The 230,686-nt window shown below is 51.4% G+C and carries 206 protein-coding genes, 4 tRNA genes, 3 rRNA genes and 1 pseudogene (1 of these 214 cut by a window edge); 167 read left to right on the plus strand and 47 right to left on the minus strand.

Going from position 1 to position 230,686, the window contains the following annotated elements; genetic code table 11:
• The first annotated feature begins 467 nt into the window (after positions 1 to 467).
• The 5 genes from BZG13_RS01610 to BZG13_RS01630 all read left to right on the plus strand — a co-directional run bounded on the left by BZG13_RS01610 (position 468) and on the right by BZG13_RS01630 (position 4,781).
• Positions 468 to 3,834 (plus strand): 23S ribosomal RNA (locus tag BZG13_RS01610).
• 115 nt (positions 3,835 to 3,949) lie between these two features.
• A 5S ribosomal RNA gene (rrf, locus tag BZG13_RS01615) occupies positions 3,950 to 4,065 on the plus strand.
• Positions 4,066 to 4,148: 83 nt separating this feature from the next.
• A 5S ribosomal RNA gene (gene rrf, locus BZG13_RS01620) occupies positions 4,149 to 4,264 on the plus strand.
• A gap of 241 nt (positions 4,265 to 4,505) precedes the next feature.
• Positions 4,506 to 4,582 (plus strand) — tRNA-Asp (locus BZG13_RS01625).
• Positions 4,583 to 4,704: 122 nt separating this feature from the next.
• Positions 4,705 to 4,781: transfer RNA gene (locus tag BZG13_RS01630), tRNA-Asp, on the plus strand.
• A gap of 324 nt (positions 4,782 to 5,105) precedes the next feature.
• On the opposite strand, the gene BZG13_RS01635 is transcribed toward BZG13_RS01630, so the two are convergent.
• From BZG13_RS01635 to rdgC, 3 genes are all read right to left on the minus strand, one after another.
• Positions 5,106 to 5,360, minus strand: coding sequence for a YfhL family 4Fe-4S dicluster ferredoxin (locus BZG13_RS01635; RefSeq protein ID WP_069363281.1), 255 nt, complete (start codon positions 5,358 to 5,360; stop codon positions 5,106 to 5,108).
• A 1-nt stretch (position 5,361) separates the two neighbouring features.
• Positions 5,362 to 6,708: a prephenate-dependent tRNA uridine(34) hydroxylase TrhP gene (gene trhP / locus BZG13_RS01640; protein ID WP_077484526.1), complete on the minus strand. Its 1,347-nt coding sequence runs from the start codon at positions 6,706 to 6,708 to the stop codon at positions 5,362 to 5,364.
• A 123-nt stretch (positions 6,709 to 6,831) separates the two neighbouring features.
• The gene (gene rdgC / locus BZG13_RS01645) at positions 6,832 to 7,740 is read right to left on the minus strand and encodes a recombination-associated protein RdgC (RefSeq protein WP_198935498.1); all 909 of its coding nucleotides are present in this window, start codon (positions 7,738 to 7,740) and stop codon (positions 6,832 to 6,834) included.
• A gap of 40 nt (positions 7,741 to 7,780) precedes the next feature.
• On the opposite strand from rdgC, the gene BZG13_RS01650 reads away from it, so the two are divergent.
• The 5 genes from BZG13_RS01650 (at position 7,781) to BZG13_RS01670 (ending at position 16,000) form a co-directional block, all read left to right on the plus strand.
• A complete protein-coding gene (locus tag BZG13_RS01650) occupies positions 7,781 to 9,136 on the plus strand; it encodes an exonuclease SbcCD subunit D C-terminal domain-containing protein (RefSeq protein WP_077484530.1) in 1,356 nt (451 codons plus the stop codon).
• Positions 9,137 to 9,139: 3 nt separating this feature from the next.
• Complete coding sequence (locus BZG13_RS01655) at positions 9,140 to 12,907, plus strand: AAA family ATPase (protein ID WP_077484532.1); 3,768 nt, start codon at positions 9,140 to 9,142, stop codon at positions 12,905 to 12,907.
• Positions 12,908 to 13,014: 107 nt separating this feature from the next.
• A complete protein-coding gene (phoB, locus tag BZG13_RS01660; protein ID WP_069363277.1) occupies positions 13,015 to 13,704 on the plus strand; it encodes a phosphate regulon transcriptional regulator PhoB in 690 nt (229 codons plus the stop codon).
• Between the two features lie 38 nt (positions 13,705 to 13,742).
• On the plus strand, positions 13,743 to 15,038 hold the full coding sequence (gene phoR / locus BZG13_RS01665; RefSeq protein WP_069363276.1) for a phosphate regulon sensor histidine kinase PhoR: 1,296 nt from the start codon (positions 13,743 to 13,745) through the stop codon (positions 15,036 to 15,038).
• Complete coding sequence (locus tag BZG13_RS01670) at positions 15,032 to 16,000, plus strand: PstS family phosphate ABC transporter substrate-binding protein (protein WP_069363275.1); 969 nt, start codon at positions 15,032 to 15,034, stop codon at positions 15,998 to 16,000. Before phoR ends, BZG13_RS01670 begins: the two co-directional genes overlap by 7 nt.
• Before the next feature lie 60 nt (positions 16,001 to 16,060).
• Here the strand turns inward: BZG13_RS01670 and ppx are convergent, their stop codons facing one another.
• From ppx to BZG13_RS01685, 3 genes are read right to left on the minus strand one after another with little or no spacing between them, the layout of a single operon-like run.
• Positions 16,061 to 17,572: an exopolyphosphatase gene (gene ppx / locus BZG13_RS01675; RefSeq protein WP_077484534.1), complete on the minus strand. Its 1,512-nt coding sequence runs from the start codon at positions 17,570 to 17,572 to the stop codon at positions 16,061 to 16,063.
• Positions 17,547 to 19,661 carry a polyphosphate kinase 1 gene (gene ppk1, locus BZG13_RS01680; RefSeq protein ID WP_077484536.1) on the minus strand — a complete coding sequence of 705 codons (2,115 nt, stop codon included), beginning with the start codon at positions 19,659 to 19,661 and terminating at the stop codon, positions 17,547 to 17,549. Before ppk1 ends, ppx begins: the two co-directional genes overlap by 26 nt.
• A 21-nt stretch (positions 19,662 to 19,682) precedes the next feature.
• Positions 19,683 to 20,192, minus strand: coding sequence for a glycine cleavage system protein R (locus tag BZG13_RS01685; protein WP_069363272.1), 510 nt, complete (start codon positions 20,190 to 20,192; stop codon positions 19,683 to 19,685).
• 300 nt (positions 20,193 to 20,492) lie between these two features.
• Between BZG13_RS01685 and BZG13_RS01690 the strand changes: the two genes are divergently transcribed.
• Genes BZG13_RS01690 through phoU form a run of 4 tightly spaced genes read left to right on the plus strand, consistent with a single transcriptional unit; the run spans position 20,493 to position 25,940 of the window.
• Positions 20,493 to 22,721: an ABC transporter permease subunit gene (locus tag BZG13_RS01690; protein ID WP_077484538.1), complete on the plus strand. Its 2,229-nt coding sequence runs from the start codon at positions 20,493 to 20,495 to the stop codon at positions 22,719 to 22,721.
• Positions 22,722 to 22,738: 17 nt separating this feature from the next.
• Positions 22,739 to 24,385, plus strand: a complete 1,647-nt coding sequence (gene pstA / locus BZG13_RS01695) for a phosphate ABC transporter permease PstA (RefSeq protein WP_077484880.1) — start codon at positions 22,739 to 22,741, stop codon at positions 24,383 to 24,385.
• Positions 24,386 to 24,403: 18 nt separating this feature from the next.
• Positions 24,404 to 25,222: a phosphate ABC transporter ATP-binding protein PstB gene (gene pstB / locus BZG13_RS01700; protein ID WP_077484540.1), complete on the plus strand. Its 819-nt coding sequence runs from the start codon at positions 24,404 to 24,406 to the stop codon at positions 25,220 to 25,222.
• Positions 25,223 to 25,232: 10 nt separating this feature from the next.
• A complete protein-coding gene (phoU, locus tag BZG13_RS01705; protein ID WP_046075027.1) occupies positions 25,233 to 25,940 on the plus strand; it encodes a phosphate signaling complex protein PhoU in 708 nt (235 codons plus the stop codon).
• Positions 25,941 to 25,943: 3 nt separating this feature from the next.
• Here the strand turns inward: phoU and ppk2 are convergent, their stop codons facing one another.
• From ppk2 to BZG13_RS01720, 3 genes are all read right to left on the minus strand, one after another.
• Complete coding sequence (gene ppk2, locus BZG13_RS01710) at positions 25,944 to 26,756, minus strand: polyphosphate kinase 2 (protein ID WP_077458513.1); 813 nt, start codon at positions 26,754 to 26,756, stop codon at positions 25,944 to 25,946.
• A gap of 150 nt (positions 26,757 to 26,906) precedes the next feature.
• Entirely contained in the window at positions 26,907 to 27,647 is a 741-nt protein-coding gene (locus BZG13_RS01715; RefSeq protein ID WP_077484542.1) for a copper homeostasis protein CutC, read from the minus strand.
• Between the two features lie 201 nt (positions 27,648 to 27,848).
• Positions 27,849 to 28,451 (minus strand): peroxiredoxin C, encoded by a 603-nt coding sequence (locus BZG13_RS01720; protein WP_069363267.1) that lies wholly within the window; start codon positions 28,449 to 28,451, stop codon positions 27,849 to 27,851.
• A gap of 143 nt (positions 28,452 to 28,594) precedes the next feature.
• Here BZG13_RS01720 and BZG13_RS01725 point away from each other — a divergent pair, with 143 nt between their 5' ends.
• The 3 genes from BZG13_RS01725 to aceA all read left to right on the plus strand — a co-directional run bounded on the left by BZG13_RS01725 (position 28,595) and on the right by aceA (position 33,004).
• A complete protein-coding gene (locus BZG13_RS01725; RefSeq protein WP_077484544.1) occupies positions 28,595 to 29,527 on the plus strand; it encodes a hydrogen peroxide-inducible genes activator in 933 nt (310 codons plus the stop codon).
• 486 nt (positions 29,528 to 30,013) lie between these two features.
• The gene (gene aceB / locus BZG13_RS01730) at positions 30,014 to 31,621 is read left to right on the plus strand and encodes a malate synthase A (RefSeq protein WP_077484546.1); all 1,608 of its coding nucleotides are present in this window, start codon (positions 30,014 to 30,016) and stop codon (positions 31,619 to 31,621) included.
• Positions 31,622 to 31,699: 78 nt separating this feature from the next.
• Positions 31,700 to 33,004, plus strand: a complete 1,305-nt coding sequence (gene aceA, locus BZG13_RS01735) for an isocitrate lyase (protein ID WP_069363264.1) — start codon at positions 31,700 to 31,702, stop codon at positions 33,002 to 33,004.
• Between the two features lie 58 nt (positions 33,005 to 33,062).
• Here the strand turns inward: aceA and BZG13_RS01740 are convergent, their stop codons facing one another.
• On the minus strand, positions 33,063 to 33,503 hold the full coding sequence (locus BZG13_RS01740; protein ID WP_077484548.1) for a CBS domain-containing protein: 441 nt from the start codon (positions 33,501 to 33,503) through the stop codon (positions 33,063 to 33,065).
• A 215-nt stretch (positions 33,504 to 33,718) separates the two neighbouring features.
• Between BZG13_RS01740 and queA the strand changes: the two genes are divergently transcribed.
• The 5 genes from queA to secF all read left to right on the plus strand — a co-directional run bounded on the left by queA (position 33,719) and on the right by secF (position 39,212).
• Positions 33,719 to 34,771 (plus strand): tRNA preQ1(34) S-adenosylmethionine ribosyltransferase-isomerase QueA, encoded by a 1,053-nt coding sequence (gene queA / locus BZG13_RS01745; protein ID WP_077484550.1) that lies wholly within the window; start codon positions 33,719 to 33,721, stop codon positions 34,769 to 34,771.
• Between the two features lie 112 nt (positions 34,772 to 34,883).
• Positions 34,884 to 36,005, plus strand: a complete 1,122-nt coding sequence (gene tgt / locus BZG13_RS01750; RefSeq protein ID WP_077484552.1) for a tRNA guanosine(34) transglycosylase Tgt — start codon at positions 34,884 to 34,886, stop codon at positions 36,003 to 36,005.
• 36 nt (positions 36,006 to 36,041) lie between these two features.
• Positions 36,042 to 36,371: a preprotein translocase subunit YajC gene (gene yajC, locus BZG13_RS01755; RefSeq protein ID WP_021022912.1), complete on the plus strand. Its 330-nt coding sequence runs from the start codon at positions 36,042 to 36,044 to the stop codon at positions 36,369 to 36,371.
• Positions 36,372 to 36,398: 27 nt separating this feature from the next.
• Complete coding sequence (gene secD / locus BZG13_RS01760) at positions 36,399 to 38,252, plus strand: protein translocase subunit SecD (protein ID WP_077484554.1); 1,854 nt, start codon at positions 36,399 to 36,401, stop codon at positions 38,250 to 38,252.
• A gap of 12 nt (positions 38,253 to 38,264) precedes the next feature.
• On the plus strand, positions 38,265 to 39,212 hold the full coding sequence (gene secF, locus BZG13_RS01765; protein WP_069363259.1) for a protein translocase subunit SecF: 948 nt from the start codon (positions 38,265 to 38,267) through the stop codon (positions 39,210 to 39,212).
• A 154-nt stretch (positions 39,213 to 39,366) separates the two neighbouring features.
• Here secF and suhB read toward each other — a convergent pair whose 3' ends face one another.
• A complete protein-coding gene (suhB, locus tag BZG13_RS01770) occupies positions 39,367 to 40,170 on the minus strand; it encodes an inositol-1-monophosphatase (RefSeq protein WP_077484556.1) in 804 nt (267 codons plus the stop codon).
• 222 nt (positions 40,171 to 40,392) lie between these two features.
• Here suhB and trmJ point away from each other — a divergent pair, with 222 nt between their 5' ends.
• From trmJ to der, 19 genes are all read left to right on the plus strand, one after another.
• Positions 40,393 to 41,154 (plus strand): tRNA (cytosine(32)/uridine(32)-2'-O)-methyltransferase TrmJ, encoded by a 762-nt coding sequence (gene trmJ, locus BZG13_RS01775; protein WP_077484558.1) that lies wholly within the window; start codon positions 40,393 to 40,395, stop codon positions 41,152 to 41,154.
• A 125-nt stretch (positions 41,155 to 41,279) separates the two neighbouring features.
• Complete coding sequence (gene iscR, locus BZG13_RS01780) at positions 41,280 to 41,801, plus strand: Fe-S cluster assembly transcriptional regulator IscR (protein ID WP_077484560.1); 522 nt, start codon at positions 41,280 to 41,282, stop codon at positions 41,799 to 41,801.
• Positions 41,802 to 41,831: 30 nt separating this feature from the next.
• Positions 41,832 to 43,046 (plus strand): IscS subfamily cysteine desulfurase, encoded by a 1,215-nt coding sequence (locus tag BZG13_RS01785; RefSeq protein ID WP_069363255.1) that lies wholly within the window; start codon positions 41,832 to 41,834, stop codon positions 43,044 to 43,046.
• A gap of 53 nt (positions 43,047 to 43,099) precedes the next feature.
• Positions 43,100 to 43,483 (plus strand): Fe-S cluster assembly scaffold IscU, encoded by a 384-nt coding sequence (gene iscU / locus BZG13_RS01790; protein ID WP_069363254.1) that lies wholly within the window; start codon positions 43,100 to 43,102, stop codon positions 43,481 to 43,483.
• A gap of 20 nt (positions 43,484 to 43,503) precedes the next feature.
• Positions 43,504 to 43,827, plus strand: coding sequence for an iron-sulfur cluster assembly protein IscA (gene iscA, locus BZG13_RS01795; protein WP_046075008.1), 324 nt, complete (start codon positions 43,504 to 43,506; stop codon positions 43,825 to 43,827).
• A 13-nt stretch (positions 43,828 to 43,840) separates the two neighbouring features.
• A complete protein-coding gene (hscB, locus tag BZG13_RS01800) occupies positions 43,841 to 44,353 on the plus strand; it encodes a co-chaperone HscB (RefSeq protein WP_069363253.1) in 513 nt (170 codons plus the stop codon).
• A gap of 43 nt (positions 44,354 to 44,396) precedes the next feature.
• Complete coding sequence (hscA, locus tag BZG13_RS01805) at positions 44,397 to 46,247, plus strand: Fe-S protein assembly chaperone HscA (protein WP_077484562.1); 1,851 nt, start codon at positions 44,397 to 44,399, stop codon at positions 46,245 to 46,247.
• A gap of 2 nt (positions 46,248 to 46,249) precedes the next feature.
• Entirely contained in the window at positions 46,250 to 46,588 is a 339-nt protein-coding gene (fdx, locus tag BZG13_RS01810) for an ISC system 2Fe-2S type ferredoxin (RefSeq protein ID WP_069363251.1), read from the plus strand.
• A gap of 29 nt (positions 46,589 to 46,617) precedes the next feature.
• Positions 46,618 to 46,818, plus strand: a complete 201-nt coding sequence (gene iscX / locus BZG13_RS01815) for a Fe-S cluster assembly protein IscX (protein WP_046075004.1) — start codon at positions 46,618 to 46,620, stop codon at positions 46,816 to 46,818.
• A 201-nt stretch (positions 46,819 to 47,019) separates the two neighbouring features.
• Entirely contained in the window at positions 47,020 to 48,315 is a 1,296-nt protein-coding gene (gene pepB, locus BZG13_RS01820) for an aminopeptidase PepB (RefSeq protein WP_077484564.1), read from the plus strand.
• A 149-nt stretch (positions 48,316 to 48,464) separates the two neighbouring features.
• On the plus strand, positions 48,465 to 48,893 hold the full coding sequence (ndk, locus tag BZG13_RS01825) for a nucleoside-diphosphate kinase (protein ID WP_069363249.1): 429 nt from the start codon (positions 48,465 to 48,467) through the stop codon (positions 48,891 to 48,893).
• Positions 48,894 to 49,141: 248 nt separating this feature from the next.
• On the plus strand, positions 49,142 to 50,263 hold the full coding sequence (locus BZG13_RS01830; protein WP_077484566.1) for a bifunctional tRNA (adenosine(37)-C2)-methyltransferase TrmG/ribosomal RNA large subunit methyltransferase RlmN: 1,122 nt from the start codon (positions 49,142 to 49,144) through the stop codon (positions 50,261 to 50,263).
• Positions 50,264 to 50,287: 24 nt separating this feature from the next.
• Positions 50,288 to 51,043 carry a type IV pilus biogenesis/stability protein PilW gene (gene pilW, locus BZG13_RS01835; RefSeq protein ID WP_069363247.1) on the plus strand — a complete coding sequence of 252 codons (756 nt, stop codon included), beginning with the start codon at positions 50,288 to 50,290 and terminating at the stop codon, positions 51,041 to 51,043.
• Positions 51,033 to 52,031 (plus strand): cytoskeleton protein RodZ, encoded by a 999-nt coding sequence (gene rodZ, locus BZG13_RS01840; protein ID WP_077484568.1) that lies wholly within the window; start codon positions 51,033 to 51,035, stop codon positions 52,029 to 52,031. Before pilW ends, rodZ begins: the two co-directional genes overlap by 11 nt.
• A 15-nt stretch (positions 52,032 to 52,046) precedes the next feature.
• Complete coding sequence (ispG, locus tag BZG13_RS01845; protein ID WP_069363245.1) at positions 52,047 to 53,174, plus strand: flavodoxin-dependent (E)-4-hydroxy-3-methylbut-2-enyl-diphosphate synthase; 1,128 nt, start codon at positions 52,047 to 52,049, stop codon at positions 53,172 to 53,174.
• A gap of 52 nt (positions 53,175 to 53,226) precedes the next feature.
• Positions 53,227 to 54,495 (plus strand): histidine--tRNA ligase, encoded by a 1,269-nt coding sequence (hisS, locus tag BZG13_RS01850; RefSeq protein WP_077484570.1) that lies wholly within the window; start codon positions 53,227 to 53,229, stop codon positions 54,493 to 54,495.
• 11 nt (positions 54,496 to 54,506) lie between these two features.
• A complete protein-coding gene (locus BZG13_RS01855; protein ID WP_077484573.1) occupies positions 54,507 to 55,100 on the plus strand; it encodes a YfgM family protein in 594 nt (197 codons plus the stop codon).
• Between the two features lie 9 nt (positions 55,101 to 55,109).
• The gene (gene bamB, locus BZG13_RS01860; RefSeq protein ID WP_077484575.1) at positions 55,110 to 56,267 is read left to right on the plus strand and encodes an outer membrane protein assembly factor BamB; all 1,158 of its coding nucleotides are present in this window, start codon (positions 55,110 to 55,112) and stop codon (positions 56,265 to 56,267) included.
• Between the two features lie 93 nt (positions 56,268 to 56,360).
• Complete coding sequence (der, locus tag BZG13_RS01865) at positions 56,361 to 57,866, plus strand: ribosome biogenesis GTPase Der (protein ID WP_077484577.1); 1,506 nt, start codon at positions 56,361 to 56,363, stop codon at positions 57,864 to 57,866.
• Between the two features lie 401 nt (positions 57,867 to 58,267).
• Here the strand turns inward: der and xseA are convergent, their stop codons facing one another.
• Positions 58,268 to 59,656, minus strand: a complete 1,389-nt coding sequence (gene xseA, locus BZG13_RS01870; protein WP_108743853.1) for an exodeoxyribonuclease VII large subunit — start codon at positions 59,654 to 59,656, stop codon at positions 58,268 to 58,270.
• A gap of 214 nt (positions 59,657 to 59,870) precedes the next feature.
• Between xseA and guaB the strand changes: the two genes are divergently transcribed.
• The 5 genes from guaB to tadA all read left to right on the plus strand — a co-directional run bounded on the left by guaB (position 59,871) and on the right by tadA (position 66,755).
• Entirely contained in the window at positions 59,871 to 61,334 is a 1,464-nt protein-coding gene (gene guaB / locus BZG13_RS01875) for an IMP dehydrogenase (protein WP_069363240.1), read from the plus strand.
• A 75-nt stretch (positions 61,335 to 61,409) separates the two neighbouring features.
• Entirely contained in the window at positions 61,410 to 62,987 is a 1,578-nt protein-coding gene (guaA, locus tag BZG13_RS01880) for a glutamine-hydrolyzing GMP synthase (RefSeq protein WP_077484579.1), read from the plus strand.
• 315 nt (positions 62,988 to 63,302) lie between these two features.
• The gene (locus BZG13_RS01885) at positions 63,303 to 64,337 is read left to right on the plus strand and encodes a type IV toxin-antitoxin system AbiEi family antitoxin (RefSeq protein ID WP_077484884.1); all 1,035 of its coding nucleotides are present in this window, start codon (positions 63,303 to 63,305) and stop codon (positions 64,335 to 64,337) included.
• Between the two features lie 262 nt (positions 64,338 to 64,599).
• A complete protein-coding gene (locus tag BZG13_RS01890; protein WP_077484886.1) occupies positions 64,600 to 66,114 on the plus strand; it encodes an AbgT family transporter in 1,515 nt (504 codons plus the stop codon).
• A 98-nt stretch (positions 66,115 to 66,212) separates the two neighbouring features.
• Positions 66,213 to 66,755: a tRNA adenosine(34) deaminase TadA gene (gene tadA / locus BZG13_RS01895; protein WP_077484581.1), complete on the plus strand. Its 543-nt coding sequence runs from the start codon at positions 66,213 to 66,215 to the stop codon at positions 66,753 to 66,755.
• On the opposite strand, the gene BZG13_RS15335 is transcribed toward tadA, so the two are convergent.
• Together BZG13_RS15335 and mltF are read right to left on the minus strand one after the other, a co-directional pair.
• Positions 66,752 to 66,913 (minus strand): hypothetical protein, encoded by a 162-nt coding sequence (locus tag BZG13_RS15335; protein ID WP_167369481.1) that lies wholly within the window; start codon positions 66,911 to 66,913, stop codon positions 66,752 to 66,754. The genes tadA and BZG13_RS15335 overlap by 4 nt on opposite strands.
• A gap of 7 nt (positions 66,914 to 66,920) precedes the next feature.
• Positions 66,921 to 68,441, minus strand: coding sequence for a membrane-bound lytic murein transglycosylase MltF (gene mltF / locus BZG13_RS01900; RefSeq protein ID WP_106406596.1), 1,521 nt, complete (start codon positions 68,439 to 68,441; stop codon positions 66,921 to 66,923).
• A gap of 425 nt (positions 68,442 to 68,866) precedes the next feature.
• Between mltF and purL the strand changes: the two genes are divergently transcribed.
• Positions 68,867 to 72,757, plus strand: a complete 3,891-nt coding sequence (gene purL / locus BZG13_RS01905) for a phosphoribosylformylglycinamidine synthase (protein ID WP_077484585.1) — start codon at positions 68,867 to 68,869, stop codon at positions 72,755 to 72,757.
• A gap of 149 nt (positions 72,758 to 72,906) precedes the next feature.
• Complete coding sequence (glnB, locus tag BZG13_RS01910) at positions 72,907 to 73,245, plus strand: nitrogen regulatory protein P-II (protein ID WP_046074987.1); 339 nt, start codon at positions 72,907 to 72,909, stop codon at positions 73,243 to 73,245.
• 104 nt (positions 73,246 to 73,349) lie between these two features.
• On the opposite strand, the gene BZG13_RS01915 is transcribed toward glnB, so the two are convergent.
• Positions 73,350 to 73,967: a YitT family protein gene (locus BZG13_RS01915; RefSeq protein ID WP_077484587.1), complete on the minus strand. Its 618-nt coding sequence runs from the start codon at positions 73,965 to 73,967 to the stop codon at positions 73,350 to 73,352.
• A gap of 524 nt (positions 73,968 to 74,491) precedes the next feature.
• On the opposite strand from BZG13_RS01915, the gene glyA reads away from it, so the two are divergent.
• The 9 genes from glyA to pgpA all read left to right on the plus strand — a co-directional run bounded on the left by glyA (position 74,492) and on the right by pgpA (position 81,886).
• Positions 74,492 to 75,742 (plus strand): serine hydroxymethyltransferase, encoded by a 1,251-nt coding sequence (gene glyA, locus BZG13_RS01920; protein WP_069363230.1) that lies wholly within the window; start codon positions 74,492 to 74,494, stop codon positions 75,740 to 75,742.
• 182 nt (positions 75,743 to 75,924) lie between these two features.
• Positions 75,925 to 76,374 (plus strand): transcriptional regulator NrdR, encoded by a 450-nt coding sequence (gene nrdR, locus BZG13_RS01925; protein ID WP_046074984.1) that lies wholly within the window; start codon positions 75,925 to 75,927, stop codon positions 76,372 to 76,374.
• Complete coding sequence (gene ribD, locus BZG13_RS01930) at positions 76,371 to 77,501, plus strand: bifunctional diaminohydroxyphosphoribosylaminopyrimidine deaminase/5-amino-6-(5-phosphoribosylamino)uracil reductase RibD (RefSeq protein ID WP_077484589.1); 1,131 nt, start codon at positions 76,371 to 76,373, stop codon at positions 77,499 to 77,501. Before nrdR ends, ribD begins: the two co-directional genes overlap by 4 nt.
• Before the next feature lie 5 nt (positions 77,502 to 77,506).
• Positions 77,507 to 78,169: a riboflavin synthase gene (locus tag BZG13_RS01935; protein ID WP_069363228.1), complete on the plus strand. Its 663-nt coding sequence runs from the start codon at positions 77,507 to 77,509 to the stop codon at positions 78,167 to 78,169.
• A gap of 10 nt (positions 78,170 to 78,179) precedes the next feature.
• Positions 78,180 to 79,289, plus strand: a complete 1,110-nt coding sequence (ribBA, locus tag BZG13_RS01940) for a bifunctional 3,4-dihydroxy-2-butanone-4-phosphate synthase/GTP cyclohydrolase II (protein ID WP_077484591.1) — start codon at positions 78,180 to 78,182, stop codon at positions 79,287 to 79,289.
• A 121-nt stretch (positions 79,290 to 79,410) separates the two neighbouring features.
• Positions 79,411 to 79,881, plus strand: coding sequence for a 6,7-dimethyl-8-ribityllumazine synthase (ribH, locus tag BZG13_RS01945; protein ID WP_069363226.1), 471 nt, complete (start codon positions 79,411 to 79,413; stop codon positions 79,879 to 79,881).
• Positions 79,882 to 80,346 carry a transcription antitermination factor NusB gene (gene nusB / locus BZG13_RS01950; protein ID WP_077484593.1) on the plus strand — a complete coding sequence of 155 codons (465 nt, stop codon included), beginning with the start codon at positions 79,882 to 79,884 and terminating at the stop codon, positions 80,344 to 80,346.
• A gap of 63 nt (positions 80,347 to 80,409) precedes the next feature.
• Positions 80,410 to 81,399 (plus strand): thiamine-phosphate kinase, encoded by a 990-nt coding sequence (gene thiL / locus BZG13_RS01955; protein WP_077484595.1) that lies wholly within the window; start codon positions 80,410 to 80,412, stop codon positions 81,397 to 81,399.
• Entirely contained in the window at positions 81,386 to 81,886 is a 501-nt protein-coding gene (gene pgpA, locus BZG13_RS01960; protein WP_077484597.1) for a phosphatidylglycerophosphatase A, read from the plus strand. Before thiL ends, pgpA begins: the two co-directional genes overlap by 14 nt.
• A gap of 16 nt (positions 81,887 to 81,902) precedes the next feature.
• Here the strand turns inward: pgpA and BZG13_RS01965 are convergent.
• Together BZG13_RS01965 and BZG13_RS01970 are read right to left on the minus strand one after the other, a co-directional pair.
• Positions 81,903 to 81,978: transfer RNA gene (locus BZG13_RS01965), tRNA-Arg, on the minus strand.
• Between the two features lie 50 nt (positions 81,979 to 82,028).
• Positions 82,029 to 83,162 carry a flagella assembly protein FlgT gene (locus BZG13_RS01970; protein ID WP_077484599.1) on the minus strand — a complete coding sequence of 378 codons (1,134 nt, stop codon included), beginning with the start codon at positions 83,160 to 83,162 and terminating at the stop codon, positions 82,029 to 82,031.
• Between the two features lie 210 nt (positions 83,163 to 83,372).
• On the opposite strand from BZG13_RS01970, the gene BZG13_RS01975 reads away from it, so the two are divergent.
• Both BZG13_RS01975 and BZG13_RS01980 read left to right on the plus strand, forming a co-directional pair.
• Positions 83,373 to 84,008: a FlgO family outer membrane protein gene (locus BZG13_RS01975; protein ID WP_077484601.1), complete on the plus strand. Its 636-nt coding sequence runs from the start codon at positions 83,373 to 83,375 to the stop codon at positions 84,006 to 84,008.
• Positions 84,009 to 84,032: 24 nt separating this feature from the next.
• On the plus strand, positions 84,033 to 84,467 hold the full coding sequence (locus tag BZG13_RS01980) for an LPP20 family lipoprotein (protein ID WP_077456399.1): 435 nt from the start codon (positions 84,033 to 84,035) through the stop codon (positions 84,465 to 84,467).
• Positions 84,468 to 84,787: 320 nt separating this feature from the next.
• On the opposite strand, the gene BZG13_RS01985 is transcribed toward BZG13_RS01980, so the two are convergent.
• The 3 genes from BZG13_RS01985 to flgA all read right to left on the minus strand — a co-directional run bounded on the left by BZG13_RS01985 (position 84,788) and on the right by flgA (position 86,344).
• Complete coding sequence (locus BZG13_RS01985) at positions 84,788 to 85,222, minus strand: flagella synthesis protein FlgN (RefSeq protein WP_077484603.1); 435 nt, start codon at positions 85,220 to 85,222, stop codon at positions 84,788 to 84,790.
• 16 nt (positions 85,223 to 85,238) lie between these two features.
• Complete coding sequence (gene flgM / locus BZG13_RS01990; protein WP_077484605.1) at positions 85,239 to 85,562, minus strand: flagellar biosynthesis anti-sigma factor FlgM; 324 nt, start codon at positions 85,560 to 85,562, stop codon at positions 85,239 to 85,241.
• A gap of 89 nt (positions 85,563 to 85,651) precedes the next feature.
• On the minus strand, positions 85,652 to 86,344 hold the full coding sequence (gene flgA / locus BZG13_RS01995) for a flagellar basal body P-ring formation chaperone FlgA (RefSeq protein WP_077484607.1): 693 nt from the start codon (positions 86,342 to 86,344) through the stop codon (positions 85,652 to 85,654).
• Positions 86,345 to 86,468: 124 nt separating this feature from the next.
• On the opposite strand from flgA, the gene BZG13_RS02000 reads away from it, so the two are divergent.
• From BZG13_RS02000 to flgL, 13 genes are all read left to right on the plus strand, one after another.
• On the plus strand, positions 86,469 to 87,392 hold the full coding sequence (locus BZG13_RS02000; protein WP_069363216.1) for a chemotaxis protein CheV: 924 nt from the start codon (positions 86,469 to 86,471) through the stop codon (positions 87,390 to 87,392).
• 26 nt (positions 87,393 to 87,418) lie between these two features.
• On the plus strand, positions 87,419 to 88,246 hold the full coding sequence (locus BZG13_RS02005; protein WP_069363215.1) for a protein-glutamate O-methyltransferase: 828 nt from the start codon (positions 87,419 to 87,421) through the stop codon (positions 88,244 to 88,246).
• 188 nt (positions 88,247 to 88,434) lie between these two features.
• A complete protein-coding gene (flgB, locus tag BZG13_RS02010) occupies positions 88,435 to 88,830 on the plus strand; it encodes a flagellar basal body rod protein FlgB (RefSeq protein ID WP_046074968.1) in 396 nt (131 codons plus the stop codon).
• Positions 88,831 to 88,833: 3 nt separating this feature from the next.
• Positions 88,834 to 89,247, plus strand: a complete 414-nt coding sequence (flgC, locus tag BZG13_RS02015) for a flagellar basal body rod protein FlgC (protein WP_077456397.1) — start codon at positions 88,834 to 88,836, stop codon at positions 89,245 to 89,247.
• A gap of 14 nt (positions 89,248 to 89,261) precedes the next feature.
• Positions 89,262 to 90,005: a flagellar hook assembly protein FlgD gene (gene flgD / locus BZG13_RS02020; RefSeq protein ID WP_069363213.1), complete on the plus strand. Its 744-nt coding sequence runs from the start codon at positions 89,262 to 89,264 to the stop codon at positions 90,003 to 90,005.
• 24 nt (positions 90,006 to 90,029) lie between these two features.
• On the plus strand, positions 90,030 to 91,343 hold the full coding sequence (flgE, locus tag BZG13_RS02025; RefSeq protein WP_077484609.1) for a flagellar hook protein FlgE: 1,314 nt from the start codon (positions 90,030 to 90,032) through the stop codon (positions 91,341 to 91,343).
• A 172-nt stretch (positions 91,344 to 91,515) separates the two neighbouring features.
• On the plus strand, positions 91,516 to 92,265 hold the full coding sequence (gene flgF, locus BZG13_RS02030) for a flagellar basal-body rod protein FlgF (RefSeq protein ID WP_077484611.1): 750 nt from the start codon (positions 91,516 to 91,518) through the stop codon (positions 92,263 to 92,265).
• 22 nt (positions 92,266 to 92,287) lie between these two features.
• Positions 92,288 to 93,076: a flagellar basal-body rod protein FlgG gene (gene flgG, locus BZG13_RS02035; protein ID WP_069363210.1), complete on the plus strand. Its 789-nt coding sequence runs from the start codon at positions 92,288 to 92,290 to the stop codon at positions 93,074 to 93,076.
• A gap of 20 nt (positions 93,077 to 93,096) precedes the next feature.
• The gene (locus BZG13_RS02040) at positions 93,097 to 93,891 is read left to right on the plus strand and encodes a flagellar basal body L-ring protein FlgH (RefSeq protein WP_106406594.1); all 795 of its coding nucleotides are present in this window, start codon (positions 93,097 to 93,099) and stop codon (positions 93,889 to 93,891) included.
• A gap of 67 nt (positions 93,892 to 93,958) precedes the next feature.
• A complete protein-coding gene (locus tag BZG13_RS02045) occupies positions 93,959 to 95,005 on the plus strand; it encodes a flagellar basal body P-ring protein FlgI (RefSeq protein WP_369801983.1) in 1,047 nt (348 codons plus the stop codon).
• Positions 95,006 to 95,013: 8 nt separating this feature from the next.
• A complete protein-coding gene (gene flgJ / locus BZG13_RS02050; protein ID WP_077484613.1) occupies positions 95,014 to 95,964 on the plus strand; it encodes a flagellar assembly peptidoglycan hydrolase FlgJ in 951 nt (316 codons plus the stop codon).
• A gap of 169 nt (positions 95,965 to 96,133) precedes the next feature.
• Complete coding sequence (flgK, locus tag BZG13_RS02055; RefSeq protein ID WP_077484615.1) at positions 96,134 to 98,011, plus strand: flagellar hook-associated protein FlgK; 1,878 nt, start codon at positions 96,134 to 96,136, stop codon at positions 98,009 to 98,011.
• Between the two features lie 11 nt (positions 98,012 to 98,022).
• A complete protein-coding gene (gene flgL, locus BZG13_RS02060) occupies positions 98,023 to 99,216 on the plus strand; it encodes a flagellar hook-associated protein FlgL (protein WP_077456389.1) in 1,194 nt (397 codons plus the stop codon).
• 104 nt (positions 99,217 to 99,320) lie between these two features.
• Here flgL and BZG13_RS02065 read toward each other — a convergent pair whose 3' ends face one another.
• A complete protein-coding gene (locus BZG13_RS02065; protein ID WP_077484617.1) occupies positions 99,321 to 101,423 on the minus strand; it encodes a tetratricopeptide repeat protein in 2,103 nt (700 codons plus the stop codon).
• 444 nt (positions 101,424 to 101,867) lie between these two features.
• Between BZG13_RS02065 and BZG13_RS02075 the strand changes: the two genes are divergently transcribed.
• The 36 genes from BZG13_RS02075 to BZG13_RS02250 all read left to right on the plus strand — a co-directional run bounded on the left by BZG13_RS02075 (position 101,868) and on the right by BZG13_RS02250 (position 137,417).
• Complete coding sequence (locus BZG13_RS02075; protein ID WP_077484622.1) at positions 101,868 to 103,010, plus strand: flagellin; 1,143 nt, start codon at positions 101,868 to 101,870, stop codon at positions 103,008 to 103,010.
• A 270-nt stretch (positions 103,011 to 103,280) separates the two neighbouring features.
• Positions 103,281 to 104,405: a flagellin gene (locus BZG13_RS02080; RefSeq protein ID WP_077484624.1), complete on the plus strand. Its 1,125-nt coding sequence runs from the start codon at positions 103,281 to 103,283 to the stop codon at positions 104,403 to 104,405.
• An 86-nt stretch (positions 104,406 to 104,491) separates the two neighbouring features.
• A complete protein-coding gene (locus BZG13_RS02085; RefSeq protein ID WP_255377420.1) occupies positions 104,492 to 104,890 on the plus strand; it encodes a flagellar protein FlaG in 399 nt (132 codons plus the stop codon).
• Positions 104,891 to 104,908: 18 nt separating this feature from the next.
• Positions 104,909 to 106,267 (plus strand): flagellar filament capping protein FliD, encoded by a 1,359-nt coding sequence (fliD, locus tag BZG13_RS02090; protein ID WP_077484626.1) that lies wholly within the window; start codon positions 104,909 to 104,911, stop codon positions 106,265 to 106,267.
• Between the two features lie 2 nt (positions 106,268 to 106,269).
• Positions 106,270 to 106,572 carry a hypothetical protein gene (locus BZG13_RS02095; RefSeq protein ID WP_077456377.1) on the plus strand — a complete coding sequence of 101 codons (303 nt, stop codon included), beginning with the start codon at positions 106,270 to 106,272 and terminating at the stop codon, positions 106,570 to 106,572.
• Positions 106,573 to 106,584: 12 nt separating this feature from the next.
• Positions 106,585 to 106,989, plus strand: a complete 405-nt coding sequence (gene fliS, locus BZG13_RS02100; protein ID WP_046074953.1) for a flagellar export chaperone FliS — start codon at positions 106,585 to 106,587, stop codon at positions 106,987 to 106,989.
• Positions 106,990 to 107,152: 163 nt separating this feature from the next.
• Positions 107,153 to 108,637 carry a sigma-54 dependent transcriptional regulator gene (locus BZG13_RS02105; protein WP_077484628.1) on the plus strand — a complete coding sequence of 495 codons (1,485 nt, stop codon included), beginning with the start codon at positions 107,153 to 107,155 and terminating at the stop codon, positions 108,635 to 108,637.
• Positions 108,638 to 108,775: 138 nt separating this feature from the next.
• Positions 108,776 to 109,825, plus strand: coding sequence for a sensor histidine kinase (locus BZG13_RS02110; protein WP_077484630.1), 1,050 nt, complete (start codon positions 108,776 to 108,778; stop codon positions 109,823 to 109,825).
• Positions 109,822 to 111,231, plus strand: coding sequence for a sigma-54-dependent transcriptional regulator (locus BZG13_RS02115; protein WP_077484632.1), 1,410 nt, complete (start codon positions 109,822 to 109,824; stop codon positions 111,229 to 111,231). Before BZG13_RS02110 ends, BZG13_RS02115 begins: the two co-directional genes overlap by 4 nt.
• Before the next feature lie 110 nt (positions 111,232 to 111,341).
• Positions 111,342 to 111,653: a flagellar hook-basal body complex protein FliE gene (gene fliE, locus BZG13_RS02120; RefSeq protein WP_046074949.1), complete on the plus strand. Its 312-nt coding sequence runs from the start codon at positions 111,342 to 111,344 to the stop codon at positions 111,651 to 111,653.
• A 15-nt stretch (positions 111,654 to 111,668) separates the two neighbouring features.
• Entirely contained in the window at positions 111,669 to 113,444 is a 1,776-nt protein-coding gene (gene fliF, locus BZG13_RS02125) for a flagellar basal-body MS-ring/collar protein FliF (protein WP_077484634.1), read from the plus strand.
• Complete coding sequence (gene fliG / locus BZG13_RS02130; protein WP_046074947.1) at positions 113,434 to 114,489, plus strand: flagellar motor switch protein FliG; 1,056 nt, start codon at positions 113,434 to 113,436, stop codon at positions 114,487 to 114,489. Before fliF ends, fliG begins: the two co-directional genes overlap by 11 nt.
• Before the next feature lie 22 nt (positions 114,490 to 114,511).
• Positions 114,512 to 115,474, plus strand: coding sequence for a flagellar assembly protein FliH (locus BZG13_RS02135; RefSeq protein WP_077484636.1), 963 nt, complete (start codon positions 114,512 to 114,514; stop codon positions 115,472 to 115,474).
• Entirely contained in the window at positions 115,474 to 116,793 is a 1,320-nt protein-coding gene (gene fliI, locus BZG13_RS02140; RefSeq protein ID WP_077456373.1) for a flagellar protein export ATPase FliI, read from the plus strand. Before BZG13_RS02135 ends, fliI begins: the two co-directional genes overlap by 1 nt.
• 3 nt (positions 116,794 to 116,796) lie before the next feature.
• A complete protein-coding gene (fliJ, locus tag BZG13_RS02145; RefSeq protein WP_077484638.1) occupies positions 116,797 to 117,249 on the plus strand; it encodes a flagellar export protein FliJ in 453 nt (150 codons plus the stop codon).
• A gap of 91 nt (positions 117,250 to 117,340) precedes the next feature.
• Positions 117,341 to 119,032: a flagellar hook-length control protein FliK gene (locus BZG13_RS02150; protein WP_077484640.1), complete on the plus strand. Its 1,692-nt coding sequence runs from the start codon at positions 117,341 to 117,343 to the stop codon at positions 119,030 to 119,032.
• 22 nt (positions 119,033 to 119,054) lie between these two features.
• Complete coding sequence (fliL, locus tag BZG13_RS02155) at positions 119,055 to 119,546, plus strand: flagellar basal body-associated protein FliL (RefSeq protein WP_077484643.1); 492 nt, start codon at positions 119,055 to 119,057, stop codon at positions 119,544 to 119,546.
• Between the two features lie 8 nt (positions 119,547 to 119,554).
• The gene (gene fliM, locus BZG13_RS02160) at positions 119,555 to 120,625 is read left to right on the plus strand and encodes a flagellar motor switch protein FliM (RefSeq protein ID WP_069363189.1); all 1,071 of its coding nucleotides are present in this window, start codon (positions 119,555 to 119,557) and stop codon (positions 120,623 to 120,625) included.
• Positions 120,626 to 120,654: 29 nt separating this feature from the next.
• Positions 120,655 to 121,053 (plus strand): flagellar motor switch protein FliN, encoded by a 399-nt coding sequence (gene fliN / locus BZG13_RS02165; RefSeq protein ID WP_046074940.1) that lies wholly within the window; start codon positions 120,655 to 120,657, stop codon positions 121,051 to 121,053.
• An 8-nt stretch (positions 121,054 to 121,061) separates the two neighbouring features.
• Entirely contained in the window at positions 121,062 to 121,445 is a 384-nt protein-coding gene (fliO, locus tag BZG13_RS02170) for a flagellar biosynthetic protein FliO (RefSeq protein WP_158074858.1), read from the plus strand.
• Positions 121,442 to 122,281, plus strand: a complete 840-nt coding sequence (gene fliP, locus BZG13_RS02175; protein WP_077484647.1) for a flagellar type III secretion system pore protein FliP — start codon at positions 121,442 to 121,444, stop codon at positions 122,279 to 122,281. Before fliO ends, fliP begins: the two co-directional genes overlap by 4 nt.
• 11 nt (positions 122,282 to 122,292) lie before the next feature.
• Entirely contained in the window at positions 122,293 to 122,562 is a 270-nt protein-coding gene (gene fliQ, locus BZG13_RS02180; protein WP_046074938.1) for a flagellar biosynthesis protein FliQ, read from the plus strand.
• An 11-nt stretch (positions 122,563 to 122,573) separates the two neighbouring features.
• On the plus strand, positions 122,574 to 123,356 hold the full coding sequence (fliR, locus tag BZG13_RS02185; RefSeq protein WP_077484649.1) for a flagellar biosynthetic protein FliR: 783 nt from the start codon (positions 122,574 to 122,576) through the stop codon (positions 123,354 to 123,356).
• Positions 123,357 to 123,360: 4 nt separating this feature from the next.
• A complete protein-coding gene (gene flhB / locus BZG13_RS02190; RefSeq protein ID WP_077484651.1) occupies positions 123,361 to 124,497 on the plus strand; it encodes a flagellar biosynthesis protein FlhB in 1,137 nt (378 codons plus the stop codon).
• Between the two features lie 152 nt (positions 124,498 to 124,649).
• Positions 124,650 to 126,755 (plus strand): flagellar biosynthesis protein FlhA, encoded by a 2,106-nt coding sequence (flhA, locus tag BZG13_RS02195; RefSeq protein ID WP_077484653.1) that lies wholly within the window; start codon positions 124,650 to 124,652, stop codon positions 126,753 to 126,755.
• A 25-nt stretch (positions 126,756 to 126,780) separates the two neighbouring features.
• Positions 126,781 to 128,325, plus strand: coding sequence for a flagellar biosynthesis protein FlhF (gene flhF, locus BZG13_RS02200; RefSeq protein WP_077484655.1), 1,545 nt, complete (start codon positions 126,781 to 126,783; stop codon positions 128,323 to 128,325).
• Entirely contained in the window at positions 128,318 to 129,205 is an 888-nt protein-coding gene (locus BZG13_RS02205) for a MinD/ParA family protein (RefSeq protein ID WP_069363182.1), read from the plus strand. Before flhF ends, BZG13_RS02205 begins: the two co-directional genes overlap by 8 nt.
• On the plus strand, positions 129,198 to 129,923 hold the full coding sequence (locus tag BZG13_RS02210; RefSeq protein ID WP_069363181.1) for an RNA polymerase sigma factor FliA: 726 nt from the start codon (positions 129,198 to 129,200) through the stop codon (positions 129,921 to 129,923). Before BZG13_RS02205 ends, BZG13_RS02210 begins: the two co-directional genes overlap by 8 nt.
• 55 nt (positions 129,924 to 129,978) lie before the next feature.
• Positions 129,979 to 130,347 carry a chemotaxis response regulator CheY gene (gene cheY, locus BZG13_RS02215; RefSeq protein WP_046074931.1) on the plus strand — a complete coding sequence of 123 codons (369 nt, stop codon included), beginning with the start codon at positions 129,979 to 129,981 and terminating at the stop codon, positions 130,345 to 130,347.
• A gap of 30 nt (positions 130,348 to 130,377) precedes the next feature.
• On the plus strand, positions 130,378 to 131,112 hold the full coding sequence (locus tag BZG13_RS02220; RefSeq protein WP_077456365.1) for a protein phosphatase CheZ: 735 nt from the start codon (positions 130,378 to 130,380) through the stop codon (positions 131,110 to 131,112).
• Between the two features lie 9 nt (positions 131,113 to 131,121).
• Complete coding sequence (locus BZG13_RS02225; protein ID WP_077484657.1) at positions 131,122 to 133,374, plus strand: chemotaxis protein CheA; 2,253 nt, start codon at positions 131,122 to 131,124, stop codon at positions 133,372 to 133,374.
• Positions 133,375 to 133,392: 18 nt separating this feature from the next.
• Positions 133,393 to 134,529 carry a protein-glutamate methylesterase/protein-glutamine glutaminase gene (locus BZG13_RS02230; protein ID WP_077484659.1) on the plus strand — a complete coding sequence of 379 codons (1,137 nt, stop codon included), beginning with the start codon at positions 133,393 to 133,395 and terminating at the stop codon, positions 134,527 to 134,529.
• Between the two features lie 10 nt (positions 134,530 to 134,539).
• Complete coding sequence (locus BZG13_RS02235) at positions 134,540 to 135,322, plus strand: ParA family protein (RefSeq protein ID WP_069363177.1); 783 nt, start codon at positions 134,540 to 134,542, stop codon at positions 135,320 to 135,322.
• Positions 135,309 to 136,460, plus strand: coding sequence for a chemotaxis protein CheW (locus BZG13_RS02240; protein ID WP_077484661.1), 1,152 nt, complete (start codon positions 135,309 to 135,311; stop codon positions 136,458 to 136,460). Before BZG13_RS02235 ends, BZG13_RS02240 begins: the two co-directional genes overlap by 14 nt.
• Before the next feature lie 34 nt (positions 136,461 to 136,494).
• Positions 136,495 to 136,983 (plus strand): chemotaxis protein CheW, encoded by a 489-nt coding sequence (locus BZG13_RS02245; RefSeq protein ID WP_077484663.1) that lies wholly within the window; start codon positions 136,495 to 136,497, stop codon positions 136,981 to 136,983.
• On the plus strand, positions 136,983 to 137,417 hold the full coding sequence (locus BZG13_RS02250; RefSeq protein ID WP_069360744.1) for a DUF2802 domain-containing protein: 435 nt from the start codon (positions 136,983 to 136,985) through the stop codon (positions 137,415 to 137,417). Before BZG13_RS02245 ends, BZG13_RS02250 begins: the two co-directional genes overlap by 1 nt.
• Before the next feature lie 13 nt (positions 137,418 to 137,430).
• Here the strand turns inward: BZG13_RS02250 and BZG13_RS02255 are convergent, their stop codons facing one another.
• Positions 137,431 to 137,727, minus strand: coding sequence for an EscU/YscU/HrcU family type III secretion system export apparatus switch protein (locus BZG13_RS02255; RefSeq protein WP_069360743.1), 297 nt, complete (start codon positions 137,725 to 137,727; stop codon positions 137,431 to 137,433).
• 1 nt (position 137,728) lies between these two features.
• The gene (locus tag BZG13_RS02260) at positions 137,729 to 138,538 is read right to left on the minus strand and encodes a hypothetical protein (RefSeq protein ID WP_077484665.1); all 810 of its coding nucleotides are present in this window, start codon (positions 138,536 to 138,538) and stop codon (positions 137,729 to 137,731) included.
• A gap of 120 nt (positions 138,539 to 138,658) precedes the next feature.
• Between BZG13_RS02260 and ccmA the strand changes: the two genes are divergently transcribed.
• From ccmA to BZG13_RS02310, 10 genes and pseudogenes are all read left to right on the plus strand, one after another.
• Positions 138,659 to 139,276, plus strand: coding sequence for a cytochrome c biogenesis heme-transporting ATPase CcmA (gene ccmA / locus BZG13_RS02265; RefSeq protein ID WP_077484667.1), 618 nt, complete (start codon positions 138,659 to 138,661; stop codon positions 139,274 to 139,276).
• Positions 139,273 to 139,941, plus strand: a complete 669-nt coding sequence (gene ccmB, locus BZG13_RS02270) for a heme exporter protein CcmB (protein WP_069360740.1) — start codon at positions 139,273 to 139,275, stop codon at positions 139,939 to 139,941. The genes ccmA and ccmB overlap by 4 nt, the downstream gene beginning before the upstream one ends.
• 28 nt (positions 139,942 to 139,969) lie before the next feature.
• On the plus strand, positions 139,970 to 140,707 hold the full coding sequence (locus BZG13_RS02275) for a heme ABC transporter permease (protein WP_077484669.1): 738 nt from the start codon (positions 139,970 to 139,972) through the stop codon (positions 140,705 to 140,707).
• Complete coding sequence (gene ccmD / locus BZG13_RS02280; RefSeq protein WP_069360738.1) at positions 140,707 to 140,913, plus strand: heme exporter protein CcmD; 207 nt, start codon at positions 140,707 to 140,709, stop codon at positions 140,911 to 140,913. The genes BZG13_RS02275 and ccmD overlap by 1 nt, the downstream gene beginning before the upstream one ends.
• Positions 140,910 to 141,395, plus strand: a complete 486-nt coding sequence (gene ccmE, locus BZG13_RS02285) for a cytochrome c maturation protein CcmE (RefSeq protein WP_069360737.1) — start codon at positions 140,910 to 140,912, stop codon at positions 141,393 to 141,395. Before ccmD ends, ccmE begins: the two co-directional genes overlap by 4 nt.
• Positions 141,392 to 143,356: a heme lyase CcmF/NrfE family subunit gene (locus BZG13_RS02290; RefSeq protein WP_077484671.1), complete on the plus strand. Its 1,965-nt coding sequence runs from the start codon at positions 141,392 to 141,394 to the stop codon at positions 143,354 to 143,356. Before ccmE ends, BZG13_RS02290 begins: the two co-directional genes overlap by 4 nt.
• A complete protein-coding gene (locus tag BZG13_RS02295; protein WP_069360735.1) occupies positions 143,353 to 143,904 on the plus strand; it encodes a DsbE family thiol:disulfide interchange protein in 552 nt (183 codons plus the stop codon). Before BZG13_RS02290 ends, BZG13_RS02295 begins: the two co-directional genes overlap by 4 nt.
• Positions 143,901 to 144,374: pseudogene (locus BZG13_RS02300) on the plus strand (cytochrome c-type biogenesis protein); the annotation flags it as partial. The gene BZG13_RS02295 and the pseudogene BZG13_RS02300, both read left to right, overlap by 4 nt.
• An 89-nt stretch (positions 144,375 to 144,463) precedes the next feature.
• Positions 144,464 to 145,675 (plus strand): c-type cytochrome biogenesis protein CcmI, encoded by a 1,212-nt coding sequence (ccmI, locus tag BZG13_RS02305; RefSeq protein ID WP_069360733.1) that lies wholly within the window; start codon positions 144,464 to 144,466, stop codon positions 145,673 to 145,675.
• Positions 145,676 to 145,750: 75 nt separating this feature from the next.
• Positions 145,751 to 146,509: an MlaA family lipoprotein gene (locus tag BZG13_RS02310; RefSeq protein ID WP_077484675.1), complete on the plus strand. Its 759-nt coding sequence runs from the start codon at positions 145,751 to 145,753 to the stop codon at positions 146,507 to 146,509.
• 84 nt (positions 146,510 to 146,593) lie between these two features.
• Here BZG13_RS02310 and BZG13_RS02315 read toward each other — a convergent pair whose 3' ends face one another.
• The 3 genes from BZG13_RS02315 to BZG13_RS02325 form a co-directional block, all read right to left on the minus strand.
• Complete coding sequence (locus BZG13_RS02315; RefSeq protein WP_077484677.1) at positions 146,594 to 147,910, minus strand: outer membrane protein transport protein; 1,317 nt, start codon at positions 147,908 to 147,910, stop codon at positions 146,594 to 146,596.
• A gap of 272 nt (positions 147,911 to 148,182) precedes the next feature.
• Positions 148,183 to 148,887, minus strand: a complete 705-nt coding sequence (locus BZG13_RS02320) for a DUF3379 family protein (protein WP_077484680.1) — start codon at positions 148,885 to 148,887, stop codon at positions 148,183 to 148,185.
• Complete coding sequence (locus BZG13_RS02325) at positions 148,874 to 149,392, minus strand: sigma-70 family RNA polymerase sigma factor (RefSeq protein WP_235607575.1); 519 nt, start codon at positions 149,390 to 149,392, stop codon at positions 148,874 to 148,876. Before BZG13_RS02325 ends, BZG13_RS02320 begins: the two co-directional genes overlap by 14 nt.
• Positions 149,393 to 149,876: 484 nt before the next feature.
• Between BZG13_RS02325 and fadI the strand changes: the two genes are divergently transcribed.
• Both fadI and fadJ read left to right on the plus strand, forming a co-directional pair.
• On the plus strand, positions 149,877 to 151,187 hold the full coding sequence (gene fadI, locus BZG13_RS02330) for an acetyl-CoA C-acyltransferase FadI (RefSeq protein ID WP_077484684.1): 1,311 nt from the start codon (positions 149,877 to 149,879) through the stop codon (positions 151,185 to 151,187).
• A complete protein-coding gene (gene fadJ, locus BZG13_RS02335) occupies positions 151,187 to 153,322 on the plus strand; it encodes a fatty acid oxidation complex subunit alpha FadJ (protein WP_077484686.1) in 2,136 nt (711 codons plus the stop codon). Before fadI ends, fadJ begins: the two co-directional genes overlap by 1 nt.
• A 60-nt stretch (positions 153,323 to 153,382) precedes the next feature.
• On the opposite strand, the gene BZG13_RS02340 is transcribed toward fadJ, so the two are convergent.
• Positions 153,383 to 156,160, minus strand: coding sequence for an insulinase family protein (locus tag BZG13_RS02340; RefSeq protein ID WP_198935497.1), 2,778 nt, complete (start codon positions 156,158 to 156,160; stop codon positions 153,383 to 153,385).
• Positions 156,161 to 156,302: 142 nt separating this feature from the next.
• Between BZG13_RS02340 and sixA the strand changes: the two genes are divergently transcribed.
• Positions 156,303 to 156,791: a phosphohistidine phosphatase SixA gene (gene sixA, locus BZG13_RS02345; RefSeq protein ID WP_077484688.1), complete on the plus strand. Its 489-nt coding sequence runs from the start codon at positions 156,303 to 156,305 to the stop codon at positions 156,789 to 156,791.
• 47 nt (positions 156,792 to 156,838) lie between these two features.
• Here the strand turns inward: sixA and smrB are convergent, their stop codons facing one another.
• Complete coding sequence (gene smrB / locus BZG13_RS02350; RefSeq protein ID WP_069360725.1) at positions 156,839 to 157,369, minus strand: endonuclease SmrB; 531 nt, start codon at positions 157,367 to 157,369, stop codon at positions 156,839 to 156,841.
• Positions 157,370 to 157,490: 121 nt separating this feature from the next.
• Here smrB and prmB point away from each other — a divergent pair, with 121 nt between their 5' ends.
• The 4 genes from prmB to BZG13_RS02370 all read left to right on the plus strand — a co-directional run bounded on the left by prmB (position 157,491) and on the right by BZG13_RS02370 (position 160,575).
• A complete protein-coding gene (prmB, locus tag BZG13_RS02355) occupies positions 157,491 to 158,423 on the plus strand; it encodes a 50S ribosomal protein L3 N(5)-glutamine methyltransferase (RefSeq protein WP_069360747.1) in 933 nt (310 codons plus the stop codon).
• 178 nt (positions 158,424 to 158,601) lie between these two features.
• Positions 158,602 to 159,663, plus strand: a complete 1,062-nt coding sequence (gene aroC / locus BZG13_RS02360; RefSeq protein WP_077456341.1) for a chorismate synthase — start codon at positions 158,602 to 158,604, stop codon at positions 159,661 to 159,663.
• A gap of 77 nt (positions 159,664 to 159,740) precedes the next feature.
• Positions 159,741 to 160,292, plus strand: a complete 552-nt coding sequence (locus BZG13_RS02365; protein WP_077484891.1) for an elongation factor P hydroxylase — start codon at positions 159,741 to 159,743, stop codon at positions 160,290 to 160,292.
• Positions 160,293 to 160,296: 4 nt separating this feature from the next.
• The gene (locus BZG13_RS02370) at positions 160,297 to 160,575 is read left to right on the plus strand and encodes a YfcL family protein (RefSeq protein ID WP_077484690.1); all 279 of its coding nucleotides are present in this window, start codon (positions 160,297 to 160,299) and stop codon (positions 160,573 to 160,575) included.
• Positions 160,576 to 160,676: 101 nt separating this feature from the next.
• On the opposite strand, the gene mnmC is transcribed toward BZG13_RS02370, so the two are convergent.
• Complete coding sequence (mnmC, locus tag BZG13_RS02375) at positions 160,677 to 162,677, minus strand: bifunctional tRNA (5-methylaminomethyl-2-thiouridine)(34)-methyltransferase MnmD/FAD-dependent 5-carboxymethylaminomethyl-2-thiouridine(34) oxidoreductase MnmC (protein ID WP_077484692.1); 2,001 nt, start codon at positions 162,675 to 162,677, stop codon at positions 160,677 to 160,679.
• A gap of 118 nt (positions 162,678 to 162,795) precedes the next feature.
• On the opposite strand from mnmC, the gene fabB reads away from it, so the two are divergent.
• From fabB to purF, 10 genes are all read left to right on the plus strand, one after another.
• Complete coding sequence (gene fabB, locus BZG13_RS02380) at positions 162,796 to 164,010, plus strand: beta-ketoacyl-ACP synthase I (RefSeq protein ID WP_069360721.1); 1,215 nt, start codon at positions 162,796 to 162,798, stop codon at positions 164,008 to 164,010.
• A 255-nt stretch (positions 164,011 to 164,265) separates the two neighbouring features.
• Positions 164,266 to 165,420, plus strand: a complete 1,155-nt coding sequence (locus tag BZG13_RS02385) for a 4-phosphoerythronate dehydrogenase (RefSeq protein WP_077484694.1) — start codon at positions 164,266 to 164,268, stop codon at positions 165,418 to 165,420.
• Positions 165,417 to 166,430, plus strand: a complete 1,014-nt coding sequence (locus BZG13_RS02390; RefSeq protein WP_077484696.1) for an aspartate-semialdehyde dehydrogenase — start codon at positions 165,417 to 165,419, stop codon at positions 166,428 to 166,430. The genes BZG13_RS02385 and BZG13_RS02390 overlap by 4 nt, the downstream gene beginning before the upstream one ends.
• Before the next feature lie 283 nt (positions 166,431 to 166,713).
• Positions 166,714 to 170,865 (plus strand): FimV/HubP family polar landmark protein, encoded by a 4,152-nt coding sequence (locus tag BZG13_RS02395; RefSeq protein ID WP_077484699.1) that lies wholly within the window; start codon positions 166,714 to 166,716, stop codon positions 170,863 to 170,865.
• 135 nt (positions 170,866 to 171,000) lie between these two features.
• The gene (gene truA, locus BZG13_RS02400) at positions 171,001 to 171,786 is read left to right on the plus strand and encodes a tRNA pseudouridine(38-40) synthase TruA (RefSeq protein ID WP_077484702.1); all 786 of its coding nucleotides are present in this window, start codon (positions 171,001 to 171,003) and stop codon (positions 171,784 to 171,786) included.
• A 167-nt stretch (positions 171,787 to 171,953) separates the two neighbouring features.
• On the plus strand, positions 171,954 to 172,880 hold the full coding sequence (accD, locus tag BZG13_RS02405) for an acetyl-CoA carboxylase, carboxyltransferase subunit beta (protein WP_077484704.1): 927 nt from the start codon (positions 171,954 to 171,956) through the stop codon (positions 172,878 to 172,880).
• A 65-nt stretch (positions 172,881 to 172,945) separates the two neighbouring features.
• On the plus strand, positions 172,946 to 174,196 hold the full coding sequence (folC, locus tag BZG13_RS02410) for a bifunctional tetrahydrofolate synthase/dihydrofolate synthase (RefSeq protein WP_077484707.1): 1,251 nt from the start codon (positions 172,946 to 172,948) through the stop codon (positions 174,194 to 174,196).
• 12 nt (positions 174,197 to 174,208) lie between these two features.
• Complete coding sequence (locus tag BZG13_RS02415; protein WP_077484710.1) at positions 174,209 to 174,757, plus strand: SPOR domain-containing protein; 549 nt, start codon at positions 174,209 to 174,211, stop codon at positions 174,755 to 174,757.
• A gap of 61 nt (positions 174,758 to 174,818) precedes the next feature.
• Positions 174,819 to 175,316: a CvpA family protein gene (locus BZG13_RS02420; protein ID WP_069362063.1), complete on the plus strand. Its 498-nt coding sequence runs from the start codon at positions 174,819 to 174,821 to the stop codon at positions 175,314 to 175,316.
• A 31-nt stretch (positions 175,317 to 175,347) separates the two neighbouring features.
• Positions 175,348 to 176,862 carry an amidophosphoribosyltransferase gene (gene purF / locus BZG13_RS02425; RefSeq protein ID WP_077484712.1) on the plus strand — a complete coding sequence of 505 codons (1,515 nt, stop codon included), beginning with the start codon at positions 175,348 to 175,350 and terminating at the stop codon, positions 176,860 to 176,862.
• Positions 176,863 to 176,924: 62 nt separating this feature from the next.
• On the opposite strand, the gene BZG13_RS02430 is transcribed toward purF, so the two are convergent.
• Positions 176,925 to 177,524, minus strand: a complete 600-nt coding sequence (locus BZG13_RS02430; protein WP_046075248.1) for a Yip1 family protein — start codon at positions 177,522 to 177,524, stop codon at positions 176,925 to 176,927.
• A 512-nt stretch (positions 177,525 to 178,036) separates the two neighbouring features.
• On the opposite strand from BZG13_RS02430, the gene BZG13_RS02435 reads away from it, so the two are divergent.
• From BZG13_RS02435 to BZG13_RS02450, 4 genes are all read left to right on the plus strand, one after another.
• Entirely contained in the window at positions 178,037 to 179,092 is a 1,056-nt protein-coding gene (locus BZG13_RS02435; protein ID WP_077484715.1) for a response regulator, read from the plus strand.
• Between the two features lie 154 nt (positions 179,093 to 179,246).
• A complete protein-coding gene (gene rfaH, locus BZG13_RS02440) occupies positions 179,247 to 179,747 on the plus strand; it encodes a transcription/translation regulatory transformer protein RfaH (RefSeq protein WP_077484717.1) in 501 nt (166 codons plus the stop codon).
• Between the two features lie 64 nt (positions 179,748 to 179,811).
• On the plus strand, positions 179,812 to 181,035 hold the full coding sequence (locus tag BZG13_RS02445) for a GGDEF domain-containing response regulator (protein WP_241824590.1): 1,224 nt from the start codon (positions 179,812 to 179,814) through the stop codon (positions 181,033 to 181,035).
• 214 nt (positions 181,036 to 181,249) lie between these two features.
• The gene (locus tag BZG13_RS02450; RefSeq protein ID WP_077484720.1) at positions 181,250 to 182,479 is read left to right on the plus strand and encodes a response regulator; all 1,230 of its coding nucleotides are present in this window, start codon (positions 181,250 to 181,252) and stop codon (positions 182,477 to 182,479) included.
• A 33-nt stretch (positions 182,480 to 182,512) separates the two neighbouring features.
• On the opposite strand, the gene folD is transcribed toward BZG13_RS02450, so the two are convergent.
• Complete coding sequence (folD, locus tag BZG13_RS02455; protein WP_069362058.1) at positions 182,513 to 183,373, minus strand: bifunctional methylenetetrahydrofolate dehydrogenase/methenyltetrahydrofolate cyclohydrolase FolD; 861 nt, start codon at positions 183,371 to 183,373, stop codon at positions 182,513 to 182,515.
• A gap of 304 nt (positions 183,374 to 183,677) precedes the next feature.
• Here folD and BZG13_RS02460 point away from each other — a divergent pair.
• From BZG13_RS02460 to BZG13_RS02505, 10 genes are all read left to right on the plus strand, one after another.
• Positions 183,678 to 183,754, plus strand: a tRNA-Arg gene (locus tag BZG13_RS02460).
• 336 nt (positions 183,755 to 184,090) lie between these two features.
• On the plus strand, positions 184,091 to 185,395 hold the full coding sequence (gene tig, locus BZG13_RS02465; protein ID WP_077484723.1) for a trigger factor: 1,305 nt from the start codon (positions 184,091 to 184,093) through the stop codon (positions 185,393 to 185,395).
• A gap of 278 nt (positions 185,396 to 185,673) precedes the next feature.
• Positions 185,674 to 186,297, plus strand: coding sequence for an ATP-dependent Clp endopeptidase proteolytic subunit ClpP (gene clpP, locus BZG13_RS02470; protein WP_046075254.1), 624 nt, complete (start codon positions 185,674 to 185,676; stop codon positions 186,295 to 186,297).
• A 145-nt stretch (positions 186,298 to 186,442) separates the two neighbouring features.
• On the plus strand, positions 186,443 to 187,720 hold the full coding sequence (clpX, locus tag BZG13_RS02475) for an ATP-dependent protease ATP-binding subunit ClpX (protein ID WP_077484726.1): 1,278 nt from the start codon (positions 186,443 to 186,445) through the stop codon (positions 187,718 to 187,720).
• Positions 187,721 to 187,858: 138 nt separating this feature from the next.
• Positions 187,859 to 190,231: an endopeptidase La gene (gene lon / locus BZG13_RS02480; RefSeq protein ID WP_069362054.1), complete on the plus strand. Its 2,373-nt coding sequence runs from the start codon at positions 187,859 to 187,861 to the stop codon at positions 190,229 to 190,231.
• 188 nt (positions 190,232 to 190,419) lie between these two features.
• Positions 190,420 to 190,695 (plus strand): HU family DNA-binding protein, encoded by a 276-nt coding sequence (locus BZG13_RS02485; protein WP_046075257.1) that lies wholly within the window; start codon positions 190,420 to 190,422, stop codon positions 190,693 to 190,695.
• A 169-nt stretch (positions 190,696 to 190,864) separates the two neighbouring features.
• Positions 190,865 to 192,745 (plus strand): peptidylprolyl isomerase, encoded by a 1,881-nt coding sequence (gene ppiD, locus BZG13_RS02490; RefSeq protein WP_077484729.1) that lies wholly within the window; start codon positions 190,865 to 190,867, stop codon positions 192,743 to 192,745.
• 162 nt (positions 192,746 to 192,907) lie between these two features.
• A complete protein-coding gene (locus BZG13_RS02495; protein WP_102505046.1) occupies positions 192,908 to 193,210 on the plus strand; it encodes a ComEA family DNA-binding protein in 303 nt (100 codons plus the stop codon).
• 106 nt (positions 193,211 to 193,316) lie between these two features.
• Complete coding sequence (gene yfbR, locus BZG13_RS02500; protein ID WP_069362051.1) at positions 193,317 to 193,919, plus strand: 5'-deoxynucleotidase; 603 nt, start codon at positions 193,317 to 193,319, stop codon at positions 193,917 to 193,919.
• Positions 193,906 to 195,264, plus strand: coding sequence for an anti-phage deoxyguanosine triphosphatase (locus BZG13_RS02505; RefSeq protein ID WP_077484733.1), 1,359 nt, complete (start codon positions 193,906 to 193,908; stop codon positions 195,262 to 195,264). The genes yfbR and BZG13_RS02505 overlap by 14 nt, the downstream gene beginning before the upstream one ends.
• Positions 195,265 to 195,329: 65 nt before the next feature.
• Here BZG13_RS02505 and BZG13_RS02510 read toward each other — a convergent pair whose 3' ends face one another.
• Entirely contained in the window at positions 195,330 to 195,929 is a 600-nt protein-coding gene (locus BZG13_RS02510) for a tRNA-uridine aminocarboxypropyltransferase (RefSeq protein WP_077484735.1), read from the minus strand.
• A 91-nt stretch (positions 195,930 to 196,020) separates the two neighbouring features.
• Positions 196,021 to 197,241 (minus strand): pyridoxal phosphate-dependent aminotransferase, encoded by a 1,221-nt coding sequence (locus BZG13_RS02515; protein ID WP_077484737.1) that lies wholly within the window; start codon positions 197,239 to 197,241, stop codon positions 196,021 to 196,023.
• A 271-nt stretch (positions 197,242 to 197,512) separates the two neighbouring features.
• Between BZG13_RS02515 and BZG13_RS02520 the strand changes: the two genes are divergently transcribed.
• Genes BZG13_RS02520 through BZG13_RS02545 form a run of 6 tightly spaced genes read left to right on the plus strand, consistent with a single transcriptional unit; the run spans position 197,513 to position 204,662 of the window.
• On the plus strand, positions 197,513 to 198,811 hold the full coding sequence (locus tag BZG13_RS02520; RefSeq protein ID WP_241824764.1) for an isochorismate synthase: 1,299 nt from the start codon (positions 197,513 to 197,515) through the stop codon (positions 198,809 to 198,811).
• The gene (gene menD, locus BZG13_RS02525) at positions 198,811 to 200,574 is read left to right on the plus strand and encodes a 2-succinyl-5-enolpyruvyl-6-hydroxy-3-cyclohexene-1-carboxylic-acid synthase (protein WP_077484739.1); all 1,764 of its coding nucleotides are present in this window, start codon (positions 198,811 to 198,813) and stop codon (positions 200,572 to 200,574) included. Before BZG13_RS02520 ends, menD begins: the two co-directional genes overlap by 1 nt.
• Positions 200,567 to 201,346 (plus strand): 2-succinyl-6-hydroxy-2,4-cyclohexadiene-1-carboxylate synthase, encoded by a 780-nt coding sequence (gene menH / locus BZG13_RS02530; RefSeq protein WP_077484741.1) that lies wholly within the window; start codon positions 200,567 to 200,569, stop codon positions 201,344 to 201,346. Before menD ends, menH begins: the two co-directional genes overlap by 8 nt.
• A gap of 54 nt (positions 201,347 to 201,400) precedes the next feature.
• The gene (gene menB, locus BZG13_RS02535; RefSeq protein WP_069362044.1) at positions 201,401 to 202,267 is read left to right on the plus strand and encodes a 1,4-dihydroxy-2-naphthoyl-CoA synthase; all 867 of its coding nucleotides are present in this window, start codon (positions 201,401 to 201,403) and stop codon (positions 202,265 to 202,267) included.
• A gap of 8 nt (positions 202,268 to 202,275) precedes the next feature.
• The gene (gene menC, locus BZG13_RS02540; RefSeq protein ID WP_077484743.1) at positions 202,276 to 203,265 is read left to right on the plus strand and encodes an o-succinylbenzoate synthase; all 990 of its coding nucleotides are present in this window, start codon (positions 202,276 to 202,278) and stop codon (positions 203,263 to 203,265) included.
• Complete coding sequence (locus BZG13_RS02545; RefSeq protein WP_158074859.1) at positions 203,247 to 204,662, plus strand: AMP-binding protein; 1,416 nt, start codon at positions 203,247 to 203,249, stop codon at positions 204,660 to 204,662. The genes menC and BZG13_RS02545 overlap by 19 nt, the downstream gene beginning before the upstream one ends.
• Here the strand turns inward: BZG13_RS02545 and BZG13_RS02550 are convergent.
• Both BZG13_RS02550 and BZG13_RS02555 read right to left on the minus strand, forming a co-directional pair.
• Positions 204,659 to 206,521: an MFS transporter gene (locus BZG13_RS02550; RefSeq protein ID WP_077484747.1), complete on the minus strand. Its 1,863-nt coding sequence runs from the start codon at positions 206,519 to 206,521 to the stop codon at positions 204,659 to 204,661. The two genes, BZG13_RS02545 and BZG13_RS02550, sit on opposite strands and share 4 nt — an antisense overlap.
• A gap of 110 nt (positions 206,522 to 206,631) precedes the next feature.
• Positions 206,632 to 207,027 (minus strand): NINE protein, encoded by a 396-nt coding sequence (locus tag BZG13_RS02555; protein ID WP_077484749.1) that lies wholly within the window; start codon positions 207,025 to 207,027, stop codon positions 206,632 to 206,634.
• A 186-nt stretch (positions 207,028 to 207,213) separates the two neighbouring features.
• On the opposite strand from BZG13_RS02555, the gene BZG13_RS02560 reads away from it, so the two are divergent.
• Positions 207,214 to 208,077, plus strand: a complete 864-nt coding sequence (locus tag BZG13_RS02560; protein ID WP_077484751.1) for a Tim44 domain-containing protein — start codon at positions 207,214 to 207,216, stop codon at positions 208,075 to 208,077.
• Positions 208,078 to 208,137: 60 nt separating this feature from the next.
• Here the strand turns inward: BZG13_RS02560 and BZG13_RS02565 are convergent, their stop codons facing one another.
• Entirely contained in the window at positions 208,138 to 208,404 is a 267-nt protein-coding gene (locus tag BZG13_RS02565; protein ID WP_077484897.1) for a YkgJ family cysteine cluster protein, read from the minus strand.
• A gap of 163 nt (positions 208,405 to 208,567) precedes the next feature.
• Here BZG13_RS02565 and BZG13_RS02570 point away from each other — a divergent pair, with 163 nt between their 5' ends.
• The 8 genes from BZG13_RS02570 to BZG13_RS02605 all read left to right on the plus strand — a co-directional run bounded on the left by BZG13_RS02570 (position 208,568) and on the right by BZG13_RS02605 (position 215,163).
• A complete protein-coding gene (locus BZG13_RS02570; protein ID WP_069362038.1) occupies positions 208,568 to 209,008 on the plus strand; it encodes a YcgN family cysteine cluster protein in 441 nt (146 codons plus the stop codon).
• Positions 209,009 to 209,099: 91 nt separating this feature from the next.
• The gene (locus tag BZG13_RS02575) at positions 209,100 to 209,459 is read left to right on the plus strand and encodes a hypothetical protein (protein ID WP_069362037.1); all 360 of its coding nucleotides are present in this window, start codon (positions 209,100 to 209,102) and stop codon (positions 209,457 to 209,459) included.
• Between the two features lie 49 nt (positions 209,460 to 209,508).
• On the plus strand, positions 209,509 to 211,632 hold the full coding sequence (locus tag BZG13_RS02580; RefSeq protein ID WP_077484753.1) for a protein-disulfide reductase DsbD family protein: 2,124 nt from the start codon (positions 209,509 to 209,511) through the stop codon (positions 211,630 to 211,632).
• Positions 211,629 to 212,150, plus strand: coding sequence for a protein disulfide oxidoreductase (locus tag BZG13_RS02585; protein ID WP_077484755.1), 522 nt, complete (start codon positions 211,629 to 211,631; stop codon positions 212,148 to 212,150). Before BZG13_RS02580 ends, BZG13_RS02585 begins: the two co-directional genes overlap by 4 nt.
• A gap of 26 nt (positions 212,151 to 212,176) precedes the next feature.
• A complete protein-coding gene (locus tag BZG13_RS02590; RefSeq protein WP_077484899.1) occupies positions 212,177 to 212,908 on the plus strand; it encodes a DsbA family protein in 732 nt (243 codons plus the stop codon).
• A gap of 116 nt (positions 212,909 to 213,024) precedes the next feature.
• The gene (gene dusC / locus BZG13_RS02595) at positions 213,025 to 214,026 is read left to right on the plus strand and encodes a tRNA dihydrouridine(16) synthase DusC (RefSeq protein ID WP_241824765.1); all 1,002 of its coding nucleotides are present in this window, start codon (positions 213,025 to 213,027) and stop codon (positions 214,024 to 214,026) included.
• Complete coding sequence (locus BZG13_RS02600) at positions 214,014 to 214,652, plus strand: YecA family protein (protein ID WP_069362034.1); 639 nt, start codon at positions 214,014 to 214,016, stop codon at positions 214,650 to 214,652. The genes dusC and BZG13_RS02600 overlap by 13 nt, the downstream gene beginning before the upstream one ends.
• Positions 214,653 to 214,656: 4 nt before the next feature.
• On the plus strand, positions 214,657 to 215,163 hold the full coding sequence (locus BZG13_RS02605; RefSeq protein WP_077484757.1) for a (deoxy)nucleoside triphosphate pyrophosphohydrolase: 507 nt from the start codon (positions 214,657 to 214,659) through the stop codon (positions 215,161 to 215,163).
• Here the strand turns inward: BZG13_RS02605 and dsbB are convergent.
• Together dsbB and nhaB are read right to left on the minus strand one after the other, a co-directional pair.
• Positions 215,129 to 215,668, minus strand: a complete 540-nt coding sequence (dsbB, locus tag BZG13_RS02610) for a disulfide bond formation protein DsbB (protein ID WP_077484759.1) — start codon at positions 215,666 to 215,668, stop codon at positions 215,129 to 215,131. The genes BZG13_RS02605 and dsbB overlap by 35 nt on opposite strands.
• 88 nt (positions 215,669 to 215,756) lie before the next feature.
• Complete coding sequence (gene nhaB, locus BZG13_RS02615) at positions 215,757 to 217,337, minus strand: Na(+)/H(+) antiporter NhaB (RefSeq protein ID WP_077484904.1); 1,581 nt, start codon at positions 217,335 to 217,337, stop codon at positions 215,757 to 215,759.
• 405 nt (positions 217,338 to 217,742) lie between these two features.
• Here nhaB and fadR point away from each other — a divergent pair, with 405 nt between their 5' ends.
• On the plus strand, positions 217,743 to 218,594 hold the full coding sequence (fadR, locus tag BZG13_RS02625) for a fatty acid metabolism transcriptional regulator FadR (RefSeq protein WP_077456284.1): 852 nt from the start codon (positions 217,743 to 217,745) through the stop codon (positions 218,592 to 218,594).
• A 78-nt stretch (positions 218,595 to 218,672) separates the two neighbouring features.
• Here fadR and BZG13_RS02630 read toward each other — a convergent pair whose 3' ends face one another.
• From BZG13_RS02630 to BZG13_RS02640, 3 genes are read right to left on the minus strand one after another with little or no spacing between them, the layout of a single operon-like run.
• Positions 218,673 to 220,220, minus strand: a complete 1,548-nt coding sequence (locus BZG13_RS02630) for a SpoVR family protein (RefSeq protein WP_069362030.1) — start codon at positions 220,218 to 220,220, stop codon at positions 218,673 to 218,675.
• 41 nt (positions 220,221 to 220,261) lie between these two features.
• Positions 220,262 to 221,533 carry a YeaH/YhbH family protein gene (locus BZG13_RS02635; RefSeq protein WP_069362029.1) on the minus strand — a complete coding sequence of 424 codons (1,272 nt, stop codon included), beginning with the start codon at positions 221,531 to 221,533 and terminating at the stop codon, positions 220,262 to 220,264.
• 33 nt (positions 221,534 to 221,566) lie between these two features.
• Positions 221,567 to 223,501: a PrkA family serine protein kinase gene (locus BZG13_RS02640; protein WP_077484763.1), complete on the minus strand. Its 1,935-nt coding sequence runs from the start codon at positions 223,499 to 223,501 to the stop codon at positions 221,567 to 221,569.
• A 276-nt stretch (positions 223,502 to 223,777) separates the two neighbouring features.
• Here BZG13_RS02640 and BZG13_RS02645 point away from each other — a divergent pair, with 276 nt between their 5' ends.
• The gene (locus tag BZG13_RS02645) at positions 223,778 to 224,539 is read left to right on the plus strand and encodes a MipA/OmpV family protein (protein ID WP_077484765.1); all 762 of its coding nucleotides are present in this window, start codon (positions 223,778 to 223,780) and stop codon (positions 224,537 to 224,539) included.
• A 55-nt stretch (positions 224,540 to 224,594) separates the two neighbouring features.
• Here BZG13_RS02645 and BZG13_RS02650 read toward each other — a convergent pair whose 3' ends face one another.
• The 3 genes from BZG13_RS02650 to BZG13_RS02660 all read right to left on the minus strand — a co-directional run bounded on the left by BZG13_RS02650 (position 224,595) and on the right by BZG13_RS02660 (position 227,842).
• Entirely contained in the window at positions 224,595 to 225,479 is an 885-nt protein-coding gene (locus BZG13_RS02650) for a D-hexose-6-phosphate mutarotase (RefSeq protein WP_077484767.1), read from the minus strand.
• Positions 225,480 to 225,616: 137 nt separating this feature from the next.
• Positions 225,617 to 226,612, minus strand: a complete 996-nt coding sequence (gene gap / locus BZG13_RS02655; protein ID WP_077456280.1) for a type I glyceraldehyde-3-phosphate dehydrogenase — start codon at positions 226,610 to 226,612, stop codon at positions 225,617 to 225,619.
• 366 nt (positions 226,613 to 226,978) lie between these two features.
• Positions 226,979 to 227,842: a DUF2989 domain-containing protein gene (locus BZG13_RS02660; RefSeq protein WP_077484769.1), complete on the minus strand. Its 864-nt coding sequence runs from the start codon at positions 227,840 to 227,842 to the stop codon at positions 226,979 to 226,981.
• A gap of 153 nt (positions 227,843 to 227,995) precedes the next feature.
• On the opposite strand from BZG13_RS02660, the gene BZG13_RS02665 reads away from it, so the two are divergent.
• Positions 227,996 to 228,292, plus strand: a complete 297-nt coding sequence (locus tag BZG13_RS02665; RefSeq protein WP_077484771.1) for a YeaC family protein — start codon at positions 227,996 to 227,998, stop codon at positions 228,290 to 228,292.
• 68 nt (positions 228,293 to 228,360) lie between these two features.
• Here BZG13_RS02665 and BZG13_RS02670 read toward each other — a convergent pair whose 3' ends face one another.
• The 3 genes from BZG13_RS02670 to sppA form a co-directional block, all read right to left on the minus strand.
• On the minus strand, positions 228,361 to 229,023 hold the full coding sequence (locus BZG13_RS02670) for a glutathione S-transferase family protein (protein WP_077484773.1): 663 nt from the start codon (positions 229,021 to 229,023) through the stop codon (positions 228,361 to 228,363).
• Positions 229,024 to 229,142: 119 nt separating this feature from the next.
• Positions 229,143 to 230,156, minus strand: a complete 1,014-nt coding sequence (gene ansA, locus BZG13_RS02675; RefSeq protein WP_069362070.1) for an asparaginase — start codon at positions 230,154 to 230,156, stop codon at positions 229,143 to 229,145.
• Positions 230,157 to 230,287: 131 nt separating this feature from the next.
• Positions 230,288 to 230,686, minus strand: partial view of a signal peptide peptidase SppA gene (sppA, locus tag BZG13_RS02680; RefSeq protein WP_077484775.1) — the 3' portion only. The gene runs 1,488 nt beyond the window's last position; 399 of the gene's 1,887 nt are visible here — the last part of the coding sequence; its start codon lies beyond the right edge, outside the window; it ends in the stop codon at positions 230,288 to 230,290.

Here is a 230,686-nt window from a genome sequence, read left to right on the forward strand (position 1 = left end):
GCTCAGTTGGGAGAGCACCTCCCTTACAAGGAGGGGGTCACTGGTTCGAGCCCGGTATCGCCCACCACGCTTTAAAGGTTTTTGTTTGAGAATCTTTAGAACGTGGTTTATTTAGCAATAAACGACATGCTCTTTAACAATCTGGAAAGCTGACAAGTCATTCTTTAAGAATGACAGTAAAGTTCTCAATCAGTGACATGTAATGTCACTCACACAATCAAGTGTGCTTGGACTTTGTCTTATTGAATCAATAACGACAAAGTTTCTATTTGAGTCCGGCAAAAACAAAACCTTAATTGGTTGATGATTCAACACTCAGTGGTTTTGCGACGTAGATTTCTTTTTTAGGCAACGCGCGCGAGACTTTTGCCGCCGGGAGCGTAACGTGTTACGTGACCAAGCAAAAGTTAAGCAAGAGGCAGCATAAAAGAGAAAGATCAAGCAAAAAAGACCTCTTGGGGTTGTATGGTTAAGTGATTAAGCGTAGACGGTGGATGCCTTGGCAGTCAGAGGCGATGAAGGACGTATTAACTTGCGATAAGCCCAGATAAGGCAGTAAAAGCCATTTGAGTCTGGGATTTCCGAATGGGGAAACCCACCTGCATAAGCAGGTATCTTAGCGTGAATACATAGCGCTAAGAGGCGAACTCGGGGAACTGAAACATCTAAGTACCCGAAGGAAAAGAAATCAATTGAGATTCCGGCAGTAGCGGCGAGCGAACCCGGAGCAGCCCTTAAGCGGCTTAGGCGTTAGGTGAACAGGTTGGAAAACCTGGCAATAAAGGGTGATAGCCCCGTAACCGACGGCGCCTTAGGCGTGAAAACGAGTAAGACGGGACACGTGATATCTTGTCTGAAGATGGGGGGACCATCCTCCAAGGCTAAATACTCCTGACTGACCGATAGTGAACCAGTACCGTGAGGGAAAGGCGAAAAGAACCCCTGTGAGGGGAGTGAAATAGAACCTGAAACCGTCTACGTACAAGCAGTGGGAGCCCCATCACTAAGACACTTCATCTTAGTGAGACGCTATCACTTTGTTGATTGGGTTAACCACGCGCAGCGTGGGTCAACCACCCAATCAAGCAGAGGTGACTTAGTGATGGGGTGACCGCGTACCTTTTGTATAATGGGTCAGCGACTTAATGTAAGTAGCTAGGTTAACCGCATAGGGGAGCCGTAGGGAAACCGAGTCTTAACTGGGCGACAGTTGCTTGCATTAGACCCGAAACCGAGTGATCTAGCCATGGGCAGGTTGAAGGTTGAGTAACATCAACTGGAGGACCGAACTCACTAACGTTGAAAAGTTAGGAGATGACCTGTGGCTAGGGGTGAAAGGCCAATCAAACTCGGAGNAGGTTAACCGCATAGGGGAGCCGTAGGGAAACCGAGTCTTAACTGGGCGACAGTTGCTTGCATTAGACCCGAAACCGAGTGATCTAGCCATGGGCAGGTTGAAGGTTGAGTAACATCAACTGGAGGACCGAACTCACTAACGTTGAAAAGTTAGGAGATGACCTGTGGCTAGGGGTGAAAGGCCAATCAAACTCGGAGATAGCTGGTTCTCCCCGAAAGCTATTTAGGTAGCGCCTCGGACGAACACTACTGGGGGTAGAGCACTGTTAAGGCTAGGGGGTCATCCCGACTTACCAACCCTTTGCAAACTCCGAATACCAGTAAGTGCTATCCGGGAGACACACGGCGGGTGCTAACGTCCGTCGTGGAGAGGGAAACAACCCAGACCGCCAGCTAAGGTCCCCAAGTTATCGCTAAGTGGGAAACGATGTGGGAAGGCTCAGACAGCCAGGATGTTGGCTTAGAAGCAGCCATCATTTAAAGAAAGCGTAATAGCTCACTGGTCGAGTCGGCCTGCGCGGAAGATGTAACGGGGCTAAGCGATACACCGAAGCTGCGGCAATGNGGAGAGGGAAACAACCCAGACCGCCAGCTAAGGTCCCCAAGTTATCGCTAAGTGGGAAACGATGTGGGAAGGCTCAGACAGCCAGGATGTTGGCTTAGAAGCAGCCATCATTTAAAGAAAGCGTAATAGCTCACTGGTCGAGTCGGCCTGCGCGGAAGATGTAACGGGGCTAAGCGATACACCGAAGCTGCGGCAATGTCCTTATGGATATTGGGTAGGGGAGCGTTGTGTAAGCTGTTGAAGGTGTGCTGAGAGGCATGCTGGAGGTATCACAAGTGCGAATGCTGACATGAGTAACGATAAAGGGGGTGAAAAACCTCCTCGCCGGAAGACCAAGGGTTCCTGTCCAACGTTAATCGGGGCAGGGTAAGTCGGCCCCTAAGGCGAGGCCGAAAGGCGTAGTCGANTATTGGGTAGGGGAGCGTTGTGTAAGCTGTTGAAGGTGTGCTGAGAGGCATGCTGGAGGTATCACAAGTGCGAATGCTGACATGAGTAACGATAAAGGGGGTGAAAAACCTCCTCGCCGGAAGACCAAGGGTTCCTGTCCAACGTTAATCGGGGCAGGGTAAGTCGGCCCCTAAGGCGAGGCCGAAAGGCGTAGTCGATGGGAAACGGGTTAATATTCCCGTACTGCTGCTTACTGCGATGGGGGGACGGAGAAGGCTAGGTGGGCCTGGCGATGGTTGTCCAGGTTCAAGGGTGTAGGCTGTAATCTTAGGCAAATCCGGGATTACACACGGTCGAGACCCGATGTCGAGCCACCAAGGTGGTGAAGTCATTGATGCCATGCTTCCGGGAAAAGCCTCTAAGCTTCAGGTAAGTAGCAACCGTACTCCAAACCGACACAGGTGGTCGGGTAGAGAATACCAAGGCGCTTGAGAGAACTCGGGTGAAGGAACTAGGCAAAATGGTACCGTAACTTCGGGAGAAGGTACGCTGCCCACGGTGAAGTCCCTTGCGGATGGAGCTATGGGCAGTCGCAGATACCAGGTGGCTGCAACTGTTTATTAAAAACACAGCACTGTGCAAAATCGAAAGATGACGTATACGGTGTGACGCCTGCCCGGTGCCGGAAGGTTAATTGATGTGGTTATCGCAAGAGAAGCCATTGATTGAAGCCCCGGTAAACGGCGGCCGTAACGAAGCGGCGACGCCAGTTGCTGTGGAGCCATCCTTGAAATACCACCCTTGTATGTTTGATGTTCTAACTTAGCCCCGTTATCCGGGGTGAGGACAGTGCCTGGTGGGTAGTTTGACTGGGGCGGTCTCCTCCCAAAGCGTAACGGAGGAGCACGAAGGTGGGCTAATCACGGTCGGACATCGTGAGGTTAGTGCAATGGCATAAGCCCGCTTAACTGCGAGAGTGACGGCTCGAGCAGGTACGAAAGTAGGTCATAGTGATCCGGTGGTTCTGAATGGAAGGGCCATCGCTCAACGGATAAAAGGTACTCCGGGGATAACAGGCTGATACCGCCCAAGAGTTCATATCGACGGCGGTGTTTGGCACCTCGATGTCGGCTCATCACATCCTGGGGCTGAAGTCGGTCCCAAGGGTATGGCTGTTCGCCATTTAAAGTGGTACGCGAGCTGGGTTTAGAACGTCGTGAGACAGTTCGGTCCCTATCTGCCGTGGGCGTTGGATGATTGAGGGGAGCTGCTCCTAGTACGAGAGGACCGGAGTGGACGAACCGCTGGTGTTCGGGTTGTGTCGCCAGACGCATTGCCCGGTAGCTAAGTTCGGCACAGATAAGCGCTGAAAGCATCTAAGCGCGAAGCTGGCCCCGAGATGAGTCATCCCTAGAGCTTCGAGCTCTCTAAAGGGTTGTCGTAGACGACGACGTTGATAGGCAGGGTGTGTAAGCGCTGTGAGGCGTTGAGCTAACCTGTACTAATGGCCCGTGAGGCTTAACCATACAACACCCAAGAGGTTTTGGGTTGGACTCGAAATAAAGCCAGTTGATTGTGGCGAGAACGAAACAGCTTTCTAGATACGTGTTTTGACTGAAAGGTGAAGACACACAAATTTTGCTTGGCGACCATAGCGCTTTGGACCCACCTGACTCCATGCCGAACTCAGTAGTGAAACGAAGCAGCGCCGATGGTAGTGTGGGGTCTCCCCATGTGAGAGTAGGACATCGCCAGGCTTGCTTTCTTGTTTTCAGATTTTTGGAAAAATCTGAAGGCAAAAACGCTTATCTTGCTGATTGCTCGATGCTTNCAAATTTTGCTTGGCGACCATAGCGCTTTGGACCCACCTGACTCCATGCCGAACTCAGTAGTGAAACGAAGCAGCGCCGATGGTAGTGTGGGGTCTCCCCATGTGAGAGTAGGACATCGCCAGGCTTGCTTTCTTGTTTTCAGATTTTTGGAAAAATCTGAAGGCAAAAACGCTTATCTTGCTGATTGCTCGATGCTTGTGATAACGATGATGCTCATGTATTGGCATACACTGCGCGTCTCGATTCAACACCCTCATCGCATCAAACAAGATAACTTAATTAGAGCTTAATATTGAGCTTTAGTTAGCAAATATTTAAGCATCAAAGCAATGATATGTAAGACTTTGATGAGACAGAATTGGTGCGGAGTGGTAGTTCAGTTGGTTAGAATACCGGCCTGTCACGCCGGGGGTCGCGGGTTCGAGTCCCGTCCACTCCGCCACTANACACCCTCATCGCATCAAACAAGATAACTTAATTAGAGCTTAATATTGAGCTTTAGTTAGCAAATATTTAAGCATCAAAGCAATGATATGTAAGACTTTGATGAGACAGAATTGGTGCGGAGTGGTAGTTCAGTTGGTTAGAATACCGGCCTGTCACGCCGGGGGTCGCGGGTTCGAGTCCCGTCCACTCCGCCACTACTTTAGAAACCCTAGCTGATAAGCTGGGGTTTTTTGCATTTAAGCTCCCCTGAGCCAGACGTCTTGGTCGCGGCACTTGCAGTGCGCGTTGACTCCCGTCCACTCCGCCACTACTTAGAAACCCTGCTAAATTTAGTAGGGTTTTTTGTTATTGGCCAGGTTCGCCCTGCGGGCGAATGAGTCCCGCAGGGTGGCCTGCCCATTGTCCGCAATCCCGGCCCTCCGCCACTACTTAGAAACCCTAGCTGAAAAGCTGGGGTTTTTTGCGTTTAAAGCGCCCCTAAAGACATAAAAAAAGCGCCTTGCGGCGCTTTTAATGGTTTAGGCCATGCCTTGGATGACCACAAACTTTTCTAGGAGCTGATCCTCGGTCTCGACATTATCGGGATCGGTGATAATGCACTTGGAGATCGGGCAAACCGACTGGCACGTCGGTTTTTCGTAATGGCCTTTACACTCGGTGCATAAATCGGGCTCGATCTCAAAGATCTCGGAACCCATAGAGATGGCCCCGTTGGGACACTCGGGTTCACACATATCGCAGTTTATGCATTTATCGGTGATGAGTAGTGCCATATCACTTACCCGATGGGTTACGTGTATCTTGTCCTGATTGTAGGTTACGCATCAGTAGCGCGTATTCTAGATCCATATCTTCTGGCACAGGAATAAATACGAAATGACCGCTGCCTTTGGCATCTGTGATGGTTTCTGACTTACGATTTTCCATCGCTTCTAAGGTGAAATGAACATTGCCGCGTGGCGTCATTAGCTCCATGCTGTCACCGAGCATAAATTTGTTTTTCACTTCCACTTCAGCCAGATCGCCACGGCGCTTGCCAGTAAACTCGCCGACAAATTGCTGTTGGTCAGAAACCGAATAGCCATAGTCATAGTTTTGGTAGCTATCGTGGGTGTGTCGACGTAAAAAGCCTTCGGTGTAGCCCCGGTGTGCAAGGTTCTCGAGGGTGTTCATCAGGCTTTCATCGAATGGTTTACCGGCCACGGCATCATCAATTGCTTGGCGATACACCTGTGCGGTGCGTGCGCAGTAATAGAAAGACTTAGTGCGGCCTTCGATCTTTAGCGAGTGTACGCCCATTTGGGTCAAGCGCTCAACGTGCTGAATGGCGCGTAAGTCTTTTGAGTTCATGATGTAGGTGCCGTGCTCATCTTCATAAGCGGCCATCAACTCACCCGGACGTCCGCCCTCTTCGAGCAATACCACATCATCAACCGGCTCGCCTTTACCCAGGGTTGGGGTCACTTCTTGAACTTGTACGACTTGGCCTGCGTCGTCTTCTTTGCCTTTATGAACTTTGTAGTCCCAACGGCAGGCATTGGTGCAGGTACCTTGGTTTGGATCGCGCTTATTAATATAGCCTGATAGCAAACAACGACCAGAATACGCCATGCATAGCGCGCCGTGAACAAACACCTCAAGCTCCATTTCAGGGCAGTGTTGGCGGATATCTTCGATCTCTTCCAGTGCTAGTTCACGCGATAAGATCACACGCTCAATCCCTTGCTGCTGCCAAAATTTGACGGTCGCCCAGTTAATCGCATTGGCTTGCACGGAAAGGTGGATTGCCATATCAGGGAAGTGCTCACGCACCATCATAATCAAGCCAGGATCCGACATGATCAGCGCATCAGGGCCCATATCGATAATCGGCTTGAGATCGCGAATAAAGGTTTTGAGCTTGGCGTTGTGCGGCTGAATATTACAAACCACGTAGAATTTCTTACCCTGTGCATGGGCTTCATCGATGCCGATTTTCAGGTTCTCGTGGTTAAATTCATTGTTGCGCACACGCAGGCTGTAGCGTGGCTGACCGGCATACACGGCGTCGGCCCCGTAGGCGAACGCATAGCGCATATTCTTTAGGCTACCGGCGGGAGAGAGTAATTCTGGCGTAAACATAATTCCAAGCTTGAGTCTGAGTATAAGTCAGGCACCTTCACGTTGAAGGTGAGTGTGGGCGCCATTTTACTGTGACATTGCCCACACTACCAGCCGAATTTACCTAATCTTTGTAGGGATTAGTTAGTCGGTTTTTAAACCGCCTAAAGCCGTGAATAAGCCTTCTAATAACGTGTCGAGCTCGCCGCACATCAGCGATAAGTCAGCATCAAGGCGGGCGGCAACATCTTCTCGGTCGATGTCAGCGTTTTGATCGCGGATCTCTTCAGAAAATTTCAGGCGCTTCAGGCTCAAATCATCGCCTAATATGAAGTCGATTTGCTCTTGCCAGTCCATGGATAACTTGGTGACTTGTTTGTCTGCCTCTAGGTGCGCCTGAATTTCGTCACTGGTGAGATCTTGCTGTTTGCATTTAATCACCCCACCTTCTTCGAGTAGCGCTTTGAGTTCTGCCTCATCACCGAGGTGAAAGCCTTGCGGCGCTTGGCCTTGCTTCACCCATTCGGTCATCGCGTGCTCTGCTGGGATCTCGGTTTCAGCCGGTACGACAGGTAAGCTGCCGATAGATTTTCGCAATAGCGCGAGTAACTCTTCGCCTTTTTTGATGCTGGCTGCATCAACTAATACCAGGCCTTTATCGGCCATGATCAAGGCACACATCTGGCTTTGGCGCGTGAAGGCACGTGGCAAGAGCTCCATGACCACATCGTCTTTTAGGCTATCTTTCTCGCGCTTTTTCAGGCGTTGCCCTTGGGCTTGCTCCATGGCGTCGACTTTCTCTTCTAAGGCGTCTTTGATCACCGAGGCGGGGAGCAACTTTTCTTCTTTGCGAGCGCGGATCAGGATATTGTTACCGCTGACATGCGTAAGCATATCGCCGTGCTTACCCAGCGCATTGTCCCAACCAAACTTTTGCATGTCCTGGCTGCCACACGGGGTAAAATCGAACTCTTTGAGCTGGCTTTCCAATTGGGTTGGATCGAGAGGAATATCACGGGTAAGACGATAGACGAGTAAATTCTTAAACCAAATCATGGCGAGGCTTTATCCATCCTGTTGTGAGAAAGGCAACATGGTATTGCATTCACTCTCGAATGTCGCTGCAATTAGCGTAGAATTTAACCCTGCTCGCGACTTCAGCGAGACAAACTTGCCCAACTTCCTCAACGAATGGATTACCTCAGTTGTGTTAAAAATCATTCATACCTCCGATTGGCATCTTGGTCATCAGCTGCATGGTTATGATCGCCAATATGAACATCAAGCTTTTCTCGATTGGCTTAAGCAATGTCTCATTGATGAGCAAGCCGATGCCTTATTGGTGGCGGGAGATGTGTTTGACAGTGCTAACCCACCCGCCAGTGCTTGGCGGATGCTGTATCGATTTTTAGCTGACATTGCCAAAGCACTGCCAGACTTAAATGTAGTGATCACTGGCGGGAATCATGACTCACCTAGCAAACTCGACGCCCCACACGAGCTACTCAAAGCCTTTGATTTACACTTAATTGGCGCCATCGCGAGAGATGGAGATGGCGATTTAGATACTGAACGTATGCGCGTGCCAATTACCGATAAGTCAGGCGAGGTCGCGGCTTGGGTATTGGCAGTACCTTTTTTGCGAAGTGGTGATTTACGTACAGAAGGGCTCGATGAAAAGGACGATCGGCTTATTGAGGGAGTGCGAGCTATTTATCAGCAAACGGAGCAAGCGGGGCGTGAGAATGCGCGCGCTGATCAGGCATTGATAGCAATGGGCCATGTGTATATGGCCAGTGGCGAGTTATCAGAGATGTCAGAGCGACGCATTCTGGGGGGGAATCAGCATGCGCTGCCGGCAGATATTTTCAGTGAGGATATTGCTTATGTCGCACTCGGGCATTTGCACTTAGCCCAGCAAGTGGCGAAACAATCCCGGATCCGTTACTGCGGCTCACCGATTCCACTATCGTTATCAGAGCGACATTATCGGCACCAAGTATTAGCCGTGACCCTTGAAGACAACCAGCTACAAAGCGTGGTGCCACATTATGTACCGCGTGCGGTAGATTTATGGCGAGTGCCGGAACAGCCCGCACCGCTGGAGACGGTACTCGACGCCTTGGCGGGGCTTACGCTTGAGCCTTTACCGCTGTCGCAGCAGCCTTTGCTTGATGTCCCTGTTTTATTGGATAAACCCCAGCCGATGTTAAGAGAAAAGATCTTAGCCGCGCTAGAGAGTAAACCCGTACGGCTTGCGAAAATTACCCCTCATTATCGAGAACAACCACAAACAAGTGGCTTTCGGCAACAACGGTTATCTGAGGTTGAGCCTTATCAGGTACTGCGTCATGGCTGGCAGCAAAAGTATCAAGGTGAACCGGATACGGCGTTATCAGCAACGTTTTCTCAGTTATTGGCGCAACTGGAACAGGACGAGGATCAATAAACGATGAAAATCCTGGCATTACGTGGCGAGAATTTGGCCAGCATTCAACATCCGTTTGCATTGGACTTCTCACAAGGACCACTGGGTGACAGTGGCTTGTTTGCGATCACAGGCAAAACGGGCGCGGGAAAGTCGACGCTTTTGGATGCGATTTGCTTGGCGCTTTACGACAAGATCCCGCGCTTTCAGTCCAATAAAAAGCATGATGCGGATATTGGCTTAGGTGACCCGGCCACTCGGGTTAAAGCCAATGATGTGCGTAGTATCTTATCGCGTGGCAAAGGTGAGGGATACGCAGAGGTTGATTTTGTCGCCTATGACGGCAGCCGTTGGCGCGCACATTGGTCGGTACGCCGGGCGCGGGGCAAGGCGGATGGCCGCATACAGGCGAGCGAGCACTGGTTGGAGAACCTCGCCACAGGCCAACGTATTGCCGGTAAAAAACAGGAAGTACTCAGTGAAATAGAGCGTCTCGTTGGTCTCAGTTATGAACAGTTCCGCCGTGCGGTGATGTTGCCGCAAGGGGATTTTGCCGCTTTCTTAAAAGCGTCTGCTGATGATAGAGCGGCCTTGCTTGAACGGATGACAGGCACTGAGATATATAGCCGACTGTCGCAAATGGCACACGAGCGGGCCCGCGATGAAAAGCAAGCACTGGATCAACTGACCCAACAGTTGGGCGATATTCAATTACTCACGGATGATGAAGAACAGCAACTGCATCAAGAGCAGGCGCAATGCCAGCAGCACATTCACGATTTACAAACTCAGCTGAGAAAACTCAATGACTACCGCCAACAACACACGCACCTTGCCCAAGCGCAGCAGGGTGTCGAGACGGCTCAGCAGGCGCTCGATGAAGCGAGTGAAGCGCGAGAAGGCATTGCCGCGCGGCGAGAGGCGTTGGATGAGATAGAGCGAGTGCAAGTGGCGCGCGATGACTGGCAAGCGGTGCAGACTACCCAATGGCAACGCCAAGCGCTCACACTCGAAAGCCATCAACTTGCACGCGAAGAGCGCGAGATTGCGCAAGCATATGAACAAGAGGCCGAACGCTGGCGCGCCGCCAACCGAGCATTGGCTGAGGCCGAGCAATATTGGGCGGATATTGAGCCTAAAGTGCGTGAGGCGCAGCAAATCGATACGCAATTGTCCGGCATTGAGCGGCAAATGCACGATCAAAACGTGGCGTTGAATGAGCAGCAGCAAAAGTATCGTCATGCTCACCAGTCACTCGTCCATGCGCGCGAACAAGCCGAGCAACAGCAACGTCGCGAGACGGCGTTAGAACAAGAAATCGCGCAATATGGTGACTTCTCGCATGTGGCGGAGCATTATCAGCCGGTGTTCGATAACCTGCGCCAGTACCTCGATTGCCAAGACACGCTCTCGGCGCTGCAAGAAGAGTATCAAGCCCGTTATCATCAGCAGCAACATTGGCAGCCGCAACGTGACAAGTTGGACAAAGACATTGCCCAAGTGGATGACAGTAGTGCGCAGCTGAAAGCCAAGCGACAAGCGCTGGATCCTGAGGCGCTGCAGGCAAATCAAGACGCAGATCAGGCGCGGTATAGCAAATTGCACACTCAAAAGCAGCAGCAAGACGCGGTGCTCAATGAGGGGAAAAACTGGCAGTATTGGCAAGAGCGTTGTCAGCATAATCAAGCGGAGCTGGAAAAACACCAAGCATTGTTTGCGGACAGCCAAGCCCATGTAGCCCACTTGAAAGAGACACTAACCCGTGAGCAGGCTCAGGTGGAGGAGGCACAAAACAGCCTCCAACAGGCGATGGCGGTGGTCGAGCTTGATGATCTTCGCCAAACCCTACACGAGGGGGATCCTTGTCCGCTCTGTGGGGCCACCGAACATCCTTATCTGCACCATGCCCCCGCGATTGAAGGCATGATCGCCCAGCAGCAAGCGCGTGTAGACGCCTTGCAAGCCTCGTATAACCAGCACAATGCCGAATACTATTATTGGCAGAAACAGCACCAGCAAAGCCAGCACGCGTGCGCCGAGCTGAGAGAACAGGGAGCTGTTTGGCAGGCTGAGCGACAGCAATGCGAACGCGAGGTGTATGCCGCGATCGCTGAGCTGGATGAAGCCATCGACTTATCACGTCCACTCAGTGACATCCTCAGCGAGATTGACGCACAGGCGCAACAAACCTATGCCGAGTATCAAACCTGTTATCAAGCGATGACGGAGCGCCAACAACAGCTTGCGCACGTGCAACAAATGGATACGGCCATCGCGGAACTCCAACATGCACGTGAGCAGCGAGTGGCACGACGTCATCAACTTGATCAGTCACTGACTGAGTGTGAGACACGACTCAACGCGATTGATGAGCAATGGCAACAGCAACACGCGCAACTCACGCGCGTCAGCCAATCGTTGGATCAGCAGTTAGGTGCTGGGCAATGGCTGGCGAGCCTGCAACAGGTGGGGGCGGCGCATTATATCCGCCAGATGGAGCAAAAAATTCAGGCCTACCAGGCGCTGCAAGATGAAAAAGCGGCGCTTGCTGAGCACAAACAACAAAGAGAGACCGAATTGGCCACGCTCTCGCAGCAGTGTCAGAGCTTGTCGGAAGATATTCAAGCACGGCAAGCGCAATTGGTCGTGTTGGCGCAAGAGCATCAACAACAAAGTGTCGCGCGCCAAGCACTGATCCCGCAATCAGATTTAGAGGCGTTGGAGCGAGAATATAAAGCCGCCATCGACGGGCAACGGGCGCAACGTAACTACGCTGAGCAGGCGTATACGCAGGCCAGTGAAAAGCGCGCGGGCGTACAGGCGCGCCAGCAAACTCTCGATACCCAGCAGCGTGAGGCGGATCAGCGCTACCGCGCAAGTGTTAGACGTTGGATCCAATGGCAACCGGAGCTTGGTGTTCATCAGTATGATTTAATTACCGCGCTTTCTTACAATGAGGCATGGCGAGCCAATGAGCGGCAGGCTATCAGCGATGTTGAGGCGCGTTATCAAGAAGCAAAAACACGCCTTGATGAGCGTCAGCAACAGCTTAGTCATTGTCAGCAGGCCATCGCTGATGCAAGTGCTTGGCTAGCGACGCAGCAACTCGCGGAGGATGAGGCATCACTTGGCGCGCAGCAAGCGAGTTGGCAACAAGCACTTGAAGAAAACGAGCAGCGTCTCTTCACCCTCCGCCATCAATTGACGGAGTCGGAAAAAGCCAAACAGCAAGCCGGCTCGCTGACCGAAAAAATCGAGGGACAGCGGCAGCAAACCGAGCAATGGTTGAAATTGGCCGACCTGATAGGCTCTGCCAGTGGCGCTAAATTCCGTAATCTTGCGCAGTCGTTAACCTTGTCCCAGCTGGTCGAGATTGCCAATGAGCACTTGGCGTCATTGTCACCACGTTATGCATTGCAAACGGTACCGGATAGCTTGCTGGCGCTACAAGTGGTCGATCATGATATGGGTGATGAGGTGCGCAGTGTCGAATCACTGTCTGGCGGAGAGAGCTTTTTAGTCTCGCTCTCGCTGGCGCTAGCACTGGCCTCTTTAGCGGCAGATACCCGCCAGCTTGGCTCATTGTTTATTGATGAGGGCTTCGGCACCCTAGATCCTGACAGCTTAGAAATGGCGCTCGCCTGCTTGGACACTCTGCAAGCGGATGGCCGACAAATTGGGGTGATTTCGCATGTGAATACGCTGGTTGAACGGATTGGTGCGCAAGTGCGCGTAGATAGCCAAGGTGGTGGCGCAAGCAGAGTCATGGTGACACAGCAAGGTGTTGGCTAGGTCACAGCCTGTCGACACAAGGGGAAAATAGCTCGCGCTGGGTCACAAAAATGTCATAATAAATCCACATAATGGCGCCAGTTCAATGATAACACTAGGTAATTATCATGGTTAGACGGATTCTCGTTGTTGAAGACGAAGCCCCCATTCGCGAGATGCTTTGTTTTGTGCTTGAACAAAAAGGTTATCAAACGGTTGAGGCAGAAGACTACGATTCGGCACTGGCGCAAATATGCGAGCCTTACCCAGAAATGATCCTGATGGATTGGATGTTACCTGGTGGATCGGGGCTCAATCTTATTAAGCACTTAAAGCGGGAAGAGTTGACCCGACAGATTCCTGTGGTGATGCTGACCGCACGGGGCGAGGAAGAAGACAAAGTGCGAGGCCTGGAAGTAGGCGCAGATGACTACATCACCAAACCTTTCTCGCCGAAAGAGCTGGTGGCGCGATTAAAAGCGGTGATGCGCCGTGTATCGCCGACAACCTTGGATGATGTTATTGAAGTACAAGGGTTGAAACTTGACCCTGTCTCGCACCGAGTGACCGCCAATGATGAGCCGCTAGACATGGGGCCGACCGAGTTTAAGCTGTTGCACTTTTTCATGACCCATCAAGAGCGTGTATATAGCCGCGAGCAGCTACTCAATAACGTGTGGGGCACCAATGTCTATGTTGAAGATAGAACGGTCGATGTGCATATTCGTCGTTTGCGCAAAGTGCTAGAAGCCGGTGGGCACGCTAAATTGGTACAAACGGTACGCGGCGCTGGATACCGCTTTTCAACACGTAGTTAAATCCGGCCTACATCAGGTGTAGGCTGCATGGAGACGCAATGGTCGAACGACTGTCTTGGAAGAAGCTAGCCTGGGAGCTGGCTTTTTTTTATTTACCTTGGTTTATTATAGGCTGGCTGTTTGGTGGCCTACCTTGGCTATTGCTTGGCGCTACCGTTGCCATGCTGCTTTGGCACCTGCATCAGCAGGTCAAGCTGTCCGATTGGCTTTGGAAAGACAAAAGCCTGATGCCACCCTCTGGCACCGGCTCCTGGGAGCCTTTGTTTAATGGGATTTATCGCTTACAAAAGCGTAATCGTCGTCGCCGTAAGGAGCTGGCGAATCTGATTCGTCGCTTTCGCAACGGGGCGGAATCTTTACCGGATGCGGTGGTGGTGTTTGAGCGTGACGGTGCCATTGTCTGGTGTAACAAATTAGCCCAAGAGCTGCTTGGCTTGCGTATGCCTGATGATAATGGTCAGCATATCAGTAACCTTATCCGCGCCCCTGAATTCGTCAGCTATATAGCTGATGCCAACTACGATGTGCCGCTTGAGATGCGCTCTCACCTTAATAGCGCGCGCACACTTGAGTTCCGGACCATGCCCTATGCGGAAGGCGAATATTTGATGGTGGTGCGTGATATCACTCAGTTGAAGCAACTGGAAGGGATGCGCCGCAACTTTTTCGCCAATGTTTCACATGAGCTACGCACGCCGATGACGGTGTTACGTGGCTACTTAGAAATGACGGAAGATCCAGAGATGGTTGTCGGCCCCATGTGGCCCAAAGCACATGGGGTGATGACCGAGCAATTGTCCCGGATGGAGTCACTGGTGGAACAGCTTTTGACCTTGTCTAAAATTGAAGCAGCGGCCAAGCCTGAGTTGGATCATCTTGTCGATGTGCCAGCCATGCTTGATGTGCTACAAAAAGAAGCCCAAGCTTTAAGTGGTGATAGTGAGCATGTACTCACGTTTGAAGTCGATACCAGCCTTAAAGTAAAAGGCAATGACGACCAATTACGCAGTGCGATTTCCAACCTAGTTTATAACGCAGTAAAGCATACTCCGCCCAAAGCTGGGATCACTGTGCGTTGGTATCGCGCAAGCAAAGGCCCACGCTTGGAAGTACAGGACAGTGGCGAGGGTATCGCGCCGCAACATCTGGATCGGTTAACCGAGCGTTTTTATCGGGTAGATAAAGCCCGCTCCCGTGAAACGGGTGGCAGTGGCTTAGGGCTGGCGATTGTAAAACATGCGCTCAGTCATCACGATGCGGAATTAGATATTCAAAGTGAACTCGGGGTAGGGAGCACGTTCTCCTTTACCTTACCGGAGCGGTTAGCATGTTAAAGCGGTTTTTGGCCACAGCCTGCCTGCTATTGAGTGTGGCGAGCCTTAGTCATGCTGACACCCTGCCTGATTATCAACGTAGCAGTGGTATATCCGGTAACTTGAGCTCAGTGGGATCAGATACCCTAGCCAATATGATGGCCGCTTGGACGGAAGGGTTCAAACGGTTGCATCCCGGAGTGAATATACAGCTACAAACGCCAGGCTCTGCCTCCGCCGCCCCCGCGCTGGTGGAAGGGACAGCCCAACTTGGCCCCATGAGTCGTCCGATGCGGGTCAGTGAAGAAAATGCGTTTCAAGCACGTTTTGGCTATCCTCCTACCGCGGTCCCCGTTGCGGTGGATGCGATGGCCGTCTATGTCCACCAAGATAACCCTTTACGCGCCATCAGCTTTCAACAGCTGGATGCGGTATTTTCTCGCACGCTTTGGTGTGGCGCGAGTCAGCCGGTGGCAACCTGGGGGCAATTAGGCTTATCAGGCCGTTGGGCCAACCGAGATTTACAATTATTCGGCCGCAACTCGGTATCCGGTACCTATGGTTATTTTAAGCAAGCCGCGTTGTGCCGTGGGGATTTTCGTGCCGATGTGAATGAGCAGCCTGGCTCGGCGTCAGTGGTGCAGTCGGTGGCCTCTTCGCTGAATGCTATCGGGTATGCAGGAATTGGTCATCAGGCCTCTGGCGCGCGCATGTTGGCGATTTCACACCAGGGAAAAGCGGCGATAAAGCCCACCCCTTCAGCGATTCGAACGGGTGAGTACCCCCTTACCCGTTATTTATATTTGTACATCAATAAAGCCCCCAATCAGCCGCTGGCGCCCCTTGAATCGGCATTTATGCGTTATATTTTGTCGGCGCAAGGGCAGAAGGCGGTGAGCCAGCAAGGCTATATTCCCTTGCCGGCTCAAGCGGTGCGCGCGCAAAGACAAGCACTAGGGCTGGATGCATCGCTAAAAGACTAGCTGCGAGATAATTGGCTTGTGAGGGACTCGGCGTTGCGCAAGCGAACGCTTGGCGCGCGCTTAGTCACTAAAAGTCAGCGTCCAGTTTACGGATTGCCAGTATTGCTTTTCGGCTTCCAAATCCGCCGCGAGCAAGCGGTTTTCTTGCAACCACCCTGTCGGGAAGGTGAGCTGCCATGCCCCTTTCTTGTCGACACTGAGAGCAACCTCTGGCAAGGCCTCGTCGTTACGCTGTGAATGCAACACACAGGCTAACCGTAGTGCGCAAATCAGCGTCTCGATGAGCTTAGGTTTAAACAAGGTAAACTTAGGCATCTCGTTGAGCTTTAGTGCCTTACGATGGAAGCGCGCGAGGGTGGCAAGCACGGTTTGCTGCTCTTGGTTAAACCCAGGTAAGTTGGTGTTGCGCAAAATATATGCAGAATGCTTGTGGTAGCCAGGATAACCAATGCTTAACCCCACTTCGTGCAGCAGCGCAGCCCAATTCAAAAGCCCGGCGAGCTCTGCTTTTTTGCTGCCCTTATCCGGCTCGGCTTGCGCATAAAAATACGCCGCTGTATGTTGCACGCGACGGGCGTGGCTCAGGTCGATGTTGTAGCGTGCTGCCATATCATCCGTCGTGCGACCACGGATATCGGTACGCTGAAAGCGGTCTTCCATTTCATAGAGCAACCCTTCACGTAGTGCACCATCAGAGAAGCGCATCGATTCGATGGCAAGCGCATCAAATATCCCAGAAAGAATCGCGACGCCGGCGGCGAAAACCGGTTGGCGGTCAGGCGATAAGCCGGGCAAGTCGATACTGTCGCTGTTTTTAAATTTCAGCAGCTTTTCGATCAGGTTATCTAACCGCTTACGGGTGATAATCCCATCTTCATCACCGAGACCGATAATCACTTCACGAATCGCTTTGATGGTGCCTGACGCACCGAGCGCCACTTGCCAGCTGGCTTGGCGGTATTGAGACGCTAAGCTTTCTAGCTTTTGTTGGGTAGCCAGCTGTGCGGCGGCAAATTGCTTAGGCGTAATGTTGCCTTTGGGGAAAAAGCGCTCGTTATAACTGACACAGCCAACCCGTTTACTGTTAACCAGTGCGGGCTCAAAGTTATCCCCGATCACTAATTCTGTACTGCCGCCCCCAATATCAATTACTAATTTTCGGCCAACGTTTTGCTGCGTATGGGAGACGCCCATATAAATAAGACGCGCCTCTTCCTCCCCAGAAATGATTTCAATCGGGTAGGGTAAAACCTGTCTCGCCCGTTCGATGAAGGTGTCGACATTGCGCGCTTGGCGCAAGGTGTGGGTCGCGGCGATACGGACATTTTCCATGTCGAGGCCGTTCAACCGCTCAGCAAACATGGCTAAGCACTCGACACCACGGCGGATCGCCTCATCACTGAGGCGATGTTGATCATCCAGCCCGGAGGCCAGTCGCACACGTTGTTTATGACGACTCACTATCTGCAGTCCTTCGCCAACGACGCGCGCGACGACCATATGAAAACTGTTAGAGCCGAGATCAACCGCTGCGATTTCGCGAGGCTTATTTTTTGACTGGGGGTGTGTCATGTTGCAACTTTTCCGCGTTTTTGAGTTCTTGGCGCTCCACGTGTTTAAGGTAATCATAGATCTCGGTTTGCGAGCGGATCTTCTTTTTGTTACCGCGTTTTACGTAGGCGTTAGACATGGCTTTATCGATAACGCGGGCTTTCGCGCGATCGGAAAATTGAATTTCTAAGACCGCCATGATGCGATCTTTCAGTCTGGGATCGCGAATGGGTGCCCCAACCTCAATGCGGTTATCGATGTTGCGGGTCATCCAATCGGCAGACGAAATATACATATCACGTTCGCCGCCGTTTTCAAAGGCAAACACGCGGGGGTGCTCTAAGAAGCGGTCGACAATACTGATCGCTTTGATATTTTGACTGACTCCTTTAACCCCAGGCACCAGCGAGCACATGCCGCGCACAATAACGCGGATTTTCACCCCTTCATTACTCGCTTTGTAAAGCAGGTTCACCAAGCCTTTGTCGACCAGATTGTTGACCTTGAGGGTAATACCAGCCTTACGCTTGGCCTGTGCATGTTCAATTTCACGTTCAATCAATTTATACATACGCCGCCGCGAGTTACGTGGCGAGACAATTAAGTGATTGAACTTAACAGGACGGTAGGGATTTTCAATAAAATCAAAGACTTTACGAATTTCTGAAGTCAGCTGTTGATCCGCGGTAAATAAGGCAAAATCGGTATAAATACGCGCTGTTTTCTCATGAAAGTTGCCTGTGCCAATGTGACCATAATCGCGTAGCACCCCGTCTTCACGACGAGAAATCAAACACAGTTTCGAGTGAATTTTGAGCCCAGGGGTGCCAAACACTACTTTTACACCAGCATCCGTGAGCACCCGTGACCACTCGATGTTAGCCTCTTCGTCAAAGCGCGCCTGGAGTTCAACGACCACGGTGACACGCTTGCCATTGTTAGCGGCATCAATCATTGAGTTAATGATGCGGGAGTTTTTCGCTACGCGGTACACATTGATACGAATACTGCGCACCTTAGGGTCAAAGGAGGCCTGGCGCACCAGCTCGGTCATATGCCGGAAGGTATGGTAGGGATAATAAAGGAGAATATCGCGTTGGCGAACGGCCTCAAATGCGTTGTTTTGTAGTTGAAAATCTGCTGACTCGAATGGGGGCAGAGGCGGGTTTTCCAAGTATTTACGCCCCACATTCGGAAAGCCGATAAAATCGCGAAAGTTGTGATAACGCGCACCCGGTAAGACACTGTCGTAGTCGGAGATTTTTAATACCTGAATCAACTTGCTCACCATTTCTGGCGGCATATCGCGTTGATAAACAAACCGAACGGGCAGGGCGGTTAAACGCTGATCCAAGCTTTCTGACATATTCTCAAGCAGGCTGTGCTCCACTTCATTGGTCAGATCGTATTCTGCGTCACGGGTCATTTTCATCGCGTACGCTTCGACCGTGTCATAGTCGAAAAAGCCACTAAAAATTTGGTCTAAACACAAACGAATGATGTTATCGAGTAAAATGATGGTTTTACGCTGCCGTTTTCCTTTTGGCTCAGGGACTTTAACAAAGCGTTCTAGCTCATCAGTGGGGATCTCTATCAGCGCATACTTGGGCTCTTCCCCTTCTTTTTTCAGCTGAACGGCGAGGTAAGAATAGGCGTCTTTCAAAAAGCTTAAAACATCGACGTCTTTGTTAAGCATGATTGGCGTGATGTAAGGCAAAATATTGCTTCTAAAATAACGCCTTAGCCACTGGGCTTGATGATCAGAGAGTTGACGTTCGTTGACTAAAAAAATGTGGCGGCGGGCCATTTCTAGCAAGATATCATTGTAAAGATGATCAAAGTCTTGATTCAGCTTGACGACTTTCGCTTGAATCTTGCTCAACAACTCTTTGGCATGACTTTCTACTCCCCGCTCCTCATCAATGATGATGCGCCGTTTCACGTCGGCAAACCGTACTTGATAAAATTCGTCAAGGTTGGATGAAAAAATGCCTAAAAACCGGACTCGCTCAATAATCGGGACGCTTTTGTCTGCAGCTTCTTGCAAGACACGTTCATTAAAAGAAAGCCAGCTAAGTTCTTTGTCGACATGATAAGAGTCTAAAGTCATAACGCGTAAGAAAATCCTGTTCTACTGAATAAAATTGCTGTCAAAATCGACAATCAAGTCGTCTGACAGCGTTTCAAGGGCTTCATGCAATACGTTAATGTCCGCCGTTGGTGGGACAGTTAAATAAAAATCTGCGGTGAAAATTTGCCCGCCCGTATTGGCGGCACTTTGCGTTTGGGTGTTGAGTTTGTTGATGGTGACGCCATGAGCGGCGAGCAGTTGGCTGAGCGTTTGAACGATGCCACGCCTGTCGTTGCCTGTCACCGACAAGGTATGGGTGATCGGAGACGGCGAAGCGGGTGTCGCATCGGCGATCAGCAGCTGCAAGCCATCGAGCGCGCGTAACGAATGAACCAAGGCATCAGCGTACGTGTCTGATACCGAAATGTGAATGATACCGGCAAATTGCCCTGCTAGCTGACTGAGCCGACTGGCTTGCCAGTTGCCATGATGGCTGAACACTGTGTGTGATATCTGATCAACCAGGCCTGCGCGATCTGGGCCGACTAAGGTGATAACAAAGTGCTTCATGCGTGATCCTTACGGCGATTGTTCGGACAATTATTGAGGTCAGTCAAGGTGATGTCTATGCTGCGAGAGGCTAAACTCACGAAAGTGTGCCCAATATCAACTTGGGCAAGCCTAAAGCCCGTTTGTTGCATATTTATTGCGTGGCAACCAAGTCACTAGGCGTGAATGACCGCGCGCGATACACTAAAGGAAAGCGCCGCAACGCGTTGATCCTTACGGGCTATGACAGGATACCGCTGTCACAAAATTGTCATTGTAATGACATACAATGCAGTGCTTGCTCAATAAAAAGAGGCACGAATGACCCACTCTTCACCATCATTAACGGATACCCGACCGGCGCGGCGGTTTAAAGATAAACTGACTCGCCAAACGGTACGTCTTGGTGGCGTGATGGTATTAGTGACCCTGCTGCTTCTTTTCTTCTACTTACTCACAGTGGTGGTACCGCTTTTTCACCAAGCGAGTGTCAGCTTGAGTGAGCGTTTTAGCGTAGCCACTCCCGGCGTGCCTCAATACATTGGCGCCGATACGCGCAATCAGTTGGCGTATGGCTTGGATGATCGAGGTGTGTTAACCGTTGTCAAGCGCCCGTCATGGTCTGGGACGCCCGCAGCCAGCGCCGTGCCACGCGCGCAAACGGTATTACAGCAGCCGTTATCCAGCATGGATAAGCCTGCGATAAGCCGCGTCGAAGCATCTACGCCGTTTTTGGCGGTAGAAAAGACACCAGGGCGCGTGGCTGTTTGGCAATTACGCTTTCGTACACAATATCAAGCTGACGCTTCAGTGGTCCCTCAATTGTCCACTATGCCGGCCTTTGGTCGTGAGTTGATAGTGGACGCGAGCGCGCAGCCGCTTAACCAGCTTACCGTGGCGGTGCCGGATAGTTTACATGGTCAAACCATCCCGCCAGTGCTGGCTGCCGTAACCCAGGATAACCGCCTGGTTGTCTATCGGGGTACGCAAAAAAGCACGGTGCCCCTTTCACAAGCCGTTGACCATATTGCGTTATCAGGAGACGGGCAGCGCTTGTTTGTCCATCAACAAAATCGCTTAACGATTTGGCGCTTAAAGGGAAACGATCTAGCCTTGCGCGAAACGGTCAATCTCGACAATGTCGTCACCAGTCCGGTCACGAAAATGGCGATGCTAGCCGGGGGGCGCTCTTTGCTCCTTCAGCACCAAGACGGCACAGTGACACAATGGTTCGATGTGGTGAAAAATGGCGAGCCGTCGTTAACCGAAGTACGCGCGTTTTCGCCGGGAGAGGGCGTGGCGCGTCTTGCACCAGAGCGTCACCGCAAAAGCATGGCGACGGTGGATGAAACCGGACGACTCAGCCTAGTGCATGCCACCAGTAAAAAGGTGCGCCATTTCGATGCTCAGTTTACCGCGCTGCCTGATGCTTTGGCGTTTACGCCTCGCGCAAACGGGCTGATTGCTGTGGTTGACAGTCAATGGCAATGGTTGACTGTTGACAACCCTCACCCAGAGGTGAGTATTCACTCGCTATGGCAGAAAGTGTGGTATGAAGGGTATCCGTCTCCCCAATATGTGTGGCAATCGACCTCTGCGGATGACAGCTTTGAAGCAAAACTGAGCGTGGTTCCGGTGATCTTTGGAACCTTAAAAGTCGCCTTGGTTTCTTTAATTTTCGCAGTGCCGATGGCGATAGGGGCAGCCATATACACGGCTTACTTTATGTCATCTGGCTTACGGCGTTGGGTGAAGCCGACGGTGGAAACAATTGAAGCGTTACCCACCGTCATTATCGGCTTTTTGGCCGGCTTGTGGCTGGCACCTTGGGTTGAATCGCACATTGCTAGCGTCTTCTTGCTGCTCTTGCTCATCCCTATTGTTTTGCTCGGGCTAAGCGGGGTGTGGCGCATGATCCCAAGGTATGTGCGACGCCGCTTACCTGATAACGCACAAATTGTGGTCATCATTCCGGCCTTATTGCTGGTGGGCGTATTCGCCGCGTATCTGGGGCCATGGGTAGAGCAGCTGTGGTTAGGGGGGGATGCACGCCAATTTATCACACATGAGCTTGGCATCGGCTATGACCAGCGCAATGCGTTGGTCGTGGGTATCGCGATGGGCTTTGCGGTGGTCCCAACCATTTTCTCGATGGCCGAAGATGCGATTTTTTCGGTGCCTCCACACCTTAAAAACGGTGCCTTGGCCTTAGGGGCAACACACTGGCAAACCTTGACCCGGGTGGTGTTGCTTACCGCGAGCCCAGGTATTTTTTCTGCTGTGATGATGGGTTTTGGGCGCGCGGTGGGTGAAACCATGATCGTGCTGATGGCTACTGGCAATACGCCGATCATGGATTGGAATTTGCTTGAAGGGCTACGTACCTTATCGGCCAATATCGCGGTAGAAATGCCGGAGTCTGAAGTGGGTAGCTCCCATTATCGGGTGCTGTTTTTAACCGCTTTTATTCTTTTTGTCTTCACGTTTGTCTTTAACACATTGGCAGAGCTGATCCGTCAGCGTTTGCGTGACAAATACAGCAACCTTTAACCGAGACGAGAATGCGCATGCGTCCATGGATAAAATCTGGCACTCCTTGGGTTTGGATGACGGCCGGTATGGTCAGTGTCAGTCTGATCGCGATTCTCGGAGTGCTGTTATTGCTCGGTTATCGAGGCTTAGGCTACTTCTGGCCGACACCAGTTACCAGCTTTGAAGTGAAGAGTGAGCAGGGAGTAGAAACCGTGGTCGGGCAAATATACCGAACCGATCAGGTTGATGCGACGCAGCTCAAAGATGCCGGTGTTGTATTGCCAGCCTATCGCCAGCCCAGCTACCAACGTTTGGTGGTAAAAACCGGTAACCGTGAGCAAGAAGGGATCGATTTTCGTCAATTGCTGGCGTTTCAGATAAAAAGTCAGCACACACCCGTTGAAATGGCGATGATCGAGCGAAATGAAAATGGCATGTTTTATGGTAAGCCTCAAGCATACGTCGACGCCGGCGGCCACCAACATGCATTAGTGCTGTCTGAACTTTATCAACGCCTGGAAGATATAGCGGCGCGTCGAGAGGTGATCAATGACATCGAGCAAGTACACCTAGCGAGCGTTAACTATCAGCTGGAGCAGCTGCGGCTGGAGGAAAAGTCCCTCTCATTAGATAGCCAGCTAAACACGGCAGACAAAAAACGAATTGATAAGCGTCGTTCTCAGCTGCTATCGCAGTATCATCAGCTAGAGAAAAAACTTAAACAGTTGCGAGAAAAACAACAAACAGGCGCGCTGGTTGTTGAAGATAGCCACGGTGACACCGTGGCGTTGCCACTGCAAAATGTGATTAATGTTTGGTATCCCAACGCCATGAGTGCGGTTGAGAAGCTTGAATTTTGGGGATACCAGGTCGCGGCCTTCTTATCGGAACCACCACGAGACAGTAATGCCGCGGGGGGCGTTTTTCCCGCGATTTTTGGCACCGTTTTCTTGGTGCTGTTGATGTCAGTGATTGTCACCCCGTTAGGGGTGCTTGCCGCGGTATACCTTCACGAATACGCGCCGAAAACGGCATTTACGCGTATTATTCGCATTGCTGTGGTTAACCTCGCCGGGGTGCCGTCAATTGTTTACGGGGTGTTCGGGCTAGGCTTTTTTGTCTACTTTATCGGTGGCACCATTGATGAGCTGTTTTATCAAGCGGCTCAGCCTGCCCCTGTCTTTGGTACGCCAGGCATTCTCTGGTCGGCATTGACATTAGCGATCCTCACTTTACCTGTGGTGATAGTGTCTACAGAAGAAGGGCTGGCTCGGATCCCGACCAGTGTCCGCCATGGTGCCTTTGCCCTTGGCGCCACCCAATCAGAAATGCTCTGGCGGGTGGTTCTGCCGATGGCCAGTCCTGCGATGATGACAGGGTTGATTTTAGCGGTCGCTCGTGCAGCCGGAGAAGTGGCGCCCTTAATGTTGGTGGGAGTGGTTAAGGTCGCTCCCTCTTTGCCAGTGGATGGTAACTTCCCGTTTTTGCACTTAGAGCGGAAGTTCATGCATCTGGGCTACCATATTTATGATGTCGGCTTTCAAAGCGCGCACATCGAAACGGCGCGTCCTTTGGTATACGCCACGTCGTTTTTGCTTGTGTCTGTGATCGTGGCGCTCAATTTGTCCGCGATTGGTATTCGTCATTACTTGCGTGAAAAGTATCGCGCATTGGAATTATAACGATAAGGATCCCGCTCGATGTTTTCGATAACGCCACCCATAGGTGTCACGCCTAGCTTAGACTTGGGGAATTTGCCTGACGAGCAAACCGCGTTAGCTATTCGGGATCTCAACCTTTACTACGGGTCGACCCAAGCGTTGTTTGATATCAGTATGCGTATTCCCAAAGGGAAAGTCACTGCGTTTATCGGACCGTCTGGGTGCGGTAAATCAACATTGCTACGTTGTATTAATCGGATGAATGACTTGGTGGATGGTTGCCGTGTTCGAGGCGGGATCACCCTGCACGGGCAAAATATCTATCATCGCGACATGGATGTGCCAGCATTACGCCGCCAAGTGGGGATGGTGTTCCAGCGTCCTAACCCTTTCCCCAAATCTGTCTATGAAAACGTGATCTTTGGACTGCGTTTACAAGGGATCAATGATCCCAGAACACTCGATGATGCCGTCGAGCGTTCATTGCGTGGCGCGGCATTATGGGATGAGGTGAAAGATCGCCTCAATGACAATGCGTTTGGGTTGTCCAGTGGGCAACAGCAACGGCTGGTGATCGCGCGGGCGATCGCGATTGAACCTGAAGTTTTGCTGCTTGATGAGCCATCGTCAGCGTTGGATCCCATCTCAACCTTGACCATTGAAGAGCTGATTAATGACTTAAAGAATCAATACACAGTGGTGGTTGTTACCCATAATATGCAACAAGCGGCGCGGGTCTCGGATCAAACGGCGTTTATTAATATGGGGCGCTTGGTGGAATACGCGGATACCGATACCTTGTTTACCACACCACAAAACAAACAAACCGAAGACTACATCACCGGGCGCTACGGATAAGGAGCAGGCCTTGGATAACCACAATATTAGCCGTCATATTTCTGGTCAGTTTAACGCAGAGCTTGAAGCCATTCGCACCCACGTACTGGCAATGGGCGGCTTGGTTGAGCGTCAGCTAACCGATGCGCTGCGCGCCATGCACAATCAAGATGTGGAGCTCGCGCGCCATGTTATTCGTGAAGATCACAAAGTGAATGGCATGGAAGTGGCGATTGATGAGGCATGTACACGCATCATTGCTAAACGTCAGCCCACCGCGAGCGATCTGCGGCTGGTGATGGCTATCATTAAGACCATCACTGATCTTGAGCGAATTGGTGATGTTGCTGACAGTATCGCTAAAATGGCGCTCGACAACTCGAGCTATTCTCAGCAGCCGTTTTTGGTATCACTCGAAGCCTTGGGTCAGCGCGCCGCTAAAATGCTGCACGATGTGTTAGACGCCTTTGCGCGCATGGATATTGATGCGGCAATGAAAGTCTATCGTAAAGATGACTCGTTGGACCGTGAATACGAGGGGATTTTGCGTCAGCTGATGACCTACATGATGGAAGATCCACGCTCGATTCCCAATGTGCTGAAAGTGATGTGGTCGGCCCGAGCCATTGAGCGAGTGGGCGATCGCTGTCAGAATATTTGTGAATACATCATCTATTTTGTCAAAGGCAAAGACGTTCGCCACATTCAAAAAGAGGAGCTGGAAAAGCTCCTCAAATAATCGCTACTTGTCATTTAACCAGTCACTAACGGCGTCTGGGACAAAGCTCTGGTCATGCAAAGGCATACGCACGTAACCTTCCTTATTGATTTCTGGCAGGGTTACTGCGGGGTAGTCAATTTCTTGGTAAGGGATTTGTGAGAGTAAGTGGGCGATACAATTGAGCCGAGCGTGTTTTTTGTTATCGGCTTCCACCACCCACCAAGGGCTTTCTTTGGTGTCGGTGTAGGCAAACATGCGGTCTTTGGCTTCACTGTATTGCACCCAACGACTACGAGACTCGAGATCCATTGGGCTGAATTTCCACCGCTTTATTGGGGTGTTAATCCGCTCCGCGAAGCGCTTTTCTTGCTCCTCGTCTGATACCGAGAACCAGTATTTTATTAAGATGATCCCGGAGCGGATCAACATACGCTCTAGCTCGGGACAGGTGCGAAGAAACTCTTCATATTCTTCATCGCTGCAAAAGTTCATGACTCGCTCGACACCGGCGCGGTTATACCAACTGCGGTCAAACAAGACAATTTCACCACCGGCGGGCAGGTGCTCAATGTAACGTTGAAAATACCACTGCGTGCGTTCGCGCTCTGTGGGCTTGTCTAGCGCGACGACTCGACAAACACGCGGATTGAGCTTTTCGGTGATCCGTTTAATCACGCCGCCTTTACCGGCGGCATCGCGCCCTTCAAAAATGACCACCACTTTCAACTGCTCTTGCTTGACCCATTCTTGCAGCTTGACCAACTCAGTTTGTAATTCGGCTAGCTTTTTTTCGTAGTGTTTTTTGCTGATTTTTTGTGTTTTTTTATCCGACAAAGCCGATCTCCTTTTACCACAGCGATGGGGTTACGGTAGAAAACTCACTTTTCGGATGCAATGGATTCAAGCAGCGAAAGCGTATATCACTTCAAAAGACTAGAGCGGGTCACATTGCCATGTTGTCTGATCACGACATTACACCGAGGTTTAAAAACGATTGGCAATGGCTTTGACCAGACGAACGCTTGCCGGATCGGTGATCGGATAACGGGCATCGTCCCCATCGCCCATCGATGCATGTGAGTTTGACTGCATGAAGCTTACTTGCTCGGTGCGTGCCGACAAGTGGATTTCACGTGCGCCGGTGGTCGTTAAAATCGCTTGTGCATTGTCGGGGGTCACGCCTGCGCCTGGCATGATGGTCAATGATGTATGGCGTGTGGCGTCTACCCACTGTTTGAGTGCCTCTTTGCCTTGTAAAGCGTTCGCCGCCTGCCCAGAGGTAAGAATCCGTTCAATCGCTGGGCGGGCAAGGATTGCGTCGAGCGCCGCGTGAGGATCTTGGCAATGATCGAATGCGCGGTGGAACGTCACGCCCATTCCCTTTGCTCGGGCAAGCATGGCGTCTATCGCCGGTAGGTCGAGCTGACCGTTTGGCGTGAGTGCGCCGATCACCACGCCTGCACACCCGGCTTGGCGGGCGTTGGCAATATCCTGCAGCATCACTTCTATTTCTTCACTGGCATAGACGAAGTCGCCTTCTCGCGGCCGGATAATCGCATAAATAGGGATTCGTGCTTTTTGAGCGGCTTGTTGCATATAGCCATCACTCGGGGTTAAGCCACCGAGGCGCAGTGCGCTGCACAGTTCGATCCGATCTGCGCCAGCGTGTTCGGCCAGCGATAATGAACGGATACTATCAATACAAACTTCAACCAAGACAGACATACCACCCCTTTGACGAAACGCACCGTGTCAGCATAGCTAAAACTATTGTGACAGGGTGAGGGGAAAACGCCTAGTGTTAGTTGGAAAGGGTTTGTTGGGAGAGAATCAGCCGATACGGTGAGGCGAGCAGATACAAAAAGGGCCCGGTTTGCCGGGCCTCATTATTGTCTCACATTATCCAGTGCGGGGCACTTGACCTTATTACAGGTCGTCAGTGTGCTCAGACAGGTATGCAGCAACACCTTCAGGAGATTCTGCCATACCCGCTTTACCTTCTTCCCACTGTGCAGGGCAAACTTCACCGTTTTTCTCGTGGAAGTTCAGTGCGTCAACCATGCGTAGCATTTCGTCGATGTTACGGCCTAGTGGTAGGTCGTTAACAACTTGGTGACGAACAACGCCTTCCTCGTCGATGAGGAAAGAACCACGGAAGGCAACGCCAGCCTCTGGGTGCTCAACGTCGTATGCTTTACAGATTTCGTGCTTAACGTCAGCAACCAGTGGGTATTTCACTGCGCCGATACCGCCGTCTTCGACAGCCGTTTTACGCCACGCGTTGTGTGAGAACTGAGAGTCGATAGACACACCGATAACCTCAACGCCTTTAGCTTGGAAGTCGCTCAGGCGCTTATCGAATGCGATCAGCTCTGATGGGCACACGAAAGTGAAGTCGAGTGGGTAGAAAAAGACAACCGCTTTTTTGCCTTTGGTGAACTCTTTCAGGTTGAAGTTATCAACGATTTCGCCATTGCCTAGTACGGCAGCGGCAGTAAAATCTGGTGCTTGACGACCTACGAGTACCATATCTCAGCTCCTAGTTTAAATGTTTTCCTGATAATCAGGTTCCTATATAAGCGAGACAAACTATAGCGAACTTGTTAGATTGAAAAAAGTGGAATTAATAGATTGTAATAATCGAAAAATACGATTGTTTAAAATATGACTGTATGAGCAAATATCCTTCTTTAAAGCAGCTACACTATCTGGTTGCCCTTTCCGAAACACGGCATTTTGGCGAAGCAGCCAAATTGTGTTTTGTCAGCCAGTCTACGTTGAGCGCGGGGATCCAAAACCTCGAGGATCTGATTGGTGCTCAGCTCATTGAGCGTGACAATAAAACCTTGGTACTCACAGGCATGGGCGAAGAGGTGGTGCGCCGAAGCCGAGAAATTCTAGCACGCAGCCAGGATTTGATGGAGCTAACGCAAGTTAAATCAGACCCTATGCACGGCAAAGTCCGGCTGGGTTGCATCCCCACCATTGCGCCTTTCTTGTTGTGTGATGTGGTTCAGCAGGTCAATCAACACTATCCCAATCTAGATTTGCTATTGCGCGAGGATACGACGGCGAACTTACTCACCGCGCTAAAACACGGCGAAATGGATATCCTCATCCTGGCTTTACCCATGGATATTGGCACCATGACTCGCCGCGTGGTGGGGCGGGATCCATTTAAAATGGTGATGAGCCAAAAGCAAGCTGCGCAGCTTGAGTTACCGATTGATTATGACGCCCTCCCCGATGAGTCTGTCTTCTTGCTTGAACGAGAACACTGCCTCACCGACCACGCGGTGTCTGCCTGTCAAATGACGGCCTCGCAGAAGATTAATCCTTTCATGGCGACTAGCTTACACACCTTGGTGCAAATGGTGGCCAACGGCAATGGTGTGACCTTTATACCGCAAATGGCCATTGATCATGGCTTGATTGATAACCTCGACGTGCATTTAGAAACGCCGCCGGGGGAAGCGGCCTACCGTGATATCGGAGTGGTCTGGCGTCCTTCTTCGAGTCGGATTGATACGTTCAACAAGCTCGCTGATCTGGTCGCAGAGCTACTTTCCCCAATAGCTAAGGAACAAAGAGACCCAAATGAGTGATTTAAACTGGTTTATCTACTTTATCTCAGCATTATCATCTATTTTAACCTTGCCAAAAAGACGCTGAAGCCGTTGGATTATTATCACGAAAAAAGCAGCATCTAGGGGAGCGGCTTTTTGCTTTTTTTCCTAAGAGATTGAAATTATTTTTGTTTTTTACTTTTTCACGAGAAGGTGAAGTGCGCGATATGTAATTTATTTACGTAACTGATTACAAGGTGGTGACAAAATTATGATCCCAGTAGCAGTGTTATATCATTCTGCTGATAGGCATAAAAAAGCACATTCGAGCTTATGCTCTAATTTTTTAAATGGTTGTTTATGTAGAATTTTTTTGTCTTGGTCTCGCCGTTTCGTTTTGACCTTTGGTTGATTTTTACGCGAATGTAAGCCAACGTAATAACTCAAGCGCTGCACGAGAGCCCAAGAGCGTGTAGTGAAAAGAGTGTTGTGATTGGATTACAAATGATAAGCCAGGGAGGCGATATGACGGAAGCGTGCTCAACCTTACGCGAATCGTTGCTGATTAACGAGACAGTCACCGAAGAGCAGGCAGAAATCTTAACCGAGGATGCATTGTGCTTTTTAGCCAGCCTCGCTGAGCGGTATGCGGCGCGTATCCCTACGCTTTTGGCAGCGCGTGAAGCACGTCAACAACGCATTGATGCGGGAGCGCTGCCTGACTTTCTACCGGAGACGCAATCGATTCGCCAAAGCGACTGGACCATCCGTGGCATTCCCAAGGATTTACAAGATCGGCGGCTAGAAATTACCGGACCGGTAGACCGGAAGATGGTAATCAATGCACTTAACGCCAACGTGAAAGTTTTCATGGCGGATTTTGAAGACTCCTTTTCGCCAGCATGGCCGCAAGTGGTTGAAGGCCAGCGTAATTTGCGCGACGCCGTCAATGGCACCATCAGTTATCAGCACCCAGAAACCGGCAAGCGCTACCAGCTGAATGACAACCCTGCGCGTCTTATCTGCCGTGTGCGTGGCTTGCACCTGACCGAAAAACACGTGATGTGGCAAGGTAAGCCGATTCCCGGGGCTTTGTTCGACTTCGCCCTGTACTTTTTCCATAACTACCGTCGTTTACTCGAGACGGGATCGGGGCCTTATTTCTACCTACCTAAGTTACAGGCTTATCAGGAAGCAGCATGGTGGAGCGAGGTGTTTTCCTTTGCCGAAGACGAGTTTGGTCTGAGCCGCGGCACCATTAAGGCAACTGTGCTGATTGAAACCCTGCCTGCCGTGTTTGAGATGGATGAGATCCTGTATCACCTCCGTGACCATATCGTCGCCCTTAACTGCGGCCGCTGGGATTATATCTTTAGCTATATCAAAACGCTGCGCAATCACCCGGATCGTGTGTTGCCTGATCGCCAAGTGGTGACCATGGATAAGCCTTTTCTTAACGCTTACTCGCGTCTGCTGGTCAAAACCTGCCATAAGCGTGGTGCGTTGGCGATGGGCGGTATGGCTGCCTTTATTCCCAGCAAAGACCCGGCTGAAAATCAGCAGGTACTGGACAAAATTGAAAAGGATAAAACCTTAGAAGCTGATAACGGTCACGATGGCACCTGGATTGCGCACCCAGGCCTGGCAGACACGGCTAAAGCGATTTTTGACCGCGCACTTGGCGATAAGCCAAATCAGCTAGCGGTCACCCGCGAGCAAGACGCTGAGACCACGGCGGCTGGCTTGCTAGCGCCTTGCGAGGGTGAACGCACTGAGGCCGGTATGCGACATAATATCCGTGTCGCGGTGCAGTACATTGAAGCGTGGATATCGGGTAACGGCTGTGTGCCTATCTATGGCCTGATGGAAGATGCGGCTACAGCTGAAATCTCACGTGCGTCGATTTGGCAATGGATTAAACATCAGAAACCACTGAGCAATGGCAAGGTGGTGACCAAGGAGCTCTTCACACAGTACCTTGGTGAGGAAATGACGGTGCTGGAAAAAGAGCTGGGGGCAGCGCGCTTTGCGCAAGGCCAATACCAGCAGGCCGCCACCTTGATGGCTGAGCTCACGACCAGTGATGAGCTGGTTAACTTCTTAACCTTGCCAGGTTATGAATACCTGCCGTAATGGGCATGGAAGCACAATAACAAACATGGAATGACAGTAAGGGGCTGGTAAAGCCCTACTAACAAAGAGGAATGGAACATGACTTTGACTCGCCAACAACAAATCGCTGAACTGGAAAAGGATTGGGCGGAAAACCCGCGTTGGAAACAGGTTAAGCGCCCCTATACGGCTGAAGAAGTGGTCAACATGCGTGGCTCGTTTGTGCCGGAGAATACGATCGCCAAGCGTGGTGCTGCCAAGCTATGGGATTTGGTCAACGGCAGTGCGAAAAAAGGCTACGTGAACTGCTTGGGCGCGTTGACAGGCGGTCAAGCGGTACAGCAAGCCAAAGCGGGTATTGAGGCGGTTTATCTATCCGGTTGGCAGGTGGCGGCGGATAACAATACCGCCTCAAGCATGTATCCAGACCAATCACTGTATCCGGTCGACTCTGTTCCCGCTGTCGTTAAGCGCATTAACAATGCCTTTCGCCGCGCCGACCAGATTCAGTGGTCAAAAGGCAGTTCGCCAGAGGAGGGCACGGATTACTTCTTGCCGATTGTGGCCGATGCCGAAGCAGGCTTTGGTGGCGTGCTTAACGCCTACGAGCTGATGCGCAACATGATTGAGGCTGGCGCGGCAGGCGTGCACTTTGAAGACCAGCTCGCGTCAGTGAAAAAATGTGGCCACATGGGCGGAAAAGTATTGGTGCCAACCCAAGAGGCGGTACAAAAATTGGTGGCGGCGCGCTTAGCCGCGGATGTGGCGGGCACCGATACGCTGGTGATTGCGCGTACTGATGCCAACGCCGCGGATCTATTGACCTCAGATTGCGACCCATACGACAAGGACTTCATCGTTGGTGAGCGCACAGCCGAAGGCTTTTATCGCGTGCGCCCTGGGATTGAGCAAGCCATTTCGCGTGGCCTAGCCTATGCGCCGTATGCCGATTTGATTTGGTGCGAGACCGCGAAACCGGACTTGGAAGAAGCACGACAGTTTGCTGAAGCTATTCATGCTCAGTACCCAGACCAGCTTCTGGCTTATAACTGTTCACCGTCTTTCAATTGGGAGAAAAACCTGGATGCAGAGACGATCGCACGCTTCCAGCAAGAGCTGTCAGACATGGGCTACAAGTACCAGTTCATTACCTTAGCGGGTATTCATAACATGTGGTACAACATGTTCGACTTGGCGCATGCTTATGCGCAAGGTGAGGGCATGCGTCACTATGTTGAAAAGGTTCAGCGCCCCGAGTTCGCTGCCGCTGAGCATGGCTATACCTTTGTCGCACACCAACAAGAGGTGGGCACCGGGTATTTTGATCAAATGACCAATATTATCCAAGGTGGCCAGTCATCGGTGACGGCATTGACGGGCTCGACGGAAGAAGATCAGTTCTAGTCAGGCGATACCCGTTATCAACCTCATAAAAAGGGAGTTTCGCACTCCCTTTTTTAATTTACTCGCCTTCTTCAACCGGTTCACTTTCTTCTTGGATCTCGAGTAGTGTCGACGCGATGGCGACAAAATCACTGTCGGTGATGATCCCAACTAAACGTTGGTGTTTCACTACCGGCAAACAGCCTATTTTACGCTCTAACATGGTTAGCGCTGCCGCTCGTAAGGATGCGCCAGGATCGACCGTGACCAGTTGTCGCTCGATAAAGTGTGATAGGGGAGTATGGATCTGGTGATCGCCATTGGTGGTCTTGCCCAGTGATGAGGCTTGCGCTGATAGCACATCTCTTTGTGTGACCAGTCCTAACAAACGCTCATCATCATCCACAATAGGGAGATGGCGGAAGCGCTCGGCGCGCATTAAACGGTGGGCATCGTCAAGTGTGTGGTCAGGGCTAAGCGTATGTGGATGCCGGGTCATCATATCATCAACAACAAACATGGCACCTCCTTGTCGTCAGTACACAGGGTTACTTTTACTGTAGTGCAGTTGTGCTGGGTTAGACGTGATATGCATCAAGATAACGACGTGCATCGAGGCAAACGTGGAGCCCAAGGGTACCAGTGTAAACCATGCCTGAATCAAGCTTACAGCTTGCTTGATCTTCACGGTGGGCTACCTATACTAGCGGCCTGCTTTTTATCTAGGCAAAGGTCATGCAATTATCCGATTTTCACTTTGAACTCCCCGATGAGTTGATTGCGCGCTATCCGCAACCGGATCGCAGCGCGAGCCGCTTGCTCTCGCTCGATGGCACCAGCGGCGAGGTGGTACATCGTCAGTTTAAAGACATCCTCGAGCTGGTTGAGCCGGGTGATCTGATGGTGTTCAACAATACGCGCGTGATCCCGGCGCGTGTGTATGGGCGCAAAGCCTCAGGCGGAAAAATTGAGGTGCTAGTGGAGCGTGTGCTCGACGAGCAGCGCTTCCTTGCTCATGTGCGTGCCTCTAAAGCTCCGAAACCCGGGGCTGAGCTTTTCCTCGGCGATGAGGAGCAAGTCGCGGCTCAGATGGTGGCACGCCATGATGCTCTGTTCGAAATCCAGCTAAACAGCGATAAAGGCGTGGTAGATACGCTTAACGACATCGGTCATATGCCGTTGCCGCCATACATCGACCGCCCTGATGAGGACAGTGATAAAGAGCGCTATCAGACGGTGTATGGCGAGAAGCCAGGAGCGGTGGCAGCGCCCACCGCGGGGCTACACTTTGATGATGCCGTCATGGCAGCGCTTAAAGAAAAAGGCGTTAATATCGCCTTTGTTACCCTGCATGTCGGTGCGGGCACATTCCAGCCGGTTCGGGTCGACAACATTGAAGAGCACACCATGCATGCTGAGTATGCTGAAGTGCCGCAAGAGGTGGTCGATGCGGTCAATCAAACACGAGCACAAGGTAAGCGGGTGATTGCGGTGGGAACCACCTCGGTGCGTTCACTGGAAAGTGCGGCACAGGCGGCCAAGCAAAAAGGTGAGCCACTGTCCCCGTTTTTTAATGACACCCAGATTTTTATCTATCCAGGGTATGAATGGCAGCTAGTGGATGTATTGGTGACCAACTTCCACTTGCCGGAATCCACCTTGATTATGTTGGTCAGTGCCTTTGCCGGTTACCAACACACCATGGCGGCTTATCGTGCCGCGGTTGAAGAGCGCTATCGCTTTTTCAGCTATGGCGATGCCATGTTTATTACCCGTCAGCACAACTGACGACAGAATGAGGACACGGGCTCTCATGCCTGTGTGCGCTATGCTTGCGGCAGGGTCAATCTGTTAGCATAAGACACACGCCAGACTGTTTCTCTGGCACTGAGGAGGATTCGTGGAATACGAACTGAAAAAAACCGACGGACGCGCTCGCCGTGGCCGCTTAATTTTTGAACGCGGCACGGTAGAAACCCCGGCTTTTATGCCGGTAGGCACCTATGGCACCGTTAAAGGGATGACGCCTGAAGAAGTGAAAGGGACGGGGGCGGAGATCCTATTAGGGAACACCTTCCATCTATGGCTACGCCCAGGTCAGGAAATTATGCGACTGCACGGGGATTTGCATGACTTTATGCAGTGGCATGGCCCTATTTTGACCGACTCAGGCGGTTTCCAAGTGTTCAGTTTGGGCGATATCCGCAAAATCACCGAAGAAGGGGTGCACTTTCGCAACCCAGTGAACGGTGATCGCATCTTTATGGACGCGGAAAAATCGATGGAAATCCAATATGACTTGGGTTCAGACATCGTGATGATTTTTGATGAGTGTACGCCGTATCCTGCGACACACGCCGAAGCGAAAAAGTCGATGGAAATGTCATTGCGCTGGGCAAAACGTAGCCGCCATCATTTCGACAAACTAGGTAACAAAAATGCCTTGTTTGGGATTGTACAAGGCGGTGTTTACGAAGACTTGCGTGATGTGTCGGTAGAAGGCCTTACCGAGATCGGTTTTGATGGGTATGCCGTCGGCGGACTCGCGGTCGGGGAACCCAAAGAAGACATGCACCGCATCTTGGAGCACACTTGCCCGCAGCTGCCAGAAGATAAGCCCCGCTATCTGATGGGCGTAGGAAAACCTGAAGATTTGGTCGAAGGTGTTCGTCGCGGCGTCGACATGTTTGATTGCGTGATGCCGACACGCAACGCACGTAATGGCCACTTGTTTATTACTGGCGGTGTGATCAAGATCCGTAATGCGAAACATAAAAGTGATACCTCGCCTTTGGATCCTGAGTGTGACTGTTACACTTGCCGCCACTACAGCCGTGCTTACCTCTACCATTTAGACCGCTGTAATGAGATCCTAGGCGCGCGACTCAATACTATCCACAACTTGCGCTACTATCAGCGTGTAATGGAAGGTTTGCGTAACGCGATTGACGAAGGTAGATTAGATGCCTTTGTAGCGGATTTCTACGCGCGTCGTGGCAAGGAAGTGCCGCCGCTCGACTAATTTCGAATTCAACAACTAGAACGAGGACGTGATTGAATGTTTATCTCACAAGCTCACGCAGCCGCTGAAGCCGGACCACAAGGTGGCGGAATGCAGCTTTTTATCATGCTTGGTCTCTTTGCGGTGATTTTTTACTTTATGATCTACCGCCCGCAATCTAAGCGTGTCAAAGAGCACAAAAACCTGATGGCATCTATGAGCAAAGGGGACGAAGTGCTAACTGGGGGTGGTTTAGTGGGTAAGATCACTCAAATCGCTGAAGACAATGACTTTATTGTGATTGCGCTCAACGATAATAACGAAGTAACCATCAAAAAAGACTTCGTGACGGCAGTACTGCCGAAAGGTACTATCCAGTCTCTCTAATTCTCGCAACCATAAAGGATGCATGCTGTGCTAAACCGTTATCCTTTGTGGAAGTACATCATGGTGCTAATAACACTGGTTATTGGCATCGTGTATGCACTTCCCAATTTATACGGTGAAGATCCAGCAGTACAAATTTCCGGGGCGCGTGGCGCCTCGGTAGATATGACTGCGTTGGACTCCATCAAACAGACCCTCGAATCGAACGACCTTTCCTACCAATCCATTGCGCTCGAAGACGGTACCGTCTTAGCCCGCTTTAAAGACACGGAAGCACAAATCGGCGCCCGTGATGCCTTGATGTCGCGTTTCGACAGTGATGATTATGTGGTCGCCTTAAACTTAGCGCCTGCAACGCCATCGTGGCTGGATACGCTGGGGGCCACCCCGATGAAGCTTGGCCTCGACCTACGTGGCGGCGTGCACTTCCTGATGGAAGTGGACATGGATGCAGCATTAGAAAAGCTGATCACCCAACAAGAAGATAGCTTCCGCACAGACTTACGTGAAGCACGTATTCGTTATCGTGGCTTGCGTGTAGAAGATAATACCCGTGTCGTGGTAAATCTGCGTACTGCCGAAGACACCAATAAAGCGCTAGAGCTGCTCTCGAACAACTACCTCGACATGAACTTTTCTGTCGATGAAGATGAAGGGCGATTAGCCGCGGTGTACAAAGAAGAGCGACTCAAAGAGATTCGTAATTACGCGGTGGCGCAAAACATTACCATTCTGCGTAATCGTGTTAATGAGCTGGGTGTGGCCGAGCCTTTGGTTCAACGCCAAGGTGCAAGCCGTATTGTGGTTGAGCTTCCTGGCGTGCAGGATACAGCGCGAGCAAAAGAAATCCTTGGCGCGACCGCGACCTTGGAATTCCGCGAAGTGGATCAAGACGCTGACCTATCTGCCGCCATGGCGGGTCGTGTACCGCCAGGCAGTGAGCTGATGCGTACCCGTGATGGCCGTCCCGCCGTGCTGAAAAAGCGCGTCATTTTGACCGGCTCACACATTACTGACGCCAGCTCGTCACGCGACGAATACAGCCGTCCTCAAGTTAATATCTCGCTCGACAGCGAGGGCGGTGACAAAATGGCCGACTTCAGTAAGCGCAATATTGGTGAGCTGATGGCGACGGTATTCGCCGAATACAAAGACAGCGGCGAGCGTGATGAAGACGGCAAAGTGATCTTGGAAAAACACGAAGAAGTGATTAACCAAGCCACGATCCAGTCCGCTTTGGGACGTAACTTCCGTATTACCGGTATCGACTCTGCCGCTGAAGCTCACAACTTGGCGCTACTGCTGCGTGCGGGGGCCTTGATTGCGCCTATCTCGATTGTTGAAGAGCGCACCATTGGTCCATCAATGGGTCAGCAAAATATCAACATGGGTGTGCAAGCCTGTATCTGGGGCTTGGTGGCGGTGATGATCTTCACCTTGATTTACTATCGTCGCTTTGGTGTTTTTGCCAACTGTGCCTTGCTCGCCAATATCATATTGATCATCGGTATTATGTCTCTGATCCCAGGGGCGACCATGACATTGCCTGGTATTGCCGGTATCGTCTTGACAGTGGGGATGGCGGTCGACGCCAACGTGCTGATTTTTGAACGTATTCGTGAAGAAATTCACGAAGGCCGTAATCCTCAACATGCAATCGACCGTGGCTATTCTAACGCGTTTAGTACCATCGCCGATGCCAATATCACCACGCTGATCACCGCAATCATCTTGTTTGCTGTGGGAACGGGCGCGATAAAAGGCTTCGCGGTGACACTGTCGATCGGTATTTTGACCTCGATGTTTACCGCCATCATTGGTACGCGTGCACTGGTTAACCTGGTGTACGGTGGTAAGCGCGTCAAGAAACTGTCGATTTAAGGGAGTCCAAGCATGTTTCAAATATTTAAACCGGACATGTCGATCAACTTTATGCGTTGGTCTAAATTGGCCTTCGTGTTGTCCATCGCCATGATTGCCGCGTCTGTGGTGACCCTATCCACTAAGTGGTTAAACTGGGGGCTCGACTTTACCGGCGGTACCTTGATAGAAGTGGGCTTTGAACAGCCCGCTGACTTACCGCAGATTCGTGAGTCACTGGCGGCTGACGGTTTCGATGATGCCGTGGTACAAAACTTCGGTAGTGCCACTGATGTGATGGTGCGCCTGCGTCCGCGTGATGACATGGAAGGTGAGAACCTCGGTAACGAGGTGCTCAATGCCATCAAAGCAGGTACGGGTGACCAGGTAGAAATGCGCCGCATCGAGTTTGTCGGCCCGAACGTGGGTGACGAGCTGACCGAAGCGGGTGGGTTGGCGATTATTATTGCGCTGGTCTGTATCCTGATCTACGTGTCGTTCCGTTTCGAGTGGCGCTTGGCGGCTGGCGCGGTGATGGCACTGGCGCACGATGTGATCATTACCTTGGGGATTTTCTCCTTGTTCCAAGTCGAAGTGGACTTGACCATCGTCGCTGCGTTGCTGACGGTGGTGGGGTACTCGTTGAACGATACCATCGTGGTGTTCGACCGTATTCGTGAAAACTTCCGTAAGCTGCGTAAAGGTGAGTCAGATGAAATCATTAATGCGTCTGTCTCTCAGACCCTCAGCCGAACCACCATTACCTCGGGCACGACTTTGTTTGTGGTGATTGCACTGTTCACCTTGGGTGGAACCATGATCCACGGCTTTGCGATGGCCTTGCTGATTGGTATCACCGTGGGTACCTACTCTTCAATCTACGTGGCGTCTGCTCTGGCATTGAAGCTGGGTATTGCGCGTGAGCACCTGTTGGTGCCAGAAGTGGAAAAAGAAGGGCAAGAGTTTGACGCGATGCCTTGATGCGCTCGCCCCGCGTCTGTTGCGGGGCGAATTGCACACTCGGTGTGCGTCGCAGCCAGTATGGCACTCAGTGTTAAAGAGACAGCCGATGATTTGACGGCATAAAAAAAGCGACGCTCACCGAGCGTCGCTTTTTTATACCCAGAGGGAAGCATTATTTTTTCATCGACTCAGGGGCGTTCTCGCGCACTTTGGCCAGCATGCCTTTTACGACGCGTGGTGCACCGCTTACCACGTTACCGCTACGCATGTAGTCGGTTCCGCCGTTAAAGTCGGTACAAATTGCCCCCGCTTCGCGGGCAATCAATTCACCCGCCGCGATATCCCACGGTTTAAGACCAAGTTCAAAAAAGCCATCAACACGGCCAGCGGCGACATAGCAAAGATCGAGCGCGGCAGAGCCAGTGCGACGGAAGTCAGCACAATCGACAAACAACGCGCCTACAACCGCCATAAAGCCTTCAGCATGTTGCTTAGCTTTGAAAGGGAAGCCCGTTGCTAGGATGGTGCCGTCCAGCTCTTTGGCACTACCGGTACGAATACGCTTGTTGTTGAGTTGCGCGCCAGAACCACGTTGTGCGGTGAATAGCTCATTACGGATAGGGTCGTAAACGCAGCCGATCTCAGTGCGGCCTTTAATGCGCACCGCGATAGACACGCTGAAGTGCGGAAAGTCGTTAACGAAGTTGGTGGTGCCATCCAGTGGGTCGATGATCCATTGATAGTCGCTATCTTTCCCTTCAGCCACGCCTGACTCTTCGCCAACGATGGTGTGGTCTGGGTAGGACTTTTTGATGATGTCGATGATGATTTGTTCCGCACCTTTATCGACGTTAGTGACAAAGTCATTGCTGCCTTTTTGTGCGGTTTCGATGTTGTCTCTGTTTTCTGCAGATTTAGCGATAAAATCGCCAGCCTTCCGTGCAGCACGGACGGCGATGTTTAGCATCGGATGCATACGGTTTTCCCAACGGATGTTAAAGAACGAAAGCGGGGCGGAGTATAACAGAGCCACAGCAAAAGGAAAGTGGGTATTTTTTGACCGCGGCCATGTCCGTGAAGCGACGCGACACGCTTAGCTGAGAAGTATTATCGATTGCACTGTGATAAACTGCGCAGATCTGACAGACACCTGCTCGCCCCACCAAGGGTGCACAGCGTAAGAGACGAAAACAACATCATGCTAGATCAAATCCGCGTCGTATTGGTGGGAACCTCCCATTCCGGAAATATTGGCTCAGCCGCGAGGGCAATGAAAGTCATGGGGCTTAGCAATATGACCCTCGTCGCGCCTGACTGTGACGTGGATGGCCAAGCCATTGCGTTAGCAGCTGGTGCCAGTGATATCGCCAACAATGCGCGGGTGGTCGAGACCTTAGAAGAGGCAGTGGCAGACTGTGGTCTTGTGGTGGGAACCAGTGCCAGAAGCCGGACACTTGAGTGGCCGATGCTGGATGCGCGCGAATGCGGTAAAAAGGCCGTGGAAGAAGCCAGTACTCACCCGGTGGCTATTGTCTTTGGTCGCGAGCGGACAGGCTTGACCAATGAAGAGCTACAGACCTGCCATTATCATGTGTCGATTCCGTCCAACCCCGACTACAGCTCGCTAAACCTCGCGATGGCGGTACAAACCCTGTGCTATGAAATGCGCGTCGCTTGGTTAGACAGCCAAGCCTATCAAGGTCCCACGCTTGAACAAACCTACCCGTTAAATGAAGAGCTTGCACGGTTTTATCAGCACCTAGAAACCGTACTGACCAAAACCGGATTTATTCGTACTCAGCATCCCGGGATGGTAATGACCAAGTTACGCCGGCTCTTTAACCGCGCGCGACTCGAGAGCCAAGAGTTAAATATTTTACGGGGGGTGCTGTCATCTATCGAAAAAGTGACCCAACAAGCGGCATCGAGCGAGCAAAATACCGATAATCATCGCGCTTAGTGATCCTTTCAACCGAGCATGCGTAACTTAGGGTGAAAACCTGACAAAAATACTCAGGTAAATACTTGACCAAATCACTCAGGTATGTAATTATCTGAGCATCTATTCACCACAGGTAGCGTGTTATGAGATTGACTTCGAAAGGCCGTTATGCGGTTACCGCCATGCTCGATGTGGCGCTTCATGCCGAGCAGGGTCCTGTACCACTGGCGGACATCTCTGAGCGTCAAGGCATTTCCCTGTCTTATCTTGAGCAACTTTTTTCACGGCTCCGCAAGTCGGGCTTAGTCAGCAGTGTACGAGGCCCTGGTGGCGGATACCGTCTTGGCATTGAAGCTAATGATATTGCCGTGGGTGCGGTGATCGCAGCTGTTGACGAATCTGTCGATGCGACCAAGTGCCAAGGTAAAGCGGATTGCCAAGGCGGCACCCGTTGTTTAACACATACTCTGTGGCACGACTTAAGTGCCCGAATTAGCGGATTTTTAAACGACATCACGCTCGGTGAGCTGATGCATGATAATGAAGTGAAGCAAGTAGCAGATCGTCAGGACGCTAAACTGGATGCCTCATTGGCGCCCAGAAATACATTTAGCTCGAAGGTCAAACAAAATAGCGCCACCATAGGCGTGAACGTTCGCTCCTGATGACCAATGTCGGTGTAATTGGAGAAAAAAATGAAATTGCCCATTTATTTTGATTATTCAGCCACGTGTCCGGTCGATCCGCGCGTTGCTGAGAAAATGAGTCAGTACCTGACTATGGACGGGTTTTTTGGTAACCCGGCCTCTCGCTCACACCGCTTTGGCTGGCAAGCAGAAGAAGCGGTTGATACAGCACGTGAGAACATTGCCAACTACTGCAATGCTGACCCGCGTGAGATCGTGTTTACCTCTGGGGCGACTGAGTCAGACAACTTGGCCATCAAAGGTATTGCTAATTTCTACTCCAAGAAAGGCAAGCACATTATTACCTGCAAGACCGAGCATAAAGCCGTGCTTGACCCTTGCCGTCAATTGGAGCGTGAAGGCTTTGAGGTGACTTATCTTGAGCCGGAAGAAAATGGCTTGGTTGATCTGAAGAAGCTCGACGCAGCCATGCGTGACGACACGATTTTGGTGTCAATCATGCACGTGAACAACGAAATTGGCGTGATTCAAGATATCTCTGCGATTGGCGAACTTTGCCGCGAACGCAAGATTATGTTCCACGTCGATGCGGCACAGTCAGTGGGTAAAGTGCCATTGGACGTCAAAGAGATGAAAATCGATTTGATCTCGTTCAGCGCACACAAAGCGTATGGCCCGAAAGGCATTGGTGCTTTGTACGTTCGCCGTAAGCCACGCGTGCGCATTGAAGCGCAAATGCATGGTGGTGGTCACGAGCGTGGCATGCGTTCAGGCACATTGCCAACCCACCAAATCGTGGGCATGGGCGAAGCATTCCGTATCGCCAAAGAAGAGCGCGAAAAAGACTTTGAGCATGCACTGGCGCTGCGCAACCGCTTTTACGAAGGCGTGAAAGATTTAGAAGAAGTTTACGTCAATGGTGATTTGGAGCAGCGTGTTCCACATAACCTAAATGTGAGCTTTGCATTTGTTGAAGGCGAGTCTTTGCTGATGGCACTGAAAGATCTGGCGGTATCGTCAGGGTCTGCGTGTACCTCAGCAAGCCTAGAACCTTCCTATGTGCTTCGTGCGCTTGGACGCGACGATGAGCTAGCACATAGCTCGCTGCGCTTCTCATTTGGTCGCTTTACGACCGAAGAAGAAGTGGATTATGCGATTGAGAAAGTGCGTGAAGCAGTCAACAAGCTGCGTGAAATGTCACCACTTTGGGACATGTACAAAGACGGTATCGATTTAAGTACCGTTGAATGGGCGCACCACTAACTCGAATAACGCGCCAGCTGGCAACAGTGAGCAATCATATTGAGGAAACGATTATGGCTTACAGCGATAAAGTAATTGACCACTACGAAAACCCACGTAACGTTGGCTCGTTTGAGAAAGGCGACCCATCGATTGGTAATGGCATGGTCGGTGCCCCTGCGTGTGGCGACGTCATGAAGCTACAAATCAAGGTGAATGACGAAGGCATCATTGAAGACGCCAAGTTTAAAACCTACGGCTGCGGCTCGGCAATTGCCTCGAGCTCGCTGGTTACCGAGTGGGTGAAAGGCCGCTCGATTGACGACGCTGCGGCGATCAAAAACTCTGAGATCGCTGAAGAACTCGAGCTGCCACCGGTTAAGGTGCACTGCTCAATCTTGGCGGAAGATGCCATTAAAGCAGCGGTCAGTGATTACAAGAAAAAACACCAGCAGTAAAACGAAGGGGTTGTTGATATATGGCTATTACCATGACTCAGGCGGCAGCAGATCGCGTCAGAGCGTTTCTCAATAACCGTGGCAAAGGCATTGGCTTGCGCCTAGGTGTGAGAACGTCAGGATGTTCAGGCATGGCCTATGTACTCGAATTTGCGGATGAGCTGCAAGAAGGCGATCAGGTTTTTGAGTACGATGATGTCAAGGTAATCGTCGATGGTAAGAGCCTGCTCTATCTCGAAGGGACAGAGCTGGATTTTGTCAAAGAAGGCTTGAATGAAGGTTTTCAATTCAACAACCCTAACGTGAGTAGTGAATGTGGTTGTGGCGAAAGCTTCAACGTGTAATCCGTGAGAGCACATGAATCATTTTGAACTTTTCGAGCTACCGTATCAGTTTGAGCTGGACGGTAGCTCGCTTTCTTCAACGTTTCGGGAATTGCAGCGCCAGTACCATCCCGATAATGTTGCCAGCCAAGACGAGAAAACCCGTCTGCAGGCGGTACAGAAAGCATCGCAAGTAAATGACGCGTTTCAGACGTTAAAAGATCCGGTTCGACGCGCTGAGTATATGCTGACGTTGCAAGGCATTGACTTAAAAGACGAACAGCAAACCATGCAGGATCCTGAGTTTCTGATGCAGCAAATGACGTTGCGTGAAGAACTCGAGTCGATTACCGATAATCAAGATGAAGCGGCGCTGTTTGATTTTGGTGAAAAAGCCCAGTCGCTCTACGACACATTGATTCTCGAGGTTAAACAGGCATTGGCTGCGTCACAGTGGCTAGAGGCCGCCGTGATTGTGCGCAAACTCAAGTTTGCAGAAAAGCTTCGCCATGAAGTGGAGCGTGTCGAAGATCAGCTGATGAGTTGATCGCCCTTTCGCCTGTCAACGCAGTAAAGTTTAAGGATTAGACATGGCACTGTTACAAATTTCAGAGCCCGGTCAAAGTGCCGCGCCGCATGAGCACAAGCACGCGGTCGGCATCGATTTGGGTACCACCAACACCTTGGTGGCCACGGTACGAAGCGGTACCGCAACCACCTTGAACGACGAGCAAGATCGGCCACTGATCCCTTCTGTGGTCCATTATGGTGATGATGCCATTTCCGTGGGCTATGATGCCCTCCCGCATGTGCAAACGGATAGCGCCAATACCTTGGTGTCTGTCAAACGCATGATGGGACGTTCATTAGACGATGTGCAAGCGCGTTATCCGCAACTTCCTTATCAGTTTTCACAAACCGAAAATGGCTTGCCACAAGTGGAAACCCGTCGTGGCGCGATTAATCCGGTGCAAGGCTCGTCCGATATCTTACGCACCGTGCGCGAACGTGCGGAAAAAAGTTTGGGCGATGCGCTTGAAGGTGTGGTGATCACCGTGCCCGCTTATTTTGATGACGCACAGCGTGCGGGGACCAAAGATGCGGCGAAGCTGGCGGGCCTCAACGTCCTGCGTTTGCTTAACGAGCCTACCGCTGCAGCGATTGCGTATGGTCTTGATTCAGGCCAAGAAGGGGTGATTGCGGTCTATGATTTGGGCGGCGGCACCTTTGATATCTCGATTCTACGCCTGTCTCAGGGCGTGTTTGAGGTGATGGCGACCGGTGGTGATTCCGCGTTGGGCGGTGATGATTTTGATCATCTGCTCGAGCAATGGATTTGTGAGCAAGCCGGGTTTGACACCCTCAGTGGCGATCAGCGCCGCACCGTGCTGCACGCGGCGACGCAGGCGAAAATTGCCCTTTCTTCTGCTGACAGCGCGTCCATCGATGTGCTGGGCTGGCAAGGCGAGCTGAGCCGTGAAACGTTCGATCAACTGGTTGCCCCACTTATCAAGAAAACCCTGATGTCATGTCGCCGTGCATTAAAAGATGCTGGTGTCAGTGCTGATGAGGTGTTGGAAGTGGTGATGGTAGGTGGCTCGACTCGAGTGCCCGCTGTACGTGAACAGGTTGGCTCGTTTTTCGGTCGTGAACCTTTGACCAGCATCGATCCCGATAAAGTGGTGGCCGTTGGTGCCGCGACGCAAGCCGATATTTTGGTGGGTAATAAGCCAGACTCTGACATGTTGTTGTTGGATGTGATCCCGCTTTCTCTTGGTATTGAAACCATGGGCGGTTTGGTGGAGAAAATTATCCCACGCAACACCACCATTCCTGTGGCAAAAGCCCAAGAATTCACCACGTTTAAAGATGGCCAAACCGGCATGAAAGTGCATGTGGTACAAGGCGAGCGTGAAATGGTGGACGATTGTCGCTCACTGGCACAATTTAGTCTCAAAGGCATCCCACCAATGACGGCGGGGGCGGCCCATGTTCGCGTCACCTATCAAGTGGACGCTGATGGTTTGTTGTCCGTCACGGCGATGGAAAAGTCCACCGAAGTGGAAGCGTCTATCCAAGTGAAGCCTTCTTATGGTTTGAGTGATGATGAGATTGCCACCATGATCAAATCGTCATTCACCCACGCGGAAGAAGATAAAGACGCCCGCTATTTGGCGGAGCAGCGTGTGGAAGCCGATCGTGTGATCGAAGGTTTGCTGGTTGCCATGCAGCAAGACGGGGATAACCTGCTCAATGCTGATGAGCAGCAAGCGTTGGTGAAAGAAATAGAAGCTTTGATTGCCTTGCGCAATGGTGATGATAGCGCCGCCATTGAAGCTGGGATCAAAGCATTAGACAAAGCCAGCCAGACTTTTGCGGCACGCCGCATGGATCAATCGATTCGCAATGCGTTGGCCGGCCAATCCATTGATGAGGTGTAATCATGCCTAAGATTATTGTTCTGCCGCACCACGAGCTATGCCCAGAAGGTGCGGAACTGGAAGGGAAAGAAGGGGAAACTGTCCTCGATGTGGCGTTGAAAAATGGCATTGGCATTGAGCACGCGTGTGAAAAGTCTTGCGCGTGTACCACCTGCCATGTGGTGATCCGTGAGGGGTTTGACTCCTTGGATGAAAGCGATGAGCTTGAAGATGACATGCTCGATAAAGCATGGGGGCTTGAGCCGGAGTCACGCTTGGGTTGCCAAGCCAAAATTACCGACGAAGATCTGGTGGTAGAGATCCCGCGCTATACCTTGAATCACGCAGCCGAAAATCATTAATCTAACGCTGCAACGGACGGAGAAGCAAGATGAGCTTAAAATGGACAGACTCACTCGATATTGCTATTGAGCTTTGTGACGCCTACCCAGATGTGGATCCGACAACGGTTCGCTTTACCGATTTACATCAGTGGATCACCGAGTTGGATGATTTTGATGATGATCCTGAGCGTTCCAATGAACGCATTCTCGAAGCGATCATTATGTGCTGGATGGATGAGCGAGACTGAGGGCTAGCTCTCGTGAGTGATTGATGATGCTTGTGTTATCGTCACCGGCTCGGCACAGTACCCGTGGCCAATAAAACATACATTCAAAGCGGGCCAATAGGCTCGCTTTTTTCATATTGCTGAGGCGTCCAGGCGTTTGCCTGAGGGCTCAGTGAGACACGCTGTACAGCAAAAGCAGCGAGACAGTACAAGGAGTGCAACATGTCAGATACATTAAAGGTTATTCTGTCGCATCAACCGGCGGCGCCACAGTGGGGCGATAATGCGCTGGTCTCTTTTGACACCGACAAAGCGGTGATCCATGCCTCCAACGATGCCAATCAGCGAGACAAGGTACAACAAGCGGCGCGCAAGCTTGAAGGGCAAGGCGTCCCGGCTCTGACCTTGACCGGGGAGCATTGGGATCTTGAATTAGTGTGGGCATTTTACCAAGGGCTTCGCGGGCCCAAGAATAAGGTCGCCTTTACGCAGACCGTGTTGAACGAGGACGATACGCAAGAGTTCGAGCTTCGACAAACCGTAGGTGACTGGGTGCGCGATATCATCAACCAAACCGCAGAAGAAGTCGGCCCGCATCAGCTGGTGGCACGTGCGGGGGAATTTGTGAAATCCATGGCACCCGATCAGGTCACTTATAAAATCATCTCGGGCACGGATTTATTAGAGAAAGGCTGGAACGGCATTTATACCGTCGGTCGTGGCTCCGCGCGCAAGCCAACCATGTTACAACTTGACTATAACCCGACAGGGGATCCGGACGCGCCTGTGTATGCGTGTTTGGTGGGTAAAGGGATCACCTTTGATTCTGGCGGCTACAGCATTAAAGGCTCTGACTTTATGACCACCATGAAAGCGGACATGGGCGGTTCAGCGACGGCGACCGGAGCACTGGCAATGGCAATTGCCAAAGGGTTGAATAAGCGCGTTAAATTGGTGCTTTGCTGTGCCGAGAACATGATCTCAAGCAGCGCTTACAAACTGGGCGATATCATTACTTACAAAAATGGTGTGACGGTTGAAGTGCTCAATACCGATGCGGAAGGGCGCTTGGTACTCGCTGATGGCTTGATGTATGCCAGCGAGCAAAAACCTGAACTGCTGATTGATTGCGCCACGCTCACCGGATCGGCAAAAGCGGCACTGGGTAACGATTACCACGCCCTGTTTAGTTTTGATGATGAGCTCGCCCATCGCACGCTTGATGCGGCGCAAAAAGAAGGCGAGGGCATGTGGCCATTGCCACTGGCGGAGTTCCACCGTCAGCTGCTTCCTTCTTCGTTTGCCGATATCGCCAATGCGTCAATGGGGGCGTATATGCCGGGTGCGAGCACCGCAGCAGCATTCCTTTCCTATTTTGTAGAAGACTACCAAAAAGGATGGATGCACGTTGATTGCTCGGGCACCTATCGTAAAGCGGCCAACGACAAGTGGGCCGTTGGGGCGACTGGCATGGGCGTGAAAACCTTGGCGCGTGTATTGCTTGACCAAGCGAAATAAACCTTCGACACGTCGGGTGAAAGGTTAACAAAATTTTGTGTGAGTTAACGCTTCACCCGATTGGTCATAGGGACAGAGGACGAAATTTGCTAGGGTAGGCGCGTTGTTGCCCCTAGCGGGCGAGATTCAGACAGTGAAAGGATAAGCGAATGACCATTGAACGCACTTTTTCTATCGTTAAACCTGATGCCGTAGAGCGTAATTTAATTGGCACGCTTTATCAGCGTATCGAAAGTGCAGGTTTGCGTATCGTGGCGGCGAAAATGCTCCATCTTAGCAAAGAGCAGGCAGAAGGATTTTATGCCGAACATCAAGGGAAGCCTTTCTTTGAGTCCCTGGTTGGGTTCATGACATCAGGCCCTATCATGGTGCAAGTACTCGAAGGCGAGCACGCGATCAGCCGCTACCGTGAATTGATGGGAAAAACCAACCCAGAAGAAGCAGCTTGCGGCACCTTGCGTGCTGACTATGCGGAAAGCATGCAATACAACTCGGTGCATGGTTCTGATAGCCCAGCGTCGGCAGAGCGCGAGATTGCGTACTTTTTCACCGCGGATGAAATTCATCCTCGCTGCTAAATCAAGCACCTGCTATTTAATCTTCCAAAAGAGGCATTAGCCTCTTTTTTTCTGCCTATCGATATCAGACGACCACATTGAATAACCCCGCGGTTAGAGAGTGGAAACTGTGATCTAAAGCCTGTACAATTTCGCGCCTTAAGCGCGTCCCGAGGTGATATATTGGCTATGATCAAGGTCAGGTATCGGCACGCGTGAGGCGATGATTCAGTCTTACCACCTAGCTAGTTCTTACGAGGCAACCCCCAATGACGACAGAGAAAGTTAATCTGCTTGATTTTGACAGGCAAGGATTGCGTGCCTACTTCGCTGATGAGCTCGGCGAAAAAGCCTTCCGTGCTGACCAAGTCATGAAGTGGATGTATCACTTTGGTTGCGACGACTTCGATGAAATGAACAACATCAACAAGAAGTTGCGTGAGAAGCTCAAGCGGGTGGCAGAAATTAAAGCCCCAGCAGTCAGTGAAGCGCATTACTCTCAAGATGGCACCATCAAATGGGCAATGCGTGTGGGCGGTCAAGACGTGGAAACCGTGTATATCCCCGAAGATGACCGCGCGACTCTGTGTGTCTCCTCTCAGGTAGGCTGTGCGCTTGATTGCAAGTTCTGCTCAACCGGAGCGCAAGGTTTTAACCGCAACTTGCGTGTGTCTGAGATCATCGGACAGGTATGGCGTGCGTCAAAAGAGATTGGCGTTGAGAAAGAGACGGGTCGTCGTCCGATCACCAACGTGGTGATGATGGGCATGGGAGAGCCGCTGCTCAACATGAAAAACCTGCTCCCTTCACTGAATTTGATGCTCGACGACAATGCGTATGGCTTATCTAAGCGCCGAGTCACGGTGTCGACATCAGGCGTGGTCTCTGGCTTGGAGCAAATGATTGGTAAAATTGATGTCGCGTTGGCGATCTCACTGCATGCGCCGAACGACGAGCTGCGTAGCCAAATTATGCCGATTAACGATCGTTGGGATATTGAGGCCTTTTTAGATGCGGTACACCGTTATATTGAAACCTCAAATGCTAACCGCGGCCGTGTGACGGTAGAATATATTTTGCTCGATCATGTCAATGACTACATGGAGCATGCGCGCCAACTCGCAGAGCTATTAAAAGACACCCCAGCGAAGATTAACCTGATCCCATTTAACCCGTATCCTGGATCGCCATTCAACAAGCCGAGCAATTCTCGTATTGATAGGTTTATGAAAACCTTAATGGAATACGACTTTACGGTGACGGTACGTAAAACACGGGGCGACGACATTGATGCAGCATGTGGTCAACTTGCCGGTGACATTGTCGACCGAACCAAGCGTACCGAGAAGCGACTGGGCGCACAGGAGGTGATCCCTGTTCGACCCGTCTAAATGAGAGGGTGACAAGGGGATGGCATGACAAAAACGGTTTGGGTATTGGGCGTGCTGATGGCGTTGGCTGGATGTTCATCGTCAGGTTCGCCGCACAGCGAGACGAAATTTGATAAGATTCAAGCCGCAGAGGCGCGCATTGCACTGGGATTAGGCTATCTAAACAGTGATCGCTATCAACAAGCGCAGCAAAACTTGCAGCAAGCGCGCCAATATGCGCCTAACTACTATCGCACCTCGCTGTCGATGGCGTATTATCAACAACGTGTCGGTGAAAACGACAAAGCGGATCGCTTATATCAACAAGCGTTAGCGCAAGCGTCTGAAAAAGGTGATGTGTATAACAATTACGGTGTTTTCTTGTGCGAACAACAGCGATTTGCCGCGGCGAATGACGCATTTTTGCAAGCAGTCGTACAACCGTATTATCATCGTGTGTCAGACAGTTATGAAAACGCGGCGTTTTGTCAGCTAAAAGCTGGCCACGTAGAACGCGCAAAAGCCTTGTTTAGCAAAGCGGTTGATCACGACCCGCTGAATGTCCGTGCTGGTTTACAACTTGCCAAATTAGAAATAGATACCGGGCAAGTGGCAGAGGCCGTCGCACGTATCAAGCGGCTCCACCAACGTGTTGGTGTTCAGCCTGCCGGACTGTTATTGCTAGTGAAAGCGTATCAGCAACAAGGCTACACGGAGCGAGCTGCCCATGACGCTCAGCGATTGGCGCAACGGTTTCCAGAATCCAAAGAATATCAATTGTACCTAGCGAATGAATACTGAACAGACGGAAGAACAAGCGCAATCTGATACCCAACCTGCGCCCGGGGAAGTATTAAAGCAAGCGCGAGAGAAAATGGGCTGGAGTGTTCGAGATGTGGCTGACCGACTTCGGTTGCGGGTCAGCGTCATTGAGGATCTTGAACAAAACAATCCTGACATGGATCAATTGGCCACGTTTACACGTGGCTATTTGCGATCCTATGCCAAGCTGATGCAAATCGACGCGGATCAGCTTTTAGGTAATAGCAATATGGAAGCAAGCAGTACGGCCACCGTACAAAAAATGCAAAGCTTCTCGCGCAAAACACGGCGGCAAAAAAGTGAAAGCCGCCTGATGTGGTTGTCTTGGGTGATCATCGCTATTGCGGTCGGGATCACGGGGGTGTGGTATTGGCAGAACCAGCAGGCCATGACGTCTGTGCCGACACAGCTGGATAGCCAGCAAGCGGATGAACTTGTCACTACGCCATCAGAGCAAGATAGCGCGATGGTTGCCGCAGAGGCACCGGCGATGGCCGAGCCTGCGATGACAGATTCGACGGCCTCACAAGGGGCGGAGTTACAAGAAACTGACACACAAGATACCGCGAACGAGCCGGTATCTAATCAGGAGAACCGCTCAGGGTCGACGGAGCCAGAATCAGCTACGGCGGTTGAGCCGGGGCAAACGAACGAGGCGATGACGCAAACTGAACTTGAGGCACAACCAACGGCAGCGTCTGAGGATGAAGCCCCCGCCAGTACGGTCAATAATCGTCTAGTGATGACCTTTAGTGGTGATTGCTGGATAGATGTGCGAGATGCCAATGGCGAACGACTGGCAACCGGGATAAAATCTGAGGGTGAGCAAGTGACCTTAACGGGTGACATCCCGTATCAATTGGTATTGGGTGCTCCCAGCGTGGTGAAAATCACCTTTAATGGCGACAACATTGATCTTGATGGCTTCCCAACCGGTCAAGTGGCTCGGTTGCGCCTTCCGCAGTAATCAGAGAACGTCGATATGCACAACGAAACTCCCATTAAACGCCGTCCCTCAACGCGCATCAACGTCGGCAATGTGCCGATTGGTGATGGCGCGCCGATTGCCGTGCAATCTATGACCAATACGCGAACCACAGATGTAGCCGCTACTGTGGCGCAAATCAAAGCGCTAGAAGGGGTGGGGGCAGATATCGTTCGGGTATCGGTACCCACCATGGACGCGGCGGAAGCGTTTAAAGAGATTAAAGCGCAAACCTCGATCCCTTTGGTCGCAGACATCCACTTTGACTACCGCATTGCATTAAAAGTGGCGGAGTATGGTGTCGACTGTTTGCGTATCAACCCAGGGAATATTGGTAAAGAAGAGCGCATTCGGGCGGTGGTGGATGCCGCACGTGACAAAAACATTCCAATCCGGATTGGTGTCAATGGCGGCTCACTGGAGCGCGATCTGCAAGAAAAGTACGGAGAGCCAACCTCTGATGCTTTAGTCGAATCGGCCATGCGTCATGTCGATATCCTTGACCGTCTTAACTTTGACCAATTTAAAGTCAGTGTGAAAGCGTCAGATGTCTTCCTAGCGGTTGAGTCTTATCGCAAACTCGCGCAGCAAATCGATCAGCCCCTTCACCTTGGTATCACCGAGGCCGGTGGCGCGCGTGCTGGTGCGGTTAAGTCATCCGTTGGTTTGGGGATGCTATTGGCGGAAGGTATTGGTGATACCTTGCGTGTATCACTCGCCGCCGATCCGGTCGAAGAAATCAAAGTCGGCTTCGATATTCTTAAATCACTGCGTATCCGCTCTCGCGGTGTGAACTTTATTGCCTGTCCGAGCTGTTCACGTCAAGAGTTTGATGTGATTGGTACGGTTAATGCGCTCGAGCAGCGCGTGGAAGACATACTGACCCCAATGGATGTCTCTGTGATTGGTTGTGTGGTCAATGGCCCGGGTGAAGCCGAAGCGTCTCACCTCGGCTTGGCAGGGGGTAACAAGCGCAGCGCTTATTACCTCGATGGTAAACGCCAAAAAGAGCGCTTTAATAACGACAACTTGGTGGATGAGCTGGAGGCCAAAATCCGCGCCAAAGCGGCGATGATGGATGAACGCAACCGCATCAAGGTGTCTCAAATCGATCAAGAAGGCTAAGCCGTTAGGCGGCCTTCTCCCCTTTTATATCATTTCGGTAACGGAAGTTAACGTGGCTAAAACAATTCAAGCAATTCGAGGCATGAATGACTGCCTCCCGTCTCAATCTCCTTTATGGCAAAAGCTCGAATCTACCATTAAAAACGTAGTGAGCGCTTACGGCTATAGTGAAGTTCGCATGCCTATTGTGGAAGCGACGCATTTGTTTAGCCGTGCCATTGGTGAAGTGACAGACGTTGTCGAAAAAGAAATGTATACCTTCGATGACCGCAATGGTGACAGTCTCACTTTGCGCCCTGAAGGGACAGCGGGCTGCGTCCGAGCCGGGATTGAAAATGGCCTGCTGTACAACCAAGAGCATCGTCTTTGGTACATCGGACCAATGTTCCGTCATGAGCGTCCGCAAAAAGGCCGTTATCGCCAGTTCCATCAATTTGGTGTGGAAGTCTTTGGCCTCAATGGCCCAGACGTGGATGCTGAATTAATCATGATGACCGCACGTATGTGGCGCAAGCTGGGCATTGCGGAACATGTGCGATTGGAGCTTAACTCAATCGGCTCACCAGAAGCGCGTGCGAATTATCGTCAAGCGCTGGTGGACTTTTTGATGCAACACGAATCTGTGTTGGATGAAGACAGCAAGCGCCGCATGCAGACCAACCCATTGCGCGTGCTGGACACCAAAAACGCAGACATCCAAGCCATTCTAGTGGATGCACCTCAGCTCGGTGACTACCTGGATGACGAATCAAAACAGCATTTTGCGCGCTTGTGTGAACTCTTGGACGCGGCAGGTATCGAATACCAAGTAAACCACCGTTTGGTACGTGGTCTCGACTACTACAACCGGACCGTGTTTGAGTGGATCACTGATAGCTTGGGTGCGCAAGGCACGGTGTGCGGTGGTGGCCGTTATGACGGCTTGGTTGAGCAACTCGGCGGCAAGGCAACCCCTGCTGTTGGGTTTGCAATGGGCTTAGAGCGTCTGGTTCTAATGCTGGAAAACCTTAACCAAGATGATGTCCGCCCGGCAGTGGATGTGTATATGGTCACAGCCGGCGAAGGAGCCATGGCTGTGGGGATGAAACTGGCGGAGCGCTTACGCGAGCAGGTGCCAGGGCTACGTGTGATGTCGCACTTCGGCGGTGGTAGCTTTAAAAAACAGTTTAAGCGCGCGGACAAAGTCGGCGCCTCTGTGGCGCTGGTGTTGGGCGAAGATGAAGTCGCCAACGGCACAGTGGCGTTAAAAGATTTGAAAGGCGGCGAGCAACAAACACTGAATCAGGATGAGATCGCCGCGTCACTAAAAGCATTGATTTAAGAGGACAGAACGTGGACGTCTACACCACAGAAGAGCAGCAGGTTGAAGCCATTAAAAAGTGGTGGCGAGACAATGGTAAGGCCGTTGTAATCGGTGCCGTTGTCGGTTTGGGTGCGTTATATGGTTGGCGTTATTTCCAGTCACAGCAACTGGCGAACCAAGCGCAAGCCTCGCAGCAATATGAACAGGTGCTAAGTGGCATTGAAAGCGGTGATACCGTGTCACTGAGCGAGCTAGAAGGCCATGAAGGTTATCGTGCCTTGGCGGCATTACAGCTGGCGCAAAAGCATGTTGCGCAAGGAGAGCTGGACAGTGCCCAGGCGCAACTCAAAAAAGCGCAGCAAGCCGTGAAAGATGACGCCCTGTATGGACTTGTCACCACACGACTGGCGCGCGTTGAGGCAGAGTTGGAAAATTATTCAGCCGCATTGAACGAACTCGACAAAGTGACCGCCGAAAGCTGGACGGCGAAAGTGGCAGAGATCCGTGGTGACGTCTTGCTTCGTCAGGGCGACAAGCAGGCAGCGCGAGACGCGTATGCAGCGTCATTGGCGGCGGCGGAAAGCCCAACCGTTAACATGAAGCTTGATAATCTGAGTCAATAAGGTCGTGGTATGAAAAAACGATTATGGCGTATGGCTGCAATGGCCACGACCATGGCGATACTGGCAGGCTGTGCCGGTGAAGAAGATGTGGTGCAAATGGCGCCACTGCCTTCAGTGACTAATGAGATTTCATCAACCCAGCATTGGCAGGCACAAGTGGGTGACGGGGTCGGCCAATACTACTCCGCGCTTCAGCCTACAGTGGCGTATGACAAAGTGTTTGCGGCGGACCGCCAAGGTTTAGTCGCCGCCTTTGATCTAGAAAGCGGTGACGCTGTCTGGCAACAGTCTGTCCAAACCGAGACACCGGCGTTGCTTTCTGGCGGCTTGAGCGCCTCATACGGCAAAGTGTATGTGGGTGGCGAAACCGGTCAAGTTTACGCACTGGATGCCGAAACTGGCGAGCGGATTTGGCAACAGAACGTGAATGGTGAAGTACTGGCCAAGCCTTTGGTGGAAGCTGGGTTGGTGATCGTTAATACCAGCCGTGGTGAGTTAGTGGCACTGGATGCAGAATCGGGCGAGCCACAGTGGAATAACGCTAATGATGTGCCGAACTTGAGCCTACGCGGTGAAAGTGCGCCAGTGACTATTTCCGGCGGGGTATTCTGGGGGATGGCCAATGGACGTCTAGGCGCGGCCATGATCGAAACCGGCCGCTCAATTTGGCAGATCCCTATCTCGACCCCAAAAGGGGCGACCGAGATTGACCGCTTAGTGGATGTGGATGCGACCCCAGTAATCGATGGCGACCGTTTGTATGCAGTAGGCTATAATGGCCAAGTAGTCTCTATTGATTTGCGCTCAGGGAAAGCGGCGTGGAAGCGAGATTTTTCCTCTGCTAAAGACTTCCTAGTCGCAGGTAATAGTATTTATCTTATTGATGATAAAGATAATGTCGTTGCGTTAGATGCGCGTAACGGCCTAGAAAAGTGGCGCAATACACAGTTAGCGTACCGTATCTTAACCGCACCTGCGGCAAGCGGCGGCTATCTGGTGGTCGGCGACAGCCAAGGCTACTTGCACTGGCTTGACCCGCAAACGGGTGACTTTGTCGCGCAACAATCTCTGGAAGGGAACGGGATTGCAGTTGCACCGGTGCAAACCGATGATGGCTATATTGTGATCACCCGTGATGGTCAACTGAGAAAGCTGAGTATCGAGTAAGCGAAGCCATCCAGTTCTATATTTAGGCTCCTGGCTGCCAAGACAGTCGGGAGCCTTGTTTATTAATAAAGCGAATGAAAAGAAGAGGTCTACATGATTCCTGTTATAGCCCTAGTGGGGCGCCCGAATGTGGGAAAATCGACGCTCTTTAACCGTCTTACCCGCACACGCGATGCATTAGTAGCGGATTTTCCGGGACTGACCAGGGATCGAAAATACGGCAAGGCATTGCTAGATGATCACGAATTTATCGTGATTGACACCGGCGGCATTGACGGCACCGAAGAAGGTGTAGAAACCAAGATGGCAGAGCAGTCGCTAGCGGCGATTGAAGAAGCCGATGTCGTGCTGTTTATGGTCGATGGTCGAGCCGGTCTGACCCCCGCGGATCAGGATATTGCTCAACATATTCGTACCCGTGAAAAAACCACCTTCTTGGTGGTGAACAAAGTGGATGGTATTGATCCAGACACGGCGACGGCTGATTTTTGGCAGTTAGGCATGGATAACATGTTCCAGATCGCTGCCGCGCATGGCCGAGGTGTTAGCGGCCTGATTAATCGTGCGTTGACGCCTTTGGTGGAGCAAGTGTCAGCTGATGAGGACGATGCGCAAGCAGGCGTGATCGATTTGACCGAGGAAGCCGATACGCTCGACAGTGATGATGAGGCGGTAAAAACCGAAGAGCAGGCGGAAAGCGAGTATGAATACTTACAATCGCTACCGATTAAAATTGGGATTATTGGCCGGCCCAATGTGGGTAAATCAACCCTGACGAACCGCATGCTCGGTGAAGAGCGCGTGGTGGTTTATGACATGCCTGGCACTACCCGTGACTCCATTTACATTCCCATGGAGCGTGATGGTCGCGAATACGTGATGATTGATACCGCCGGGGTGCGACGTCGTAAACGAGTGAGCGACAAGGTAGAAAAATTCTCGGTGATCCAAACCCTCAAGGCGATTGAAGATGCCAACGTGGTGTTATTGGTCATCGATGCACGCGAGAATATCTCGGACCAAGACTTAAGCTTGCTTGGTTTTGCACTAAATGCTGGGCGCTCGATTGTTTTGGCGGTCAACAAGTGGGATGGCTTGGACAGTGAAGTGAAAGAGCGTGTGAAGTCAGAGCTTGATCGCCGCTTAGGGTTTGTCGACTTTGCCCGTGTGCATTTCATTTCTGCGTTGCACGGCACCGGGGTCGGTCACTTGTTTGAGTCGATTCAAGAGGCGTATCAGTCAGCGACAAAACGTGTTGGAACCGCGATGCTCACCCGCATTTTGAAAATGGCGCAAGATGACCATCAACCACCGATGATCCGTGGACGTCGGGTGAAGCTCAAATATGCGCACGCAGGCGGCTACAACCCACCGATTGTGGTGGTTCATGGTAACTTGGTCAAAGAGCTACCAGATTCTTATAAGCGTTATTTGATGAATTACTATCGGCGAACCCTGGATATTATGGGCACGCCAATAAAGATCCAATTCCAAAACAGCGAAAACCCCTATGAGGGGAAAAAAGAAAAGCTGACATTATCTCAATCCCGTCAGCGTAAACGCTTAATGGATATGGTGAAAAACCGCAATAAGAAGTGATAGAAAGCCCAGCAGCGATGCTGGGCTTTTTTGATCGCGACATGGCGAGTCCGATCTCTGTTAGGATCCGTAACCGAATAAAAGTGATCTAGGTCACGTTAATGGGCGCGATTATCTGTTGTCTTAGATCCTAGTCCATTGCGCTGCCGCTCAGGTTTTGAGCGGTGGTAAAATCGACACCCCTTTCTATATCACACTTTTGGATTGTTCTGGATCTAGGCTTCATAAAAACATAATTTAGATTTTTATCCTTCTATAAATCCAAATGCAGAACATGTAACTTATGCTTTCGGGAAGTGTATTGATAAATATTCTTTTAAGGGTAGGAAGCTGATCAGGGGGAATAAACCCCCAGATCGCGCGATCGCTTACTGATCGGTCAGATGTCTGTTGTGCAGAGTTTAATCAGGAGATTGATGCGGGTGTCGTTGTTGTACCACGCTGGTGACATCGCCGTTGCTAAGCTGGGTGTGTAAGGTATCACCCTCTTTGACCTGGTTGATGTTAGTGACGATGTGTCCATCACTATCACGGCTAATTGAATAGCCGCGAGAAAGGGTGGCAAGTGGGCTGACCGCATCTAAGGTGGCGACCAAGGTCGCGAGTCGCTGTTGCGAATGGGACAGGTGCGAGTCCATCGCGTGGGTAAGGCGTTGATGGTATTGCGCCAATTGAGCCTGATGCTGCTGAATACGACGGTCAGGCGTCATGCGCTGCAATCGAGTATCTAACGTGTTCAGTTGGCTGCTGTACCGTGAAAACTGCTTAGTGAGTGCCTGGTGCATTCGTCGTTGCAGCTCATCAATATGCTGACTTTGCTGTTGCAAACGCCGGCGAGGGTGCTGATGCGACAAACGGTGTTCGTGCTGCGTCAGCGCCCGTTGCTGGCGATACAAGAGGGTGCCGATCGCGTTTTTAAGTGCTTGCTCGCGCTGCTGATATTGCTGTAAGCGATAACTGAGGTCACGGCTCACTAATTCCGCGGCGGCTGATGGCGTCGGCGCGCGCACATCGGCAACAAAGTCGGCAATGGTGACATCGACCTCATGGCCCACGGCGCTGACGATGGGGATCTGACTGGCGGCGATGGTACGGGCGACAATCTCTTCATTAAAGCACCATAAATCCTCGAGTGAGCCGCCGCCACGGCCAACAATCAGCACATCACACTCGTTGCGCGTACTCGCGCGTCCTATGGCTTGGGCAATAGAAACCGCCGCCTCTTGTCCTTGTACCAGCGTGGGGTAGATAACCACGGGCAGACTCGGATCGCGCCGTTTCAACACATTTAGAATATCGTGCAAGGCAGCGCCCGTTTTGGAGGTGATTATGCCAACGCGTTTGGGTTGGTCGGGCAAGGCCTGTTTGGCGCTTTGTGCGAATAAGCCTTCAGCGGCTAACGCTTGTTTGCGTTGTTCAAACGCCTGTTGCAGTCGTCCATCGCCTTCGGGCTGCATGCTTTCTAAAATCAGTTGATAGTCGCCGCGAGGCTCGTACATAGACACGCGTGCACGTACCAATACCTGATCGCCGTTTTTAGGTTTGAACATCACGCGGCGATTGTTACCACGGAACATCGCACATTTGACTTGGCTTTGGTTATCTTTCAACGACAAATACCAGTGACCGGATGTCGCGGCGGTAAAATTAGAGATTTCCCCCGTGAGCCAGACGATACCGATGTTTTTCTCCAAGCAAAGACGCACTTCGGCATTTAAGCGAGAGACGGAAAGAATATTTCGGTTGTTAGCGGTCACGATCTCGGTCCCTTTCAATAAGCTTGTCAGCATACTACCTGTCGCATTCCGGTATGCCAAATAGACCTAGAGCAATCGGTTGCGAAAAAGTCCCGCGGATATATGTTGATAAATCAACCGACTAAATCTGAGTTGCCCAACAAACGGACATTCTTAGTAAAAATCGATAGCCAAACGTTTGCGCTGCCCGTATAATGCTGCGGCAATATTTTGTTCCCCTTCACAAATTTTGGTGTGAGATATTGCAATGCTGAGAATCGCGAAAGAAGCGCTAACCTTTGACGATGTACTCCTCGTCCCTGCCCACTCAAATGTTCTTCCTAACCATGCCGATCTGCGTACAAAACTGACACGCTCGATCAGCTTAAACATTCCTGTGCTATCCGCCGCGATGGACACGGTGACCGAAGCCCGTTTGGCAATTGCCTTGGCGCAAGAAGGTGGTCTTGGCTTTATCCATAAAAACATGACCATCGAGCAACAGGCTGAACAAGTACGCTTGGTCAAAATCTATGAAGCAGGCATGGTCACCAACCCAGTGACTGTGACCCCTGAAATGACCATTGCTGATGTGAAGGCGCTGACTGAGCGTAACGGCTTTGCCGGTTACCCTGTTGTCAATGCACAAAAAGAGCTGGTGGGCATCATCACTGGCCGTGACGTACGTTTTGTCTCTGACTTAAGCAAGCGTGTCGAAGACGTGATGACACCAAAATCTCGCCTTGCCACTGTGCAAGAAGGCGCAGAGCGTGAGCAGGTACAACAGCTTATGCAACAGCACCGCGTCGAGAAGGTTTTGGTGGTCAACTCAAGCCATCATCTCACCGGTATGATCACCGCCAAAGACTTCCAAAAAGCGGAAAGCAAACCTAACGCTTGTAAAGACGAGCAAGGCCGCTTACGTGTTGGTGGTGCGGTCGGGGCCGGTGCGGGCAACGAAGAACGTATTGCCGCTTTGGTTGAAGCCGGCGTGGATGTGCTGCTGATTGACTCATCACACGGCCACTCTGAAGGGGTGTTGCAACGTATCCGTGAAGCACGTGCCGCGTACCCGAACCTGCAGATTGTGGGCGGCAACGTCGCCACCGCTGAAGGGGCGCGCGCCCTGATTGAAGCCGGTGTCGATGCCGTCAAGGTTGGCATTGGCCCAGGCTCAATTTGTACCACGCGTATCGTTACCGGCGTCGGTGTCCCGCAGATCACTGCGATCAGTGATGCAGCCGCTGTGGCGCAAGAGTATGGCATTCCCGTGATTGCCGATGGCGGTATCCGCTTCTCAGGGGATCTGTGTAAAGCCATTGCGGCCGGTGCATCCTGTGTGATGGTGGGCTCAATGCTCGCCGGTACCGAAGAGTCACCGGGTGAAGTGGAGCTTTACCAAGGTCGTGCATATAAATCATATCGTGGTATGGGCTCGGTAGGGGCGATGTCGAAAGGCTCGTCTGACCGTTACTTCCAAAGCGATAACGCCGCAGACAAGCTAGTGCCTGAAGGCATTGAAGGACGTGTTGATTACAAAGGCATGATGAAAGAGATCATTCATCAGCAAATGGGTGGTCTGCGCTCCAGCATGGGCCTCACCGGCTCTGCCACCATTGAAGAGATGCGCACCCAAGCGCAGTTTGTTCGCGTCACTGGCGCGGGCATGAAAGAGTCACACGCGCATGATGTCACTATTACTAAAGAAGCGCCGAACTATCGCCTCGGCTAAAGACATCACCACCGCGATGCATTTGAGAGGGGAGCGCGGCTCCCCTTTGTTCCACTTAATTGAGAAAGCCAGATAATGACCCAGAACATTCATGCTCAACGTATTTTGATCCTTGATTTTGGCTCCCAGTACACCCAATTGATTGCGCGCCGTGTACGCGAGATCGGTGTGTATTGTGAGCTTTGGAGCTGGGATGTCGATGAGCAAGACATTCGTGACTTTGCCCCTAACGGCATCATCCTATCCGGTGGTCCAGAGAGCGTGGCAGAGGAGAACTCGCCACGAGCACCGCAATATGTCTTTAACGCGGGTGTGCCTGTGTTGGGCGTCTGTTATGGCATGCAAACCATGGCTGAGCAGCTTGGTGGTAAAGTGGCCGGCTCTGATCACCGTGAATTTGGCTACGCGCAAGTAAAACGCGTTGGACAAAGCGCGTTGTTTGATGGCATTGAAGATGCCATCGCCGATGACGGTCACGCGCTCCTCGATGTATGGATGAGCCATGGTGATAAAGTGGTCGCCATTCCAGAAGATTTTGTCAAAGTGGCCGAGACGGACACTTGCCCCTTCGCGGCCATGGCCAATGAAGACAAGCGTTTTTATGGTGTGCAATTCCACCCAGAAGTGACCCATACGCGCCAAGGCAAACGGATGCTTGAGCAGTTTGTGATGCAAATCTGCCAATGCGAGCGCTTGTGGACACCAGCCACCATTATTGACGATGCGATTGAGCGTATTCGCGAGCAAGTGGGGGATGACGAGGTGATCCTTGGCTTGTCTGGCGGCGTTGACTCTTCTGTGGTCGCCATGCTAGTTCACCGTGCAATTGGCGATAAGCTCACGTGTGTGTTCGTCGATAACGGCCTGCTACGCCTTAACGAAGGTGAGCAAGTACTGGAAATGTTCGGTGACCACTTTGGTTTGAATATTATTCATGTTAACGCCGAAGACCGTTTCCTCGATGCCCTTAAAGGCGAAGCGGATCCGGAAGCCAAGCGTAAAATCATTGGCCGCGTGTTTGTCGAGGTATTCGATGAGCAAGCGAGCAAAATGAAAAATGCCAAGTGGCTGGCACAAGGCACCATCTACCCGGATGTGATTGAGTCAGCAGCCTCGAAAACCGGTAAAGCCCATGTGATCAAATCACACCACAACGTCGGTGGTTTACCGGAAGAAATGGAAATGGGTCTGGTTGAGCCACTCAAAGAGTTGTTTAAAGATGAAGTGCGTAAAATTGGCCTTGAGCTAGGTTTACCGTACCACATGCTTTATCGCCACCCCTTTCCAGGGCCAGGCCTCGGCGTGCGCGTGCTAGGCGAGATTCAAAAAGAATACTGCGATCTACTTCGTCGCGCCGATGCGATCTTTATCGAAGAGCTGCGCAATGCCGATCTTTACGAGAAAGTCTCGCAAGCCTTCGCCGTATTCCTGCCAGTTCGCTCGGTGGGTGTGATGGGCGATGGCCGTAAATATGACTGGATCATTGCCCTACGTGCCGTCGAAACCATCGACTTTATGACCGCGCACTGGGCACACCTGCCATACGATTTCCTGGGTAAGGTATCAAACCGCATCATCAACGAAGTCGACGGCATCTCCCGCGTGGTTTACGACGTCTCCGGCAAACCGCCAGCGACGATTGAGTGGGAGTAAGGCTAGCCGCAAACGGCTAATAAGCCTTTAGTCAATAAATGAAATGCCAGTCAGTTTCTGACTGGCATTTTTTGTCGCACAATACCATAACGTTTATTACTCAAGTAACGCTGTTACTCGTATCTAACTCAGCGATAACGTCTTTACGCAGCATTCACTGGGGGCTGAATATGTATCATCGTGGTTTTTATCTATGGCGATATGTTACACAGTCTATGTTAACCGGTACCTGCTTCACTCAAGCTCTCCGCTTATCTTGCAGAATTTCATGTTCACGACTATTATTTGTTCATGATTCATGAACGGTATTTAGGTGTGAACGAGAACTCGACACTACTAATGCGAGCTTTGGATAATCTGCCTTCGCATATTGAAGGGGAGTACTCTTTCGATCCTAAGCCAGATGGTGAGCCTAACACCGATGCTGAAGTGACTCTGACAGTGCACGGCCAACGCTATTTGTTTAGCGCTGAAATAAAGCGTATCCACCGTAAAGAAAGCCTATCCGCATTGCTAGGCGCTGCTCGCTCAGACAATCTGTTGGTGTGTAACAGACTGACGACTCATCTCGCCGATTTTTGCACCGAGAACGCGATCAATTTTATTGATGAGGCCGGTAATGCTCGCGTGAGCTTTAACGGGCTGAATCTATGGATTGAGGGCAAAAATCTCACTGAAAACCACCTCGCAATTCCACAGCCGGCAAAGCCGGGGTTAGGTTTTATGAAGCTGTTGTTTGCTTTGTTGGCTCAAGAAGATGTGTTACATCTGCCGTTTCGAACCATAGCCGAGATGGCGAATATCTCATTAGGTATGGTGAGTAAGGGGTTTAAATATTTAGAAGCCGAGAAGCTTGTCAGTCTTGGTCGTACCCGTCGCATTCTGGATAAAGAGGCCCTTTATCAGATCTGGATTGAACACTATCGTACCGTGCTAAGGCCAAAGCTCGGAGGGCTAAAATTAGTTGCGCCGAATGATTGGCGAGACATCCCTTTAACATCCATGGATTGCTGGGGAGGAGAAGTCGCTGCCGATGAACTAACACGCTATTTGCAGCCTTATGAGTTACAGCTCTTTACCTTTGAGCCACTGCAAAAAAAGCTTGCGCTGCTCAAAGCAAAGCCAGACGCTTCTGGCAGGCTCTGGTTGGTGCCTGCATTCTGGGGAAAGGCGCTGGATATTAATATCAATGCCAAGGCATTGCTGACTGTCGCTGAGCTACTTGCAAGCAGAGATAGCCGAAACAAGGAGGTTGCCGAACTTATCAATGAGCAATATCTACAGCTTAAAACACTTCCTGAACCCCGAGTTTGGCACAACCCAGCAAACCTAACTCCAAACCTAGCATGATTTTTTTGTTTCTAAATATTTCAGTGAGCCCTGTAAGCATCCGTTTTTTGTGCTGCTTTTCTAATTACAAAACAATTTAACATTTGGTTAACTGGCTTTGTTATGGCTAACTATGCTGATTTTTGCTTTACTGGCGAAAGTTTGTCATTTTAATGTCACTAAAACCTGCTCCAGCAGGTAAGCAAAGACACAACATCGAAAAATGGAGTAAACAGTGAGCCAACACATAAGCGACTCAGCCGAAGCTGGCCAGCCGCGCGGCATGGATCGGTTTTTGAACATGATAGAGCGGGCAGGGAACCGCATTCCGGATCCCGCGTTATTGTTTTTTTGGGGGCTGATCACCGTCTGGGTATTGTCAGCTATTCTCTCTCAGATCTCTTTTGATTCAGTCCACCCTTTGACTGGTGATGCTGTCCAAGTCAAAAACCTGCTCACCGGCGATGCGCTAGCCCACTTTTTAGCCAATATGGTTGACACCTTTACTGGATTTGCGCCGCTGGGGATTGTTTTGGTGGCGATGCTTGGTGTAGGTGTGGCTGATCAGTCAGGCTTTATTACCACCGGGCTCAAGAAAATGCTGAGTATAACGCCGAAGCAAGCGCTTACACCCATGCTGATTTTGGTGGCGATTGTCTCCCACACCGCCGCAGATGCTGGCTACGTGCTGGTGATCCCACTCGGCGGGATTATCTTCCACGCGGCGGGTCGTCATCCTCTGGCCGGTATCGCTGCCGCCTTTGCTGGGGTATCCGGCGGCTTCTCCGCGAACTTTATTCCGTCTGGCATTGATCCTTTGCTGGCAGGCTTTACCGAGTCGGCCGCACACGTGTTGGATGACAGCTACCAAGTTAATCCCCTCGCTAACATCTACTTTACGGGCTTGTCGTCGATTTTAATCGTGGCGCTGGGCTGGTTTGTGACTGAGAAAATTGTCGAGCCACGCTTAAATCGCACACCAATTGATGAGGATGCCGAAGAGGCACCGGATCTGGGCTCTTTTACGGCGATTGAAGGTAAAGCCTTTAACCGTGCTGGGCTGGCGATGCTACTAGGGATCGCTGCGCTGGTGGCGGCCTCGTGGCCGGAAACGTCCCCGCTTCGCTCACCGGCGGGTGAGCTGACTGCGTTTGATGCACCGATTATGCAATCAATCGTGCCGCTCATTTTTGTGCTGTTTATTATTCCAGGCATTGTTTATGGCAAAACCGCGGGCACCTTTAAAACCAGCCAGGACGTGATCAAATCCATGTCTGACACCATGGCGACCATGGGCGCTTATATGGTGATGGCGTTTTTCTGCGCGCAATTCTTAGCCGCATTTACCCAATCCAACATTGGTACTTTGTTGGCGCTCAACGGCGCGGAGCTATTGCAGTCAATGAACCTGCCAGGTGAGATGACGATTGTGGGAATGATTTTGCTGACGGCAATGGTGAACTTATTGATTGGTTCCGCGTCGGCGAAATGGGGGCTGATTGGGCCGATTCTCGTACCGATGTTAATGGTCGTGGGCATTTCCCCTGAATTATCACAAGCGGCCTATCGTGTGGGTGATTCCGTGTCGAACATTATTTCGCCATTAATGGTGTTCTTCCCACTGGTGGTGGTGTATTGCCAGCGCTACGTGAAAACCACGGGTATTGGTACCGTGGCGTCAATGATGATCCCTTACTCGCTTACCATGCTGGTAGGTTGGACTTTGTTCTTGTTGGCGTACTGGGCGTTCGGATTGCCTTTGGGCATTCAAGCCAGTTACCAGTACTTGGTGCAGTAACACGTGGCAACACGTTGAGCGAGATAAGCCGGCCTTCGAGCCGGCTTATTTGTATCGTATACTGAGGGCGTATTAGGTTGTGAGTCACAGAGGTTGGAATGAAAGATCCACATGCGTCGGATAGCGAGCACGACGTCTATATGCGCCAAGCGATCCAGTTAGCAGACAAGGCGGAACAAGAGGGTGAAGTACCTGTCGGCGCCGTGGTGGTGTATCAAGGTGAGGTGGTGGGCACGGGGTGGAACCGAACCATTACCCAGCATGATGCCACCGCCCATGCCGAAGTAATGGCCTTACGCCAAGCCGGCCAAGTGCTGGGGAATTATCGTTTATTAGACGCGGATCTTTATGTGACACTCGAACCGTGCCCGATGTGTGCGGCGGCGATCGTGCATGGCCGTGTCAGAAAAGTTTACTTTGGCGCGCCGGATCCCAAAACGGGGGCTGCCGGTTCGGTAATGAACTTGCTGAGCTATGAGGGTGTGAATCACCATGTGCACAGTGAGGGCGGAGTGTTAGAAACCGAATGCCGTGCGCAACTACAGGCCTTTTTCCGCCGTCGTCGCGCCGAAAAAAAGGCCGCTAAAAAAGCAGCCTGTCAATCTCAATCTTGCTTACCTGGCTCAGGCAAGGTGTCCTAGAACGCGTCATCAAAGGCGGCAAATTCACGAATCGCGAAGGCACGTTGTCGCCAAAGCACCTTTTTATGCATATTTTGGCGCATACGCTTACGCCGGTTAGCGGATGAAATATTGTTTTTGCGAAAGCTCTGTTTCACCAGCCGTTTTCTTGGAACCATGCTGCCCTCATTGCGGTTGCGTGTCTGATTGCGGTGTCGAGTTATCCTCTGACTGTGATGACGCCGAATCTGGCGCTTGCTCGGTTGTTTGCTCGGGGGCATTTTCCGACGGCTCATCAGGGGCGACGATCGTTTGTAGGCCACCGAGATCTTCAACTTGTTGGCTATCGAGAGATTCTATATGCGCTTTCTCATAGCCTAGAATACTTTGGTAATAGCGGCGAATATTCTCGACGTAGCTAAGCGCCTCGTAGCCACGTGCGTAACCATAGCGTGTTTGGGTGTAATACTGACGCTTGGCTAATAAAGGTAGGCGCTGTTTTACATCGCTCCAAGAGTTAGGGTCGGCCCCTTGTGCGTCAGTGAGTCGGCGTGCGTCCATCATATGGCCAAACCCAATGTTATAAGAGGCGAGGGCAAACCAAATGCGCTCGTGTGGATTGACACTGGCAGGTACACGGTCAAGTACGCGTTGCAAGTAAAGCGAGCCGCCCTTAATACTTTGTTCCGGGTCGAGACGATTGCGCACACCCACGGATTTCGCGGTCGGCAGGGTGAGCATCATCATACCGCGCACCCCGGTAGGCGAGATTGCCCGAGGGTTCCAATGTGACTCTTGATACGATAGGGCCGCCAGTAAGCGCCAATCAAAATCGTTCGCATGCTTTTTGAAAAGCGGCTCCCACTTGGGTAGTTTGCTCTCTAGTGCCCGCAAAAAGGCGCGGGTATCGACGTAATCAAATTGGTCGACGTGACCAAAATACTTCTCTTCTAAGATAGCCAATTCGCCAGTTTGGTTGATCTCACCAAAAAAATTGACCATCAAGGCATAGGCGCTGCTGTCGCCTTGTTTTTTCATAAACCAGGCGACAGGCTCGTCTTCACTGAGGGCCATGGCGACGGCTATATCTGGGTGGGTGCGTTGCATCAAGGCAATATCGACGGAATCGGCAATGGTAAAGTCAATCTCACCGTCTGCGACTTGTTTAAGCAGCTCATCATCGTCGGCGTCTTGCACCACTTTCCAGCTGAGATCGGGGTGGTCTTGTTTTAGCGCTTGCAGGGTGAGGTCGTGGCTAGAATCTTCCACTACCGCCATGGTGGCATCGTCACGGTTAAAGTCATCGACATCGCGTGGGCGCCAATGTCCCTTTTTGTACACCACTTGTTGGCTGACAAAGTAATAGGCGGGGCCAGGGCGAAACTGGGCTAAACGTTGGTCGGTAATGGTAAGGCCAGCGGCAATCAGATCCACATCACCGCGCTTGAGAGCAGGGAAGAGCCCGGACAAGGTGTAGGTCGGCACCATTTCCAGTTTTACCCCGAGCTTATCAGCAAAACGTGATGCAAGCTCGTAATCCAGCCCGGTGGGGCCATCAGGACCAATATAGTATGAGAGTTCGTTGTTGAGTGTCCCGACTCTTAAAACGCCGCGGTCACGGATTTTTTCTAGAACGGTACGATCGTCGAAGGTCCAATCACAGCCTGTGACGGCGAGGCTAAGCACAAGTACCGTTAGGCTAATCATCCATGATCGCAAAGAAAAGTCACGCTGTGTCAAAGGCTGTCGCTCACTGTTGCATGCCAGCATCAAACCGCTAGCGATGATCGATAGACGCGCCATTCTACGTGAATAGACGTCAGACCGATAGAGGGAAAATTTTTTGCGCAAACGGTTGCGTCAGGTGTGTTGTCGTTGACGGTTTTCCCCTATAATGGCGGCCGCTTGGGCAAAATGCCAGCATTAAAACGCGGGTTGAGCGGCGCATCACTCGGGGTTCTCAGTGAATTCGCTTTATGCGTAATGCGTGAACGGTATCCGAGCTTGCCGTGAAATATAACCGTGACAACTGCCATTGCGGCAAGGTCAGTGGTGATACCCAAGTTATGGTGCCAGGGTGCGATAACTTGGGTATACCCCTTTCATTTACCGCTAACGAGAGACGTACGCACATGGATATTTTGCGTGGTTCCCCCGCACTGTCTGAGTTTCGTGTCAACAAATTACTGGCGAGCTGCCAAGCACACCAGATACCTGTCACGGCACTGTATGCTGAGTTTATTCATTTTGCCGATTTGCATCAGCCTTTGGATAGCGCCAGTCGCGAAAAGCTCGAAAAGCTACTGACTTACGGACCAACCTTACCACCGCATGCCCCGGAAGGGACGCTGTTTCTTGTGACGCCACGTCCAGGCACATTGTCGCCGTGGTCCTCCAAGGCGACTGATATTGCCCATAACTGCGGCTTGGATGCGGTCAAACGCTTGGAGCGCGGGACGGCGTACTATATTCAGTTATCTGCGCCTTTGACCAATGAGCAATACGCGGCCTTAGTCGGATTGTTGCACGATCGGATGATGGAAACGGTGTTCAGCGAGCTTGAGGCCGCCGCGGTGCTGTTCGAGCAAGCGGAACCTGCGCCGATGCATTGCGTAGACATTCTCTCGGGTGGCCGCGCCGCCTTAGTCGAGGCCAACCAAGCCTTAGGGTTGGCACTGGCAGAAGACGAAATTGACTATCTGGTCGAGAACTTCACCCAGCTGGGGCGTAATCCTAACGACATCGAACTGATGATGTTTGCGCAAGCCAACTCTGAGCATTGCCGACATAAAATCTTTAACGCCGACTGGACTATTGATGGTGAAAAGCAGCCCAAATCGCTGTTTAAGATGATCAAAAACACCTACGAGCAAACCCCAGATAACGTGCTGTCGGCGTATAAAGACAACGCGGCCGTGATGACGGGCTCAAACGTTGGGCGCTTTTTCCCTAGCCCAGAGAGCTACAGCTATCAGTATCATCATGAACCTGCCCATATTTTGATGAAGGTGGAAACCCACAACCATCCCACCGCAATTTCACCCTGGCCAGGCGCGGCGACCGGCTCTGGCGGTGAGATTCGTGACGAGGGGGCAACCGGTGTCGGCGGTAAACCCAAAGCAGGATTGGTCGGTTTTTCCGTCTCTAACCTCAAAATTCCGGGCTTTATTCAGCCGTGGGAGCGAGACTATGGCAAGCCTGAGCGCATTGCCTCTGCGCTCGATATTATGCTGGAAGGCCCTTTGGGCGGCGCGGCGTTTAACAACGAATTCGGTCGCCCTAACTTGCTGGGCTACTTCCGTACCTATGAACAATTAGTCACCTCACATGCGGGTGAAGAAGTGCGTGGCTATCACAAGCCGATCATGCTCGCCGGTGGAATGGGGAACATCCGTGACGGCCATGTGCAAAAAAGTGAGATTGATGTGGGCGCCAAACTGATTGTGTTAGGTGGCCCGGCAATGAACATCGGCCTTGGTGGCGGGGCAGCATCGTCGATGGCATCCGGCCAGTCGGCGGAAGACTTGGACTTTGCCTCGGTACAGCGTGAGAACCCAGAAATGGAGCGTCGCTGCCAAGAAGTGATTGATCGTTGCTGGCAACTTGGCGACGACAACCCAATTGCCTTTATCCATGATGTGGGCGCGGGTGGACTGTCCAATGCGATGCCAGAGCTGGTTGATGATGGCGGCCGCGGCGGGTGTTTTAACTTACGTGATATTCCGAATGATGAGCCGGGAATGAGCCCGCTCGCCATTTGGTGTAACGAGTCACAAGAGCGCTATGTCTTGGCGGTCAAACCCGAAAACCTGGCGCGTTTTGAAGCCCTGTGTGAGCGTGAACGCGCCCCGTACGCAGTGATTGGTGATGCCACCGATGCGCGTCACCTGTCGCTTGAAGACAGCCACTTCGGCAATAGCCCTATCGATATGCCGATGGATATTCTGTTGGGTAAAGCGCCCAAAATGCACCGTGATGTCACGCGTCAGCAAGTGGCCAGTGCTGCGCTTAACACTCAAGGCATTGAACTGGCTCAAGCCTGTGAGCGTGTTTTACGCTTGCCGGCGGTGGCGGAGAAAACCTTCTTGATCACCATCGGCGACCGTTCGGTGACTGGACTGGTTGCGCGTGACCAAATGGTCGGCCCGTGGCAGGTACCGGTCGCTAACTGTGCGGTGACGGCGGCCAGCTATGACAGTTATCACGGCGAAGCGATGGCGATGGGCGAACGTACCCCGGCCGCCTTGCTCGATTTTGCTGCCTCTGCCCGTATGGCGGTGGGAGAAGCACTCACCAATATCGCCTGTGCCGATATTGGTAGCCTGACCAACATTAAACTGTCTGCCAATTGGATGTCCGCGGCGGGTCATCCGGGCGAGGATGCTGGTTTGTACGAAGCGGTCAAAGCCGTGGGCGAGGAGCTGAGTCCTGAGCTGTCACTGACCATTCCGGTGGGTAAAGACTCGATGTCGATGAAAACCCAGTGGCAGCAAGACGATGAAAATAAAACTGTCACCGCGCCGATGTCGCTGATCATCACCGCCTTTGGGCGCGTGGAAGATGTGCGTCGTACCGTGACCCCACAATTGCGTACCGATAAAGGTGACAGCCACCTGATTGCGATTGATCTTGGTGAAGGCGCGCAGCGTCTAGGCGCAACCGCGTTGGCTCAGGTGTATCATCAATTGGGCGATAAGCCTGCCGATGTCACCAGCAGTGCCCGCCTAAAAGGCTTTTTTAATGCGATGCAAACCTTGGTAGCAGAGCAAAAGCTACTGGCGTATCACGACCGAGCCGATGGTGGACTGTTCGTCACCTTGGCGGAAATGGCGTTTGCCGGTCACACCGGTATTGACGTGGATATCGCCCGTTTAGGCGACGATGCCTTGTCGGTACTGTTTAACGAAGAACTGGGCGCGGTGATCCAAGTGGCAGCGTCAGATCTCGAGCGTGCTAATGCGGTGTTGGATGAACATCAATTAACCGCATGCAGTCACCTGATTGGCGGCTTAAGCGATAGCGATGAGATTATCTTGCGTCACGGTGAGGCGCCTATCTATCACGCCAGTCGCCAGCACTTACGTCAGGTTTGGGCTGAAACCACCTATCAAATGCAAGCGCGGCGCGATAATCCGGACTGCGCTCGTCAAGAGTTTGACGCCAAGCAGGCGACCGATCCCGGTTTACACGCCAGCCTGAGCTTTGACGTGCATGAAGATATTGCTGCGCCATATATCGCTACTGGTCAACAACCGACCATGGCTATTTTGCGTGAGCAAGGCGTGAACTCGCATGTGGAAATGGCCGCCGCCTTCGATCGCGCTGGATTTAACGCTGTGGACGTTCATATGAGTGACATTCTCTCAGGACGCGTTAGTTTGGACGGTTTCCAAGGGCTGGTGGCCTGTGGCGGTTTCTCTTACGGTGACGTGTTAGGCGCTGGTGAAGGTTGGGCGAAATCCATTCTGTTTAACAGCCGCGCGCGCGACCAATTCAGTGACTTCTTTACGCGTGAAGATACCTTGGCACTTGGCGTGTGTAATGGCTGTCAGATGCTGTCGAACCTGCATGAACTGATCCCAGGCGCCGCACACTGGCCACGGTTTGTTCGTAACGAGTCCGAGCGCTTTGAGGCCCGCTTTAGCATGGTGGAAGTGCAGTCAAGCCCCTCCGCCTTCTTTGCTGGGATGGCGGGGTCACGGATACCCATTGCGGTATCGCATGGTGAGGGACGCGTGGAGGTACGCGATGCTGAGCATCTGGCGGCGATTGAAGCGTCCGGCACGGTGGCGCTGCGTTACACCGATAATCACGGCCAGCCAACACAAGCGTATCCGGCCAACCCGAATGGCTCACCCGATGGCATCACTGCGCTGACCACAGAGTCGGGCCGCGTCACCATTATGATGCCGCACCCTGAGCGGGTATTCCGTACCGTCGCCAACTCTTGGCACCCCGATGATTGGGGCGAAGACAGTGCATGGATGCGCATGTTCCGCAACGCGCGCGTGACCCTAGGTTAACCGCGAAATAGGATATTAGCCGCCATCGATTGGCGGCTTTTTTGTATTATGCGTGAATCGATGGGTGATTTTTTATCATGCTGCGATACAATTTCAACTAAACACTTGATCCATCAGGACCGGCTGCGGCCAACGAGAGGGATAACACAATGAAAAAAATTGAAGCCATCATCAAGCCATTTAAACTCGATGACGTGCGCGAAGCGCTAGCTGATGTGGGCATCACGGGGATGACTGTCTCAGAAGTAAAGGGATTTGGTCGTCAAAAGGGCCACACCGAGCTGTATCGTGGCGCCGAATATATGGTCGACTTTTTGCCTAAGGTGAAGCTTGAAGTGATCGTCAGTAACGATGTAGCCGAGCAGTGTGTCGATACCATTATTGATACCGCACAAACCGGTAAAATCGGTGATGGCAAAATCTTTGTCTTTGATGTTGAGCGCGTGGTGCGCATCCGTACCGGTGAGGAAGACGAAGAAGCGATTTAATCACGCGTCTGAGTGCAGTTAAGTCACTACGAAAAAGCCAAGCATCATGCTTGGCTTTGTTGGTTTGCGCCGTCTTGTTGTATGGCTTGGCGTTGATAGGCCGCTCAAGCGCTGGGGTTAGCAGGATGCGCCTGATAGCGCCCAGGCTTGTGGTTCATCGCCAACACTAAGTTGAGTACGATCGCGCCAACCACTGACCACATCAGCAGGTTCAGATCGATAAGGAAGAAAGATAACGCGAGAATGGTGCAGTCGATGCCCATTTGTAGCTTTCCTGCCGAGATCCCAAACTTGTCCTGACAATAGAGCACCAGCACGTTAAAGCCGCCCAAGCTGGCATTGTGGCGGAAAATCATCAGCATGCCGACGCCCATTAGCAAACCACCAATGACGGCACAGTACGCAGGGGCCAGCCAGGTAATTTCAAAGAAGTAGGCAATATGGTCAGCCATCACCGATACCGCGCCCCCCGCGAGTAAGCTACGCACAGCAAAGCGTGGGCTCATACGAAACCACGCCATTAAATAAAACGGGCAATTACACAGAAAATACAAAGTACCGAACGATAGGTCGGTAAACTGGCTGACCAACAAGGCAAGACCTGTGGTGCCCCCGGTTAAGAGCCCGGCTTGTTGCAAAAAAAACACCCCTTGGGCGACGAGAAACGCGCCCGAGGCGATAGCAATAATGTCTTCTTTAAAGCTGTGTTGGTACTGACTCACACGGCTTCTCCCTACTTAATTAGCGTGATAAAAACAAAAACGTGATAACAACAAAAAGGCCGCCAAAACCCAGCGGGCCGGCGGTAAAAAAGTTAATGGGATAATCGGGCGCGGATTCTATCGCCAATTAGGACAAAGAGAAAGCCGATGAGGTAAATCACTTGAATGTAGAATGTCAGTATTATGATACTTAGCTGTAAAATCTTTACACCGGCCATGTTCGTTAATGCTCTACCATCATCATCGACGTGCGCAATAAAAAAGTGTGACGCAGGCTACCTGACAGGTTGGATTTTTTGTAGAATGGCAAACACAGTCATGGCGGCGACGAAAACGTTTGCGCAAGGCAGCTGAAATAAATAATTTTCCTTGGCTTAATCGCTTTGATTTGTCATGTTAAGGCGACTAAGCCAAGGGGTGATCGAAGCCATCACACCAGCACTCGTTTTTGCTAGGGGAGTTGAAAGCGCCCTAGCGTTCGCTTTTGGGGTTATTGCCCGCCAATGTTAAGTCAGGAGAGACAAATGCTAAAGCGTGACATGAATATCGCGGATTACGATCCCGCCCTGTTCGCCGCCATTGAAGAAGAAACGGCACGTCAGGAAGAACACATTGAGCTGATCGCATCAGAAAACTACACCAGCCCACGCGTGATGGAAGCGCAAGGCTCTCAACTGACCAACAAGTACGCAGAAGGCTACCCAGGTAAGCGTTATTACGGTGGCTGTGAGTACGTAGACAAAGCGGAAGCGCTCGCGATTGAGCGTGCGTGTGAGCTGTTTGGTTGTGAGTATGCCAACGTGCAGCCTCATTCAGGCTCACAAGCGAATAGCGCGGTTTATATGGCCCTGCTAAATCCAGGCGATACGGTTCTAGGTATGAGCTTGGCGCATGGTGGTCACTTAACCCATGGCTCGCCGGTCAACTTCTCTGGTAAGCATTACCATGTGATCCCTTATGGCATTGATGAAGCTGGCAAGATCGATTACGAGCAAATGGAACAGCTGGCGCTGGAGCACAAGCCGAAAATGCTGATCGGTGGCTTTTCTGCCTATTCACAAGTGGTGGATTGGAAGCGCATGCGTGAAATCGCTGATAAAGTCGGTGCATGGTTGTTGGTGGATATGGCGCACGTCGCAGGTCTGATTGCGGCAGGCGTATATCCAGATCCATTGCCACATGCACATGTAGTCACCACCACCACCCACAAAACCCTGGCGGGCCCTCGCGGCGGTTTGATCTTGTCGAATGCCGGTGAAGACCTCTATAAAAAGCTCAACTCTGCGGTATTCCCAGGCGGGCAGGGTGGCCCACTGATGCACGTGATTGCGGGCAAAGCCGTGGCGTTTAAAGAAGCGATGGAGCCTGAGTTTAAGGCCTACCAAGCGCGCGTGATTGATAATGCACGCGCGATGGTCAAAGGCTTCCAAGCTCGCGGTTATAAAATCGTATCGGATTCCACTGACAATCACCTGTTGTTGGTTGATTTAATTGATAAAGACATCACTGGGAAAGAAGCAGACGCAGCACTGGGTGCGGCCAACATCACGGTCAACAAAAACAGTGTGCCGAACGACCCACGCAGTCCGTTTGTCACCTCTGGCATTCGTGTGGGCACGCCTGCGATTACACGTCGTGGCTTTACCGAGCAGGATGCCGAGCAGCTTGCGCACTGGATGTGTGATGTCTTGGATAACATCGGTAATGAGCAAGTGATTGCCGAGACCAAAGAAAAAGTGCAAGCGATTTGCCGTCGCCTGCCTGTGTATGCCTAATTATTGGCACGAAAATGAATAGCTTATAAGGCGCCTTAGGGCGTCTTTTTTGTTTTTACAGGCATCACCGACCTTACAGGGTTTGTTTAGCACACAAAACCACCATAAAGTCCTCTTCAATAGGCTTTTTCATCGCTACAAATCGGTTACACTAGCAAGACGATATTGAGGAGGCGACACTCATGCACTGTCCATTTTGTGGTGCTACCGACACCAAAGTGATCGATTCTCGTCTTGTGGCTGATGGTCACCAAGTTCGCCGTCGCCGCCAATGTTTGGCGTGCGCAGAGCGTTATACCACGTTCGAAACGGCAGAGTTAGTGATGCCACGGGTGATTAAGACCAACGGCAACCGAGAACCGTTTGACGAAGAGAAACTGCGTGGCGGCATTCAACGCGCATTAGAAAAGCGCCCAGTGAGCGCCGATGACATTGAAAAAGCGATCAACAGTATAAAGTCACGTTTGCGCGCTACCGGAGAGCGCGAAATTGGCTCTGCCATGGTGGGGAACTTGGTGATGGAAGCGCTCAAGGAGCTAGATAAAGTGGCTTATATTCGCTTTGCCTCTGTGTACCATAGTTTTGAAGACATTCGTGAATTTGGCGAAGAAATCGCACGGTTGCAAAAATGAGTCAAAGCGAACGCGATAAAACCATGATGATGTGCGCGTTAGCGCTCGCAGCCCAAGGTCGCTATACCACCACGCCTAACCCCAATGTTGGTTGTGTGATTGCACAGGGCGACGAAGTGGTCGGTGAAGGGTTTCATATCGCCCCCGGCGGCCCGCACGCTGAAGTGCATGCATTAAAGGCTGCGGGAGCACGCGCACAAGGCGCGACAGCTTACGTCACCTTAGAGCCTTGTTCTCATTATGGTCGCACGCCGCCGTGTTGCGATGCGTTGATTGCTGCCAACGTCAGCCGCGTGGTGTGCGCGATGCAAGACCCAAACCCTAAAGTGGCCGGACGTGGTATCGCACGGTTACAAGAAGCAGGCATTGAGGTAGTTGTGGGCGTGATGCTTGAACAGGCAAAAGCGCTGAACCTTGGTTTTATCAAACGTATGCAAACTAAAATGCCGTATGTGCAGCTTAAACTGGCGGGAAGCCTTGATGGGCGCACGGCATTGGCGAATGGGCAAAGTAAATGGATTACCGGTGAGCCCGCGCGTGCCGATGTGCAAGCATTTCGCGCGCAAGCCAGCGCCATTTTATCAACCAGTGCCACGGTGCTTGCCGATAACCCTAGCTTGAATATTCGCAATGGTCAGCTTCCCGCTGACATCCTCGATACCTACCCGCAGCCATCCTTGCGTCAGCCCACACGGGTAATTTTGGATAAAGACAATAAAACCTCTCCTGATGCGGCTGTTTATCAACTAGAGGGCGATGTGATCCGTGTTGTTGATACGCCGAGTAACCAGGTGTGGCCGGATAACGTTCATGAGTGGGTGATGCCAGGTGCGTCATTGTCTGCCATTCTGCGCGCCCTGGCCGAACATGATATTGACAAAATATGGGTAGAAGCGGGCGCGAGGCTGGCGGCTCAGTTGCTCACTGAATCGTTAGTTGATGAGCTGATCGTTTACCAAGCGCCAATGTTGTTAGGGGGCGATAGTCGCCCCTTGGTTGCGTTAGACGGGATGCAACGGATGGACGATGCACCGCGTTTCCAGTTTAATCAGGTGAAGGTGATCGGTGACGATGTTCGCTTAACCGCCATGCTCTCTGAGCATGCTGTGACCACGCAAGAGTATTAAAGACGATGTTTACTGGCATTATTGAAGCGATGGGGCGCGTGCAAACCCTAAGCCGTCGAGGACAAGATGTTATCTTGACCATCGACAGCGGCGAGCTTGATCTCGCCGACGTTAAATTGGGTGACAGCATCGCCACCAACGGAGTATGTTTAACCGTGGTTGCATTGACCGCAACCGGCTATAGCGCCGATGTCTCCTCGGAAACCTTGGCGCGTTCGTCGCTGGGCGCTTTATCGGTAGGAGATAACGTCAACCTTGAAAAGGCCATGCTGCCGACCACCCGCTTTGGCGGCCATATGGTCTCCGGCCATGTTGATGGTCTGGGTGAAGTCACATCAGTCAGTCAAACGGGTCGTGCCTGGGAGTACTGGATTGCATTGCCGTCTGATCTCGCCAAGTATGTGGCATTGAAAGGCTCTATCACGGTGGACGGTATCAGTTTGACAGTGAACGAAGTGAATGGCAGCCATATCAAACTCACAATCGTGCCGCACACCGCCGAGCAAACCACCATTCAGCACTTTGCGCCCGGGCGCAAGGTAAACATCGAAGTCGATGTGATCGCCCGTTACCTCGAGCGATTGATGCTCGGTGATAAGGCGGCTGAGCCGACACAATCAACGGGTATCAGCCTGGAAACATTGGCCCGTTCCGGTTTTTTGAAATAAGGATCCCAAGATGGCAATTAGTAGCGCTCAAGAAATCATTGACGATATCCGCCAAGGTAAAATGGTGGTGTTGATGGATGACGAAGATCGCGAGAACGAAGGCGATTTGATCATCGCGGCAGAGGCAGTGACACCAGAAGCGATTAACTTTATGGCCACCCACGGCCGAGGATTGATTTGCTTGACGCTGACTCAGCAGCGCTGCCAGCAGCTTGGACTGCCCTTGATGGTGTCCGACAATAACGCGCAATTTTCTACCGCCTTTACCGTGTCGATTGAAGCGGCCGAAGGGGTGACCACAGGGATATCGGCGGCTGACCGCGCGCACACCGTGCAAGCCGCAGTTACCCCCGACGCTAAAGCGGCTGACTTGGTTCAGCCAGGCCATATCTTCCCTTTGATGGCGCAAGAGGGAGGGGTACTCACCCGCGCTGGCCACACCGAAGCAGGGTGCGATTTGGCCCGTTTAGGTGGCTACAGCCCAGCTTCTGTGATTGTTGAGATCTTAAATGAAGACGGCACCATGGCACGTCGCCCTGACTTGGAGGTGTTCTGTGACAAGCACGGCATCAAGCTGGGTACCATTGCCGATTTGATTGAATACCGTAATCTCAACGAGACCACCATCGAGCGCGTGGCGTCTTGTAAACTGCCGACGGAGTTTGGCGAATTTGATTTGGTGACCTATCGTGACACCATCGATGATCAAATCCACTACGCGATGTGTAAAGGCGAAGTAACTGCCGATCCAATCCTGGTTCGTGTTCATCTGCAAGATACCTTTACCGATGTACTCCAGTCTGACCGCACCGCTGAGCGCAGTTGGAGTCTGAACCGTGCGATGCAGAGGATTAGCGATGAAGGCGGGGTGTTGGTGATTCTGGGTAAAGAAGAAACCAGCGAAGCTATCGTCAACAAGGTAAAAGCGTTTGAAGCGCAAGATAAAGGTGAGAAACCGGCCGGTGCCAAGTGGCAGGGGACCTCTCGCCGAGTGGGGATTGGATCGCAAATATTGGCGGATCTTGGTGTCAAGCAAATGCGCCTGCTGTCTTCATCAACCAAGCGTTATCATGCCTTGTCTGGCTTTGGCCTGAACGTGGTGGAATACGTCACCGAATAACGTATAACAACGACGCGCGATAGGCACCATTATCCACTGGTACGGAACATGGTGCCATTGGATAAAAATGTGGTAGAATCGCGCGGTTTCTCATTCCGGAAAGCAAGTCACAGGAAGGCTCATGAACGTAATCGAAGGGGCATTTGCCGCGCCCAACGCGCAGGTTGCTATTGTTATCTCTCGCTTTAATAGCTTTATCAACGAGAGTTTGCTAGATGGTGCGGTTGACGCACTGAAGCGCCAAGGCCAAGTCAACGACGATAATATCACCGTGGTGCGTTGCCCAGGTGCCTACGAGTTGCCTGTGGTGACCCAAAAGCTCGCCAAGAGCGGTCGCTATGACGCGATTGTGGCACTTGGATCAGTGATCCGTGGTGGCACACCGCATTTTGACTATGTCGCCGGAGAATGTAATAAAGGGTTGGCACAAGTTGCACTGGCGTTTGAAACCCCAGTCGCATTTGGTGTGCTAACGGTAGACACCATTGAGCAAGCGATCGAACGCGCAGGTACCAAGGCTGGTAACAAAGGGGCAGAGGCTGCACTGAGCGCGCTTGAAATGGTGAATGTTCTGTCCCAAATTGAATCCTAAATGGGGGTTAAAGTGAAACCAGCCGCACGACGTAATGCACGCCAATTTGCATTGCAAGCCATCTATTCATGGCAGCTAGCGCAAGGTAATGTTGCTGATATTGAAGCCGCGTTTCTTGCCGCAGATAAATACGAAGAAGAAGACGAGCATCAGAAAAGCGAGCCGCTTCTGCGTGAACCAGAAACAGATGTTGCTTACTTTCGTAATCTGTTTAGCGGTGTTGCGCTTAGCCATCAAGAACTTGATAGTAAGATGCGCCCATACTTGTCACGTCCTTTGCAGGATTTAGATGATATGGAGCATGCCTTACTGCGTCTTGCGATGTATGAGCTGATCAAGTGCGACGATGTCCCCTACAAAGTGGTTATCAATGAGGCCGTTGAACTGGCAAAACGTTTTGGCGCAGAAGACAGCCATAAGTTTGTCAACGGTGTCTTGGATAAAGCGTACCCTCGGTTACGTTAATCCCTTCCCGACTAGGCCAGCACTGCTGGCCTTTTTATTGTTCTATCCAACAAAATAGTGTTTATGACACGCAACGAATTTGATTTGATTCGCGACTACTTCGCTCGTCAGCCGGTCAAGCGTCGTGATGTCGCTTTAGGTATTGGTGATGACTGTGCGTTGGTCGAGGTCCCTGAAGGCTGCCAGTTAGTGGTGACCACAGATACGCTGGTGGAGGGGACCCATTTTCTTCCGACTGCGAGTGCCTCTGATGTGGCGCACAAGGCGTTGGCCTCGAACTTGAGTGATTTAGCTGCGATGGGGGCAATGCCAGCGTGGTGTTCTCTGGCGCTTACCTTACCAGAGCCCGATGATGCCTGGGTGGCAGGTTTTTGCCAAGGCTTTGCTGCCCTTGCCGAGCATTTTCAGGTCCAGCTGATTGGCGGTGATACCACACGTGGGCCCAAAAGCATCACCATTACCTTACATGGCCATGTGCCTAAAGGGCAGGCCCTGACGCGCGCGGGGGCGAAACCTGGCGACTGGATTTTTGTGACCGGCACACTGGGTGAGAGCCAAGCCGGGCTTGATTATATTCTCGGCAAGGCAGTGGTTGATAAGGCTCGCGCTACCACATTAATCAATCGTCATTATCGCGCTCAGCCCCGAGTAACCGCTGGACAGGCATTGCGGGGTATCGCGTCAGCGGCGATTGATATTTCTGATGGTTTACACGCAGACTTAACCCATATCCTCACCGCCAGCGGTGTTGGCGCAAAAGTCGATGTGGCGCAATTACCACTTTCTGAAGCCTTGTTGACTGATCAAGCCAGTGTCGAGCAGGCACAAAAACTTGCCCTGACCAGTGGTGAGGAGTATGAACTGTGTTTTACTGTCCCTGAGCTACACCGTGGCACATTAGATACAGCACTCAAGCACAGTGGCGTGAGTGTGCAATGCATCGGGCAAATAACCGGCAACCATCGCCTTGAGCTTGTAGCAGACAATCAGCCTCTCGATTGGGTGCTGTCTGGATGGGATCATTTTAAGGAGCCACATCGTGACGGATCCTAAACATCGTTTGTCTTTAACCAACCCTTACCATCTGCTTGCGCTTGGCTTTGGTAGTGGTTTGTCACCGATTGTACCCGGGACCGTCGGTACCTTATTTGCGGTGCCGTTTTATCTTGCGTTTATCAATTACGGCGGCACCCTTGGGCTGTGGGTGGCCATTATTGTCGGAGGCCTTGCCGGCATTGCTATTTGCGGGCGGGCGTCGAAAGATATGAAAGTGCATGATCATGGCGCGATCGTTTGGGACGAGTTCGTAGGATTCTGGCTAACCATGGCCTTGGTACCCAGCACCGATTGGCAAATCGTTTTAGCCGGTTTTGTGTTATTCCGCATCTTTGATATGGTGAAACCCTGGCCGATCAGCTGGTTGGATAAGCACATTCATGGTGGTTTAGGGATCATGTTGGATGACATTTTAGCTGGCGTGATGGCGATGGCCAGCCTCTGGCTGCTGGCAACCTATACACAGGCCTTAACCTGGTTATAGCCATATAGAAAGATAATGGCGCTCCCACAGGGACTCGAACCCCGATCGATCGCTTAGGAGGCGACTGCTCTATCCTGTTGAGCTATGAGAGCGTGTCGATATTATACGTAAAAACAGGCGTGATTTAAGCGCCTGTTTTCATTTAATTAACCCCTTTGGTCACTATGTCGCCGATTTGTATGCTGCCGGTTAAGGTTTGAGGCTGAACCACGGCTTCAGCGCTGCTTTCATAAACGCGTGCAACAGTCAGGGTGATCCCGCTTTTTCGACGTTGAGTACGGACGATACCTAAATCATCGGTGAACGAGGCAATGTGCCAAAGGTTTAATTGATCGCCTTGTTTCACCCCATTGATACGCCCGACATTGATTTGTGCAATATTGTCTTTGAGGGCGACGATTTCTGGCTTACTGGCGCGACAAGACAGTGACGACTCCAAGTCTAACAATATATTTCGACTCATTCGGCGTGCCATTTGCCCATAAGGAGATTGCCAAAAGCGCGCGGTCTGAGTATCGACTTGGCTATGGCGTTCAAACGGCCATTGGGCGACATCACGATAGCGGCGCTGAAATATGACTTCACCACTCTCACTGTCCATTGCCTGAACATTGACGGCCAATTGGCGGTTATTTTGTGCATCACCAAAGCCGCTGGCGTCGGTGGTGGCAGACAAATCAGTGATTGCGCCTGTGATCACAAACTGCGCGTCTTTGTCTTCCGCTAACATGGCCACAGTGCGGGGCGCATTGGGCGAGACATCGACATTGGCGATACCACGCCCGATAAAGCTTTGTGCGTGCTGTTTAATCTCACGGTTTAACAGCACTGAAAAGTCATCGCCAAATTGATAAATGCCCCCTAATGCGGCTTGTTGGGGGGCAACAATCGGAAAACGTGTTAATACCATGCCTTTTTTATACTGGGTTTTGTGGCAAGCGTTTGCCGATGGATAGATATCTAAGCGCAGATTGACAACATACTTGCCGCCTTGAATGCCTTCTTCTAACACTTGTACTTCGCGTACCGCATTGCCGCTAAACTGATAACCAGGTTTGACTTGCGAGTAAAAACGCTTGAGTTGCTGCAAGCTGCCTACATCGGCACCGGCAAAGCGCATGGCATCAAAGGTTGCGGCTTCAAGTGCCCGAACTCGGGCGGCTTGCTGGCTTTCGAGTATCGGGGAGCTGGCTGATACTTCATACCACGCCGCGTGCGCCCAAGGAGCGACACTCAGGCTGACAATCAGCGTTAACCGCGCCAAAAGGGTTTTCATAGTCAAGATCTCACTTAGTGGGTATGGAAATTGCTTTCAATCTATTAGTGCGTAGGGTTAAGGCCTACCAAAAAGATGACGCAAAGACGCTGATGCAAGTTGTGTACCCAAATAGAGCCAGCAATCAAAGGTAAAGGTTTAATGAAATCAACCGATACCCTTAATGACACACTTGTCTCACATCGATGACTGAGCGCGGAGCATGATACGATGAAAAAGTGGATAGTGGCGATAGTAGCGCTATGGGTAACAGGCTGTGCTTACACGCCAATTTATAACGGCAAAGAGCCGTATTCGGGCAGTGAGTTTTTCCTTAAGCAGCGGCCACGTCACACCCTTGATTACTTTCTAAATAGCATGGCCGATGAGCTGTTAGCCACCAATGCGTATTTGACAGCGCGAACACCCTTAGCGGTCACCTCGTTTGTCGACCTGCAAAATATGGGCGAAACAAACTGGTTAGGAAACACTGTCACTGAAGGGTTGATTTACCAGATGCAAAGCCGTGGTTTTACGGTGGTAGACTTTAAGTCAACGGGCGCTATTCGGGTCACAGAAGAAGGTGATTTCACCATTAGCCGAGACTGGAAAGAGCTGAACCCTGAACAACAAATCGATTATGTATTGACGGGAACTATGTTGCGTCAAGGCGGCGGGGTATTGGTCAATGCCCGGGTAATCGGTATGGAATCTCGCGTGGTGGTTGCCTCGGCGCAAGGTTTTTTACCCGCGGACCGGATTGGGCGTGATATTGATAGCTTGTACAAGGTGCGCAAACGTGATGGTGTGATCATTCGCGACGATCAAAACCGCGTGAAGCGTGAGACAGTGGTGCTAAAACCTTAGTATAGGAAAGAGTAAGGTAGATAAATGTTTACGAAACACGGATTTGTCATCGCAATCTTGCTGATGCTGTCAGCCTGTCAGCCATTAACCAAGATGAAAGAAGAAAATATCATTTCTGCGGTGGGAATGGCATCGATCAGTGCGCAACAAGGTGCAACCCAAGAAGAAAAAGAAACCCGTGCTATGCGTGCCTCTAAAGTGGATGCGTACAAAGAATTGAGTGAACAAGTATATGGCTTGCGGGTTAGCAGCCGTTCGAGCGTCAACGATCAAAGTTTAGGTCGTGACAATACGCAAGGCGCCGTCGATGGCATTATTCGCGGCGCCGAAGTGGTGGCGAGTTACAAAGTTGGTGATAGTTACGTCACAGAACTCGAACTTGATCTTGATACCATGCAGAAAATGAAACGCTATGGCGAAGCGCAGCCTGTACCGAGTAATAATAATATTATTTTCTAGGCATTAGGGCGTCTTTCTCTGGTTAAATACGATGGATGACGGCAACATCTTGGCACTCAGCGGGCGGGTGTAACAAGTGACCCCGCCTTTTAGACGGAGAGCGAGCACTATGCTCGCTTTTTTAGTGCTTGAATCAGACTCTTTAGTGGCGTAATAGCGCATCACGCTGTCTTAGGGAACAAACTAGAGTCGGCAAAAGACAGGCAGATGGAAGCACGGCGATAAGGCAAGTAAGGGAAGTAAAGCTCACAGGTATCCAGTAGGGTGGCGTTAGGTTCGGCGTGTCTGGCCGTTAGGCGTGGTGGTGCGTGGGGAGGACGTTACGCTTTGACGTTAGTGCCCAGGGTTTTTCTCCCCGATGCGTTACCGTCTTGGTTATAGGTCAGTTCTGACTTACCACCGCTTTCTTGGAACAGATTGCGCAGGCGATGAATGCTTAAACTGGCGCGCTGAAGTGCAACACCATTGGTTTCATTTTGTTGTTTACAGGCAGAGAGCGTGGATTGAATGGCACTCACGTGTTCAATTAACGCCTGATCATGGTTAAGCAAATCACGTTCAGGGTGACGACTGATTTGCGCGTCATTGCGTTGAATTTCGTTGATAAGTGATTGTTTTTGTTTGGCGATTGCTTCGATATCTTCGGAGGCACGGCTGGCAATGACACCGGCTTCTTGCTCGAGCACGCTTTGTAGCGCTTGGACTCGCTCGAGTTGCTGTTCAACCAAGGTTGTTAAAGGCGTAGTAGGGGTCATAACCACTCCAATCAGCTTAGCTGTCGTTGAGATCGTTCTCGAAACGCATCATGCTTGCGGCAAGCTTGTCAGGATCCACTTTATAAGAGCCGTTTGATATCGCTTGTTTGATCTGATCCACTTTAGCGCTATCAAAATAGGGCTCAGATGCTATTTTCTGATTCATTTTATCGATCACTTGGCTTTGCTGGCTGAGCGAAACAGCGTCGTCTTGGGCTTTCACCCCTTGCTGTTCACGAACTGAGCCGCCTTGCGTTTCTTGTGTTTGGGTCTGGTTACTCGTGTTACGAGTTGTGGTCAGGGGTTGCTGATTACCACGTAGTTGGTCAATACTCGCCATAACATCGCCTTACTGTCAGTCGCTTTTTGAGTCCGTTGCTCAGCGTATCGGCACACCTTGCTGTTACTTTAGCAGTGTGACGTAAAAAGTTAGAAATTAACCGTTACTTCGCCGACCGCTGAGATTGTAGCATCGACAATCCGGTTAGATTTATTGTTCTTCACTTTTATTTGCTCACCTAGAGCGCCATCACTTAATGCCGTGCCTTTTGCAACAATGTTCAGTCCGTTTCCTTGCGCAGTGATCAAAACGTCATCATTTCGACACACAGCGCAGACATCGTTACTGCTGATCGGTTCACCTATCCCCACGGTTCGTTTGACTTTAGAGCCAATTAAACGTGCGGGTTGCGTATAGGTATGCCCGCGTTGAAACCGACTATTTACCATCTGAACGGCTACATCATTTGAAGCAATAGTCATGCCACGATTGAGCGGTCGCTTTGCGACAACCGAGGGGGTCATCAGCTCGATTTTAACCGGAATATACACTTGCCAGTTGTCTCGATCACAAGACACCATCACGGTCACTGAGGTATTAATCTGTTGACGGCCTGGCACTTTGGTGTCGAGTGGCACGGGGCAATCGGTGAGACGCATACGCGAATCAAGGTTCCCCGCCGCGATGTTGAGTTCGCCATTTTTAGGCAGCGAAATAATATCGGCGACATGGGCCTCCGCGGCTTCTTGCACCGCTTCAATTTGACTTACTGTCGCAGCAGCTATACTTACGCTAAAGCTTGTAAGCCAAACGACGATAAATAAAAATGATATCTTGGACATAGTTCAATCCAGCAGTAGCGGACGTTAAGAAAAAAATCCCTTCTTTTCTCGAGAGTCATGTGATTACCCACTATGATTACCATGCTACTCTACAAAAAAAACGGGGCAATATGGAGTTTATCTTATGACAGGTGGTGTTCTTGATTCGGTCAACCAGCGTACGCAGCTGGTAGGACAAAACCGGTTAGAGCTGTTGACTTTCCGCCTGATGAGAAAACAGCGCTTTGGCATTAATGTATTTAAAGTCAAAGAGGTGCTGCAATGCCCTCGACTCACCGCAATGGCAAATTTGCATCCTTTGGTGAAAGGAGTGGCTCACATCCGCGGTCAAACCGTTTCTGTCATCGATATGAGCCTTGCAACTGGCGGGCCAGCTATTCCTGATCCAGAGAATCGCTTTGTGATCATTGCAGAATTCAACCGTTCGATGCAGGGCTTCCTTGTCGGCTCGGTCGAGCGTATCGTTAATATGAACTGGGAAAAAATTCTCCCTCCTCCTCAAGGGACAGGGCGATCCCACTACCTCACGGCAGTCACCGAAATTGATAACGAGTTAGTGGAAGTGCTCGATGTTGAGAAAATTCTCAATGAAATCGCACCTGTGAATGAAGATGTGAGTGAGGAAGTACTCTCGAAACGTGAAGAGCGGGAAGAAAGTGCTCCTAGTCAAGTGCTAGTGGCCGATGATTCCAGCGTTGCACGCCGACAGGTGAAGCGCGCGGTTGAAAGCGTCGGTTATGACGTTATCTTGGTACAAGATGGCAAAGAAGCACTCGAAAAACTGAAAGAAATGGCCGCTGAGGGAAGCATCTATAGTCAACTTGCCTTGGTGATCTCCGATATCGAAATGCCTGAAATGGATGGGTATACCCTCACAACTGAGATTAGAAAAGATTCGAGTCTTAAAGATCTTCATGTAGTATTGCACTCATCATTGAGTGGGGTATTTAATGAGGCCATGGTTGAGCGTGTCGGGGCTAACTCGTTTATCGCGAAGTTCGACCCTGACGAATTGGGCTCTGCCGTACTCGAGGCGGTTAAGTCGTAACCCAACCAAAGCGATTGAGTTAATTAATGACAAATGTAGCAATCAGTGACCAAGAATATCGAGACTTTTGCAAACATCTCGAAGCCAAGTGTGGGATCGTACTGGGAGACAGCAAGCAGTATCTGGTACGCAGCCGCTTGAGCCCGCTGGTGAATAAATTTGGCGTGGGGTCGCTGTCAGAACTGATAAAGTCGGTGATTACGGGGCGTAATCGCGAGCTGGCAGTCGCTGCGATAGATGCGATGACCACCAATGAAACCTTATGGTTTCGTGATACCTATCCGTATGAGGTGCTGGCACATCGCTTGTTACCCGAGCTGGCTAAATCACGTAAGCCGATTAAAATCTGGTCCTCGGCGAGTTCGTCAGGACAAGAGCCGTATTCGATTGCCATGACAGTCGCGGAAACCCAGCAGCGTAAACCTGGCATGATGGGCAGCGTAAGCATCACCGCCACCGATATCTCTACGTCGATGTTAGAAGCCTGTCGTCAGGGGATTTATGACAACCTAGCACTAGGACGCGGGCTGTCGCCAGAGCGTCGCCGTACGTTTTTTGAAGATGTCGGTGACGGCAAAATGCGGATCAAAGACAATATAAAGCGCATGGTGACTTTCCGCCCACAAAACTTGATGGAAAGCTACAGCCTTTTAGGCAAGTTTGACATCATTTTCTGTCGTAATGTATTGATTTACTTTTCACCTGATATGAAAGCCAAAGTGTTGAATCAAATGGCGGGAGCACTGAATCCCGGCGGTTATTTGATATTGGGCGCGTCGGAGTCACTCACGGGGTTAACTGACAAGTTCGAGATGATTCGGTGTAACCCTGGCATTATTTATAAGCTTAAATAAAGGATGGCAAAAAGCGGCACATTGTTTGCCGCTTTTTTGCCTCCTAGTCTCGCGCTCTCGTTTTTCATTCATCAGTGCCCCTGCTCTCAGTCCACGTCCCACCTGGGTTTAAGATAAAAAAGAAGCCTTGCTAGAAACTTGGCACCCTGTTTGCTTTATTCCATGCAGTAAGAACTCGGAGGTTGTCCATGGCGATCACATTTGACAATGCACTTGGTGTGCACCAGCACACGGTTGGCGTAAGAGGCAAGCGGGCAGAAACCCTGTCTAGCAACATTGCAAATGCCAACACGCCAGGTTACAAGGCGCAAGACATCGACTTTCAACGCGCCCTAAAAGCGGCAACATCCGAGGCAAGTATTGGCCTAAGCCGCACCAATGAGCGGCACATTGCTGCCTCTAGCCAAGTGATGGGGGAAAAGAAGTACCGTATCCCCACACAGCCAGATACCGGCGATGGCAACACGGTTGATGCGCAATTAGAAAAGAACTTGTTCATGCAGAACGCACTGGAATACCAAGCCTCACTGGATTTTCTTGGCTCTAAGTTCAAGAACATGAAAAAGGCATTGAATGGGAAATAATCGATGAGTTTGTTTAATATTTTTAACGTGTCGGGATCGGCGATGAGTGCCGAATCAGTACGATTGAACACCACATCAAGTAACCTGGCCAATGCCAATTCGGTGAGCAGCTCTGCTGAAGAGACGTATCGAGCCCGGCATCCGATTTTCTCTGCGGAGCTTAATCGCTTTAAGCAACAGGGTGAAAGTGTGCCAGTCAACATTGATGGTATTGTCGAAAGCCAGAAACCATTACGCGCGGAATATAACCCCAACCATCCGATGTCGAATGATGAAGGGTATATTTTTAAGCCGAACGTCAATGTGATGGAAGAGATGGCGAACATGATTTCCGCATCGCGCGCCTATCAAACCAATGTGCAGGTGGCCGATGCGAGTAAACAAATGCTGATGCGTACGCTTCAGATGGGTCAGTAATGTAGGAGGCGAAGATGGCCGGAATTGACGGTACAGGTTCAACGAACGGACTGTCCTACATTGACCAGCTAAAGGCGCAGCAAGAGAAAAAACTGCAAGAGAAGCAAGACTCGACCACGGGTAAGCAAGCACTCGAGCAGGAAGACTTTCTCAAATTGCTCACCAAACAGCTGTCACAGCAGGATCCGTCTAAACCTGTCGATAATGACAAGATGATCTCACAGATGGCGTCGTTTGCCACGGTTGAGGGCATCGGCAAAATGAATAAGCAATTTGATACGTTCAATGAGTCGATTACGTCTAACCAGGCATTGCAAGCGTCATCTTTGGTCGGACGTGACGTCCTCGTCCCCGGCTCCACCGGGGTGAAAGGTGAAACGGGCGGTGTTGCAGGAATGGTGAAGCTGCCCCAAGCGCTGGATAATGTCAGTGTTCGGGTGGAAAACGAGCAAGGGCAACTATTGCGAACCTTCAGTATGGGCGCTAAGCCGCCGGGTGATCACCGCGTTGAATGGGACGGGCTCGACGATAACGGCAATCCTATGCCGGAGGGCACGTACAAAATTAAAGTAAGTGGCATGGTTGATGGCCAAACCCAAGAGTTTGATGTGTCGACCTATGCCAATGTAAACAGTGTCTTGCTGGGGAATGGCGATGGCAATGTGATGTTGAATATTGCTGGCTTTTCCTCACCGATGAAACTGGCTGAAGTGCTAGAGGTCGGTAACGCCGACGTCGGAAATGTGACGAAAGGCTAACCGATTTATTAGGAGTGAAAAGCAATGGGTTTTAATATTGCGTTAAGTGGCCTTGGTGCGGCCCAGAAAGACATGAACACCACCAGTAACAACATCTCGAATGCCAATACGTATGGCTTTAAGGAATCGCGTGCTGAGTTTGGTGATGTCTACTCAACGTCCATCTTCTCAAACTCGAAGACCACTAACGGGACCGGTGTACAAACGTCGACCGTGGCACAGCAGTTCCACGAAGGCTCAAGTATCTACACCAACAACCCACTTGATTTGCGGATTAGTGGTAACGGCTTTTTCGGCGTGTCAAATGACAAGCTGCAAAATAACGATTACCAGTTAACGCGCAACGGTGCCTTCCATCTTGATAAAAATAACGACATTATCAACTCTGAGGGCCAGTATTTGCTCGGTTATAATGTCGACCCTGAAACCCAGCAGGTGTCGTCTTATGAGCCGCAGTCGCTCAATGTGCCCGATCAGTTTGGCCAGCCTCGTGCATCAGAAAATGTCGATATTGGCTTGAACTTACCGGCCGGCGGCGCAGAGAAAGATCCCGCACAGTTTAACTTTAAAGATCCAGAAACCTATAACAAGCAAACGTCGGCGACGGTCTATGACTCACTGGGTCAGCCGTACAAATTATCGACGTATTATGTAAAAGGTAACGATCCGGCGAATCCGAACAGTTGGTCGGTGTACTACACCATGACAGATCCTGAAGGTGAGAAGCCGGTGAATATCCAAGGCGGTAATGTTACTAGTGCCTCTGGACAGGTTGGCCACACTATCGACTTTAACTCCGATGGCTCGGTGAACAGCATCAATGGCGGTAACCCGATCGTGACCGATGCCTTGGGGCCAGCGGGTGCCGGGCTAGAAATGAACGGGGCTGACGGTGACCAGCAGCTCACGCTCAACTTCGATAATCCGACTCAATATGCCGCGCCGTTTGAGATGCGTAAATTTACTGACGATGGTGCAACCACGGGGTATCTCACCAAGGTCGATATTGATCCTAAAGGCACCATTATGGCGACCTACAGTAACGGTGAAAATGTCGCGTTGGGGCGGGTTGCGATGGTGCGCGTCGCCAACCAGCAAGGCTTAGCCCAAGTAGGCAATACCCAATGGGATGTGACTCAAGATTCGGGTGACCCCGTTTTTGGTGAAGCGATGCAAGGCGCCTTTGGTCAGGTAAAAAGCGGGACGATCGAGCAGTCCAATATCGATATGACCCAAGAGTTGGTTGACTTGATTACCGCGCAGCGAAACTTTCAGGCTAACTCACGTGCCTTGGAAGTGAGTAACCAAATGCAACAAAATATTCTACAAATTCGTTAGTGACATTAACCTTGCCGCCCACTGATAGGGCGGCAAGGCTTTTCCATTTCCTCTCTTCTCCTCCCCCTTTCTGGCGGCGAAAATACTAGTAATAGATTGATCTTAAAGGCATAAAATTACTGGCACGCTCTTTGCTTTCTTCTGTGTAGAACGATTGTGGAGGCAACCAATTATGGATCGCTCGTTATACCTTGCCATGAGTGGCGCAAAGCAAGATATGCAGGCTATGCAATTGCGCGCTAATAACTTGGCCAATGTCAGCACCACCGGTTTCCGGGCTGACCTTGAACAGTCTCGATCAATGCAAGCTTATGGCGAGGGGTTACCCAGTCGAGTATTCAACATGACTGAGCGACCTGGATACAGCTTCGAGCAAGGCTCAACCATTACCACAGGTCGTAATCTGGATGTGGCGGTGCAAGGTGAAGGCTGGATGTCAGTGCTAGACAGCCAAGGGCAAGAAGGCTACACCCGTGCCGGCCATCTCAAAGTGGATCAAACCGGCCTACTCCAAAACAGTAATGGTAACCTCATTGTCGGAGAGAGTGGGGGCCCGATATTTATTCCCCTCCCTGCAGCAAAAATAGAAGTGGGCAAAGACGGCGGTGTTTCTGTACTCCCCCAAGGTGCGCCACCTGATGCGATGGAAATGGTGGATAGAATCAAACTGGTTCGCCCAGATAATCAAGATCTCTTTAAAGACAAAGACGGCGTGTTCAAACCCAAAGAGGCCGGCACCGTGTTTCCGGCCGATGCTGGAGTCACGCTGCAAACAGGGGCGTTAGAAGGCAGTAACGTCAACGCTGTGGGTGAGATGACTGGGTTAATCGACTTGCAACGTCATTTTGAAATGCAAGTGAAGTTAATGAAAACCGCAGAAAAAATGGACGAGTCGTCAGCATCACTATTGCGGCTTGGCTAAGGTTTATTAAGAGGAAGTAATTATGCATCCAGCATTATGGGTCAGTAAAACCGGACTTGATGCGCAGCAGACCAATATCTCGACGATTTCGAATAACCTAGCCAACGCATCCACGGTCGGGTTTAAAAAATCACGCGCGGTGTTTGAAGATCTCTTCTACCAGAACATTAACCAACCAGGTGGGCAATCCTCACAGAACACTGAGTTGCCAAGTGGATTGATGCTCGGTGCCGGTTCAAAGGTGGTGGCCACCCAGCGTGTCCACACCAATGGTAATGTGCAAACCACAGACAATGCCCTCGACATGATGATTGAGGGAGACGGCTTTTTCCAAGTGCTGCTCCCTGATGGCAACATCGGCTATCAGCGAAACGGTCAATTTACCTTGAATGATGAAGGCACGATAGTGACGTCAGGTTCAGGTTACACCTTAGAGCCTGAAATCACCGTTCCTGACGATGCGGTGCAAGTGACGGTCGGAACCGATGGTGAAGTGTCTGTGCGATTACGAGGTCAGCAAGAGAACCAGGTACTGGGTCAAATTACCACGGTCGACTTTATTAACCCAGGTGGGTTGGAGCCAATAGGCCAAAATATTTACCTGCCCACCGGCGCGAGTGGTGATCCACAAGAAGGCGTTCCCGGGCTTGATGGCTTTGGTGAAGTCAAGCAGTCGATGCTGGAAACCTCTAACGTCAATGTGACTGAAGAGCTGGTGAACATGATTGAGGCTCAGCGTGTCTACGAAATGAACTCCAAAGTGATCTCGTCGGTTGACCAGATGCTCAGCTACGTCAATCAGCAGCTTTAAGTAAGGTTTAGGAGGCAATGATGTCGGTGCAACGTATATTAATCCCAGGCCTTTTCTTTGCCACCTTGTTGGGGCTGGGTGGCTGTTCATTGCCGGGGCAACAAGATACAGGCAGTGATCTTGACCAAGCGACCTCGACCACCGACGCGGTAGAAGGTGACACCACACCAGAGAGCGAAGGCTTGATTGGTTTGTTGCGCCAACGTGACGATCCCAAAGCGGACGATCCAGCATGGTCGCCGATTCGCCCACAACAACCTCCTGAGCACTATGCTACGGCAACGGGCTCTTTGTTTAATGCCAGTGAACAGCGTGATCTCTATGATGGCTCCAAGCCTCGCGGGCTAGGCGACATTGTGACCGTGATGCTGGAAGAAAATACCCAAGCACAAAAAAGCGCCAGTTCTGACTTAGCCAAATCCAATGATCTGACCATGGATCCCCTCTCGCTTGGTGGTGAAGAGATCACCATTGGCGAGCGAACCTTGTCGTACGAAGTCAGTAATGACAATTCGGTAACTGGCTCTACCTCAGCGGATCAAAGTAACAGTCTTCAAGGCTCTATCTCTGTGCAGGTGGTGGATGTGCTGGCGAACGGTAACCTGATGGTGCGTGGTGAAAAGTGGCTTACTTTGAACTCCGGGGATGAGTACATTCGTCTCAGCGGCACCATTCGTCCGGCCGATATCGGCCCTGACAACACCATTGCATCGACCCGAATTTCCAACGCCAGAATTCAGTATTCAGGCACCGGTGAGCGACAAGATACGCAAGAGCAAGGCTGGTTGGCACGATTCTTTAATGTCACCTTGTAGCCCTACAATGTGCCGGAGAGTTGACGTGAAAAAGTGGTTGTTATCGATAGTCCTGCTAACGGTGGCGATGCCAAGCCTGGCCGCGCGCATCAAAGATGTGGCGGAGGTGGCTGGGGTACGCAGTAACACCCTAACGGGTTATGGCTTGGTAGTGGGGTTACCGGGTACCGGCGAGAGCACGCCCTTTACCGATCAAAGTTTTAAGTCGATGCTAGAAAACTTTGGCATCCAATTGCCGCCAGATATCAATCCTCAATCGGCCAACATTGCCGCCGTCGCCGTCACCGCTGATCTGCCTGCGTTTGCCAAACAAGGTCAAAAACTTGACGTGACTGTGTCGTCGATTGGGTCGGCAGAGAGCTTACGTGGCGGCACCTTGCTACAAACTTTTCTCAAAGGTTTGGATGGTAAGGTCTATGCAACCGCACAAGGAAACTTGATTGTCGGTGGCTTTAGCGCGACCGGTGCCGATGGCTCTCAGCTGGTGGGCAACACCCCAACCGTTGGCCGTATTACCAATGGCGCGTCCGTTGAGCGGGAAGTCCCTAATCCCTTTGGTCGTGGTGATTACCTGACCTTTAACCTGTTCCAATCCGACTTTACCACCGCACAGCGTATGGCGGATGCGGTTAATCGCTTTCTTGGTCCGTCTACCGCATCGGCCATGGATGCGACCTCAGTGAGAGTCCGAGCGCCACGCGATGTGAGCCAGCGCGTGGCTTTCTTATCTACCGTGGAAAATATTGAGTTTCAGCCGGGTGATGCGGCAGCGAAAATAATCGTTAACTCTCGCACCGGCACCATTGTGGTTGGGCAAAATGTTCGCCTTCGCCCAGCCGCCATTACGCATGGGGGGATGACGGTCTCTATACAAGAGGACTTCAACGTTGATCAACCTAATCCACTAGGAGGCGGTGAAGCTGTGGTCACGCCCGATACTGAGATCAATGTTGAGGAAGAAGAAGGGCGAATGTTCCACTTTAAACCTGGCGTGACTCTAGACGATCTCGTACGTGCCGTGAATGGGGTTGGCGCGGCACCCTCGGATCTCATGGCGATTTTGCAAGCGCTGAAACAAGCCGGGGCCATCGATGGCCAATTGATAGTGATATAGGGCAACGCATGAAATCTCCTGTTGATAGTCAATTTGTACACGATATAAGCCAGCTCGATTCATTACGTCGCCAAGCCGTGAAAGGAGAAGAAGGGGATGAAAAAGCGGCGTTGCGTTCAGCGGCGGAGCAGTTCGAGTCCTTATTTACCCAGATGCTGTTCAAGTCTATGCGTGATGCCAATGAGGCATTTGAGTCTGACTTGATTGATGATCGTACCTCGAAGTTTTATGAGCAGATGGCTGATGAGCAGATGGCCAGTGAACTCAGTCGAGAAGGCTCACTGGGGCTCGCGGATATGATTGTTGAACAATTAGGCAAAGCGCAGGGCGACAGCCAGCCAGACATGAATGAAGCGGCTCGCGCGTCGGCGCAATCTTTGCCGTTGGATCAAAATCGTAGTCGAGAGGCAGCAGAGCAGGCGATAGCGGCGCTCGATAGTCAGTCTATCGCGCCGCCAGCTACCAGTCTCCCCACGTCACAACGGTCACAAGGCTTTGATTCGCCAGACTCTTTTGTAAACACGCTGGCGCCGCATGCACGTCGCGCGGCGCGTGCGCTGGGTACTGATCCAGCGATTATTCTTGCTCAAGCGGCACTAGAAACCGGTTGGGGAAAGAAGGTGATTGCCAATGCCCGCGATAACAGTCATAACTTGTTTAATATAAAGGCGGATCAACGTTGGGGGGGCGATAAAGTCGCTACACAAACCCTGGAGGTGTATGACGGGATCCCGGTTAAAGAAACGGCAAGCTTTCGTTCGTATCCCTCTTATCAAGAGAGTTTTGACGATTTCGTCTCATTTTTACGTGATAATCCACGCTATGAGCAAGCTTTATCACAATCTGCGCAACCTGAACGGTTTATTCGCGAGCTTCATCAAGCCGGGTATGCGACCGATCCGGAATACGCGGATAAGGTCATTCGTGTACTCGACCAAGTCCGCGACATGATGGACTAGAAAAGCGGCAGGCAAGGGCTTGCCGTTCTGTTTTTTGCTCTCTTTGATGCGGTTTACTATTCTCTCAACGTCATGTTTATCAATGACTTTTCTTTTTGGCCTCTCCTTGGCTCAATTTTTGCTTGTTTCCTAGTATCTCGTTTTAATTGCCGGGTTATTTGGAGGCACAATGGGCTTGGACCTGCTTTCCCTTGGGTCGCAAGGCGTACTGACTGCGCAGCGACAGCTGAATACAACAGGTCACAATATCTCTAACGTGAATACGGAGGGGTATAGTCGTCAGTCGGTTGAGCAAAAAACCAATGATGTCCACTTTTGGGGCGGCAATAATTACGGCACCGGTGTCCATGCCGCGGCAATCCGTCGCAACTATGACAAGTTTGCGGTTAACGAATTAAATGTCTCAACATCAAACCTTTCTCATGCCGCTGCCCGCAATGAACAGCTTGGTCGGCTTGACGATATGATGGCGCACTCGGCCAAAAAAATCCCCGAGAACATGAACGAATTCTATGGCGCGGTTAAAGGGCTGGCCGATAGCCCCAGTGACATGGGCGCTCGTAAAGTCGTGCTCGAAAAAGCGCGTATGGTCGCCGCTGGCATGAACGATGTTTATGGTGTGTTGCAGCAGCAGTCAATTGATACCTCTTCTCAAATTGACGCGACCGTTAAGCGGATGAATGACATTGGCCAAGAACTGGTAGACGTGCATAAGGCAATGCTCAAAACCCCCGCTGAAGCCAATGACTTGTTAGACCGCCATGATAAGTTGATCCGAGAGCTCTCTGAATATACGCAGGTGAGTGTGAACACGCGCGAAGACGGGTTGTTCAACGTGATTATCGGCAGTGGCCATATGTTGGTGTCTGGCATGAATAGCAGCGAGTTGACCACCTTGCCAGGTAAGCCTGACCACCAAGAGCGTCGTTTGGCGTTGGTGGAAGGTAAGACAGTCAAAGCCATTTCTAATCAAGACATCCGCGGCAAACTCGGGGCATTGTTTGAATATCGGGATGATACCTTGGGACAAGCGCGAGACGAATTAGGTCGGATGGCCATTGGCTTTTCCGAATCGCTCAATGACTTACAGGGGCAAGGGTTCGATCTTAACGGTGAGGTTGGCAAGAACATTTTCACTGACTATAACAGTGACCGTATTGCGAGTGCGCGCGCGATAAAAAGCGGCGATTCCACGGCAGACTTGAAAGTTTATATCGATGATCTTCAGCAGCTCAAACGGGGTGATTATCAACTCAAGTTTGATGGCACCCAATATACCCTCACCTCACCAGATGGAAAGCAATCGACGGTGACCCCCAGCGGCACGCCGCCAAGTTTTAATGTCGACGGGATGCGCGTGCAAGTGGATGCCGGGTTGGCGGCTAATGAGCGCGTTTTAATTCGGCCCGCCCGCTCAGCGGCAGGGCAAATGCGTGTGACTATGGACGATCCGGCGGATATCGCGGCACAAAGCTATGTCAGTGCAAGCTCGGTGAGTAACGGCGACGGTGATGTACGAATTTTACAAGCCGGTGGACAAAAAGAGTTTCAAGTTCGGCTCTCCCCCGATGGGAGTCAATTTGCGGTGACCGACCCTAAGGGGCAAGTCTTGGTCGCGCCACAGGCCTATCCGCCAGGTGGACCCATTGATGTCAACGGCACCATTATTGAGGTCAACGATAAAGCGGCCCCCGATGATGTCTTGGCGGTCAGCTTGATCCCGGCGGATGGTGACAACAGTAACCTGATCCGCATGCAAGAGCTGCAAACGGAAAAACTAATGGATAACGGTCGCTCGACAGTGCTCGATGTTTATGAGGGGCTAAGTACCGATCTTGGGGTACAAAAAGCCTCCTATAAGCGTCTACAAGATGTGAGTATGGTTGAACATGATGCCGCAGAAAGTCGCGTGGCGGAAGTGTCTGGGGTGAACCTAGATGAAGAAGCGGCCAACATGATGAAGTTTCAGCGCGCGTATATGGCCGCGTCACGGATCATGACCGCCGCCAATGAAACCTTTGATTCTCTGCTCAATGCAACGCGATAAGGTAGGACAGTATGATTAGTCGTATTGCCAGCTTTCACAATTACCAGTCCGTCTCCAACGACATTATGCGCCAGAATGTGAAGGTACAGGATAACCAAGAGCAGATGGCGACGGGCAAACGTGTTATTACATCCGGTGATGATCCGGTGTCGTCGATCTACATTCAAAACTTTCGCCAACAAGATGAGCAAATTGACCAATTTGTTGACTCGATTACGTTAGCGCGAAACCGGCAAACCCGCGAAGAAATCGCGATTGATGAGTCCGAGCAAATCATGGACGGCGCCAAACGCAAAGTGATGGCGATGATCAACGGCTCGTTATCGGTGGAAGATCGCACCGCGCACCGGCAAGACTTGCAAGGGATGTTTGATAATTTTATGGACTTGGTAAACACCAAGGATGAGTCAGGTAACTTTTTGTTTTCCGGTACCCAGACCAGTACACAGCCGTTTTATCGTGATAGTCAAGGCAATGTGCGTTATGCGGGAGATAGTTACTTTCGTACCGCCCAAGTGGCCCCTGCAGTGGAAGTGCCGACGTCTGATCCAGGCGATAAACTGTTTATGGAAATTGATAATCCCTTTGGCGACTATCAGCCCGAATATGATCTCGAAGATGGCTCTTTATTGCTGATGGCGAAAGCGGAAAATACCAATGATGCGGATACCTCTAACTATTCGGTTTCATTTGATGTTAATGCCAATGGCGATACCACCTACTCGTTGATGCAAGATGGCACTGAAGTCAGTGCTGGGCTGTATGACCCGCAAAACGGCGTTGAGTGGAACACGTTGAAAATGACCTTCGAAGGTGAGATGAAGCCAGGCGATACCATCAATTTAGAAAGACAAGACAGCTTCAATATTTTCGATTCGTTTAAAAATGGTGCCGCGCTATCATATGCCGATATTGATGATGCGTCTGCTACGGCAGAACTCCACCAAGTGACTGAACAGTTTGCCGCGGCCTTCAAGCACTTGAATAAGGCACGCTCAGAGGTCGGCACACGGTTGACCACACTCGATCGACAAGAAAGTATGCACAAAGACTTCAAGTTGGTCCTCAATCGCTCACTGGGCACCATGGAAGACTTGGACTATACCCAAGCGGCCATCGATATGAACGAGGACATGCTCGCGCTGCAAGCCTCTCAGCAGGCCTTTGCTAAGACTAAAGATCTTTCGTTGTTTAATTATATCTAATCCAAAGTGTCAGCGTTTGATTGTCATAAGGTGCCGAGGATAAGAAAAAACGGGGTCGCATCAGCGGCCCCGTTTGTATCCGGTTAGGCTTGCGGGCTCACTCTTTAGGGGCAGAGGTCACTCACTATACGGCGTGCCATGGCATCAAGCAGAGGTTGCTTGTCTTTGAGCATAGGCGGGTAACTGAACGCGTACTCAGCATAGCCTGGCATGGCATCAGGGGTTTGCATATCACTGTTCTGATGGCCGGCAAAAAACACATAACACGGTGTGCCAACGGCAACCGTCAGCCTGTGTACCGCTGTCCCGGCGGTAAACACACCAGACAGCTGTTTGATCGCGTGAGCCGTTCCCATAAAATCATTTTTAAGATCCAATCCAGGCAAGGTGACGATTTCAACCCCTGTTTGTTTCTTGATTTTACTAAGCTCTTTATCACACTCGCCATATTGTAAATTAACAAACTGGGCGTCAGGGCAAAGCTGGCGCATGGTTTTGATCCAGCCCGCTAATTCATCTGCCACCAAATAGTGAATGTTACGCGTGGCGGCGGCGAGGCCACTTCGCCAACACACACCAAACACAGGTCCTTGTTGATGTAGCTCGGCTAACGGGGCGATCCAAGGGGCATCGGCGGCGACATCCGGGACAATATAGGTTTGTTGATAGAGGTGACGCCCAAAGTGGTGGTAGCACAGGCCCGCTAACGACCCTCCGGCAATCCAACTATCAATATCGGCTAGGACATGTTCTGGCACAAAAATATCTTTTCCGTCAGTGCGAGAAATGGGCACAATCTCCGTGCTGGGAAAAGCCTGACGCAACACCGGCTCCAAGCGAGGATCACAGCCGACATAGACTTGACGGGCGCGCTCAACCACCATGGCGACGTTATGTAAATAAGCCAGTTCATCGCCGACCCCTTGCTCGGGCATGATAAGTACGGCATCCGTCTCTGGCCTAGACAAGTCCCAACGGGGTAAGTTGCCGTGATATTTGAGGCGGCGACCGCACTCAATCCCTGCCTCATTGGCTTGATAGAATTTCTCCCATGCCATTTGCGTGCGATAGACAAACGCCAGGTTGAATCGCAGTGCGTGATCGTCAGGCTGAGAAGCTAGCAGGGTCTCGAGGCGCTGCTGAGCTTGGTCAATATCGCCCATATACCAGTCAAGCTCGCCCAATTGTGCTTGTAAGGTATTGGCTTGTTTATCCTTGACATGATTGAGCGCCTTCTCGTGAATCTGGTAGCAATCGGTTAATTTATCTTGGGTAAATTGATGGTGCTGCTTGAGCAGTTCGAAGGTTGCACGGGCATAAGCATAATGTAACTCACCGCGCTCAGGCTCATCACGCAAACATTGTTTGGCCAGTTTGCTTGCTTCTAACCAGTTTGCTTCATTGAGATAAACCACCAGGAGTTGACGCATAAATGCCGTGTCTTGTGTTTGCTTATAGGTCGTTAAGCAGCGCTGGCGCGCGCTAGCATACTCACCCAGTCCGGCTTCTGCACGGATGAGTAACAGTTGCCAAATTGGATGAGCCTGTGCGTTGTCACTGCCACGTAGTAGCAATTGTTGTGCTTTACCGAACGCTTTCTGATCCAATGCTTGCTGTGCCAATGCCATTAGCGCAGGTGGGTAATCAGGCTCCAGGGTGAGTATAGTTTGATAAAGCTGTTCGGCTTGGTCACTGTGTCCATCAGCGACCAAATCAGCTGCCACTGACAAGGTTTTGTTAATTTCATCCGCTAGCCCTTGGTTCTTCAGCTGGTGGAGCCCGTCACGCAAAGCGTGCGTTCGACGACTTTCTCCTTGTAGGCCGAGTTTGGCCGTCAACTGCTCACGCAAATTAAGGATGTCTTGGTTGGTGGGGGCGGCGGCAAACAGTGCTTCAACGATTTCCATGGCCGCGTGGTTATGCCCTTGTTGCGTCAATAACTGTGCCTTATCGAACAACAAAGACAGATCGTCAGGGGCATGCTCAAGCGCGTGGTCAAGGTGAGCCATTGCTTGCACGTATTGTCCCGCTTCCGCATCCAGTACGGCCAGCACTTGCCGCACTTGAACCGTATCGGGGGCATGGCTCAGTATTTGCTCGAATACTTGCCGCGCATCGGGTTTCTTCCCTTCTTGGTAAAGACGAATCCCGAGCTGAAAGGCGTCATCCAGCGTCATATTGGTGTGGCCGTCATTGTCTTGCGTCATCGGTTACATCGTCCTGTTATCCGTGAAAGCCTCGTGCATCACAGCATGAGGCTGGCGAGCATCGATAAACCAATAATTTAGCAAAAAATATGCCTTGCGTCCGGCTGTTGAAAGAAGTTGGCCGCTAACTTGCAGGCTAACTTTCATATAGACGGCAAAAAGCTAGGCGAGGCATTGCCGTACCTTGCCGCTAAGCACAGAAAAACGGCAGAATTTTTCGAGTTGGCCTTGGCTGTGAGGATGAAAAAATCATTTAAACCTTTGATTTTAAATGATTGATAAAAGTTGGCACACATATTGTATTTGTTTATCCAAGCGGCCAGTTTTTGAACGGGCTGATTTTGAAACTGATTAACAAGCTGTTCCCGCAGCACCGCCAAACACAGTGCAACACGTCGCGGGTAGGCTGTTTCGCAAAGCAAGCGAAAGTCAAAGGAGAGCAAAATGGGTGTAACAGTTAACACCAACGTGTCTGCGATGACTGCGCAGCGTTACCTGAATAAAGCGACCGATGAGTTGAATAATTCAATGGAACGTCTGTCGTCAGGTAGCCGAATTAACAGTGCTAAAGACGACGCGGCGGGTTTGCAGATTTCTAACCGTTTGGTTGCCCAAACACGTGGCCTTGATGTGGCAATGCGAAACGCCAATGATGGTATTTCTATTGCGCAGACCGCCGAAGGGGCAATGCAGGAATCGACCAATATTTTGCAGCGTATGCGGGATCTTTCCCTCCAGTCTGCAAACGGTGCCAACGGTAAAGCCGAGCGCGTGGCTATTCAAGAAGAGGTGGAAGCACTGAAAGATGAGCTTAACCGGATTGCTGAAACCACGGCGTTTGGTGGCCGTCGATTGCTTAATGGCTCGTTTGGTGAAGCCTCGTTCCAAATTGGTGCCGATGCCGGTGAGGCGATCATCATGGGACTATCGAGTATTCGCGCTGATGATTTTCGCATGGGTGGCGTAGAATTTGTTGGCGGTCAACCCAAATCAGCTGGATGGGAAGTGGATGGCGCAGCCTCGACGTTACAGCTGCAGTTCACCACCAAAGATGGTGAAAACATTAGCTTGAGTATTAATGCAAAAGCGGGCGATGATGTTGAAGAGCTGGCCAGTTACATCAATGGTCAGTCTGATGAAATGCTCACAGCATCGGTCGATGAGCAAGGACAGTTACAAGTATTTATGCAAGAGCCAGATGTGCAGGGGGCGGTCACATTTAGCGGCGGTTTAGCGGCATCGCTTGGTTTAGCTAGCGGTAATGGCGATCTGGTCTCTACGGCCGACCTGGATGTGTCAGATGTGGGTGGCGCGCAAATGGCCGTTGGGGTTATTGACTCTGCAATGCGCTATATCGATAGCCAACGGGCGGACTTGGGGGCTAAGCAAAACCGACTCAGTCACACCATCAGTAACTTGTCGAATATCCAGGAGAACGTGTCTGCGTCTAACAGCCGGATCCGTGATACCGACTTTGCCCGAGAAACCACGGCAATGACCAAGGGGCAAATCCTGCAACAGGCTGGCACCTCGATGTTGGCACAAGCGAAACAGATGCCGCAAGCGGCACTAAACCTCCTGCAATAATGCCTGCCTGCATATCAGCACACTAAAAGCGGCAATCAGTTGCCGCTTTTTTTTGTGCTATTTTTCTAAAAATCTTCCTAAAGATATTTCTCCTTTGGGCGTTAACCTTCATAGCGCCTTACGGCAGTGGTGTAAATGCACCGCCAAGCACCGATAAAAAAAGCTAAAGCTTTCTCAACGTGCGCCGCTAAATGGGTTGTGAACAATTTTGATACTGGTTTTCCCTGGTCAGCTGGGCGAAGCCGGACCTAGAACCAAAGGAGAATAGTTATGGCTATTACTGTTAACACTAACGTCCCTGCGATGACGGCTCAGCGTTTTTTGAATAACTCAACCGATGCGCTGAACAACTCGATGGAGCGTTTGTCATCCGGTTCTCGCATTAACAGTGCTAAAGACGACGCGGCAGGCCTTCAGATTTCTAACCGTTTGATGGCACAAAGCAACGGGCTGGGCGTGGCTGTTCGAAATGCGAACGACGGTATTTCAATGGCGCAAACCGCTGAAGGTGCGATGGAAGAGTCAAGCAACATCTTGCAACGTATGCGTGACTTGTCACTGCAATCCGCTAACGGCTCTAATGGAGATGCTGAGCGAAGCGCAATCCAAGAAGAGGTTGTCGCGCTGAAAGATGAACTGAACCGTATTGCAGAAACAACCTCGTTCGGTGGGGCGAAACTGCTTAACGGTACCTTCGGTACCCGCTCTTTCCAAGTGGGGGCAGACGCCGGTGAAGCGGTGATGATGGAGTTTAAAAACATCCGTGCAGACCACAGTGAAATGGGCGGGGCAAGCTTTACAGCGGCTAACGCAAAATCAGCAGGCTGGACGGCGACTGCCGGTGCCACCATGGCAATCAATATCACTAACGCTGACGGCACGTCTACGTCTATCAACGTAACAGCTAAAGGTGGCGACGATATTGAAGAGATTGCGACTTATATCAATGGTCAAGCGGATGACAAATTGAGCGCGTCTGTGACTGAAGATGGCGAGCTGCAAATCGTCACCGGTGCTGGATCTGATGCCACCTTCACGGGTGCGTTGGCAACATCGCTAGCGATGGGTACCAAAGTGGATGAAACCATTAAAGATGTTGATGTTTCGTCTATGGGTGGTGCGCAAAAAGCCGTGGGTATGATTGATAACGCGATGCAGTTTATCGATTCTCACCGTGCGGAATTGGGTGCGAAGCAAAACCGCTTGAGTCACACCATTGCCAACTTGGATAACGTTAATGAAAACGTCTCGGCCTCTAACAGCCGGATCCGTGATGTTGACTTTGCCAAAGAAACAACCAACTTGACCAAGTCACAAATCTTGCAGCAATCTGGTACCTCTATTTTGGCGCAAGCCAAGCAGGCACCACAAGCCGCACTGAGCCTGCTCGGTTAAACCATTCACGAGTGGCGGCTTAATCGCCGCCGCTACGTTTTGGGAGGTGAATAGCGATGGACATTTCATCCGTTACAAATTCATCCCTGCCGCACTCAGCACACTCTGATGGCACAAAGGTTGCTAGAGATGTAAGAGTTGGAAAAGTACGCCCAGATCCGGTCAGCCAGCACCAGCAGGCAGAACGTCGTGAGGCGAAAGAATCAATGCAACAACGCCGTGTAGAGCAGTCACAGCGCATTGAGGAAAATCGCCAACTACAACGACAACAACTGGAGAAGTTGGTAGAGCGGCTCGATGAGTTTATGTCCGACTTTAACAAAGGGCTCGCATTTCGTTTGGATGAAGACACAGGACGCAGTGTGATCACTGTTTATGAAATGAACAGTGGTGACATCATCCGTCAGATCCCAGAGCAGGAAATGTTAGAGCTTGCTAAGCAATTGTCGCAACACGCGCGAGGGCTTGTCACAGAAAAGGTATAACGAGGTGAGAGAGTCGTTATGAGTGTTAAGGCAGCAGGCATGGGCGGTGGCATGGATATTAATGCCATGGTCACTAAAATCGTGGATGCTGAACGTGCACCCAAGCAAGAGCGAATTGTCAAACGCACTAATGAGGTTGAAACCGACATCAGTGCGTTTGGCCGCTTAAAAGAATCTCTCGATAAACTCAAAACCCAAATGTACGATTTTCGTCGCAACGAAGGTTTTGCGGCGAGAACCACATCCGTTAGCAATCCAGACGCACTTGGCGCCAGCGCGACGCCAGATGCCATTCCCGGTCGTTATCAAATCGATGTTCAGCAACTCGCGGGTTCACACAAGCTTGTGTCACCGGGCGTTGATGCTGAGGCGTCTTTAGGTAGTGGCAAGCTCACTATCACCATGGGTAATCGCACCAGTGTGATTGATGTTCCCCAAGGTAAAGACAGCTTGGCTGACGTTGTGCGGGCGATTAATAGCGATCCGAAAAACCCCGGTGTGCAAGCGTCGCTGATCCAAGATGATAGCGGTGCACGCATGGTGTTGAATGGCAATAAAACGGGGGCGGACAATCAGATGGAAGTCAGTGTTGATGCGCAAGTGGGCAGTGCGCTTCATCAGTTAGGCTTCAAAGCCGGACAAGCCAATAATGGCATGGCACAAATGCAGGCCGCACAAGATGCCAAGATACTGATTGATGGTATCGCGTCAGTCTCTAGTGCGACCAACACCTTTGATAATGCCATCGAAGGCGTATCACTGGAAGTGGCGCAAACCAGTGATAAGCCGCTGTCACTCGCCGTTGAGCATGACCGAGAGTCAGTACGTTCGACCATTACGTCGTTCGTGGATAATTACAATGCGTTTTTCCGTGTCTCGCAAGCGGTGAGTCAGTATGACCCCGAGACCCAGCAAGGCGGCCCTTTGGTGGGGGAAAGTGTCATTCGAACGGCAACCAGTCGATTGCGTAACCTTTTCTCGTCACCGATTGAGCAAGCGCCTGAGGGAATGAAAACCCTGAGTGAGCTTGGCGTCACTACCACCATGGACGGTCGTCTAGAGGTCGACAACAAGGTACTTGACCGACAACTGCGTCAAAACTTTAACGCACTGGAAGGCTTTTTTGGTGGCAATGATGGTTTTGCGCGTCAGCTTGAACAAGTGGTTGGCGGCTTTACCGGCGCGGGGGGCGCGATCAGTAATCGTGAAAGCACATTGTCAGAGCAAAAACTTCGCCTTCGTGATGATCAGCGAGAACTAGACCGCCGCATGGAAAACTTAGAGTCGCGCACCATGCAGCGCTTTTCTGCGATGGAAGAAGCCACCTCGCAAATGCGTTCACAGTTACAAGCTATGCAAAACATTATGCCGGGTTAATAATGACCCAGGTATCCGAATGGCTCGACGCACTCGAACAGATTGATGAGGCTATTGCGCAGCAATTGAACATGAGTGACATTGATTCAGAAAAGCTGGCTCAGCAATTGCATGACAGACAGGCGTTACTTGACCAGATTGCAGCGTCGCCACAAGCGCCGAATCAACAGCAATGGTCTCAGGCGTTAACAAGAACAGAAACGCTCATTGATGCACTCGAGGGGCAGAAAGCCGATGCTGCCAAGCGCTTGTTACAGCAGCGCAAGGGGAAGCAGTCTGTGCAGCTGTATAAGAAATTTCAATAAGTGAGGAAGACTATGAGAGGCTCACTACAGGCCTACAAGAAGGTCTCGGTTGACAGTCAATTAAGCGCTGCGTCGCCTCATAAGGTTATCCAAATGCTGATGGCCGGCGCGATTGAGCGCTTAATTCAAGGCAAAGCTGCCATGGCACAAGGCGACTTATCCGTCAAAGGTGAGCGGTTAGGTAAAGCGTTAGATATCATTATTAATCTACGTGCATGTCTATCAATGGATGATGGCGGCGATATCGCTGATAACTTAGACGCCATCTATGACTTTATGATTCGTCAGGTGAGTACCGCGAATTTGGAAAATAAACCGGAACCCATCGACGATGTGATTGAACTATTAAGAGAGATAAAATCCGCTTGGGACCAGATTCCTTCCGAATACCATAATATGACTCAAGCGACCAGTTAAACTGCCTATCAAACCACTGACATGGCACTGGAGTCACAGGTTTACTGTGTCTCCGGTTGCCTTATGCGCGTTCTCTATTACAATGTCTTGATTAAAATTGAGATTGTTGTTGCTGAAAAGCAACACGATTATAAAAAGTTATCAGGGCAGACGTATCTCACACATGCAAGATTTAGCAAAGATCCTCGTTATCGATGACGATGACCAGTTTCGTCACGATCTCGGCGTGATACTCGACTTTATCGGCGAGCGTTACGCGCTTCACTCGACCGCGGATGTCAGTGATGCACTTTGGGAGCAAAACTGGGGCGCATGTTTTCTTGGCCACGTCCGCTCGACACCGTTACTTGAAAAAGTACTTGAGCAGCTTGCGACCTATCATCACGTGCCTGTGATTGCGATTCGACGCCACGATCGTGAGCTTTCAGGGTTACCCAACTATGTGGGTGAACTTGGGCTACCTTTGAACTATCCGCAATTATTCGATGCACTCCATCACTGTCGCGAGTTTGCCGGTAAACAGGCTTTCAGTATTCCGCAGTTGTCTGGTGATAATACCGCCTTTCATAACATGGTGGGTAAAAGCGATGCTATCGAACAGGTTCGTCATCTCATTGAGCAGGTCGCGTCTACCGAAGCCAGTGTTTTGATCCTCGGTGAATCTGGTACCGGAAAAGAAGTGGTGGCGCGTCATATCCACCATGCCTCATCACGCGCGTCTGGCCCCTTTGTCCCCGTCAATTGCGGAGCAATTCCAGGCGAGTTGCTAGAAAGCGAACTCTTCGGTCACGAGAAAGGTGCCTTCACGGGGGCGATTTCAGCGCGTAAAGGGCGCTTCGAGCTGGCGGAAGGCGGAACATTATTTTTGGATGAGATCGGCGACATGCCGATGCCGATGCAAGTTAAATTGTTACGTGTGTTGCAAGAACGCACGTTTGAGCGCGTAGGAGGCAACAAAAGCATTCGCGCCAATGTTCGCGTCGTTGCCGCGACTCACCGTACACTAGAAACCATGATCAAAGAAGGTGAGTTTCGAGAAGATTTGTATTATCGACTCAATGTCTTTCCTATCGAAATGCCAGCGCTGCGCGAGCGAATTGATGATATTCCGCTATTGATCCATGAGCTCATGTCTCGTCTTGATGTGGAAGGTAATGGTCGGATCCATATTTCCCCTCGTGCGATTAATTCGCTGATGGAGCATGAGTGGCCAGGCAATGTTCGCGAGCTGGCGAATCTGATTGAGCGTTTGGTTATCTTGTATCCTGGGCAAATGGTCGATGTGAACCATTTGCCTGCCAAATATCGCTACAGTGATATTCCCGAATTTCAGCCTGAGGCCTATTCGGTCGAAGATACTGAAATGGCGGAGCGTGATGCGCTTACCGCGATGTTTCATGAGCCGGACGAACCTGCTTTCGAGGAGGATATGCCTGGCTTTGCGGATAGTCCCGGCTTCACAAGCTTGCCGCCTGAGGGTGTGAATTTGAAAGAAACCCTCGCCGAGGTTGAGATTGATTTGATAAAGCAAGCGCTAGAGGCGCAGTCTGGTGTGGTTGCTCGGGCGGCTGACATGCTGAGTATGCGGCGAACGACACTGGTAGAAAAGATGCGAAAGTACGGATTGAACAAGGAAGAATTAATCTAGAACGACGAGGCGTCAAAAAGCGGAGTCAAAAAAATGACTTCGCTTTTTTGTCTTCAACTATCTGATAAAACTAGTGATTTTTGTGGCATAATCTCTGCTTAAGTGAGTAAAACCTTGATCGAAATGTGTGTTGCCTAAATGGAAACCCAATCTTCGCCACTGGGATCAGTGGATCAACAAGTCACTCGGTATAAGCAAGTTCTCGATGTGATGCCAGCAGGCGTTATCTTGCTTGATGCTAATGGCCGTGTCGCTGAAGCTAATCCAGAGGCGCATCGCCTCCTTGGGGAACCGCTCACTCAGCAGCGTTGGTTTGATGTGATTCAACGCGCTTTCTCGCCGCGAGACGATGATGGACACGAGGTCTCTCTCAAAGATGGTCGTCGGGTGAAGCTGGCCATTTCAGCGTCCGACTCAGGGCAACTTATCTTGATCACCGACATGACAGAAACCCGCTTATTGCAGTCGCGCGTGAGTGATCTGCAACGTTTGTCGTCGTTGGGGAAAATGGTGGCGTCGCTGGCTCACCAAGTGCGCACGCCGCTATCTAGCGCGATTTTATATGCGTCGAATCTTGGCGCGCCCAACCTCAATGATGCGACACGGCAGCGGTTTCAATTCAAACTGTTAGACCGGCTACATGACTTAGAAAAGCAAGTGAACGATATGTTGTTGTTTGCTAAAGGTGGCGACAACAAGGTGGTGAAAGTGTTTACCGTTGAGCAGTTGTTTAATGAATTTGAGCCCATGGTGGATGCGGTGATTCAAGGCCACGATGTTGATTTTGCCATCAACAGCGATGACGAAAGCCTCCCCTTGCTCGGTAATCCCAATGCATTGGCCAGCGCGCTGAGTAACTTGGTTGTCAATGCTGTTCAAGTCGCGGGCAAGGGCTGCCAAGTGGTGGTTGATTCGCGCCAACAAGGCGATAGTTTATTACTGTCTGTTGCCGATAGTGGTCCAGGTATTGCGCCTGAGCTGCAAGCGAAAGTTTTAGAGCCTTTTTTTACCACACGACAGCAAGGTACAGGTCTTGGTCTCGCCGTTGTGCAAATGGTGTGTCATGCCCATGAGGGCAAACTCACCTTACAATCGGAACCTGAAAAAGGGGCCTGTTTTACATTGTGTTTGCCGCTTGCCAAGGGGGAAGCGGCAGAGCAGGGTAAGAGCGTAGGAGAAACACAATGAGCCAAACCACAGTGCTAATCGTTGAAGATGATGAAGGTTTGCGCGAGGCGCTGGTCGATACCTTAGCCTTAGCGGGATACCATTGGCGCGAAGCGGACAGTGCAGAGCAAGCGCTCGTGACATTAAAAGCCGAGCCAATTGATATTGTTGTTTCAGATGTACAGATGGCGGGGATGGATGGCTTGGCGCTTTTGCGATCAATCAAAACGCATACGCCAAATTTACCTGTGTTGCTCATGACCGCTTATGCCAACATCGAGGATGCGGTGGCCGCCATGAAAGAGGGGGCCATTGATTACATGGCCAAACCTTTTGCGCCAGAAGTGCTCCTCAATATGGTCAGTCGCTATGCACCGGTTAAAAACGATGACTCGGATGCGATTGCAGAAGATCCGAAAAGTGTCGCCTTGTTAGCCTTGGCCGATAAAGTCGCCAATACTGACGCCAATGTGATGATCCTTGGGCCGTCAGGGTCGGGTAAAGAAGTGATGGCGCGCTATATTCATGACCACTCTGCGCGCGCGAATGCCCCCTTTGTTGCGATTAACTGTGCCGCAATTCCCGAAAACATGCTGGAAGCCACCCTTTTCGGCTATGAGAAAGGGGCGTTTACCGGTGCGGTGCAAGCGTGTCCGGGAAAATTTGAGCAAGCCCAAGGTGGCACTATCTTATTGGATGAAATCAGTGAGATGGATTTGGGGCTGCAAGCCAAGCTGCTCCGCGTATTACAAGAGCGAGAGGTGGAACGCCTCGGGGGGCGAAAAAGTATTCAGCTTGACTTGCGGGTGCTTGCCACCAGTAACCGCGATCTAAAAGACTATGTGGCGCAAGGACACTTTCGTGAAGACTTGTACTACCGTTTGAATGTGTTTCCCATCACGTGGCCCGCGTTATATGAACGCCCAGGTGACATTATCCCGCTGGCAAATTATTTATTATCACGGCATTGTCAAAAACAAGGTTTGCCTTGTCCCAGCATACAGCCTAACGCTGAGCAAAAGTTGTTGAATTACACCTGGCCTGGCAATGTGCGGGAGCTTGATAACGTCATGCAGCGTGCCTTGATACTGGCCACCCAATCTCATATTCAAGCAACAGATATTTTACTCGAGGGGCAAGACTGGCAAGATGCGTCTGGCTTACAAAGCAAGGTGATGGATAGTCAATCGCATGCAGCCGCTGCGACGCCACCGACCGAGCCTGTCCAAGAAACGATGGAGCCTTCACCAAACGGGGCAGGCTTGGGCAACGAATTACGCGACCAAGAGTTTTCTATCATACTCGATACCATCCGTGCGTGTGAGGGGCGGCGCAAAGATGTCGCCGAGCGCTTAGGGATCAGCCCCAGGACACTGCGCTATAAGCTGGCCAAAATGCGTGATGCCGGGATTGATATTCCTCAGTAATGGCTCAGCGTCGTCAGCTTTTGCGAAAGTGGTCTCAAAGTTGCACATAGTAAGATGACTGATAGTAATCTGACTGAAATGACAAAATATTGACACAGGAAGGATCGACGATGAAAGCGAATGCCTTGACGCAAGAGATGCAAGCCATGGCGGCAGCGGCGAAGAATGTCTCTCAGCCTGCAACCGGTCAACAAGTCAGCCAAGAATTTGGCGATATGCTTGCCAGTGCTATTAATCATGTAAATGGATTGCAAAAGACCTCGGGCGAGCTTGCCACGCGGTTCGATGAAGGCGATCGCAACGTAAGCTTATCGGATGTGATGATTGCTCGAAACAAGTCGAGTGTGGCGTTTGATGCCACCGTGCAAACGCGCAACAAGTTAGTTGAGGCGTATAAAGAACTCATGAATATGCCTGTTTAATGTAGGAATTAATCAGTGGCTGAAGAGAACCAAAACACCGATCTGGCGGTTTCAGATGGCGCAGCAGCACTGCCATCAACCGATGCGGCATTAGACGCAGAGCAAAGCACGCAAGATCCGGACGCATCAGAACAGTCAGCATCGTCAAACTCGATGTTTGGCGATCTCGACATGGTGCGCCAGTTGATCTTGGTGTTAGCGGTTGCGATTTGTGTCGCGCTGATCATGATGCTGTTTTTTTGGGTGCAGGAACCCGAAATGCGGCCACTGGGTACGTACGAAACAGAAGAACTTATCCCTGTTTTGGATCACCTTGACCAGAACAAAGTTGAATACCAATTGGACGGGAATACCATCCGCGTCCCTTCAAGCGATTACTCCTCCATTCGCCTCGGTTTAACGCGGGTGGGGCTGAATACCAGCACGGCCGAGGGCGATGAGATCTTGCTTAATGACATGGGCTTTGGCGTCTCACAAAAACTCGAGCAAGAGCGATTAAAACTCAGTCGTGAGCGACAGTTAGCCGCCGCGATTGAAGAAGTGCGGCAAGTGCGAAACGCCCGTGTCTTGTTAGCGATGCCCAAACAGAGCGTCTTTGTACGCCACAACCAAGAGGCATCAGCCACGGTATTCTTAACCTTGGGAGGCACAAATACCCTAGGTCAAGAGGAAGTGGACTCGATTGTTGATATGGTCGCCTCTGCTGTCCCGTCGCTAAAACCCACGCGCGTCACCGTCACCGATCAGCATGGTCGCTTGCTAAACTCAGGCAGTGAAGATCCAGCCTCAGCGGCGCGGCGCAAAGAGTACGAATTGGAGCGTAAACAAGAACGTCAATTGCGCGAAAAAATCGACTCAATACTGATCCCCGTACTAGGGCTGGGCAACTATACTTCACAAGTCGACGTGGCATTAGATTTTAGCTCACTGGAAGAAACGCAGCGTCAGTATAACCCCAACACACCGGCAACACGCAGCGAATACACGCGCGAAGACTATAATGGCTCGGATCGTGTCGCGGGTATTCCAGGAGCCTTAAGCAACCAACCGCCGGCCGATGCCTCCATTCCGGAAGACGTCAGGGATCTTAAAAATGGTGCAGGCGGTACCGGGTCGGTGAGCCGTGAATCGACACGTAACTTTGAACTCGATACCACCATTCGTCACCGACGCGCGCAGTCAGGCGTCATCGATAGACAAACCGTCTCTGTGGCGGTGAATTTTAAACAAAGTGTCGATCCTGAAACCGGGGATACGGTTAAGCAGCCTTTGTCAGATGATGAACTGGCCAAAATCCGCCGTCTTTTAATGGGCGGGGTCGGCTTTAGTGAGCAGCGTGGTGATGTGCTCGAAGTGATCGCCGTCCCCTTTGTTGAGCCAGAGCAAGCGGCAGAGCAAGATGTGCCGATTTGGGATCATCCCAACTTTAATGACTGGGTTCGTTGGTTAGCGGCGGCCTTGGTGATCATTGTTATTATCGTGGTCTTGGTACGTCCAGCGATGAAAAAGCTGCTTTATCCAAATACCGACGAAGATGGCAACACCGTGGGCCCCAATGGCGAAATCCTTGGCCCAGATGGCTTGCCAGTTACTCCTGATGGGGATGATGTCGGCTTGATAGGCTCTGAGCTTGACGGTTCTAGCAACTTTGCGATGTCAGCGTCGGATGTTGAGCTGCCAAACTTACATAAAGATGAAGACTTGTTAAAAGCGGTGCGGGCGCTGGTTGCCAATGAGCCAGACTTGGCCGCACAAGCGGTGAAAAATTGGGTAACCGAAGATGGCAAATGAAGTCGCAACCACAGGCGGTGATGAGCAAGCTGGCTCAAACTTCGATATCAGCTCGTTGAGTGGGATCGAAAAAGCCGCCATTTTGCTACTCAGTTTAAGTGAACAAGATGCCGCGAGTATCATTCGCCACCTTGAGCCGAAACAGGTTCAACGGGTGGGCGCGGCCATGACCTCGATGACCGACCTTAACTCGGACAAAGTGGCCGCCGTCCACCGTGCCTTTTTAGAGGAGATCCAAAAATATACTTCTATCGGGATGGGGAGTGAAGACTTTGTACGCAACGCCCTCGTGGCGGCCTTGGGTGAAGACAAAGCGAATAACTTGGTGGACCAAATATTGCTTGGCAGCGGCTCCAAAGGCTTGGATTCACTGAAATGGATGGATCCGCGCCAAGTCGCCAGCATTATTATCAACGAGCACCCGCAAATCCAAACCATCGTCTTATCCTATCTGGATCCCGAGCACTCGGCCGAGATTTTGTCACAGTTTGTTGAGCGAGATCGCCTGGACTTGATGATGCGGATTGCCAACTTAGAAGAGGTGCAACCGGCAGCACTGCACGAGTTAAACGAGATCATGGAAAAGCAATTTGCTGGCCAAGCGGGGGCACAAGCGGCCAAAATTGGTGGCTTGAAAGCAGCAGCAGAAATCATGAACTACATGGACAACAGTGTCGAAGGGGTACTGATGGACTCGATTCGCGATCAAGACGAAGAGATGGCCTCACAAATCCAAGACTTGATGTTCGTGTTTGATAACTTGATTGATGTGGATGACCGCGGGGTACAGACCTTACTCCGTGATGTGCCACAAGAAGTGTTGCAAAAAGCGCTTAAAGGCGCGGAAGATAACTTGCGCGAGAAAATCTATCGCAATATGTCCAAACGAGCGGCCGAGATGTTGCAAGACGATATCGAGGCCATGGGCCCTATCCGGGTCTCCGATGTGGAAGGGGCGCAAAAAGAAATCTTATCGGTTGCGCGTCGTCTTGCCGATGCCGGCGAAATTATGCTTACCGGTGGTGGCGGCGATGAGTTCGTCTAAGCCGTATTTGTAAGGGACACTGATGAGTTTAGAAAAACGCCGTGGCTATATTCGCGCCGATGAGGCCGATGCGGAAACTATTGATAGGTGGGCATTGCCCCCTTACAACGAAGGCGAAAACCTGCCCAAAGATACCGCACTTAACTACGATCCCAGTTGGGAGCCAGACGTTGAAGTGGAGCCGGAGGAAAACGAGCCTGCCCCCGAACCTTTAACCGCTGACGCCCTCGACGCTATTCGCCAACAGGGCTATGACGAAGGGTATGAAGAGGGCAAGCAGCTGGGGCATGCCGAGGGACTTGAGGCCGGTTTAGAGCAAGGGCATGAGAAAGGCCATGAAGAAGGAAAAAAGGCCGGATTTGAGCAAGGCGTCGCTGACGGGCAAGCGCTGATTGAAGCACGTTGTCAGCAGCTCGATAGTATACTCAATCAGTTAAGTCATCCGTTAGAAAAGTTGGAGATGGATGTCGAGCAACAACTGTTGGTGATGGTCCAGACCTTGACCAAGTCATTGACAGGTGTGGAGCTAGACACGAATCCTCAGGTGATTCTGCACACCTTACGAGCCGCCATTGCCGCTTTGCCAGTGGCCGATCACCCGGTTACAGCGGCGTTGCATCCAGATGACTATGCCATTGTCACCGACGCGTATGATGAAGATATGCTGGCGGCTCGCGACTGGACCTTGCAATCCGAGCCGGCCCTCTCGCGTGGAGACGTCCATGTAAAAGCCAAAGATTCAGTGGTCGACTATCGCTATGCTGAGCGCGTGGACGCGTTATTAAGAGAGTTTCAAGGGCAGAATCAACCCCGGCAATCCGCGCCATCAGACGGCGCAACGGTAGAGCCTGTTGATACCGGTGCCTATGCCAACGAACCGGCGACCACCGAGGGCGCGGCGGCGAGTGACGACCCCGTTGAGCAAGACACCGCGGCAACGTCTGAAGATGAAGCCACATCGACTGAGGATCCAGGGCAATCATAATGAGCCAACTCGCTGAGCGGTTAAAACAATGTCAGCTTGATAATTTAGCTCCCAAGCCAGTGGCGTCGGGAAAATTGGTGCGTATGGTTGGGCTGACACTTGAAGCGATAGGCTGTCGCGCGCCCATTGGGTCTGTGTGCTCGGTTGAAACCCTTAATGGCACCATTGAAGCTGAAGTAGTGGGCTTTGCCGATGAGCTTTTGTACTTGATGCCCAACGAGCAAGTTTCAGGTGTGTTGCCAGGGGCAAGAGTCACGCCCTTGTCTGAACGCAGTCAACTCTCGGTGGGGATGGAGCTGTTGGGGCGCGTTATCGATGGTATGGGCAATCCACTGGATGGTAAGGGCGATATCTATACGGATAAGCAAGCAAGCCTAGAGGGTATACCGATCAACCCCTTATCACGCCAACCGATCCGTGAGCCGCTCGATGTTGGCATCAAGTCGATCAATGGTCTATTGACGGTGGGGAAAGGCCAGCGCATCGGATTGTTTGCTGGCTCTGGCGTGGGGAAATCTGTCACCTTGGGGATGATGACACGCGGTACCACTGCGCAAGTGGTGGTCGTCGGATTGATTGGTGAGCGTGGCCGAGAAGTGAAAGAGTTTATCGATGATATCCTCGGAGAAGAAGGCCGTGCACGGGCGGTGGTTGTCGCTGCGCCAGCTGACTCATCACCCTTGGTGAGGCTTAAAGGCTGTCAAACGGCGTTAACCATTGCCGAATATTTCCGCGACCTCGGTCTTGATGTTCTCTTATTGATGGACTCGTTAACGCGGTTTGCGCAGGCTCAGCGCGAAATTGCGTTGTCGGTGGGCGAGCCACCGGCGACCAAAGGGTATCCGCCCTCGGTGTTTGCGCGCTTACCCTCACTGGTTGAGCGCGCGGGGAACGGTGCCGTTGGGCAGGGGTCGATCACTGCCTTTTTTACCGTGCTGACCGAGGGGGATGATTTACAAGACCCTATTGCCGATGCAGCACGAGCGATACTCGATGGTCATATTGTGCTATCGCGCGAGTTAGCGGATAGCGGTCATTACCCGGCGATTGATGTTGAGCGTTCGGTCAGTCGAGTGATGCCCAATATTACTAGCGATGAGCAAATTCTGATGTCGAAAGCAGTGCGGCAAGTGTTGTCCGTGTGCCGAAAAAACCAAGATCTGGTCTCGATAGGCGCTTATAAACCGGGCAGTGATGCGGCGGTTGATCAGGCGTTTAGCTTGAAGCCCAAACTCGACGATTATTTGCAGCAAGGGATCAAAGAAGTGGTTCCTTTTGATATGTGTGTCAATATGTTGCGCTCAACCTTGCAGGGGTAACCGATGGCCGATCACGCGCTTCAGTTGCTGTTAGAAAAAGCTCAAGAGGATGAAAAGCAGGCCCAGCTTAGTGTGAGCGCGGCTCAGCAATCACTTGATGATTACTATCGCCAGTTGGAGCAAATCGAACAGTACCGGCTCGAGTATTGCCGTCAGATGTCTGATCGTGGTCAGTCAGGGCTATCGGCCAGTGCTTTTGGTCATTTGAATAAATTCATTGTTCAGCTTGATGAAACATTGGCAAAACAAAGAGATGCAGAGCATCAATTTAAAGATCATTTAGCGCAATGCCGTGAGACATGGCAACAAACTCGCCAGCACCGGCAATCATTAGAATGGCTGATAGAAAAACGAGAACGAGAGGAAGCAGAGCGTGCTCGCTATCAAGAACAACGGCAAATGGATGAAATGGCAGCAATTATCGCACGTCGACGCCCCTCACCCTTCTCTTCATAGTAAAATGGCGCGATAATTGCTTTCTCATTACCGACGCGCCAGTTGATGCCAAGTTGGCGCATAGGTAACCATAGGTAATGATGAGACACTTATGACGCAGTCAATGCTGACACTTTCCAATGTTTCGAGTAAAACCCTGTCTGCGCCGAGTGAAGGCGCGTCCAGCGAGGTGAAAGGAGAGAAAAGTGCCGGCTTTTTGTCCGCCTTGCATCAATCCCTCGATGGAAGTGAAGGACAAGCGGGGGCGATCAAGCTGACTCGTGATGGCAAAACCTTACTCGTTGATGGTCAAGCCATTGATGCGGAGGCCATGTTGGCTGACGGTATTTTCAGCGAGGCTGAGATGGAAAAAATTGCCGATATGACGGCAATGGAAGAAAGCCAATCCTTATTAATGCGGTTGAACCAAGCCGCTGAAATGTTAACTGGCAAAACCTTGCCTGCCGATGACGACGCACTGGCATTATCTGCCGATAGCGACGCCTTGGCATTATCTGCCGATGACGAGACTATGGCATCGTCTGCCGATGTATTAGCGATAAGCGACACTGACAGTAACGCGCGAGTAGACCGCCAGATTCAAGAGGGTGAAGTAGACAAACAAGCACTGCTTGCGGAGCTTTCTAAAGCGTTGCCGGATGAGGTGTCTGCAGAGGAGGTCTTGGCACAGTTATCGCCCGAACAACTCGCCGTATTAGTCGCTCAGGTTAAAGCCACGCAAGATCGTGGCACAGGTGCCTTGGAACAAGGTGCTGGACGCCAAATTGCGCTTGATAGCAATGGTGAGGCGGCTACAGGGGGGCAATCTCTCCCAGCGGATGGGCCGGCGATAAAGTGGGCGGCGATGAAGGCGCAGCAGGAGAGTCAACATGGGGCTGCCGCCGCTAAGGTGGCGCCCGGTGAGCCTGCCTTAGGCGATGCTGCGTCAGCCAATAAAGAGTCTGCGCTTAAAGATTGGTTAGCCAAAGAAGGGGCGACGACGAAAACGAATGAATTGGCTGATAAGCTGCGACAGGCGTCGGGCCTACAACAGAATATGGCAAACCCTGACGTAAAAGCTGGCGCAGCAGGCAACCCGAATGCCGCTTCGCTGCTGGCAGGGCAACACAGTCAGTCAGATGGCCTGAGTAAAGCGGCGTTAAAAGCGATGGCAGAGCAGGCGGTTCAAACTGACGCAGCCTTGGCGGCAGGCAACGCAGCAAGCGCAGCGGAAGGTGCCTCACGAGGCGAAAACTTGGCCCAGCAGCTGGCAAGCAGTCTAGGCACACCGACCGCGAACGCGGCGACAGCACGACAAGATATCCAGGTCGCTCAAAGTGCGCAGGCCCCGTTACCTTTAGGGCAAACGCCTAGCGAAGCGGGTGTGGCATTGACCGAGCGAATCAATGTCATGTTGTCTAAAAACCTAAAGCAAGTGGATATTCGTCTCGATCCACCCGAGCTTGGGCGCATGCAAATTAAGCTGGGGATCAACAACGACCAAGCTTCCGTGCATATAACAGTTGCCAACCAGCAAGCGCGTGATGCGGTCGAGCAAGCGATGCCAAGACTGCGTGATATGTTGCAGCAACAAGGGCTACAGTTAGCCCAAGGATCGGTTCAACAACAAGAGAGTGGTGCACAACAGATGGCCTCAGGCCAGCATGGTGCCGGTACCGGCGACGGTCATGCCGGTGGCGCATCACTCGGCACCTCAGGGCCGGATGATAGTGATGATACCATGCTAACCGGGCAGACGCTGAACGTCTCACACAGTGATCGGGCCGTCGATTACTACGCTTAGATAACAAGGAGCAAGCACAGCCATGGCAGATGATAACGCAACCCCAGAACAAGGCGGGAGCAAAAAAAAGCTGATTATTATCATTGTCGCCGCCGTTGTATTGCTCGCGGCGGCCGGTGGTGCGGCGTTCTTTTTCCTGTCCGGTGATGACGGCAGCCAAGAAGACATTGTCCTCGAGGAACAAAACAATGCCCTGCCCGCGATTTATGTCACCTTGCCTAAACCGTTTGTCTTTAATGTCACTGGGGATGAGCAGCAGCGATTGGTGCAAGTCAATACCCAGTTGTTAGTGCGTGGCAGTGAAATGGAAGCCTTGGCCAAAGAAAACTTGCCGCTGATTGAGCACGCGCTTCTTAATACGTTTGGTGCGGCAACGGTCGAGCAACTGCGTACACCGCAGGGGCAGCTCGAAATTCGCCGCCAATCGGCAGAGAATGTGCGCGCGGCCTTAATCAAAGTAACGGGCGAGCCGGTGGTGGAGCGTGTGCTCTTCACTGGATTTGTGATGCAATAGGTGATGACGTGACTGACTTACTCAGCCAAGACGAAATTGATGCGCTGCTTCACGGTGTTGATGACGTTGAAGAGGAAGACAACGAGCCCGAAGCCGATCAAGAGGGGGCCGTTTCCTTTGACTTCTCGTCACAAGACAGAATTGTACGTGGGCGGATGCCGACGCTCGAGCTTATTAATGAGCGTTTTGCCCGCCATATGCGCATTAGCTTGTTTAACATGCTGCGTAAAACTGCCGAAGTGTCAATTAACGGCGTGCAGATGATGAAGTTTGGCGAGTATCAAAATACCTTGTACGTGCCGACCAGTTTGAATATGGTGCGTTTTCGCCCGTTAAAAGGCACCAGCTTGATCACCATGGAAGCCCGTCTGGTGTTCATTTTGGTAGAAAACTTTTTTGGTGGTGATGGGCGCTTTCATGCGCGTATTGAAGGGCGAGAGTTTACGCCAACCGAGCGACGTGTGATCCAGATGCTGCTTAAGTTGATGTTTGAGGATTACAAAGACGCCTGGGCGCCCGTGATGGAAGTCGCTTTTGAGTATTTAGACTCGGAAGTAAACCCGGCGATGGCCAACATTGTCAGCCCCTCAGAAGTGATTGTGGTGAGTTCATTCCACATTGAGCTTGATGGTGGTGGCGGCGATATTCACATGGTCATGCCTTACTCGATGCTAGAGCCGATTCGCGAGCTGCTCGATGCCGGGGTACAAAGTGACAAGATGGATACCGATGTGCGCTGGAGTAAAGCGCTACGGGATGAGATCTTAGATGTCAATGTTGAATTGAGTGCCAAGCTATTGGATGTCACCTTATCGTTGCGCGACTTAATGGAGCTACAAAAAGGGGATGTGATTCCGGTGGAAATGCCGGATGCGTGTACTGTGTTCGTGGAAGACTTGCCCACCTATCGCGCGAAGATGGGGCAATCTAACGATAAGTTGGCACTTAAAATTGTAGAAAAACTTAAGCGTCCTGAAATGGCGAAATCGGATATTTCGTTGTTACAGGATAAACCTGAGCTACTCGATGATCTCGAGGAAGATCTACCCATCGATGATAAACAAGGTAATGCTCAGTGATCAGAACCAGTAAACAAGGGTGAGACGTCATGGATCAAAATGATGTAGACGATGATTGGGCTGCAGCCCTGGCTGAGCAATCTGACGCCGAGGGCTCAGATGATGTGCAAGCGGCCCCACTTGAAGAGCTCACTGATGACAGCGAGCAAAAAATGGGGGCGGATGAACAGCGGAAACTGGACGCGATCCTTGATATTCCAGTGACCATTTCCATGGAAGTGGGGCATACGCAAATTAACATCCGTAACTTGCTTCAGCTCAACCAAGGCTCGGTGGTGGAGTTAGATAGGTTAGCTGGGGAGTCGCTCGATGTGCTGGTGAACGGTACCTTGATTGCTCATGGCGAAGTGGTGGTCGTAAACGACAAGTTTGGTATCCGCCTCACAGATGTGATTAGCCAAACTGAGCGGATTAAGAAACTACGATAGGGATGACGGTGAACCGACGCATTTGGGGTCTACTCCTGGTGCCCATGCCTGTTTGGGCGGCGGCGCCCGAGGTCAGTATAGTGACAATGCTGTTGTCGCTAGGATTAGTGCTAGGGCTTATCTTTGCTCTGGCCTGGTTGCTGCGACGGTTAAAAGTGCCGGGGCTGGCACAGCAAAGTGATGGCATCACGATCGTTAGCCAATTGGCTGTGGGTCAAAAGGAGCGCATTTTGGTGGTTGATATCCACGGTGAACAGTTGGTTGTCGGCGTGACAGCAAACAGCGTGAACGTGTTAAAAACACTGGATAACCCCATTCCAACTGCGACACCAGCGTCTGATAAGTCTTCTCGCTTTGCCAATCAGCTAAGCCAACTGATGAATCGAAAATGACGATACGAATGTTATTGGCCGCTTGGGTGTGGGTGGCAGCCACCTTATTTACGCCGTTTGCTGTTGCCGAACAAGAAGCGACGCCAGCACAAGAAAGCATCACCACCGAATCGATTAGCGAGAGCGGTGAAGCGGCACGTTTAGAAGTGGGTCGTAATACGGGCGGTGGGATCCCGGCGGTGACCATGCGTGTCAACCCGGATGGCAGTGAAGACTACTCGGTCACGTTACAAATTCTGGCAATCATGACCGCGTTGGGCTTTTTGCCAGCGGTTGTCATTTTAATGACGTCGTTTACCCGGATTGTGGTGGTGATGGCGATTTTGCGTCAAGCCATGGGGTTACAGCAAACGCCATCTAACCAAGTGATTATTGGCATCGCGATGTTTTTGACCTTGTTTATCATGTCACCGGTGATTGACCGAATGAATACAGAAGCGATTCAGCCCTATATCAATGAACAAGTCACTGCGCGAGAAGCGTTTGATCGGGTACAAGTGCCGCTGCGTGAGTTTATGCTTCGGCAAACGCGAGTGAAAGATTTGGAAACCTTCGTCAATATGTCGGGGGCGCAAGCGGATGAGCCTGAGCAAGTTCCGATGACGGTGCTGATCCCTGCGTTTGTAACGTCAGAGCTGAAAACCGCGTTCCAAATTGGTTTTATGTTGTTCTTGCCATTTTTGGTGATTGACTTGGTGGTGGCATCAGTCTTGATGGCGATGGGTATGATGATGCTATCGCCCATGATAGTGTCATTACCCTTCAAGTTAATGCTTTTTGTCTTGGTTGATGGGTGGAATCTTATCCTCTCCACCTTGGCAGCCAGTTTCGGCTAAAGGAGGCAGCGATGGCCCCAGAAGCGTTTGTCGAGCTTTTCCAAGATGCGCTCTATCTGGTGTTGCTACTGGTTTCAGCCATTGTAGTACCCGGCTTGTTGGTGGGTCTTATCGTGGCCATCTTTCAAGCCGCGACCTCAATTAACGAGCAAACATTGAGCTTTTTGCCACGTTTGATCGCCACCTTTATTGCCTTAATGTTCTTTGGCCACTGGATGACGCGGATGTTGATGGAGTATTTCTATCGCTTGATTGATCACATCCCCAACATCCTTTACTGACGAGGCAAGCCATGGAATATCCAGCCTCAGTGCTCCTGTCTTGGATGGCTAACTACTTTTGGCCCTTTACCCGTATCTCTTCGATGATGATGGCGATGACTTTCTTTGGCGCGCGATTTGTGCCAGTGAGGATCCGTCTCTACCTGTCACTGGCGATTACCTTCGCGGTGATGTCCGCGTTACCGGCCGTCCCCGAGAATATCGAGCTGGTCTCCTTCGCCGGTTTTACCGTGCTTGCGCAGCAAGTGGTCATTGGTGTGGCGATGGGGATGGTCACCCAATTTATTACGCAAACCTTTGTGGTGTTGGGACAAATTTTGGGGATGCAATCGAGCTTGGGTTTTGCGTCCATGGTCGATCCGGCCAATGGCCAGAATACCCCCTTGCTGGGGCAGTTTTACTTATTTTTGGCGGTGATGTTGTTTCTCGCCACGGATGGGCATTTAAAAATGCTTAACCTAGTGGTGATGAGCTTTGATACCTTACCGATTGGCGAGATGATTGGCGCTGCCGACTACCGCAGTTTGGCGCAGTGGTTCGGGATCATGTTTAAAGTTGCCCTCAGTATTTCCCTAGCAGGCGTTATCGCCTTGCTAGTGGTCAACTTGTCATTTGGTGTGATGACGCGCGCCGCGCCGCAGTTGAATATTTTCTCTCTTGGCTTCGCTTTTGCATTGTTGATGGGGCTGCTGATCAGCTGGTATCTGCTGTTCGGTATGTTGACGCACTACAACAATCATTGGGAAACAGGGTTAAACCAAGTTTGTTCGCTAATTCGAATTAATTGCGAGTAGAGGCATGGCAGAGAGCGAAGGTCAGGAAAGAACAGAAGACGCTACGCCCCGAAGGCAGGAGCAGGCGCGGGAAAAGGGCCAAGTACCGCGCTCAAGAGAACTGGCTTCGGTTTCCGTATTGGTCGTTGGTGCCATCAGTTTGATGTGGTTCGGACAAGCGCTGGGCGAAGCCTTGATGGCATTAATGACGCGCCTATTCTCTTTGTCACGCGCCGAGATCTTTGACAGCTCAGAGCTGATGCTGGTGGTGGTCGGTGAGCTACTGCATTTGATTCTGCCACTTGGGCTGATCTTGATTGTGCTATTTATCTCCGGCCTCGTAGGGGCGGCCGGGCTCGGTGGGGTGAGTTTCTCGTGGGAGGCTGCACGGCCTAAACTGTCGAAAATGAGTCCGCTTTCTGGCTTTAAACGCATGTTTGGTACCCAGGGATTAGTCGAGTTATTGAAGTCGATTCTCAAAGTGTTGTTGGTGGCGGGTGTGGCCGCATACTTGGTTTATATCAACCTAGAGGACTTCTTCGAGCTGACCATTGATACCTTCCCCAGCAACCTCTATCACGCGCTCGATATATTACTTAACTTCGTTCTGTTGGTGTGCTGCTCCCTGTTGGTTGTGGTAGTCATTGATGTGCCATTTCAAATTTGGCAACACAATGAGCAGCTCAAAATGACCAAACAGGAGGTCAAAGACGAGCATAAAGAAACCGAGGGTAGCCCAGAAGTGAAAGGGCGAATTCGCATGTTGCAGCGGGAAATGGCCCAGCGCCGAATGATGGCTGACGTGCCCCAAGCGGATGTGGTGGTCACTAACCCTGAACATTATTCCGTGGCGTTGCGCTACAACAGTGATATGGATAGCGCGCCCGTGGTGATCGCCAAAGGGTCCGACTTTACCGCATTGAAAATACGAGAAATTGCCGCTGAATATGATATTGCCATCGTTCCTGCTCCCCCGCTGGCGCGGGCATTGTATTTTAGCACGGAGCTTGAGCAACAGATCCCTGACGGTTTGTTTACCGCCGTCGCTCAGGTTCTTGCGTATGTCTTCCAGTTAAAGCAATACAAAAAGGGACGAGGTCGACGGCCCACGCGCCCTGATGACGCTTATTTACCTATCCCTACCGATTTACAACATGACTAAGCGTCGCCGAGCGCGACAATGTCAGCGCAGTGCCAAAATGCTGACACTTTACGGGCTTTTTTTTGGCGCAAAACTTGCTTCCTCTGCATTCCCGTTTTGAGTATACGCGGCACCAGGCCCGCGTTCACCAATCATGGATTTGAACGCTTAACATGTTAAAAGCCAACTGGCGATTGCCATTTTCTGACAAAGTGCCTTACCACAGGTTAGGAGCGATGCCGGCTATCGGTGCGCCAGCACTGGTATTAGCGACCTTAGCGATGGTGGTGCTTCCTGTCCCGCCCATGCTGCTCGATTTAATGTTCTCGTTTAACATTGCATTGTCGCTGGTGGTACTGCTGGTCACCATTTACACAAGGCGTCCACTTGAATTTGCGGCTTTCCCGGCGGTGCTGCTGATCGCAACGTTAATGCGGCTGGCTCTTAACGTTGCTTCCACGCGTGTGGTTTTGCTTTATGGGCACGAGGGCCCGGATGCAGCAGGTCAAGTGATTGGTGCCTTTGGCTCGGTGGTCATTGGCGGTAACTATGCCGTGGGTTTGGTGGTCTTTCTTATTTTGATGATCATTAACTTCATGGTCGTCACTAAAGGTGCGGGCCGGATTTCAGAGGTGACCGCGCGTTTTACCTTGGATGCCTTGCCGGGTAAACAAATGGCGATTGATGCCGACTTAAACGCGGGGCTCATCGACCAAGAGCAAGCCCGGTCACGACGCCAAGAAGTCACGCAAGAAGCGGATTTCTACGGCTCGATGGATGGTGCGTCTAAATTCGTTAAAGGCGATGCCATCGCCGGTATTTTGATCCTTTTCATCAACATTGTGGGTGGTTTGTCGATCGGGATGGGGCAGCATGACTTAGGGTTTTCCGAAGCACTAGAAGTCTATACCTTATTGACCATTGGTGATGGTCTGGTTGCACAAATACCGTCGTTGCTGCTGTCGATAGGCGCCGCCATTATGGTGACGCGACAAAACACCGAAGAAGACATGGGACAGCAGGTGGTGTTCCAGCTGTTTGATAATCCGCGTGCGTTGATGATTGCCACCGGTATTTTGACGGTGATGGGGTTGGTGCCGGGCATGCCGCATTTGCCCTTCTTACTGCTGGCAGTGATTTGTGGTGGCCTAGCGTACTGGAAATACAAACAATATCAAAAAGCGCAGCAAGCACCGGAGCAAACCGATCTTCCTGAGGCCGCTCCCGCTACGCCGAAAGAGCTATCGTGGGACGATGTGCAGCCGGTGGATGTTATCGGGCTAGAGGTAGGATATCGTCTGATTGCCATGGTCGATCGTGATCAGGGCGGCGAGCTGCTCGACCGAGTCAAAGGTGTACGCAAAAAACTGTCGCAAGATTTTGGTTTTTTGATCCCACCCGTACACATTCGCGACAACCTTGAGCTGCCACCCCATAACTATCGTATCACCTTAATGGGGGTCGCGGTTGGAGAAGCCGACGTCCATCCTCAACATGAACTTGCCATTAACCCTGGGCAAGTGTTCGGTCCTATTGACGGTGAGCCCACCCAAGATCCGGCTTTCGGCCTTGAGGCGGTTTGGATTGAGCCTAGCCAACGGGAGCATGCGCAAGCACTCGGTTATACCGTGGTCGACGCTGCCACTGTGTTGGCCACTCACCTTAGCCAGATGCTGACTAACAACGCCGAGCGTTTATTGGGTCACGAGGAAGCGCAAAACTTGGTGGATATGTTAGGTAAGCAGGTACCGCGCTTGGTTGAAGGACTGATCCCGGATCAAATCCCGCTCAGTGTGTTAGTCAAAGTGCTGCAGAACCTGCTCAGTGAAGCGATCCCTATCCGTGATATTCGCACCATCGTGCAAACCATGGCCGAGTACACCGGCAAGAGTCAAGATCCTGACATTTTAACCGCTGCGGTCAGGATTGCACTGCGTCGTCTGATCGTTCAAGAAATCAATGGCAGCGCCCCTGAACTGCCAGTGATCACCCTTGTTCCTGAACTGGAACAGATGTTGCATAAAACCATGCAGGCATCGGGTGGCGAGTCGACCGGGATTGAGCCGGGTTTGGCTGAGCGATTGCAATCCTCATTGGCTGACGCGACACAGCAGCAAGAGTTGCAAGGCGAGCCGGCGGTATTGCTAACGTCTGGCGTGCTAAGAGCGACATTGGCGAAATTTGTCAAAAACACAATACCGACGCTACGCGTCTTGTCTTATCAAGAAGTGCCTGATGAAAAACAAATTCGTATCGTCAATGCGGTTGGCAACAATTAACATCGTTTATGAGTAGGGCAGTGCTTTGAAAATAAAACGTTTTTTTGCAAAGGATATGAGAGCAGCATTAAGCCAAGTGAAAGAAGAACTTGGCGCTGATGCGGTGATCATGTCTAACAAAAAAGTGACTGGCGGCGTAGAAATTGTCGCGGCGGTTGATGCGGATACAGAGCCAATGCCTGATAAGCCCGCCCCAAACGCGCAGCAACAATCTGCTCAGGCTTATTCTCAGGCGCACCGCCAACTGGCGGATGATCAAGTGCAACTGCGTCAACGGCAACAGGCAGGTAGTCGTCAAAACAGTCATACTAAGCGCCCACCTCGCTTTTCCGCGATGCTGGACGAGTACCGTGAACAATCTCAGCCAGCCGAACTAGAAACAGAAGCTGACTCGCTGAGCGCCTTGCTACAACGTCAACAAAAGCAGCCAGCACGGCGCTCATCGCCATCAGGGGCTGACGATCGGCCTGCCGCGCTAGGGCGCGGTTATGAGCCGCGTCGCCAGCTAAAAAGCAACAACCGCTCGGACTGGCAAAATACCACCACCAAACCCAATGGCGGGGCCGCTTCTCCACCAAAACCGAAGCTTGATCCCTCTCGGTTTGAGGGGCGTCAATCTCAGGCTTCGCATCAAGAAATTGATGCAATGCGTCAAGAAATGGCCTCCATTAGAAGCCTGTTAGAGCATCAATTGTCGGGGCTGATGTGGCAAGAGGTAGAGCGGCGAGAGCCGCTGCGCGCCATGCTCATCAAACGCCTAGAGCGTATGGGACTCTCGTCCGAGCTAGCGGATCAATTGGCCTGTTATATTCCAGAAGAGACACCACCGAATGAGGCGTGGCAAGCGCTCCTTGACCTAGTGGCGGATCAGGTGATCACGGTTGATGAGAATATGCTAGAAACTGGCGGGGTGATTGCACTGCTGGGTCCGACTGGGGTAGGAAAAACCACCACGATTGCCAAGCTGGCGGCGCGAGCCGCGATGGAGTTTGGCCCTGAAGATATTGCCTTGGTGACCACAGACACATTCCGTATCGGTGCCCATGAGCAGTTAGCCACATACGGCCGTATCCTTGGCTGTCCTGTTAAAGTGGCTAAAGATGCTGATGAACTTGCCGACATCCTTTATCAGCTGCGTCATAGACGCTTGATATTGCTAGATACCGCTGGAATGGGGCAGCGTGATCTTCGCTTGTCGGAACAGCTCGATACCCTGATGCAAAACAGTGGCTCCCATATCCGTAGCCTGCTGGTGTTACCGGCGACGTCACAACGCCGCGTTTTACAAGAAACCATTGAACATTTTCGCCGTATCCCGTTATCGGGATGTGTTCTGACCAAACTCGATGAATCGCTCAGCCTCGGTGAACTGTTGTGTGTCACCATCGAAAATGCCCTGCCTGTGGCCTATTTAGCCGACGGGCAACGTGTGCCAGAAGATATCCGCCAAGCCACGGGACAGTTCCTGGTTGCAAAAGCCAGCGACATGTTGGAATCAGGTGCGGATCAGCACAGTCACTTCTGGAACAGTGATGTCCCAGAGTCGAATGGGGCGGACTTTTATGATTGAGACAAGCATGCAAGATCAAGCAAGCGGCCTGCGCCGTTTAACCAATCCGTCACGCACCAAGGTTATTACCGTAACCGGGGGAAAAGGTGGCGTAGGGAAAACCAATGTCACACTGGGAATGGCCGCGTCTATGGCCCGCCAAGGTAAAAAGGTCATGGTGCTAGATGCCGACCTTGGTCTCGCTAATGTGGATGTGTTACTTGGCCTAAGAGCGGGTAAGAATCTGTCTCATGTGCTTCAAGGCGTCTGTGATCTGAAAGATATCATTCTCGAAGGTCCGCACGGTATGAAAATCGTACCTGCATCGTCTGGCCTTCAAGGTATGACAGAGCTAACACCGGCGCAACATGCTGGTTTAATTCGCGCTTTTGGTACACTCGAAGAAGAGGTTGATGTACTCTTAGTGGATACTGCCGCGGGGATTTCAGACATGGTACTGAGCTTTTCGCGCGCCGCACAAGATGTCGTCATTGTGGTCTGTGATGAACCTACATCAATTACTGATGCGTATGCATTGATTAAAGTACTAAGCCGTGAGCATGGTGTGACACGCTTTAAAGTTGTTGCAAATATGGTCAGAAGCTACCGTGAAGGACGAGACTTGTTCACAAAATTAACGCGAGTCACTGAAAGGTTTCTCAATGCTAATCTAGAATTAGTAGCATGTGTTCCCGTTGACGAAAGGGTGAGGCAAGCAGTGAGAAAACAAAAAGTTGTCATTGACGCATTTCCTCGCTCGCCCGCATCATTGGCGATGAGTGCGTTGGCGAACAAAGCGCTGACTTGGCCGGTGCCGCGAAATCCGGGAGGCCATCTGGAGTTTTTTGTTGAGCGGTTGCTGATCAAAAATGATGACGCAGGAGAGTTAATTCGTGAATAGAGCGCTCACGTATAGCCGCACAGGGGCAGATCGCCAAGCGGTACTTGAGCGTTATTCGAGTTTGGTCAAGCGCATCGCGCATCACTTGATGGGGCGCTTGCCACCGAGTGTTCAAGTAGAAGATTTGATCCAAGCTGGTATGGTCGGCCTCCTTGAGGCACAGCAAAATTATGACCCTTCTAAAGGGGCGAGTTTTGAAACTTATGCCGGTATTCGAATTCGCGGTGCTATGCTGGATGATATGCGCCGCGGTGACTGGGTGCCACGGTCTGTCCACAAGGCGAGTCGTTCAATCAGTGATGCCATCGCATCACTAGAAAAAGCGTTAGGTCGGGATCCAACCGACGTGGAGGTGGCTGAAAAGCTTGATATGAGCTTAGAGCAGTATCATCAGGCGCTTAACGATGTAAACTGTGGGCGTTTGATCGGGATGGATGATCTGGGCGTCTCTGAAGATGCATTCACAACAGAGAGCCATCGTAACGACAACACTCCCTTTCAGGGTGTTGCGGAAGACAGTTTCAAAGCTGCATTAGCGGCGGCGATCAAAAGTCTTCCTGAAAGAGAGGCACTAGTGCTATCTCTTTATTATGATGAGGAATTAAACCTCAAAGAGATAGGCGCAGTGATAGGGGTCAGCGAATCCCGGGTCTGTCAGATTCAAAGTCAGGCTACGCAACGTTTGAGAGCTAAGCTATCCGCTTGGCATAGTGAGTAAGTAACTGTTTCGACAATAAAACGAGACCTCACCGGAGGCAACCTTGGATAAAAACATGAAAATTCTCGTTGTTGATGATTTTTCAACAATGCGCCGTATCGTAAAGAATCTTCTTCGTGACTTAGGTTTCAACAATACCGTTGAAGCGGATGACGGCTTAACCGCGCTGCCAATCCTCAAAAAAGGCGGTATTGATTTTGTCGTGACCGATTGGAATATGCCTGGTATGCAGGGGATCGATTTGCTTAAAGAAATCCGTAAAGACGGCGATCTTAAGCACCTGCCTGTATTGATGATCACCGCTGAGGCGAAGCGCGAGCAGATTGTAGAAGCCGCGCAAGCAGGGGTGAATGGTTACATTGTTAAACCTTTTACTGCCGCTACGTTGAAAGAGAAGCTCGACAAAATTTTCGAGCGTATGTAGACAGTAAGCGCACAGTAAGAAGGAACCGCCATGATCAATCTGGACCAAGCGAAACAATTGGTCGCGTATCTTGAAAACGGAGAGCAAGATAACGCTAATACGCTTCTTACCGAGATAGCGAAAGAAGCGCGTGACCCACTGTTTAATGAAGTGGGAAAGCTCACCCGCCAATTACATGACTCGATTACTGACTTTCGTTTGGATCCAAGAGTGAGTGATTTGGCCAACGTGGATATCCCTGACGCTCGCGACAGGCTCACGTATGTCATGCAGAAAACCGAATTGGCCGCCAACAAAACCATGGATTCGGTTGAACGAACCATGCCAATCGCGAGCGAGCTACAAGACAACTTGCAAGCCGTTCGCCCCAACTGGAACAGCCTGATGCGCGGTGAGATTGCCTTGGATGAGTTCAAGTCATTGTGCCACAACATTGACGAACTATTGACCCAAGTAGAAGGGGGCGCGACGGAATTGCACGCGCACCTGACTGAAATCCTCATGGCACAAGACTTTCAAGACTTAACCGGCCAAGTGATTCGGCGCGTGATTGAATTGGTGCAAGAAGTTGAGCAACAGCTGGTTGAAATACTGACGGCCTTTGGCATGGAGAGCGCTGCGATTGACGCAGCATCGGCGAAAAAAGTAGATGATACCACCGATAAGTCAGCCCCTGAGGGTCCTGTGATTCACCCTGAAGAGCGCGATGACGTGGTTCACAGCCAAGATGATGTTGACGATTTATTATCGAGTTTGGGTTTTTAGAGGTGCGCTATGAGCTTTGAGATGGATGAAGAAATCCTTCAGGACTTTTTGATTGAAGCGGGAGAGATCCTCGAGCAGATGTCTGAGCAGCTGGTCGATTTGGAGCGTGCCCCTGATGACGCAGACTTACTAAATAGTATTTTTCGCGGCTTCCACACCGTAAAAGGTGGCGCGGGCTTTCTTGGCTTAAATGCGTTGGTCGATACGTGCCACGGTGCTGAAAACGTCTTTGATAACTTGCGTAATCACGGACGTGAGTTGACATCGGATGTGATGGATACCATTTTGCAGGCACTGGATACCGTGAATGATCAATTCGCTGCGGTACAAAACCGCGAAGAGCCTGTGCCAGCCGATGGCGCCTTGCTCGAAGCTCTTCACCGCTATGCCAAGCCTGCCAGTGAAGATGAAGCGGCGGCAGAAGCGTCAGCCCCTGAACCCGATCCTGAGCCAGAACCGGCCCCTGAACCCGATCCCGAGCCAGAACCTGAGACGCCCGCCAGTGACGCAGCGAGTCAGGATGACGGTGCGATCAGTGGCGACTCCGTGGATGAGATCACCCAAGATGAATTCGACAAACTGCTCGATCAGCTCCATGGTGAGGGAAAAGCCCCCACAGCGTCTGACACCCAATCATCAGAAAAGCCTGAAGTGGTAGAAAGTACCGAGGCTGACAGCGGCGATATTACCGACGATGAGTTCGAAAAGCTGCTAGATGACTTGCACGGTGCAGGTAAAGGGCCTGCTGCCTCGCCAAGTGAGGGAGAGGAATCGGCCCCCGCGGCGTCTGATGCGTCAACGTCGGCCTCACAGTCAGGTAGTGATGAGCTGATTGATGATGACGAGTTTGAAAAGCTTTTAGACGAGTTGCATGGTAAAGGCAAAGGGCCCGCTGCAGAAGCGGATAAAGCGAAAGCGGATGCCGACAAGGTAGATGCGCAAGCTAAGCCTGAGCCTAAACCTGAACCTGCCGCCCCAGCTAAAAAAGCGAGCAAGCCAGAACCAGCCAAAGAAAGTACACCGAAAAGTGCAGGCGCAGGCGGCAAAGCCCCTGCGGCGGCAGAAAAAGCGCCAGAGAAAAAGCCACCAGCCGCGCCTCAGCAAGAGCAAACCGTGCGAGTCAATACCTCCACGCTTGACGGCATTATGAATATGGTCGGTGAATTGGTATTGGTGCGTAACCGCTTAGTGAGTCTGGGCCAAAGCAGCAATGATGAAAGCATGGCCAAAGCGGTCACCAACCTAGACGTGGTCACCGCCGACTTGCAAGGCGCGGTGATGAAAACGCGTATGCAGCCAATCAAAAAAGTATTTGGCCGCTTTCCCCGAGTGGTGCGTGATTTATCGCGTAGCTTGAAAAAAGAAATTGTCTTGGAAATGCAGGGTGAAGAGACCGATCTAGATAAAAACCTGGTCGAGGCCCTAGCGGATCCTATGGTCCACTTAGTGCGTAACTCGGTGGATCACGGTATTGAAATGCCTGATGAACGCGAGAAAGCAGGCAAACCTCGAGTCGGTACTATCACCCTAAAAGCGTCGCAGGAAGGGGACCATATTCTCCTCACCATCGCTGATGATGGGGGAGGCATGGATGCTGAGAAGTTAAAGAGCATCGCGGTTGAGCGCGGTGTACTTGATGCAGAAGCGGCGGCACGCCTCACGAATAATGAAGCCTACAACCTGATTTTTGCGCCCGGGTTCTCGACCAAAACAGAAGTCTCTGATATCTCTGGCCGGGGTGTGGGAATGGATGTGGTTAAAACTGGCATCACCAAGCTCAACGGTTCCATTAATATCGACTCTGAGTTAGGTCGAGGGACAGTCCTGGAAATCAAGGTGCCATTGACGCTGGCAATATTGCCAACCTTGATGGTAGGCGTTGGTGAAAATCCGTTTGCCTTCCCGCTGTCGAATGTCAGTGAAATTATCAGCTTGGACATGTCCAAAACCAACACGGTGGATGGGCAGCTTACCTTGATTGTTCGAGACAAAGCCATCCCGATTTTCTTCTTGCAAGATTGGCTGTGCAGAAGCGCAACCGATATCGATAAAACCAAAGGCCACGTGGTGATCGTGCAAATCGCGCATCAACGCATTGCGTTTGTAGTAGACACCTTGTTTGGTCAAGAGGAAGTGGTCATCAAGCCGCTTGACGAACTACTTCAAGGAACACCCGGAATGGCAGGGGCCACCATCACCAGTGATGGCCACATTGCATTAATTCTGGATGTGCCCAACCTGTTGAAACACTACGCAGGTTAATTTGAGAAAAGGACGCCCATGGCAGTAAAAGTATTGGTGGTAGATGACTCCAGCTTCTTCCGTCGCCGCGTGAGTGAAATCATCAATGCCGACCCGAGAATGGAGGTCATTGATAGCGCGGTAAATGGTAAAGAGGCTGTAGAAAAAACCGCGCAACTGAAGCCAGATGTAGTCACTATGGATGTGGAGATGCCAGTACTCGATGGTATCTCGGCGGTGCGTCAAATCATGGCGCAAACGCCAACACCGATTCTAATGTTTTCATCGCTGACGCATGACGGGGCGAAAGCCACGTTGGATGCGCTTGAGGCCGGCGCGCTCGATTTTCTTCCTAAAAAGTTCGAGGATATCGCTCGTAACCGCGAAGAAGCGACCAGTTTACTGCAACAGCGCGTACTCGAAATTGCGCGTAAACGGCCGGTACTTCGACGCGCCACACGTCCAGCGTCCACTAGCAGTACTGGGCAAACAGCGTCGCCAGCGGGCGGTGTACGTACGCCCGCGCGCCCAGCGTCACGCCCCGCGGTGGGGACGAGTTCGTCGTCCAAGGCGCCAGCGCGATTTACCGCAACAGGGAAACGTTACCAAGTGATGGCAATTGGCACGTCGACTGGGGGGCCTGTTGCGCTGCAAAAAGTACTCACCAAATTGCCCGCTAACTTTCCGCTGCCGATTATTTTGATTCAACACATGCCGGCGACATTTACATCGGCATTTGCACAGCGCCTCAATGGGCTGAGCAAAATTACGGTCGTCGAAGCGAAAGATGGTGACACCCTCAAGCCCGGGCACGCGTACTTGGCGCCAGGTGGGATGCAGATGATGATTGATGGCAGGCCGGGGGCCGCACGCCTAAAAATTTTAGATGGCGGCGAGCGAATGAATTACAAACCCTGTGTTGATGTGACCTTTGGCTCTGCCGCCAAAATATATGGCGATAAAGTCTTGTCCATGGTGTTAACGGGGATGGGAGCGGATGGCCGAGAAGGGGCGCGGATGCTAAAAAGCGCCGGTGCCACCATCTGGGCGCAAGATGAGGAAAGCTGCGTGGTTTATGGCATGCCGCAAGCCGTGGCGAAAGCGGGGATATCGTCGGAAGACTTACCGCTGGAGAGGATCGCTGAACGCATATTGGTTGAGCTAAATTTAAAATAAGGAGTGGGGCTTGATAGTCTGGAGTATCGCCAACCAAAAGGGCGGTGTTGGTAAGACAACCACCACGGTGACATTGGCAGGATTGATCAGTGAGCGTAAGAAACGTGTCCTGCTGGTGGATACGGATCCACACGCCTCGCTCTCGACCTATTTGAACTTTGATTCAGAGCAGTTACCCGCTAGCTTATTTGATTTGTTTCAATTACAGACCGTCAATAAAGAGACGGTGCAGCCACTTATCGTCAAAACGCAGTTTGAAAACATGGACTTAATTCCAGCGCATATGTCGCTGGCTACCTTGGACCGTGTAATGGGCAACCGGGGTGGCATGGGACTGGTATTGAAAAAAGCGCTGGATGCGTTGGCCGATGATTATGACTATGTGTTGATCGACTGCCCACCGATTTTGGGCGTGATGATGGTCAATGCCCTAGCGGCCAGCCACCGTGTGCTGATCCCGGTTCAGACCGAGTTTTTGGCGATGAAAGGGTTAGAGCGTATGATGCGCACGTTACAGATCATGCAAAAGTCTCGTAGCGCTGACTTTAATCTTACTATCATTCCAACCATGTATGACAAGCGTACGCGGGCATCGTTGGAAACGCTGCAGGAGCTTAAAATTCGCTATAGCGACCAGGTCTGGGCGTCAGCCGTGCCCATCGACACCAAGTTTCGGGATGCGAGCTTAAAGCATATGCCCGCATCATTCTACGCGAAAAATTGCCGCGGTGTGTTTGCCTACAAAACTCTATTAACCTATTTGGAGCGACTGGAGCAGGATGAACAAGCATAACGCCCTATCCAGTGGTCAAGCGCTCGACGATTACTTTGAGGCTCTGCTGGATGATTTAGGCGAAGTGGCACAACCAAGCGAGCAGCTTGGAGAGCCTGAGCACGATAAACCGCAGGTGTCGTCTGCATCGTATCTTGATGAGCAGGCGCCGCAGCTGCAGCCACAGCCTGTTATGGACGCGGGAACACCTGAGCCGGTCGCGTATGCTGAGCCGGAACGTGACTTGGCGGAAGTCGAGCGGTTGCTTGCGCAACTGAAAGTGGATGAAGAGGCGGAGCTGGAAGCGAAAACAGCCACTCAGACCCAGGAAGACGTTGGCCAAGAGACGGCCGAGCAGGTTGTGGAACAAGCACAGGAGCCAACCACTGAAACCTATACCCTGGCAGATTGGGGCCTGGATGTTGAGGAGCAGGTTGAGGTAGACGAGGCGGTCCCAGAGGTAGAAACTCTTACCGAGACCGAGACCGAGACCGAGACCGAGACCGAGACCGAGACCGAGACCGAGACCGAGACCGAGACCGAGACCGAAGCGTACGTCGATGTCGCGGTAGAAGCAGAACAAGCTGTCCCCGAACTTGATACTGAGGCCGTTGAAGAGACGGTACAAGCAGAGCAGATTCACGACGAGGCTGAAGCCGACACGCAAGCCGGTGACGATCTGCCCCCCACTCAATGGGAAAATGCTGAAACCGAGGCAGAGTTTCAGGTATTATTCTTCGAGAGTATGGGGGTAACCTATGCGGTGCCTTTGGCCGAATTGGGCGGTATCCATCAGCTTGGCGAATGCAACCGTCTTATCGGTCGACCAGATTGGTATCTAGGATTACAGACAGAAAAGCAACAACAGCTTGATGTCGTCGATACAGCACGCTGGGTGATGCCAGAAAAACTGGCAGATAATCAGCACAGGGACGACTATAATTATATTGTGATTCTGGGCGATAGTAAGTGGGGACTGGCATGTGATCAATTGCTCGGTACCCAAGCGCTCAGTGGTAAAGCGATTCGCTGGCGAAAACAAGCGGGAAAGCGGCCTTGGCTCGCAGGCATGGTCAAAGAAAAAATGTGTGCTCTGATCCATGTTCAAGCATTTATTGCTATGTTAAATCAGGGGATTGACGCCAAGGCGATGGCGTAATAACTAGTTACACAGCGCGTAAAGAGGAAAATCAATGTCTCAGGTAGCTGAAATTCAAAAAGAAGGCGTCAATGACGAGGTGTTGCAGTGGGTTACTTTTCAGCTTGAAGAAGAGACCTACGGCATTAATGTGATGCAGGTGCGTGAAGTGCTGCGTTACACCGAAATTGCACCCGTTCCGGGCGCCCCTGACTATGTATTGGGTATCATTAACTTGCGTGGCAATGTCGTCACTGTGATTGATACGCGTTCACGTTTTGGTTTGGCGTCAGCCGACGTCACTGACAACACGCGCGTGATAGTGATCGAAGCTGAGACGCAGGTGATCGGTATTATGGTCGATAGCGTCGCGGAAGTGGTGTATCTAAAAACATCGGAAATTGATACCACGCCAAGTGTGGGAACAGAAGAAAGCGCTAAATTTATTCAAGGCGTCAGTAACCGCAATGGCGAACTGCTAATCTTGGTTGATCTCAACAAGCTGTTGACCGACGAAGAGTGGAATGAGATGGCCATGCTGTAATGATGGAGCTTGTGCTGACGTGGTCGCCCGTTGCTGTGACGGTGGTGTTTGCCATCGTTGCTTTATGGTGCCTTCGCGCAGAAAAGCGTGCCAGACAGCGGCTAGAGAATAAACTGCAAGCAATGGAAACCGTGCTCAAAAGTGCGCGCCAACGCCATGACAGTCTGGCGAAGCAATTCAATGAATTGCGAGCGGGTAGCATGGGGATGGGGCAGAAGCTCGCCGATTTATCTGCCAGTGTGGATGAGCTGTTAGAAAAGCATGTTGAGCTGGAAATGCAAGATTCGGAAAGCCGCCTCTATAGTCGAGCCAGTAAAATGGTTGATTTAGGTGCGGATGTTGACGAGTTAATGCAAGAGTGTGATCTTCCCAAAGCAGAGGCTGAATTGCTGCTTAATCTGCGTAAGCGACAAGCTGCCAACCAGCAGCGCTAACCGCTAAGCTATCCTACACCAACGTATCTATCGGTGTGTGTCCCTGCCAACCTGGTGGGGTCTTTCCCTCCAATACCCAAGCGTAAGCAATTAACTCGGCAATCACTCGATAGAGTTCAGGTGGGATCTCATCATCTTTATCCAGTCGCTCTAGCCAGGCGAGCAAATGGGCATCTTGATGAATCAGTGCACCTTGCTCACTCAAGGCCTCAATCAGCTCCAGCGCCAGTTGATCCGTGGCTTTCGCTTTGACTTTGGGGGCATGGTAGCCGTCATACCCAAGCGCGACCGCGCGTTTTTTATCTTTCATCTTAAACCCTCATGGAAATACCAGCGGCTGGCACGTCACGCTCAGACACGGGCCCGGTTTCGTCGATGTCGTCATTGATGTCGATATCTAAGGCAATCGCTTGATGGGTAAGCCGTTCATTGAGCCAATCAAGTGTTTGATGAATCCGTTGTTTAAGCCTAGCGGTCGGTGCGGTCAGTGTCAGCGCCCTTTCCTCCTTTGATAGCGATAAATCTGCGCGGACAAACTGATGGCCGACAGGAAGGTAAAGTCGAACTTGCCACTGCACCCTATCCGCCGAGGGAGACGCCGATTGTCCGGTTTGTTTGCGTGCTGTGACGCGAACGGGCGGACGCTGTGGATCAGAAAAGGGTAAAACCCATTGCCACTCGCCGGGGCGTGATGACTCAGCGACTCTTTGCTCGGCCATCAGTCTTAAGGCACCCGTCATATTATCCCCCTCTGACTGAGACGAAAGCCATTGCTTGAGCAATGTGGTAAGCAACTTATCGGCGGGGCGCTGCGCGAGCCATTGGGTAATGGTGTCTGAATGGGGTGCCTGTTGCTGACCGGAAGTGGGGAGCGTCCAAGCGCTAAGCAGTGATTGCATTAACGTTTGCGTCGACGCGGGTTGTTGTCTCATGGTGGCAGTCAATGCAGGCAACAAATGTAACTGGGCTAACACATCGGTCAACCCCGTGCTGGCCTTGGTATGTATCAGAGTGAATTGTGCCTGCAACAGCGCACGTCCATCGATGGGTGACGGGGACTGTGAGGCTAAGCTAGCCGGTTTTATCACCAGTTGTTGTGGATTCGTTGGGGCAATCTTCATGGTTTCTCACAATTATTTACGCGAGTCACACTTTGCAACCCTGTAGTAACTAACAGTCATTTTGACCATTGTGGTACTATGCGTCCACTTTTGTAACACAAGCAGGATGCAACATTTGTCATGTTGGAAGTGAAACAGCTTTGCTGTGTTCGTGATGACCGAGTGTTGTTTGATGCGCTGACATTCTCTCTGTCTCCCGGTGATCTTGTTCAGGTAGAAGGCCCAAACGGAGCAGGCAAAACCACGTTATTGCGAATTATCGCGGGTCTGGGGCTCGCGGACAGTGGCGAGGTCTGTTGGCAGCAGCAGGCGATCACCCAACAACGCGACGCATTTTATCGCGATCTCCTATTTTTAGGCCACACCACAGGGGTTAAGCGCGAGCTTACTGCCTTCGAAAACCTGGCTTACTATCTGCAAATGCATGGGCGGTGTGATCATGATGCCATTTGGCAAGCGCTTGCCAAAGTCGGTTTGGCGGGGCGAGAGGATATTCCTGCGGGGCAGCTATCTGCGGGACAAAATCGGCGCGTTGCCCTCGCGCGACTTTGGTTAAGTGAGCGGCGATTGTGGATTCTCGATGAGCCGCTGACAGCGATTGATAAACAAGGGGTAAAGGTGCTTGAAGCTGTGTTTGAGCGGCATGTGCAACAAGGCGGGATGGTGCTATTTACCACTCACCAAGACATGTTTGTGGATCACCCGCTATTACGTCGTATTCAGTTGGGGGCGCAATGATCAAAGCAATGTGGTTGATTGTTCGCCGAGAGCTAAAAGTCGCTTTTCGCCAGCCGGCTGATAGTCTGAATCCTTTGTGGTTTTTTATTATTGTGATCACCTTGTTTCCGCTCGGTGTTGGGCCAGGTCCCCAGTTATTGCAGACCATCGCTCCCGGCATTATTTGGGTCGCGGCGTTACTCTCTGCGCTGCTGTCATTGGAGCGTTTGTTCCGGGACGATTACCTGGATGGGTCACTTGAGCAAATGATGCTGATGCCCGTCCCCTTACCACTGTTAGTGATCGCGAAAGTCATCGCACACTGGTTACTGACCGGTTTGCCTTTATTGTTAGTCAGCCCGGTGTTGGCGTTATTACTGTCACTCGATGCCACCCAGTATCAAGCGGTGGTCATGACTTTATTGTTGGGTACCCCAACATTAAGTTTTGTCGGTGCGATTGGGGTTGCTCTGACAGTAGGGCTGCGGAAGGGAGGCGTTCTTCTGAGCTTGCTGATCCTCCCGCTTTATATTCCTGTACTGATTTTTGCCACCTCAGCGATTGATATGGCGGGATTCGGTGCAGACATCAATGGACAGCTGGCGATCCTTGGTGCCATGTTGGCTGGGTCCGTCACCTTGGCCCCCTTTGCTATCGCCGCCGCGTTGCGTGTGAGCGTGAACTAATAATTAATCAGGAAGTAGAGCAATTGTCATGTGGAAGTGGCTTCACCCTTACGCAAAGCCGGAAGTGAGCTACCGGCTGTGTGGAAAACTCCTCCCTTGGTTTGCTGTGTTAGCAGGCCTGAGCTTGGTTGTGGGCATGGTTTGGGGCTTAGCCTTCGCGCCAGCAGACTACCAACAAGGCGATAGTTTTCGCATTATCTATATTCATGTTCCCGCCGCCATTTGGTCGATGGGCGCCTATATGTCGATGGCGATCTCCGCATTTATTGGCCGTGTTTGGCAGTTAAAGATGGCCGATTGGGCGGTGGGAGCGATCGCGCCGGTCGGTGCGGTGTTTACCTTTATTGCCCTAGTGACAGGCGCGATTTGGGGTAAGCCGATGTGGGGCGCTTGGTGGGTGTGGGATGCACGCCTCACGTCTGAGTTAATTCTATTGTTCCTCTATATTGGCGTCATGGCTTTGTATAACGCGTTTGACGATGCGCGCACGGCCTCACAAGCCGCGGGGATCTTAGCGATGGTGGGCGTGATTAACCTGCCTATCATCCATTTCTCTGTTGAGTGGTGGAACACCTTGCATCAAGGCGCCACTATTACCAAATTCGCTCGACCTTCAATCGATCCTGGCATGCTTTGGCCCCTACTGGTGTGCTTACTCGGCTTTGCGTGCTTTTTTGTCGCCTTGACCTTGATGGGACTGCGAAATCAAATTCTCTTAAGAGAGTCTCATCGGCCTTGGGTGCGCGCTTTGGCGGAGGGTAACTAATGCATTTTGAGAGTTTTAGTGCGTTTTTAGCGATGGGAGGCTATGCCGCCTATGTATGGAGCGCATTCGGTATCACCGCGGCGGCCATGTTGGCCCTCATCATGGGTTACCGGCGTACACATAAAAAACGCCTGCAAGCGGTCAAACAACAAATCGCCCGTGAGCAGCGAATAAAAGATGCACAAGCACTGGAGAACACATTATGACGCCTCGACGCAAAAAACGGTTGTGGATCACTTTAGCGTTGCTAATTGGTGTCTCGACCACTATCGGCCTGGTCTTGTATGCCTTAAACCAAAATATGGATCTGTTCTACACACCGACCGAAATCGTGCAAGGTAAGCCGGATGGAAGCAAGCCGGAAGTCGGTCAGCGCTTAAGAATTGGCGGCATGGTGGTGGAAGGCTCGGTGAAACGCGACCAAGAGTCGTTGCTTATTCAGTTTGACGTCGCTGATGTGGGCCCAGCGGTCACCGTGACCTACGAGGGCATTTTGCCGGACCTTTTTCGCGAGGGGCAAGGTATTGTGGCTCAGGGGGTATTGGTTGACTCACGCACGGTAAAAGCCAGTGAGGTACTGGCTAAGCATGATGAAGAGTATATGCCGCCCGAAATTGCCGAGGCGATGGAAAAGAATCATCAGCCGCTTGAATACACAGAGGAGCAAAAACAAGGTAGTCAGTTATGATTGTTGAGCTCGGGCATTACGCGTTGATCCTGGCGTTGGGATTAGCGCTGTTATTGAGTTTTTATCCGCTTTATGGTGCCAATCAGGGCCATGAAGGAATGATGAAAATGGCGCGTCCTCTTTCTTTAGGGATGTTTGCCATGCTGCTGTTTTCTTTTATTGCGTTAAGTTGGGCGTTTTATTCCAATGACTTTACGGTGGCCTATGTCGCCAGTAATTCCAATAGTGCCTTGCCTTGGTACTATCGCTTAACCGCAGTTTGGGGGGCGCACGAGGGCTCACTGTTACTGTGGGTGCTGATTCAGGCGCTTTGGACCGTGGCGGTGGCGGTATTTAGCCGCGGTATGCCGTTATCGTCAGTCGCGCGTGTGCTCGCCGTGATGGGCATGATATCGGTCGGCTTTTTGTTGTTTATTATCCTGACTTCGAACCCGTTTGACCGCACTCTGCCATACTTCCCTGTTGATGGCCGTGATTTGAACCCATTGTTGCAAGATCCTGGGCTCATTGTGCATCCACCTATTTTGTACATGGGGTATGTAGGTTTTTCGGTCGCCTTTGCTTTCGCCATTGGCTCATTGCTCGCGGGACGCTTAGATACCGCGTGGGCGCGTTGGTCGCGTCCTTGGACCACGGCTGCATGGCTTTTTTTAACCTTAGGCATTGCGCTCGGCTCTTGGTGGGCCTATTACGAGCTTGGCTGGGGCGGCTGGTGGTTCTGGGATCCGGTCGAAAACGCCTCATTTATGCCTTGGCTGGCGGGAACCGCTTTGATGCACTCTTTAGCGGTGACAGAAAAGCGTGGCACCTTTAAAGCGTGGACGGTACTACTCGCCATTTCTGCGTTCTCTCTTAGCTTATTAGGGACATTCTTGGTGCGCTCCGGGGTGCTGGTATCGGTGCATTCGTTCGCCTCCGATCCGGCGCGTGGCCTGTTCATTCTTGGCTTTCTTGTGGTGGTGATTGGTGGCTCACTGTTGCTCTATGCACTGCGTGCCTCCGAGATCAAAGGGCGAACCAAAGTGTCGTTCATTTCTCGTGAGAACGCCTTGTTGGTTAACAATACCTTGTTGATGACCGCGCTTGTGATTGTCTTGATTGGTACCTTATTGCCGCTTGTGCACAAGCAGTTGGGCCTTGGCTCAGTGTCGATTGGCGAGCCCTTCTTTAACTTCCTGTTTGCGTGGCTGATGCTACCGTTTGCCTTTTTCCTCGGCATTGGACCTTTGATTCGCTGGAAGCGCGACAAGCTGTCAACCTTAGCCAAACCGATGCTGGTGAGTGGGATTGCGGCTGTTACTCTAGGCGTCGGTGCCATCGCAATCTTAGCGGACAGTTTCAAAGCGATGGCGGCAATGGGCGTAACCATGGCGCTATGGATCACCTTCCTGCATGGCTATGAGCTTCACTTGCGTGCTACCCATCGTCATGCCTTTACGGTAGGGATTAAAAAACTGGGGCGCAGCCATTGGGCCATGGTGCTGGGTCATATCGGCCTTGCGATCACCATTATCGGGGTGGCAATGGTTGAGAATTATGACATTGAGCGTGATGTCAAAATGGCGCCGGGCAGCAGTGTGACTTTGCAAGGGTATACCTTTGAGTTTACCGACTTATCAGACAAGCAAGGGCCCAACTACCAAGGTTACGTGGCCTCGTTTGATGTATACCGTGGTGATACCTTTATCAACCATTTGGATGCCGAAAAGCGGTTCTATTCCGTGCAGCGCTCGATGATGACAGAAGCCACGATTGATCGCGGCTTCACCCGTGATCTCTATATTGCCATGGGAGAAGAGCTGCCTGATGGCTCATGGGCAATGCGACTTTACTACAAACCCTTTGTGCGCTGGATTTGGTTCGGTGCCATTGTCATGGCATTGGGTGGTGCGTTAGCGATCAGCGATAAGCGCTACCGGTTTCGTCGCAAGCAGGCACCCAAGCAGGAGGCCAGCGTATGAAGAAGTTACTTTGGTTTCTGCCACTCTTGGCGTTTGCGGCACTGGCGGGCTTTTTTGTCGCTCAACTCGACAACAACGCCAAAGGGGATGATCCGACCAAGTTAGAGTCAGTATTAGTGGGCAAGCCTGTGCCCGCTTTTCACCTTGAGGATCTACAAACCCCGAGCAAGGAGTATGACCAAGCCATTTTCACCGGCGAGCCACTGCTGCTGAACGTATGGGCCACCTGGTGTCCGACCTGCTATGCAGAGCACCAGTTTTTGAACAAACTGGCGGCACAAGGGGTGAAAATCATCGGACTCAATTACAAAGATGATCGGCAAAAAGCAATCAAATGGTTAAACAACCTGGGTAACCCTTATCAGATTAGTTTGTATGATGGCGATGGGATGTTAGGGCTGGATCTCGGTGTCTATGGCGCACCGGAAACCTTTTTGATTGATGCCAACGGCGTGATTCAGTACCGACACGTGGGTGATGTAAATGCACGTAATTGGCAAGAGACCCTCAAGCCAAAATTTGATGCATTAAAGGGGGCTGACAAATGAAGCGACTGATCCTGCTTGGCGCGTTGTGGCTAACCGCAAGCTTGGCATTTGCCAACGCGATTGACGTGTATAAGTTCGACTCTGCCGAGCAAGAAGCCCGTTTTCGCGCCCTGACCAGTGAGTTGCGTTGCCCCAAGTGTCAAAATAACAGCATTGCCGACTCCAACGCGGAGCTTGCGCAGGATTTACGCCAAAAAGTGCACCAAATGCTGCAGCAAGGGCGGACGGATGAGGAAATTCGCAGCTTTATGGTCGCGCGTTACGGTAACTTTGTAACGTACAACCCGCCTGTCACCGCATCAACTCTCATTTTGTGGCTTGCGCCGGCGTTGGTGCTGATTTCTGGCGTGGGGGTGGTGATAGTGCGCAGCCGACGCGCTAAGCAGACCGTTAATCACGCCCTGAGCGATGAAGAGCAGCAACGACTCGATGCGCTGTTGTCATCGCCAGAACAAACCGATGCGTCGTCAAACGGCTCGTCAGCGACGAGCATCGATGAACAAGCGGAACAACCGGCGTCATCTGAGCATGCGTCAACCCAGCAAGATAAGGAGCCAAAATGATTGAGTTTTGGGGCGCGACCTTGGTGTTTTTTGTCCTTGGCGCAGTGATGTTTTTGTGGCCCCTTTGGCAAAAAAGTGAGCACGATCATCAAGGTAGCCGTGATGCACTCAACAAAGCCTTTTACTTTGATCGTGTAGAAGAAATTGAAGCGGAAAGTGCCGAAGGCTTAATCGATAATACGCGTGATTTGAGGCAGGATCTGCAGCAATCATTGCTGGATGATATCCCAGAAAAAGAGAAAGCCAAGCAAGCGCGTCATTTGCGTCTGACCCCGATGCAGTGGGTGCCAGGTTTGGTTGTGTTAGCCGTGGTCAGCTTTGGCTTGTATGGCATTGAGGGCAGTGCCAATCAAGTGGCGCAGTGGCAGCAAACCGCCAAACAGTTGCCTGAGCTATCAAAGCGGCTACTCGAGGGTGAGAAGCCATTAACCAAACAAGAGATGCAAGATCTTACCTTGGCGTTGCGGACCCGGTTGCAGCATGAGCCGCAAGACAGCACCGGTTGGTTGTTGCTGGGACGAATTGGGCTAGCAAACCGAGACGGAGAGACCGCAAAAGGGGCGATGGAGAAAGCCTATGCCTTGGCACCTTCACAGCCTGATATTCAAGTCGGGCTGGCGCAAGCCTTGTTGTTTGCCGGTGATGAAGCAGACAGTGCCCGGGCGCAGAATTTATTAAAATCTGTGGTGAAAGCGGATCCCTTTAATCTACAGGCGATGTCTTTGCTCGCTTATCAAGCGTTCGAGCAAGGGCGATATCAAGATGCTATTGCCACGTGGAAGGCGATGAAAACTTTGATAGGCAGTGACGATCCGCGTAATCAAACGTTAGATCAGTCGATTGCGCGCGCCAACCTAGCCCTCAACAGCGCCGATGGCGCGAAAGTCGCGGTAACAGTGGTATTGGATCAGCAAGTGCAGTTACCCGAGGATGGTGTGGTGATTATTTCCGCGCATGCCTCGGCCGACTCACCGATGCCAATCGCGGCTAAGCGCCTACCGTTATCTAAGTTTCCCTTATCTGTGGACTTGGCAGACACTGACAGCTTGAATCCTAACCAGGCGTTATCCTCGCACGATAAGGTAGTGATTCGGGCGCGGATTGACCAAGATGGCGACGTGGGCACCAAAGAAGGTGACTGGGTCGGGCAAAGTGATGCGGTGCGTCTAGGCAGCCACGCAGAACTGGTTATCGACAAACAGCAATAACCAAGACAAAATAGTTATCATTGTTAACAAGGCTGGGCATTCCCAGCCTTTCATTGTATAGAGGAATCCCATTTGATGTGGAAACGTCTGTGTTTGATGGTGGCGGTACTCGGCCTGTTATCTGGTTGTGTATCACGTCCGCCAGGTGCCGAGCCGCACCCAGAAGACCCGCTAGAAGGCTTTAACCGTGCAATGTGGACGGTCAACTACGACTATCTGGATCCCTATGTGGCGCGTCCTGTTTCAATCGCTTATGTTGATTACGTGCCAAGCCCCATGCGCACTGGGATTTCTAATTTTTTGGGCAACCTCGAAGAGCCCGCCAGCATGTTGAATAGTTTGATCATGCTGGAAGGCGAGAAAGCCGCGACCCATTTTAACCGCTTTTGGATCAACACCTTGTTTGGGTTGGGTGGCTTGATTGACATCGCGTCAGCGGCTGATATTCAAAAATATGATCAGCGCGAATTTGGTGATGCCATCGGTCACTATGATGTGGGCACGGGCGCGTATATTATGCTGCCTGGTTATGGGCCTACCTCAGTGCGAGAAGGCGCGGGCGAAGTCGTTGATGGCCTGTACCCGCCGCTGGCGTTACTTACCCTGCCGCAGTCGGTTTTAAAATGGATGTTTGATGGGATGGAGTCGCGCGCCGCGTTAGTGTCTCAGGAGTCGCAATTGGACAATTCGCCAGACCCTTATGCGTTTGCCCGCGACGCTTACCTGCAAAATCGCCGTTATCGCGCTAAAGGGGACGAGGCATTGGAGCAACAACCCGCTTTGGATGATGCGTTTCTCGATGACTTTATCGATGATATCGATGCCGCCCCGTAAATCAGCGTAAACGGGTCGGGTAAAACGCGATAAAAAAACACCACGGCCAAAGCCGTGGTGTTTTTGTTAGACAAGGCGTGATGCTTAGAAACGATAGCTGGCTTGTACGCCAACTAACCACACATTACCTGTGGTTTCGCCTTCAAATTTACCAAATCGAGCCTCTGCATTTTGCTCTGACTCAGAGTTGATGCCATCACGCGGCTCTTTCACCGGGGCATCTTTGGCAAACACATAGGTAAAAGCCGCATCTAGGGTGAGTTTGGGGGTTACCTCATAGCCGGCACCCACGCTTAACCAGGTACGGTCAGTTTCTGGGATGGTCAGGGTACGGTTTTTATCGCTTACTGCCGAGGTGTCATAGGCAACGCCTGAGCGCAACGTCAGTTTTTGATCCCACTGATAAGTGGTGCCGATGGCCAAGCGATAGTTATCTTCCCAGTTTTCTACTTTCACCTCTTGAGCGCCATTGAGGTAGGGGATATCGGCTTCTAACTTGTCAAAGCTGCTCCATTCGGTCCAGTTAATGCTGGTGTGTACCGCCCACTGCTCAGTGAGTTGATGCAGGGATGATAGCTCAGCCGTTGCGGGTAGAGTGAGATCCATGCTTCCGCCATAGGTCGACTTTTTTGGTTGCGTCAGTTTGTCTTCTGCAACTTGATTAAAGCTTAGTCCTTCGGCATGCCCATCCAGCGTTAGGTTCACTTCGGAGCGGTAATTAAAACCGACACGGTGCTTGTCATTAAGGTCGTACACGGCACCTAACTGCCAACCCCAGGCACGGTCATCGCCTTCCATGTATTTAAGGGTAGTTCCTTTTGGGTAGGGGCCGTACTGTGCGCTACTCTTGGCGCCAATACTCCCTTCCCCCAACACATAGCGGATACCGGCACCGAGGCGTAATTGCTCGGTGGCTTTCCAAGCGATATTAGGGTTGATTTCAAAGGTCGTCACCGCCGCTTCGTTACCAAACTGGGTACCGGTAAAGTCATTGCCTAACTCGGTTTCCATGCCAAAGTTGGTCGCGAGAGCCAGGCCTGCGGTCAAGCGATCGTCGATTTGATGCGAAAAGTAAAAGTTAGGGATCACGGCATCATGGGCAACATCATCGGTTGATGTCGCAGTCTTTTTACCATTCGAGGTGTTTGTCCCATCAATATCAACGTTAGGGTTCACGTAGATGCCACCGGCTGATACTTGCGTATCGGCAAGGTAGCTTAATAGCGCAGGGTTACGAAATTGCGCACTGGCGTTATCCGCCATTGCCGCTTCTCCTGCGAAAGCGCGGCCAAGGCCGGTTGCTGAGGTTTCTGCGAGCTGAAAACCGGCACTGTGTGCGGTGGTGGAAAGAGAGCCGAGCGCGGTAGCGACGGCAAGATAAAGGATCTTATTATTTTTCATCTGCTTACTTGTTCGCTGTATAAAGGGAGGCCTAGAGTAAAAGCTCGCGTGCGTAAATCAATTTATCGCTACGATAAAGGGTAAAAACAAAATAATGAAACAATAAAAATAGAATTATTAGTATTTTTATCTATTGGGTTGGCGAGCATTTAAGCGACGAGGGATGAATTCAGCGAACAGCTGTTACACATTACTAGGCGAAAAGTCATTGGTACGGAAGGAAAAATCGCAGCGCGCCCTCTCTGTCTACCGAGAGGGCGCACAATGAGTGGCTAGATCGCTTGGGGCGTGAGTTGCTGTTGCAGTTGCTCAGCAATGGGGGCGGCAGCGCTTGTTGCCTCGCCGACCACAATCACGCTCGCCGATTGCACGGGGCGGCTGACGGCTTGCATTTTTCCGTCACTTTTCTGCGCGGGCGACTGACTGGCAGACGGGACCACAAACACTGTATATGCTTGACCATCACTCTCCATGACCATGTGCAACGCATGTTGACCCCCAAAACTACAATGGTTGATGTAAGTGACCTCGCCCGGGAGCGCATTAAAAGCTTTGCCAAACGGCTGTAGTTTGGCATTGACTTGCTCAATGGTTGCCCCTTCGTTAATGCCTTCTATAAAGGCATGTTCGTGATAATAGTGCGCTAATGCCGTTTGATTAAGGTCGAGCGTGGCACTGCCCCAGTTAAACTGACCAAGTGCAATACCAAACACAAAGGCAATCGAGGCGGCAATGGCGAGATGCCAGCGTGGGCGTTTGACTCCTTGTTCCACATCGGTGGTTTGCGAAAACAAAATTTTATCGGGCAAATCCTCCGGTACCTCCACGCGAAGCGCCTGGTCGATTTTGCTGTCCAACTCGGCGATATCGTCCGCATAGCCTTGGTGACGTTCAGACTCGGCCTTGGCGGCTTGCAACTCAGGATCGGTATCATAAGGGTCTGCAAGTAGGCGGCGGCGAAATTCAAGATCGTCCATACTGTTGGCCTCCTGAAGTTGCGGTGGTGTCCAGTGCTTCTTTAAGTTGAGCGCGAGCGCGAAAGAGGCGAGTCATCACCGTGTTTTTGTTTAAGTCCAAGATTTGGGCGATTTCGTCGCCACTAAAGCCGGCAATCACCTGTAAGACCAAGGGCTCACGATATTCCGGTGATAACGCGGCAATTTGTCGGTGTAGCCAGCGCTGCTCCATGGACGCTTCTTCGCTGGGGCGGGTTTTGTCTTCTAGTTCGCCATCGTCAACGTCCACATGGTCAAACTGCTTCCGTTCGAAGCGTCTTGCATTCTCTCTGCGCAAAATGGTGATGAGCCAGGCTTTGGCTGCCTTGTCATCTTGCAAGCTGTCTAACGAGCGCCAAGCGCGTAAGCAGGTTTCTTGCACCAAATCTTCCGCGATATGCGGATCTTTTGCTAACCAGTAGGCATAGCGGTAGAGGTCACGGTGCCATGCGCGCACCAATGCCTCGTATCGTGCTTGTCGGGTCATACCGGATGAGCCTTTGTCCATGGGTTGCATCAGTCTATAGAGACCGAGTGATTTGTTATTTTATTTCATCTTAGGTGAAAAATCGGCACAAGTTTGATCTGTTTCAATATTAAAACACCGCAAGTCGGTAAAGTGACTCCTGTCGTTATCGGCCATGTGTCGACACTCGTGAGGTTGAGTGAACGGCGTTTCCTTTTTGAATGATATGACTTTCTGTTCGGATCTGGGTGCGGGAAAAGCACTGCACACTTCCCAGATTATCGTTTTGCTTTCCAATATTTTGGGGCCTGCGTTCGCGCAAGGCCCCTTTTTTTATTTTTCTTTTTGCTTCTTCGTTTGTTTACCATGAACCATTATGGTGACGCGGGGAGCGGATCTGTGCGCCTGTTGGCAATCTTACCAATCAATTAAAACGGATGTTTTAAGCTGGTAACAATTTGGTTACACTCGTGGTCAGACCTGTAGAACATCCTAAGGAGCAGTGATGACGTCTCAGCAACACCTCAAAACCAGCAATGGTGATCGCATTGCTATTGTGTCTGGGCTACGCACACCCTTTGCCCGCCAATCAACCGCTTATACTGATGTGCCGGCGGTCGATCTCGGCAAAATGGTGGTACAAGAGATGCTCAACCGAAGCAGTATTTCCCCGAAAGAGATTGATCAAGTGGTGTTTGGACAGGTAGTGCAAATGCCTGAAGCGCCAAACATCGCTCGCGAAATCGTGCTGGGTACCGGCATGGATATCCACACCGATGCCTACAGTGTCACACGTGCCTGTGCGACCAGCTTTCAAGCGGTCGCCAATGTGGCAGAGAGCATGGTCGCAGGCAATATCCAGGTGGGGATTGCTGGTGGCGCGGATTCATCATCTGTATTACCCATCGGCGTTAGCAAAAAACTGGCGCGGACATTATTGGATTTAAGCAAAGCGAAAACCATGAGCAAGCGATTAAAGCTGCTCAGTAAGCTTTCAGTGAAAGATCTGGCACCGGTTCCGCCTGCGGTGGCTGAATATTCGACGGGGCTGAGCATGGGGCAAACGGCCGAGCAAATGGCAAAGTCGCATCAGATCCCACGGGAAGAGCAAGATGCGCTGGCGCTGCGCTCGCACCAACTGGCGAGCAAAGCCTGGGATGAAGGCCTGCTCAGTGATGAAGTGATCACTGCCTATCCCGAGCCCTACAAAGCCTGGATTGCACAAGATAATAACCTGCGTCCTGACTCCACGCTAGAAGACTACGCCAAGCTGCGGCCTGCGTTCGACCGCAAGCATGGCTCGGTCACGGCAGCGAATAGTACGCCGCTTACCGACGGTGCAGCTGCGGTATTGATGATGCCAGAAAGTCGTGCGAAAGCATTAGGGCTTGAGGTGCTCGGTTACATTCGCTCGTATGCGTTCTCCGCCATCGGGGTGGAAAAAGACATGCTGATGGGCCCTTCTTATGCGACACCCATTGCGCTTGACCGCGCGGGTATTTCTCTCGCGGATTTAACCTTGATTGATATGCACGAGGCGTTCGCCGCGCAAACCTTGTCTAATGTGAAAATGTTCGCCTCTGATACCTTTGCTCGTGAGCATTTAAACCGTGACCGTGCGATTGGTGACATCGATATGGATAAATTCAACGTGTTAGGGGGATCAATCGCCTATGGTCACCCCTTTGCCGCGACAGGTGCACGGATGATCACCCAAACCTTACGTGAATTAAAACGTCGTGGCGGCGGTTTAGCACTGAACACAGCCTGTGCAGCAGGTGGCCTAGGCGCAGCAATGATCTTGGAGGCAGAATAATGACCACAGAAACCCAACAAGCCTTTCATTTAACGGTTGCTGAAAACCAAATCGCCTGGCTGACCATAGATGTGCCGGGTGAGAGCATGAATACACTGCAGGCAAGCTTTGTCGAGGGCGTTTCCGCGGTATTAGACCAACTCGAAAATGATAAAAACGTCAAAGGGCTAGTGATTCACTCGGGTAAACCCGATAACTTTGTGGCTGGTGCGGATGTGCGCATGCTCGAAGCCTGTGACAGCGCCGAGCAAGCCCGCGATATTGCCGCGCAAGGTCAAGCTCTATTTTCACGCATTGAGACGCTGCCATTTCACGTGGTGGCGGCGATTCATGGCCCTTGCTTAGGTGGTGGGCTTGAACTCGCGCTGGCCTGTCACAGCCGTGTGGCTACAGACTGGGATAAAACCCGCCTTGGTCTGCCAGAAGTACAATTAGGCTTATTGCCAGGGTCGGGCGGTACACAGCGACTGCCACGTCTTATCGGTGTGCCAGACGCTCTGGATATGATGCTAACCGGCAAACAGTTACGTGCCAAAAAAGCGAAAAAGCTGGGTGTGGTGGATGATTGTGTGCCGGATACCGTTTTGCTCGACGTGGCCGAGCAGCTGGCGCAGAAATCGAAACCAAAACGCCACCGTAGCTGGCAAAGCTGGATGCTGAATGGCAATGCGGTCGGGCGTAATATCGTCTTTGATCAAGCGGGCAAAAAAGCGCGAGCGAAAACCCGTGGTAATTATCCCGCCGCTGATGCCATTTTATCTGTGGTGAAAAAGGGGCTCGATAAAGGCTTGAAAGCCGGATTTGAGGAAGAAGCACGCCAGTTTGGTGAGCTGGTGATGACGTCGGAGTCTAAAGCGCTACGTAGCATCTTCTTCGCCACCACCGCGATGAAAAAAGAAAACGGGGCTGATGCTGAGCCGGGTGATATTAGTCGTATTGGTGTGCTTGGCGGTGGCTTGATGGGCGCCGGGATCGCGCATGTTTCGGTCGCGAAGGCCGGTTACCCGGTACGCGTGAAAGATGTGAGCGAAGATGGCATATTGAATGCGCTACGCTACAGCTACAAATTGCTGAACAAAAAGCGCAAGCGCAAACAGCTTAGCAAAGCCGAGTTGCAAGCCACCATGATGCAGCTATCGGGTGATACACAGGCGACAACCCTCTCTAACTCGGATGTGGTGATCGAAGCGGTATTTGAAGATTTATCGCTTAAACACCGCATGGTCGAGGAGATGGAGTCAATCACAGGTAACGACGCTATTTTTGCTACCAATACCTCGTCATTACCGATTCATCAAATCGCTGAGGGTAGCCAGCGCCCAGAAAACATTGTGGGCTTGCACTATTTTAGCCCGGTAGAAAAAATGCCGCTGGTGGAGGTGATCCCCCATAAAAACATCAGTGATCAGACGATTTCGACTGTGGTTAAGCTGGCGCGTCAGCAAGGTAAAACGCCGATTGTGGTCGGTGATAGCGCAGGCTTTTACGTTAACCGGATCCTTGCCCCTTATATGAATGAGGCCGCGCGTGTGTTGTTGGCAGGCGAAACGATTGAACATATCGATACCGCGCTATTGGACTTTGGTTTCCCTGTTGGGCCAATCACTTTGCTTGATGAGGTGGGCATTGATATTGGCGCTAAGATAGCGCCTATCCTGACGCAAGAGCTGGGTGAGCGTTTTGAAGCGCCGGATGTCTTCGATGTGCTGCTGAATGATGACCGCAAAGGACGTAAAACAGGTAAGGGCTTCTATCGCTACGATGCCAGCAAAAAAGGCAGCAAGGCCAAGCAGGTGGATAAGAAAGTTTATAGCTTGCTGAATATCACCCTAAACGCCCAGTTGTCCGGTCATGAGGTGGCGCAACGTTGTGCGTTAATGATGCTCAATGAAGCGGCTCGTTGCCTCGATGAGGGCGTGATTCGCTCTGCGCGTGACGGTGATATCGGTGCGATTTTTGGTATCGGCTTCCCGCCGTTCTTGGGTGGACCTTTCCGCTATATGGACCATATCGGCATCGATCGTGTGGTCAACTTGCTCAACGAGCATCAAAATCGTTATGGTGAGCGCTTTGCACCCTGTGAGCGTTTAACCGTGATGGCCAAAGAGGGACAGGTGTTTTATCCCGAGGGGTAAGGCAACGCAAGTGGAAGATACGAGGGCAGCCAGTGGCTGCCCTTTCTGTTTGCTGGGCGATCAGTCTTCACTACGCTGACATAACGCGCGGAAGGCTGCGATGTCCGCAATCGGATAGGTCCCATCTAGGTGCGCGTCTTGTTGATGGTCGGTCCCGCAACTGTGCATCACTAACCTATCTGCGGTTCTCGGTTTGAGTGTGTTGACCACAAACCGCACCATATCCGCGCGGCTGAGTGTCGCCATCGCCTCCGCAACCTGCTCGCGACGTTGGTATTGATAGTCTTTGTTGCCAATACTGATCCAGTAACGTTGAGCGCGGGCGCGCAGATTATTATCCGGCTCTCTCACTTGTGCTAATAAGCTTTGTTTACTGCTTTGCCAGCGCGCTTCTGTCATTTCCAACAGCACCATGAAAAAGGCATTCAGAAAATCATCAATCGCTGCCATTAACTGGTTAGGACCTGCCATGGGGGACTGGACATAAAAAATGAGTCCAGGGTGGCGGTTTAGCGGTAAGTTGTTGGCACCGACCATGTAACCTAGTTGCTGCTTGGTGCGCAACTCGTTAAAAAAGGTTGCGGACATCAGGTGGTTGGCCAATGTGTAGGTTGCCACTGCCTGAGGATCGGTGGATGGACTTTGGTAATAGACCAACAGTGCCGATTCGGGGTGGGAGAGTGCTCGTTCCACACTCACGGTGCCAACATCTTTGAGCAACATCAGTGGGCGCACAGATTCTTGATACACTTGGTTCTTAACACGCAGGCTATCTTTCACTGTTTCCGCTAAGGCTTTGGCATGATGGCGGTGCCAATTACCATACACAAACATATCGACATGCAAGGTGGCGAGCATGGCATCGACAAAGTCAGGTAAGTCACTCAGGGTCACCGTGTCCAATGCCGCTAAAAGGGCGTGGTACGGTGGGTTATTAGGCTGAAGTAGCCCGGTCATGCTGTTATATAATTGGCTCAGCGGCTTATTCTTTTCTGCGTTTTCCCAGCTGCGTTGCAGCTGCGCTTTTATGGTCTCGAAGCGCTCAGGGTTGAAACTGCGCTGAGAGAAGGTTTTCAAGATAAGTTCGAGCAATAGCGGCTGTTTGTCATTGAAGCCACTAAGTGTCAGCGTCACCCCACCTTGGTGCGCGTATAAATTGTAATTTATTCCCGCAATTTCAGCCTGATAGGCTTGCTCATTCAGGGCTTCGAGTAACATTTCGACACTTAAGCGGGTCATGACAATGTTTTTCACCGTCGCCACGGCATGTGGGCTATCGATGGCGATATAGATATGGCCTTTGGGCACGCGAAAGTGTGACTCTTGGCCATGCCAGAGGCGAAAGCCAGGCAGCTCTTCAATTAAGCTTGGTTCCTCACTGGCGTCTTGCTCGATAGCTATTGGGTGCAAGGCATCAGCAATATACGGGTTGGGGTCAGGCAGTGTCAGTGCCGGTGAAATGTAATCCGTTTTCCATTTGGCAATTTGTTGCGCAGAAAACCGTTTCACCGCGTAAGGCGTGTGATACCAATCGGCACGCTGATCGTAATGTTGCCCTTTGGCAACCAGCATCACGCGAAGGTTATCGACGCTCATATGTTGCAGCATGGCTTGAATCTGGAGGCGATCGAACCCTGCCATCATGTAGTCGCCGTACAGAAGATCGGTTGGCGCATAATGCTGCATGTTCATTACCAAATGACTGACGGTATCAATAGGGCGCTGTGGGTCTTGGTAATGAAATGCCAGCTCTTGGACTTGCCGTTTTTCTTGATAGCGCCAAGGTTGTAATCCATCGCGCCGAATGAGGGCAATGGTTTGAAAAACATAGGTAATAATATCGTCGAGATGGCTCAGCCCTAATGGCGTCAACGAAAAGCCGAGGGTAAATTCACGAAAATCTCGCCCGCTGATCCCACCACCTGCAGACAAGGTGTTGATATAGCCTTTGTTTTTTAATAATGACATCAAACTCCCAGGCCCCTCATAACCCAGTAAGTGGGCAATGTAAGACAAAGGCTTAGTGCGGTATTGCTCGGGGCTTTCAGGGACAGAAAACGCCAAGGTGAGCTTACGAACCTCTTTTAAAGGTTCAATCGTCACCCATTGATGCTGCTCATTCTTGGTGGTCAGGGGCGCATTGATGGCAAGTTCAGGGTAGTGATGGTTGGCAATGGTGGAAAAATACTGTTTCGCGAAGCGCTCAAGCTCATCCAATGACTGTGGCCCGGTCAATGCCAGTGTCATGAGATTGGCGCTATAGTTAGCTCGGTAAAAGGCGATGAGATCATCACGTACATTGGAATCATCACGATCCGCGAGCGTCTCGACACTGCCAACGGAGAACTTGGCAAACGGATGGTTAGGATTGATGGTTTCTTTATGAACTTGATAGATACGTCGCACGTCGTCATTGAGCTTCATGCGATACTCGGCGTCGACCGATTGGCGTTCTTTATCTACGGCATCGGCATCAAAACGGGGTGAAATGAAAAAGGCGCTGAAGCGATCTAAGCTTGCCGCGAACTGGCTGGGGCGAATATCGAAAAAGAAGGTGGTGTGCTCGGTGCCTGTCCACGCATTATTGTGGCCACCATGCTGGCTAATAAAGCGCTGAAAGTCACCGATGACGGGGTACTGATCCGTCCCCAAAAAAAGCATATGCTCGAGAAAATGCGCCAGCCCTTGTCGCTCGACTGGGTCGTGAAAGTGACCGACATTCACCGACAATGCCGCGGCACTGCGATGCGCATGTGGGTCATTCACCAATAAGACACGTAATGCGTTAGGAAGCGTGATATAACGGTAGTGTTTATGGTCGTTAGGGCTGACGTGCACAAGCATCTCACTATCAGAGTAAATAAGTTAGTAGTAAGTATGACTACCAGTGACCAGAGTCGCAAACCACTTATTTGGTCTTTTGCGGATCATCTTGATAGCATGCAGCCAATCTTGGCATATGAATGTGGGTATTAAGGCGATGAAATTAATCATAATGCGTCATGGCGAAGCGCAAGCATTTGCAGCCAGTGATAGCGACCGCGCGCTCACGGCCAATGGTGAGCAACAGAGCAAACAGATGGCGACGTGGCTGAACCAGCAATTAGATGGGCAAGGGATTGATAAAGTGCTGGTGAGCCCTTACTTACGTGCGCAGCAAACCTGGCAGGTGTGTGCGCCTTTGTTATCCGATGCAAAAGAGGTGATCACAGAACAAGAGATCACCCCTTTTGGGCAAAGTGATCGTGTCTATGATTACCTGAATGCAATGATAGAGGTTGAGAAACTTGACGTGGTCTTGGTCGTCTCTCATCTGCCTTTAGTCGGATACCTTACCAACGAGTGGGTGCAAGAAGGGCAACCGCCGATGTTTGCCACGTCAGCCATGGCGTTGATTGAGGTCGATATCACCAACCAACAAGCGTCGCTGAGTGCGCATATGTCGCCACGACAGCTTCTAAAATCGTAATCGGTAAAAAGTGCTTGACGCGCATCTGTCTCTTTAGCGATAGGTTACTAGCGCTCGGGCACTTCTATCAGCACCAACAAGGCGCCATCCCCCCCAAACTCCCTTGGCGCTTGGTGAAACGCCATCACATTGGGGTGCTGTGCCAGCCACAGTGGAATTTTGTCTTTGAGTACCCGTTTACCAATCCCGTGCATCACACTGGCGCAACGAGTGCCGTCTTTCACACAGGCCGCGAGCATCGCCCCCAGCTCTCGCTTGGCTTCTGTTTGGGTCATTCCGTGTAAATCGAGATAGATATCGGGCACATACACACCACGACGAAGCCGCTTGACCTCGTATTTAGAGACATCCTGACGGGCGTACTGCATTGGACCCGATTCATTGAGCAGCGGCTCGAACTCATCGGAAAAGTAAAATGCATGATCGCTACTCTGTCGTTCAAACTGACGTTGTTTGCGCGTCTTGGTCGTCTGGCGTTGTGGTGGGTTTATGGTATCCTGCTTCAACTTTTTTGCGCCTTTGACGGCATCACGGAATAGCGCCAAGTCCTCTTCCGTCATCGATGGTTTTTTGCTCATAAAAAACTGTCCCCGAGGTGATGACCTGAATTGTACATTCAGCTAGCTCAAAATGCTGCTTATTGTACTGACCTCGCGTCAAAGGGCGACCCCAAATTGCATGAAGCCGATGGAGGCCAATGTGGATACGATTTTTACTGAAGAAGTGGTCAGTGAGTTACATACGCTGCAAGACATGCTGCGCTGGACAGTCAGTCGTTTCAATGCGGCAGGCTTGTTTTATGGCCACGGCACCGACAACGCGTGGGATGAGGCGGTACAGCTGGTGTTACCGACACTCTACTTGCCGATAGATGTACCCTCAGAGACGCGCTTTTCGCGACTGACCACCAGTGAAAAACATCGTATCGTTGAGCGTGTCATTGCACGTATCAACGATAAAACCCCAGTCGCATATTTAACCAACAAAGCGTATTTCTGTGGCTTAGAGTTTTTTGTCGACGAGCGTGTACTTGTGCCACGTTCACCGATAGGTGAGCTTATCCAGCAAGAATTCGCTGGCATCTTGCCTCACCCTCCTCGCCGGATTATGGATTTATGTACGGGCAGTGGCTGTATCGCTATTGCTTGTGCCTATGCGTTCCCAGAGGCAGAGATCGATGCGGTGGATATTTCCACCGATGCGCTGGATGTCGCTGAAATCAATATTCAGGATCATGGCTTGGAAGAGCAAGTGATCCCGATGCGGTCGGATTTGCTTAAAGATGTCCCGCAAGATAAATACGATTTAATCGTAAGCAACCCTCCCTACGTCGATGCGGAAGATATGGACGACTTACCGGACGAGTTTCGCCATGAACCTGAGCTGGGGCTTGCCGCCGGCACGGATGGGTTGAAACTGGTGCGTCGGATGCTTGCCAATGCCCCCGATTATCTGACAGACGATGGCGTGTTGGTGTGTGAGGTTGGTAATTCGATTGTGCACATGCAAGAGCAATACGGTCATTTGCCTTTGCAGTGGATTGAGTTCGAAAACGGCGGTCATGGTGTGTTTATGATCAGTCGCCAAGATCTCGTTGCGTGTGCGGATGAATTTGCCCTTTATCGCGACTAGAGGCAGTACCCACCGATCATGATATAAAGCCAGCCTCGTGCTGGCTTTTTAGTCTCTAACACTTGCAGTCGCTCCGTTGCTCACCTGGATTTTCTTTGCGTATTTGATTGCTTTATGGTTAATTGCTAACAAAGTACGCAAAAATACAACAATGCCCATCAGGCAAGTAGAGGAAGGCATGGCAGGCAACACGATAGGACAGATATTTCGCGTCACGACCTTTGGAGAAAGCCACGGCGTTGCATTGGGGGCGATTATTGACGGCTGCCCACCGGGGTTAGCATTGACTGAAGCGGACATGCAGCATGATCTCGATCGCCGTCGTCCTGGGACGTCGAAATACACCACTCAGCGCCGTGAACCGGATGCGGTGAAAATCCTTTCTGGGGTCTTTGAGGGCCAAACCACGGGGACATCGATTGGCTTGATGATCGAAAACACCGATCAGCGCTCCAAAGATTATTCCAAAATCAAAGATGTGTTTCGCCCTGGGCATGCAGACTATACCTATCACCATAAATATGGCATCCGCGATTACCGCGGGGGCGGCCGTTCATCGGCACGAGAGACGGCGATGCGTGTCGCCGCAGGCGCGGTGGCTAAAAAATACCTCGCGCAAGTGCATGGTATTCAAGTGCGTGCTTACTTGGCGCAAATGGGCGAGGTGACCATCGATACGGTGGATTGGGCGCAAGTTGAGCAAAACCCTTTCTTTTGCCCGGATGTGAACAAACTAGAGGAATTGGATGCGCTGATCCGTCAACTGAAAAAAGACGGAGATTCAATCGGTGCCAAGCTCACCGTGGTGGCAGAAAACCTTCCTGTCGGCCTTGGCGAGCCAGTGTTTGATCGCTTAGATGCGGACATTGCCCATGCGTTGATGGGAATTAACGCGGTGAAAGGGGTCGAAATCGGAGATGGGTTTGACGTGGTGAATCAGCGTGGCAGTGAGCATCGTGATGAAATTCACCCTGACGGCTTTGCCTCAAACCATGCGGGAGGCATTCTTGGTGGGATCTCATCAGGCCAGCCACTAGTGGCACATTTAGCGCTCAAACCCACCTCCAGCATTACCGTGCCGGGTAAGAGTATTGATGTTCACGGTGAATCTGCGGATGTGGTGACACGTGGTCGTCATGACCCGTGTGTAGGGATCCGCGCCGTGCCGATTGCCGAAGCTATGGTGGCGATTGTGCTGATGGACCATTTGCTTCGTCACCGCGGCCAAATGGGCGCATAGCGATATCCCAAACGTTTCATCTTCTTTAACCCCATCTGTCGTTTTGGATAGGTGGGGTGTCGTTATTGTTTAAGATTATGACCCACAATTATCACGACTTGATCCAACTTTTTAACCAATCCTTTCTTGCTTCTTTCAATACTGAGCTGGTGCGTGGCGGGGATGAGCCTATTTACTTACCTGCTGATGCCGATCATCCTCATCATCGTGTGATTTTTGCGCGCGGCTTTTTTGCCTCGGCATTGCACGAAATTGCACACTGGACCATTGCCGGTGAGCAGCGTCGTCAATGGGAAGATTATGGCTATTGGTATCATCCGGATGGCCGTGATGCTAACACGCAAGCCGCCTTTGAGGCCGTCGAGGTGAAGCCACAGGCGATTGAATGGATCCTCTCGGCAAGCTGTGGGTTTCGCTTTCAAGTGAGCTGTGACAATTTAAGTGGTGTTGAGCCCGATCGCCACGCGTTTACTGAGAAAGTTCGGCAACAAGTCGTACAGTATGTCTCGGATGCATCGACAAGCACCGCTTTGCCCGTGCGCGCCAAGCAGTTTTCTGATACCTTGCGAGACTTTTATGGTGTTGCGCCGTTGACGCCAGATACCTTTACGTTGCCAAGCCAAGGTTAAAAAGATGAAAGTTCAAGACTATGAAGCACGCATTTTAGCGTTAATCGATGAGATGGTGGAAACCGCCTCAGACGATGAATTGTTTGCCAGTGGCTATTTACGTGGCCACGTTTCTTTAGCGGCAGCGGACTGTGAGTTGGAGGGGGTTGATGAGGTGTCAGCATTGAAAGCGCGCGTCGATGCTAGTCTCAATGACAATGCCAGTGAGCTGTCACCCGGCGACCAACGTCTCGTCGGGGCGCTGTGGGATTTATTGCAACAGCAAGTGGAAAAAGACGCGTAACACACTGTTTTAAATGAGACACTAAGCGGTATCGAAAACGGTACCGCGTAGCAAAAGAAAGCCATCGCCTCGGTGATGGCTTCTTTGTTGGCCGTGACGCGCTATAGTGTTTTACCTTTTAGCAGCTTACGAACCCACATCCGCCCTGGGTGCAGCGTGTCTAGGACCGACTGAGGTAAAGGTAAAGGCTCGTCACAAAGCTGAGCTGCTAGCACTTCTGCCGCCAATGGCGCTGAAGTGAGGCCGCGAGAGCCGAGCCCCAGCAAGCAAAATAACCCGGGATAAACGGGAACGGCGTCCGCTTTTTCTTTGTCTTTTTGCAAGGTTTGGTAGGCAGACACCAAGGCGTCGTAATCACACACGTTGCCCACAAAAGGTAAATGGTCGCGACTGGCACAGCGCACGCCAACGCGTCCGTCTTCCGCCAGAGGCACCGCGTGTGCCCAGTCTGTATCGACACAATCGGTTAAGCGCTGTTGATTTTCAAGCTGATCGGCGGCTTGGAACGCTACGTCCGCATTATTGCGACAATAGCTGGCCCCTAGACAATGCTCGCCCGCCTGATTAGCCGGGGTTAAATAGCCCTCGAAACACAATACAGTGTTGAGCTTACTGAGTTCGGTATTGGTGGGCACATGGCTGACTTGGCCGCGCACCGGATAAACGGGAATAGGCTGTGTTTGGCTGAAGCTATCTGCTTGGTGGCCGTTGGCGATCACCACATTTGGGTGGTGAACCTCACCCATGCTGGTCTCGAGTGTCCAACCATTGTTCGATTGTGTTAGCGCTCTCACGGGACAATCAAAATGGGCACGTAGCTGTCCGCTGGCAATGGCTTTATCTATTACACCCGCAGTAAACTGTTGCGGGCTTATCCAACCGCCAAGCGGATAAAACACGCCGGCATGCCCGGTTTCTAAGCCGACCTTATCGCTCACGCCATCGGCGTCTAACGGCGTGACCAATGCCTCAGGAAAGGCGCCATCGGCCATCTTAGCAAGTTTAGCGGCACTCTTGTCGTTGTAACCCAGCTGTGTCACCCCACACCAGTCGTGCTCAAAGGCGATGCCTTGGACGTTTTGTTGTTGAACAAACTGTCGTGAAAACAAAAAGGCGGGGGCAAAAAACTGACTTAAATTATCGTTATTGCCATTTAAAAGCGGATAAATGGCGCCTTGATGGTTCCCTGATGCGCCAGCAGCCGGGCGCGGGTCTTGGCAATACAGCGTGACTTGCTTGCCCCGTTGCAATAATGCGGTGATCAAGGCGGCACTGGCAATACCGCCGCCAATAATGGCGATGTCGTCCGCTGTTGAAGCGGGTGTGCGGGCATACCATGGTGAGTAGCTGGCATGGGCTTGGCGAGCAGGCAGTGCGCCTGCCAACATGTCTCGCTTGTGGCCAAAACCTTTCACCTTTTTCATTTCAAAACCGGCCTCGATAAGGCCACGACGCACAAAGCCAGCGGCGGTAAAGGTGGCGCAGGTGCATTGCTCGCGTGCAAGTCGTGCCATGCCATTAAACAAATCTTGGTTCCACATCTCTGGGTTTTTGCTTGGGGCAAAGCCGTCTAAATACCAAGCATCCACCACCCCTTCAGGGCCTGTTGGCACTTGTGGTAACCAATCTTTAATATCACCAAACCACAAATCGAGTGTAATCTGACCTTGAGCCAACACGATCCGTTGACAACCGGCTAACGGCACAGGGTAGTCGGCGCGTAGCCGTTCAGCATAGTGTGCCAGCTCTGGCCAAGCTTGATGTGCACGGGCGAGATCCTCTACTGTCAGGGGGTACTTCTCAAAACTGATAAAGTGAAGCTGGGTCACGGGCGCGTTTGGATGGGTTCGACGGAACTGCTCGAAAGCCGCCCAAGTGGCCAGGAAGTTGAGCCCAGTGCCAAAGCCGGTTTCCGCAATCACGAACCGAGATGATGTGGCGGTTTGCCAACGTGCGGGAAGTTGGTTTTGTTCGATGAACACGTAGCGGGTCTCGGCCAAACCGTCGTGATTGGAAAAGTAGACGTCATCAAACTGTTCCGCGACGGGGGTGCCCGTGTCATTCCAGCTGATTTTTGCGTGGTCGATCGAGGGAGTGCTCACAAATGCCTCTTACACAGGAAAGGAAAAAGCAAATTGTACTGGCTCAAAGGAAAGCTGACCACTTATCAGCTTCAAAAACGCTATCATCCACTGCGAAATTAACGTCTAGGAAAGAATCATGAAACGAGCTGTCATTACAGGCATGGGGATTGTTTCCAGTATTGGTAACAACGTCAAAGAAGTGCTGGAGTCGCTCAAAGCGGGGAAATCTGGCATTAACTTTTCTCAGCAGTTTGCAGATATGAAGCTGCGTAGCAATGTTTGGGGGGATCTCAAACTCAACCCAGCCGACCATATTGATCGCAAAAGAATGCGCTTTATGGGTGACGCGGCGGGTTTTGCCTACTTGGCAATGGAGCAAGCCATTGAAGACTCGGGCCTGGCTCCTGAGCAAGTTTCTAACCCACGAACTGGTTTAGTGGCCGGTTCAGGTGGTGCGTCATCGGTGAACCAAGTCACCGCGGTTGATACATTACGCGAAAAAGGCGTGAAGCGTGTTGGCCCTTACATGGTGCCACGGACCATGTCATCGACTGTTTCAGCCTGTTTGGCTACCCCGTTCCAAATTAAAGGGGTGAACTACACCATGAGTTCTGCGTGCGCGACCTCGGCGCATTGTATTGGTCACGCCCTTGAGCTGATTCAGCTAGGCAAACAGGATGTGGTGTTTGCCGGTGGCGGTGAAGAGCTGGATTGGTCACTGACCATGATGTTTGACGCCATGGGGGCCCTTTCAACCAAATACAACGACGACCCGCAGAAGGCCTCTCGTACCTATGACGCGGAACGAGACGGTTTTGTGATCTCTGGTGGTGGCGGCATGCTAGTCGTGGAAGAGCTGGAGCATGCGCTGGCGCGTGGTGCGACCATCTACGGTGAAATTGTCGGTTACGGTGCAACGTCTGACGGCTATGACATGGTGGCGCCGTCGGGTGAAGGCGCGGTGCGCTGTATGAATATGGCGATGCAAGATGTAGAGGGTGAGGTTGATTACATCAACACTCACGGCACCTCAACCCCAGTAGGAGATGTAAAAGAGCTTGGCGCGATTCAGGAAGTGTTTGGCGGCAAGAGCCCAGCGATTTCTGCGACTAAGTCAATGACAGGTCACGCGCTCGGCGCGGCGGGGGTGCACGAAGCCATCTATTCAACCCTGATGCTTGAGCAAGGTTTTGTCGCGCCAAGTATCAACGTGGAGAACTTGGATCCCGCGGCTGAAGGGTTAGATATTGTGACGCAACCGCGAGAGCAAGCACTGACGCGCGTGATGTCCAACAGCTTTGGCTTTGGCGGTACCAACGCCACCTTGGTAATTGAAAAATATCGCGGTTAATACAATCGCCCCTTTTTCCAGGTATGCAGAGAGGCTCTGCCATCAGACACGGACCATTATCGTTGAGAGCCGTTAATGGTCTTTTCAGGTCCTGGATTTACCCGGCTTCGGCCGGGTTTTTTTCTGCCTGAGGCCACCCGGTGAGCGGGTTATCCACTCAGTTCAAGGGTGTTTTCTTACCGTGAGATAGATACAATGATTTTCTTGCATTGAGCATCCGATAAGCGATGCACCGACTCACACAGGACGTTGAACGTGAAAATTGTTGTAGACGAAAACATGCCTTATGCCCAAACCTTGTTTAGTCAATTGGGTGAGGTGGTTGCATTACCCGGGCGCGCAATCCGTGCGACGGATTTGATTGATGCTGACGCATTAATGGTGAGAAGCGTCACGCAAGTGAGCCATGCTCTGATTGACGGTGCAACTCGTCTGCGTTTTGTCGGTTCAGCCACCGCGGGTGAAGATCATCTTGATTTTAACGCCTTGCACGCACAAGGCATCCACGGTACGGCGGCGCCTGGCTGTAACAAGGTTGGGGTGGCGGAATACGTGATTAGCGCCTTGCTAGTATTAGCGCAACAGCAAGGCTTTAAGTTGACCGACCGAACGGTCGGTATCGTGGGCGTGGGTCATGTGGGGCACTACTTGGCCGAGCGGCTTGCGGCACTTGGGATTAAAACCTTACTTTGCGATCCCCCTCGTCAGGAGCAAGAAAACCTGGCTGACATGGTGGACATTGACACCCTGATCGCACAATCGGATGTGGTCACTTTCCATACCCCTTTGACCACGACCGGAGCGCACCCCACTTATCACCTCATGAATCAAGCTCGGTTAGATGCGCTTGCGTCAGGAAGCATTTTGATAAACGCCGCTCGGGGGCCGATTGTTGATAATCAGGCACTTAAAGCGCGGTTAGCGCGAGGCGATATTGATGCGGTGTTGGATGTTTATAAACATGAGCCCGAGGTTGACCTTGCCCTGATGGACCAGCTTACGTTTGCTACGCCTCATATTGCAGGCTATGGTCTGGAAGGCAAAGCCCGTGGTACTACCATGGTCTTTAACGCACTGTGTGAACACCTGGGCCTGCCTCATCGTGCCCATGCCTGTGAGCTGCTGCCCTCCGCGCCGATTCCACAGGTTGCCTTGGCACAGCCGTGGCAACAAAGTGATCTGATGGCACTGACGCAATTGGTCTACGATATTCGCCGAGATGACAGTGATTTTCGTCGGGCCATGCATGCGGCCGGTGATGACAAACTCGCTCAGCGTGCAGCCTTTGACCAATTACGGAAAAATTACTGGGATCGACGCGAGTACAGTGCGATCACGGTAGCCGGACAGGCTGATTTCGGGTTACAGTCGCTGGCTAAGCTGGGCTTTAGTATTGAGGAGCATGCATGACACAAGCATTTGACGTTGCCATTTTGGGCGCAACCGGTGCGGTAGGACGCACCATGATCGAGATTTTAGAAGAGCGCGATTTCCCCATTGGCACGCTACACCTCCTCGCCAGTGAGCGGAGTGCAGGTGAAACCATCACCTTTAAAGGCGAGAGCCTGCGTGTGCAAAATGTCGACAAATTTGATTGGACACAGGTTCAGCTTGGCTTGTTCTCGGCGGGCGCACAGGCTTCTGCGCATTGGGCGCCGATTGCAGCGGAAGCGGGCGTCGTCGTTATCGATAACACGTCGCAATTCCGCTATGACTTCGACGTGCCCTTGGTGGTCCCTGAAGTGAACGCAGCCGCGATTGGTGACTTCCGTAATCGTAATATTATTGCCAACCCAAATTGCTCGACGATCCAAATGCTGGTGGCATTAAAACCTATTTACGATGCCGTCGGTATCGAACGTTTAAATGTGTCTACCTACCAATCGGTCTCAGGATCAGGGAAAGCAGGCGTTGATGAGCTTGCCGGGCAGACGGTTAAATTGCTTAACAGCCAAGATGCGGAGCCTGCGTTATACAGCAAGCAAATTGCCTTTAATTGCCTACCACACATCGACCAGTTTATGGAAAATGGCTACACCAAAGAAGAAATGAAAATGGTGTGGGAAACCCAGAAAATTCTTGCCGATGAGATGATAGGGGTTAACCCTACCTGTGTGCGCGTGCCCGTGTTTTACGGTCATGCTGAAGCCGTGCACCTTGAGTGCCGTCAACCGATTGACGCAACGGAAGCGGTAGCGATCTTGAGTCAGCATGAACACATTGACGTCTTTGAAGGGGAAGATTACCCCACTCAGGTGAAAGAAGGCACTGGCTCAGATAAGGTGCTGGTGGGGCGTATTCGCAACGATATTAGTCACCCTAATGGGCTCAACCTCTGGGTGGTAGCAGACAATGTGCGTAAAGGGGCCGCGACTAACTCGGTACAAATTGCGGAAGTATTGGTTCGCGATTACCTTTAAGCAACAAGCGTCGCACCCATAAAAGAGCGTGATAGCCCGCCCATCACCACACTAGGTTGATTGATACCCCATCCGTTGATGGGGTATTTTTTTAGGCATTAATTTTGCAAAGGTGGGCGATACGCGACGTGTGACGATGCTATCATCGAGTCAAAACTGAGGCAGAGCGCCCACAGTTTGATCGCGCAACACACTTTTATATCACCAAACTACAGTTTTTAGCATGGCTTCCGATATAGTTAGATATTTAGTGAGGCCATTTTTGCCATAAGGGAGTGCGGGTGTGTCCAACGCACAGCAAAGTGAACAGTCTTCTTCTCAAACTCGATTGACCATAACCTCGCATCGCGTTAAGCGGCATCTTATTGCCGTCGCAGGGGTATTGGCGGTTGCGCTTGTCAGTGTTTCAACGGTGCCGGTCGAAGCGGCAATACGCATTCTTGGTCCGCAAGATGAAATGGCGGCTGAAACCGCTTCGCCCCAACCAACGCCAGCGGTTGCATCGGCACAACAATATGGTCCAACCGGGGCCAATGAAACCTTGTGGTCGATTGCGACTCAAATGCGCCCTAATACGCAAGTGAGTGTGTATCAGACGCTCGGCGCGATTTTTCGTCTGAATACCGACGCATTCACCAACAACAATATTCATAGTTTGCAGCCGGGTAGCACTTTAGTGATGCCGACGCTGGCGCAAATTGAGCGAGAAAGCACCCAAGATGTGGTCAATCGGCTTGAAATTGATGAAGCGCGTAAGCAAGCCCAAAATACCACGCCACTCAGCGAACAGGTTGAGCAACCGAGTCCGCAACCGTCGCCAGCGCCTTCAACGAACACCCAGCCGGAACAATCGCAACCTGAGCAAACAAGCCAAGACACTTCCCAATCCAGTGAAGAGACTCAGCAAGCCAGTGCGCCTGAACCTCAAGTGGTACAAAACTTACAGTCTCAGCTGCAAGCGTCAGACCAAGAAATGACGCGTTTGGTTGAGAGCAATCATGTGCTCAAGGTTCGTTTGTCTGAGGTTCAGCACGAGCTGAGCGCCCTAAAAGAGCAGATGAGCGGTGATGCTGAAATCAATAAAGAGATCCGGGCATTTTTAGAAAAGCAGCGTCAGCAACAGGTGGCTGAGGACACTCAACCTCCCTCAGTGGTTGAATCTTTACTTGATAGCCCATTATTGCTTGCCATGTTGGCCATCATCCCGGGGGCCTTGATTACAGGGGCCATTTTCTTCTTCCTCGCGCGTCGCAGAAAGCAAGAGGAAGACGCGGAAGAGCCTGCGGCACTGGATCATGATGATATAGACGATATGCCCGTGGTCATGGTGCCCGATCCGGATGAAGACGATGTTGACGATCCGCAAGATGACGATGAGTTAGAGATCACCGATGATGAGACGGCGAGTGAGGATATCGCGTTTGGCGATGATACCGACCTGGACGATCTCGATCTGGATGACGAACTCGATGATATGGCAGGCAATGAATCGAGTGTCGCGCCTACCAGCGATGATGCTATCGGTCTTGAAGACATGGAGCGCGCGCTGGATGAGCTGGCCGATACGCCGCCGGCTGATAAGGATAGCGCTGCCGATGACACATCATCCGACGAGGGGGACGAATCGGAAACGGGCGACACAGAGCAACCTGAAGAGGAAATGAGTGCTGATGAAGCGCTTGCCGCCGAGTGGGCTAAAGCGCTCGAGGAAGGCAATGACAGTGATGTCGACGATATCGATGCCTTGTTAGCAGGTGAAGCTGATGGAAACGCCGCTGAAGCCCCAGCGGAAGAGCCTGAGAGCGAAAGCGCCGAGACGAAAGCGCAAACGTCAGAAGAGCGCGAAGACAATGACGAGCAAGCGCCAAATGACGCGCTATTTGACTCGGTGCTCGACGATGAACCTGAGCTGGATTTAAGCCAAGACATTGATTTATCTGATGATGATAACGATGACAACGTTTCTCTTGATAACACAACCGAGTTGCTTGATGAACTTGTCGGTGATGAAGAGGACGAAGATAGCTGGCTCAATGAAGGGGATGATACCGAGGGCGAATTCGATGAAAGTAGTGACGCCTTACTGGATGAAGTCTTAGACAAAGATGATGACCCTCATTTAGAAGATTCTGACGCTTTACTCGAAGAAGTGTTGGGGGATGACGATGAACCCGACCCACTCGCTGATGATGATCCAGCATTGTGGGGAGAAGAAGACGACAGTGATCCGAACGAAGCGGAGTTAGAGCAACTTCTTTACGCGTCGGATACGCAAACAGAAGAAACACCTGACACTGATCCAGGATCAGAGACAGGTGCTGAGCAAGACAGCGACGCTGACGCACCAGCGGACACTCCCGCCGCGGCAGAGTCTAGCGAGGCCGATGAAGCATCCGCAGCGGACGATCACGCGGAAGACGAGCCGCAAGCAGCGTTAAGTGAAGACGATGCACCGGCGGATGAATCGGCTGAGCCAGAAGCCACGAGCGAGGCCGATGACGCACCCGCAGCTGACGATCACGCGGAAGACGAGCCGCAAGCAGCGTTAAGTGAAGACGATGCACCGGCGGATGAATCGGCTGAGTCAGAAGCTACGAGCGGGGTCGGTGACGCACCCGCGGCGGACGATGACGCGGAAGACGAGCCGCAAGCAGCGTTAAGTGAAGACGATGCACCGGCGGACAAATCGGCTGAGCCAGAAGCCACGAGCGAGGCCGATGACGCACCCGCGGCTGACGATGACGCGGAAGACGAGCCGCAAGCAGCGTTAAGTGAAGACGATGCAGAGGCGGACGAATCGGCTGAGCCAGAAGCCACGAGCGAGGCCGATGAAGAACCCGCGACGGACGATCACGCGGAGGATGAGCCGCAAGCAGCGTTAAGTGAAGACGATGCAGAGGTGGACGAAGCGGCTGAGCCAGAAGCCACGAGCGGGGCCGATGAAGAACCCGCGGCGGACGATGACGCGGAGGATGAGCCGCAAGCAGCGTTAAGTGAAGACAATGCAGAAGCGGACGAATCGGTTGAGCCAGAAGCCACTAGCGAAGCCGATGATGCACCCGCAGCGGACGATCACGCGGAGGATGAGTCGCAAGCAGCGTTAAGTGAAGACGACGCAGAAGCGGACGAATCGGCTGAGCCAGAAGCCACTAGCGAAGCCGATGATGCACCCGCAGCGGACGATCACGCGGAAGACGAGCCGCAAGCAGCGTTAAGTGAAGACGATGCACCGGCGGATGAATCGGCTGAGCCAGAAGCCACGAGCGAGGCCGATGACGCACCCGCAGCTGACGATGACGCGGAAGACGAGCCGCAAGCAGCGTTAAGTGAAGACGATGCAGAGGTGGACGAATCGGCTGAGCCAGAAGCCACTAGCGGGGCCGATGAAGCACCCGCAGCTGACGATCACGCGGAAGACGAGTCGCAAGCAGCATTAAACGAAGACGATGCTGAAGAGGACGAATCGGCTGAGCCAGAAGCTACCCGCGACGAAGATGAAGCGGTTGATGATGACGGCGATAATCTCGACGACATTAGCGAAGAAGACTTACTTGATTTAACCAGCCTACCAGAGTACGACGAAGAAGCGGCATTGGCAGACGCTGAACCGGTTGACGAGCAAGAACAAGCGGATTTAGATAGCGTGCCAGAGCCAGAGCCAGAGCCAGAGCCAGAGCCAGAGCCAGAGCCAGAGCCAGAGCCAGAGCCAGAGCCAGAGCCAGAGCCAGAGCCAGAGCCAGAGCCCGAAGAGCAGCGAGAGCTAGAATCTTATTTAGATGAGCAGCAAGAGGGTGACGTCGCCAAGGAAACGCCTGAGCGTGATGAGCGAGATATCAGCGATCTCGACGATGACGATCACCAAGTGGGTGGCTTAAACATGGAGGCATTGCTCTCCGAGTCAGACGATGACACGCCACTGGATCTTTCCTCACTGTCCGATGAAGAAGCGGCGGTTTGGCAGGCTGATAATGAACCTGAGCCTGAAGCAGAGAGTGAAGACTGGAGTCAACAGCCCGCCATCGATCCGGCGTCATTGGAAACCTTTGAACTCGAGGAAGCCTTAGATGAGGATCTTCTGAGTGAGGGAGAAGCAGAGAGTGAGCTGATTGGTGAAGAGCAAGAAGAAGATGACTACATCAGCATTGAGGAGCTCATGCGAGATGATGGTTCTACGCCAGATATTGATCCTGATAAAGCGGAAATGAATCTGAATGTGGGTTTAGATGAGTTTCCTGATGTGTTAGAAGATATCAGTGCCATTGATGTGGATGGTGATACCGCGAGTACTGAAGCATCGACGAATCTTGACCTTGCCAAAGCGTACTTGGAAATGAACGATATCGATGGGGCGATTTCTTTGCTCGAAAAAGTGATGCAGTCGGGCAACAAGGCCTTGCAGCAAGAAGCACGTCAGTTGCTAGAACAGCTGAGGTAGTGAAAAAACAGGTAGCGAATGCTGCCTGTTTCTTTATGGCGGCAGTGATGGCCAAGCACGCGCTTTTCACCTGCAACTCGAGGGCTTTATGGGTATAATGCGGCGCCTTATTGACGAGTAACGAGAAGGCAGGGCATGAGATTCGCGTTAGGCATTGAGTATGATGGCGCTCAGTTTTACGGTTGGCAGAGGCAACGAGAAGTCACCAGTGTACAGGAACACCTCGAGCGTGCTTTATCGACGGTTGCCAATCATCCTGTCGCCGTACAGTGTGCGGGACGTACCGACTCTGGCGTGCATGGAACAGGACAGGTAGTGCACTTTGACACTGATAATCAGCGTCCATTAAAAGCTTGGACCATGGGTGTCAATGCGAACTTGCCGGATCCGATTGCGGTGCGATGGGCGAAGCCTGTGACAGACGAGTTTCATGCCCGTTTTAGTGCGACCGCGCGACGCTATCGTTATGTGATTTATAATCATCCCTTGCGCCCGGCGATCTTAGCCAAGGGAGTCAGTCACTATCACGCTGAACTTGATGAAACCTTAATGCATCGAGCGGGTCAGTATCTCCTTGGGGAGAATGATTTTTCCTCATTCCGTGCCGCTCAGTGTCAATCGAAATCCCCTTGGCGGAATGTGATGCATTTATCGGTCAACCGTCAAGGACGCTTTATCGTGATTGATATTAAAGCCAATGCGTTTGTGCATCATATGGTTCGCAATATTGTGGGGAGCTTAATGACGGTCGGTCGTCAAGAGCAGCCGCCTGAGTGGATGGCTTGGTTGCTGGCACAAAAAGATCGTACCCAGGCGGCTGCGACCGCGAAAGCTGAAGGCTTGTATCTGGTTGACGTAGACTACCCCGAAACATTTGGGTTGCCTCGTTCACCCATTGGCCCCCTGTTTTTGCCGGATTAGGTGATTGTGGCGGCAAGTACGCTGTACTCATAAAGCACGGAGAAAGAATAGGTAGTACCAGTTTTTTATCCCAAGTCTGACAGACTTGTGATTTAATTCGGTCTAATTTGTTACGAATCCAAGATAGTTGTCCGTCCGCGAGAGCTATCACTAAGTAAAGGTTGTCCATGAGCTGGCTAGAAAAAATATTAACCAAAAGTAATATTGGTTCATCACGCAAGGCGTCGATTCCAGAGGGCGTGTGGACCAAGTGCACGTCGTGTGATCAAGTTCTCTATCACGCGGATGTCGAGCGTAACTTGGAAGTCTGTCCAAAGTGTGAACACCATATGCGCATGCCAGCACGCCGCCGGCTCGACGTGTTTTTGGATAAAGACGGGCGTGAAGAGATTGCCAGTGAGCTTGAACCCAAAGATGTGTTGAAGTTTCGCGATTCGAAAAAGTACAAAGACCGTTTAGCGTCGGCGCAAAAAGCAAGTGGCGAAAAAGACGCCCTGGTGGTTATGAAAGGCCGCGTGTTTGATGTGCCCGTGGTGGCCTGCGCCTTTGAGTTTAAATTTATGGGTGGCTCGATGGGAGCCGTTGTGGGCGCTCGCTTTGTTAAAGCCGTGGATGCGGCGATTGACAATAACTGCGGTTTGGTGTGTTTTTCTGCCAGTGGCGGTGCGCGTATGCAAGAAGCGCTCATGTCACTGATGCAAATGGCCAAAACAAGTGCCGCATTGGAACGCCTTTCCCGCCATAACCTGCCGTTTATCTCAGTATTAACCGACCCGACTTACGGTGGCGTGACGGCCAGTTTTGCCATGTTAGGTGATATCAATGTGGCCGAGCCTAGAGCGATTATCGGTTTCGCGGGGCGCCGAGTGATTGAACAGACCGTGCGTGAGAATCTTCCTGAAGATTTCCAAACCAGTGAGTTTTTGCTTGAGCATGGTGCGATTGACATGATTGTCGATCGCCGAGAAATGCGTCAACGCTTAGCGGGTCTGCTTGCCAAATTGAATAATCGTCACTCACCACTGGTGGTCGATGTAGAACAAGGCAAGCCTGATCTTGAGCCTGAAGCGGCACCGCCTTCTCAAGAGCAATAATTGACCGTGTCCCACGGCGCTATCCTTGGTATCATTTACCCATCATGGAGTAACTGACCAAGCCAATGTCTGAACAACAACACCCAACAGCCACGTCCTCTTTAACGACGTGGCTGTCTTATCTCGAAAGCATCCATACCCGTGCCATCGATCTTGGCCTTGAACGCGTCGCGGCAGTGGCCGAAAAAGCGCAACTGACTAAGCCAGCGCCGACAGTGATTACCGTCGCGGGAACCAATGGTAAAGGCACAACCTGTGCGCTGCTAGAATCGATTTTGCAGCATGCGGGTTATCGCACCGGTGTCTATAGCTCCCCGCATCTAACTCACTATAGTGAGCGCGTGCGCATTAATGGCGAACGGCTAGACGATGCCGCGCACAGCGAAGCGTTCGCGACGATTGAACAAGCGCGTGGTGACACGAGCCTGAGCTTTTTCGAGTTCGGCACCTTGGCCGCATTGCACTTGTTCAAGCAGCATTCGCTGGACGTGGTTATTTTAGAAGTGGGGCTAGGTGGACGCCTCGATGCCACCAACGTAGTGGAGCATGACGTATCGGTGATCACCAGCCTCGCGCTCGATCACTGTGATTGGTTAGGGGATGACATTAACCAAATCGGCTACGAAAAAGCAGGGATTTTCCGAGCAGGTAAACCCGCTGTTTGCGGTCAGCCCTCCCCACCGGCGAGCGTGGCTGCACATGCTGACAGCATTGGCGCCGAGCTACACCAGCTGGGCTATCAATATCAATATACGCTCACGGATAATACCTGGTGTTGGGCGGCAGGGGCGTTTGAGCTGACGGCGTTGCCTATCCCGGCAATACCGTTACAAAATGCCGCCACTGCCTTGATGGCTTTGGGGGTTGCCGAGCTGGAGATCGCAGACACACACATCTCTGACGGGTTAGCCTCGGTGTCGGTACCCGGGCGAATGCAGGTTGTTGCCAATGCGCCTTACACTGTGTTTGACGTTGCTCATAATCCGCACGCGGCCGCTTATTTGGCAGAGAAGTTGGCTGAGTGCAAAGCGGAACGCGGCGGACACGTGCATGCGGTGGTGGCCATGCTATCCGATAAAGACATGGCGGGTACCTTAGCCTGCTTGGACGGAATCGTGGATCACTGGTATCCGGCATCGTTATCTGTGCCTCGAGGTGCACCCGCCGACAGCTTGCCTGTGCCGGCACCACAACAGTTTGCATCACCCAGTGAGGCTTATCAGCAGGCATTAAAACAGGCTGAACCTGCGCGAGACTGTGTGGTCGTATTTGGGTCGTTTCATACTGTTGGGCAGGTAATAAGCGCGCTTAACTAAAACGGAGTCATTGTGGCCAGTAAGTTACAAAAAAGAATCGTGGGTACCTTGGTGTTGGTGTCTATCGGGGTGATAGTGCTGCCAGATGTGCTTGATGGCAAAAAAGAGCATTATCAAGAGAGCTATGAAAGTATCCCACTAAGGGATGATTTTGATAGTGAGGTGAGCCAAGCACCGATTAAAGCCCCACAAGTGGTTGAGGTGGACGCGCCAGACACCAAGGTAAAAGAGCGTCAGACAAACGAATTGGACAACGAGCCTGCGCCTAAACCGGCGGCTAGCGACACCGCCTCTTCGTCAGCCAGTGCTCAAGAAGGGGCGTGGATGATTCGGCTTGGCACCTTTCGCAACCAAGACAACGCCCGACGTTTGGTCAAGCAATTACGCGAAAAAGGCTACCAAGCACATATCTTACCCAAAGCCATCCAACCGGGTGATTTAGCCAAGGTGGTCGTGGGGCCTCACGTCTCCAAATCGGCGTTGGAATCGCAACTGACTGATTTGCAATCTTTGACAGGATTGAAGGGTCAATTGCGTAAATTTGACCCACTCACCCAATAAGAAAACGTTTGCGTGAGCATTTTTTCTGTTAGAATGCGCACGTCTCGAGCAAGTGAATACGATGAATTGGATTGATTACCTCATTATTGGCGTCATTGGTTTTTCGGCGCTAGTTAGTGTTATTCGAGGCTTTGTTAAAGAAGCATTGTCATTGGTGATATGGTTTGGTGCGTTTTTTATCGCCAGTCAGTTTTATACGCAACTGGCGGTTTACCTGACCAATATTGAAGATGCCGTTATTCGTAATGGTAGCGCAATAGCCTTATTGTTCATTGCCACCTTAATAGTGGGGGCGGTGGTCAATTATGTGATTGCTCAGTTGGTAGAGAAAACCGGGTTGTCTGGTACCGATAGGGTGCTGGGTATGGTGTTTGGAAGTGTGCGTGGTGTACTCATTATTGCCGCGATGCTCTTCTTCCTGGATGCCTTCACGTCGGTCGCTCACACCCAAGCATGGGGGCAGTCGCAACTTATTCCTAACTTTGCGGTAGTGATTGAATGGTTTTTCCACTATCTCGAGAACAGTTCCAGTTTCTTACCTGAGATCGCCGGATCTTAGGATGATATTCGCGTAACAAGGAATCGCTGACATGTGTGGTATAGTTGGAATCGTTGGTAACACCCCGGTCAATCAGTCCATTTATGATGCACTGACGGTGCTACAACACCGGGGACAGGATGCAGCCGGGATTGTCACTATTGACGACAATCGTTTCCGGCTTAGAAAAGCCAATGGTCTGGTAAAGGATGTGTTTCAACTTAAGCATATGCAGCGCTTACAAGGCCAAGTGGGTATTGGGCATGTGCGTTATCCAACCGCGGGGAGTTCGAGTGCGTCAGAAGCGCAGCCGTTTTATGTCAACTCGCCTTACGGTATTACCCTGGCGCACAATGGTAACCTCACCAATGCCCAAGACTTGCGTCAGTCGCTATTCGAGAAAGATCGTCGTCACCTTAATACCACCTCTGATTCTGAAATCCTGCTTAACGTCCTTGCCCACCAGTTATCAACCGCGACATCGCATCCATTAACGGTTGACGATATGTTTGCCGCGGTGGCGTCGGTGCATCGCCAAGTGTCGGGGGCTTATGCGGTCGTGGCCATGGTCATTGGTCATGGTGTGATCGCGTTCCGTGACCCTAAAGGCATTCGGCCACTCTGTTTAGGTAAGCGCGATACGGAGGCGGGCACTGAATACATGGTGGCGTCGGAGACAGTGGCGTTGGATGCGGTCGGGTTTGATTTTGTCCGTGATGTGGCACCCGGTGAAGCTATCTATATCACGCTGGATGGGCAACTGCATACCAGTCAATGTGCGGATACGCCGAGTTTAAACCCCTGTATCTTTGAATTTGTCTACTTCTCTCGCCCTGACTCCTTTATCGATAAGGTTTCCGTATACGGCGCGCGTATTCGTATGGGCCAAAAACTGGGGGCTAAAATTCAACGTGAGTGGGATGACGCTGACATTGATGTGGTGATCCCAATTCCAGAGACCTCCTGTGACATCGCTTTGGAGATTGCCCAAGTGCTGGGTAAGCCTTACCGCCAAGGCTTTGTCAAAAACCGTTACGTCGGGCGGACCTTTATTATGCCTGGGCAACAAATGCGTCGGAAATCGGTGCGCCGTAAACTCAATGCCATTGGTTCTGAATTTAAAGACAAGCGCGTTTTGTTGGTCGATGACTCGATAGTCCGCGGCACCACCTCGGAGCAAATTATCGAAATGGCGCGCGAGGCGGGAGCAAAAGAAGTGTATATGGCATCAGCCGCTCCCGAAGTGCGCTTTCCTAACGTCTATGGCATCGACATGCCCAGTGTCAACGAGCTGATCGCCCATGGCCGTGAAGTTGATGAAATTGGTCAACTGATTGGTGCAGATGGTTTGGTCTACCAAGATCTGTCTGACTTGGTGGCGGCGGTTGGCGAAGCGAACCCAGCTATTGAGCGCTTTGAGACATCCGTATTCAGTGGTGAATATGTCACTCAAGATGTCGATCAAGCTTATCTCGAGTATATACAAAGCTTGCGTAACGACGATGCGAAAACGGTACGCGAGCAGCAGCAAGAGCTAGCGAACTTAGAGATACATAACGAGGACTAACTGAAAACGCCGCGACAGTTATCGCGGCGCTCTTCACTGGTATCCTGCTACGCCCATGTTGACTAATGGGTAAAGACAGGCCCCATGCCGACATTCCATAGGATGACCGAGGCAGCCAGAATCGCGACCAGCAATACTAACCCGCAAGTGACGACAGAGCTGGCATAGATGAATCCTCGCTCTTCAGGGATCTCCATCAATATGGGAACCCCCGTGTAGAGGAGGTAGACAGAGTAGGCAATGCCAATCAAGCCGACGATCATCACAAACCACACCACTGGATAAAGCGTGGCGAGTCCCACCATAAAGATGGGCGTTGCGGTATAGGCTGCCAGTTCAAGACACTGGGTGTAAGTCGGAGCGGAACCGAACGTACGACTCATCCATAATGTGAGATAGGCCAACGCCGCGACACCGCCCAACAAAGCAAGATACATGGCACTGGCGATGAACAGGGCGCTTTGCGGGGTCATAAAGATGGGATCCCCCGCGCCGATTTGCCAACCAATGTGGACGCTCGCGTAGTAGGCACAAACAGGCGGGATTAACGCGAGTAACAACGCGTGACCAATGCTGTTTGAAGCGGCCTCGTGGCGCTCGCCAATCGCTTTCCATTCCTTTTTGGGATGGGTATATAACCCTAATAAATGACTCAAAATCATAGTAACCCCGCTCGTTATTCCCTCAGTGAAGTCAGGTGCAACGGTTGGCGCACGACGCCTCAAGTAACTGCTTCTTCTCTGCTCGTATGCGGAGGATAGATGCCGTGTACACTCTTCTTTAGTAACGAATAGTTGTTGGTACCTGAATTGGCAAGTTTTCTTCTCGACAAAAATCGCCTTTCTGCGCATGGCTCACTGGCGCGATATTGAGATAATGCCGATATACATTCTTGTGATAGACATCATGTATTAATTGTTACAAGTCTTACTTTTAATACAGAGTAGCGTACTCTTATAGTGTCATTGATTTTCAAGCCTTTTTTATGCTGCCGATAAATGGCTTTGACGGCTCACCTGCTTGAATGCTAAGAAAATTATTATTTTAAACAGCTGTTTATAGAGCGCTTCTGAATTAAATCTCATTAGCGATCACAGGTGTGCCTGAATTCAACTACGATTAGTGCAGTGAGAAAGAAAACAGCCGCTGCTTTGCAGTCCTGGAGGAGAGCGTCGTGTTGCATAATAAAGAGATCTTAATCGTCGAAGATGATCCCGTCTTCAGTCGGATGATTGCGTCTTTTCTCGAAAGAGAGGGAGCGGTAGTACGTGAGGTCGAAAATGGTTTAGAAGGGTTGCAAGCGCTGAGGCAATCGATTCCTGACTTATTGATCAGTGATCTATCGATGCCGGTAATGACAGGCTTAGAATTCGTTGAGGAGGTGAGCCTTGAATACCCAATGCTACCTATAATCGTGATCTCTGGCACCGGGGGGATGGCAGATGTAGCTCAAGCGCTTCGCTTTGGGGTGAAGGACTTTTTGATCAAACCGATCGAAGATATCAATGTGGTCAAAAAAGCCATCGAAGCGGTGGTTGATGATGCCAACGACGATGTACACGCCAGCGATGATTTTAGTCAACAATGGTTTAAGGTGAGCGAGGACGCGGATCGCGGCGCATCAGAGACGGAACTGAAATGGCACCTTGATGCCTTACGCCACAACCCAGGTAGCGCACGTGAACTATTAATGGGGTTGATGCCAGAACCCGACTCGCAACAAGGTGCTTGGCGTCTTTCCTATCACTCACTGCAATCGGCAGATACCAACCCCATTGTGCTGGATTATGCATGGTTGATGGGCGGGAAAATGGCATTTTATGTGGTCGACTCTGCCTCGGCAGAGGAAGACGGTACCGCGACCACCTTGATGATCCGTGCGTTTTTTAATGATTTTGTCCGCTCAGGTGATGTTAATGAAAGAGGGTTTCTCACCCTGGTAAAACGGATCGAGGATGCGATTCGCGCCTCAGCCTATACGTCGCCGGTTCGTGCGATGTTCGGTGTGCTAAACACCGCCGATAATCAGCTTGATATTTTACCGGCGGGGATAAAAGCCACGGTGGATAGCTGCGGGTCGACAAGCCTGGTTCACAATGATCACTGGTTGGGGCGCGACGCGTTCTCGAGCCAGTTTCAAAGCGTTGATCTTCAATCAGGTGATGCACGTGTGTCATTGAGTGAAGTGGGCTTGAACAGTTTCAGTGTCGATATTCAAAAAATCGCTTAACGACCCAGCGATGCAATGTCGAATAGTCAACCCTATGTAAAGGTGAGTGGCCGTGGTGGGTGCTCGCCTTTGTTGCTGTGTGGGCTTAACATCCGTATACTTTCGTCGCTCTGGACAGGCTGCTACTGGCGATAGACATCAGGGACAGAACGACATGAAACATTGGTATCTACTTTATTGTAAGCGCGCGGAACAGCAACGCGCAGAGCAAAATTTGAAGCGCCAAGGCGTTGATTGTTACTACCCGATAGTGACGGTGGAAAAGCTGCGTCGTGGTAAGTGTCAGCACGTTGAGGAGCCGCTCTTTCCCAACTATATTTTTGTCGGTTTTGATCCCGACCTTGTGCAGTATACGAGTGTTCGCTCCACGCGTGGTGTAGTTGATTTCGTTCGCCAAGGTGCGTATCCCATCAAGGTCGACTTGGCATTGATTCAACAACTGATGACGATAGAAGACTGTGACGAACAACGCGACGCGCTCTACCAAGGCTTCAAGCCCGGACAGTCGGTGATGATTGAAAAGGGGCAGTTTGCAGGCACGGAAGCGATCTTCAAAGAAAAAGACGGCGAGAAGCGCTGTATTTTGCTGATAAATATGCTTAGCAAGCAAACTGAACTACATATCGATAACGCCGATATCAGTGCTTCCAGATAACCCGCTCTCCTGGTTTGGCTGCTACACTCTTCAAGGGGACAGTTTAAAGTAGGGGAGGCAGTCGTTGGAGTCGGTACTTATCGTTGAAGACAGCCGGTCGTTTCGCATGCTGGCTGAACAGCAGGTGAAAAAAGCGGGTTTTGCCCCCGTGACCTGTACCTGCCTAGCCGAAACACGGGATGTGCTAGCTCACAACACCCCCTTTCTCTGTGCGATCCTCGATTATAATCTGCCAGACGCTCACCACGGCGAAGTCATCGATTTATGTTTATCCGCAGGGCTTAAAGTGGTTGTCCTCACCGCCTCGCAAAGCGAGAAAACGCGTGATGAGATCCTATCAAAGCCCATTATTGATTATATCCCCAAAGACAGTAGTCATTGTATTGATGCGGTTTGCCGACTCATTAAGCGTTTAGCTGACAATCAAGGCCATCGTGTGCTGGTGGTGGATGACTCAGCCTCGATACGTCAACGTATCTCTGCGTTGTTGGCGCGCCAGTATTTAACCGTATTGGAAGCAGAAAATGGTGAACAGGCACTTGACGTGGTGGAAAAAACGCCAGATATATCGCTGGTTATCACTGATTACGATATGCCTAAAATGAATGGTCTTCAGCTTGTATCTGCACTTCGCAAGAGAGATACCGAGTGTTCCCAGGCGATCATTGGCTTGTCTGGACATCATGATAGTGCGCTAACGGCACGCTTTCTCAAAGCAGGGGCCAACGATTACCTGCCCAAACCGTTTAATCAGGAAGAGTTTTTCTGTCGCGTTCATAGCTGCTTGAATGCGATTGATATCGAATGGCGGTTATTTCTTTTAGCCAATACAGATTTTCTCACGCGGCTTTGTAATCGACGCTATTTCTTTGAGCGAGGTGACCAGCTGGCGACTGAGGCGCGTAAGCATCTAGCGATTATTGATATTGATTATTTTAAACGCATTAATGATGAGTTTGGTCATCATATCGGTGACGATGTGTTGGTTGAGATCGCGCAAATGCTGGCAGACGCTTTCCCGGAGGACACGGTCGCCCGCTTGGGGGGAGAAGAGTTTTGTGTGTTATCACTTGGTGATTTGGCGGTGTTTCAGCAATCGTTAGACACGTACCGCCAATCGGTGGCTGATCGCCCCATACAGGTGTTAGATCAGACGCTGAAAGTTACGGTGAGTATTGGCGTGGACTCGCAAGCTGCTTCTCTTTCACGCCTTTTACACATGGCTGATAAAGCCTTGTATCAGGCAAAAGCGTCTGGTAGAAATCAAATGGTGGTATATCAAGGGTAAATGGCTGCATTGCCTAAAAAATGATACGAAATAACGCATAAAGTGTACGCTCAGTTGTAGGTGTTGCGTCAAATTTCTGCGAGATATGTGTCATTGTTGAGAAATTTGCGCAATTTCTGTCTACACGCACTGAATTGCCCTTACCCTGTATCGCTTCTTGCCCCATTGCGTGTATTGTCGCGCAAAATTAACGTGAAGACGTGGTGCGTTGCAGATGGAATATAAAGTGTTGGTTGTGGAGGATAGTCGACCTTTCAGGCGGTTACTTGAAGCCGAGATACGAAAGGCCGGTTACATCCCATGTATAGCAGACTCAATCGAGCAAGCAGAGAAGATCCTCAACCAAGAGACCGACTTTCTTTGCGCTATCCTCGATTACTGCCTGCCCGACGGGCAGGACGGTGAAATCATCGATGTTTGTTTGTCGCTGAATATAAAAGTGATTGTGCTCACTGCGATGATGGACGCCCGGACTCGGGAGCGTGTGCTAGCCAAAACCGTTATTGATTACATCCCCAAAGATAGTCCTTCGTGCGTGTCGTCGATAGCGCCTTTACTTAACCGCTTGGAAAAGAACCATCAGCACCATGTGTTAGTCGTGGATGATTCACTGACGGCACGCCGTTACGTGCGTAGCTTATTGGAACGGCAATACCTTAATGTCCTCGAAGCACAAAATGGCCAAGAGGCCTTAGCTATGGTGCGGCGTGATAAGCGAATTTCTTTGGTGATTACTGATTACACCATGCCAGAAATGGATGGCGTGAGCGTGGTCAAGGCACTACGCAAGCTGAAGACAGACGGCCAGTTGGCGATTATTGGCTTATCGGGTGAGGAGGATTCCAGCTTAACGGCACGGTTTTTGAAGGCAGGGGCGAATGATTTTTTGGCCAAACCGTTTAACCAAGAGGAGTTTTATTGTCGTTTGCATAGCACATTGAATGCGCTCGATACTGAACGTCGTTTATTTAATATGGCCAACACGGATTATTTAACCCAGGTGTGGAATCGACGTTATTTTTTCGAACACCCCCACACTCGCTCACACAAAGGGCCGCGGAGTTTGGCGCTGATTGACATCGACCATTTTAAAAAGATCAATGATCAATTTGGCCATCATATTGGTGATATTACGCTGATTGAGCTGGCAAAAATGATGAAACGTTATTTTCCAGAAGGCATGGTCGCTCGCTTTGGTGGGGAAGAGTTTTGTATCCTCTACGGCAATGACGAGCTGGGCTTTGTGCGCCGACTTGAGGCGATGCGAGAAGAATTGGAAAAGACCGTTTGGTCACCCTACGACAAGACGTTTTCAATCACCATTAGTATTGGGATGGTCCATGCCGATGCGCATATTGATGAACTTGTTCAGCGTGCCGATTGGTGTTTGTACCAAGCCAAGGCAGGGGGACGAAACCAGCTCAAAACAGATTTAGTATCCTGAAAAAAAAGAGGGCCATTTTGACCCTCTTGCCTGCTAGTGACCATCGTGGTATTGCTCACAGGCCATGAGCGTGTTTTCAATCAAGGTTGCGACAGTCATGGGGCCCACACCACCGGGGACAGGGGTAATATGACTGGCTTTTTCATAAGCGAGATCGTATTCGATGTCGCCAATCAGTTTGCCGTTTTCCATGCGGTTAATGCCCACATCAATCACAATTGCGCCGGGTTTAATCCATTCGCCAGGAATAAACTTAGGCTTACCGACCGCCACCACCAGGACGTCGGCCTGGCGAACATGCCCCTCTAAGTCTTGAGTAAAACGGTGGCACGTTGTAGTTGTGCAGCCAGCCAACAGCAGCTCCAATGTCATCGGGCGACCAACAATATTGGAGGCGCCGACGACCACAGCATGTTTACCACGAAGAGGCACATTGTAGCGGTCTAGGAGGGTAATGATCCCTTTTGGTGTGCAAGAACGCAGCGTTGGCATGCGTTGGCACAGGCGGCCGACATTATAGGGATGAAAGCCGTCGACATCTTTGTCTGGGCGGATGCGCTCCAACACGGACGTGGCATCAATCCCTGCAGGTAAGGGCAGTTGGACGAGAATGCCATCAATGCTGTCATCTGCATTCAAGGTGTCGATGAGTGAGAGTAACTCTTGTTGAGAGCAAGACGTGGGGAGGTCATAGGACCGTGATACAAACCCCACTTCATCACAAACACGGCGTTTACTGCCAACGTAAACCTGTGACGCAGGATCGTCTCCAACCAGAATTACCGCCAATCCGGGGGCCCTACGTCCCGCTTGCGTGCGAGCAGAGACGCGAGCGGCAACCTCTCGGCGCACGGTTTGCGCGATCAGCTTTCCATCAATGAGTTGTGCGGCCATAACTATCCTTCGGCTAAAGCAATGTTGGCAATAGTGTGACAAAAAACGCGCCTAAAAGCTATTGCGCAAACGTTTGCTTTTGCACTTTAGTGAGGATGAAGGAAAAATAATAAGCCGTCCATGGCGGCACGATGCTTTGTTAGACGGAAACACGAAAAGAACAGGCTTAGCGCTCTCGCCTCCCTGCGTCGCATCAATGGATAACCAGTAAACGATGTGGTTTTGAGCAACCGCGTCAAGATTTTAGGGAAAAGCGTTGACGACGCCTAACGTCGCTTTATAATCCACGCTGCGTAAAGACAGTGCGCCCTTAGCTCAGTTGGATAGAGCAACGGCCTTCTAAGCCGTGGGTCACAGGTTCGAATCCTGTAGGGCGCGCCATTTTACTTTCTCCCCCGTTTTCTCTCCCAATTGCTCTGAAAATAACCAAACGCGCATAAAACCGTAAAAACTGTGATCTTACGCGGTTGAATTGTGAGATATCACCCCAATTTCGATATTGAAACGCCATCGGTCGCCCCTTGTCTCGACTCAGTTGACGGGTGCCGCTATAATAGCGCGTCTTAATTTTCAGTCTCGGATGAGATAGCTCGATACGCCAATCGCGTGTATCCGGATTCGCAGGGGCTATGACGGATTCATAGCTCAGATGATGCCACCAGTAAAACTGGTAAACATCACTCAGTACCCCTGAGTAAATTTGAGGTTAAATTTATAATGCAAGTTACCGTTGAAACCACCGAAGGCCTTAAGCGCCAAATGACCATCACAGTGCCTGCTGCCAACATCGATGATGCAGTCACTAAAGAGCTACGCAATATCGCTAAGAATCGTCGTTTTGATGGTTTCCGTAAAGGTAAAGTTCCATTGAAGATGGTGTCACGCATGTACGGTGACACAGTACGCCAAGACGTGCTGGGCGAAGTGATGCAGCGTCACTTCATTGAAGCGATGATCCAAGAAAAAGTGAACCCAGCAGGGGCGCCAAGCTTTACACCCGTTGAAAACGAAGCGGGTCAAGATTTGGTCTTTAAAGCTGACTTTGAAGTGTACCCAGAAGTGGAGCTGCAAGGTCTAGACGCGATTAGCGTTGAAAAGCCAAAAGCCGAAGTGCAGGAAAGCGATGTGGATGAAATGCTTGATACGCTACGCAAGCAACAAGCAAGCTGGGTAGAAGCAGACGGTGAAGCGAAAGAGAACAGCCGTGTCACCTTAGACTTTGTGGGTACCATCGACGGTGAAGAGTTTGAAGGCGGTAAAGCTGAAGGCTTCCAACTAGAAATGGGCCAAGGTCGTATGATCCCAGGCTTTGAAGACGGCCTAGTGGGTAAAAAAGCGGGTGAAGAATTCACTATCGATGTGAACTTCCCAGACGACTACCACGCTGAGAACCTAAAAGGTAAAGCAGCACGGTTTGCGATTAAACTGCATACAGTGGAAGAACAAGAGCTGCCTGAGCTGACTGAAGAGTTCGTACAGCGCTTTGGCATTGCTGATGGCAGCGTAGAAGGCCTGAAAGCAGAAGTGCGTAAAAACATGGATCGCGAGCTCAAGCAAGCGATCAAAAACAAGGTAAAAGAGCAGGTACTAGACGGCTTGGTTGAGCAAAACCAAATCGATGTACCGTCTGCGCTGATTGAGCAAGAAATTGGCACCTTGCGCCAGCAAGCGGCACAGCGCTTTGGTGGCAACATGGACAGCGCGTCTCAGCTACCCCGTGAGCTATTTGAAGAGCAAGCCAAACGCCGTGTAAGCGTTGGCCTGCTGCTTGGTGAAGTGATCAAGTCGGAAGAGCTTGAAGCGGATGATGAGCGCGTTAAAGCACTGATCGAAGAAATGGCATCGGCGTATGAAGATCCATCAGAAGTTGTCGCTTACTATGAGAAAGACGAAAAGCTGATGGAAAACATGCGTAACGTCGCGCTAGAAGAGCAAGCGATTGATGCACTGCTAGCAAAAGCCACTGTCACCGAAGCTGAAGTCGGCTTTAGTGACTTGATGAACGCTTCGCAGCAAGCTTAATCAAGGTTAAAAAACGTTTGTGTCGCATTGACACTGCGTAAATGGATTTGCTTACAATGGCCCTAATGACTTGTCATTTGGGCCATTTTTTCCATCTACTGAGTCGCTATACGGGCCGCTTAGCCGTTGAGAGTGCGAGACGTTTTAGCCACAAAAAATCTTGTTGGATCATTAAGCTGCGTTCATCGATTTAAGATTTTAGTGACCTGTTACAGCGTTTTGTGCTAAACCTTGGTTAAGGCAAGAGTTATAACGAATTCGATTAGGGATATTACGCTATGAGCCAACAACACAATAATGCCATGCCGCCAATTATGGACGCCCTTGTCCCTATGGTGGTGGAACAAACCTCGCGCGGCGAGCGCTCTTACGATATATACTCTCGCCTGCTTAAAGAACGCATCATCTTCCTCACTGGGCAAGTGGAAGATCAAATGGCAAATTTGATTGTGGCGCAGATGCTGTTCTTAGAGTCAGAGAATCCAGAAAAAGACATTTATTTGTACATCAACTCACCAGGTGGCGTGGTCACGGCGGGGATGGCGATTTATGACACCATGCAGTTTATTAAACCAGATGTGAGCACTCTGTGTACTGGCCAAGCCTGCTCAATGGGGTCGTTCCTGTTGGCTGGGGGGGCGAAAGGCAAACGGTATTGCCTACCGAATTCACGGGTGATGATTCACCAGCCGCTAGGAGGCTTCCAAGGCCAAGCGTCTGACATTGAAATTCATGCCCAAGAAATGATCAAAACCAAGCACCGCCTCAACACCTTGTTAGCTGAGCATACAGGCCAGCCGATGGAAGTGATTGAGCGTGACACCGACCGTGATAACTTCATGGCGGCACAAGAAGCGGTGGACTATGGCTTGGTTGACGCCGTATTAAGTCAACGAGACTAAACCCAACATGCCTTAGGGCGTTGAAATCAAGCAAGCTGCGTGAACAAGTGCAAAGCTTGTCAGTGGTTGGGTCGGAAAAAGTGGCCGATTTGTTGTAAACTCAACATAAGGCAACGACGGGCAAATGCCCCAAAGAGGTTAGCGAATGACAGACAAGCGAAAAGACGGTGGAAGCGGAAAGCTGCTTTACTGCTCATTCTGTGGTAAGAGCCAACACGAAGTTCGTAAGTTAATTGCCGGGCCATCGGTCTACATATGTGATGAGTGTGTTGACCTGTGTAATGACATTATCCGCGAAGAAATCAAAGAAGTGATGCCGAAGCGCGAGGGAGATACCTTGCCCGCGCCGAGTGAAATTCGTGCACACCTTGACGATTATGTCATTGGTCAAGAGCAAGCGAAAAAAGTGCTCTCGGTTGCAGTATACAACCACTACAAACGCTTGCGAAACGGTGACAAAAGCGCAGATGGCGTGGAGCTGGGCAAGAGTAACATCTTGCTGATCGGCCCTACCGGTAGTGGTAAAACATTACTGGCCGAGACGCTTGCGCGCTTTTTGGATGTGCCATTTACCATGGCAGACGCCACCACATTGACCGAGGCCGGTTATGTGGGTGAAGACGTAGAAAACATTATCCAGAAGCTGTTGCAAAAGTGCGATTACGATGTCGCCAAAGCGGAGCGTGGAATCGTTTATATCGATGAGATTGACAAGGTCTCTCGTAAATCCGACAACCCATCTATTACCCGAGACGTTTCTGGGGAAGGGGTGCAACAGGCACTGCTTAAATTGGTAGAAGGAACAGTCGCCTCGATTCCTCCTCAGGGAGGACGTAAGCATCCACAGCAGGAATTTTTGCAAGTAGACACGTCGAAAATCCTGTTTATCTGTGGCGGTGCGTTTGCGGGCCTCGATAAAGTGGTGGAGCAACGTGTCGACACAGGCTCTGGCATTGGCTTTGGTGCACAGGTCAAAGGTGCCACGGATCGTTCAGCCGACGAGTTCTTTGGCAAAGTTGAACCTGAAGACATGGTGAAATACGGTCTGATCCCTGAATTTATCGGGCGTCTGCCTGTTACCGCGGTATTGAGAGAGCTCGATGAAGATGCCTTGGTGCAAATTCTACGTGAACCTAAGAACGCACTCACGAAGCAGTATGGTGCCTTGCTTGAGCTAGACGGTGTCGAGCTTGAGTTCCGGGACGACGCACTGCGTGCTATCGCTAAAAAAGCGATGGAGCGTAAAACAGGTGCACGTGGCCTGCGCTCGATTGTCGAAGCTGTGTTGTTGGATACCATGTACGACTTACCGTCAATGAAAGACGTGAGCAAAGTGGTGATTGACGATTCAGTGATCCGAGGTGAATCTGCACCTCTACTGATGTATGAACACGCGGATAACCAAGCGGCGGGTGGCGAGTAATATCGTTACATAAGGTTATCAGTGATATAGAAAAAGGGAGTGACAACTCCCTTTTTTATTTTCTGACGGTTGAGCCGTTGAAACCTGTCCAATAGACCCCATATACTCATAATCAGATTGAACGGAAGAGAGAAGCATATGAACTTGGAGCGTTCCGAGCGCATTGACATTCCGGTGCTGCCACTTCGGGATGTGGTGGTTTATCCTCACATGGTGATCCCGCTTTTTGTGGGAAGGGAAAAGTCGATACGCTGCCTTGAAGCGGCGATGGACAACGACAAACAGATTCTACTGGTTGCGCAAAAAGATGCCGCCACTGATGATCCAAGTATCTCAGATTTATACACCGTTGGTACGGTGGCAACCATTCTCCAGCTTCTTAAACTTCCAGATGGCACGGTGAAAGTGCTGGTTGAAGGGATGCAGCGTGCGCGCATCGAGCAGTTTAGTGAAGATGATTTCTTCACTGCGCAGGCCGAGTATTTGACCACGCCAAGCTTGGATGAGCGTGAGCAAGAAGTGTTGGTTCGCACGGCGATCAGCCAGTTTGAAGGCTTTATTAAGCTCAACAAGAAGATCCCGCCAGAAGTACTGACATCCTTAAATGGTATTGAAGAGGCGGCGCGTCTCGCTGATACCATTGCTGCCCACATGCCGCTTAAGCTTGAAGACAAGCAAAACGTGTTGGAAATCGTTGATATTTCCGAGCGTCTCGAATACCTGATGACCATGATGGAGTCTGAGATTGACTTGCTTCAGGTTGAGAAGCGCATCCGTGGCCGCGTTAAAAAGCAAATGGAAAAGAGCCAGCGCGAGTACTATCTCAATGAGCAAATGAAAGCCATTCAGAAAGAGCTGGGTGAGCTGGATGATGCGCCGGATGAGTTTGAAGCGCTGAAGCAAAAAATCGAAGAGTCAAAAATGCCGCAGGAGGCGCGGGAAAAAACCGAGCAAGAACTGCAAAAGCTGAAAATGATGTCTCCGATGTCGGCGGAAGCGACTGTGGTACGCAGCTATATCGATTGGATGATTAGTGTGCCATGGGCGAAGCGCTCAAAAGTGAAGAAAAACTTAGCCCGGGCGGAAGAAGTATTGAACGCCGATCACTACGGGCTTGAGCGTGTCAAAGACCGCATCTTGGAATACCTCGCGGTACAGAACCGGATGAAGAAGCTGAAAGGTCCGATTCTTTGCTTAGTGGGACCGCCAGGGGTGGGTAAAACCTCGCTAGGGCAGTCTATTGCGCGTGCCACCGGGCGTAAATATACCCGTATGGCCTTGGGTGGTGTGCGTGATGAAGCGGAAATCCGTGGTCATCGCCGGACCTACATCGGCTCATTACCCGGCAAGCTGATTCAGAAGATGTCTAAAGTGGGCGTCCGTAACCCGCTGTTCCTGCTTGATGAAATCGATAAGGTATCGTCTGACATGCGCGGCGATCCATCATCAGCGTTACTTGAAGTGCTCGATCCTGAGCAAAACAACGCGTTTAACGACCATTATCTAGAGGTCGACTATGATCTCTCGGATGTGATGTTCGTGGCGACGTCTAACTCGATGAATATCCCCGGCCCGCTGCTGGATCGGATGGAAGTGATCCGGCTTTCAGGTTACACCGAGGACGAGAAGCTCAACATTGCTAAACAGCATTTGATTGACAAGCAAGTGGCGCGCAATGGCTTGAAAGCGCATGAGATCACCATTGAAGACTCGGCAATCATCGGCATTATTCGTTACTACACACGCGAAGCGGGCGTACGTAGCCTTGAGCGAGAGATTTCTAAGCTATGCCGCAAGACGGTAAAAGAAATCCTGCTTAATAGCGAACTTAAGCAAGTGACGGTGACGGATGAGAACTTGCCAGATTACTTAGGCGTCCGCCGCTTTGATTACGGTAAAGCGGATGAGCAAAATCGCGTGGGTCAAGTAACTGGGCTTGCTTGGACTGAAGTGGGTGGCGACTTGCTCACTATCGAGACCGAAGCGATGCCAGGTAAAGGCAAACTGACGCACACAGGCTCGCTGGGCGATGTGATGCAAGAGTCGGTGCAAGCGGCGATGACCGTGGTGCGTAGCCGTGCTGACAAACTGGGTATCAATAGCGACTTTTACGAGAAGCGTGATATTCATGTCCACGTCCCTGAAGGCGCTACCCCGAAAGACGGACCGAGCGCAGGTATCGCGATGTGTACCGCGTTAGTTTCAAGCTTAACCGGTAACTCCGTGCGTTCCGATGTGGCAATGACCGGCGAGATCACCTTACGTGGTGAAGTGCTCCCGATTGGTGGCTTGAAAGAAAAACTATTGGCTGCACGTCGCGGGGGTATCAAAACCGTTGTCATTCCAAAAGAGAACGAGCGCGATCTGGAGGACATTCCTGCTAACGTCAAAGAGGATTTATCTATCCATCCAGTGCGCTGGATTGACGAGGTTTTAACCATTGCGTTAGAGAATAACCCACTCGGCATTGAGTTGGTTAACGCCGAAAAGAGTGACATGCAGCAAAATTAAGCAACGTAAAACGCTGACAGGCAGTAAAAGGCTTGTCAGCGTTTTTTTTGCTCGCTAACGTTGCTCTGACGCATTGCCTGCATGGGGCGGGCAAGCGCGCTTTCAACGTCTTTCGTCGACAAAGCGTCTGTTATTGAACACCGCAACATTGATAGGTTTGCGGAGATGTAATCTAAGGGGATGAAAAAGTGAATAAGTCGGAACTGATTGATCATATTGCAGAAGGTGCGGATATTTCTAAGGCCTCAGCAAACCGTGCATTGGATGCCTTCGTCGAGGCGGTGTCTGACACATTGAAGTCAGGCGACCAAGTCGCGCTAGTGGGCTTTGGCACCTTCTCTGTACGCGAACGCGCCGCACGCAAGGGCCGTAACCCGCAGACTGGCGCTGAAATTGATATCGCAGCGGCCAAAGTACCTGGCTTTAAAGCGGGTAAAGCCTTAAAAGACGCCGTTAACGAGTAATAATCACGTGACTCGCTGCCGAATTATTCGCGTTTGACGGGGCGTTGGAGCTGCAAAGCCACTAACAACCGCGTATAATTCTGCACACAAGAGCGTAAAGGCGCATCACATGATGCGCCTTTTTAGTTGAAAACCAACCAGCCCAAACCAGTTGGAGTACCGGCCAGTTATGATGGAACGTATACGCGAAGGCACCAATAGTCTTGCGGTGAAGATCATTTTAAGCCTTATTATCTTTTCCTTTGCTTTTGCCGGTGTCGGCAGCTATCTGGCAGGCGGTTCCAACCCGCCCGCTGCAACCGTCGGCGATAAAGAAATCAGCCGTGCAGAGCTCGATCGAGCTTATCAAAACGAACGTGCTCGTATGCAGCAACAGGCGGGAGAGCAGTTTAATCAACTGCTGGGTAACCCAGAGTATGTGAAGCGTTTTCGTCAAAACATCTTAGATCGAATGATCAATGACTTGCTGTTAGAGCAGGCAGCCAGCGACCTTGGCCTGCGTGTGAGTGATGCACAAGTCAAAGCCGCGATCCGTGAGATGCCACAGTTCCGTCAAGGCGGGCAGTTTAATAACGACCGCTACCAGGCCGCTCTGCGCCAAACGGGCATGAGTGCCGATGAGTTTGCTAATTACATGCGCACGGATTTAATGCGTCAGCAACTGGTAAATGGCTTACAAAGTTCGGGGTTTGTGTTACCGAGTGAGCTGGAAAGCCTGTATCGCCTAGAAGCACAGAGTCGGCAAGTGCGCACCATCACGCTCCCGGTGGATGATTTTGCGGAGCAGGTAACGCTCACGGACGATGAGCTAGAAGCATACTATCAAGCTCACCGAGACGATTATATCCAACCTCGCATGGTCAAAGTCGCTTATGTAGAGCTAACGGGAGAGGGACTGGCTAATGAGGTTCAGATCTCGGATGAAGCCATCGCGACTTATTACCAAGAGAACCAGTCTCAGTATGGCTCACAAGAACGTCGTAAAGTCAGCCACATCCTAATTGAAGGAACAGGTGATGAGGCCAAAGCCAAAGCTGAGCAAGCGTTAGAGCGCCTGAACCAAGGCGACGCATTTTCCGCGCTGGCAAAGGAAATGTCTGATGACACCTTCAGTGCTGAGCAGGGTGGGTCACTGGATTGGATTGAACCTGGTGTGATGGATCCGGCGTTCGAGAAAGCGGCGTATGCGTTGTCAGAGAAAGGCGATACCTCTGGGCTGGTTCAATCTGACTTTGGTTATCATATTATCCGTTTAGATGATATTGATCCGGCGGATGTCACTCCGCTTGCAGAGGTAAAAGACGATATTCGTAGCGAATTGCAACAAGCGCGTGCGGCGGATCGTTTCTACGCGCAGTCTACCACACTAGCGGAAGTCGCGTTTGAAGAAGCGAACGGTTTGGAGCCAGCGGCTGACGCGGTGAATGGCAAGGTGCAGTATACTGATTACTTTGCGTTAGACGCGGCGACTGGCTTGATGGCTCGCCCTCAAATCCAGCAAGCACTTGACAGCTATGATGTACGTGAAAACGGGCTCAACTCAGAGTTGATTGAATTGTCTGGCGAGCATGCCATTGTCGTGCGTCTTGATGATGTGAAGCCGGAAAAGCAGCTCAGCTTTGCTGACGTGAAAGAGCAAGTTCGCGAAACGCTTGCTGCCGAGAAAGGGCAAGAGCAGGCGAAAGAAACGGCTGGAGACTTGATTACCCAGCTCGAAGAAAGCGGTGAGTTAACGGAAAGCGATTACACCTTTAGCGCACCGATGACACTTAACCGTGTGTCGCAACAACAAGCCGTCGCGGAACTGGCGTTTTCTCTGCCACAGCCTGCATCAGAGACGGCGAGTTATGGTGTCACACAAAACCGCCAAGGTGACGTCGTGGTTGTCGCACTGGACAAGGTGGTGACCCCTGAGGTGCCGGCTATCAGCCCGCAAAGTCAAATGGCGGCGCGTGTTCAACGCGCGATGAGTAATACGTCATTGTCTGCGACCTTACAAGCATTGCGTGAAGACGTCGATGTGACTTACGCGGAGTCAGATACCCAGTAAGCGAGTGGGCAGCAGGAGTTCGATCTCTCTCGCACCCTCTTTGCTTGAGTAAGAAAAACGGCGCTAGGACTTTGTCCTGCGTCGTTTTTCTTTTATCGCTCACATGCAAATAGGCGAGCGCGGACTTAGGGTAAGGCTGACATTTCTACAAGGAGTGAAATCATGAAACACCTTTTATCCTGTCTGTTCTTTGCCCTTGCGTTGGTGACGGCGCCGGTGAGTTGGAGTGCTGATGAAAACGCCGCTCAAGCGACTGAGCAAGTTGAGCGTCTTTCCGTTAACATCAATACGGCGAGTGAGCAGCAGTTATCAGATCAACTCAAGGGGATTGGTCCGGCGAAGGCTAAGGCCATTATTGAGTATCGCCAAGCCCACGGTGAATTTAGCTCGCCAGACGCACTGATGGAGGTCAAAGGCATTGGTCCTTCAACATTGGATAAAAACCGAGACCTCATAAAGGTGTAACCACACTCGCGCAAAGTGGTGTTTGCCGCTTTGCGCGAATAATACTTGTGTCTGTTGGCCTGAATGCACACAATGACAGCGATGTGTAGCATGGTAGCAGGATGCGATGACTCAAAAACAAAGCCACTTTTTTGCCCACCTTGCGCGAATGAAGCTGATTTATCGTTGGCCTCTGATGCGCAATGTTTCCGCCGAAAATATCTCTGAACATAGCTTACAAGTTGCCTTTGTGGCGCATGCGCTAGCGTTAATCAATAACAAACGCTTTAATGGCCACTATCAACCCGAGCGTGTTGCGGTATTGGCGATGTTCCATGATTGCAGCGAAGTGATCACCGGTGACTTACCTACCCCAGTCAAGTACTTCAACCCTTCGATTGCGGGGGAGTATAAAAAAATAGAGAAAATGGCTGAGAAAAAGCTTATCGCGATGTTGCCGCCTGAGTTGCAAGAGGAATATAGCGGGCTGATAGACTCAGATCACATCGCGCCGGATGATTACCAGCTGGTTAAACAAGCCGACACCTTATGTGCGTATTTAAAGTGCCTAGAAGAAATTGCCGCGGGGAACCATGAGTTTGAGCAAGCGAAGAAGCGGCTGGAAGCCTCGTTAGAAAAAAGGCGCTCCCCGGCGAGCGATTACTTTATGGCTACCTTTGTGGATAGTTTTACACTCTCGTTGGATGAGATCAGTGATGATGGATTTTGACCTGTCTGACGCCTGGCAAACTCGCCAGATGGCGAATGAGAAAAAAAAGCGCCGTCATGATAAGCGCACGGCCTATCAGCGCGATCGTGCGCGAATTCTGCACTCAGCGGCCTTTCGACGCTTGCAAGCTAAAACCCAGGTGCTCGGTGCCGAGCACAGCGACTTTTATCGGACTCGGTTAACCCATTCACTTGAGGTCTCGCAAATTGGTACCGGTATTGTCGCGCAGCTCAAAGAGAAACAACCCGCATTTCGCCCTCTGCTGCCATCGACGGGTTTGATGGAAAGCCTCTGTTTGGCTCACGATATCGGCCATCCGCCTTATGGTCATGGCGGTGAAATCGCACTGAATTACATGATGCGAAATGACGGTGGTTTTGAGGGCAATGCGCAAACCTTTCGCATTGTCACGCTGCTTGAGCCCTATACACAAGCTCACGGGATGAACTTGGCGCGTCGCACTTTACTGGGAGTGATGAAGTACCCTGCGTTAATCAGTGCCGCTCACAATGGCAATCAGCCTGCGCCCGTTAACGACTTTCGCCATCTCAAAGCGCGGGAGTGGCAACCTGCCAAGGGCATTTATGATGATGATAAAGCGCGGCGAGATTGGGTGCTTGCGCCGCTTAATGAGGCGGATCGCGCGTTATTTTTAGCGTTTCGTGATCATACGGCCACGGATCAACACCGCAAAACACGCTATAAATCACTCGATTGCTCTATTATGGAGCTGGCCGATGACATCGCTTATGGCGTCCATGACTTGGAAGATGCCATCGTGATGGGCTTGGTGACCCGAGAGCAATGGCAAGAGGCGGTCGCCAGTCATTTGGCAGAATGCGGTGACCCTTGGCTAGAGGCCAACATTGGCGAGTTGAGCGAGCAAATGTTTGGCCCACCGTACGAGCGTAAAGACGCCATTGGTGCCTTGGTGAATACCTTATTGACCTCGGTGGAAGTGGCACCGACCAATCAAGATGGCACCCACAGTTTCACCTCGCCGCTATTGGCGTGGAATGCCTATTTGACTGAGGTCATGGCCGGTGTTTTGGAGGTGTTAAAGCGCTTTGTCAGTGAGTTTGTGGTTAAACAGCCAGAGCTTCAGGTGGTGGAGTACAAAGGCCAGCAGTTGGTGATGGAGCTGTTTGATGCCTTTGCGTCTGATCCCGAGCGTTTGTTGCCAACCGACTATCGACGCGATTGGCTGGCCGCCAGAGAGCGGGGAGAATCAGGGATGCGGGTGATTGCTGATTACCTGTCGTCGATGACTGATAGCTTTGCGCAAAAGCTTCACAGCACCATGTTTACCGCCGCCAGTAACGGCCCGCTATACGCGATTCGTTAGCCATGGGCAGAGCGAAAAGGTTGATGGTTTAGCCCCACGAGTAAGACAACAAGCACCTTGCGTGCTCAGTCGCGGCGTTTACTCGCATTGGGTAGAAAAGCGAGTTGGCGTGCAATCATGGTGTCGAAGCTATCGAGCAAAGGCTGGTAGCGTTTGGCATTATCCTCCAACTGACTCAGCGCCATGTACCCGGCCTCGAGCGTGGAAAGCGCCCCTGGCTTGCGACTTTTACGAATCTGATAGTGGCTGGGCATCTTTGCGGCAATACTGACACTGGGAAGTGCCTGTAAATTGGTCGACAACTGATACATTTTATAGGCTTTCTTCCAGGTCCCATCCAGTAGAATAATCCCTTGTTTGGCACTCGCCCCTTCGGCCATCATCTCACTGAGTGGCAGTGCGTTTTCACCGGGGTAGAGCACGACATAATTGATGTCTGGATCCGCCAACAACCCATTCAGTTGGGGATGCTGGCTAAAATCTTCTCCGACTAAGGTAACGCAATGTTGTAGCGAAAGGCTCAGTAGGCAGGCACTATTCTTTGGATGCGAGACTTCATCAGGGTGCTGAAGTAGGATCACGGGATTGGGGTTATCAATCTTGGTAATGGCATCGCAAATGCAAATGGCGTGGGCTTTATGGCAGCGAGAGCAGTATCGAGACATACGAATCAGGGCGCTATAAATGGAATATGGCGATCAATAACACAACGCAAGCCGTGTCGCACGTACTTGCGTTATCAATGGCTTCGCGTGATCAGGCTTTTTGGCTGTACCCGCTCAGAAAGCGTTCAAAGCGACTGATCGCCATCTCCAAGTCATCCACACGGGGAAGGGTTACAAGCCGGAAATGATCGGGTTGATGCCAATTAAACCCCGTACCATGCACCATAAGCACTTTCTCTTGGAGTAAAAAGTCCAGCATCAACTTTTCATCGTTATGGATGTTATACCGCTTGGTGTCGATTTTCGGGAAGAGATAGAGCGCGCCTTTCGGCTTTTTACAGCTCACCCCAGGAATTTGGTTGATAAGCTCGTAGGCTTTGTCGCGCTGCTCCAGCAATCGACCGCCGGGTAAGATAAGCTCATTAATGCTCTGGTATCCCCCCAACGCGGTTTGAATCGCATGTTGCATGGGCACATTGGCACAAAGCCGCATTGATGCCAGCATTTCAAGGCCTTCAATGTACCCGCGCGCGTGTTGTTTGGGGCCGGTTACCAGCATCCAACCAGCGCGAAACCCGCAAACTCGGTAGGCTTTGGATAAACCGTTGAAGGTCAGGCACAGTACATCCGGCGCCAAGGTGGCGATGGAGTAATGTTGCGCGCCATCATAGAGAATTTTATCGTATATTTCGTCGGCAAAAATGATCAGGTTATGCTGGCGCGCGATCTCCACCACTTTCAATAAAAAGTCGCGGCTATAGACCGCCCCTGTCGGATTATTGGGGTTAATCAGGACAATCCCCCGGGTGCTGGGCGTGATCTTACGTTTGATATCCTCTAAGTCTGGATACCAGTCCGACTCTTCATCGCAAAGGTAATGGACAGGCCTGCCCCCTGATAAAGATGCTGCTGCCGTCCAGAGTGGATAGTCGGGTGAGGGCACCAGTAACTCGTCGCCATTGTTAAGCAGCGCTTGCATGGCCATCACGATAAGCTCGGAGGCACCGTTGCCCAAATAGACGTCTTCCACGTCTAAGTCCATCAAGCCGCGTTTTTGGTAGTGCTGTACCACCGCTTTACGGGCGGAATAGAGCCCTTTTGAATCGCAATATCCTTGCGAAGTCGGGAGATTGCGGATCACATCCACCAAGATTTCATCAGGGGCATCAAAGCCAAACGGAGCGGGGTTACCGATATTCAGCTTAAGAATGCGGTGTCCCTCTTCTTCGAGGCGTTTCGCTTCTTTCATGACTGGACCGCGAATGTCGTAGCAGACATCATCCAGCTTGGCGGACATTCCAATGGTTTGCATTAACGTTCCTGTAAATAAAAAGGTGAAAATTGTTATTAGGCTTTTTTGATAACTTACACTATTTGTTTGCCAATTCGAAAGACTTAGGCGGATAAAGTTTTACTGCCACGAATGGAACAAAAAAATCGACCAAGTTTGACAGATAACTGATCTAGCGCATATTTGTAAAAGACGCTCACAGGTAGACTGACAAGCAAGAATAACGTGCTACATAAAAAGAGTACGGATTGACTTGCAAAGAGCACTGCCGCTTAGGCGGTTGGAGGATGTCGTGACTACCTTGATTCAAGCGGCTAATCATTTACAAAGCCAAGTAGCGATCAGTCAAGCGCCTGTTCAACTGACCATGGCGTTTACTTGGCCAGGTGATTTATCGCCCGTTGCTTGGTTGGATGCACAGCCTGTTTACCCGAAAACCTACTGGCAATCACGCGATGGTCGTGAAGAGGTATTGGTACTGGGCGCTGGCCGCCAGTTTTCTCAGTTGTCAGCGGCTCAAGCCAGTCTGTTGCCTGACCAGCGCATTTGGGGCTGTGTGGCCTTTGATGATGCGCCCGGTTATGGTGATTTTTTCTTACCGGTGGTGGAGCTAATTAGGCGCGATCAACAGTGGCACCTGAGCGTTAACCTCACTGAAGCGTGCGACAGTCAAGCTGTACTGAATCAGATCATTTGGCAAGGCCGTCCATTGGCGGCACAACATGCCGTCGTCCGTGAGGAAACACATACACCCAGCCGCGCTCAATGGCGTCAATCTGTCCGTTGTGCGTTGACACACATGGAGCAGACCGCACTACAAAAAGTGGTGCTGGCGCGTCAAACGCGTCTCTCGCTCAATGCACCGATCAGTGCCGGCCAGCTGTTACAGCATAGCCAGCAGCATAACGTCGAGAGTTTTCACTTCCTTTTTGCTACCGGACCTGATGACGCTTTTGTTGGCTCAACCCCGGAGCGGCTATATCGTCGTCGCGATTGTCGTGTCACCACAGAAGCGGTGGCAGGGACGGTGCGTCGTGGTGCAAGCTTTAGTGACGATCACCGCCTTGGTGAGTGGTTATTGCGTGACACCAAAAACGTGCACGAGAATCAGCTGGTGGTGGATGACATTTTCGCCGGACTACGCCGTCATGCGTTAACCATTACGGTTGACCCTGAACCGCATCTGATTGTACTTCGCCATCTTCAGCATTTACGTCGTCGTATCAGCGCCATCATCGGACCTGGTGTCGATGATGCTGTGTTGCTCAGTGCCTTACAGCCCACCGCCGCGGTGGCCGGGTTGCCGCGTGAAAACGCGCGCACCTTTTTAGCCGAGCAAGGCATCGCACGTGGCCGTTATAGCGGTGCAGTCGGTTATCTGTCTCAGCGTGAAAGCCAGTTTTGTGTGGCGATACGCAGTGCCCAAGTGACCGAACATACCGTGGATCTATACGCCGGCGCCGGGATTGTCCCAGGGTCGGATCCGGATGCTGAGTGGCAAGAGCTGGACAATAAGCTCACGACTCTCCGTCAGTGTTTGCCTGCTTGCACCATGCCGGAAAAAGACGCCATCAGACTCGGAGCCTGCTAATGTCGCTTTCTCTCACACACACTTGGGCAGAGGTGATGATAGAAGAGCTATCGCGCCTAGGCATTAGGCATATTTGTATCGCGCCCGGTTCACGTTCCACACCCTTGACGTTGGCCGCGGTGAAACAAAGTCAACACCCCCAACGTCCGGTGACAATCCACCGTCATTTTGATGAGCGCGGGCTGGGTTACCTTGCCCTTGGCTTGGCAAAGAGTGCCCGTGAGCCTGTCGCGGTGATTGTGACCTCAGGCACCGCGGTGGCAAACTTGTTGCCTGCCGTGGTGGAAAGTGGCTTAACCGGTGAACCGTTAGTGATTCTTTCTGCTGACCGCCCATTTGAATTAATCGATTGTGGCGCCAACCAAGCGATTACCCAATCAGGCTTGTTTTCGTCCCATGTGACCGCTGAATTAGCGCTTCCGGCACCGACCGCTGAGATCCCTTTGCCGGCGTTACTCACCAAGGTGGATCAGCTACTTGCACGTCAGGCTGAGCAAGGGGGGAGCGTCCATATTAACTGTCCGTTTCGTGAGCCTTTTTATGGCGAACGCGATGAGACAGAGGAGAAAAAGCTTCGCGAGTCTGTTGCCCACTGGTGGCAAAGCGGCCAGTGTTATACCCGCTATCATCAAGCTCGCTGTTGTGCGATGTCTGAATGGTCGCCTTGGTTTAGGCCGTCTAGTGGGAGCCCGCGAACAGTGATTGTACTTGGTGCCGTGCCGGCGGGGTTGTCCGATGCGGTGGAGTCGTTAGCGAGTGCGCTTCATGCCATTATCTTGGCCGATCCGCAGTCAGGGGTGGCGAGCAGCGCGCCAGGCTACGATCTTTGGCTTAACCACCCCGAGCTTTTCCAGCAATTGAACCAAGCCCAATGGGTGATTCAGCTCGGTGGGCGGTTGGTGTCTAAACGCCTAGGCCAATGGCTGGCGCAAACGCAAGCTCACTACTGGCTGATCAGCGAACACACGCAAGCGCTTGATCCTAACCATCAGTCTTTAGAGCAATTTGTTGTGCCGCCCCCTCATTGGTCGTTTTGGCTCCAGGCGTTGGCTGAGTCAGTGGCTAACACGTACTCTGCACCTGGACAGAATATCGGTAGCGTCAAGACATGGCAGCAGACGTTGATACGAGAAGCCAAGCATCAGATGCAGCAGGCTGCCACAACCTTGTCCCACACGGCATTATCGGAACATAGCGTGTTTCAACAGCTCCCCGCTTTGCTTCCCAAGTGGGCAGATATTTTTATCGGTAATAGCCTAGCGATCCGCTTAGCCGATATATGGTCTGATCTTTCCGGCCATCGGGTGTTTGCTAATCGCGGCGCGTCTGGCATTGATGGTTTACTGGCCTGTGCCGCTGGGGTGCAGCGATACCGCGCTCAACCTATGTTAGTGGTGTTGGGTGATACCAGTGCCCTTTACGATCTTAATAGTTTTGCATTATGGCGAGAGACATCCGCGCCAGCCGCCATCCTTATCCTCAATAACAATGGCGGTGGTATTTTTGATGCGCTGCCGGTTGATCAAACCCTGTGTGATACCTACTACCGGATGTCGCATGACCTCGGGTTTGAACATATCGCGGCGCAATTCTCTTTGGGTTTCCATCAACCCGCTAGCCCAGATGATCTCGTGCGAAGCGTGGATCAGGCGCTCACTACCCCTGGTGCTGATGTGATTGAGGTGGTGACGCCAGCCGGAGAAGCCGGGCAGGTGCTTAGCGAGTGCTTAGCTGCCATGGCCGCAAGGGGGACATATGCTTAGTTACCAGCAAGGCGGCGATCGGCATGGAAAGAAAGTGGTGTTTCTCCATGGTTTTTTAGGTAGCGGAGCAGATTGGCGCACGGTGACCGATAAAATGCACCATTGTCATTGGCTGTGTATTGATCTGCCCGGTCATGGTGGCAGCTTGAGCTGTCAAGCCGTTGACTTTACCACGACTGTGGCAGCAATACGGCAAACGTGCCATCAGGTATGGGGGCACCAAAGAGCATGCTTGGTGGGATACTCGCTCGGCGCGCGTCTTGCTATGCATCTTGTCTGCACTCAACCTAGTCTCTGGCACGCGGTCTTCTTGGAAGCGGGTCATCCTGGGTTGACGGACAGCCACCAACGGCGCAAGCGGCTGGCACAGGATAGCCAGTGGGCGGAACGCTTCGCGCATCAAGCTATCGATGGGGTATTGGCTGAATGGTATCGACAACCGGTTTTTCATTCACTGACCGATGCGCAGCGGGCCGACCTTATCGCGGCGCGTCGTAATAATCATGGCCCTGCTGTGGCGAAAATGCTGATGGCGACCTCCTTGGGTCGCCAGGCGAATTTACGCGCGGGGTTGGGTGAAGCCTTTCGACAAGGCGTCACGATTGACTACCTTTGTGGAGAGCACGACAACAAATTTACCTCACTTGCACACTCACTATGGCAACACACAGGGATCCCCGCCACGCCGATAGAAGGGGCGGGGCACAACAGCCATGTTGAAAACCCAGATAGATTTGTGCAGGTACTGACGCAAAGTCACGCACTCGCTTGACTTTTTATCTTTATGACGGGCCTTGTCCCAAGCAACCGAGAAAAGGGAGACACTATGGCTGTCACGCCAGGGATCACCGAACAAGAGCTTTACGCGCCGATTGAGTGGGTACCCACCGAGCATACGTTTAGCGATATCCTGTACCATAAATCTGCCGACGGCATCGCTCGGATCACGATTAACCGCCCGCAGGTGCGCAATGCATTCCGGCCACAAACGGTAAAAGAAATGATGCAAGCCTTGGCTGATGCGCGCTATGACAGCCGAGTGGGCGTGATTATTCTCACCGGGTTGGGAGAGAAGGCGTTTTGCTCTGGCGGCGATCAGTCCGTGCGGGGTGACTACGGCGGGTATCAAGATGATGAAGGCACGCATCATTTGAATGTGTTGGACTTTCAGCGTCAGATCCGCACCTGTCCTAAACCCGTCATCGCCGCTGTTGCAGGCTATGCCGTCGGTGGTGGCCATGTGCTGCATATGATGTGCGATCTAACCATCGCCGCTGATAACGCCCAATTTGGCCAAACAGGTCCCAAGGTCGGCAGCTTTGACGGCGGCTGGGGGGCGTCTTATATGGCACGGATTGTGGGCCAGAAAAAAGCCCGTGAAATCTGGTTCTTGTGCCGTTTCTACAATGCGCAAGAAGCCGTAGACATGGGATTAGTGAACACAGTCGTGCCATTGGATGAGCTTGAGCGAGAGACAGTGCGTTGGTGCCGGGAAGTGCTCCAACACAGTCCCATGGCGCTGCGCTGCTTAAAAGCGGCGTTGAATGCAGACTGCGATGGGCAGGCGGGGCTGCAAGAACTCGCCGGTAACGCCACCATGATGTTTTACATGACCGATGAAGGGCAAGAGGGGCGCAATGCCTTTAATGAAAAACGCCGCCCTGAATTTGATCGTTTCCCACGTAATCCATAGAGGTCACTATGAGACAGGCACGGATCTATCACTACACCTTGCCAGTCAATGCCGGTTTATTTGTCCGTGATCAGCCGTTAACGGAGCGAGAGGGCTTGGTGGTTGAATTAAGCGAGGGGGCACAACGTGGCTGGGGAGAAATTGCGCCATTACCCGGCTTTAGCCAAGAAACCTTCGCCGAGGCACGTCATGCGTTAATTGCTGCCACCGCGGTTTGGTGTGATCATCGTAATATTGCCATGCCACAACTGCCGCCTTCGGTGGCATGGGGATTAAGCATTGCGCAAGCCGAGTTAGATAAATATTTGCCCACTCAGTCAGGGTTTCGTCATGTGCCTGTGTGCACAGGGGATCCGGATGCGCTGTTAATGACGCTGGGACAACAACCGGCGGGTCAGCCTTATGAGGCAAAAATCAAAGTGGGGGACTATGAGGTCGCCCGCGATCGGTTAATGATCGCGACCTTGTTAGAGGCATTACCGGACTTGAGGTTGCGTCTTGATGCGAATCGTCGCTGGCAGCCCGAGCAACTTGCCAGTTTTTGGAATGGCCTGAGTGAAGCACACCAAGCGCGAATTCACTGGATTGAAGAGCCTTGCCCCGATCCTCACCAGTCGCTCGTCCAAGCGCAGGCCTTAGGCTTTCCTTTGGCGTGGGACGAAAGCTTAACAGAGAGTCGCGACAGTGCGTTGCTTGAACACGATTTGGCATCTGCCTGGGTGATTAAGCCCAGCTTGCTCGGCGATCTGGCCACCATTGAACAATGGGTGAGCCGAGCGCACGCGCAAGGGAAAACAGCGGTGATTAGCTCGGCATTGGAGACCAGTTTGGGCTTAACCCAATTATCTCGGTTGGCAAATTGGTTAACCCCGGGTACTGTGCCAGGACTCGATACATTGGGGATTTATCAGCATCAACTCGATCGCACCTGGCCAGGGGCATCGCAGCCCTTGATCCCACTCCACGATCAACCACTCGTGTGGATAAACACCTTGTGAGTGAGGGCATGTTTGGGTTTGATACTTGGCCATGGCGGCAGTGGGCGGCCATGGCACCGAACGCGAAAGCGATTGATGGCGATACGCCACTTACATGGGGTGAACTCGCCGCTCTCGTGGATGGCCAGCAAGCGCGACTGGGTGAGGCGCCCATTGTGGTACTCGACAGCGCATTGTCGCAAAGGGCGCTGATCGTGGGGATGCTCGCGGCATGGCAGGCAGGAAAAAAAACGCTAGTATTGAATCAAGCTTTAAGTGACGAGGTGCAAGCCACAGTGCTGAGTCAACTTGGTGTCTATCAATTTTTGCCTGACCGCTCGCGTGAACCGGATGTCAATGTGCTGCCAACGATGAGCCATTGGCAACCCGATCAGCCTTTGACGTTAACTTTAACCTCGGGGTCAACCGGTACGCCTAAGGTGATTGCTCACGCGGCTCATCAGCACCTCGCCAGTGCTGCCGGTTTAACCCAAATGCTGCCTTTTTTGGGCTTGGCGGATAAGACGACCTCTCTAGAAAACCGCGTCGATCGTTGGCTCTTATCGTTGCCACTATTTCATATCTCCGGCTTAGCCATTGTATGGCGTTGGTTATATAAAGGCGCACAGCTGGCTATCTATCCATGTCGTGGGGAAAGCATGGCATCGGCGCTCACACATGTTAGCCACGCCTCGTTAGTGCCCACGCAGCTCTATCGCGTGTTGCCCTCACTGAGACAATGCCCAGATACTTCCACCTTATCTCACGTGTTGCTCGGTGGCGCTGCGATTTCCAGTGCACTGACGGAGCAGGCAGAACAACAAGGGGTAAGCTGTTGGTGTGGGTATGGGATGACGGAAACGGCATCGACGGTCACCTTAAAGCGAGCCGATGGACAGGATGACGTGGGCACTATATTGCCTTATCGCGATCTGATGGTGGCGGATGACGGTGAGGTCATCCATCGCGGGGAGACGTTAGCTTTAGGGGTTTGGCAAGCGGGTGCCCTGCATCAAATTGATGCTTCTACAGGACTGGCTTCGCGTGATGTAGCCAGCTGGTGTACGGACGTTCAGCCGCCGACACTGCGCATCATCGGGCGGAAGGATAATCAATTTATCTGCGGTGGGGAGAACGTTCAGCCCGAGGTGATTGAGGCACATTTGCAACAGTGTGCCGAGATCCGTCAGGCCATGGTCGTTCCGATTGACGATCGCGAATTCGGGGCGCGCCCGTTGGCGATTATCCAGAGTCGGGGCCACCTCAACGCCCAGCAGCTGGCTGACTATTGTCGGCGCTTGCCCGCTTATCAACGCCCAGTCGCGTTTTTACCTTGGCCATCTTTGTCGCCCGAGGCGGGGATTAAGCCGTCTCGAGCGCTATTAACCCAATGGGCGCAACGCCAAGCGATTGACTAAGGCCGATCGGCGCGCAGACGAATGACTTCATTGCGCATATGCTCTGAAGTCGCTTGCTCTGGTTCAACGGCTGGACCGGCGACGACCGTGACTTTAGACCAAAAACGCTTGGGCAGTTTTAACATGGCTTTGCCGCCATGACGGCTAAAGTAGCTGCCCCACAGGCCTTGTAACGCCATCGGCACCACAGGCACCGGCGAGCGTTGCAAAATCATATCCATCCCGCGGCGGAACTGGTCGATTTCGCCGTCATAGCTGAGATGCCCTTCCGGGAAAATCAGTACCACTTCGCCATTATCAAGCGCCTTTTGAATCTCGTTCATGGCGGCCCGGATCGTGCGGCTGCGGTGGCTAATGGGGATCACTTTTGACGTTCGGAAAAACCAATGCAGCACCGGTAATTGATACAAATCTTCAAACATCACAAAACGGATAGGACGGTGACACGCCCCGGCTAACAAGAGCGCATCCATATAACTGACATGGTTACAAATCAGTAAGGCACCGCCTTTTTCAGGAATATGGTGTAAGTCTTGGTGTTTTACCCGATACAAGGTATGGGTGACCATCCAGGTAAAAAAGCGCAAGGCGAAAATGGGAACCAGCTTGCTGACATAGATAGCCACCAAGAAGTTGAGCACCGCCAAGACCAAGAAGAATTCCGCGATAGATAACTCCACCACCACCAAGAGGGTGATACCGAGTATCGCACTGCCCACCATAAATAAGGCATTGAAAATATTGTTGGCGGCAATCACACGCGCACGTGCGGCTTTATCGGCGCGTTGTTGCATCAGACTATACAGCGGCACAATAAAAACCCCGCCACACACGCCAATCATCAATAGGTCGATAAATACCCAGGTCAGAGCTGGATCAGTGATAAAAGCAAGCAGGCTGGTGTGGAGCGTTGGATCGGCTGGCGTGGCAAAAAACAAATGTAAGCCAAAGCCGGTTAATCCTAAACTGCCCAAGGGGACAATGCCGGGCTCGATACGATGACCAGAAAGCTTATCGCACAGCAATGCGCCCACAGCGATGCCAACAGAAAACAAGGTGAGCAGAAACGACACGCCGATTTCACCGCCACCGATCGAGGCGGTGAATTTGGGAAACTGGGTTAAATAGCTGGCACCTAGAAACCAAAACCAGCTGATCCCGAGAATCGCTTGCAAGGTGACCTTGTCTTTACGCGCGAAACGCAGGGTTTGTCGCATTAAAGCAACCGGCCGGTAACGTAAATTGAGCCCAGGGTTCCCGGCAGGCGCAGGTGGGATGGCATGGGCAGACATGACGCCAAGCAACGCAAAACTTAATACGGCTATCCCTGAGATCAGGTTAGAGTCAGGGTGATGGGCAATAAAGCCCGCCAGCAAGGTACCGAGCAGAATCGATAAGAAGGTGCCGGTTTCCACCAAGGCATTGCCTGAAACAAGCTCTTTGTCATTGAGCGTTTGTGGCAGTAATGCGTATTTCACCGGGCCAAAAAAAGCCGATTGGGTGCCCATCAAAAACAGTAATCCGAGTAACACATTCCAAGCGTGGAAATACAGCGCGACAGCGGCACTCGACATGATCACCACTTCCAACCATTTCACCCGCCGCATGATCAGCGCTTTGTCGTATTTGTCCGCAAGCTCGCCCGCAAAGGCAGAAAATAGGAAAAAAGGCAGAATAAACAGACCAGCAGCGGCGTTGATAAACAGCGTAGCATCCATCGGCAGTTGATCGGCCGAGGCGAACGCGACCATGATCACCAACACATTCTTATAGACGTTATCGTTAAACGCGCCTAATGCCTGGGTAATAAAATAAGGCAAAAAACGTCGCTCGCGTAAAAGCTGAAACTGTTGGCTCATTTAGGCAGATCCATTTCGCGTTGCAGTAAGCGACTTATACTAGCAGCGAGCGAGGTGTGCGCAACCTTGAATGCGTTGCGCATCATTTAGTGAGTTGACAAAAAGGCAGACTAAGAGAATTTTTGCATGTTTTTAATCGACACTTGCTCATTGAGTGTCCAAAAATCATACAGCACACCAATTAAGAAAAAGCCACCGGTAAATAGGTAAATAAAGCCAGTGATCCATTTACCCATGTACATACGGTGAATGCCAAACACACCCAGAAAGGTCAGTAATAGCCAGGCAATGGTAAAATCCGTAGGGCCACTGCGAAAACGGAGATCGGCTTCATTGTCCATGGCGGGAATCAAGAATAAATCCACAATCCAGCCGACAAAGAACAGGCCTAGGGTGAAAAACCAGAGGGTGCCAGTTACCGGTTTACCATAGTAAAATCGATGGGATCCGAGAAAACCAAAGATCCAGAGTAAGTAACCAACAAATTTACTGTGGGTATCATTCATGGCTTGGTCCTATTGCAGTGAAAGAATACTAATGGCTTGGAGTCCCAGTGCGGCAAATGGTTCCTACTGACGACAAAACAGGGGTGTCTAGATGACGTTTGGTAACAATTATTCCCATTTTGCCAATTGACTTCATCACCAGAGACTCTAGCATGATAGCGGTCTAAAACCACAGATGATGCGATAATGAAAAAATTATTCTCTGTTGCCGCCTTGATGTTTGTCTTTGTTGTGACAGCGCCCTATGCAGAAGCGAAACGCTTCGGCGGTGGTAAGTCTTTTGGTAAGAGCTTTAAAACCGCGCCTGCGCCAAAAAATAACACCACTAATACTAATACCCTTAAACAGAACACCTCGAAAACCAGTAAAAAAGGACTCGCGGGGGGGCTACTCGGCGGTTTGCTCGCCGGTGGTTTACTGGCCGCTTTCTTCGGCGGTGCCTTTGAAGGTATCCAATTTATGGACATCTTGATTTTGGGTGTCATTGCTTACTTTGCGATGAAGTTTCTCCGCGGACTGACCCAAGCCAAAGCGGGCGCACAAGCGCAAGGGCCAGCGTACGCGGGGCAAAATAAAGGCTATTACCATGAGCAGCCTCATGCGTTTAGACAAGAGGCGCCGACAGCTGCTGGTGGATCTTCGAGTGGGTTTGGTGCCACAAACAATGATGTGCCATTTAACTTCCCGCCTCAGTTCGATATGCAAAGTTTCTTGAGCGGTGCCCGTGAGCACTATCGGATTTTGCAAGGTGCGTGGAACCATAACGAGTTGGATAAAATCCAAGAATATGTGACGCCTGAGCTTTATAACGATCTGGCTGCCGAGCGTGCACGATTGGGGAGTGAACAACATACTGAAGTCATGTATGTGGATGCCGAGATTGTTCGCGCCGATTATGACAGCCGCATGGCACAATTGAGCTTAAAATTCACCGGCCGTTATTGTGATCGCGTGGAGGGGGTCGAAGAAGATATTACCGATATCTGGCACCTAGAGCGTGACCTACGCCAGCCCAATGCGCCTTGGCTAATTGTAGGCATTCAAAGCTAACAAGCTCGCGGTGATAATACGCTGATAGATATAGCGCTGGCTGAGACAAGCCAGCGTTTTTTATGTCGCCGCTTCCAGATAAATCAGGTTGTCGAGCGCTTGCTGGTATGAGTTGCCACATACCTCGGGATCCGCATCGAATGCGGTACACACCTCGGGGCGGGCCTCCGATCCAAACAGCTTGCAGAGGTTGCGATCATCTAGCTGCACACAACGAGTGTGAGCGGGCTTACCGTTTGGCATACCAGGGATCGGTGACGAAATGCTAGGAGCGATACAGCACGCGCCACAGCCAAGGCGGCACGAAAATGGCGATGCAGTGGGCATAATCATGGCCTCCGTCAAGGTGCAAAGTCGGGCACTCTATCACTCACTTTTGCACTATCCAAGCCATACAAAGGCTTGCTTGCACTTTAGGCCGATGATGGTTATAACAAGCGCGCAATGTCGTTGCCGTGAATAGACGGCAATAAAAAAGAGATGAAGCATCATGAGCACGCCTTTTTGGCAACAAAAAACCTTGGCACAAATGAGTGATGAGGAGTGGGAATCACTCTGTGACGGCTGTGGCCGCTGCTGCCTACACAAATTAATTGATGAAGAGACCGATGAGCTTTACTACACCAATGTGGCGTGTAGTTTGCTCGATGATCAAACCTGCTCGTGCAAAGATTATCCCAACCGCTTTTCGTATGAAGAGTCATGCCTGAAGCTTACCCGCGATAAAATTGATGAGTTTTATTGGTTGCCGGAAACCTGCGCCTATCGCTTGCTGGCCGAAAATAAACCCTTGCCCGAGTGGCATCCTTTGATCACAGGATCAAAAGCGGCGATGCACAAAGCGGGGATCTCGGTCAAAGACAGCGTGGTGTACGAAATTGATGTGATTGATTGGGAAGATCATATCCAATTAACTCAACAACCGCGATAACTCCAGCGCCTTGTCACCCTGTGGTGTAGACTCACTCATTGTTTAATTTCTGTTGTTGGGCATAATGATCGCCAACTCGACAGGAGGTGGAATGCAAAGGTACACGCATCGTTCAAAAGCTGGCTGGGCCCTCGCGATTGCGTTATGGGTTCTAGCAGTGTGTGCCTTACAAAACCAACTGAGCTGGCAATCAGGGGCGCAAGCGGTTTGCCAAGCAGTCAGTATTGGTGACGCCGAGGACGCAAAAAGCGCACTGGGTAAAAAATGTTCGCTTTCCGAGCAATTGATGCATCCGTCTGCGTTGGCATTAGACTGGCTACCGTCACCACTTTGGTGGCTGATTGTGCTACTGGCGGTGATGGCGACCGTTAGTGTATCGATCACCTTACCCACTCACGATCCACCGACCTATCGACGACGGCATCTTTGCTTTTGTGTGTTCCGAGAATAAAGCGCCTGCTTCCTAAATAGCGTATTTATTCTTAACAAGGAACAGACTTATGAATCGACTCAATCACTATTGGCACACTGTTAAACAAGGGCGCGCTTGGCAAGCTTGGGTCTTGCTACCGCTGCTGTTATTGTGCTTATTGTTACTCACTCCGACTGCTCGCGCCAATGCCCCAGATACCGGCTGGCTCACTAATCCTGACCACCCGCCGGTCACGGCGCGTATAGCGTTAACGGGGCAAGGGAGTCCAGACACTCTACGCCTCGATGGGTTACTTTCTATCCGTTTGCAAGGCGATTGGAAAACCTATTGGCGCTCGCCAGGCGAGGGCGGGGTCGCTCCAGAGCTGATTATCAATGACAGCCAAAACCTGGACGATATTACCTGGCATTGGCCAGCACCGAAGCGCCACGAGCTACTTGGCCTGACCATGTTGGGCTACAAAGGGCAAGTGACCTTCCCACTAACCTTCAAGGTTGAAACCTGGCAACAGCCGGTGTCGCTCGATGCCACCTTGCGCTTGTCTTCATGCACCAGTGTGTGTGTGATCACTGATTATCCCATCTCTCTCGATTTTACTCCGAGTACGCTTGAGGTGGATGGTGAGCGGATGTATCAGTTCAACCAAGCGATGAGCCAAGTGCCTAAGCCGCTACCCAGTGTGCAGATTGAATCCGCGGTGTGGGATACCAATCAACAACAGCTCGCGGTCACCGTAACCGGCAACCAAGCGTGGCAGCAACCCGATATGCTGGTGGATGGGGAGGCGGTGATCGATGATACCTTTGGCGCGCCGAGTATCCACCGTGATGGCGACACCCTGACCGCCACGTTTGACGTAACCAATTGGATTGAAACGCCCAACCTGACCGATAAACCGATTCAAGTGACGGTCATGGATAAGCAACTGCTGGCTGAGCACGCCACCACCGTGCAGGCGGGCAATGTGGTTTCGCAAGCGGGATTATCAATATGGATGATTGGCGGTATTGCACTTTTGGGTGGCTTGATCCTCAACGTGATGCCCTGTGTGCTCCCCGTACTTGGGCTTAAGCTCAACAGTATCGTTGCCAATCCAGAAGCGACACGTGGCGCTATTCGCGGCCAGTTTTTGGCCTCAGCGGCGGGGATCCTGGTGTCCTTTTGGGCGATTGCGGGGCTGTTGATGGCATTAAAGCTTTCCGGGCAAGCCGTGGGGTGGGGGATCCAGTTTCAAAGCCCGCTGTTTATTGGGGTGATGACGCTGGTGATTTGGCTGTTTGCCTTGAGTTTATTTGATGTGCTGCGCATTGATTTACCGCCCAGTTGGCAAACCTGGATGGCGAGACGCGGCGGCCACACTACCCGCGGCCACTTTGTTCAAGGCGTGTTTGCGACCTTACTGGCCACACCATGTTCGGCCCCTTTCCTTGGGACGGCGGTCGCCTATGCGCTAGGTGGGTCGCTGACGGCGTTGTGGCTTATCTTTACCGCACTCGCCGTTGGCATGGCGCTGCCGTGGCTGCTGGTTGCCGCTTTTCCTGGTTTGACCCGCGCATTGCCCAAACCTGGCCCCTGGATGAATCATGTCAAACGGGTATTCGCATTATTGCTGGCTGGCACCACGGTGTGGCTCTTCTGGTTGTGGATGCCTTATCTTGGCGTTGCTGGCGCTATCGCAGTCGGAACGCTGCTACTGGTTGCCAGTGTGTGGCTAACATATCGCACCCTTGGAAAACTGGCAGCGATTAAAGGGACGGCTGGGCTGCTCGTGGTGATGGTGCTTGGGCTGATTGGTGCGTCATTGACAGCGCCGCGGTGGGCAACGCCATTGAACTCGGACCCAGACTGGGTGAGTCTGGATGAAGCCGCGATCGATCAAGCGGTGGATCAGGGCCAAGTGGTGTTTGTTGATGTGACGGCGGATTGGTGCATTACCTGTCATGCCAACAAAGTGGGTGTGATTCTGCAATCCCCCGTGTATGACACAATCACCGCGCCGAATGTGGTGGCGATGCAAGGTGATTGGACCCGTCCGAGCGACACCGTGACCCAATATTTGCAAGAGCACCAGCGTTATGGCGTGCCGTTTAACATTGTCTACGGCCCAGGTGCGCCTGAAGGGATCGCCTTACCCGTCATTTTGACCGATAACGCGGTGATGACGGCGATTGAACAGGCGAAAACACCATGATGGCCAAGCAAAAAAAGCTGTCATGGCGTCAACGGGTCAAACGCGGTGCGCGTGACATTTGCTGGCTCATCGTGTTTGTGCTGATATCGAGTACCGCGATGGATTGGTGGCGAAGCCGCGATATCGACACCAGTCAGGTGCCCGTCGAGTCGATGCGTTTGCTCGATGGTCGCCAACAGGACTTGGTTGCCATGTCGCAGCAAAAGCCAGTGCTTGTCTATGTATGGGCAAGCTGGTGCGGTGTTTGCCGTTTTGTGACCCCCTCGGTAGATTGGTTAAGTGGTCATGCGCAGGTAGTCTCGATCGCGTTACGCTCAGGCTCAGATAAACACATTGCGGGATACCTTGCTCATCATGGTTATGATTTTCCCGTGGTGAACGATCAGCATGGAAACCTCTCTAAAGCGTTTTCAGTGAAAGTGACGCCTACCGTGATGGTGATCGAGCAAGGTGAAATCACGTCAATCACAACAGGCTTCACGACACCGCTTGGCCTATGGTTAAGGCTAGCGTTATGAATTTACATTTATCAAAAGGAAACCCGATGTCCTTATCTCGCTATATCGCCCCGCTTTGGGCTCTACTGCTTCTGGCTCTTCCTGTCAGCGCGAATGCGTTGTCCGATACCGAACAAGCGCAATTGGATGACATAGTCAGCTTGTTGGAAGAGAACCCCAAACTGATCGCCAACCTTAACCAGAGTTTGCAAAAGTTTGTTGAACAACAAAAGACGTTAAAGGAAAACCTTGCCGCACGCCGTGACTGGTTTGAATCGGACACCCACAGCTGGATTGGCGCAGAGAGCCCTGAAGTCACCGTGGTGAACTTTATGGACTACAACTGCCCATACTGCAAAAAGCTGGAAGAAGAGTTACAGAAACTGGTGGCCGCACATGATGATGTCAAGGTGATTAATATTGCCGTACCACTCAAACAGCAGAGTATCGAATCGCTCGGCACCAATTCTGCAGTGTATGCGATGAATGTGTGGCTGGAAAAACCGGAGGCCTTTGCGCAAGTTCATGAATTATTGATGAAAAAGCGCGGCATGCATGATGCCCGCTCGTTAGAGAAAATCGCCAAGAAAACCGGTACCGAAGCATTGCTGGAAGGTAAAGAAATGACCGGAAAAGCGGTCGCAGAAAACTATCGCGCCTTTGTTGAACTGGGGCTAAGAGGTACCCCAGCGATGATCATTGGCGAGCAGGTCGCACCTGGCTATTTACCGTACCCGCAGCTAGAAGTCATGGTTGACGCGGCGAGATCAGACGGCTAACCCCGCCGGCGTCGCTAACGATTTGAAAGCCAGTCACTTTTTGACTGGCTTTTTTCTTAGCTGCGATTTGGTGTAAAAGCTGGCAAAATAGCGCGCCTTAATCGCGAAGGTATGGCATGAGTCAAATACATCAATCACCACCAGGTATCGTCTTGGGCCCGATGGAAGGGGTACTCGACCCCTTGATGCGCAAGTTGCTCACCGAGATTAATCACTACAGTCTCTGTGTCACCGAGTTTGTGCGCGTGGTCGACCAACGCTTGCCGGAAAAAGTCTTTTATCGCTTTTGTCCGGAGTTAGCGCACGGGGGCTTCACCACCGCGGGAACCCCGGTTCGCGTACAGCTATTGGGCCAAAATCCACATGCAATGGCGGGTAACGCGGTGCGTGCCATCGAGTTGGGCTCGCAAGGGATTGATATTAATTTTGGCTGCCCATCGAAAACCGTCAATGGCAACCGTGGTGGGGCAGCGCTACTTAAAACGCCAGAGCATATGTTTGATGTGGTCAAAGCAGTGAGAGAGGCGGTTGATCCGGCTCATACGGTGAGCGCCAAAATGCGTCTTGGCTTTAATGATCTTGATGATTACTTGCTCATTGCCGAAGCGGTGGCCGACGCAGGGGCGGATGAGCTGGTGGTACATGGGCGCACCAAGCGCGATGGCTACAAAGCGGGCACTATTCGTTGGGATTTAATTGCTGACATTAATCAACACCTGCCCATCCCCGTCACGGCCAATGGGGATATTTGGCACCGTGAGGATGCGCTGCGCTGCCAAGCCCTCACCGGTTGCGACACCTTAATGGTGTGTCGTGGCGCGTTAAATATGCCTAATCTCGGTCAGCATATCCGTGATAACGTCGCGCCCATGTCTTGGTCTGCCGTGCTCGCATTGCTGATTCGCTATACCGAGCAAGAACGCCAAGGTGATAAGGCGCAGTATTTCCCTAACCGCATTAAGCAATGGTTTAAGTATTTGCGCCAATATTACCCCCAGGCAGATGCCTGCTTTAAGGTGATTCGCGTTCTTAATCGCGCGGATGAAATAGTCCGTGCACTCGATAACGCACGTCAACAAACAGAATTCATGACACAGGAAAGTTTATGTCAACACTAGTGACACTCTCTGAACACTGGGAGGGGATGCCCGCCAGTTTTATTGAAGGTGCCCTCCTGGCCGCGAATATATGTCCGGCTCCTTTAGATCCTGATACCTGGCTGTCGGTGCTAGTGACTGCAGGGGTTGAAGAAGATGGGGAGGTAGTTAGCCTCAATCAAGACGATAAGCAGGTGGTGCTGGCACACCTTGAGCAGCAATATCACGCCCTAATGCGTAATGATTATGTATTGCCGGATAGCTTAATGTTGTCGATGCGCGGTGAGCACGCCCAAGCGTTCGCCGAGGGGTTTTTAGCGGTGTGGCCCTATGTTGAGCCGCACTGGCACGAGGTGACGCTCAATGATGGCAGTCGCCGGATGCTATCCGCCTTAGTCACCAGCATGCTGCTGCTACACGATGAAGCAGGCACATTAGCGCAGATGAAAGAGGTCGGCATTGATGTTGAGCCGGGCCAATATATGGAACAACTGGACTTAATGATCCAGGAGGTGGCGAAAGCGGCGGATGAAGCGCAACAAGGCACGCATGGTGCGCACCAGGTCAATCCATTTAAGTCGATAGGCCGCAACGATCCTTGCCCATGTGGCAGTGGTGCCAAGTTCAAAAAATGCTGTGGGCGTTAATCAGATGAAGCCGTCAAAACAACCCTCTCCGATACGTGTTGTCGCCGGCGTGGCGACCCAAGATCACCAAGTGTTGGTGGCACAACGCCAACCGGATACGCAGTTTATTAGCTGGTGGGAATTTCCGGGTGGCAAAGTCGAGCAAGGCGAGACTGACCAGCAGGCACTCAAGCGCGAGTGGCGTGAAGAATTTGGGGTGGATATTCATGTTGGGGCGCCGATTGTAGAAACCGAGTTCGATTACGGCGACAAGGTGATCTTATTGTGCAGTTTTTGGTGTGACATCCTTGATGGACCGCCCATACTACATCAACATCAGGCCATCTATTGGAGTGAGCCTCGTCGCCTCGATGCTGGGGTTTTCAGTGGCGCAGATCGTCCCTTAATCAAGGTGCTGTGTGAGCGGTTCAACCGCATAGCAAGGAGCGAAAGCGCCGATAAAGCCGACGCTATCTTGCACGATCCGTCACCCGCCGTTATGAAAAAATGCGGCGAGGGGGGCGGCCAATAAACTGGGCAATTACCACTAACACCCAGACAAGCAACATCGCGGAAAAGATCCCCACGAGCCATTGAGGCATCGACCAGCCTAGCCATTGCCACACCACCTTGCTGCAATCACCGTAGGCTTCAAAGACGGCGGGCAGCCATTGGTTGAGTGGCGCCCAAGCAGGGAAGTTCACCGCCACATCGCAGGTGGCACCAAACAATTGGTTTGGAGCAGGAAATTGATAACTCACGTGCTCTAACGAGAGCTTTAGCGCCCACCCGGCTGTGGCGCCATAGCCAAGCAAGCTAAGTGTGCGCCAAAAAGGGTCGTTAGGCGCGATTAAACCCAACAAGGCAGCCACGCCAATCCCTAATAGGGCAACGCGTTCATAAATACACATCACACAAGGTGCCAGCCCTTGATAGTGTTGAAAGTAAAGCGCGGTGGCTTCCAGCCCCACAACACATAGAAGCAACAACAGCCAGGACGCTCGGCTGCGAGAAAACTGGTTTAAGGCGCGCCACATAACTCACTCCTGATAAAAAACAAGGCCCTATATTGAGAGCCCTGCTATTCAATCGTTTGTTGAGACTAAGGTCAATGATAGAAATGCGTTAGTGAGCGCTCGGTATGGCTTGCTGAGTCATATGGATGGTTTCGGAAATCCAACCTTGGTGTAGCATCCACTCGGTCGCAGGCACCAAGAAAAACTCAATGCCAATCACCCCCAGTACCCCCATGACAATGGTATAAGGCAACGCCATATATACCATGCGCCCGTAAGAAAGGCGCAGCAGCGGCGCGAGTGTGGAAGTCAGTAAGAATAAGAAAGCCGCTTGGCCATTGGGCGTGGCGACCGAGGGTAAGTTGGTGCCTGTGTTAATCGCAACCGCTAACATATCGAACTGCTCGCGGCCAATCACGCCATTGAGCAGGGCGGTTTTCACCTCGTTGATATACACGGTGCCGACAAACACGTTGTCTGACACCATGGAAAGCAGACCATTGGCGATATAAAACATGGTCAGTTGCAGGTGACCTTCCAGCGACAACACCATGTCGATGACAGGTGCAAACAGGTGTTGGTCGATGATCACTGCCACCACAGAGAAAAAGACCGCCAATAGCGCAGTAAACGGTAGCGCTTCCTCAAAGGCTTTGCCGATATGGTGTTCATCAACAACGCCCGTAAACGCGGTGGCAAGGATAATAATACTTAGGCCAATTAAACCGACCGCGGCCAAATGGAAAGCCAATGCGGTGATTAGCCACACCGCAATCAGCGCTTGCACCACCAACTTGGCGATGTCTTGAGGCGTGCGTTTTGCTCGCTGTGCGTTATCGTACTCCACCAATATTTTTAATACATTTTGCGGCAGGTGTGCGCCATAACCGAACCAAGCAAACTTCTCGACCAGCGCACAGGTTAGCAAGCCAGCAAAGAAAACCGGCAGCGTGACCGGTGCCATACGTAAAATAAACTCACCAAAATGCCAACCAGCTTGGTCGGCAATGATCAGGTTTTGCGGCTCGCCGACCATGGTCATCACCCCGCCCAATGCGGTACCCACGCCAGCATGCATCAATAGGCTGCGCAAAAACGCTCGATAATTTTCCAAATCGTTGCGGCTAAGCTCGTCGCTTAAGCTTTCATCTGAGGTATGATCATGGTTAGCGCCGAACTCTTTCCCGGACGCCACGCGGTGGTAAATGGCGTAAAAACCGACGGCAACACTGATCACCACGGCAATCACGGTTAAGGCATCCAAAAAGGCAGAGAGCGCCGCCGCCGCGCCACAAAAGGCCAACGACAAGGCTATCTTGGATCGGATGCCCAACAGGATTTTGGTGAAAATAAACAGCAATAGCTGTTTCATAAAATAGATCCCCGCCACCATAAAGACGAGGAGCAACAGGACTTCAACGTTGGCCACTAATTCGTGTTTGACTTGCGCGGGGCTGGTCATGCCAATGGCGACCGCTTCAATCGCCAATAAGCCACCGGGTTGCAGTGGGTAGCATTTCAAGGCCATCGCGAGGGTGAAAATAAACTCGACCACCAAGAGCCAACCAGCGATAAAAGGGTCGATCGCGAAAACAATTGGGTTGAGAATTAAAAAGCCAACAATGGTTAATTTGTACCAATCGGGTGCTTTGCCGAGAAAGTTCTTAAGAAACGCAGTTCTGAGTGTCATGGTCTTCGCCATAGTGAAAGTCTCATTGTTATCTATGCCTACCTAGCGCGCGGATGGGCGAGTCTCGTGCACCAACACAAACGCGCCATCGGCGAACGGCTGCATGGACACAGTATGAGGGTGACAGATATCAGTGACCAAGGCTCATCGGGACGCATGGTTCACAATGCGTGGATGGATAGCCTTGGCACGAATAAGTGTGCGCTAGTTTGCCTCAGACATATTTTGTTACATCTTGTATGGGTTAGTTTTGCGATTTATGCCCAGTTTTTCATTGATCTGGTACAAAAAGATAGCAGATGTCACGCGATATCCGGTGATCTCACTCAGCGGTTTCTGCTGATGGCGTCTGGTGGTATGATGAGTTATTAATCAGAGCAAGAAGCAAATTGGAATTTAGATTCAATGGTTATAAAGGCGGATAGCCCAGCAACATTTGCTGAAAAATATATAATTGAAAGTATTTGGAATAATCACTTTCCTAAAGGCTCCATTTTACCTGCAGAGCGTGAACTGTCTGAACTTATTGGGGTCACTCGCACCACCTTACGTGAAGTGTTGCAACGCTTGGCGCGTGATGGCTGGTTAACCATTCAACATGGCAAACCCACACGCGTGAATGATTATATGCGTACGTCGGGGCTGAGTATTCTTGATACCCTGGTCACCCTAGAGGGGCAAGATGTGCATGGCGTACTTGAGGACTTACTCGCGGCGCGCACCGACATCAGTGGCGTGTACATGCGCTATGCGGCAAAAAACCGTGCTGATGATTGCTTAAACCTGATTGACCATGTGATTAAACGCTGTGAGCAAGTGCTTGAGTGCGAACGCTTTGAGCAGTTTTTGGGGCTCATCGATGAACAAGATGAAGTTTTAAAAGACGTTAAAAAGATCCAGGACAAATACGGTAAGCAAGATCCCGCCTTGTGTGAGCGCATATGTATGGGGCGCGCGTTTAATCACTTTGACTATCGTTTGTTCCAAGGCATGGCGCACTTTTCTGGCAACAAGGTGTATGTGTTAACCATTAATGGCATGCGGCAGATTTATTCGCGTGTGGGCGGATATTACTTTATGGATCGCCGTGCCTGTGAGAACGCATTGAGTTTCTACAGTGATTTACGGGAGATGGTGGCCAATAACCAACACCCCATGATTGGCGATAGGGTCAAGCAATACGGACGTGAGTGCGGTGGCTTGTGGTTTAGTAACCGTGAAACGATCGCGGCACATATGGCAGAAGAAGAAGCCTAACGCGTTCTGATACTTAAAACGTGAAAAGCCGCTTTGAACAGGGTTCATCGCGGCTTTTGGTTAGGGGAGCTATGTGTTTTAGTGGCTCCCCATTAACATATCAGGGTCAAACTGCGGCCGCTTGGGGCAGCTACTCAGTATCTTTCCTCGCCCTTCACTGGTTTCCTCTTCGAGGATCACTTCAAATCCCCACAATCGATGCACGTGCTTCAACACCTCTTCATAAGATTTAGCGAGCGGGATCCGGTTATGAGGGACATAGCGAAGTGTGAGTGAACGGTTGCCACGCAAATCGACATCGAACACTTGAATATTCGGTTCACGATTACTGAGGTTGTATTGCGCGGAGAGATCTTCGCGTAACTGGCGGTACCCTTGTTCATTGTGAATACTGGTCACTTCAATATAACTTTGCCGATCGTCGTCATTGACGGCGAAAAACTTCATATCCCGCATCACTTTGGGCGATAGAAACTGGCTGATGAAACTTTCATCTTTAAAGTTTGCCATCGCAAAGTGTACGGTTTCGAGCCAGTCTTTTCCGGCGATATCAGGGAACCAGTACTCATCCTCCTCCGTGGGATTTTCGCAAATGCGACGAATATCTTGGAACATGGCAAACCCGAGTGCGTAAGGGTTAATGCCGGAATAGAACTGGCTGTTGTATGGTGGTTGTGCCACCACATTGGTGTGGCTATGTAAAAACTCCATAATGAAGCTATCCGTCACCAAGCCCTCGTCATACAGGTGATTGAGGATGGTGTAGTGCCAGAACGTCGCCCAGCCTTCATTCATCACCTGGGTTTGCTTTTGCGGGTAAAAATACTGGCTGACCTTACGCACTATCCGCACGATTTCTCGCTGCCATGGTTCAAGCAGCGGAGAGTGTTTTTCAAAAAAATACAATAGGTTTTCTTGTGGCTCGGTCGGGAAGCGGCGCTTTTCTTCTTCTTGCTCTTTTTTACCGCCCGGAATGGTACGCCACAGCTCATTGACCTGTGTTTGCAAGTAATCTTCTCGTGCCTTTTGACGCGCTTTTTCTTCGGCAAGAGAGATTTTTTGCGGCCGTTTGTAGCGATCGACCCCATAGTTCATCAACGCATGGCAGGAGTCGATAAGGTTTTCTACTTCCGCGAGGCCGTACTTTTCTTCGCATTCACTGATGTAATGTTTAGCAAACAGCAGATAATCAATAATGGAGCCTGCATCTGTCCAGGTTTGAAACAGGTAATTGCCTTTAAAAAAGGAATTGTGGCCATAACAGGCGTGTGCCATCACCAGCGCTTGCATGGTGATGGTGTTTTCTTCCATCAAATAAGAAATACACGGGTTGGAGTTAATCACTATCTCATAAGCGAGCCCCATGTAGCCGTGTTTATAGTTGCGTTCGGTCTCGATAAACTTTTTACCAAACGACCAATGATTGTAATTGATGGGCATCCCGACGCTTGAGTAAGCATCCATCATTTGCTCGGCGGCAATGATTTCGATTTGGTTTGGATAAGTATCCAGTTTGTAGTGTTCAGCGACTCGTTTGATTTCCTTGTGATACTGCTCGAGCAGGTCAAAGGTCCAATCGGGTCCATCATGAAGTGGAGTGTTACGTTTACCTTTGGTGACAGCCATACCATGTCTCCCTGATAAAATGCGTCTATGCCGGTATGGCGTCAGGCTTCGACCTGACGCTTGAACAGTTCGCGGAACACGGGGAAAATTTCCTCCGCTGAGCGAATATTCTGCATTGCAAAGTTGTCATGGCTTTGCGCCAACGCCTCATATTCTCGCCACAGTGTTTGATGCGCGCGGCGGGTAATCTCGATATAGGCGTAATAACGGCTGACCGGCAACAGGGTATTTTGCAATAGTTCTCGGCAGCCGGGTGAGTCATCGGCCCAGTTATCGCCATCCGAGGCTTGGGCCGCATAGACGTTCCATTCTGCCGGGTCGTACCTATCTTTGATGATTTCATCCATCAGCCGCAGGGCACTGGATACAATGGTGCCGCCTGTTTCTTGTGAGTAGAAGAACTCATGTTCATCCACTTCCTTCGCTTGCGTGTGGTGGCGAATAAAGACCACCTCCACGTTTTTGTAGGTGCGCGTCAGGAAAAGATACAGCAGGATATAAAACCGCTTGGCGATATCCTTGGTCGCTTGATCCATCGAGCCGGACACATCCATTAAGCAAAACATCACGGCTTGGCTACTGGGCTGTGGCCGCTTTTCGTAATTTTTATACCGTAAGTCAAAGGTATCGATGAACGGCACCGCGGCGATTTTGCGTTTCAATACCGAGATTTCTTCTTCGAGTCGTTTCACCTCAAGCGGTTGTGCTGGCTCGGCCTCGCGCACGCGCTCCAGCGCCTCTTCAAGCTCTGCCAGCTCTCGGCGTTTGCCGGCTGACATTGCTGTGCGTCGTGCCAGTGAGTTTTGCAGTGAACGTACAATAGCAATGTTCGAGGGCACCCCATTCGAGGTATATCCCGCGCGATGCGTTTTGTACTCCACCATTTTATTCATTTGGTTTTTCTTCAGGTTCGGAAGCTCAAGATCCTCGAACAAGAGATCCAAATACTCATCTTTTGATATTTGAAAGACGAATTCATCTTGGCCTTCGCCATCAGGGCTGGCTTGTCCTTCTCCGGCTCCGCCGCCTTCGCCACCGGGGGGACGAGCAATACGATCCCCTGGGCTAAATTGGTCGTTACCTGGGTGGACAGCATCACGCTGTCCCCCTTTGCCTTGGTGGAACGTCGGTTCACGAATGTCACGAGAAGGAATAGAAATATCCTCTCCACTCTCGACATCCGTGATCGAGCGGTTGTTGACGGCGTCAGCAATGGACTCTTTAATTTGCCTCTTGTGTCGGCGTAAAAAGCGTTGTCGATTGACAGTGCTTTTATTTTTGCCATTGAGACGACGATCAATAAAATGCGCCATATCTCTCTCCCGTCATCTGCGTCAGCCCGTGGGCTACGATGATTTACGCACGCGCAAATACCACTCTGCGAGCAAGCGAACTTGCTTGCGGGTATAGCCTTTTTCCATCATACGAGCGACAAAGTCGTCGTGTTTCTTCTGCTCTTCGCTCGAGGTTTTGGTATTGAAGGAAATCACTGGAAGCAAATCTTCGGTGTTAGAGAACATCTTCTTCTCAATGACGGTTTTCAGTTTCTCATAGCTGGTCCATGCCGGATTTTTACCCTCATTATTGGCGCGTGCACGGAGGACAAAGTTGACGATTTCGTTGCGGAAATCTTTCGGGTTACTGATGCCCGCCGGTTTCTCGATTTTTTCCAATTCAGCATTGAGTGCTGAGCGGTCAAACAACTGGCCAGTATCTGGGTCGCGAAACTCTTGGTCTTGAATCCAGAAATCAGCATAGGTGACATAGCGGTCAAAAATATTTTGCCCGTACTCTGAGTAGGACTCGAGATACGCGGTTTGAATTTCTTTGCCGATAAACTCGATATATTTAGGGATCAAGTAGCCTTTTAAGTGCTCAAGGTAGCGCTCCGCCGTCTCTTGCGGGAACTGCTCTCGTTCAATCTGTTGCTCTAACACGTAGAACAGATGCACCGGGTTTGCGGCGACTTCGGCGTGGTCAAAGTTAAAGACGCGCGACAAGATCTTGAACGCGAAACGGGTCGATAGCCCATCCATGCCTTCATCAACACCGGCAAAATCACGGTACTCTTGGTAGGACTTGGCTTTAGGATCCGTATCTTTCAAGGTTTCACCATCATACACGCGCATTTTTGAATAAATGCTCGAGTTTTCAGGATCTTTCAGCCGTGAAAGCACAGAGAAGCGCGCTAAGATATCTAAGGTGCTGGGGGAGCAAGGCGCATGGCGTAGCTCACTAGAAGACAGCAGCTTGTTGTAGATTCGAATTTCGTCTGACACCCGCAAGCAATAGGGCACCTTGACGATATAGACACGGTCAAGGAAAGCCTCGTTGTTTTTGTTGTTGCGGAACGATTGCCACTCAGATTCGTTGGAGTGCGCGAGAATGATGCCGTCAAACGGCAGTGCTGACAGGCCCTCGGTGCCGTTGTAGTTACCTTCTTGGGTCGCGGTCAACAGTGGGTGGAGCACCTTAATCGGGGCCTTAAACATCTCCACAAACTCCATCATCCCTTGGTTAGCGCGACACAGCGCACCGGAGTAGGAGTAGGCATCGGGGTCATCTTGTGAATAGTGTTCGAGCTGACGGATGTCAACTTTACCCACCAAGGACGAGATATCTTGGTTGTTCTCATCCCCAGGCTCGGTTTTTGCCACCCCGACTTGGTTAAGAATCGATGGGCGCAGTTTCACCACTTTAAACTGGCTAATATCGCCACCAAACTCTTTCAACCGTTTCGCCGCCCAAGGTGACATAATATGGCGAATATAACGGTGGGGAATATCATACTCTTTCTCGAGTAAATGGCCGTCTTCTTCGGCATCAAACAGACAAAATGGGTGATCGTTCACGGGACTACGTTCGCCGTTCGCCGTCAGAACGTAGATAGGCATTTGCTGCATCAAGCTCTTTAGCTTCTCGGCCAAGGATGATTTACCCCCGCCGACAGGCCCGAGTAAATAGAGAATTTGTTTTCGCTCTTCCAACCCTTGGGCGGCGTGCTTGAGGTAAGAGACGATTTGCTCAATCGAGTCTTCCATGCCATAAAAGTCTTCAAAGGTTTTATAGCGGGAAATTACTCGGTTGGAGAAGATACGGCTGAGTCGCGGATCAAGCGAGGTATCAATTTTTTCTGGCTCGCCAATCGCCATCAGCAAACGCTCTGCCGCATTGGCATACGCGCCGCGATCCTCTCGGCAAAGATCCAAGAATGCTTGAAGGCTCATTTCCTCGTCTTTCGCTTCTTCGTAACGCTGACGATAGTGATCGAAAATAGTCATGGTCCTGCCCCCTAAATCGTCTAATAACTCAAAAAGAAAAGGTGCAAAATTGGCTGAATGATCCCTTTCCTTTCAATAAGGTTAGACCTGATTTGCCGATTTTGCGTGAAAGAATTGTTTGTTTTTTCGATAATTTTTGTTGCCGGATCCGTACGCTTTTCTTGTCAAGATATTGACAGCTGGCGTTCAAGCGAGTGAGGTATGCTAACAGTGATAGTTTTACCAGTTAGGGCGATTAGGCTGACGGTTGCCAGCCGTCAAACAAGAAGGGAATAGATGATGAACATAGCGAGAGAAACGGCTTGGGTCGCTTGCGTCCTCATGCTAACCACCAGCAGTGCTTACGCTGAAACGCGTGTTTCTGCTGGTGTGATAGGCGCATTTTCACCTCAGGTTTATAAAGACACGGATACCGATCCGCTGGTCGTGCCGACGGTCAATGTTGAGACTGACCATTTTTATTTTCGTGGCCTGACGGCGGGCGCGCGACTGGCGCCGAAAGGCTCGACCCATAACCTTGTTTTGTCTGCTACTTATGATCCACGTCGCTTTGATCCTGCAGATACTGACGATCCGCAATTGAGCCAGCTCGACAAGCGCGATGCATCGATTGTGGCAGCGCTGGCCTACCAATATCATTCACCTATCGGGCGTTTTCAGGCGGCTGTTGGCGAAGGCGTGACCCATGATAGGGACGGGGTATATGGCGAAGTGAGTTGGAAATATGGATTTAATCACCCGCGTTGGGGCGTCTCTCCGGAAGTAGGGTATGCCTACAATAGCCATGAGTTAAATAAGCACCTGTATGGGGTCAGCGCCACTGAAGCATCGCGTGTTTCAGGCATTGAGGAGTATGAGCCAGGCTCTGCGGGTCATTACTTTGTTGGTGCCAGTGGCTATTTCATGCTGACTGAGCGCATCCAACTGCTTGGTGGCGTGCGCTATACCAACCTCGATGATGAAATAGCGAACAGCCCAATGGTGGATCAATCGACTGCCGCCTCGGGCTACTTAGGGGTTAACTACATTTTTATGTAGCCTTGTTAGCCATTAAAACAGGCCGCTTGGGTGTAAGGCGGCCTGTTACGCCCGTCTAGCTTGAGTGGCGCTCATCCATTAACTGGGTTGCTAACGTGTAGCTTTGACCTGGATGGACAACTTGTGTGGGTTGTTCAATCGCCGCTTCGACACAGACAAACTTGAGGTACCCGTTATCGTCCATATCCGCCATCTGAATGGACGCCGCCTGACCCGGGTTCCAGATAACAGCGCTGCTTGCACCTTGATTGTTGACTTTGAGACGACGGTTTCCCACTGGATCGGTTAAGGTGAGGGTGTCGTTAGCCCCCGTATAAATCCTATCAACCGGCTCCTCGAAGGTCACTTTCCCCGTCGCTGGCACGGCCTTGCCTGCCGCAAAGTTATCAATGTACTGACAACCCAGCCCTTCCACGTTCGCTTGCTCGCTATCTTCTACCGCAAGATAGCTGTGCAAGGCGCCACCCATGGTCCAAGGGTGTTGATCTGTATTGGTCACCGTTAAGGCAATGTCGGCGTGATGAGTTAGCGTAAAGGTCACCGTTGCATGAAAACAATGTGGCCATAGTGCTCGCGAGGCGTCTGAGTCGGATAACTGCAGTTGAATAGTGACGCCTTTAGGGGTTTCTTCAATGTTCGCTAACTGCCACATTTGACGGCGAGCAAAGCCATGAGAAGGTTGCCCAGTGTGACCAAACCATGGCCAGCAAATAGGGATGCCGCCTCGTAATGGGGTGTTGGCATCGTAGATAGCGTTATCACTCATCCAAGTCAGTGACTTTTCACCCGCAGGGGCAAAGGTGATGAGGTGTCCGCCGAATAGGCTAATAGTGGCTGAACACGCAGGGTGAGTAACACGAAGAATCGGAACGGACTGGCGATAGCAGAGATCGACAGATGCAGAAAGTTGACGTTCAACATGCAGGGTGGGAGAAGTCATAGCCTGATCCTCTTGGGTAAGTGTTCCTTAATCAGTTATCGAAGACACGTTCACAGACAGCGTGGTCGCGAGTCATGGGCCTGATAAACAAAAGGCGGCCAATGGCCGCCTTTACGTTGAATAGGGTTACATGCGCATTATTTAGCGATGTGTGCAACCAGATCCAATACTTTGTTTGAGTAGCCGATTTCGTTGTCGTACCAAGAAACTACTTTCACGAAGTTGTCAGTCAGTGCGATACCTGCTTTAGCATCGAATACAGACGTTTGTACTTCGCCGATGAAGTCTTGAGAAACCACGGCATCTTCGGTGTAACCTAGAACACCTTTCAGCTCACCTTCAGACGCTTCTTTCATCGCTGCACAGATTTGGTCGTAAGACGCTGCTTTGTCAAGGTTTACAGTCAGGTCAACAACAGAAACGTTGGCAGTTGGTACGCGGAACGCCATACCAGTCAGTTTGCCGTCTAGTACTGGCAATACTTTACCAACCGCTTTTGCAGCACCGGTTGAAGATGGGATGATGTTTTGAGACGCACCACGGCCACCGCGCCAGTCTTTCGCAGACGGAGCATCAACGGTTTTTTGCGTTGCAGTGGTGGCGTGAACGGTGGTCATCAGGCCAGATACGATACCGAACTTGTCGTTCAGTACTTTCGCGATTGGCGCTAGGCAGTTAGTCGTGCAAGACGCGTTAGAAACGATGTCTTGACCCGCGTAATCGCTGTGGTTAACACCCATAACGAACATTGGCGTCGCATCTTTAGATGGGCCGGTTAGAACCACTTTCTTCGCACCCGCTTGGATGTGTTGACGCGCGGTTTCGTCAGTGAGGAAGATACCGGTTGCTTCAGCAACAACGTCAACACCCACTTCATCCCACTTAAGGTCTGCTGGGTTGCGCTCTGCAGTGACGCGTACGGTTTTACCGTTAACGATAAGGTTACCACCTTCTACTTCAACTGTGCCGTTGAAGCGACCGTGGGTTGAATCGTACTTCAGCATGTAAGCCATGTACTCAACGTCGATAAGATCGTTGATTGCTACCACGTCGATGTCGTTACGCTCGACAGATGCACGGAATACGAAACGGCCGATACGGCCAAAACCGTTAATACCTACTTTGATAGTCATTATGTTGCTCCACAACTTAATTTCTAGTGAGATGAAACTGGTAGTAAAATTACAGAATAGGACCCCGCCATGCAAGGGTAATCGCAGCCAAAATTGTTTAAAGTCAAAAAAAAGTACGGATTTTTTTTACATCGCCTAAACATTTGACCCCTTGCCGCCATGTCTGTATGCGCTTTAACCGCGATCGATTAATGCGACGGCTGCAGACACGGAGCGACCGCTGGTAATTGTTAGCGTAGAAGCAGAATCGCGATCGTGAAAGTTAAAGTGGTATGACAAGCGAGACGGTGGAACGGAAGGAAGTCGGTTTCCCGCACCGCGCACCAGTGAGGGTGATGCGCAGGCGTTATACTAAAAGAGGCTGTGCTATGAGGCATGGTCCCCTTTGTCAAGTGGCTGCAACAGGGTTGCTTCAAACTCGCCATCTTCAATCGCGGCGGCAATCTCAAACGCAAGGGTTTGTAGGTTTTTTTGTTGTGCGTCGGTCAATGGGTAAAGTCGCGATAGGCGATCACCGCGCGCAATCGGCAGGTTGTAACTTTCCCCCACTTTTGCCCATAAATAAGCATGTTCAAAGCGTTTTAGCGCATGATTGGTTGTCGCCAGTGACTTAATGGCTTCTGGGATCACCGCTTTGCGAACGGTCTCATTGTCACCATCATACAGTTCTAACGCATGGCGCAGGATCTCTACTGTTTTCGCTTTATTGCGCGACACATAATAGGTGGCAAGCCCCAGCTGTAATTGTGGCGTTTCGAGATGGCGTGTTCCCTCTAGCTTTAAAAACTGCGGCAACGCGCTGTTGTCGCCTTGAGACCAGCGATAGTAAATCACGGGTGGCTGGTAAGAGTCTTTTAGTTCGCCCTCTAACCGTTCAATCGCGTCGTAAGCATGATACACCGCTTCGGTGCGCTTGGTTTTGCGCTGTTTTAAGGTGGTGGGCTCTATTTCGGCAACCAGCTCCATACAGCGCAGGTAGACTTTGGTTTGTTTAAGCTCGGCAAGCTTATTCAAGTCACTGGGGTTTTGATAGACAGATAAGCGCTCAAAAATCAGATCAGAGCGCTCAAATCGGCATTGTCCATCACCGGTGTTTAATCCTGCGCATAGCTCTGGGTGGGTTTCACAGACTTGATTAGTGGTGGGCTCGCCTTCACAGCCAGTAAGAAGTAGTACACTCGCAATTAGCCCCAAGGGGTAAAAACAACGTATGAGTAATCGTAAATCCATGGTTTATCGTATCCTGAGTCAGTTGCGATGAGTATACGTGATCTTTTAGTGTAGTTGATGGCCTAAAGCGTGATACAGCGCACTGAACCAAGCATGCCGTCCACCCACCAAGTTCAGGCATAATAACCCAATGAGGATCGCCAAGAGGTAATAATGGATATTGAACAAGTCTTAAAGGCAATGACGCCTGAAGTGTATGATCGGTTGTGTTATGCCGTGGAGACGGGCAAATGGCCGGACGGCACCAGCTTGAACCAAGCGCAACGCGACCAAGCCTTGCAAGCCGTGATGTTGTATCAATCACGTCACAACAGCCAGCCCCAGCACATGACCGTCGCGAAAGGGGGCAATGTGACGTGGAAATCGAAAGCGGAACTAAAACGTGAGTTTGCCCGTCCAGATGAAGCCCGGATTGAGGTGGCGACTCAGGACAGCAATACTAAACATTAGCGCGCACAGCTCAGCGATCACGGCGATGGCCGCGTCTATCATTGAATCGGCCATTAGCATGCTGGTACCTAGGTGGTCGCTAGGCTAATTGGGCTGGCGAAAAACGGCGTTAGTTGATGATTTTCCTCCTGCGCATAGGCATCGAACAAGGGGTGTTGGTCGAGAGCTGAGAGGTAATCACTCAGCGCCGCGAATCGGTCGTCCAGCACCAACCCTGCCATTTTTGCGCAACGAAACAGACTCCACACGCTGATACCTGCCATCGTCACCGTCTGGGTGGGCATTGCTTTTACTTGCTCGCCTAAATATTGGCAGCAGGCGGGTAATGTTTGCAGAGCTTGGTTCACGGCCTGATGATCGACCGTTTTGTCTAAAATATGCCCGCGTACCACCCGTTGGTAAAACAAGGTATCTGTGATTAAGGGATCGAGCTGATAGCGACAAAACCACTCAACCCAGCGGATCTGGGCGCGATGGGTGGGGTTGCCTGGATAGAGCAGCGGATCAGGGTAGGCATCATCAAGGTAGGCCGTAATCACTGTGTCTTGGTAAATGGTGTGTGATGCCTCGGCGAGTGCGACCACAGTTTGCATCGGAGGATGGTGGATAATGCGCTCGTGTGCCTCGAAAGGGGAAGTGGGGGCGAGTTGATAGTCTAAATGCTTTAACCTCAGCGCCAGCGCGATTTTTCGCGTATGGGGCGACAGCGAGTCACCATGTAATACCCTCATTATGCGCTCCTTTTAATGACGACCAACAGTATGGTTACCCCTTCGTATACGTTAGCAAATAAAAACGCCGGCAACCTTGCCGACGTCACACACTGAAAGATTCGTGAACCAGTAACAAGCTAGTAGTAACTGAGTTCACCGCGGAGATCTTTTTGTACCAAGGTACGCAGGGTCTCGAACGGCAAGGACTGACTCAGCAGGAAATGAAGCTTAGCCAACGCCGCCTCTGGCGTCATGTCGTAGCCGCTCAACACACCGGCGTCAGCCAATGCACAGCCTGTTGCGTAGCCGCCCATATTCACGCGTCCTGCCAAACATTGGGTCAAGTTAAGCACCAAGACCCCCCGATCGGTGGCCTGTTTGAGTAAGTCCAGCAGTTCGGGGTGCTGAGGCGCGTTGCCCACCCCAAAGGTTAACAAAATCATGGCATTCACTGGCTGCTTGAGTGCGTTTCTTACCACGTCCGGTGAGATGCCGGGATACATCATGATCACTGCAACCGGTTGATCATTGATGGTATGCACCTTAAAAGGGCCGGCGGAAGGCTGGTTGAGCTTATCTGCTTTTACCTCGATATGAATGCCGGCTTCAAGCAGAGCAGGCAGATTAGGCGAAGTAAAGGCATTAAAGCCATCGGCATGGGATTTGGTGCTGCGATTGCCACGTAATAACTGATTATTGAAAAACAAGGTGACCTCATTCACCGGATAGTTAGCGGCAATATGAAGGGCATTGAGTAGGTTGGCTTGCCCGTCTGAGCGCAACTCTGCAATCGGAATTTGCGAGCCGGTCACGATCACAGGTTTTTCTAGGTTTTCCAGCATGAACGACAGGGCTGACGCCGTGTAAGCCATGGTGTCGGTACCATGTAAGATCACAAAGCCATCGTACTTGTGATAATTGTCGCCAATATCGTCCGCAATCCGTTGCCAATCCGTTGGCGTCATATCCGATGAATCAATGAGTGGTTGGTACTCATGAATAGTAAAAAGCGGCATTTCTGGACGATGGAATTCTGGCATCTTCTCCAACTGTTGTTGCAGAAAACCAGACACAGGGACATATCCATGATCGGACTTTTGCATGCCGATCGTGCCACCTGTGTAAGCGATATAAATGTGTTTACGTTCCATCATGTCAAATCTGCATTAAATGAGCGTGAGCACAGTATACATGTAACGATTACATCGATAACAGCGAGCGACACACAGAATAGAAGAAAAACAGGAAAAAGCCCTGACTGTAGGGTCAGGGCGAGTCGATTTTATTGGTATTGACAGTTCAAGCAGAATAAGTAACGCCCTTGGGGGTCGTTAAATTTTTCCAACAAGGTCAATGACTGCCACTGTGGTGACGACGCCAGTTGTTGAGCGATCGATGGCATGCTCGCCTGGACGGTTTTGCCAAGCACACTCGCACCTTGTCCGAGCACGTCGTTAATAAATTGCTCAAAGGGGGTGAGTGGCTGTTGCATCCAATCGAGCTGGTAGTCCTCAATCTCTGCGAGATCGGCGGCTGTTGATACCGCATCGTCAAAGTCACCCAGCTTATCCACTAAGCCGAGGTTCAGGGCGTCTTGCCCCGTCCAGACGCGGCCTTGCGCGACCTGATCAGCTTGTTCCATCGACATATTGCGGTGGTGACTGACGACCGAGAGGAAGCG

The sequence above is a fragment of the Salinivibrio sp. ML323 genome, assembly GCF_001995745.1.
Taxonomy (GTDB): domain Bacteria; phylum Pseudomonadota; class Gammaproteobacteria; order Enterobacterales; family Vibrionaceae; genus Salinivibrio; species Salinivibrio kushneri.

Excerpts from the sequence above, each read along its gene's own strand:
- BZG13_RS02420 (WP_069362063.1), top strand. The coding sequence starts at position 174,819 with ATGAATTGGATTGATTACCTCATTATTGGCGTCATTGGTTTTTCGGCG.
- BZG13_RS02555 (WP_077484749.1), bottom strand. The coding sequence starts at position 207,027 with ATGAATGATACCCACAGTAAATTTGTTGGTTACTTACTCTGGATCTTT.
- yajC (WP_021022912.1), top strand. The coding sequence starts at position 36,042 with ATGTTTATCTCACAAGCTCACGCAGCCGCTGAAGCCGGACCACAAGGT.
- BZG13_RS02550 (WP_077484747.1), bottom strand. The coding sequence starts at position 206,521 with ATGAGCCAACAGTTTCAGCTTTTACGCGAGCGACGTTTTTTGCCTTAT.
- BZG13_RS02565 (WP_077484897.1), bottom strand. The coding sequence starts at position 208,404 with ATGCCCACTGCATCGCCATTTTCGTGCCGCCTTGGCTGTGGCGCGTGC.
- fliQ (WP_046074938.1), top strand. The coding sequence starts at position 122,293 with ATGGCCCCAGAAGCGTTTGTCGAGCTTTTCCAAGATGCGCTCTATCTG.
- fliN (WP_046074940.1), top strand. The coding sequence starts at position 120,655 with ATGGATCAAAATGATGTAGACGATGATTGGGCTGCAGCCCTGGCTGAG.
- BZG13_RS02290 (WP_077484671.1), top strand. The coding sequence starts at position 141,392 with ATGATTGTTGAGCTCGGGCATTACGCGTTGATCCTGGCGTTGGGATTA.
- suhB (WP_077484556.1), bottom strand. The coding sequence starts at position 40,170 with ATGCATCCGATGCTAAACATCGCCGTCCGTGCTGCACGGAAGGCTGGC.
- secF (WP_069363259.1), top strand. The coding sequence starts at position 38,265 with ATGTTTCAAATATTTAAACCGGACATGTCGATCAACTTTATGCGTTGG.
- BZG13_RS02295 (WP_069360735.1), top strand. The coding sequence starts at position 143,353 with ATGAAGAAGTTACTTTGGTTTCTGCCACTCTTGGCGTTTGCGGCACTG.
- tig (WP_077484723.1), top strand. The coding sequence starts at position 184,091 with ATGCAAGTTACCGTTGAAACCACCGAAGGCCTTAAGCGCCAAATGACC.
- BZG13_RS01655 (WP_077484532.1), top strand. The coding sequence starts at position 9,140 with ATGAAAATCCTGGCATTACGTGGCGAGAATTTGGCCAGCATTCAACAT.
- BZG13_RS01985 (WP_077484603.1), bottom strand. The coding sequence starts at position 85,222 with ATGACCCCTACTACGCCTTTAACAACCTTGGTTGAACAGCAACTCGAG.
- BZG13_RS01720 (WP_069363267.1), bottom strand. The coding sequence starts at position 28,451 with ATGGTACTCGTAGGTCGTCAAGCACCAGATTTTACTGCCGCTGCCGTA.
- ppiD (WP_077484729.1), top strand. The coding sequence starts at position 190,865 with ATGATGGAACGTATACGCGAAGGCACCAATAGTCTTGCGGTGAAGATC.
- pstB (WP_077484540.1), top strand. The coding sequence starts at position 24,404 with ATGTTTTCGATAACGCCACCCATAGGTGTCACGCCTAGCTTAGACTTG.
- aceB (WP_077484546.1), top strand. The coding sequence starts at position 30,014 with ATGACGGAAGCGTGCTCAACCTTACGCGAATCGTTGCTGATTAACGAG.
- menB (WP_069362044.1), top strand. The coding sequence starts at position 201,401 with ATGGCTGTCACGCCAGGGATCACCGAACAAGAGCTTTACGCGCCGATT.
- dsbB (WP_077484759.1), bottom strand. The coding sequence starts at position 215,668 with ATGTGGCGCGCCTTAAACCAGTTTTCTCGCAGCCGAGCGTCCTGGCTG.
- rodZ (WP_077484568.1), top strand. The coding sequence starts at position 51,033 with ATGAATACTGAACAGACGGAAGAACAAGCGCAATCTGATACCCAACCT.
- BZG13_RS02000 (WP_069363216.1), top strand. The coding sequence starts at position 86,469 with ATGACAGGTGGTGTTCTTGATTCGGTCAACCAGCGTACGCAGCTGGTA.
- flgD (WP_069363213.1), top strand. The coding sequence starts at position 89,262 with ATGGCCGGAATTGACGGTACAGGTTCAACGAACGGACTGTCCTACATT.
- BZG13_RS02605 (WP_077484757.1), top strand. The coding sequence starts at position 214,657 with ATGAAGCCGTCAAAACAACCCTCTCCGATACGTGTTGTCGCCGGCGTG.
- BZG13_RS02105 (WP_077484628.1), top strand. The coding sequence starts at position 107,153 with ATGCAAGATTTAGCAAAGATCCTCGTTATCGATGACGATGACCAGTTT.
- sixA (WP_077484688.1), top strand. The coding sequence starts at position 156,303 with ATGAAATTAATCATAATGCGTCATGGCGAAGCGCAAGCATTTGCAGCC.
- nhaB (WP_077484904.1), bottom strand. The coding sequence starts at position 217,337 with ATGACACTCAGAACTGCGTTTCTTAAGAACTTTCTCGGCAAAGCACCC.
- BZG13_RS01690 (WP_077484538.1), top strand. The coding sequence starts at position 20,493 with ATGACCCACTCTTCACCATCATTAACGGATACCCGACCGGCGCGGCGG.
- glyA (WP_069363230.1), top strand. The coding sequence starts at position 74,492 with ATGCTAAAGCGTGACATGAATATCGCGGATTACGATCCCGCCCTGTTC.
- fabB (WP_069360721.1), top strand. The coding sequence starts at position 162,796 with ATGAAACGAGCTGTCATTACAGGCATGGGGATTGTTTCCAGTATTGGT.
- fliJ (WP_077484638.1), top strand. The coding sequence starts at position 116,797 with ATGGCCGATCACGCGCTTCAGTTGCTGTTAGAAAAAGCTCAAGAGGAT.
- ribD (WP_077484589.1), top strand. The coding sequence starts at position 76,371 with ATGAGTCAAAGCGAACGCGATAAAACCATGATGATGTGCGCGTTAGCG.
- flgK (WP_077484615.1), top strand. The coding sequence starts at position 96,134 with ATGGGCTTGGACCTGCTTTCCCTTGGGTCGCAAGGCGTACTGACTGCG.
- BZG13_RS02430 (WP_046075248.1), bottom strand. The coding sequence starts at position 177,524 with ATGATTTTGAGTCATTTATTAGGGTTATATACCCATCCCAAAAAGGAA.
- BZG13_RS02040 (WP_106406594.1), top strand. The coding sequence starts at position 93,097 with ATGTCGGTGCAACGTATATTAATCCCAGGCCTTTTCTTTGCCACCTTG.
- mltF (WP_106406596.1), bottom strand. The coding sequence starts at position 68,441 with ATGATTAGCCTAACGGTACTTGTGCTTAGCCTCGCCGTCACAGGCTGT.
- yfbR (WP_069362051.1), top strand. The coding sequence starts at position 193,317 with ATGACTCAAAAACAAAGCCACTTTTTTGCCCACCTTGCGCGAATGAAG.
- BZG13_RS02640 (WP_077484763.1), bottom strand. The coding sequence starts at position 223,501 with ATGACTATTTTCGATCACTATCGTCAGCGTTACGAAGAAGCGAAAGAC.
- BZG13_RS02370 (WP_077484690.1), top strand. The coding sequence starts at position 160,297 with ATGAAAGTTCAAGACTATGAAGCACGCATTTTAGCGTTAATCGATGAG.
- BZG13_RS02515 (WP_077484737.1), bottom strand. The coding sequence starts at position 197,241 with ATGCAAACCATTGGAATGTCCGCCAAGCTGGATGATGTCTGCTACGAC.
- ppx (WP_077484534.1), bottom strand. The coding sequence starts at position 17,572 with ATGACACACCCCCAGTCAAAAAATAAGCCTCGCGAAATCGCAGCGGTT.
- BZG13_RS02065 (WP_077484617.1), bottom strand. The coding sequence starts at position 101,423 with ATGACGCAAGACAATGACGGCCACACCAATATGACGCTGGATGACGCC.
- BZG13_RS02585 (WP_077484755.1), top strand. The coding sequence starts at position 211,629 with ATGATGGCCAAGCAAAAAAAGCTGTCATGGCGTCAACGGGTCAAACGC.
- BZG13_RS02630 (WP_069362030.1), bottom strand. The coding sequence starts at position 220,220 with ATGGCTGTCACCAAAGGTAAACGTAACACTCCACTTCATGATGGACCC.
- BZG13_RS02115 (WP_077484632.1), top strand. The coding sequence starts at position 109,822 with ATGAGCCAAACCACAGTGCTAATCGTTGAAGATGATGAAGGTTTGCGC.
- guaA (WP_077484579.1), top strand. The coding sequence starts at position 61,410 with ATGACCCAGAACATTCATGCTCAACGTATTTTGATCCTTGATTTTGGC.
- rfaH (WP_077484717.1), top strand. The coding sequence starts at position 179,247 with ATGAAACATTGGTATCTACTTTATTGTAAGCGCGCGGAACAGCAACGC.
- BZG13_RS02665 (WP_077484771.1), top strand. The coding sequence starts at position 227,996 with ATGGATATTGAACAAGTCTTAAAGGCAATGACGCCTGAAGTGTATGAT.
- iscU (WP_069363254.1), top strand. The coding sequence starts at position 43,100 with ATGGCTTACAGCGATAAAGTAATTGACCACTACGAAAACCCACGTAAC.
- pstA (WP_077484880.1), top strand. The coding sequence starts at position 22,739 with ATGCGTCCATGGATAAAATCTGGCACTCCTTGGGTTTGGATGACGGCC.
- fadJ (WP_077484686.1), top strand. The coding sequence starts at position 151,187 with ATGACCACAGAAACCCAACAAGCCTTTCATTTAACGGTTGCTGAAAAC.
- BZG13_RS01740 (WP_077484548.1), bottom strand. The coding sequence starts at position 33,503 with ATGTTTGTTGTTGATGATATGATGACCCGGCATCCACATACGCTTAGC.
- der (WP_077484577.1), top strand. The coding sequence starts at position 56,361 with ATGATTCCTGTTATAGCCCTAGTGGGGCGCCCGAATGTGGGAAAATCG.
- folD (WP_069362058.1), bottom strand. The coding sequence starts at position 183,373 with ATGGCCGCACAACTCATTGATGGAAAGCTGATCGCGCAAACCGTGCGC.
- BZG13_RS02650 (WP_077484767.1), bottom strand. The coding sequence starts at position 225,479 with ATGACTTCTCCCACCCTGCATGTTGAACGTCAACTTTCTGCATCTGTC.
- BZG13_RS02080 (WP_077484624.1), top strand. The coding sequence starts at position 103,281 with ATGGCTATTACTGTTAACACTAACGTCCCTGCGATGACGGCTCAGCGT.
- BZG13_RS02205 (WP_069363182.1), top strand. The coding sequence starts at position 128,318 with ATGATTGAGACAAGCATGCAAGATCAAGCAAGCGGCCTGCGCCGTTTA.
- BZG13_RS01970 (WP_077484599.1), bottom strand. The coding sequence starts at position 83,162 with ATGAAAACCCTTTTGGCGCGGTTAACGCTGATTGTCAGCCTGAGTGTC.
- BZG13_RS01830 (WP_077484566.1), top strand. The coding sequence starts at position 49,142 with ATGACGACAGAGAAAGTTAATCTGCTTGATTTTGACAGGCAAGGATTG.
- ccmA (WP_077484667.1), top strand. The coding sequence starts at position 138,659 with ATGTTGGAAGTGAAACAGCTTTGCTGTGTTCGTGATGACCGAGTGTTG.
- fliR (WP_077484649.1), top strand. The coding sequence starts at position 122,574 with ATGGAATATCCAGCCTCAGTGCTCCTGTCTTGGATGGCTAACTACTTT.
- smrB (WP_069360725.1), bottom strand. The coding sequence starts at position 157,369 with ATGAGCAAAAAACCATCGATGACGGAAGAGGACTTGGCGCTATTCCGT.
- BZG13_RS02095 (WP_077456377.1), top strand. The coding sequence starts at position 106,270 with ATGACCCAGGTATCCGAATGGCTCGACGCACTCGAACAGATTGATGAG.
- ansA (WP_069362070.1), bottom strand. The coding sequence starts at position 230,156 with ATGGAACGTAAACACATTTATATCGCTTACACAGGTGGCACGATCGGC.
- BZG13_RS02660 (WP_077484769.1), bottom strand. The coding sequence starts at position 227,842 with ATGGATTTACGATTACTCATACGTTGTTTTTACCCCTTGGGGCTAATT.
- BZG13_RS01785 (WP_069363255.1), top strand. The coding sequence starts at position 41,832 with ATGAAATTGCCCATTTATTTTGATTATTCAGCCACGTGTCCGGTCGAT.
- BZG13_RS01725 (WP_077484544.1), top strand. The coding sequence starts at position 28,595 with ATGAGCAAATATCCTTCTTTAAAGCAGCTACACTATCTGGTTGCCCTT.
- nusB (WP_077484593.1), top strand. The coding sequence starts at position 79,882 with ATGGGGGTTAAAGTGAAACCAGCCGCACGACGTAATGCACGCCAATTT.
- purF (WP_077484712.1), top strand. The coding sequence starts at position 175,348 with ATGTGTGGTATAGTTGGAATCGTTGGTAACACCCCGGTCAATCAGTCC.
- flgB (WP_046074968.1), top strand. The coding sequence starts at position 88,435 with ATGGCGATCACATTTGACAATGCACTTGGTGTGCACCAGCACACGGTT.
- clpX (WP_077484726.1), top strand. The coding sequence starts at position 186,443 with ATGACAGACAAGCGAAAAGACGGTGGAAGCGGAAAGCTGCTTTACTGC.
- flgF (WP_077484611.1), top strand. The coding sequence starts at position 91,516 with ATGGATCGCTCGTTATACCTTGCCATGAGTGGCGCAAAGCAAGATATG.
- BZG13_RS02505 (WP_077484733.1), top strand. The coding sequence starts at position 193,906 with ATGATGGATTTTGACCTGTCTGACGCCTGGCAAACTCGCCAGATGGCG.
- folC (WP_077484707.1), top strand. The coding sequence starts at position 172,946 with ATGTCTGAACAACAACACCCAACAGCCACGTCCTCTTTAACGACGTGG.
- flgC (WP_077456397.1), top strand. The coding sequence starts at position 88,834 with ATGAGTTTGTTTAATATTTTTAACGTGTCGGGATCGGCGATGAGTGCC.
- fliP (WP_077484647.1), top strand. The coding sequence starts at position 121,442 with ATGACGATACGAATGTTATTGGCCGCTTGGGTGTGGGTGGCAGCCACC.
- iscA (WP_046075008.1), top strand. The coding sequence starts at position 43,504 with ATGGCTATTACCATGACTCAGGCGGCAGCAGATCGCGTCAGAGCGTTT.
- pepB (WP_077484564.1), top strand. The coding sequence starts at position 47,020 with ATGTCAGATACATTAAAGGTTATTCTGTCGCATCAACCGGCGGCGCCA.
- trmJ (WP_077484558.1), top strand. The coding sequence starts at position 40,393 with ATGCTAGATCAAATCCGCGTCGTATTGGTGGGAACCTCCCATTCCGGA.
- BZG13_RS02230 (WP_077484659.1), top strand. The coding sequence starts at position 133,393 with ATGGCAGTAAAAGTATTGGTGGTAGATGACTCCAGCTTCTTCCGTCGC.
- BZG13_RS02075 (WP_077484622.1), top strand. The coding sequence starts at position 101,868 with ATGGGTGTAACAGTTAACACCAACGTGTCTGCGATGACTGCGCAGCGT.
- BZG13_RS02225 (WP_077484657.1), top strand. The coding sequence starts at position 131,122 with ATGAGCTTTGAGATGGATGAAGAAATCCTTCAGGACTTTTTGATTGAA.
- aroC (WP_077456341.1), top strand. The coding sequence starts at position 158,602 with ATGGCAGGCAACACGATAGGACAGATATTTCGCGTCACGACCTTTGGA.
- BZG13_RS01635 (WP_069363281.1), bottom strand. The coding sequence starts at position 5,360 with ATGGCACTACTCATCACCGATAAATGCATAAACTGCGATATGTGTGAA.
- fliG (WP_046074947.1), top strand. The coding sequence starts at position 113,434 with ATGGCAAATGAAGTCGCAACCACAGGCGGTGATGAGCAAGCTGGCTCA.
- BZG13_RS02150 (WP_077484640.1), top strand. The coding sequence starts at position 117,341 with ATGACGCAGTCAATGCTGACACTTTCCAATGTTTCGAGTAAAACCCTG.
- BZG13_RS02245 (WP_077484663.1), top strand. The coding sequence starts at position 136,495 with ATGTCTCAGGTAGCTGAAATTCAAAAAGAAGGCGTCAATGACGAGGTG.
- BZG13_RS02315 (WP_077484677.1), bottom strand. The coding sequence starts at position 147,910 with ATGAAAAATAATAAGATCCTTTATCTTGCCGTCGCTACCGCGCTCGGC.
- glnB (WP_046074987.1), top strand. The coding sequence starts at position 72,907 with ATGAAAAAAATTGAAGCCATCATCAAGCCATTTAAACTCGATGACGTG.
- BZG13_RS01670 (WP_069363275.1), top strand. The coding sequence starts at position 15,032 with ATGTTAAAGCGGTTTTTGGCCACAGCCTGCCTGCTATTGAGTGTGGCG.
- BZG13_RS02580 (WP_077484753.1), top strand. The coding sequence starts at position 209,509 with ATGAATCGACTCAATCACTATTGGCACACTGTTAAACAAGGGCGCGCT.
- BZG13_RS01715 (WP_077484542.1), bottom strand. The coding sequence starts at position 27,647 with ATGTCTGTCTTGGTTGAAGTTTGTATTGATAGTATCCGTTCATTATCG.
- hscA (WP_077484562.1), top strand. The coding sequence starts at position 44,397 with ATGGCACTGTTACAAATTTCAGAGCCCGGTCAAAGTGCCGCGCCGCAT.
- BZG13_RS02450 (WP_077484720.1), top strand. The coding sequence starts at position 181,250 with ATGGAATATAAAGTGTTGGTTGTGGAGGATAGTCGACCTTTCAGGCGG.
- iscX (WP_046075004.1), top strand. The coding sequence starts at position 46,618 with ATGAGCTTAAAATGGACAGACTCACTCGATATTGCTATTGAGCTTTGT.
- fadI (WP_077484684.1), top strand. The coding sequence starts at position 149,877 with ATGACGTCTCAGCAACACCTCAAAACCAGCAATGGTGATCGCATTGCT.
- BZG13_RS02275 (WP_077484669.1), top strand. The coding sequence starts at position 139,970 with ATGTGGAAGTGGCTTCACCCTTACGCAAAGCCGGAAGTGAGCTACCGG.
- thiL (WP_077484595.1), top strand. The coding sequence starts at position 80,410 with ATGACACGCAACGAATTTGATTTGATTCGCGACTACTTCGCTCGTCAG.
- ndk (WP_069363249.1), top strand. The coding sequence starts at position 48,465 with ATGACCATTGAACGCACTTTTTCTATCGTTAAACCTGATGCCGTAGAG.
- ribH (WP_069363226.1), top strand. The coding sequence starts at position 79,411 with ATGAACGTAATCGAAGGGGCATTTGCCGCGCCCAACGCGCAGGTTGCT.
- accD (WP_077484704.1), top strand. The coding sequence starts at position 171,954 with ATGAGCTGGCTAGAAAAAATATTAACCAAAAGTAATATTGGTTCATCA.
- BZG13_RS02255 (WP_069360743.1), bottom strand. The coding sequence starts at position 137,727 with ATGAAAGATAAAAAACGCGCGGTCGCGCTTGGGTATGACGGCTACCAT.
- BZG13_RS02135 (WP_077484636.1), top strand. The coding sequence starts at position 114,512 with ATGAGTTTAGAAAAACGCCGTGGCTATATTCGCGCCGATGAGGCCGAT.
- lon (WP_069362054.1), top strand. The coding sequence starts at position 187,859 with ATGAACTTGGAGCGTTCCGAGCGCATTGACATTCCGGTGCTGCCACTT.
- BZG13_RS02045 (WP_369801983.1), top strand. The coding sequence starts at position 93,959 with ATGCCAAGCCTGGCCGCGCGCATCAAAGATGTGGCGGAGGTGGCTGGG.
- trhP (WP_077484526.1), bottom strand. The coding sequence starts at position 6,708 with ATGTTTACGCCAGAATTACTCTCTCCCGCCGGTAGCCTAAAGAATATG.
- fadR (WP_077456284.1), top strand. The coding sequence starts at position 217,743 with ATGGTTATAAAGGCGGATAGCCCAGCAACATTTGCTGAAAAATATATA.
- nrdR (WP_046074984.1), top strand. The coding sequence starts at position 75,925 with ATGCACTGTCCATTTTGTGGTGCTACCGACACCAAAGTGATCGATTCT.
- BZG13_RS02110 (WP_077484630.1), top strand. The coding sequence starts at position 108,776 with ATGGAAACCCAATCTTCGCCACTGGGATCAGTGGATCAACAAGTCACT.
- clpP (WP_046075254.1), top strand. The coding sequence starts at position 185,674 with ATGAGCCAACAACACAATAATGCCATGCCGCCAATTATGGACGCCCTT.
- BZG13_RS01975 (WP_077484601.1), top strand. The coding sequence starts at position 83,373 with ATGAAAAAGTGGATAGTGGCGATAGTAGCGCTATGGGTAACAGGCTGT.
- iscR (WP_077484560.1), top strand. The coding sequence starts at position 41,280 with ATGAGATTGACTTCGAAAGGCCGTTATGCGGTTACCGCCATGCTCGAT.
- bamB (WP_077484575.1), top strand. The coding sequence starts at position 55,110 with ATGAAAAAACGATTATGGCGTATGGCTGCAATGGCCACGACCATGGCG.
- BZG13_RS02575 (WP_069362037.1), top strand. The coding sequence starts at position 209,100 with ATGCAAAGGTACACGCATCGTTCAAAAGCTGGCTGGGCCCTCGCGATT.
- hscB (WP_069363253.1), top strand. The coding sequence starts at position 43,841 with ATGAATCATTTTGAACTTTTCGAGCTACCGTATCAGTTTGAGCTGGAC.
- BZG13_RS02495 (WP_102505046.1), top strand. The coding sequence starts at position 192,908 with ATGAAACACCTTTTATCCTGTCTGTTCTTTGCCCTTGCGTTGGTGACG.
- BZG13_RS01890 (WP_077484886.1), top strand. The coding sequence starts at position 64,600 with ATGGATCGGTTTTTGAACATGATAGAGCGGGCAGGGAACCGCATTCCG.
- gap (WP_077456280.1), bottom strand. The coding sequence starts at position 226,612 with ATGACTATCAAAGTAGGTATTAACGGTTTTGGCCGTATCGGCCGTTTC.
- ccmI (WP_069360733.1), top strand. The coding sequence starts at position 144,464 with ATGATTGAGTTTTGGGGCGCGACCTTGGTGTTTTTTGTCCTTGGCGCA.
- BZG13_RS02325 (WP_235607575.1), bottom strand. The coding sequence starts at position 149,392 with ATGACCCGACAAGCACGATACGAGGCATTGGTGCGCGCATGGCACCGT.
- BZG13_RS02670 (WP_077484773.1), bottom strand. The coding sequence starts at position 229,023 with ATGAGGGTATTACATGGTGACTCGCTGTCGCCCCATACGCGAAAAATC.
- fliI (WP_077456373.1), top strand. The coding sequence starts at position 115,474 with ATGAGCCAACTCGCTGAGCGGTTAAAACAATGTCAGCTTGATAATTTA.
- tadA (WP_077484581.1), top strand. The coding sequence starts at position 66,213 with ATGAAAGATCCACATGCGTCGGATAGCGAGCACGACGTCTATATGCGC.
- phoB (WP_069363277.1), top strand. The coding sequence starts at position 13,015 with ATGGTTAGACGGATTCTCGTTGTTGAAGACGAAGCCCCCATTCGCGAG.
- ccmD (WP_069360738.1), top strand. The coding sequence starts at position 140,707 with ATGCATTTTGAGAGTTTTAGTGCGTTTTTAGCGATGGGAGGCTATGCC.
- BZG13_RS02570 (WP_069362038.1), top strand. The coding sequence starts at position 208,568 with ATGAGCACGCCTTTTTGGCAACAAAAAACCTTGGCACAAATGAGTGAT.
- BZG13_RS02365 (WP_077484891.1), top strand. The coding sequence starts at position 159,741 with ATGACCCACAATTATCACGACTTGATCCAACTTTTTAACCAATCCTTT.
- ribBA (WP_077484591.1), top strand. The coding sequence starts at position 78,180 with ATGGCAATTAGTAGCGCTCAAGAAATCATTGACGATATCCGCCAAGGT.
- flgL (WP_077456389.1), top strand. The coding sequence starts at position 98,023 with ATGATTAGTCGTATTGCCAGCTTTCACAATTACCAGTCCGTCTCCAAC.
- flhB (WP_077484651.1), top strand. The coding sequence starts at position 123,361 with ATGGCAGAGAGCGAAGGTCAGGAAAGAACAGAAGACGCTACGCCCCGA.
- phoR (WP_069363276.1), top strand. The coding sequence starts at position 13,743 with ATGGTCGAACGACTGTCTTGGAAGAAGCTAGCCTGGGAGCTGGCTTTT.
- BZG13_RS02590 (WP_077484899.1), top strand. The coding sequence starts at position 212,177 with ATGTCCTTATCTCGCTATATCGCCCCGCTTTGGGCTCTACTGCTTCTG.
- truA (WP_077484702.1), top strand. The coding sequence starts at position 171,001 with ATGAGATTCGCGTTAGGCATTGAGTATGATGGCGCTCAGTTTTACGGT.
- ppk1 (WP_077484536.1), bottom strand. The coding sequence starts at position 19,661 with ATGACTTTAGACTCTTATCATGTCGACAAAGAACTTAGCTGGCTTTCT.
- ccmB (WP_069360740.1), top strand. The coding sequence starts at position 139,273 with ATGATCAAAGCAATGTGGTTGATTGTTCGCCGAGAGCTAAAAGTCGCT.
- BZG13_RS02005 (WP_069363215.1), top strand. The coding sequence starts at position 87,419 with ATGACAAATGTAGCAATCAGTGACCAAGAATATCGAGACTTTTGCAAA.
- menC (WP_077484743.1), top strand. The coding sequence starts at position 202,276 with ATGAGACAGGCACGGATCTATCACTACACCTTGCCAGTCAATGCCGGT.
- flgA (WP_077484607.1), bottom strand. The coding sequence starts at position 86,344 with ATGTCCAAGATATCATTTTTATTTATCGTCGTTTGGCTTACAAGCTTT.
- BZG13_RS02600 (WP_069362034.1), top strand. The coding sequence starts at position 214,014 with ATGTCAACACTAGTGACACTCTCTGAACACTGGGAGGGGATGCCCGCC.
- fliL (WP_077484643.1), top strand. The coding sequence starts at position 119,055 with ATGGCAGATGATAACGCAACCCCAGAACAAGGCGGGAGCAAAAAAAAG.
- BZG13_RS01650 (WP_077484530.1), top strand. The coding sequence starts at position 7,781 with ATGGTATTGCATTCACTCTCGAATGTCGCTGCAATTAGCGTAGAATTT.
- BZG13_RS01980 (WP_077456399.1), top strand. The coding sequence starts at position 84,033 with ATGTTTACGAAACACGGATTTGTCATCGCAATCTTGCTGATGCTGTCA.
- ccmE (WP_069360737.1), top strand. The coding sequence starts at position 140,910 with ATGACGCCTCGACGCAAAAAACGGTTGTGGATCACTTTAGCGTTGCTA.
- guaB (WP_069363240.1), top strand. The coding sequence starts at position 59,871 with ATGCTGAGAATCGCGAAAGAAGCGCTAACCTTTGACGATGTACTCCTC.
- menD (WP_077484739.1), top strand. The coding sequence starts at position 198,811 with ATGTCGCTTTCTCTCACACACACTTGGGCAGAGGTGATGATAGAAGAG.
- flgG (WP_069363210.1), top strand. The coding sequence starts at position 92,288 with ATGCATCCAGCATTATGGGTCAGTAAAACCGGACTTGATGCGCAGCAG.
- purL (WP_077484585.1), top strand. The coding sequence starts at position 68,867 with ATGGATATTTTGCGTGGTTCCCCCGCACTGTCTGAGTTTCGTGTCAAC.
- BZG13_RS01935 (WP_069363228.1), top strand. The coding sequence starts at position 77,507 with ATGTTTACTGGCATTATTGAAGCGATGGGGCGCGTGCAAACCCTAAGC.
- BZG13_RS01685 (WP_069363272.1), bottom strand. The coding sequence starts at position 20,192 with ATGAAGCACTTTGTTATCACCTTAGTCGGCCCAGATCGCGCAGGCCTG.
- BZG13_RS02260 (WP_077484665.1), bottom strand. The coding sequence starts at position 138,538 with ATGAAGATTGCCCCAACGAATCCACAACAACTGGTGATAAAACCGGCT.
- flgE (WP_077484609.1), top strand. The coding sequence starts at position 90,030 with ATGGGTTTTAATATTGCGTTAAGTGGCCTTGGTGCGGCCCAGAAAGAC.
- BZG13_RS02560 (WP_077484751.1), top strand. The coding sequence starts at position 207,214 with ATGAAAAAATTATTCTCTGTTGCCGCCTTGATGTTTGTCTTTGTTGTG.
- BZG13_RS02635 (WP_069362029.1), bottom strand. The coding sequence starts at position 221,533 with ATGGCGCATTTTATTGATCGTCGTCTCAATGGCAAAAATAAAAGCACT.
- fliE (WP_046074949.1), top strand. The coding sequence starts at position 111,342 with ATGAAAGCGAATGCCTTGACGCAAGAGATGCAAGCCATGGCGGCAGCG.
- BZG13_RS15335 (WP_167369481.1), bottom strand. The coding sequence starts at position 66,913 with ATGGTTCCAAGAAAACGGCTGGTGAAACAGAGCTTTCGCAAAAACAAT.
- menH (WP_077484741.1), top strand. The coding sequence starts at position 200,567 with ATGCTTAGTTACCAGCAAGGCGGCGATCGGCATGGAAAGAAAGTGGTG.
- flgJ (WP_077484613.1), top strand. The coding sequence starts at position 95,014 with ATGAAATCTCCTGTTGATAGTCAATTTGTACACGATATAAGCCAGCTC.
- BZG13_RS02510 (WP_077484735.1), bottom strand. The coding sequence starts at position 195,929 with ATGTCTCGATACTGCTCTCGCTGCCATAAAGCCCACGCCATTTGCATT.
- xseA (WP_108743853.1), bottom strand. The coding sequence starts at position 59,656 with ATGCTGACAAGCTTATTGAAAGGGACCGAGATCGTGACCGCTAACAAC.
- BZG13_RS02390 (WP_077484696.1), top strand. The coding sequence starts at position 165,417 with ATGACACAAGCATTTGACGTTGCCATTTTGGGCGCAACCGGTGCGGTA.
- BZG13_RS02645 (WP_077484765.1), top strand. The coding sequence starts at position 223,778 with ATGATGAACATAGCGAGAGAAACGGCTTGGGTCGCTTGCGTCCTCATG.
- fliS (WP_046074953.1), top strand. The coding sequence starts at position 106,585 with ATGAGAGGCTCACTACAGGCCTACAAGAAGGTCTCGGTTGACAGTCAA.
- flhA (WP_077484653.1), top strand. The coding sequence starts at position 124,650 with ATGTTAAAAGCCAACTGGCGATTGCCATTTTCTGACAAAGTGCCTTAC.
- cheY (WP_046074931.1), top strand. The coding sequence starts at position 129,979 with ATGAAAATTCTCGTTGTTGATGATTTTTCAACAATGCGCCGTATCGTA.
- aceA (WP_069363264.1), top strand. The coding sequence starts at position 31,700 with ATGACTTTGACTCGCCAACAACAAATCGCTGAACTGGAAAAGGATTGG.
- fdx (WP_069363251.1), top strand. The coding sequence starts at position 46,250 with ATGCCTAAGATTATTGTTCTGCCGCACCACGAGCTATGCCCAGAAGGT.
- BZG13_RS02250 (WP_069360744.1), top strand. The coding sequence starts at position 136,983 with ATGATGGAGCTTGTGCTGACGTGGTCGCCCGTTGCTGTGACGGTGGTG.
- dusC (WP_241824765.1), top strand. The coding sequence starts at position 213,025 with ATGAGTCAAATACATCAATCACCACCAGGTATCGTCTTGGGCCCGATG.
- pilW (WP_069363247.1), top strand. The coding sequence starts at position 50,288 with ATGACAAAAACGGTTTGGGTATTGGGCGTGCTGATGGCGTTGGCTGGA.
- ispG (WP_069363245.1), top strand. The coding sequence starts at position 52,047 with ATGCACAACGAAACTCCCATTAAACGCCGTCCCTCAACGCGCATCAAC.
- BZG13_RS02240 (WP_077484661.1), top strand. The coding sequence starts at position 135,309 with ATGAACAAGCATAACGCCCTATCCAGTGGTCAAGCGCTCGACGATTAC.
- BZG13_RS02220 (WP_077456365.1), top strand. The coding sequence starts at position 130,378 with ATGATCAATCTGGACCAAGCGAAACAATTGGTCGCGTATCTTGAAAAC.
- BZG13_RS02310 (WP_077484675.1), top strand. The coding sequence starts at position 145,751 with ATGTGGAAACGTCTGTGTTTGATGGTGGCGGTACTCGGCCTGTTATCT.
- fliD (WP_077484626.1), top strand. The coding sequence starts at position 104,909 with ATGAGTGTTAAGGCAGCAGGCATGGGCGGTGGCATGGATATTAATGCC.
- queA (WP_077484550.1), top strand. The coding sequence starts at position 33,719 with ATGCAATTATCCGATTTTCACTTTGAACTCCCCGATGAGTTGATTGCG.
- flgM (WP_077484605.1), bottom strand. The coding sequence starts at position 85,562 with ATGGCGAGTATTGACCAACTACGTGGTAATCAGCAACCCCTGACCACA.
- BZG13_RS02320 (WP_077484680.1), bottom strand. The coding sequence starts at position 148,887 with ATGGACGATCTTGAATTTCGCCGCCGCCTACTTGCAGACCCTTATGAT.